This is a genomic window from Variovorax sp., assembly GCF_035634955.1.
In the GTDB taxonomy this organism is placed as follows: Bacteria; Pseudomonadota; Gammaproteobacteria; order Burkholderiales; family Burkholderiaceae_C; genus Variovorax.
Genome location: NZ_DASQBZ010000007.1, coordinates 114,491 through 306,369 on the forward strand (window position 1 = coordinate 114,491; position 191,879 = coordinate 306,369).

182 protein-coding genes and 1 tRNA gene (1 of these 183 cut by a window edge) are annotated in these 191,879 nt (G+C 68.4%); 123 read left to right on the forward strand and 60 right to left on the reverse strand.

The annotated features are described in order from the left end of the window. From VES41_RS02675 to VES41_RS02700, 6 genes are all read right to left on the reverse strand, one after another. Positions 1 to 2,933 carry the 5' portion of a ribonucleoside-diphosphate reductase subunit alpha gene (locus VES41_RS02675; protein WP_324812642.1) on the reverse strand. The gene continues 13 nt to the left of window position 1, outside the view, so the window shows 2,933 of its 2,946 coding nt (coding positions 1-2,933); its start codon is at positions 2,931 to 2,933; its stop codon lies off the left edge, out of view. A gap of 364 nt (positions 2,934 to 3,297) precedes the next feature. Then, complete coding sequence (gene ampD / locus VES41_RS02680; RefSeq protein WP_324812644.1) at positions 3,298 to 3,888, reverse strand: 1,6-anhydro-N-acetylmuramyl-L-alanine amidase AmpD; 591 nt, start codon at positions 3,886 to 3,888, stop codon at positions 3,298 to 3,300. Continuing rightward, positions 3,881 to 5,461, reverse strand: coding sequence for a sigma-54 dependent transcriptional regulator (locus VES41_RS02685; protein WP_324812646.1), 1,581 nt, complete (start codon positions 5,459 to 5,461; stop codon positions 3,881 to 3,883). The genes ampD and VES41_RS02685 overlap by 8 nt, the downstream gene beginning before the upstream one ends. Before the next feature lie 12 nt (positions 5,462 to 5,473). Next, positions 5,474 to 7,168, reverse strand: a complete 1,695-nt coding sequence (locus tag VES41_RS02690) for a sensor histidine kinase (protein WP_324812648.1) — start codon at positions 7,166 to 7,168, stop codon at positions 5,474 to 5,476. 22 nt (positions 7,169 to 7,190) lie between these two features. After that, positions 7,191 to 7,436: a PP0621 family protein gene (locus VES41_RS02695; protein ID WP_324812651.1), complete on the reverse strand. Its 246-nt coding sequence runs from the start codon at positions 7,434 to 7,436 to the stop codon at positions 7,191 to 7,193. 3 nt (positions 7,437 to 7,439) lie between these two features. After that, complete coding sequence (locus VES41_RS02700) at positions 7,440 to 8,249, reverse strand: cytochrome C assembly family protein (protein WP_324812654.1); 810 nt, start codon at positions 8,247 to 8,249, stop codon at positions 7,440 to 7,442. A gap of 91 nt (positions 8,250 to 8,340) precedes the next feature. Between VES41_RS02700 and ffh the strand changes: the two genes are divergently transcribed. After that, positions 8,341 to 9,732: a signal recognition particle protein gene (gene ffh, locus VES41_RS02705; RefSeq protein ID WP_324812656.1), complete on the forward strand. Its 1,392-nt coding sequence runs from the start codon at positions 8,341 to 8,343 to the stop codon at positions 9,730 to 9,732. A gap of 168 nt (positions 9,733 to 9,900) precedes the next feature. Here the strand turns inward: ffh and rpoH are convergent, their stop codons facing one another. From rpoH to ftsY, 3 genes are all read right to left on the reverse strand, one after another. Then, entirely contained in the window at positions 9,901 to 10,845 is a 945-nt protein-coding gene (gene rpoH / locus VES41_RS02710; protein ID WP_324812659.1) for an RNA polymerase sigma factor RpoH, read from the reverse strand. Positions 10,846 to 10,949: 104 nt separating this feature from the next. Beyond that, complete coding sequence (locus VES41_RS02715) at positions 10,950 to 11,441, reverse strand: DUF962 domain-containing protein (protein WP_324812661.1); 492 nt, start codon at positions 11,439 to 11,441, stop codon at positions 10,950 to 10,952. 50 nt (positions 11,442 to 11,491) lie between these two features. Beyond that, a complete protein-coding gene (gene ftsY / locus VES41_RS02720) occupies positions 11,492 to 12,892 on the reverse strand; it encodes a signal recognition particle-docking protein FtsY (protein WP_414719002.1) in 1,401 nt (466 codons plus the stop codon). A gap of 96 nt (positions 12,893 to 12,988) precedes the next feature. Between ftsY and VES41_RS02725 the strand changes: the two genes are divergently transcribed. Genes VES41_RS02725 through pcp form a run of 8 tightly spaced genes read left to right on the forward strand, consistent with a single transcriptional unit; the run spans position 12,989 to position 20,114 of the window. Then, positions 12,989 to 14,458: a M16 family metallopeptidase gene (locus tag VES41_RS02725; protein WP_414719013.1), complete on the forward strand. Its 1,470-nt coding sequence runs from the start codon at positions 12,989 to 12,991 to the stop codon at positions 14,456 to 14,458. Then, complete coding sequence (locus VES41_RS02730; RefSeq protein ID WP_324812664.1) at positions 14,458 to 15,801, forward strand: pitrilysin family protein; 1,344 nt, start codon at positions 14,458 to 14,460, stop codon at positions 15,799 to 15,801. The genes VES41_RS02725 and VES41_RS02730 overlap by 1 nt, the downstream gene beginning before the upstream one ends. A 5-nt stretch (positions 15,802 to 15,806) precedes the next feature. Next, positions 15,807 to 16,451, forward strand: coding sequence for an RsmD family RNA methyltransferase (locus VES41_RS02735; RefSeq protein ID WP_324812666.1), 645 nt, complete (start codon positions 15,807 to 15,809; stop codon positions 16,449 to 16,451). A gap of 36 nt (positions 16,452 to 16,487) precedes the next feature. Next, complete coding sequence (coaD, locus tag VES41_RS02740; protein WP_324812668.1) at positions 16,488 to 16,988, forward strand: pantetheine-phosphate adenylyltransferase; 501 nt, start codon at positions 16,488 to 16,490, stop codon at positions 16,986 to 16,988. Between the two features lie 37 nt (positions 16,989 to 17,025). Next, positions 17,026 to 17,688, forward strand: coding sequence for a 5-oxoprolinase subunit PxpB (gene pxpB / locus VES41_RS02745; protein ID WP_324812670.1), 663 nt, complete (start codon positions 17,026 to 17,028; stop codon positions 17,686 to 17,688). Then, complete coding sequence (locus VES41_RS02750) at positions 17,685 to 18,704, forward strand: biotin-dependent carboxyltransferase family protein (RefSeq protein WP_324812672.1); 1,020 nt, start codon at positions 17,685 to 17,687, stop codon at positions 18,702 to 18,704. The genes pxpB and VES41_RS02750 overlap by 4 nt, the downstream gene beginning before the upstream one ends. Further along, positions 18,694 to 19,431 carry a 5-oxoprolinase subunit PxpA gene (gene pxpA / locus VES41_RS02755; RefSeq protein WP_324812675.1) on the forward strand — a complete coding sequence of 246 codons (738 nt, stop codon included), beginning with the start codon at positions 18,694 to 18,696 and terminating at the stop codon, positions 19,429 to 19,431. The genes VES41_RS02750 and pxpA overlap by 11 nt, the downstream gene beginning before the upstream one ends. A gap of 11 nt (positions 19,432 to 19,442) precedes the next feature. Then, on the forward strand, positions 19,443 to 20,114 hold the full coding sequence (gene pcp / locus VES41_RS02760; protein WP_324812678.1) for a pyroglutamyl-peptidase I: 672 nt from the start codon (positions 19,443 to 19,445) through the stop codon (positions 20,112 to 20,114). A gap of 19 nt (positions 20,115 to 20,133) precedes the next feature. On the opposite strand, the gene VES41_RS02765 is transcribed toward pcp, so the two are convergent. From VES41_RS02765 to VES41_RS02790, 6 genes are all read right to left on the reverse strand, one after another. After that, on the reverse strand, positions 20,134 to 20,844 hold the full coding sequence (locus tag VES41_RS02765; RefSeq protein ID WP_324812681.1) for an alpha/beta fold hydrolase: 711 nt from the start codon (positions 20,842 to 20,844) through the stop codon (positions 20,134 to 20,136). A 46-nt stretch (positions 20,845 to 20,890) separates the two neighbouring features. Continuing rightward, positions 20,891 to 21,817: a dihydrodipicolinate synthase family protein gene (locus VES41_RS02770; protein ID WP_324812683.1), complete on the reverse strand. Its 927-nt coding sequence runs from the start codon at positions 21,815 to 21,817 to the stop codon at positions 20,891 to 20,893. Beyond that, the gene (locus tag VES41_RS02775) at positions 21,814 to 22,950 is read right to left on the reverse strand and encodes an aldose epimerase family protein (RefSeq protein ID WP_324812685.1); all 1,137 of its coding nucleotides are present in this window, start codon (positions 22,948 to 22,950) and stop codon (positions 21,814 to 21,816) included. Before VES41_RS02775 ends, VES41_RS02770 begins: the two co-directional genes overlap by 4 nt. Beyond that, on the reverse strand, positions 22,947 to 23,723 hold the full coding sequence (locus VES41_RS02780; RefSeq protein WP_324812687.1) for an SDR family oxidoreductase: 777 nt from the start codon (positions 23,721 to 23,723) through the stop codon (positions 22,947 to 22,949). The genes VES41_RS02775 and VES41_RS02780 overlap by 4 nt, the downstream gene beginning before the upstream one ends. A 61-nt stretch (positions 23,724 to 23,784) precedes the next feature. Beyond that, complete coding sequence (locus VES41_RS02785; RefSeq protein WP_414719014.1) at positions 23,785 to 24,702, reverse strand: SMP-30/gluconolactonase/LRE family protein; 918 nt, start codon at positions 24,700 to 24,702, stop codon at positions 23,785 to 23,787. A gap of 145 nt (positions 24,703 to 24,847) precedes the next feature. Further along, on the reverse strand, positions 24,848 to 25,807 hold the full coding sequence (locus tag VES41_RS02790) for a LysR family transcriptional regulator (RefSeq protein WP_324812689.1): 960 nt from the start codon (positions 25,805 to 25,807) through the stop codon (positions 24,848 to 24,850). Positions 25,808 to 25,907: 100 nt separating this feature from the next. Here VES41_RS02790 and VES41_RS02795 point away from each other — a divergent pair, with 100 nt between their 5' ends. From VES41_RS02795 to yjfF, 8 genes are all read left to right on the forward strand, one after another. Continuing rightward, positions 25,908 to 27,362 (forward strand): aldehyde dehydrogenase family protein, encoded by a 1,455-nt coding sequence (locus VES41_RS02795; protein WP_324812691.1) that lies wholly within the window; start codon positions 25,908 to 25,910, stop codon positions 27,360 to 27,362. A 59-nt stretch (positions 27,363 to 27,421) separates the two neighbouring features. After that, complete coding sequence (locus tag VES41_RS02800) at positions 27,422 to 28,387, forward strand: ABC transporter substrate-binding protein (protein ID WP_324812694.1); 966 nt, start codon at positions 27,422 to 27,424, stop codon at positions 28,385 to 28,387. A 148-nt stretch (positions 28,388 to 28,535) separates the two neighbouring features. Then, on the forward strand, positions 28,536 to 29,612 hold the full coding sequence (gene chvE / locus VES41_RS02805) for a multiple monosaccharide ABC transporter substrate-binding protein (protein ID WP_324812698.1): 1,077 nt from the start codon (positions 28,536 to 28,538) through the stop codon (positions 29,610 to 29,612). A gap of 65 nt (positions 29,613 to 29,677) precedes the next feature. Next, positions 29,678 to 31,219 carry a multiple monosaccharide ABC transporter ATP-binding protein gene (gene mmsA / locus VES41_RS02810; RefSeq protein ID WP_324812700.1) on the forward strand — a complete coding sequence of 514 codons (1,542 nt, stop codon included), beginning with the start codon at positions 29,678 to 29,680 and terminating at the stop codon, positions 31,217 to 31,219. Then, on the forward strand, positions 31,212 to 32,450 hold the full coding sequence (mmsB, locus tag VES41_RS02815; RefSeq protein WP_324812702.1) for a multiple monosaccharide ABC transporter permease: 1,239 nt from the start codon (positions 31,212 to 31,214) through the stop codon (positions 32,448 to 32,450). Before mmsA ends, mmsB begins: the two co-directional genes overlap by 8 nt. Further along, positions 32,447 to 33,976, forward strand: coding sequence for a sugar ABC transporter ATP-binding protein (locus VES41_RS02820; RefSeq protein ID WP_324812705.1), 1,530 nt, complete (start codon positions 32,447 to 32,449; stop codon positions 33,974 to 33,976). Before mmsB ends, VES41_RS02820 begins: the two co-directional genes overlap by 4 nt. After that, complete coding sequence (locus VES41_RS02825) at positions 33,973 to 35,037, forward strand: ABC transporter permease (RefSeq protein ID WP_324812707.1); 1,065 nt, start codon at positions 33,973 to 33,975, stop codon at positions 35,035 to 35,037. The genes VES41_RS02820 and VES41_RS02825 overlap by 4 nt, the downstream gene beginning before the upstream one ends. After that, complete coding sequence (yjfF, locus tag VES41_RS02830) at positions 35,034 to 36,083, forward strand: galactofuranose ABC transporter, permease protein YjfF (RefSeq protein ID WP_324812710.1); 1,050 nt, start codon at positions 35,034 to 35,036, stop codon at positions 36,081 to 36,083. The genes VES41_RS02825 and yjfF overlap by 4 nt, the downstream gene beginning before the upstream one ends. A gap of 79 nt (positions 36,084 to 36,162) precedes the next feature. Here the strand turns inward: yjfF and nhaR are convergent, their stop codons facing one another. Further along, on the reverse strand, positions 36,163 to 37,059 hold the full coding sequence (gene nhaR / locus VES41_RS02835; RefSeq protein ID WP_324812712.1) for a transcriptional activator NhaR: 897 nt from the start codon (positions 37,057 to 37,059) through the stop codon (positions 36,163 to 36,165). Between the two features lie 114 nt (positions 37,060 to 37,173). Between nhaR and VES41_RS02840 the strand changes: the two genes are divergently transcribed. The 5 genes from VES41_RS02840 to VES41_RS02860 all read left to right on the forward strand — a co-directional run bounded on the left by VES41_RS02840 (position 37,174) and on the right by VES41_RS02860 (position 39,922). Continuing rightward, a complete protein-coding gene (locus VES41_RS02840) occupies positions 37,174 to 37,869 on the forward strand; it encodes a Bax inhibitor-1/YccA family protein (RefSeq protein ID WP_324812715.1) in 696 nt (231 codons plus the stop codon). A gap of 20 nt (positions 37,870 to 37,889) precedes the next feature. Next, positions 37,890 to 38,417, forward strand: a complete 528-nt coding sequence (locus tag VES41_RS02845; RefSeq protein ID WP_324812718.1) for an Rrf2 family transcriptional regulator — start codon at positions 37,890 to 37,892, stop codon at positions 38,415 to 38,417. Positions 38,418 to 38,491: 74 nt separating this feature from the next. Next, entirely contained in the window at positions 38,492 to 38,878 is a 387-nt protein-coding gene (locus VES41_RS02850; RefSeq protein WP_324812720.1) for a YbaN family protein, read from the forward strand. A gap of 18 nt (positions 38,879 to 38,896) precedes the next feature. Further along, a complete protein-coding gene (locus VES41_RS02855; RefSeq protein WP_324812722.1) occupies positions 38,897 to 39,436 on the forward strand; it encodes a cysteine hydrolase family protein in 540 nt (179 codons plus the stop codon). Positions 39,437 to 39,607: 171 nt separating this feature from the next. Further along, the gene (locus VES41_RS02860; protein WP_324812725.1) at positions 39,608 to 39,922 is read left to right on the forward strand and encodes a DUF7709 family protein; all 315 of its coding nucleotides are present in this window, start codon (positions 39,608 to 39,610) and stop codon (positions 39,920 to 39,922) included. A gap of 112 nt (positions 39,923 to 40,034) precedes the next feature. Here VES41_RS02860 and VES41_RS02865 read toward each other — a convergent pair whose 3' ends face one another. The 4 genes from VES41_RS02865 to cphA (VES41_RS02880) all read right to left on the reverse strand — a co-directional run bounded on the left by VES41_RS02865 (position 40,035) and on the right by cphA (VES41_RS02880) (position 46,732). Continuing rightward, positions 40,035 to 40,754, reverse strand: a complete 720-nt coding sequence (locus VES41_RS02865) for a hypothetical protein (RefSeq protein WP_324812728.1) — start codon at positions 40,752 to 40,754, stop codon at positions 40,035 to 40,037. Between the two features lie 302 nt (positions 40,755 to 41,056). Continuing rightward, positions 41,057 to 41,620: a hypothetical protein gene (locus tag VES41_RS02870; RefSeq protein WP_324812731.1), complete on the reverse strand. Its 564-nt coding sequence runs from the start codon at positions 41,618 to 41,620 to the stop codon at positions 41,057 to 41,059. A 202-nt stretch (positions 41,621 to 41,822) separates the two neighbouring features. Beyond that, positions 41,823 to 44,399: a cyanophycin synthetase gene (cphA, locus tag VES41_RS02875; RefSeq protein WP_324812734.1), complete on the reverse strand. Its 2,577-nt coding sequence runs from the start codon at positions 44,397 to 44,399 to the stop codon at positions 41,823 to 41,825. Positions 44,400 to 44,455: 56 nt separating this feature from the next. Then, positions 44,456 to 46,732, reverse strand: coding sequence for a cyanophycin synthetase (cphA, locus tag VES41_RS02880; protein ID WP_324812737.1), 2,277 nt, complete (start codon positions 46,730 to 46,732; stop codon positions 44,456 to 44,458). A gap of 150 nt (positions 46,733 to 46,882) precedes the next feature. Here cphA (VES41_RS02880) and VES41_RS02885 point away from each other — a divergent pair, with 150 nt between their 5' ends. From VES41_RS02885 to queC, 3 genes are read left to right on the forward strand one after another with little or no spacing between them, the layout of a single operon-like run. After that, positions 46,883 to 49,141: an ABC transporter ATP-binding protein gene (locus VES41_RS02885; protein ID WP_324812740.1), complete on the forward strand. Its 2,259-nt coding sequence runs from the start codon at positions 46,883 to 46,885 to the stop codon at positions 49,139 to 49,141. Position 49,142: 1 nt separating this feature from the next. Next, a complete protein-coding gene (locus VES41_RS02890) occupies positions 49,143 to 49,628 on the forward strand; it encodes a DUF1854 domain-containing protein (protein ID WP_324812742.1) in 486 nt (161 codons plus the stop codon). An 11-nt stretch (positions 49,629 to 49,639) separates the two neighbouring features. Then, positions 49,640 to 50,332 carry a 7-cyano-7-deazaguanine synthase QueC gene (gene queC, locus VES41_RS02895; RefSeq protein ID WP_324812744.1) on the forward strand — a complete coding sequence of 231 codons (693 nt, stop codon included), beginning with the start codon at positions 49,640 to 49,642 and terminating at the stop codon, positions 50,330 to 50,332. Between the two features lie 46 nt (positions 50,333 to 50,378). Here the strand turns inward: queC and VES41_RS02900 are convergent, their stop codons facing one another. The 14 genes from VES41_RS02900 to gspG all read right to left on the reverse strand — a co-directional run bounded on the left by VES41_RS02900 (position 50,379) and on the right by gspG (position 66,186). Next, a complete protein-coding gene (locus VES41_RS02900) occupies positions 50,379 to 52,040 on the reverse strand; it encodes a pectate lyase (RefSeq protein ID WP_414719003.1) in 1,662 nt (553 codons plus the stop codon). Positions 52,041 to 52,493: 453 nt separating this feature from the next. Then, a complete protein-coding gene (locus VES41_RS02905; RefSeq protein WP_324812748.1) occupies positions 52,494 to 54,281 on the reverse strand; it encodes an ABC transporter ATP-binding protein/permease in 1,788 nt (595 codons plus the stop codon). A gap of 116 nt (positions 54,282 to 54,397) precedes the next feature. Further along, a complete protein-coding gene (locus VES41_RS02910) occupies positions 54,398 to 55,294 on the reverse strand; it encodes a 5'-nucleotidase (RefSeq protein WP_324812749.1) in 897 nt (298 codons plus the stop codon). A gap of 13 nt (positions 55,295 to 55,307) precedes the next feature. Further along, positions 55,308 to 56,543 carry a type II secretion system inner membrane protein GspF gene (gene gspF, locus VES41_RS02915; RefSeq protein WP_324812750.1) on the reverse strand — a complete coding sequence of 412 codons (1,236 nt, stop codon included), beginning with the start codon at positions 56,541 to 56,543 and terminating at the stop codon, positions 55,308 to 55,310. Positions 56,544 to 56,553: 10 nt separating this feature from the next. Further along, complete coding sequence (locus VES41_RS02920; RefSeq protein ID WP_324812753.1) at positions 56,554 to 57,945, reverse strand: GspE/PulE family protein; 1,392 nt, start codon at positions 57,943 to 57,945, stop codon at positions 56,554 to 56,556. Between the two features lie 22 nt (positions 57,946 to 57,967). After that, entirely contained in the window at positions 57,968 to 60,337 is a 2,370-nt protein-coding gene (gene gspD, locus VES41_RS02925) for a type II secretion system secretin GspD (protein WP_324812755.1), read from the reverse strand. A 5-nt stretch (positions 60,338 to 60,342) separates the two neighbouring features. Then, the gene (gene gspN, locus VES41_RS02930) at positions 60,343 to 61,149 is read right to left on the reverse strand and encodes a type II secretion system protein N (protein WP_324812758.1); all 807 of its coding nucleotides are present in this window, start codon (positions 61,147 to 61,149) and stop codon (positions 60,343 to 60,345) included. 2 nt (positions 61,150 to 61,151) lie between these two features. Then, the gene (gspM, locus tag VES41_RS02935; RefSeq protein WP_324812761.1) at positions 61,152 to 61,730 is read right to left on the reverse strand and encodes a type II secretion system protein GspM; all 579 of its coding nucleotides are present in this window, start codon (positions 61,728 to 61,730) and stop codon (positions 61,152 to 61,154) included. Next, positions 61,727 to 62,935 carry a type II secretion system protein GspL gene (gspL, locus tag VES41_RS02940; protein ID WP_324812764.1) on the reverse strand — a complete coding sequence of 403 codons (1,209 nt, stop codon included), beginning with the start codon at positions 62,933 to 62,935 and terminating at the stop codon, positions 61,727 to 61,729. The genes gspM and gspL overlap by 4 nt, the downstream gene beginning before the upstream one ends. Before the next feature lie 190 nt (positions 62,936 to 63,125). Then, positions 63,126 to 64,220: a type II secretion system minor pseudopilin GspK gene (gene gspK / locus VES41_RS02945; protein ID WP_324812767.1), complete on the reverse strand. Its 1,095-nt coding sequence runs from the start codon at positions 64,218 to 64,220 to the stop codon at positions 63,126 to 63,128. After that, positions 64,217 to 64,885: a PulJ/GspJ family protein gene (locus VES41_RS02950; protein ID WP_324812769.1), complete on the reverse strand. Its 669-nt coding sequence runs from the start codon at positions 64,883 to 64,885 to the stop codon at positions 64,217 to 64,219. The genes gspK and VES41_RS02950 overlap by 4 nt, the downstream gene beginning before the upstream one ends. Beyond that, positions 64,885 to 65,253 carry a type II secretion system minor pseudopilin GspI gene (gspI, locus tag VES41_RS02955; protein ID WP_324812771.1) on the reverse strand — a complete coding sequence of 123 codons (369 nt, stop codon included), beginning with the start codon at positions 65,251 to 65,253 and terminating at the stop codon, positions 64,885 to 64,887. Before gspI ends, VES41_RS02950 begins: the two co-directional genes overlap by 1 nt. Continuing rightward, entirely contained in the window at positions 65,250 to 65,768 is a 519-nt protein-coding gene (locus tag VES41_RS02960; protein ID WP_414719005.1) for a type II secretion system protein, read from the reverse strand. Before VES41_RS02960 ends, gspI begins: the two co-directional genes overlap by 4 nt. Continuing rightward, complete coding sequence (gene gspG, locus VES41_RS02965) at positions 65,743 to 66,186, reverse strand: type II secretion system major pseudopilin GspG (RefSeq protein ID WP_324812773.1); 444 nt, start codon at positions 66,184 to 66,186, stop codon at positions 65,743 to 65,745. Before gspG ends, VES41_RS02960 begins: the two co-directional genes overlap by 26 nt. Before the next feature lie 74 nt (positions 66,187 to 66,260). Between gspG and VES41_RS02970 the strand changes: the two genes are divergently transcribed. Further along, positions 66,261 to 66,755: a type II secretion system protein N gene (locus VES41_RS02970; protein ID WP_324812774.1), complete on the forward strand. Its 495-nt coding sequence runs from the start codon at positions 66,261 to 66,263 to the stop codon at positions 66,753 to 66,755. A gap of 30 nt (positions 66,756 to 66,785) precedes the next feature. On the opposite strand, the gene ilvA is transcribed toward VES41_RS02970, so the two are convergent. Continuing rightward, on the reverse strand, positions 66,786 to 68,375 hold the full coding sequence (gene ilvA, locus VES41_RS02975; protein WP_324812777.1) for a threonine ammonia-lyase, biosynthetic: 1,590 nt from the start codon (positions 68,373 to 68,375) through the stop codon (positions 66,786 to 66,788). 321 nt (positions 68,376 to 68,696) lie between these two features. Here ilvA and VES41_RS02980 point away from each other — a divergent pair, with 321 nt between their 5' ends. Beyond that, entirely contained in the window at positions 68,697 to 69,146 is a 450-nt protein-coding gene (locus VES41_RS02980) for an OsmC family protein (RefSeq protein WP_324812780.1), read from the forward strand. 20 nt (positions 69,147 to 69,166) lie between these two features. On the opposite strand, the gene coq7 is transcribed toward VES41_RS02980, so the two are convergent. Beyond that, on the reverse strand, positions 69,167 to 69,796 hold the full coding sequence (coq7, locus tag VES41_RS02985; RefSeq protein WP_324812782.1) for a 2-polyprenyl-3-methyl-6-methoxy-1,4-benzoquinone monooxygenase: 630 nt from the start codon (positions 69,794 to 69,796) through the stop codon (positions 69,167 to 69,169). 284 nt (positions 69,797 to 70,080) lie between these two features. Between coq7 and VES41_RS02990 the strand changes: the two genes are divergently transcribed. The 7 genes from VES41_RS02990 (at position 70,081) to VES41_RS03020 (ending at position 78,302) form a co-directional block, all read left to right on the forward strand. Continuing rightward, a complete protein-coding gene (locus VES41_RS02990; protein WP_324812784.1) occupies positions 70,081 to 71,232 on the forward strand; it encodes a porin in 1,152 nt (383 codons plus the stop codon). A 159-nt stretch (positions 71,233 to 71,391) separates the two neighbouring features. Continuing rightward, complete coding sequence (locus VES41_RS02995) at positions 71,392 to 72,372, forward strand: ABC transporter permease (protein ID WP_324812787.1); 981 nt, start codon at positions 71,392 to 71,394, stop codon at positions 72,370 to 72,372. A 5-nt stretch (positions 72,373 to 72,377) separates the two neighbouring features. Then, positions 72,378 to 73,652 carry a M20 aminoacylase family protein gene (locus VES41_RS03000; protein WP_324812789.1) on the forward strand — a complete coding sequence of 425 codons (1,275 nt, stop codon included), beginning with the start codon at positions 72,378 to 72,380 and terminating at the stop codon, positions 73,650 to 73,652. 29 nt (positions 73,653 to 73,681) lie between these two features. Beyond that, on the forward strand, positions 73,682 to 75,268 hold the full coding sequence (locus VES41_RS03005) for an ABC transporter substrate-binding protein (protein WP_324812792.1): 1,587 nt from the start codon (positions 73,682 to 73,684) through the stop codon (positions 75,266 to 75,268). A gap of 109 nt (positions 75,269 to 75,377) precedes the next feature. Next, the gene (locus VES41_RS03010) at positions 75,378 to 76,289 is read left to right on the forward strand and encodes an ABC transporter permease (protein WP_324812794.1); all 912 of its coding nucleotides are present in this window, start codon (positions 75,378 to 75,380) and stop codon (positions 76,287 to 76,289) included. Positions 76,290 to 76,299: 10 nt separating this feature from the next. Then, on the forward strand, positions 76,300 to 77,292 hold the full coding sequence (locus tag VES41_RS03015; protein ID WP_324812797.1) for an ABC transporter ATP-binding protein: 993 nt from the start codon (positions 76,300 to 76,302) through the stop codon (positions 77,290 to 77,292). Beyond that, positions 77,289 to 78,302 carry an oligopeptide/dipeptide ABC transporter ATP-binding protein gene (locus tag VES41_RS03020; protein ID WP_324812799.1) on the forward strand — a complete coding sequence of 338 codons (1,014 nt, stop codon included), beginning with the start codon at positions 77,289 to 77,291 and terminating at the stop codon, positions 78,300 to 78,302. Before VES41_RS03015 ends, VES41_RS03020 begins: the two co-directional genes overlap by 4 nt. 7 nt (positions 78,303 to 78,309) lie before the next feature. Here the strand turns inward: VES41_RS03020 and zwf are convergent, their stop codons facing one another. Next, complete coding sequence (zwf, locus tag VES41_RS03025; RefSeq protein WP_324812801.1) at positions 78,310 to 79,785, reverse strand: glucose-6-phosphate dehydrogenase; 1,476 nt, start codon at positions 79,783 to 79,785, stop codon at positions 78,310 to 78,312. Between the two features lie 170 nt (positions 79,786 to 79,955). Then, positions 79,956 to 80,543 carry a lipocalin family protein gene (locus VES41_RS03030; RefSeq protein ID WP_324812803.1) on the reverse strand — a complete coding sequence of 196 codons (588 nt, stop codon included), beginning with the start codon at positions 80,541 to 80,543 and terminating at the stop codon, positions 79,956 to 79,958. A 312-nt stretch (positions 80,544 to 80,855) separates the two neighbouring features. Here VES41_RS03030 and tal point away from each other — a divergent pair, with 312 nt between their 5' ends. The 10 genes from tal (at position 80,856) to cynS (ending at position 92,068) form a co-directional block, all read left to right on the forward strand. Continuing rightward, the gene (gene tal, locus VES41_RS03035) at positions 80,856 to 81,818 is read left to right on the forward strand and encodes a transaldolase (RefSeq protein ID WP_324812805.1); all 963 of its coding nucleotides are present in this window, start codon (positions 80,856 to 80,858) and stop codon (positions 81,816 to 81,818) included. Continuing rightward, on the forward strand, positions 81,815 to 83,371 hold the full coding sequence (gene pgi, locus VES41_RS03040) for a glucose-6-phosphate isomerase (protein ID WP_324812807.1): 1,557 nt from the start codon (positions 81,815 to 81,817) through the stop codon (positions 83,369 to 83,371). Before tal ends, pgi begins: the two co-directional genes overlap by 4 nt. Before the next feature lie 165 nt (positions 83,372 to 83,536). Next, on the forward strand, positions 83,537 to 85,954 hold the full coding sequence (locus VES41_RS03045; RefSeq protein ID WP_324812809.1) for a membrane-bound PQQ-dependent dehydrogenase, glucose/quinate/shikimate family: 2,418 nt from the start codon (positions 83,537 to 83,539) through the stop codon (positions 85,952 to 85,954). A gap of 130 nt (positions 85,955 to 86,084) precedes the next feature. Beyond that, on the forward strand, positions 86,085 to 86,426 hold the full coding sequence (locus VES41_RS03050) for a DUF805 domain-containing protein (RefSeq protein ID WP_324812811.1): 342 nt from the start codon (positions 86,085 to 86,087) through the stop codon (positions 86,424 to 86,426). A gap of 40 nt (positions 86,427 to 86,466) precedes the next feature. After that, complete coding sequence (locus VES41_RS03055; RefSeq protein ID WP_324812813.1) at positions 86,467 to 87,672, forward strand: PAS domain-containing sensor histidine kinase; 1,206 nt, start codon at positions 86,467 to 86,469, stop codon at positions 87,670 to 87,672. Further along, on the forward strand, positions 87,669 to 88,331 hold the full coding sequence (locus VES41_RS03060) for a response regulator transcription factor (RefSeq protein ID WP_324812814.1): 663 nt from the start codon (positions 87,669 to 87,671) through the stop codon (positions 88,329 to 88,331). The genes VES41_RS03055 and VES41_RS03060 overlap by 4 nt, the downstream gene beginning before the upstream one ends. A gap of 131 nt (positions 88,332 to 88,462) precedes the next feature. Next, the gene (locus VES41_RS03065) at positions 88,463 to 89,869 is read left to right on the forward strand and encodes a CmpA/NrtA family ABC transporter substrate-binding protein (protein ID WP_324812816.1); all 1,407 of its coding nucleotides are present in this window, start codon (positions 88,463 to 88,465) and stop codon (positions 89,867 to 89,869) included. Then, positions 89,866 to 90,723 carry a nitrate ABC transporter permease gene (ntrB, locus tag VES41_RS03070; RefSeq protein ID WP_324812818.1) on the forward strand — a complete coding sequence of 286 codons (858 nt, stop codon included), beginning with the start codon at positions 89,866 to 89,868 and terminating at the stop codon, positions 90,721 to 90,723. The genes VES41_RS03065 and ntrB overlap by 4 nt, the downstream gene beginning before the upstream one ends. Next, positions 90,713 to 91,591 carry an ABC transporter ATP-binding protein gene (locus VES41_RS03075; RefSeq protein WP_414719006.1) on the forward strand — a complete coding sequence of 293 codons (879 nt, stop codon included), beginning with the start codon at positions 90,713 to 90,715 and terminating at the stop codon, positions 91,589 to 91,591. Before ntrB ends, VES41_RS03075 begins: the two co-directional genes overlap by 11 nt. Before the next feature lie 33 nt (positions 91,592 to 91,624). Continuing rightward, complete coding sequence (gene cynS / locus VES41_RS03080) at positions 91,625 to 92,068, forward strand: cyanase (protein WP_324812822.1); 444 nt, start codon at positions 91,625 to 91,627, stop codon at positions 92,066 to 92,068. A 19-nt stretch (positions 92,069 to 92,087) separates the two neighbouring features. On the opposite strand, the gene VES41_RS03085 is transcribed toward cynS, so the two are convergent. After that, the gene (locus VES41_RS03085) at positions 92,088 to 92,987 is read right to left on the reverse strand and encodes a LysR family transcriptional regulator (RefSeq protein WP_324812825.1); all 900 of its coding nucleotides are present in this window, start codon (positions 92,985 to 92,987) and stop codon (positions 92,088 to 92,090) included. Positions 92,988 to 93,097: 110 nt separating this feature from the next. On the opposite strand from VES41_RS03085, the gene VES41_RS03090 reads away from it, so the two are divergent. Both VES41_RS03090 and VES41_RS03095 read left to right on the forward strand, forming a co-directional pair. After that, on the forward strand, positions 93,098 to 94,480 hold the full coding sequence (locus tag VES41_RS03090; protein WP_324812827.1) for a nucleobase:cation symporter-2 family protein: 1,383 nt from the start codon (positions 93,098 to 93,100) through the stop codon (positions 94,478 to 94,480). A 52-nt stretch (positions 94,481 to 94,532) separates the two neighbouring features. Then, positions 94,533 to 95,924 carry an amidohydrolase gene (locus VES41_RS03095; RefSeq protein ID WP_324812829.1) on the forward strand — a complete coding sequence of 464 codons (1,392 nt, stop codon included), beginning with the start codon at positions 94,533 to 94,535 and terminating at the stop codon, positions 95,922 to 95,924. A gap of 99 nt (positions 95,925 to 96,023) precedes the next feature. Here VES41_RS03095 and groL read toward each other — a convergent pair whose 3' ends face one another. The 3 genes from groL to mdeB all read right to left on the reverse strand — a co-directional run bounded on the left by groL (position 96,024) and on the right by mdeB (position 100,854). After that, positions 96,024 to 97,676 carry a chaperonin GroEL gene (groL, locus tag VES41_RS03100; protein WP_324812831.1) on the reverse strand — a complete coding sequence of 551 codons (1,653 nt, stop codon included), beginning with the start codon at positions 97,674 to 97,676 and terminating at the stop codon, positions 96,024 to 96,026. A gap of 88 nt (positions 97,677 to 97,764) precedes the next feature. Next, complete coding sequence (gene groES / locus VES41_RS03105) at positions 97,765 to 98,058, reverse strand: co-chaperone GroES (protein ID WP_324813104.1); 294 nt, start codon at positions 98,056 to 98,058, stop codon at positions 97,765 to 97,767. Positions 98,059 to 98,193: 135 nt separating this feature from the next. Further along, complete coding sequence (mdeB, locus tag VES41_RS03110) at positions 98,194 to 100,854, reverse strand: alpha-ketoglutarate dehydrogenase (protein WP_324812833.1); 2,661 nt, start codon at positions 100,852 to 100,854, stop codon at positions 98,194 to 98,196. 106 nt (positions 100,855 to 100,960) lie between these two features. Here mdeB and VES41_RS03115 point away from each other — a divergent pair, with 106 nt between their 5' ends. Next, positions 100,961 to 101,425: an Lrp/AsnC family transcriptional regulator gene (locus tag VES41_RS03115; protein WP_324812835.1), complete on the forward strand. Its 465-nt coding sequence runs from the start codon at positions 100,961 to 100,963 to the stop codon at positions 101,423 to 101,425. A gap of 13 nt (positions 101,426 to 101,438) precedes the next feature. Here VES41_RS03115 and VES41_RS03120 read toward each other — a convergent pair whose 3' ends face one another. Further along, complete coding sequence (locus tag VES41_RS03120) at positions 101,439 to 102,119, reverse strand: GntR family transcriptional regulator (protein WP_324812838.1); 681 nt, start codon at positions 102,117 to 102,119, stop codon at positions 101,439 to 101,441. Positions 102,120 to 102,286: 167 nt separating this feature from the next. On the opposite strand from VES41_RS03120, the gene VES41_RS03125 reads away from it, so the two are divergent. The 11 genes from VES41_RS03125 to VES41_RS03175 all read left to right on the forward strand — a co-directional run bounded on the left by VES41_RS03125 (position 102,287) and on the right by VES41_RS03175 (position 110,926). Continuing rightward, positions 102,287 to 102,871: a VOC family protein gene (locus VES41_RS03125; protein ID WP_324812840.1), complete on the forward strand. Its 585-nt coding sequence runs from the start codon at positions 102,287 to 102,289 to the stop codon at positions 102,869 to 102,871. Positions 102,872 to 102,931: 60 nt separating this feature from the next. Further along, positions 102,932 to 104,134 (forward strand): amino acid ABC transporter substrate-binding protein, encoded by a 1,203-nt coding sequence (locus VES41_RS03130; RefSeq protein ID WP_324812842.1) that lies wholly within the window; start codon positions 102,932 to 102,934, stop codon positions 104,132 to 104,134. Positions 104,135 to 104,155: 21 nt separating this feature from the next. Further along, a complete protein-coding gene (locus VES41_RS03135; protein ID WP_324812845.1) occupies positions 104,156 to 105,013 on the forward strand; it encodes a branched-chain amino acid ABC transporter permease in 858 nt (285 codons plus the stop codon). A 2-nt stretch (positions 105,014 to 105,015) separates the two neighbouring features. Beyond that, on the forward strand, positions 105,016 to 106,833 hold the full coding sequence (locus VES41_RS03140; protein ID WP_324812848.1) for a branched-chain amino acid ABC transporter ATP-binding protein/permease: 1,818 nt from the start codon (positions 105,016 to 105,018) through the stop codon (positions 106,831 to 106,833). Beyond that, positions 106,826 to 107,545 (forward strand): ABC transporter ATP-binding protein, encoded by a 720-nt coding sequence (locus VES41_RS03145; RefSeq protein WP_324812850.1) that lies wholly within the window; start codon positions 106,826 to 106,828, stop codon positions 107,543 to 107,545. The genes VES41_RS03140 and VES41_RS03145 overlap by 8 nt, the downstream gene beginning before the upstream one ends. A gap of 43 nt (positions 107,546 to 107,588) precedes the next feature. After that, positions 107,589 to 108,143: an NAD(P)H-dependent oxidoreductase gene (locus VES41_RS03150; protein WP_324812853.1), complete on the forward strand. Its 555-nt coding sequence runs from the start codon at positions 107,589 to 107,591 to the stop codon at positions 108,141 to 108,143. Beyond that, complete coding sequence (locus tag VES41_RS03155; protein ID WP_324812854.1) at positions 108,140 to 108,580, forward strand: nuclear transport factor 2 family protein; 441 nt, start codon at positions 108,140 to 108,142, stop codon at positions 108,578 to 108,580. The genes VES41_RS03150 and VES41_RS03155 overlap by 4 nt, the downstream gene beginning before the upstream one ends. Positions 108,581 to 108,599: 19 nt before the next feature. Next, positions 108,600 to 108,932: a YciI family protein gene (locus tag VES41_RS03160; RefSeq protein ID WP_324812856.1), complete on the forward strand. Its 333-nt coding sequence runs from the start codon at positions 108,600 to 108,602 to the stop codon at positions 108,930 to 108,932. Between the two features lie 13 nt (positions 108,933 to 108,945). Further along, positions 108,946 to 109,347: a tripartite tricarboxylate transporter substrate-binding protein gene (locus tag VES41_RS03165; protein ID WP_324812859.1), complete on the forward strand. Its 402-nt coding sequence runs from the start codon at positions 108,946 to 108,948 to the stop codon at positions 109,345 to 109,347. Continuing rightward, complete coding sequence (locus VES41_RS03170) at positions 109,344 to 110,024, forward strand: glutathione S-transferase family protein (RefSeq protein ID WP_324812861.1); 681 nt, start codon at positions 109,344 to 109,346, stop codon at positions 110,022 to 110,024. Before VES41_RS03165 ends, VES41_RS03170 begins: the two co-directional genes overlap by 4 nt. 62 nt (positions 110,025 to 110,086) lie before the next feature. Then, entirely contained in the window at positions 110,087 to 110,926 is an 840-nt protein-coding gene (locus VES41_RS03175; RefSeq protein ID WP_324812864.1) for a fumarylacetoacetate hydrolase family protein, read from the forward strand. A 21-nt stretch (positions 110,927 to 110,947) separates the two neighbouring features. On the opposite strand, the gene VES41_RS03180 is transcribed toward VES41_RS03175, so the two are convergent. From VES41_RS03180 to VES41_RS03195, 4 genes are all read right to left on the reverse strand, one after another. Beyond that, entirely contained in the window at positions 110,948 to 111,937 is a 990-nt protein-coding gene (locus VES41_RS03180; RefSeq protein WP_324812866.1) for a tripartite tricarboxylate transporter substrate binding protein, read from the reverse strand. Positions 111,938 to 112,029: 92 nt separating this feature from the next. Then, complete coding sequence (locus VES41_RS03185) at positions 112,030 to 112,887, reverse strand: fumarylacetoacetate hydrolase family protein (protein WP_324812868.1); 858 nt, start codon at positions 112,885 to 112,887, stop codon at positions 112,030 to 112,032. Further along, on the reverse strand, positions 112,884 to 113,873 hold the full coding sequence (locus tag VES41_RS03190) for a VOC family protein (protein WP_324812870.1): 990 nt from the start codon (positions 113,871 to 113,873) through the stop codon (positions 112,884 to 112,886). Before VES41_RS03190 ends, VES41_RS03185 begins: the two co-directional genes overlap by 4 nt. 28 nt (positions 113,874 to 113,901) lie before the next feature. Further along, positions 113,902 to 115,533: an FAD-dependent monooxygenase gene (locus VES41_RS03195; RefSeq protein ID WP_324812872.1), complete on the reverse strand. Its 1,632-nt coding sequence runs from the start codon at positions 115,531 to 115,533 to the stop codon at positions 113,902 to 113,904. A 133-nt stretch (positions 115,534 to 115,666) separates the two neighbouring features. Here VES41_RS03195 and VES41_RS03200 point away from each other — a divergent pair, with 133 nt between their 5' ends. The 5 genes from VES41_RS03200 (at position 115,667) to VES41_RS03220 (ending at position 122,771) form a co-directional block, all read left to right on the forward strand. Continuing rightward, positions 115,667 to 116,590, forward strand: a complete 924-nt coding sequence (locus VES41_RS03200) for a LysR family transcriptional regulator (protein WP_324812875.1) — start codon at positions 115,667 to 115,669, stop codon at positions 116,588 to 116,590. 188 nt (positions 116,591 to 116,778) lie between these two features. Beyond that, on the forward strand, positions 116,779 to 117,816 hold the full coding sequence (locus VES41_RS03205) for a tripartite tricarboxylate transporter substrate binding protein (RefSeq protein ID WP_324812878.1): 1,038 nt from the start codon (positions 116,779 to 116,781) through the stop codon (positions 117,814 to 117,816). Between the two features lie 24 nt (positions 117,817 to 117,840). Then, the gene (locus VES41_RS03210) at positions 117,841 to 118,902 is read left to right on the forward strand and encodes an amidohydrolase family protein (protein ID WP_324812881.1); all 1,062 of its coding nucleotides are present in this window, start codon (positions 117,841 to 117,843) and stop codon (positions 118,900 to 118,902) included. A gap of 81 nt (positions 118,903 to 118,983) precedes the next feature. Then, the gene (locus VES41_RS03215) at positions 118,984 to 120,099 is read left to right on the forward strand and encodes a hypothetical protein (protein ID WP_324812882.1); all 1,116 of its coding nucleotides are present in this window, start codon (positions 118,984 to 118,986) and stop codon (positions 120,097 to 120,099) included. Between the two features lie 164 nt (positions 120,100 to 120,263). After that, complete coding sequence (locus VES41_RS03220) at positions 120,264 to 122,771, forward strand: membrane-bound PQQ-dependent dehydrogenase, glucose/quinate/shikimate family (protein ID WP_324812885.1); 2,508 nt, start codon at positions 120,264 to 120,266, stop codon at positions 122,769 to 122,771. 12 nt (positions 122,772 to 122,783) lie between these two features. Here VES41_RS03220 and VES41_RS03225 read toward each other — a convergent pair whose 3' ends face one another. From VES41_RS03225 to VES41_RS03245, 5 genes are all read right to left on the reverse strand, one after another. Beyond that, positions 122,784 to 122,972, reverse strand: a complete 189-nt coding sequence (locus VES41_RS03225; RefSeq protein ID WP_324812888.1) for a hypothetical protein — start codon at positions 122,970 to 122,972, stop codon at positions 122,784 to 122,786. A gap of 199 nt (positions 122,973 to 123,171) precedes the next feature. Continuing rightward, positions 123,172 to 123,981, reverse strand: coding sequence for a PhnE/PtxC family ABC transporter permease (locus VES41_RS03230; RefSeq protein ID WP_414719008.1), 810 nt, complete (start codon positions 123,979 to 123,981; stop codon positions 123,172 to 123,174). Beyond that, entirely contained in the window at positions 123,978 to 124,811 is an 834-nt protein-coding gene (locus tag VES41_RS03235) for a PhnE/PtxC family ABC transporter permease (RefSeq protein ID WP_324812891.1), read from the reverse strand. Before VES41_RS03235 ends, VES41_RS03230 begins: the two co-directional genes overlap by 4 nt. Continuing rightward, positions 124,808 to 125,620, reverse strand: a complete 813-nt coding sequence (locus VES41_RS03240) for a phosphonate ABC transporter ATP-binding protein (protein ID WP_324812896.1) — start codon at positions 125,618 to 125,620, stop codon at positions 124,808 to 124,810. Before VES41_RS03240 ends, VES41_RS03235 begins: the two co-directional genes overlap by 4 nt. Positions 125,621 to 125,642: 22 nt before the next feature. Continuing rightward, positions 125,643 to 126,515, reverse strand: a complete 873-nt coding sequence (locus tag VES41_RS03245) for a putative selenate ABC transporter substrate-binding protein (RefSeq protein WP_324812899.1) — start codon at positions 126,513 to 126,515, stop codon at positions 125,643 to 125,645. Positions 126,516 to 126,744: 229 nt separating this feature from the next. Here VES41_RS03245 and VES41_RS03250 point away from each other — a divergent pair, with 229 nt between their 5' ends. Both VES41_RS03250 and VES41_RS03255 read left to right on the forward strand, forming a co-directional pair. Continuing rightward, the gene (locus VES41_RS03250) at positions 126,745 to 128,856 is read left to right on the forward strand and encodes a TonB-dependent receptor domain-containing protein (protein ID WP_414719009.1); all 2,112 of its coding nucleotides are present in this window, start codon (positions 126,745 to 126,747) and stop codon (positions 128,854 to 128,856) included. A gap of 75 nt (positions 128,857 to 128,931) precedes the next feature. Beyond that, entirely contained in the window at positions 128,932 to 129,582 is a 651-nt protein-coding gene (locus VES41_RS03255) for a phosphoribosyltransferase (protein ID WP_324812902.1), read from the forward strand. Positions 129,583 to 129,619: 37 nt separating this feature from the next. Here VES41_RS03255 and metK read toward each other — a convergent pair whose 3' ends face one another. Continuing rightward, a complete protein-coding gene (gene metK, locus VES41_RS03260) occupies positions 129,620 to 130,801 on the reverse strand; it encodes a methionine adenosyltransferase (protein ID WP_324812905.1) in 1,182 nt (393 codons plus the stop codon). 236 nt (positions 130,802 to 131,037) lie between these two features. Between metK and VES41_RS03265 the strand changes: the two genes are divergently transcribed. After that, entirely contained in the window at positions 131,038 to 131,910 is an 873-nt protein-coding gene (locus VES41_RS03265; protein ID WP_324812908.1) for a lysophospholipid acyltransferase family protein, read from the forward strand. After that, positions 131,907 to 132,791: a lipid A biosynthesis acyltransferase gene (locus tag VES41_RS03270; protein ID WP_324812911.1), complete on the forward strand. Its 885-nt coding sequence runs from the start codon at positions 131,907 to 131,909 to the stop codon at positions 132,789 to 132,791. The genes VES41_RS03265 and VES41_RS03270 overlap by 4 nt, the downstream gene beginning before the upstream one ends. Before the next feature lies 1 nt (position 132,792). On the opposite strand, the gene VES41_RS03275 is transcribed toward VES41_RS03270, so the two are convergent. Together VES41_RS03275 and yihA are read right to left on the reverse strand one after the other, a co-directional pair. Next, positions 132,793 to 133,701 (reverse strand): alpha/beta fold hydrolase, encoded by a 909-nt coding sequence (locus VES41_RS03275; RefSeq protein WP_324812914.1) that lies wholly within the window; start codon positions 133,699 to 133,701, stop codon positions 132,793 to 132,795. Positions 133,702 to 133,738: 37 nt separating this feature from the next. After that, on the reverse strand, positions 133,739 to 134,467 hold the full coding sequence (yihA, locus tag VES41_RS03280) for a ribosome biogenesis GTP-binding protein YihA/YsxC (protein WP_324812917.1): 729 nt from the start codon (positions 134,465 to 134,467) through the stop codon (positions 133,739 to 133,741). A gap of 69 nt (positions 134,468 to 134,536) precedes the next feature. Here yihA and VES41_RS03285 point away from each other — a divergent pair, with 69 nt between their 5' ends. From VES41_RS03285 to VES41_RS03305, 5 genes are all read left to right on the forward strand, one after another. Then, entirely contained in the window at positions 134,537 to 135,214 is a 678-nt protein-coding gene (locus VES41_RS03285; protein WP_324812920.1) for a c-type cytochrome, read from the forward strand. Between the two features lie 133 nt (positions 135,215 to 135,347). After that, positions 135,348 to 137,519, forward strand: a complete 2,172-nt coding sequence (locus tag VES41_RS03290) for a cytochrome c biogenesis protein ResB (RefSeq protein WP_324812922.1) — start codon at positions 135,348 to 135,350, stop codon at positions 137,517 to 137,519. Next, positions 137,516 to 138,838 carry a c-type cytochrome biogenesis protein CcsB gene (gene ccsB / locus VES41_RS03295; RefSeq protein ID WP_324812925.1) on the forward strand — a complete coding sequence of 441 codons (1,323 nt, stop codon included), beginning with the start codon at positions 137,516 to 137,518 and terminating at the stop codon, positions 138,836 to 138,838. Before VES41_RS03290 ends, ccsB begins: the two co-directional genes overlap by 4 nt. Positions 138,839 to 138,953: 115 nt before the next feature. Further along, positions 138,954 to 139,949, forward strand: a complete 996-nt coding sequence (msrP, locus tag VES41_RS03300) for a protein-methionine-sulfoxide reductase catalytic subunit MsrP (protein WP_324812927.1) — start codon at positions 138,954 to 138,956, stop codon at positions 139,947 to 139,949. 13 nt (positions 139,950 to 139,962) lie between these two features. Continuing rightward, the gene (locus tag VES41_RS03305) at positions 139,963 to 140,631 is read left to right on the forward strand and encodes a protein-methionine-sulfoxide reductase heme-binding subunit MsrQ (protein ID WP_324812930.1); all 669 of its coding nucleotides are present in this window, start codon (positions 139,963 to 139,965) and stop codon (positions 140,629 to 140,631) included. A 50-nt stretch (positions 140,632 to 140,681) separates the two neighbouring features. Here the strand turns inward: VES41_RS03305 and lysA are convergent, their stop codons facing one another. Both lysA and lptM read right to left on the reverse strand, forming a co-directional pair. Further along, positions 140,682 to 141,992, reverse strand: a complete 1,311-nt coding sequence (lysA, locus tag VES41_RS03310; RefSeq protein ID WP_324812933.1) for a diaminopimelate decarboxylase — start codon at positions 141,990 to 141,992, stop codon at positions 140,682 to 140,684. 58 nt (positions 141,993 to 142,050) lie between these two features. Further along, positions 142,051 to 142,314, reverse strand: coding sequence for an LPS translocon maturation chaperone LptM (gene lptM, locus VES41_RS03315; protein WP_324812936.1), 264 nt, complete (start codon positions 142,312 to 142,314; stop codon positions 142,051 to 142,053). A 12-nt stretch (positions 142,315 to 142,326) separates the two neighbouring features. On the opposite strand from lptM, the gene cyaY reads away from it, so the two are divergent. Continuing rightward, entirely contained in the window at positions 142,327 to 142,659 is a 333-nt protein-coding gene (gene cyaY, locus VES41_RS03320; RefSeq protein ID WP_324812938.1) for an iron donor protein CyaY, read from the forward strand. Positions 142,660 to 142,712: 53 nt separating this feature from the next. On the opposite strand, the gene VES41_RS03325 is transcribed toward cyaY, so the two are convergent. Continuing rightward, positions 142,713 to 145,133: a penicillin-binding protein 1A gene (locus tag VES41_RS03325; RefSeq protein WP_324812941.1), complete on the reverse strand. Its 2,421-nt coding sequence runs from the start codon at positions 145,131 to 145,133 to the stop codon at positions 142,713 to 142,715. A 254-nt stretch (positions 145,134 to 145,387) separates the two neighbouring features. Here VES41_RS03325 and VES41_RS03330 point away from each other — a divergent pair, with 254 nt between their 5' ends. The 40 genes from VES41_RS03330 (at position 145,388) to tatC (ending at position 181,377) form a co-directional block, all read left to right on the forward strand. Further along, positions 145,388 to 146,467, forward strand: a complete 1,080-nt coding sequence (locus tag VES41_RS03330) for a pilus assembly protein PilM (RefSeq protein ID WP_324812944.1) — start codon at positions 145,388 to 145,390, stop codon at positions 146,465 to 146,467. Then, complete coding sequence (locus VES41_RS03335; RefSeq protein ID WP_324812947.1) at positions 146,464 to 147,090, forward strand: PilN domain-containing protein; 627 nt, start codon at positions 146,464 to 146,466, stop codon at positions 147,088 to 147,090. Before VES41_RS03330 ends, VES41_RS03335 begins: the two co-directional genes overlap by 4 nt. Before the next feature lie 10 nt (positions 147,091 to 147,100). Next, positions 147,101 to 147,784 carry a type 4a pilus biogenesis protein PilO gene (locus tag VES41_RS03340; protein WP_324812950.1) on the forward strand — a complete coding sequence of 228 codons (684 nt, stop codon included), beginning with the start codon at positions 147,101 to 147,103 and terminating at the stop codon, positions 147,782 to 147,784. Next, positions 147,781 to 148,326, forward strand: coding sequence for a pilus assembly protein PilP (locus VES41_RS03345; RefSeq protein WP_324812953.1), 546 nt, complete (start codon positions 147,781 to 147,783; stop codon positions 148,324 to 148,326). The genes VES41_RS03340 and VES41_RS03345 overlap by 4 nt, the downstream gene beginning before the upstream one ends. Then, complete coding sequence (pilQ, locus tag VES41_RS03350) at positions 148,323 to 150,428, forward strand: type IV pilus secretin PilQ (RefSeq protein ID WP_324812956.1); 2,106 nt, start codon at positions 148,323 to 148,325, stop codon at positions 150,426 to 150,428. Before VES41_RS03345 ends, pilQ begins: the two co-directional genes overlap by 4 nt. Before the next feature lie 26 nt (positions 150,429 to 150,454). Next, positions 150,455 to 150,994 carry a shikimate kinase gene (locus tag VES41_RS03355; RefSeq protein WP_324812959.1) on the forward strand — a complete coding sequence of 180 codons (540 nt, stop codon included), beginning with the start codon at positions 150,455 to 150,457 and terminating at the stop codon, positions 150,992 to 150,994. A gap of 51 nt (positions 150,995 to 151,045) precedes the next feature. Continuing rightward, complete coding sequence (aroB, locus tag VES41_RS03360; RefSeq protein ID WP_324812962.1) at positions 151,046 to 152,143, forward strand: 3-dehydroquinate synthase; 1,098 nt, start codon at positions 151,046 to 151,048, stop codon at positions 152,141 to 152,143. Positions 152,144 to 152,145: 2 nt separating this feature from the next. Next, positions 152,146 to 153,276 (forward strand): deoxyguanosinetriphosphate triphosphohydrolase, encoded by a 1,131-nt coding sequence (locus VES41_RS03365; RefSeq protein ID WP_324812965.1) that lies wholly within the window; start codon positions 152,146 to 152,148, stop codon positions 153,274 to 153,276. 17 nt (positions 153,277 to 153,293) lie between these two features. Next, positions 153,294 to 154,592, forward strand: coding sequence for an MFS transporter (locus VES41_RS03370; protein ID WP_324812968.1), 1,299 nt, complete (start codon positions 153,294 to 153,296; stop codon positions 154,590 to 154,592). After that, entirely contained in the window at positions 154,589 to 155,188 is a 600-nt protein-coding gene (locus tag VES41_RS03375; protein ID WP_324812971.1) for a DUF1415 domain-containing protein, read from the forward strand. The genes VES41_RS03370 and VES41_RS03375 overlap by 4 nt, the downstream gene beginning before the upstream one ends. Beyond that, positions 155,185 to 156,108: an SAM-dependent methyltransferase gene (locus tag VES41_RS03380; protein ID WP_324812973.1), complete on the forward strand. Its 924-nt coding sequence runs from the start codon at positions 155,185 to 155,187 to the stop codon at positions 156,106 to 156,108. The genes VES41_RS03375 and VES41_RS03380 overlap by 4 nt, the downstream gene beginning before the upstream one ends. A 31-nt stretch (positions 156,109 to 156,139) precedes the next feature. Further along, positions 156,140 to 156,850 (forward strand): transposase, encoded by a 711-nt coding sequence (locus VES41_RS03385; protein WP_324812976.1) that lies wholly within the window; start codon positions 156,140 to 156,142, stop codon positions 156,848 to 156,850. Positions 156,851 to 157,023: 173 nt separating this feature from the next. Then, the gene (locus VES41_RS03390; RefSeq protein WP_324812979.1) at positions 157,024 to 161,760 is read left to right on the forward strand and encodes a glutamate synthase-related protein; all 4,737 of its coding nucleotides are present in this window, start codon (positions 157,024 to 157,026) and stop codon (positions 161,758 to 161,760) included. Between the two features lie 40 nt (positions 161,761 to 161,800). Further along, positions 161,801 to 163,279, forward strand: coding sequence for a glutamate synthase subunit beta (locus VES41_RS03395; protein ID WP_324812982.1), 1,479 nt, complete (start codon positions 161,801 to 161,803; stop codon positions 163,277 to 163,279). Positions 163,280 to 163,442: 163 nt separating this feature from the next. Further along, positions 163,443 to 164,261 (forward strand): ABC transporter ATP-binding protein, encoded by an 819-nt coding sequence (locus tag VES41_RS03400; RefSeq protein ID WP_324812985.1) that lies wholly within the window; start codon positions 163,443 to 163,445, stop codon positions 164,259 to 164,261. Continuing rightward, the gene (gene mlaE, locus VES41_RS03405; protein WP_324812988.1) at positions 164,258 to 165,040 is read left to right on the forward strand and encodes a lipid asymmetry maintenance ABC transporter permease subunit MlaE; all 783 of its coding nucleotides are present in this window, start codon (positions 164,258 to 164,260) and stop codon (positions 165,038 to 165,040) included. The genes VES41_RS03400 and mlaE overlap by 4 nt, the downstream gene beginning before the upstream one ends. 20 nt (positions 165,041 to 165,060) lie before the next feature. After that, positions 165,061 to 165,546 (forward strand): outer membrane lipid asymmetry maintenance protein MlaD, encoded by a 486-nt coding sequence (mlaD, locus tag VES41_RS03410; RefSeq protein WP_324812991.1) that lies wholly within the window; start codon positions 165,061 to 165,063, stop codon positions 165,544 to 165,546. Beyond that, positions 165,543 to 166,274, forward strand: a complete 732-nt coding sequence (locus VES41_RS03415) for a VacJ family lipoprotein (RefSeq protein WP_324812993.1) — start codon at positions 165,543 to 165,545, stop codon at positions 166,272 to 166,274. The genes mlaD and VES41_RS03415 overlap by 4 nt, the downstream gene beginning before the upstream one ends. A gap of 147 nt (positions 166,275 to 166,421) precedes the next feature. Then, entirely contained in the window at positions 166,422 to 167,123 is a 702-nt protein-coding gene (locus VES41_RS03420; RefSeq protein WP_324812996.1) for an ABC transporter substrate-binding protein, read from the forward strand. 50 nt (positions 167,124 to 167,173) lie between these two features. After that, positions 167,174 to 167,446, forward strand: a complete 273-nt coding sequence (locus tag VES41_RS03425; RefSeq protein ID WP_324813112.1) for an STAS domain-containing protein — start codon at positions 167,174 to 167,176, stop codon at positions 167,444 to 167,446. A gap of 76 nt (positions 167,447 to 167,522) precedes the next feature. Next, positions 167,523 to 168,470, forward strand: a complete 948-nt coding sequence (locus VES41_RS03430; RefSeq protein WP_324812999.1) for an ABC transporter ATP-binding protein — start codon at positions 167,523 to 167,525, stop codon at positions 168,468 to 168,470. After that, a complete protein-coding gene (locus VES41_RS03435) occupies positions 168,467 to 169,234 on the forward strand; it encodes an ABC transporter permease (RefSeq protein ID WP_324813003.1) in 768 nt (255 codons plus the stop codon). Before VES41_RS03430 ends, VES41_RS03435 begins: the two co-directional genes overlap by 4 nt. Positions 169,235 to 169,242: 8 nt before the next feature. Further along, on the forward strand, positions 169,243 to 169,494 hold the full coding sequence (locus VES41_RS03440) for a BolA family protein (protein ID WP_324813006.1): 252 nt from the start codon (positions 169,243 to 169,245) through the stop codon (positions 169,492 to 169,494). 7 nt (positions 169,495 to 169,501) lie between these two features. Then, positions 169,502 to 170,779: a UDP-N-acetylglucosamine 1-carboxyvinyltransferase gene (murA, locus tag VES41_RS03445; protein WP_324813008.1), complete on the forward strand. Its 1,278-nt coding sequence runs from the start codon at positions 169,502 to 169,504 to the stop codon at positions 170,777 to 170,779. Further along, complete coding sequence (hisG, locus tag VES41_RS03450; protein WP_324813011.1) at positions 170,776 to 171,417, forward strand: ATP phosphoribosyltransferase; 642 nt, start codon at positions 170,776 to 170,778, stop codon at positions 171,415 to 171,417. The genes murA and hisG overlap by 4 nt, the downstream gene beginning before the upstream one ends. Before the next feature lie 2 nt (positions 171,418 to 171,419). Next, on the forward strand, positions 171,420 to 172,736 hold the full coding sequence (gene hisD / locus VES41_RS03455; protein WP_324813013.1) for a histidinol dehydrogenase: 1,317 nt from the start codon (positions 171,420 to 171,422) through the stop codon (positions 172,734 to 172,736). Positions 172,737 to 172,743: 7 nt separating this feature from the next. After that, complete coding sequence (locus VES41_RS03460) at positions 172,744 to 173,109, forward strand: hypothetical protein (protein ID WP_324813017.1); 366 nt, start codon at positions 172,744 to 172,746, stop codon at positions 173,107 to 173,109. Positions 173,110 to 173,158: 49 nt separating this feature from the next. Continuing rightward, a complete protein-coding gene (gene hisC, locus VES41_RS03465; RefSeq protein WP_324813019.1) occupies positions 173,159 to 174,262 on the forward strand; it encodes a histidinol-phosphate transaminase in 1,104 nt (367 codons plus the stop codon). Continuing rightward, a complete protein-coding gene (gene hisB, locus VES41_RS03470; protein ID WP_324813021.1) occupies positions 174,259 to 174,888 on the forward strand; it encodes an imidazoleglycerol-phosphate dehydratase HisB in 630 nt (209 codons plus the stop codon). Before hisC ends, hisB begins: the two co-directional genes overlap by 4 nt. Before the next feature lie 56 nt (positions 174,889 to 174,944). Continuing rightward, complete coding sequence (gene hisH, locus VES41_RS03475) at positions 174,945 to 175,592, forward strand: imidazole glycerol phosphate synthase subunit HisH (protein WP_324813024.1); 648 nt, start codon at positions 174,945 to 174,947, stop codon at positions 175,590 to 175,592. A gap of 23 nt (positions 175,593 to 175,615) precedes the next feature. Then, complete coding sequence (gene hisA, locus VES41_RS03480) at positions 175,616 to 176,365, forward strand: 1-(5-phosphoribosyl)-5-[(5-phosphoribosylamino)methylideneamino]imidazole-4-carboxamide isomerase (RefSeq protein ID WP_324813026.1); 750 nt, start codon at positions 175,616 to 175,618, stop codon at positions 176,363 to 176,365. 37 nt (positions 176,366 to 176,402) lie between these two features. After that, a complete protein-coding gene (locus tag VES41_RS03485; protein WP_324813028.1) occupies positions 176,403 to 177,251 on the forward strand; it encodes a D-hexose-6-phosphate mutarotase in 849 nt (282 codons plus the stop codon). A 44-nt stretch (positions 177,252 to 177,295) separates the two neighbouring features. Beyond that, positions 177,296 to 178,096 (forward strand): imidazole glycerol phosphate synthase subunit HisF, encoded by an 801-nt coding sequence (hisF, locus tag VES41_RS03490; protein ID WP_324813030.1) that lies wholly within the window; start codon positions 177,296 to 177,298, stop codon positions 178,094 to 178,096. 51 nt (positions 178,097 to 178,147) lie between these two features. Next, positions 178,148 to 178,537, forward strand: coding sequence for a phosphoribosyl-AMP cyclohydrolase (gene hisI / locus VES41_RS03495; protein ID WP_324813033.1), 390 nt, complete (start codon positions 178,148 to 178,150; stop codon positions 178,535 to 178,537). Between the two features lie 13 nt (positions 178,538 to 178,550). After that, positions 178,551 to 178,919 (forward strand): phosphoribosyl-ATP diphosphatase, encoded by a 369-nt coding sequence (locus VES41_RS03500; protein WP_324813036.1) that lies wholly within the window; start codon positions 178,551 to 178,553, stop codon positions 178,917 to 178,919. A gap of 26 nt (positions 178,920 to 178,945) precedes the next feature. Continuing rightward, positions 178,946 to 179,335, forward strand: a complete 390-nt coding sequence (locus VES41_RS03505; RefSeq protein WP_324813038.1) for a hypothetical protein — start codon at positions 178,946 to 178,948, stop codon at positions 179,333 to 179,335. Then, positions 179,325 to 179,684 (forward strand): histidine triad nucleotide-binding protein, encoded by a 360-nt coding sequence (locus VES41_RS03510; protein WP_324813041.1) that lies wholly within the window; start codon positions 179,325 to 179,327, stop codon positions 179,682 to 179,684. Before VES41_RS03505 ends, VES41_RS03510 begins: the two co-directional genes overlap by 11 nt. Positions 179,685 to 179,731: 47 nt before the next feature. After that, positions 179,732 to 179,968 carry a Sec-independent protein translocase subunit TatA gene (tatA, locus tag VES41_RS03515; RefSeq protein ID WP_324813044.1) on the forward strand — a complete coding sequence of 79 codons (237 nt, stop codon included), beginning with the start codon at positions 179,732 to 179,734 and terminating at the stop codon, positions 179,966 to 179,968. A 25-nt stretch (positions 179,969 to 179,993) separates the two neighbouring features. Next, positions 179,994 to 180,461 carry a Sec-independent protein translocase protein TatB gene (tatB, locus tag VES41_RS03520; protein WP_324813046.1) on the forward strand — a complete coding sequence of 156 codons (468 nt, stop codon included), beginning with the start codon at positions 179,994 to 179,996 and terminating at the stop codon, positions 180,459 to 180,461. Positions 180,462 to 180,540: 79 nt separating this feature from the next. Then, complete coding sequence (tatC, locus tag VES41_RS03525) at positions 180,541 to 181,377, forward strand: twin-arginine translocase subunit TatC (protein WP_324813049.1); 837 nt, start codon at positions 180,541 to 180,543, stop codon at positions 181,375 to 181,377. Between the two features lie 36 nt (positions 181,378 to 181,413). Here the strand turns inward: tatC and VES41_RS03530 are convergent, their stop codons facing one another. Beyond that, on the reverse strand, positions 181,414 to 182,571 hold the full coding sequence (locus VES41_RS03530; protein WP_324813051.1) for a S1C family serine protease: 1,158 nt from the start codon (positions 182,569 to 182,571) through the stop codon (positions 181,414 to 181,416). A gap of 261 nt (positions 182,572 to 182,832) precedes the next feature. Between VES41_RS03530 and VES41_RS03535 the strand changes: the two genes are divergently transcribed. Genes VES41_RS03535 through pdxA form a run of 3 tightly spaced genes read left to right on the forward strand, consistent with a single transcriptional unit; the run spans position 182,833 to position 185,989 of the window. Continuing rightward, positions 182,833 to 184,167, forward strand: coding sequence for an MFS transporter (locus VES41_RS03535; protein WP_324813053.1), 1,335 nt, complete (start codon positions 182,833 to 182,835; stop codon positions 184,165 to 184,167). Then, a complete protein-coding gene (locus tag VES41_RS03540; RefSeq protein WP_324813056.1) occupies positions 184,167 to 184,946 on the forward strand; it encodes a Nif3-like dinuclear metal center hexameric protein in 780 nt (259 codons plus the stop codon). The genes VES41_RS03535 and VES41_RS03540 overlap by 1 nt, the downstream gene beginning before the upstream one ends. Next, positions 184,943 to 185,989, forward strand: coding sequence for a 4-hydroxythreonine-4-phosphate dehydrogenase PdxA (pdxA, locus tag VES41_RS03545; RefSeq protein WP_324813059.1), 1,047 nt, complete (start codon positions 184,943 to 184,945; stop codon positions 185,987 to 185,989). The genes VES41_RS03540 and pdxA overlap by 4 nt, the downstream gene beginning before the upstream one ends. Here the strand turns inward: pdxA and mscL are convergent. Further along, positions 185,976 to 186,407 (reverse strand): large conductance mechanosensitive channel protein MscL, encoded by a 432-nt coding sequence (gene mscL, locus VES41_RS03550; RefSeq protein WP_324813061.1) that lies wholly within the window; start codon positions 186,405 to 186,407, stop codon positions 185,976 to 185,978. The two genes, pdxA and mscL, sit on opposite strands and share 14 nt — an antisense overlap. Positions 186,408 to 186,582: 175 nt before the next feature. Between mscL and petA the strand changes: the two genes are divergently transcribed. The 7 genes from petA to VES41_RS03585 all read left to right on the forward strand — a co-directional run bounded on the left by petA (position 186,583) and on the right by VES41_RS03585 (position 191,875). Beyond that, a complete protein-coding gene (gene petA, locus VES41_RS03555; protein ID WP_324813063.1) occupies positions 186,583 to 187,200 on the forward strand; it encodes a ubiquinol-cytochrome c reductase iron-sulfur subunit in 618 nt (205 codons plus the stop codon). Positions 187,201 to 187,211: 11 nt separating this feature from the next. Then, positions 187,212 to 188,612, forward strand: coding sequence for a cytochrome bc complex cytochrome b subunit (locus VES41_RS03560; protein ID WP_324813065.1), 1,401 nt, complete (start codon positions 187,212 to 187,214; stop codon positions 188,610 to 188,612). A gap of 20 nt (positions 188,613 to 188,632) precedes the next feature. Then, positions 188,633 to 189,388, forward strand: a complete 756-nt coding sequence (locus VES41_RS03565) for a cytochrome c1 (RefSeq protein WP_324813068.1) — start codon at positions 188,633 to 188,635, stop codon at positions 189,386 to 189,388. Between the two features lie 99 nt (positions 189,389 to 189,487). Next, positions 189,488 to 190,099 (forward strand): glutathione S-transferase N-terminal domain-containing protein, encoded by a 612-nt coding sequence (locus tag VES41_RS03570; protein WP_324813071.1) that lies wholly within the window; start codon positions 189,488 to 189,490, stop codon positions 190,097 to 190,099. A gap of 84 nt (positions 190,100 to 190,183) precedes the next feature. Next, entirely contained in the window at positions 190,184 to 190,756 is a 573-nt protein-coding gene (locus tag VES41_RS03575) for a ClpXP protease specificity-enhancing factor (protein ID WP_324813073.1), read from the forward strand. A gap of 61 nt (positions 190,757 to 190,817) precedes the next feature. Then, positions 190,818 to 190,893 (forward strand) — tRNA-Thr (locus VES41_RS03580). 166 nt (positions 190,894 to 191,059) lie between these two features. Further along, positions 191,060 to 191,875: a DUF2092 domain-containing protein gene (locus VES41_RS03585; protein WP_324813075.1), complete on the forward strand. Its 816-nt coding sequence runs from the start codon at positions 191,060 to 191,062 to the stop codon at positions 191,873 to 191,875. Positions 191,876 to 191,879 lie beyond the last annotated feature (4 nt).

The window sequence follows — 191,879 nt, forward strand, 5'->3', positions numbered from 1 at the left end:
TCGCAGGTCGGATCGTCGATCCCGCAGAACTTGATGTCGGTGGCGGGCACCGCATTCATCTGCTGCTGCGCCGCGGCCGCTGCGGCCTCGAGTGCGCTCATGCCGCCATTGTCCGCGCCGGAAGAAACGGCGTTGAGCCGGCCCGACTGCACGGTGGACTTCTCGGCGTGCGTGGCGCTGATTGTGCGCAGGTAGTAGGTGGTCTTGAGGCCGCGCAGCCAGGCCAGCTTGTAGGTCTCGTCGAGCTTCTTGCCCGATGCGCCGGCCATGTAGATGTTGAGCGACTGCGCCTGGTCGATCCATTTCTGGCGGCGCGCGGCGGCCTCGACCAGCCAGTGCGTCTCGACCTCGAATGCGGTGGCGTAGAGCGCCTTGACGTCCTGCGGCACGCGGTCGATCGGGCGCAGCGAGCCGTCGAAGTGCTTCAGGTCCATCACCATCACGTCGTCCCAAAGGCCCAGGCGCTTGAGATCGCGCACCAGGTAATGGTTGATGACGGTGAATTCGCCCGACAGGTTCGACTTGACCGAGAGGTTGCCGAAGCACGGCTCGATCGACGCGTCCACGCCGATGATGTTGGAAATCGTTGCAGTCGGCGCGATGGCCACGCAGTTGGAGTTGCGCATGCCGTCCTGGCGGATCTTGGCGCGCAGCGCCTCCCAGTCGAGCGTGGACGAGCGGTCCACTTCGACGAAGCCGCCGCGCGCCTGCTCCAGCAGATTCAGCGTGTCCAGCGGCAGGACGCCCTTGTCCCACAGCGAACCCTTGTAGCTGGAGTACCGGCCGCGCTCCTTGGCCAGCTCGGTCGAGGCCCAGTACGCGTGGTAGCAGATCGCTTCCATGGAGCGGTCGGCGAATTCGACCGCGTCCTGGCTGGCGTAGGGGATGCGCAGTTCATACAGCGCGTCCTGGAAGCCCATCACGCCCAGGCCGACGGGACGGTGGCGCAGGTTGGAGTCCCGAGCCTTCTTGACGGCGTAGTAGTTGATGTCGATCACGTTGTCGAGCATGCGCATGGCCGTCGTCACGGTACGCGCCAGCTTTTCCTGGTCGATCACCTTGGCCGCGCCGCCTTCGGCGCCGTGCGGGGCATCCTTGAGGTGCTGCAGCAGGTTGATCGAGCCGAGGTTGCACACCGCGGTTTCGGTGTCGCTCGTGTTCAGGGTGATCTCGGTGCACAGGTTGGACGAATGCACCACCCCGGCGTGCTGCTGCGGCGAGCGCACGTTGCAGGCGTCCTTGAACGTGATCCAGGGATGGCCGGTCTCGAACAGCATCGTGAGCATCTTGCGCCACAGGTCGGTGGCGGGCACGGTGCGGCTGGGCTTGATCTCGCCACGCGCTGCCTTTTCCTCGTAGGCGACGTAGGCGGCCTCGAAGGCGGCGCCGAACTTGTCGTGCAGGTCCGGCACGTTCGACGGCGAGAACAGCGTCCAGCTTCCGTTTTCCATGACCCGGCGCATGAACAGGTCCGGGATCCAGTTGGCCGTGTTCATGTCGTGCGTGCGGCGGCGGTCGTCGCCGGTGTTCTTGCGCAGTTCCAGGAACTCCTCGATGTCCAGGTGCCAGGTCTCGAGGTAGGTGCAGACGGCGCCCTTGCGCTTGCCGCCCTGGTTGACGGCCACGGCGGTGTCGTTGACGACCTTAAGGAACGGCACGACGCCTTGCGACTCGCCGTTGGTTCCCTTGATGTGGCTGCCCAGCGCCCGCACGCGGGTCCAGTCGTTGCCCAGGCCGCCGGCGAACTTCGACAGCAGAGCGTTTTCCTTGATCGACTCGTAGATGCCGTCCAGGTCGTCCGGCACGGTGGTCAGGTAGCAGCTCGACAGCTGCGAGCGCAGCGTGCCGCTGTTGAACAGGGTCGGCGTGCTGGACATGAAGTCGAACGACGACAGCACTTCGTAGAACTCGATGGCGCGCGCTTCGCGATCGATCTCGCCCAGTGCCAGCCCCATCGCCACGCGCATGAAGAAGGCCTGCGGCAACTCGATGCGGCTCTTGCGCACATGCAGGAAATAGCGGTCGTACAGCGTCTGCAGACCCAGGTAGTCGAACTTCAGGTCGCGTTCGGCCTTGAGGGCGCCGCCCAGGCGGGCCAGGTCGTACTGCAGCAGCTTCTCGTCGAGCAGTTCGTTTTCCACGCCCTTCTTGATGAACTGCGGGAAGTAGTCGGCATAGGTGGTGGCGCGATCGGCCGGGGCCACTTCGCGGCCGACGATTTCCTTGAAGATCGTGTGCAGCAGCAGGCGGGCGGTGGCGAAGGTGTAGTCCGGATCCTTCTCGATCAGGGTGCGGGCGGCCAGGATGGAGGCCTTGTACACCTCGTCGAGCGGCACGCCGTCGTACAGGTTGCGCATGGTCTCGGCCACGATCGGGTCGGCGCTGACGCCGTCGCCCAGGCCGGCACAGGCCGACTCGATCAGCGACTTGAGTTCGCCCAGGTCGAGCGCCACGCGCTCGCCGCCGTCGAGCACGTGCAGCTGCGCAACCACCGGCTGCTGCACGGGCTCGCCCTGGCGTGCGCGTTCCTGCGAACGGCGCTCGCGGTAGAGCACGTACGCGCGGGCCACTTCATGGTGGCTGCCGCGCATCAGGCCCAGTTCGACCTGGTCCTGCACGTCTTCGATGTGGAAGGTGCCGCCGCCCGGGCGCGAGCGCACCAGCGCGCGAACCACGCCCTGCGTCAGGTCGTCGACGGTCTCGCGAACGCTGGCCGATGCCGCGCCCTGGGTGCCGTGCACCGCCAGGAAGGCCTTCATCATCGCAATCGCGACCTTGTTCGGCTCGAAGGGCACGACGGCCCCGTTGCGCCGAATGATCTGGTAGTGGGCCAGGGCCGCGCTGCTGGGCTGGCCGGCCACGTCGCGCGCCTGGCTGCTGGCCGGCAGGGGACGTTGGAGTGCGGAGGACGAAGGATTCTGGGCAGTCTGCATTCGGGGTGTCCTTTTGGAGTGACTTTTGTTGTGCAAAGGTTGGCAAGGGCCGACTTCGCAGGGCTGCCGCCTCAATCGGCTGCCGTGCGGTGCACACACTATATATGGGGTCCAGGGGGGTAGCAATCTACTAGATATGGTGTTTTCCACACATATTTGCCGTTGCTTGAGAATGTGTATCCGGGCCATGCGCGCTGCGCACCCCATCAATACTTAAAGCTTCGTGCCGAAGCCCCGGCGCATGCGGCTTTCGAGCCGATTTCGCGCGCAATGCCGCATGAAATCTGGATGTCGCGGCGCGCTGTTCGGCCGTTGGCTCCAGACGGCGACAGGCCATCGGAAAGCCGGTCGCGATTGAGAAAATTCAGCGCGGCAATGTCTGTGGCGGAAACGCGGCGTCCGGCCAGCCCAGGGATGCACGCAACCGGGCCCAGTCGAATCCGGCACCGGGATCATGCTTGCGCCCCGGCGCGATGTGCTCGTGCCCCGCCACGTGGGCGATCGGGTAGCGCTTCGCGAGCGCGGGCATGAGCTCGCGCAGCGCGTCGTACTGCGCCGGCTCGAAGTACTCGCCCTCCAGGCCTTCGAGCTCGATGCCGATCGAGTCGTCGTTGCACTGGCTGCGCCCGCGCCAGCAGGACGCGCCGGCGTGCCAGGCACGGGCGTCGCAATCGACGAACTGCCACAGGCTGCCATCGCGCCGCACAAGAAAGTGGGCCGACACTTCCAGCCCGCGGATGCTCTGGAAGTAGGGATGCGCTTCCCAGTCCAGTCGGTTGGTGAACAGCTGCAGGATCTCGTCGCCGCCGTAGCGGCCCGGCGGCAGGCTCATGGAATGCAGCACAACCAGGTCGATCCGGGCATCTGCCGGACGATCGCCGAAGTTGGGCGAGGGCAGGGTGTGGGCCGGCGCATACCAGCCGCCGCGCCACGGACCGTCGGCCGGGTCAGTCATCGTTGCCGCTGCCGGCGGCGTCGTCGCCGTGCGGCGTGTTGATGCCCAGCCGCGCGATGCGGTAGCGGATCTGGCGCAGGCTCAGTCCGAGCCGGGCCGCCGCGGCGGTGCGGTTGAAGCCGCTTTCGTTGAGTGCGCGCACGAGGATGTCGCGCTCGTGCCGGTCCAGGTAGCCCTGCAGGTCGCCGGGCAGTCCGCCGGCCAGGGGCGTCTCGGCCGGGGCAGCGCGCTGCTGCGACGCGGCCGGTGAAGGCGCTGGTGAGGCGTCGGCGCGCACGCGCGCGTCGGCGGTCGCTTCGATCGCGTGCGTCTCGGCACAGTCGGAATCCAGTTGCAATTCGTCCCCGTCGGCCAAGGCGACCGCGCGATGCAGCAGGTTTTCCAGCTCGCGCACATTGCCGTGCAGGGGATGCGTGGCCAGCTGCTGCATGGCGGCGCCCGACAGGCGCACCGCGGGCATGCCGCCTTCCCGCCCGATGCGCTCGAGCAATGCCGAACACAGTGCGGGCAGGTCTTCGCGCCGGTCCCGCAGGGCCGGCACCGGAATTTCGATCACGTTGAGGCGATAGAAAAGGTCCTGCCGGAAGCGGCCGGCCGCGACCTCTGCCTGCAGGTCCTTGTGGGTGGCGCTGACGATGCGCACGTCGACGGCGTCCTCCTGCGTCGAGCCGATCGGCCGCACGCTGCGCTCCTGGATGGCACGCAGGAGCTTGGACTGCATGGCCAGCGGCAGGTCTCCGATCTCGTCGAGAAACAGCGTGCCGCCGCGTGCGGCCTGGAAGTAGCCGTCGCGGTCGGCGGCCGAGCCCGTATAGGAGCCCTTGCGTGCGCCAAAGAACTCGGCCTCGAGCAGGTTCTCGGGAATCGCGCCGCAATTGACCGCGACGAACGGGCCTTCGCAGCGCTGGCTGCAGGCATGCACCGCACGCGCGACCAGTTCCTTGCCGGTGCCCGACTCGCCGCGCACGTGAATCGGCGCCATGCCGCGCGCGACCTTGGCGATTCGCGCCTTCACCATCCGCATCGGCTCGGACTGGCCGACCAGCCGCTGCAAGGCGGCATCGGCAGCGCTGGCAGGGCCGGCCGGCGGTACGTCAACGGCTGGCGACACGGCCACGGGCGCTCCCGGCGTGCCGCCTGCGGCCAGGGACATGCTGCCCGCCGCGGCCAGCACCGGCGCTGGTCGCTCCTGCAAGGCGGAGGCCACCACGGCGCGAAACTGCTTGAGGTCGACCGGCTTGGTCAGGTAGTCGAAGGCCCCGGCCTTGAGGGCTTCCACCGCGTTCTCGGCCGAGCCGTAGGCGGTCATCACGACGCAGCGCTCGCCGCGTTGCGCCACGTGGATGCGCTGGAGCAGTTCCATGCCCAGGCCGTCGGGCAGCCGCATGTCGGTGATCACGGCGTCGAATTGCCGGGCGCGCAGCAGTTCCCAGGCTTCGGCCACGGTGCCCGCTGCCTCGACGCGATAGCCCTCGCGCAGCAGCGTCAGCTCGTAGAGCGTGCGCAGGTCCGGCTCGTCGTCAACGACGAGGATGCGCGCGGATGAGGCGGGGCTGGCGGCGGTTTGGCTCACGTTCCTATTGTGTCAGCGGCCGGACTGGTCCGGCGCGAAGCGAATATAGAACTCGTTGCCTTCCGGGCCGTTGGCCGCGATGGCGCGGCGCTCGTAGCCGATGCTGGCGCCATGGCGTTCGCACAACTCGCGGCAGATGAACAGGCCCAGCCCGGAGGAGCGGCTCTCGGAGGAGAAGAACGGCTCGAACAGGTGCTTGCGCACGGCCGATTCCAACGGTGCGCCGTCGCTCCATATCTGCAGGATGGCGCGTCCGCCCGCGTCGACCTGCGTCGCGACCTGGATCGCGCCTTCGCGGTCGCCCGCATAGCGCGCGGCGTTGTCCAGCAGGTTGACCAGGATGCGGCGCAGGTGCTCGCCATCGAACGGCACCACGCTGCCGCCGGCATCGAGCTGCAGCAACACGCCCTGTTGCCGGCTCTGGCGCACCCATTCCTCGGCCAGGACGCGCACCGTCGGGTCCAGCGCAATCTGCTCGGCCAGTGGCAGCACGCGCTGCTGGCGGACCCGAGCCACGTCCAGCACGTCGTCCACGATGCGGGCCAGCCGCTGCGCGTTGTGCTGGACCATCTCGGTCAGGCGCCGCTGACCGGGCTCCTGCAGATCCTCGGCCAGCAAGGCGCTGGCCTGGGTGATTGCCGCCAGCGGATTGCGGATCTCGTGCGCCACTGCCGCGGACATGCGGCCCATGGCGGCCAGTTTCTCGGTGCGGATTCGCGCTTCGAGTTCGCGCAGGTCCTGCAGGAACATGACGCAAAGGCCTTCGACGCGCGAGTCGACCGAGGGGGTCAGCCGCGTGCGCACGCGGACCTCACGCGCCGAGCCCTGGCGTTGCGCCACCGGAATCTCCTGCGACAGGCCCTGGCCGAGCGCGAACGTCTCGCGCGCCAGCGCGCCCAGCGCCTGCCAGGCAGGATGGCTGTCGAGCGAGAACGGTGTGGGCAGGCCTGCCAGGCCCTGGCCCAGGATCTCGTCGGCCGCCGGATTGGCCGCATGCACTCGGCCCTGGGCATCGATCACCAGCACGCCCTCGCTCAGCGTCTCGATCACCAGGTCGTTGACCAGGGCGTGCAGGTGCGCCGTGCTGCGGTTGCGCAGCGCGATGTTTTCCTCGCGCGCCAGGCGCAGCGCCAGCTCGTGGGCCAGCAGCGCGACGGCGAACAGGCCAGTGCCGGTCAGGGCCGCCTGCACGAAGCGCGTGGGCGAGTCGCCCGATGTGTTGAACCAGTGCCAGCCGGCGTCGAGCAGCAGCAGCAGCGTGGCCACGGCCGTGGTGCCGAGGCCGACCGAGACGCTGCCGAGCACCGCGGCCATCAGGACCGGCAGCGCGAACAGCGGCGCATAGTTGATGTTGCCCTGCTGATGCAGCTGGAGCAGGGCGAAGACGGCCAGATCGACGGCGACGGTGGACAGCCAGGCGCCGCCGAAGGCGCGCAAGGGCAACTGGAACCGGCCGTAACGCCAGGCCAGCAGCGTCGCCGCGAGATAGGTGGCCGACAGCAGCACCGGCAGCATCGGCAGCGCCGGCCCCATGCCCCAGGCGAAGGCCTGCAACATCAGCAGCACCACGGCAACGAAGCAGCGGGCGCTCATGAACCCGCGCAGCAGGCGATGCAGTGAATGGCTGCGCAGGCCCGGCGGGATGCTGGCCTCGAGCCCACCCCAGTCGGTGGCGGCTTCTCCGCGTGACCACAGCAGCGGGTTCATCGGGCGGGCACCCCGCGCGGTTTCATGCGGGGCCGGCTTGCCGGTGCGCGGTGCTGCAATACACCTTGCCGCCTTCGCCGGCAATGGCGTCGGCCGCCGGCAGGTGCAGGCCGCAATGGGCGCAGCGAAGCATGGCCTGGGGCTCGCCCGGCGTGCGGGTGCGCGGCAGCCCGGCTGGCGGCTGGCGGCGCGCGATCTCGTCGCGCCGGCGGGAACGCCAGATCATGAAGGCGACCCAGACGACCGCGATGACCAACAGGTATTTCATATTTCAGGCAACCGGACGATGCAGCACCACCTCGAGCACGAAGCGAGACCCGACGTAGGCCAGCAGCAGCAGCACGCTGCCCGCATAGAGCACGCGCGTGGCGGCGCGGCCGCGCCAGCCGAAGCGTGCGCGGCCGATCAGCAGCACGCCGAAGGTGATCCAGGCCAGCACGGAGAACACCGTCTTGTGATCCCATTTCCATCCGCGCAGCGACGTGCCGTAGAGTTGCTCGGAAAACAGCAGGCCCGCCACCAGCGTGGCCGTCAGCAGCACGAAGCCGGCGGTGACGAAGCGGAAGGTCAGGCGCTCGAGCGTCAGCAGCGGCAGGCCGCCTTCGGGCGCGCTGGCCTGGCGCATCTGGGTTTCGGCCCGGCCCATCAGCCAGGCGTGGATGACAGCAGCGGCGAACAGGCCATACGACGCAATGCCCAGCGCCAGGTGCAGCGGCAGCCAGGGCGAGGCCGACACGTGCAGCGGACTGCCGGGGAACGCCAGCGCCAGCAGGACGCAGGCAGCGCCTATCAGCGCCAGCACGCGCCGCACATTCAGGTGCGGATACAGGCGGCTTTCCACCGCGTGCACCGTGAGCACCAGCCAGGCCGTGACCGACAGCGCCGGCGCGAAGCCGAAGCGCGCGTGCCCCGCGGCCAGCCCGTCGGCGAGCGTGGCGGCGTGCAGCAGCCAGGCCAGGCCCAGCAGCAACTGGGCGGCCTTGCGGTCGAGCCGGGAAGCTGCCGCGGCGGTGATGCCGTAGGCAGCCGCGGTGGCGATGCCCAGTGCCACACCGAGTGGGGAGGGGCTCGCTAGAATCATCGATCGGAGTTTAGCCTCTCGCCTTGCCGTGCCCCGGGTTCCGGGGCGTCTCCCGCACCTCTCTCACCCGGCCTTGTTGCCGGGCAGCATCATGGCCAGCGCCCTTACCGAAAAATTCTCCCGTCTCGTCAAGCAGATGAGCGGCCAGGCCCGCATCACCGAAGGCAACGTGCAGGACATGTTGCGCGAAGTGCGGATGGCCCTGCTCGAAGCCGACGTCGCCCTGCCGGTGGTGCGCGACTTCGTCGCCCGCGTCAAGGAAAAGGCCATGGGGCAGGAGGTCCTGGGCTCGCTCAAGCCGGGACAGGCGCTGGTCGGCATCGTCAACCGCGAGCTCGCCGCGACCATGGGCGAGGGCGTGTCCGACATCAACCTGGTCGCGCAGCCGCCGGCGGTCATCCTGATGGCCGGCCTGCAGGGCGCCGGCAAGACCACCACCACGGCCAAGCTGGCCAAGCACCTGATCGAGAAGCGCAAGAAGAAGGTGCTGACCGTCTCGGGCGACGTCTACCGCCCGGCCGCCATCGAGCAGCTCAAGACGGTGACGAAGCAGGCCGGGGCCGAGTGGTTCCCGAGTACGCCCGACCAGAAGCCGGTGGACATCGCCCGCGCCGCGCTCGAGCATGCGCGACGCCACTTCTTCGACGTGCTGCTGGTCGACACCGCCGGGCGCCTGGCGATCGACGAAGTGCTGATGCAGGAAATCCGCGACCTGCACGCGACCATCAAGCCGGTCGAGACGCTCTTCGTGGTCGACGCGATGCAGGGCCAGGATGCGGTCAACACCGCCCGTGCCTTCAAGGAGGCGCTGCCGCTCACCGGGATCATCCTGACGAAGACCGACGGCGATTCGCGCGGCGGCGCGGCACTGTCCGTGCGCCAGATCACCGGCGTGCCGATCAAGTTCGCCGGCACCAGCGAGAAGATCGACGGCCTGGAGGTGTTCGACGCCGAACGGCATGCCGGGCGCATCCTCGGCATGGGCGACATCGTGGCGCTGGTCGAGCAGGTCACCTCCGGCGTGGACGTGGCGGCTGCGCAGAAGCTGGCGGCCAAGGTCAAGAGCGGCGGCTTCGACCTGAACGACTTTCTCGGCCAGCTGCAGCAGATGAAGCAGATGGGCGGCCTTTCGAGTCTCATGGACAAGCTGCCGGCCCAGATGGCGGCCAAGGCCAGCGAAGCCGACCTGACGCGCGCCGAGCGCGACATCCGGCGCAAGGAAGGCATCATCAACAGCATGACGCCGCTGGAGCGCCGCAAGCCCGAACTGCTCAAGGCCACGCGCAAGCGCCGCATCGCGGCCGGCGCCGGTGTTCAGGTGCAGGAAGTCAACCGCCTGCTGGGCGAGTTCGAGCAGATGCAGGGCATGATGAAGAAGATGAAGGGCGGCGGCCTCATGAAGATGATGAAGCGCATGGGCGGCATGAAGGGCGGCGGCGGCTTCCCCGGCCTGGGGGGCGGTGGCGGCATGCCGAGGTTCTGACCCGCTTGCCGCGCCACCCGCGCGTTGAAACGAAAAAGCCCGGCAAAGACCGGGCTTTTTCATGAAGCAGCGCCCCTCGGGGCCGTCGCGGAACCGGCTCCGCCGGGCCGCCAGCGGCGCCCCCTGGAAAGGGGGCTGGCAGACCTGCGAAGCAGGGTAGCCTGGGGGTCAGGCAAATTCAGCCAACGACTTGCGCATCTTCTTCATCGCCGCCGATTCGATCTGGCGGATGCGCTCGGCGCTCACGCCGTAGTCGGCTGCCAGCTCGTGCAGCGTCATGCCGCCGGAGCCGTCGTCGTTCACCTTCAGCCAGCGCTCTTCCACGATGCGGCGGCTGCGCGCATCGAGGGCTTCGAGCGCCGTCGAGATGCCGTCGCTCGACAGGCGGTCGCGCCGGCGCGACTCGAGTTGCGCGGTCGGCTCCTGTCCGGCATCGGTCAGGTAGGCGATCGGGCCGAAGCCTTCCTCGCCGTCGTCGGCCGGGCCGGGGTCGAGCATGATGTCGCCGCCCGACAGGCGGGTTTCCATCTCAAGCACTTCCTCGCGCTTGACGTTCAGCTGGCTCGCCATGCGGTCGACTTCCGCCTCGCTCAGCGTATCCCGATGCGTGCCGCCAGCGTCCAGGGCGGCGGCATCCGCCTTGAAACCCTGCTTGAGCGACCGCAGATTGAAGAACAGCTTGCGCTGTGCCTTGGTCGTGGCGACCTTGACCATGCGCCAGTTCTTCAGGATGTATTCGTGGATCTCGGCCTTGATCCAGTGCATGGCGTAGCTCACCAGGCGAACGCCCTGGTCGGGGTTGAACCGGCGCACGGCCTTCATCAGGCCGACATTGCCTTCCTGGATCAGGTCGCCGTGCGGCAGGCCGTAGCCCAGGTACTGGCGCGAGATCGACACCACCAGGCGCAGGTGCGACAGGATCAGCGCACCGGCGGCCTCCAGGTCGTTGTCGTCGCGCAGGCGCCGGGCAAAGTTCTGTTCTTCCTCAGCGCTCAGCATGGGCAGCCTGTTGGCCGCCGAAATGTAGGCGTCCAGGTTGCCGAGCGGCGGCACCATCGACCACGGATTGGCGACGGCGAGTTGGCTGGCGGGGGCTGCTGCAAGAGCGGTCATAGGGGTGGGCTCCTTCATGTCATTCATGTTAGCACTCGATTAGAGGGAGTGCTAAGTGAAGAGTTCCCAAATGGTCTTGGAAGATGTGATAGGTTTTCTAATGCCTATTTTGCCTGGGTGAATTTGCCCAGGCGCGGCAGCAGTCGCACCACGACGAACAGTGGCCCCACATATAGATACTGCAAGTCTTCGAAGAAGGAGGGCTTCTTGCCCTCGATCCGGTGGCCGACGAACTGGAAGACCCAGCCGACGACGAACATGCCCGCCGAGATGGGCAGCACCTTGTCGCCCATTGCGTACACGAGCGCGAACATCACCGCCGACCACCCCAGCATCACGGCCAGCAGCACTGGCGCGCCGAGCATCAGGTAATAGACCATGCTGGCTGCCACGAACGCGAAGGCCACCCAGGGGTGCAGCGCGTACAGCAACCCGACGATGCTCACCATGATGGCGGGAATGGCCACCAGGTGGATCCGCTCGTTGGTCGGATGCCGGTGGCTCTGCTCGTAGTGCGCCAGCAGGCGATCCAGGCGGCGCGACGGGCGCTCGCCGTGCGGGGGCTCGTCCAGTCCGTGAAGGGCGGTCTCGCTCATCGTGCGCTCTCCATTTGCGTCGTCCGCGGCGCGTGGCCGTCGGCAGGCCGTCAGCCCAGCAGTGCCTGTGCGAACTCGCGGGCGTCGAACGTTTCCAGGTCTTCCAGCTTCTCGCCCACGCCGATGAAGTAGACCGGAACCGGCCGCTCGCGAGCGATGGCGCACAACACGCCACCCTTGGCCGTGCCATCGAGCTTCGTGACGATCAGGCCGGTCAGGCCCAGCGCCTCGTCGAACGCACGTACCTGCGCCAGCGCATTCTGGCCGGTATTGCCGTCGATGACCAGGAGCACCTCGTGCGGGGCGCCCGCGTCGGCCTTGCCGATCACCCGCTTGATCTTCCTGAGCTCGTCCATCAGGTGCAGTTGCGTCGGCAGGCGGCCAGCCGTGTCGATCAACACCACGTCGCGGCCGCGCGCCTTGCCGGCATTGACGGCATCGAAGCTGACGGCCGATGGGTCGCCGCCTTCCTGGCTCACGATCTCCACGGTGTTGCGATCCGCCCAGACGCCCAACTGCTCGCGCGCCGCGGCGCGGAAGGTGTCCGCGGCCGCGAGCAGCACCGAGCAGCCCTCGTTGGCCAGGTGCTTTGTCAGCTTGCCGATCGAGGTGGTCTTGCCTGCGCCGTTGACGCCCGCGACCATGATGACCGTGGGCGTGTAGCGCCCGATCTCCAGCGGTCTTTCGAGCGGCTTGAGCAGGTCGGCGATGGCCTGCGCAAGGTGCACGCGCACCTGCGCGGCGTTGGTTGCCATGTTGGCGCGCACCCGCTCGCGCAGGTCCGCCAGGAGGTGCTCCGTCGCCTTGACCCCGGCGTCGGACATCAGCAGCGCGGCTTCCAGCTCCTCGTACAGCGCATCGTCGATCTGCGCGTTGACGAAGACGGCCTGGATGCCGGTGCCGGTCTTGCGCAAGCCGGTCTTGAGCCGGTTGAGCCAACCCTGGCGCTCCGGCGGGGCCTGCACGGCCTGCGCGGCCGGCGCGGGCTGCGAACGTGGCGCCGCCACGGGCGGCAGCGGCGGCGGGGCCTCCGCGGCGGGCGCAGGAGTGGGAGCGGAAACGACCGGCGCCGGCGATGGCCGCCATGCGTCGTCTTGGCCCTCGGAGGCGTCCGGGGCCACTTCGGGCGCTGGCGCGGGCTGTGCCGGCAGCGGCGTCGCAGCGGGCGGTGCGATCGTCACCGGCGCTGGCGCTGGCGCGGGTGCTGCCGCTGGCTCGGGCGCCAGCGCGGTGGATGGTGCTTCCGGTTCTGGTTGCGCTTCCTTGCTTCCCCGTCCAAACCAGCTGGAGGGCGAGAACATCGAGCGCGCAGGGGCCGGGGCCGGTGCTGCAGCCGGCGCGCCGGCATCGGCGGGCGGCTGGGCCTGCACCGGCGCCTCGGCGCCTTCAGACGCCGGGGCGTCGTCGACGGGCGTCGCCGGCGCTTTGTTTCTCTTGAAGAAGCTGAACATCGAAGGGTGTTTCTAGAATGCATCGATTCTATGAAACAACTAACCACCCTCATTCCCGGCCACGAGCCACCCGGCGCGCGCCGTTCGGCCATCCGCCTGCCAGGCGCCGTGCAGCGGGCGGCGTGCCTGGCGGTGGCGTCGCTCGGCCTGTGCGTGGCGGCGTGGGCAGCGGACCGGCCAGCGCCAGCGCCGGTGGTCAATCAGGCCGGCAATGCACAGGAGGCGACGCCCTCGGTGCCCACCTCGTCGGCGGCGCGTGCCCAGCAGTTCACGCTTGCCAATGGCATGACGCTGATCGTGCTGCCGGACCGGCGCGCGCCGGTGGCCGTGCAGATGGTGTGGGTGAGGGTCGGCTCGGTGGACGAGGTGGACGGCACCTCGGGCGTGGCGCATGCGCTGGAGCACATGATGTTCAAGGGCAGCGCCCATGCCGGGCCGGGCGAGTTCTCGCGCAAGGTGGCGGCGCTCGGCGGCCGCGAGAACGCCTTCACCACGCGCGACTACACCGGCTACTACCAGCAGATCCCGGTCGACAAGCTCGAAGAAGTGATGAAGCTCGAGTCGGATCGCTTCGCCACCAACACCTGGCCCGACGCGGAATTCAAGCGCGAGATCGAGGTCGTCAAGGAAGAGCGCCGCATGCGCACCGAGGACGAGCCGAGGGCGCTCCTGGGCGAACAGCAGAATGCCGCCGCCTTCATCGCCTCGCCCTATCACCGTCCGGTGGTCGGGTGGATGAGCGACCTGGACGCGATGACGCCCCAGGACGTGCGCGATTTCCACCAGCGCTGGTACGTCCCGGCCAATGCCGCGGTGGTCGTCGCCGGCGACGTCGACGTGGCCGAGGTGCGTCGCCTGGCCGACAAGTATTACGGCAGCATTGCGGCACGCCCCGTGCCCGAGCGCAAGCCGCGCACCGAGCCAGAGCAGCGCGGCATCCGCCGCATCGAGTTCAAGGCGCCGGCCGAACAGGCCCTGGTGTCGCTCGTGTTCCGGATGCCCCAGCTGCGCACCGTCGACGAGGACAGCGACGTCTGGGCGCTGGTCGTGCTGTCCGCCGTGCTCGACGGCTATTCCGGCGCGCGGCTCGAGCGCGCCCTGACGCAAGGACCGGACCGGCTGGCCGACTCGGTGGGCTCGTATTCGGGCTTCGTCGGTCGCGGCCCGCAGATGTTCGGCCTGCAGGGCGTGCCGGCTGCCGGCAAGACGCCGGAAGCGGTGGAAGCGGCCCTGCGGGCGGAAGTGGCGCGCATCGCGCGCGAGGGTGTCTCGCCGTCCGAACTCGCCCGCGTGAAGACCCAGTGGGAAGCCAGCGAAACCTACAAGCGCGATTCGGTCATGGCCCAGGCGCGCGAACTCGGCAGCAACTGGGTGCAGGCGCTGCCGCTGGATGCCAGCGACCGCATCATGGCGCGCCTGCAGGCCGTCACGCCCGAGCAGGTCAAGGCGGTGGCCGGCCGTTATTTCGGCGACGACCAGCTGACCGTCGCCACCTTGCGCCCGTTGCCGCCCGATCCGAACAAGCGACCGCGCCTGGGCGCCATGCCCGAAGGGGAGATGCGCTGATGACGCACCCGATCACGACCACCCTGCGCCTGCTGGCGGGCGCCTGCCTTCTCACCGGCAGCGTGCTGTCGCATGCGGCACTGCCGATCCAGAACTGGACGCAGCCCAGCGGCGCCAAGGTCTACTTCGTCGCCGTCGATGCCCTGCCCATCGTGGACGTGCAGGTCGACTTCGATGCCGGCGGCCGCCGCGATCCGGCGGGCCAGGCCGGCCTGGCCGACGTCACCGCCGAGATGATCGAGAAGGGCGTGCTGGCCGACGGCGACCTGCCCGCCCTGGACGAGAACGCGCTGGGCGAAGCCTGGGCCGATCTCGGTGCCAGCTTCGATCCCAGCGCCGGCAGCGACCGCTTGAGCTTCAGCTTGCGCAGCCTGTCCCGCCCGCAGCTGTTGGACAAGGCGCTGACCCTGGCGGCACGCGAGATCGGGCAGCCGGCCTTCCCGGCCGACGTGTGGACGCGCGAGCGCGAGCGCTACGTGGCCGCCATCAAGGAAGCCAACACCAAGCCGGGCACCGTTGCCGGACGCGCCTTCGGCCAGGCGGTATACGGCACGCACCCCTACGGCTACGACACCGACGAGAAGAGCCTGGCCGCCATCGGCGTGGACGACATGCGCGCCTTCCACCGGCGCTACCTGGCGCCTTGCCGCGCCAAGGTCAGCATCGTCGGCGCAATCGACCGCGCGCAGGCCGATCGCATCGCCACCGCGCTGCTGGCGCGGTTGCCGGCGCAGGCCGACTGCAGCGCGTTGCCACCCGTGCCGGAGGTCGCACCGCTGGAGGCGGCCAAGGTCGAGCGCATACCCTTCGATTCGGCGCAGGCGCACGTGCTGATCGGCCAGCCCGGCTATCCGCGGCGCGACCCCGACCACTTCGCGCTGACGCTGGGCAACTACGTGCTCGGCGGCGGCGGATTCGTCTCGCGCCTGACCGAGCAGGTGCGCGAAAAGCGCGGCCTGGCCTACAGCGTCTACAGCGGGTTCTCGCCCGGCCTGCATGCCGGCGCATTCGTCATCGGGTTCCAGACGCGGCCGGACCAGGCCGACGCGGCGGTGAAGCTGTCGCGCGAGGTGCTGGAGAAATTCGTGGCCGACGGCCCGACCGAGGCGGAGTTGCAAGCAGCCAAGGACAACCTGATCGGCGGCTTTCCGCTGCTGCTCGACAGCAACCGCAAGCTGGTCGGCAACGTGGCCAACATTGCCTGGAACGACCTGCCGCTGGACTACCTCGACACCTGGATCGCGCGCATGAAGGCCGTCACGCTGGCGCAGGTCAAGGACGCTTTCGAGCGCAAGCTGCACCCGGACCGCATGGTGACCGTGCTGGTCGGCGCCAAGCCCTGAAGCCCATGGCCAAGACCCCGACCCGAAACCAGCGCCAGGGCGGCGCGGCCCGGCCTGCCGCTGCCGCCGGCCCCGCGCGCGCGCATGAAGTGCGCATCATTGGCGGCGACTGGAAGCGTACCCGGCTGCCGGTGGCCGACCGCCCCGGACTGCGCCCCACCCCGGATCGGGTGCGCGAGACGCTGTTCAACTGGCTCGCCAGCCTCGCCGGTGCAGGCGGCGCAGGCCTGCCGGGCTGGCACGTGCTGGATGCCTTCGCCGGCACCGGCGCGCTCGGTTTCGAAGCCGCCTCGCGCGGCGCCGCCTCTGTCGTGCTGTGCGAGCAGGACCCGGCGCTCGTCGCGCTGATGCGTGCCACGCAAGAGCGCCTTCAGGCCTCGATGGTGCGCATCGAACGCGGCGACGGCGCCACCGCGCTGCAGCGGGCCGCGCCCGGCAGCCTGCACGTGATCTTTCTCGATCCGCCGTTCGAACGGCCCGAGCTCTACGATGTCGCCCTGCGCGCTGCGGTGCCGGCCCTGCGCCAGGACGGCCTCGTCTACCTGGAGGCAGCCGAAGCCTGGGACGAAGACCGCCTGGCCGCGCATGGACTGCACCTGCTGCGCCATCTGCGCGCCGGCGCGGTGCATGCGCACCTGCTGCGTAGATAATCGCCGCGGCATACCCCGGATTGAGGAGGAAACACGATGTCCGATGTGATAGCGGTTTATCCCGGTACCTTCGACCCCATGACGCTCGGCCACGAAGACGTGATCCGCCGCGCGACCCAGCTCTTTTCCAAGGTGATCGTTGCAGTGGCCGCCGGCCACCACAAGAAGACCCTGTTCACCCTGCAGGAGCGCATCGACATGGCCCGTACCGTCGCCGAGCCCTTCGAGGCCCAGGTGTCGGTCGAGAGCTTTTCCGGGCTGCTGCGCGACTTCGTCGTCGCGCGCGGCGGCAAGGCCATGGTGCGCGGCCTGCGCGCCGTCACCGACTTCGACTACGAGTTCCAGCTGGCAGGCATGAACCGCTCGCTCATGCCTGAAGTCGAAACCGTGTTCCTCACCCCCAGCGACAAGTACCAGTTCATCTCCAGCACCTTCGTGCGCGAGATCGCCATGCTCGGCGGCGAGATCGACAAGTTCGTCTCGCCCATGGTCCAGGACCGGCTCGCCGCCAAGGTGCGAAGCCTGGGCCGCGAATGAGTCTGCGGCACGTGCAGCGCGCTCCGGGCCCGACCGAATGACCGCCACGCGGCCGCGCCTGCATGCGCTGGGCGAGGCCGCCCTGCTGTGCGAGCTGCCGCCGCCGGCAACGCTCGCTGCCCAGCAGAAATGGTGGGCGCTGGCCGAGCAGGCCGCGCAGTGGCCCGGCGTGCTCGAACTGCTGCCGGGCATGAACAACCTCACCTTGTGCTTCGATCCGCGGCACGTCACGCGCCAGGCGCTCGAAGACAAGGTGCGCGAAGCCTGGCCGGCACTGGCGCCCAAGACTGCCGCTGCCGGTCGCCTCGTCGAGATCCCCACGGCCTACGGCGGTGACGACGGCCCCGACCTCGACGACGTGGCCCGACACACCGGCCTGAGCCCGCGCGAGGTCGTGCGGCGCCACAGCGAGGCGGACTACGTGGTGTATTTCCTCGGCTTCCTCCCGGGCTTCGCCTTCATGGGCGGGCTTCCTGCGGAACTGGCAACGCCGCGCCGCGCAGAGCCGCGCGTGGCCGTGCCGGCGCGGTCGGTCGGCATCGGCGGCGAGCAGACCGGCATCTATCCGCTGCAGTCGCCCGGCGGCTGGCAACTGATCGGCCGTACGCGCCTCGAACTGTTCGACCCGAAAGCCGAGCCGCCGACGCTGCTGCGCCCCGGCGACCGCGTGCGCTTCGTCGCCGAAAGCGTGGTCGCGTGATCGAGATACTCAAGCCCGGCCCGCTCGCCTCCGTGCAGGATGCCGGGCGCCACGGACAGCGCCAACTGGGCATCTGTCCTGGCGGCGCGCTCGACACGCTGGCGTTGGCCGTGGCCAACCGCCTGGTCGGCAACGACGATGGCGCCGCCGGGCTCGAGCTGACGCTGGGTGGCTGCGCCATCCACTTTCATGCCGCCACGCGCATCGCGCTCACCGGCGATGCCTTCGGCGCATCGCTCGACGGGCGGCCGCTGACCTGCGGCTGGAGCGTGCCGGTCGAGGCCGGGCAGGTGCTGCGCCTGACCGGGCAGGCCAGCGGCATGCGGCCCGGCCTGCGCACCTGGCTGGCGCTGGCCGGCGGCATCGACGTGCCCGTGCTCCTGGGCTCGCGCAGCACCGACCTGAAAGCCGGCTTCGGCGGCCACCAGGGGCGCGCCCTGCGCAAGGGCGACAGGCTGGCGCTCGGCCCATCGCGCCTGACCGAGGCGCAACGCAAGCGGCGCCCGTTCGGCGTGCGCCTGCCCGACGACGTGCCGGCTTCCGACGGCGCCACCGTACTGCGCGTGATGGCCGGCCCGGAATCGGCGCAGTTCAGCGCCGCCACGCGCCGCCAGTTCCATGGCGCGGCCTGGCGCATCACGCCGCAGAGCAACCGCATGGGCAGCCGCCTGGCCGGCCCGGAGATCAAGCGGCTGCGCGGTGCCGGCGACATGCTGTCGGCAGGCGTCATCCCGGGCACGGTACAGGTCCCGCCGTCCGGACAGCCGATCATCCTGATGGGCGACGCGCAGACCACCGGCGGCTACCCGCGCATCGCCGTGCTGATCCGCGCCGACCTGTGGAAACTCGCGCAGGCGCCGCTGGGCGGCCTGCTGCGCCTGGAAGAAGTCGACGGCGACACCGCATTGGCGGCATGGGAAGAGCAACGGCGCTATCTTTGCGCACTGGCGCCGGGGCTGGCATTGGCCGGATGGCCCGTCGCGCCGGCGCATGGAGACCCCACGAATGGAAATTGACCTGAACGCGGACCTCGGCGAAGGCGCCGGCAGCGACGAGGAACTGCTCGCGCTGGTGAGCTCGGCCAACATCGCCTGCGGCTGGCATGCGGGCGACGCCCGGACCATGCAGCAGTGCGTGCGCTGGGCGCTCGACCACGGGGTGGCCATCGGCGCGCACCCGAGCTTTCCGGACCGCGAGAACTTCGGCCGCAGCACCATGCACCTGCCGCCCGAAGAGATCATCGCCGGCATGCTCTACCAGATCGGCGCCCTGGCCGCGATCGTCAAGGCCGAGGGCGGCACCCTGGCGCACGTGAAGCCGCATGGCCAGCTCTACAACCAGGCGGTCAAGGAACCGGCGCTGGCGCAGGCCATCGTCGAGGCCGTGCGGCGATTCGATCCCGCGCTCAAGTTCTTCGGCCTGGCCGGCAGCGGCATGATCGATGCCGCGCGCAGCGCCGGCCTGACGCCGGTGGAAGAGGTCTTCGCCGACCGGGGGTACATGCCCGACGGCAGCCTGGTGCCGCGCAGCCAGCCGGGCGCGCTGATCGAGGACGAGGAGCAATCGCTGGCGCAGACCCTGTCGCTCGTGCGCGAGCACAAGGTACGCGCCATCGACGGCAGCAGCGTGGCGGTGAACGCGCAGACCGTCTGCCTGCATGGCGACGGGGCGCATGCGCTGGCTTTCGCGCGGCGCATCCGCGACCGCCTGACAGCCGAAGGCATCGCCATTCGCCCACGCTGAAGGCCAGGCGCGTGCACGTCCTGCTGACCGGCTTCGAGCCTTTCGACGGCGAGTCCGTCAATCCTTCCTGGGAAGCGGCGCGCGCGCTCGAAGGCTGGCGCTGCGAATTCGCGCCGCAAGAGCCGGCCGCAGTGGTCCACGCACGCCGCATTCCCTGCGCGTTCGGCGCTGCGCTGGACGCACTGGACGCCGCCATCGACGAAGTCCGCCCGGCGCTGGTGCTGTGCATCGGGCAGGCCGGTGGGCGCAGCGAGATCACGCCCGAGCGGGTCGCGATCAACATCGACGATGGACGGATCTGCGACAACGCCGGTCGCCAGCCCATCGACCAGCCGGTGATCGAGGGCGCGCCCGCCGCCTATTTTTCCAGCCTGCCGATCAAGGCGATGGTGCGTGCGCTGCGCGATGCCGGCGTGCCGGCATCGGTCTCGAACAGCGCGGGCACCTTCGTGTGCAACCACCTTTTCTTCGGGCTGATGCACCGCATTGCCACGCGGCCGGTGGCCGTCGGCATGCGCGGCGGCTTCATCCACATTCCGCTGCTGCCGCAGCAGGCGGCGCGGCTGCCGGGTGCGCTGCCCAGCCTGGCGCTCGACGCCGCCACGCAGGGGCTGCGCATCGCGGTGGGCACGGCGCTGCAGGTGAGCGGCGATCTGCGCGAGAGCGGCGGCGCCCTGCACTGAGAGGCCGCGCGCGGCCTGGTCAGGCGAGCGGCACGAATTGCTGCAGCCACTCCCCCAGCACCGCATTGACGAAGCGCGGTCTTTCCATGGTGAGCATGTGGCCGCAGTCGGGCACCCAGCGCAGCACGGCGCCAGGCACCAGCGCGGCGATTTCGCGCGAGCACTCCGGTGGCGTCAGCCGGTCCTGCTCGCCGCACATCACCAGCACCGGACAGCGCAGCGCGTGCAGGTGGGCGCGTGCATCGGGGCGATGCATCAGCGCCCGGTTCTGGCGGATCAGCTGGCCGGTGCCGGCGTCGACCATCATGTCCATGTAGCGGCCCACCAGGGGCGCGTCATCGGCGCGCTGGGGATGGAAGGCGAACACCAGGTTGGGTTCCAGGACCTCGCGCAGTTCTCCGCGCTCGAAAAGCTCGATCGCCGATGCGCGCAGGGCGTAGGTCTCGGGCGCCTCGGGCCGGGCATTCGTGCCGAGCAGCGCCAGGCCGGCCACGCGACCGGGCGCCTGGCGGGCCGCCTCCATCGCCACCATGCCGCCCATCGAGGCGCCGGCCAGCAGCAGCGGGCCCTCATGTTCGCGCAGGACGGCGGCGGCCATGTCCTCGATGCGCTCGTGGCGCATGTTGACGTCGCTCACCCGGGGCGCGAACGCGGCGGGCAGCATCGGCAACTGCGACTGCCACATCCGCGCGTCGCATGCCAGGCCGGGAAGGAGGATCAGGGTCGGCATGCGGCGCATTGTGCGGGATGCCATCCCCTTGCCGCTCGGGACGGCGTCAGCGGCCCCAGCGCAGCACCATGGGATCGACTGCGCGCGCGGCGGCCAGCAGGCCGGCGCGCACCGCCGGGCTCATCGGCGGGAAGGGATGGCGTGGCGCGTCGCAGCCGATGATGCCGCCTTCCTTCATCAGTGCCTTGCACGCCAGCAGGCCGGCCTGGCGGTTCTCGTAGTTGATCAGCGGCAGCCATTGCTGGTAGAGCGCGGCGGCGTCCTCGCGCCGGCCCGCGCGCCAGGCGTCGACGATGCGTCGCATGCCGTCGGGGTAGCCGCCACCGGTCATGGCGCCGGTGGCGCCGGCTTCCAGGTCGGGCAGCAGGGTGATGCCTTCCTCGCCGTCCCACGGGCCTTCGACCGCGTCGCCGCCGAGGCGGATCAGCTCGCGCAGCTTGCTGGCAGCGCCGGCGGTCTCGATCTTGAAGTAGGCCACGTGCTCGATCTCGCGTGCCATGCGCGCGAGGAATTCCGCCGACAGCGGCGTGCCGGCAACCGGCGCGTCCTGGATCATGATCGGGATGTCGATGGCCGCGGAAACGCCGGCATAGAAGGCATGGACCTGGGCCTCCGACACGCGGATGGTGGCGCCGTGATAGGGCGGCATCACCATCACCATGGAAGCGCCGGCTTGCTGCGCGCGCCGGCTGCGCGCGGCGCATACCGCGGTGCCGAAGTGCGTGGTGGTGACGATCACCGGCACGCGCCCGGCCACGTGGGCGAGCAGCTCGCCGGTGAGGCGTTCGCGCTCGTCGTCGGACAGCGCGAACTGCTCCGAGAAATTGGCCAGGATGCACAGGCCGTCGGATCCGGCGTCGATCATGAAGTCGACGCAGCGCTTCTGGCCCGCCATGTCCAGTTCGCCGTTCTCGCTGAAGATGGTGGGAACGACGGGAAACACGCCTTGGTAGCGGCGCCGGGGCGTTGTCATGCGGGACCTCCTTGCGGTTCGGGTGCTGGGGGCAGGCAGCCGAAGCGGTGCACCGTGCTGCTGCGAAACACCTGGCCGGCGGCCAGGCGCGTGGACGGGAACGCGCCCTCCCGGTTGGGCGAATCGGGAAAGTGCTGCGTCTCCAGGCACAGGCCGTCCCCCTGGCGCAGCGCCTGCCCGGAACTGCCGGTCAGGCTGCCGTCGAGAAAATTGCCGGAATAGAACTGCACGCCGGGCTCGGTGCTGAATATCTCCATGCAGCGGCCCGACTGCGGGTCTTCCAGGCGCGCGCTCAGACGCAGCCCGTCGCCCGCGGCAAGCGCCGGACGGTCGGCGTCGAGCACCCAGTTGTGGTCGTAGCCGCGGGCGCGCAGCAGTTGCGGATGCGGCGCGCGGATGCGCTCGCCGATGGCGGCGGGCCGGCGAAAGTCGAAGGGCGTGTCGGCCACCGGCGCGATGCCCAGCGGAATCAGCGATTCGTCGACCGGGCAGTAGTGGCTGGCCGGCAGCAGCAGGCGGTGCGCCATCACGTCGCCATGCCCGCGCAGGTTGAAGTAGTCGTGGTGGCTCAGGTTGACCACGGTGGCCCGGTCGCAGCACGCCTGGTAGTCGATGCGCCATTGCGCACCGGGCCCGAGCGTGTAGCGCACCTGCACCTCGAGCCGGCCCGGAAAGCCTTCTTCGCCATCGTCGCTGACGCGCCGCAGGGCGAGCGAGACGCTGCCGTCGGCCGCCGGCGCCTCAGGTGAAATTTCCCACCAGCGCCGGCCGAAGCCGCGGGCGCCGCCGTGCAGCGTGTTCGCGCCTTCGTTGCGCGCCAGTTCGATGGCCTGCCCGTCCAGCGTGAAGCGCCCGTGCGCGATGCGGTTGGCATAGCGCCCGACGATGGTGCCCAGGTGCGGATTGCGCTGCTCGTAGTCCTCAAGCGTGGGCAGGCCCAGCACCACGTTGGCGGGCCGGCCGGCGCGGTCCGGCACGCGCAGCGCGGTGACGATGCCGCCGAACTCGATGGCGCGCAATTCCAGGCCGCCGGCAGCCAGCGTGTATTCGTGCACCTCGCGGCCGTCCGCCATCCGGCCGAAAGGCTTGCGCGTCACCGCGCACGCCTGCTGCGCCGCAGCGACGCCGCTCACGTCCATCCGCCGTCCACGATGAAATCCTGCGCGGTGCACATGGCGCTGTCGTCCGCCGCGAGGAACAGCGCCATCGCCGCGATGTGCTCGGGCATGAGCTTCCTGTCGATGCACTGGCCGCGCGCGATCTCCTCGTGCGACTCTTCCTTGACCCACATGCGCAGCTGCTTCTCGGTCATCACCCAGCCCGGCACCAGCGTATTGACGCGGATGTTGAAGGGGCCGAGGTCGCGCGCCAGGCTGCGCGTGAGCCCCTGCACGGCCGACTTGGAGGTGGTGTAGACCGGCATGCCGCCCTGCTTGAGCTTCCAGCTGACGGATCCGAAATTGACGATCGAGCCGCCGCCGGCCTCGCGCATTCCCGGGGCCACCCTCTGCGCGCAGAAGAACTGGTGTCGCAAGTTGACGGCCACGCCGCGGTCCCAGGATTCGGGCGTGGTTTCCTCGATGCTGTGGCGCTGGTCGTTGGCGGCATTGTTGAGCAGCGCGGTGATCGTGCCGTGCGCGTCGCGCACCTGGTCGATGGCGGCGAACAGCTGCGCGGTGTCGGTCACGTCGGCCTTGAGGAACAGTGGCGCGTGGCGCGCGCCGGCAGCCAGTTGCCGGGCCAGCGCCTGCCCGGCTCCGTCGTCGATGTCGATGAAACCGACGCGAGCGCCTTGCAGGACGAAGTGCTCGACCAGGCAGGCGCCGATGCCGCTGGCGCCGCCGGTGATGAAGACGCTGCGGTCGACCAGGCTGGGATAACGGGCGTTGGAGGCGGTTGCGGTCATGGGTGCGGTGATGCGTGGGGCAGGAAGACGTGGTGGAAGCGGTGCAGGCGGCGCGGCCCGCTCAGCCGCCGAACAGCGGGGCCGGCAGGCCGGCGACGTCGAGCGGCACGGCGAACAGCGCCCCGGCCAGCGGCTGCGCGGCGCGCTGCGCGTCGGACAGGCCGCTCCAGGCGGTGCTGATGTAGAGCGTGCTCAGGTCGGGGCCGCCGAAGGCGCAATCGGTGACGTTGGCGACCGGCAGCTCGATGCGGCACAGCTCGCGCGCGCTCGCCGGGTCGTGGCAGCTGACGCAATGGCCGCCCCAGTGGCAGATCCAGACGCGCCCTGCGGCATCGGTCGTCATGCCGTCCGGAACGCCTTGCCGACCCGACAGGCGCAGCCATTCGCGCCGATTGGACAACTGGCCGGCGACCGCGTCGAAGTCGTAGGCATAGGTGCAGCCGATGGCGGTGTCGCTGAAGTACATCGTGGCGCCGTCGGCCGACCAGGTCGGCCCGTTGCTCACCGTGATGCCGTGCGCGTGGGCGCTGCACGTGCCGTCGGGGTCGAACCGGTAGAGCGTTCCGCTGGGTGCGCGGCAATCGAAGTCCATGCTGCCGCCCCAGAAGCGCCCCTGCGCATCGCACTTGCCGTCGTTGAAGCGGTTGCCGGCCGGCTCGTCGGGCTGGTGCAAATAGCGGGGCGGCTGGCCCGGGTGCGCCGGGTCGAACAAGGCGAAGCCGCGCCGCAGCGTGATGAGGAGCCCCTGGCCGTTCGCGCGCTCGGCCACGGCGGTGATTTCCTCGTCGAAGTGCCAGCTGCGCCGCTGGCCGTCGCCCGGCCGCAGCCGGTGCAGGCAATGGCCCAGGATGTCGACCCAGTACAGCGACGATTCGCGCGCGGACCAGACGGTGCCCTCGCCGAGTTCGGCGCCGGCGGCCCAGACGCAGCTCGGCGCGTCCAGCGGGCGTGGTGCGGGCAGGGAAGGTTCGGGAACCAGAGATGTCTCCTTGGGGCGCCTGCTGTTGACGCGGCCGACGCAATGGGCGCCGGCCGGGCGCAGCAGATCGGCCGATGCTAGCAATGCCGACTCATGCCGGAAAGCCCGAATAAAGGCATGGATCGATCTTCAACTTGCAATGTCGTCAGCTCGGGTCCAGCTGCTTGCCATAGACGTCGAGGCTGACGGCCTTGAGCGCACGCACCATGACCTGCGCGGCCGGCGAGAGCAGGCGGTCGGTCCGGGTGATCAGGCCGAAGGCGTCCATGTGGCAGTCCATGGTCACCGGCAGCAGCGAGACGATACCGTGGGCCGCGTAATAGCGTGCCACGTCGGTGGCGACGATGGCCACCATGTCGCTGCTTTGCAGCATGCGCGTGATGAACAGCAGCGCCGAGGTCTCGATGAGGTTGATCGGCGGCGCCAGGCCTTCCTCCTGGAACATGAGGTCGAACCGGTGCCGCAGCACGCTGCCCGCGGGCGGCACGATCCAGCCGGTGGCCAGCATGTCGCGCAGGGTCAGGCCGGACAGGCCCAGCAGCGGATGGCCCGGGCGGACGATGGCGCTGATGGGCTCCTCGACGAGCGCCTCGTAGCGCAGCTGCGCCTTGTCGTGCTCCGCGAAGAGACGAGCCACCAGCACGTCGAGCTTGCCCTGCACCAGGCGCTCCATCAGCACCGGGCTGGTTTCGATCTCGACCGACACCTGCAGACTCGGATGCTGTTGCTTGACCTGCGCCACCGCCGCCGGCAGCAGGGTCAGGCCGGGGGCAGTGACGCAGCCCACCGCCACCTGCCCGAAGCGGCCGGCCTTCAGGCCCGCGAGTTCGTCGTGCGCCTGGTTGAGGCTGGCCAGCGCCACGCGGGCGTGGCGGATCATGGTCTCGCCGTACCAGGTCGGCCGCATGCCGCGGGGCAGGCGCTCGAACAGCGGCACTTCGAGGACGTCCTCGAGATCCTTGAGCAGCTTCGACGCCGCCGGCTGTGTCATGTTGAGCACCTGCGACGCGCGGTGAATGTTGCCTTCCTCGGCCAGCGCGACGAGCAAAAGGAGCTGCCGCGTCTTGAGCCGGGCCCGGATGAACCAGTGGGTGTAATGCGCCATGAAAGGTGTGCAGGGTTTTCATCAATCCCGATTCCGATATGCATTGAGCCCAAATATCTATTGGAAAGCTATCGGTGAGATTCCTACACTGCCCGGCACCGTGAAGCGAAGCGAGCTGCACCAACACAACGCCCGGCAGTACATCAATGGCCGCTGGGAGACGGGCGCGACCACCGGCGTTCGCCGCAACCCGTCGGATACGACCGAGGTGGTGTCCGAATACGCCCGCGCCGACCGGCGCCAGGCCGAGCGCGCCGTGCGGGCGGCGGCCGACGCCTTCCCGGCCTGGAGCCACAGTACCGCCCAACGCCGGGCCGACGCGCTCGACGCCATCGGCAGCGAGATCCTGGCCCGCCAGGACGAGCTGGGCCTGCTGGTGGCCCGCGAGCAGGGTCGGCCCCTGCCGGATGCCGTGGCCGAGGCCCAGCGCGCCGGCCAGCTGTTCAAGTATTTCGCCGGCGAGGCCCTGCGTGCCCATGGCGAGACGCTGGCCTCGGCGCGCCCGGGCGTGCAGGTGGACGTCACGCGCGAGGCTGTGGGCGTGGTGGCGCTGGTCACGCCGTGGAGTTCGCCGCTGGCGGTGCCGGCGCGCAAGATTGCCGCCGCCCTGGCGTTCGGCAACAGCGTGGTGTTCAAGCCGTCGGAGCGGGTGCCGGCCTGCGGCTGGATGCTGGCGGAGATCGTCAGCCGCGCCGCCTTGCCCGCCGGCGCCTTCAACCTGCTGATGGGCAGCGGCCGAGAACTGGGCGCGGCGCTGGTGGAAGGCAGCGCGGTGGACGCCATCAGCTTCACGGGTTCGGGCGCGGTGGGCGCGCGCGTCACGCAGGCGGCGGCCAAGCGGCGCGCCCGGGTCCAGCTGGAAACCGGCGGCCAGAACGCGCTGGTGGTGATGGCCGATGCCGAGCTGGAGCGTGCGGTCGAATGCGCGGTGCAGGGCGCCTATGCCTGCAGCGGCCAGCGTTGCACGGCCTCCAGCCGGTTGATCGTCGAGGCGCCGATCTACGACGCGTTCGTGGCCCGCCTGCGCCAGCGCATGGCAGCGCTGCGCGTGGGCCATGCATTGGAAAAAGGCGTCGCGGTCGGCCCGGTGATCGACGACGCGCAGCTGGCGCGCAACCTCGAATGGGTGCGCGCGGCGCGCGAGGAAGGCGCCGAACTGGTCCACGGCGGCGAAGCCCTGGAGCGGCCCAGCCCCGGCTACTACATGAGCCCCGCGCTGCTGCTGGCCCTGCCCGGGCACAAGGCGGCCCGGGCCGAGGTGTTCGGCCCGGTGGCCTGCGTTCTGCAGGCCCAGGACTACGGCCATGCGCTGGCCCTGGCCAACGACTCGACGAACGGCCTGTGCGCCGGCATCTGCACCCGCTCGCTGGCCCATGCCACCCATTTCCGGCGCCATGCGCGCGTGGGCACGACGCTGGTCAACCTGCCGACCAGCGCCGAGGATTACCACGTGCCCAGCGGCGGGCGCAGGGCCGGCGGCGATGGAGCGCGGGCCCAGGGACGGCAGGCGGCCGAGTTCTTCACCCTGCTCAAGACCAACTACGTCCAGGCCTGAGGCAGGCCCGGTTTCCAGTTTTTTTGCTCGAAGTTCAACAACCCACTCAGGAGACAACCATGAGCATGAATCGTCGAACCTTCTCGGCCGCCGTTGCGGCAGCTTCCGTCGCGGGCACGCTGCCGCTGGCGGCATTCGCGCAGAAGAAGATCGTGCTGGGCTTCGCCCAGGTCGGGGCGGAAAGCGAGTGGCGCACGGCCAACACGGAGTCGATCAAGTCGTCGGCGCAGGAAGCGGGCATCGACCTCAAGTTCTCCGACGCGCAGCAGAAGCAGGAAAACCAGATCAAGGCCATCCGCTCGTACATCGCGCAGAAGGTCGACGTGATCGCCTTCTCGCCGGTGGTGGAAACCGGCTTCGAGAACGTGCTGCGCGAAGCCAAGGCGGCCAAGATCCCGGTGGTGCTGACGGACCGCTCGGTGAAGGTCAAGGACGACAGCCTCTACGTGACCTTCATGGGCTCGGACTTCACCGAGGAAGGCCGCAAGGCCGGCCGCTGGCTGGTCGACAAGATGAAGGACAACAAGGGCCCCGTGAACATCGTCGAGTTGCAGGGCACGGTCGGCTCGGCGCCGGCGATCGACCGCAAGAAGGGCTTCGAGGAAATCATCAAGAAGGACCCGAAGTTCAAGATCATCCGCTCCCAGACCGGAGACTTCACCCGGGCCAAGGGCAAGGAGGTGATGGAGGCGTTCCTGAAGGCCGACGGCAAGAACATCAACGTGCTGTTCGCGCACAACGACGACATGGCGATCGGCGCGATCCAGGCGATCGAGGAAGCCGGCCTCAAGCCGGCCAAGGACATCATCATCATCTCGATCGACGCGGTGAAGGGCGCCTTCGAGGCCATGATGGCCGGCAAGCTCAACGTGTCCGTCGAATGCAGCCCGCTGCTGGGGCCGCAGTTGATGAGCGCGGTCAAGGACATCGTGGCCGGCAAGCCGGTGCCCAAGCGGATCATCACGAAGGAAGGCATCTTCCCGATGGAAGTGGCGGCGGCCGAGTTTCCAAAAAGAAAATACTGAGCCCCCCCCCCAGGCTGCCCTGCTTCGCAGGTCCGCCAACCCCCGAGGGGGCGCCGCCTGCGGCCCGGCGGAGCCGGGTCCGCGGCGGCCCCGAAGGGGCCTGGCTTCGCCGGCCTCGGGGCCCTTTCTTGAGAGCAAGGAGAGCTACATGAGACGAGACGTATTGAAGTCGCTGGTCGGTGCCGGGGTGCTGGCATTGTCCGCAGGCCTGGCGCCGCTGTCGGCGCTGGCGCAGGACAAGGGGCTGATCGCCATTTCCATGCCGACCAAGTCTTCGGCGCGGTGGATCGCCGATGGTGCGAACATGGTCAGGTACTTCCAGGAGAAGGGCTACAAGGCCGACCTGCAGTACGCGGAGGACGACATTCCGAACCAGCTGGCGCAGATCGAGAACATGATGACCAAGGGGCCGAAGGTGCTGGTCATCGCCGCGATCGACGGCACCACGCTGTCGAACGTGCTGCAGAAGGCGGCCGACAGCGGCATCAAGGTGATCGCCTACGACCGCCTGATCCGCGGCAGCAAGAACGTCGACTACTACGCGACCTTCGACAACTTCCAGGTCGGCGTGCTGCAGGCCCAGTACATCGAGAAGGCGCTGGGGCTCAAGGAGGGCAAGGGGCCGTTCAACATCGAGCTGTTCGGCGGCTCGCCGGACGACAACAACGCCTTCTTCTTCTACGACGGCGCGATGTCGGTGCTCAAGCCCTACATCGACAGCGGCAAGCTGGTGGTGCGCAGCAAGCAGATGGGCATGGACAAGGTGTCGACGCTGCGCTGGGACGGCGCGGTGGCGCAGGCGCGCATGGACAACCTGCTGTCGGCCTTCTACAGCGACGCGCACGTCGACGCCGTCTTGTCGCCGTACGACGGGCTGTCGATCGGCATCATCTCGTCGCTCAAGGGCGTGGGCTACGGCTCTGCACAGCAGCCGATGCCGGTGGTGACCGGCCAGGACGCCGAGGTGCCTTCGATCAAGTCGATCCTGAAGAAGGAGCAGACCTCGACCGTGTTCAAGGACACGCGCGAACTGGCCAAGGTGACGGTGAACATGGTTGACGCGCTCATGGCCGGCAAGCAGCCGGAGGTGAACGACACCAAGACCTACAACAACGGCGTGAAGGTCGTGCCCTCGTACCTGCTCAAGCCGGTGACGGTCGATGCCGGCAACTGGAAGCAGGTGCTGGTCGACAGCGGCTACTACAAGGAAAGCCAGATCCGCTGACGGCGGCATTCGGCGCGGCGCCCGCCCCGCGGGCGCCGCCGCCAGATCCAGGGAAGAGAGGACGGATGAGCGGACCGATTCTGGAGATGCGCGGCATCACCAAGCGATTCCCGGGGGTGAACGCGCTGGACAACGTCAACCTGGCCGTGGGCGGCGGGGCGATCCACGCGCTCGTGGGCGAGAACGGCGCGGGCAAGTCGACCTTGATGAAGGTGCTCAGCGGCGTCTACCCAGAAGGCGAGTACGAGGGGGACATCTGGTTCGACGGACAGGTGCGCCGCCTGCGCGGCATTGCCGACAGCGAGGCGCTGGGCATCATCATCATCCACCAGGAACTGGCGTTGGTGCCGCAGCTGTCGATCGCCGAGAACATCTTCCTGGGCAACGAGATCGCGGCGGGTGGCGTGATCGACTGGCGCGAGACCTTCGCGCGCACGCGCGACCTGCTGCGCAAGGTCGGCCTGAAGGAATCGCCCACCGCGCTCGTCGGCGACCTGGGCATGGGCAAGCAACAGCTGGTGGAGATCGCCAAGGCGCTGTCGAAGAAGGTGCGGCTGCTGATCCTGGACGAACCCACGGCCAGCCTGAACGAGAGCGACAGCGACGCGCTGCTGGCGCTGCTGCTCGAGCTCAAGGCGCAGGGCATCGCCTCCATCCTGATCTCGCACAAGCTGGGCGAGGTCACGCGGGTGGCGGACGCCATCACCGTGCTGCGCGACGGCACGGCCGTGGAGACGCTCGACTGCCACGCCGGGCGGGTCGACGAGGGCCGCATCGTGCGCGGCATGGTCGGGCGCGACATGGCGCATCGCTTTCCGCAGCGCAGCCCGCGCATCGGCGAGGTGCTGTTCGAGGTGCGCGACTGGCGCGCGCACCATCCGCAGCATCCGGAGCGCGAGCACATCAAGGGGGTCAGCCTGTCGGTGCGCCGCGGCGAGATCGTCGGCATCGCCGGGTTGATGGGCGCCGGGCGCACCGAGTTCGCCATGAGCGTGTTCGGCCGCTCCTGGGGCCGACGCATCAGCGGCAGCGCGTACATGCACGGCCGCGAAATCGACGTGAGCACGGTCGGCAAGGCGATCGGGCACGGCATTGCCTACGTCACCGAGGACCGCAAGGGCTCCGGCCTGGTGCTCGAGCAGGACATCCGGCGCAACCTGAGCCTGGCGCGGCTGGAAGGTGTGGCCCGCCACGGCGTGATCGACGACGCGCTGGACTATCGCACCGCCCACGAACTGCGCCAGGCGCTGGCCATCCGCTGCTCCGGCGTGGACCAGCGCGTGCTCAACCTGTCCGGCGGCAACCAGCAGAAGGTGGTGCTGGGCAAGTGGCTGTTCGCGCAGCCGGAGTTGCTGATCCTGGACGAGCCCACGCGCGGCATCGACGTGGGCGCCAAGTACGAGATCTACACGCTCATCGACCGGCTGGCCGGCGAGGGCAAGGGGATATTGATGATTTCTTCCGAACTGCCCGAACTGCTGGGCATGTGCGACCGCATCTATGTCATGAACGAGGGCCGCTTCGTGGCCGAGATGCCCGCGGCCGAGGCCTCGCAGGAGCGCATCATGCATGTGATCGTGGCGTCGGGGAGCAGCGTCCATGCCTGACAGCAGCGCCAAGACGGCCATTGCCGTTGCGACCCCCAAAGCGCCCGCGGCGGCCGGAGCCGAGCGCGCCGCCAGTGCCGGCTTCGCGATGAGCAACCTGCGCGAGTACGGCATGCTGATCTCGCTGGTGGCGATCATGGTGCTGTTCCAGCTTCTGACCGACGGCACGCTGATGCGTCCGCTGAACCTGACCAACCTGGTGCTGCAGAACAGCTACATCGTCATCATGGCGCTGGGCATGCTGCTGGTCATCGTGGCCGGCCACATCGACCTGTCGGTGGGTTCGGTGTGCGGGTTCATCGGCGCGCTGGCGGCGGTCCTGATGGTCCAGTACCACTGGCACTACGTGCCGGCGTTCCTGGCCTGCCTGGTCGCCGGCGGCATCATCGGTGCGGCGCAGGGCTGGTTCGTGGCGTACTTCCGGGTGCCGTCCTTCATCGTCACGCTGGCGGGCATGCTGGTCTTCAAGGGCCTGACGCTGGCGTTGCTCGCGGGCCAGTCGGTCGGCCCGTTCCCGGAGACGTTCCAGCGGCTCAGTTCCGGCTTCGTGCCCGAACTGACCGGCGCGGCGCCGGGCCAGGGCCTGCGCATCACCTCGCTCGTGCTGGGCGCGCTGGCGGCGGCCGCGCTGGTGTACTTCAAGCTGCGCGGGCGGGCCCGGCTCTCGCGCCACGGCCTGGCGGCCGAGCCCTTCGCGTTCTTCCTGGGGCGCAACCTGCTGTTCGCGGCCGGCATCCTGCTGCTGAGCTACCTGTTGTCCACCTACAAGGGGCTGCCGAACGTGCTGGTGGTCATGGCCGTGCTGATCGTCGCCTACGACTTCCTGACCACCCAGACGACGGTGGGGCGCCGCATCTACGCGCTCGGCGGCAACGAGAAGGCGGCGCGCCTGTCGGGCATCCGCACGCACCGGCTGACGTTCCTGGCCTTCGTCAACATGGGAGTGCTGGCGGCGCTGGCCGGGCTGGTGTTCGCGGCGCGCCTGAACACCGCCACGCCCAAGGCAGGCCTGGGTTTCGAGCTGGACGTGATCGCCGCCTGCTTCATCGGCGGCGCCTCTGCCTCCGGCGGCATGGGCAAGGTGATGGGCGCGGTGATCGGCGCCTTCATCATGGGCGTGATGAACAACGGGATGTCGATTCTCGGCATCGGCATCGACTACCAGCAGGTGATCAAGGGGTTGGTGCTGCTGGCGGCGGTGTTCGTCGACGTGTACAACAAGAACAAATGAACACGCCCGACCCGCCAGCGCCGCCGCCCGGCACCGTGCTCGAACTGCGGGGGATCCACAAGCAGTTCAGTGGCGTGCCGGCTCTGGCTGACGTGCAACTGCGGCTGCGCGCCGGCGAGATCCATGCCCTGATGGGCCAGAACGGCGCCGGCAAGTCGACGCTGATCAAGGTGCTGACCGGCGTCTATCCGGTCGACGCCGGGGAGATGCGGCTGCAGGGGCGGGCGATTCGCCCGGCGTCGCCGCTTTCGGCGCAGCGCCTGGGCATCAGCACCGTCTACCAGGAGGTCAACCTCTGCCCCAACCTGTCGGTGGCGGAGAACATCTTCGCCGGCCGCTACCCGCGCCGCCGTTTCACGCGCCGCATCGACTGGGCGGCCGCGAACCGCGGCGCGCGCGAACTGCTGGCGCGGCTGGACGTGCACATCGACGTCTCTCGCCTGCTGTCGAGCTACCCGGTGGCGGTGCAGCAGATGGTGGCCATCGCCCGCGCACTGGGGGTGCAGGCCAAGGTGCTGATCCTCGACGAACCCACCTCCAGCCTGGACGAGGACGAGGTCGACAAGCTGTTCGAGGTGCTTCGGCGGCTGCGCGCCGAAGGCCTGGCGATCCTGTTCGTCACCCACTTCCTGAACCAGGTCTACGCGGTGTCGGACCGCATCACGGTGCTGCGCAACGGCGGCTGGGTGGGCGAATGGACGGCCGCGGAGCTGGGGCCGCAGGCGCTCATCTCGGCCATGGTGGGGCGCGAATTCGACATGGCCGCCCGCGCCGGCGCGCAGCGGCCCGCCGTGGGGGCCGACACGCCGGTGCTGCTCCAGGCCAGCGGGCTGGGCCAGCGCGGCCAACTGCAGCCGCTGGACCTGCAACTGCGCGCCGGCGAGGTGATGGGGCTGGCCGGGTTGCTCGGCTCGGGGCGCACCGAGGTTGCGCGGCTGCTGTTCGGCCTCGCGCGCCCGGACAGCGGCGAGTTGCGGGTGGATGGCCAGCCGGTGCAGTTCAAGGCGCCGGCCGATGCGGTCCGACGCGGCCTGGCCATGTGCCCGGAAGAGCGCAAGACCGACGGCATCGTCGCCGAGTTGTCCGTGCGCGAGAACATTGCGCTGGCGCTTCAGGCCAGCCTGGGGCTGCGGCGCAACCTGTCGCGGGCCGAGCAGACGCGGCTGGCCGAGGCCTTCGTCAAGGCGCTGGGCATCAAGACCGCCAGCGTGGAGACGCCCATCGGGCTGCTGTCCGGCGGCAACCAGCAGAAGGCGGTGCTGGCGCGCTGGCTGGCCACGCAGCCAAGGCTGCTGCTGCTGGACGAGCCCACGCGCGGCATCGACGTGGCGGCCAAGCAGGAGATCCTCCAGGAGATCCTGCGCCTGGCCGGCGAAGGCATGTCGGTGCTGTTCATCTCGTCCGAGATGGACGAGGTGGTGCGGCTGTCGCACCGCGTGACGGTGCTGCGCGACCGGCGCAAGGCCGGCGAACTGCCGGCTGGGTGCACCGAAGACGAAGTCTACGAACTGATCGCCAAGACATGACCTCGCCGTCTCCGACTGTCCAACGCGTGCTGCACCACCGATTGCTGTGGCCGGTGGTGACGCTGGTGCTGCTGCTGGCGCTCAACGCGGCATTCAATCCGACGTTCCTGCATGTCGAGTGGCGCGACGGCCACTTGTACGGCAGCCTGGTCGACATCCTCAACCGGGCGGCCCCGCTGGTGCTGGTGGCGCTGGGCATGACGCTGGTCATCGCCACGCGCGGCATCGACATCTCGGTCGGCGCGGTGGTGGCCATCGCGGCCGCGCTGGCCGCAGCACTGATCGGCGGCTCGCTGGTGGTCAAGGACGGCGCGGCGGCCGACGTGAGCCGCTTCCCGATGTGGCTGGCGATCGCGGCGGCGCTGGGCGCGGCGCTGGCTTGCGGGCTCTGGAACGGGCTGCTGGTGGCGCGCATCGGCATGCAGCCCATCATCGCCACGCTGATCCTCATGGTGGCCGGGCGCGGCATCGCGCAGCTGATCACCGAGGGGCAGATCATCACTGTCTACTACACGCCCTACTTCTTCATCGGCGGCGGCTACCTGCTGGGCCTGCCGTTCGCGCTGTTCATCGCCGCCGCGGTGTTCGCCCTGCTGTACCTGGCGGTAACGCGCAGCGCACTGGGCCTGTTCATCCAGTCGATCGGCATCAACCCCGCGGCCGCGCGGCTGGCGGGCGTGAAGGCGCGCCGGCTGACGGTGGGCGTGTACATGCTGTGCGCGTTCTGCGCCGGGCTGGCGGGGCTGATCATCAGCTCCAACGTCAAGAGCGCCGACGGCAACAACGCCGGCCAGCTGCTGGAACTCGACGCGATCCTGGCGGTGACGCTCGGCGGTACCTCGCTCACCGGCGGGCGCTTCAGCCTGCTGGGCAGCGTGATCGGCGCGCTGATCATCCAGACGCTGACCTACGCCATCTATTCGCTGGGCGTGCCGCCGGAGATCAACCTGGTGGTCAAGGCCGTGGTGGTGTTCGCGGTGATGCTGCTGCAGTCCCCCGAGTTTCGCGCCGAGATGCGCCGCCTGGTGTTCCGCCCGGCAGCCGCCGGAGGCGCGCAATGAGCGCCGTGGCCCCCGGGCAGGCCCCCGCCGGCGCGGCCGGGCCCGTCGCGGCCGCGCAGCCGGGTACGCCGGCGTTCGCCGGTGCGCGCCTGCAGCGCCGTTCGCTGCCGCTGCAGGTGACCGTGTCGCTGTTCGTGCTCATGGCAACGCTGGGCTCGCTGGCCTATCCGGGCTTCTTCTCGCTGCAGGTGTTTCTCAACCTGCTGATCGACAACGCCTTCCTGTGTGTCGTTGCGGTCGGCATGACCTTCGTCATCCTGTCCGGCGGCATCGACTTGTCGGTCGGGTCGGTGATCGCGCTCACCACCATGGTGTCGGCCTGGCTGGTCGAGCAGCATGGCTGGCACCCGCTGGCGGTCATCCCGCTCGTGCTGCTGATGGGCACGGCGTTCGGCGGCGTAATGGGGCTGCTCATCGAGCGATACCGGCTCCAGCCCTTCATCGTCACCCTGGCCGGAATGTTCCTGGCGCGCGGCCTGTGCTACGTGATCAGCATCGACTCCATCAGCATCGGCAACGAGTTCTTCTCCGAGCTGTCGTTCATCCGCATACCCGTGTGGGGCGATGCCACCATCACCCTGAGCGCACTGATCGCCCTGGCCGTGGTGGCGGCGGGCGTCTACCTGGCGCACTACACGTCCTTCGGCCGCACCGTGTACGCCGTGGGTGGCAACGAGCAGTCGGCACTGCTGATGGGGCTGCCGGTGCGGCGCACCGTGATCGGCGTGTACGCGCTCTCGGGCTTCTGCTCGGCGCTCGGCGGCGTGCTGTTCACGCTGTACATGCTGTCCGGCTACGGCCTGCACGCGCTGGGACTGGAGCTCGATGCCATTGCCGCGGTGGTGATCGGCGGGACGCTGCTCACCGGCGGCGTAGGCTACGTGATCGGCACCCTGTTCGGCGTGATGATGCTCGGCATCATCCAGACGCTGATCGCCTTCGACGGCACCCTCAGCTCCTGGTGGACGCGCATTGCCGTGGGCGCCCTGCTGTTTGTCTTCTGCCTGATGCAGCGGGTGTTGACTGCGCGAGGCGGGACGCATTGAGCCTGGGGGTGGCTGCCCGGGAATGTGAGCCGCCAAGCCGCCGGGCGCCGGCCGTCTCCTTGAGGTCGCCCACCTGGGTCTATCTGCGAAGAAACTTCGCGCGGGCCGCATGGGTGATTGCGGCGACGCAAGGATGGGTGATGCGGCGTTCCGGCGAAATGCCGAAGAACTCTTCAACCAGTTCGGGAACTCGCCCCAGCACCTCGACGCCGTACTGAGCGCAGGTTTCTTCCTCGAGCACGCTCGGGGACATGAAGACGCCCCGGCCTTCGCCGCCGAAGGCCTTTAACAACGCCGCATCGTCGAACTCCCCGATCAAGCGCGGCCGAAGGTGGTGCTCGGCCAACCACAGGTCCAGGCGCTGACGCATGGCGGAAGTCGAGCCCTGCACCAGCATCGGCGCACCGTCGAGGCAATCGGGAAACGGGCCCGCGAACGCGCGCTTGAGTTCCGGCGCAATGTAAAAGCTCATGGCGGTGGTTCCGAGCGTGTGATTGAACGCCTTGACGCTCGTGTGCTTGCCCATTGCCTCGTCGGCCACGACGAGGTCTAACCGGTGCACCGAGAGTTGCGCGAGAAGGTCCCGGAAGTTCCCCTCGTGGCAGATCAGGCGAACCTGTTCAGGCACGCCCAGGGCGGGCTCGAGCAGCCGGTAGGCGATGGCCTTGGGCACGGAGTCGGCGATGCCGACCCGAAAGGTGAGGCTGTGTCCGGCCAGGCCCTTGCTGCTCACCGCCGCCTCCAGTTCCGCGCCCAGCGAAAAGATCTGGTCGGCATAACTGAGGGCAGTTCGCCCTTCGGGCGTCAGCTCCACGCCGCGCCCACTCTTTTGCAGAAGCTGGCAGCCCAGCGACCCTTCCAGCAACTTGATCTGCGCCGAAAGCGTTTGCGGCGTGATGTGCAACTGCTGGCCAGCCCGCACGATCCCGCCCGCCTTGGCCGCGGCCCAGAAGTAGTGCAGATGCTTGAAGTTCATGGGTCGATGGATAGTGCGTCAAAAACGATGTAACGATGCCGAATATACGACTTTTATCGAAAGGTGAATGGCCCTAGATTCAACCGGTACGACTCTCCTTTCAGGAACCCCGAAATGAACCACGACATTCACGTTCTCGACTCCCGCCATGCCGTGGGCGCCGCGGCAGCCCAACGCAACCAGGTGCTGCGCAACACCTACTGGCTGCTCGCGCTTTCCATGGTGCCGACCGTTCTTGGCGCGTGGCTGGGCGTTGCGACCGGCCTCGTGAGCGCCATGTCGCCGGGCATCGGCATGGTGGTTTTCCTTGCCGGCGCCTTCGGCTTCATGTTCGCCATCGAGAAGACGAAGAATTCGGCTGCGGGCGTGCCGGTGCTGCTCGCCTTCACGTTCTTCATGGGGCTGATGCTCTCGCGGCTGGTGGGCAGCGTGCTCGGCCTGGCCAACGGCGCGAGCCTCGTGATGACTGCATTTGCAGGCACGGGCGCCGTGTTTTTCGGCATGGCCACGCTTTCCTCGATCATCAAGCGCGACCTCAGCGCCATGGGAAAGTGGCTGTTCGTGGGCGCCATCGTCCTGCTCGTGGCAGGTATCGCGAACTTCTTCATCCAGTCGAGCGCTCTGATGATGACGCTGTCGGTGCTGGCCATCGGCATCTTCTCGGCCTTCATCCTGCATGACCTCAAGCGCGTGCGGGACGGCCTGGAAACCAACTACATCAGCGCGACGCTGGGCGTCTACCTGAGCATCTACAACGTGTTCCAGTCGCTGCTCATGCTGCTTGGCCTGACCAGCGGGCGCGACGAATAACAGCGAACAGAGGAGGTTCCATGCGCCTTTCCACACGGGCTCGCCAGGCCGTCACCGCCATGATCGACGTGGCCTTGCAACAGCGCGCGGGGCCCGTCGCGCTGGCGGGCATCTCGCGCCGGCGAAACATCTCCGTGTCCTATCTCGAACAGATGTTCTCCGAGCTCCGGCGTGCGGGATTGGTCGAATCTACGCGCGGCCCGGGCGGCGGCTATTCGCTGGCGCGCAACAGCGCGCTCGTGACGATGGCGGACATCGTCCAGGCGGTCGATCGCCCCGAGACGAAGCCTGCCGAGCGGCAGCGGGAAGAAGACGCCGCGAGCGGCGGCCAGCAGTGCCTCACGCCCGAGCTGTGGACCGCGCTGAACCGGCACGTGATCGAATACCTTCAATCCGTGACCTTGAAGACGCTGGTCGACGAACAGCCGGCCGACAGGTCGGAGAACCAGGCGCCTGGGCGGCAGGTCCAGCCGGCCGGGCAGCGGATTGCGCCTTCGCGCCCGCGGGCGCCCAACTCCGTCTTTGAACTGGGGCGGTTCCTGGCGTAGGACCTGGCGTAGGAGATTGATGGCACTGGGTCACGGTCGCTACGCTACGGAGGGGCCCGGCGCGCGATCGTATAGTGACCGTCGACATGCACTTTCGCCCACATCTGTCCAAGTTGGCATGGCGCTCTCTCGCCGTGCTTTTCTTGTTGCTGGGTGTGTTGGGTGTGCTGCTGCCGGTCGTGCCGACGGTGCCGTTCGTCATCGCTGCCGCCTGGGCGGGGGGGCGGGGCTGGCCCGCGCTCGAACGCTGGCTGCTCGATCATCCTCGCTTCGGCAGCCATATCCGAGGGTGGCGAACTTCCGGGACCGTGCCGCGCCGCGCGAAGCTACTGGCGATCGGCATGATGACCGTCAGCGCGGTGGGGGTGGCGCTGTCGGGACTGCCGACGGTCGTCAGGGTCGCCGTGCCTTTGGCAATGGCACTTGTGGCTGTTTGGCTCTGGATGCGGCCCGAGCCTTGAGGGGAGCGCACGACGACCATGACCACAGCGCTACTTGTTATCGACGTCCAGCAGGGCCTTTGCGAAGGCGAGCATGCGGCCTTCGAGTCGCAGCAGGTTATTGCTCGAATCAACCAGGTGTCAGCGAAGGCTCGCGCCGCCGGCGGCTTGGTGGTGTTCATCCAGCACGAATCTTCGTCCGGGTACCTGGAGTTCGGAACGGATGCATGGCAGCTTGCCCGCGGCCTCCACATTGAGGTGCCGGACATACTCATACGCAAGACGACACCCGATTCCTTCCATCGCACGGACTTGGAACAAGTGCTCAAGAAGCACGGTGTCACAGAGCTCGTGGTTTGCGGAATGCATACTGAGTACTGCGTCGACACCACCACGCGCAGAGCGCTTGCCCTGGGATTCCCTGTCGCCTTGGTTGGTGACGCGCACACCAGCGAAGGGAATCGGCACTTGTCCGCAGCCCAAGTGATTCAGCATCACAACGAAACGCTCGCCAACATCAGCAGTTTCGGTCCGAGGGTTCGCGTCGTTTCGGCCGAGGCGTTGCGCGTTGAACCCTAGGTAGCTTCTGGCAGGAGGCATTTCGCGGCGCTGAAGTTCGCGACCTCGCTGTTGGAGGGAGCATGCACGTGTTCAGACCAGGAGAAAGCGTTCATGTGCGGTAACCCCTTGTCGCACGAGGCGGCGCCCCAACTTTCTGGGCACGTCCAACGCCACGCAACAGAGCGCCATATGCCCGACTCCATTTCTCAACTGGCCCAGGTGAATCAAAAGATTCTTGCCGGGGGCGAACAACTGCCGGCCGTCAAGCTCAAGGACGGCACAACGGTGCAAACTGGCACCGTCGCGACCATGCTGCACAACGTGGCTCGCTACAACAACGGGGAGAGAGGCGAAGTCGAGAAGGAGCTCGAATTGTCGGTGCCCACGCTCATCAAGGTTGGGTTGTTCGACCTGTTCCCCGTCGATGACTGGATTGCCGGAGCGAATCCCGGTCGCCGCTTCGTTGGCCTGGTTGCACGGAAATTGTTATCCGCTGGCGCCTGATTGCCGTGAGCGGAAGTTCGTTGCGGTCTCCGCCGTCTGATCAGGACTACTGACGCATCAGTCGAACCGGCCACCCCGTGTTCGACTGCCCGGCGAGCGTGTTTTCGTCCAGCTAGACCAAGCGTAACTGTGAGTTGGTGCAACCGCTCACAACATCGGCGGCGGCGACCTCCAATGTGATCTCGATGTCAGAACGCGACCGGACCTTGAGTGTCACCCAATGGCCGACGCACGGATCGTCCTTCATTAGGGCGAGGGAATAGGTCCGCCACGTTCCAATCTGCTCCTTGTCCGGGATGTTGACTTCGGCTCCGAGCGGGATCCTTGTTTCCTGACGGAACACAGCTTTCCAATTGCCGATGAAAGATCCTTTGACGGGACTGGGAAACGAGGTCTCGGCCTTTCGAAACAGGCCAAGCTGCGCCGCCGAATTCCGAGTCAGGTCTGCTCCGCCAAGATAGAGGCCGTCGTGGTATCGATACGCCACTCGACATCGCTTTTCGCTTGAGCCAGACCACGCCATATCGATGCAATACCGGCCCTGGTCGTCCACTTTCCATGTGCCCTGGCCAAAGAACACCCAAAGCCGGTCGGCCGATTGGCTCACCACAGAAAGTGTTCCGTCCTTGAGGTTATGAAAATGCAGGACGTGCCCGTTGCTTGGAGACACAAGATCCATGTCAGATTCGGGCTCGATGAGCTCATGCATTTCTCGCGGCGAAAGCGGCAGGGCGCCGGCTTCGAGCAACTCCTTTGCGCTGACAGATAGGTCTGGTGTCGCAAATGCACTCTGTGCCGCCAAGCCCGCAGCAGCGGCAAGAATGCCGCGCATGCGAAGCACGCAATCGAGCGGGCAACCTTCACGATGGTCATGTTGACTCCATCCACGATTGGCCTTACCCCGTTGTCCTCTTTGCCATGGTCATCGGAAAAGGGGCTGAGACGCAACAGGTTTCGCATTGGAATACAAAGGGGATGCCACGTCGTTTCGCGTCAATCGCATCCTTGCAACTGCTTCAAGTGTCGCGTGCGCAGGGACGCCTAGAAATGGAAAAACCCCCGGCCACAAGTGACGCGGGGGTCGACAATCCTGGCGCCTCGCTTACCACGGAAGCGACGCCCGACGCGGCTGGCTTAGCGCGGCGCAGCCGGCGCCATCGGGCTCGCCGGTGAATACGGCGACGCAGCCGGCGGCGGCATGGTCGATGCGGGCGGCATGCTGCCCGGATACGGCGCGCGCGGCTGCATCGTCGCCGGCGGCGGCATGTTGGACGAAGGCGCCGGCATCGTGGCCGGGGCCGGCATGGTCGACGTTCTCGGCATGGTGCTGACCGGCACCGGCGTAACGGTCTCGCGGATGGCGCCGCCGCCCATCACGCTGCCGTCGATGGTGGTGTTGCCGGTGCCCAGCACGCGTTGTTCGCAGGCCATGCGGTCGGCCGGCGGCTGCTTGTCGCAGCGTGCCAGCGCGTTCTGGCGGTAGACATCGGGCGAAGCGCTCGTCAGGTTGTTGCGCTGCGCAGCCTGTGCCGCCGCGCCGGCTTCGCGAATGCAGGCCTGTCGGTCCTGCTGCACGCCGTCGCAGGTGGCGCGCTCGGCCTGGTACTGGCCCTTTTGCGCGTGCGCGGCAGGCAAGAGGGCGAAACTGCCCACGGCCATCATCGCGGCGGCGCAGGTTGTTCGGAAAGTGGCGTTCATGTTCGGACTCCTGTAGGTCGTCCGGCGGGGCCGCAGCGCCCGGTGCGGGCGGCAAGGGCGCGCAGGAGCGCGTCGCCGGAGCCCCAGTGTGGCCGTGCCGTCGCAGCCGCGCTGTGGGACGCCCCGGGCGCTTGCCTGTCAGCCCGCCCGCGCAGGTTGGCGCAGGACCGCTCCTACAGTTCGACGCGCGCGGCCAGGCGGCTCAGACGCTCACTTCCGAAATCCGGCGCGCCAGGTGGGCCAGCGCCTCGTCGACCTGGTCGACCAGGATCAGCGACAGGTCGCCCGGTCCGAGCCGTTCCAGCGCATGGTCGATGGCGACGAACTCGCCACGGATCTCGTTGATCTGCCGCGTGCGGGCGGCGCCCTGCAGGCCCTGGCGCAGCAGCGCCATCACTTCGCCGTCGGCGCGACCGCGCTGCGCGGCGTCCTGGTAGAGGATGACCTCGTCGAAGGCCTGGCCCAGGATGGCGGTCTGCTCGCGGATGTCCTGGTCGCGCCGGTCGCCCGCGCCGCTGATCACCACCTGCCGCTTCCTGGCCGGCATGGCGTCGACCGCCGAGACCAGGGCGCGCATGGCGTCGGTGTTGTGGCCGTAGTCGGCGATGACGGTGGCGCCACGGTAGTCCATGACGTTGAAGCGGCCGGGCACGCCGGCGGCGTCGCTGTTGAAGCTGGCCAGTCCGCTGCGGATGGTGTCCCAGTCCACGCCCACGGCCCAGGCCGCGGCCACGGCGGCCATGACGTTGTCGACCTGGAAGGCGATGGTGCCGCCGCGGGTGATGGGCACGTCGCGCAGCGGCACGCGCTCGCGCCAGGCGCCTTCGGCGGCGATCACCGCATCCTGGTCCACGTACACGGTGCGGCGGCCCTGCGCGCGGTGCGTGGCCATGACCGGGTGGGCGCGATCGGCGGCGAAGAAGATGACGCTGCCGCGGCACACGCCGGCCATGGCGGCCACGTTCGGGTCAGCCGCGTTCAGCACGGCCCAGCCTTGCGGTGCCACGTTGCGCACGATCACGCGCTTGAGCACCGCCAGCTCTTCGACCGAGTTGATGTAGTTCAGTCCCAGGTGATCGCCCTGGCCGAGGTTGGTGACCACGGCCACCTGGCAGCGGTCGAAGCCCAGGCCTTCGCGCAGGATGCCGCCGCGCGCCACCTCGAACACCGCGGCCTCGACGTCCGGATGCAGCAGCACGTTGCGGGCGCTCTTGGGGCCGCTGCAGTCGCCGCTGTCGGTCTGCCGGCCGTCGATGTACACGCCGTCGGTGTTGGTCATGCCGGTCACCAGCCCGCTGGAGGCGAGCAGGTGGTTGATCAGGCGGGCGGTGGTGGTCTTGCCGTTGGTGCCGGTCACGGCCACCACGGGAATGCGGCCGTCGTCGCCGGGAGAGTACAGCTGGTCGACGATCGCCTCGCCGACCGGCCTCCCGCGGCCGAACGAGGGCGAAATGTGCATGCGCAGCCCCGGCGCGGCGTTGACCTCGACCACGCCGCCGGACTGCTCCTCCAGCGGCACGAGCACGCTTTCGCACACCATGTCGACGCCGCAGATGTGCAGGCCCACCATCTGTGCCGCCTCGATGGCGCGGGCGGCGATCTCGGGGTGCACGGTGTCGGTCACGTCGGTGGCGGTGCCGCCGGTCGACAGGTTGGCGTTGTTGCGCAGCACCACGCGCCGGCCCGGTTCGGGCACGCTGTCGGGCGTCAGGCCCTGGGCCTCCAGCCGGCTGATGGCGATGTCGTCGAGCCGGATCTTCGTCAGCGAGGTGGCATGGCCTTCGCCGCGGCGCGGGTCCAGGTTGATCGTGTCGACCAGCGCTCGCACCGTCGAGACGCCGTCGCCCACCACGTTGGGCGGGTCGCGCCGCGCGGCGGCGACCAGCCGATCGCCCACCACCAGCAGGCGGAAGTCGAAGCCCGGGAGGTATTTCTCGACCATCACCTCGCCGAACTCGGACGCCGCCACGTAGGCCGCGGCGAGTTGCTCGCGGTTGACGATGTTGACCGTCACGCCCTTGCCCTGGTTGCCGTCCTGCGGCTTGACCACCACCGGCAGGCCGATCTCGTGCGCGGCTTCCCAGGCGTCGTCCAGGCTGTTGACCGGACGGCCGCGCGGCACCGGCACGCCGGCGGCGTTGAGCAGTTGCTTGGTCAGTTCCTTGTCCTGCGCGATGGCCTCGGCCACGCCGGAGGTGGCGTCCACTTCGGCGGCCTGGATGCGGCGCTGGCGCGCGCCCCAGCCGAACTGCACCAGGCTGCCGCGGGTCAGGCGCCGGAACGGGATGCCGCGCGCGGCGGCGGCCTCGGCAATGGCGCCGGTGCTCGGGCCCAGCCGTTCGTCCTCGTCCAGTTCGCGCAGCCGGGCGATGGCCGCGGCCGCGTCGAAGGGCCGGGTCTCGTCCAGAGCGGCCTGGATCAGCGCGTGGGCCAGCTCGATGGCCAGTCGCCCGACAGCCTCCTCGCTGTACTGCACCACCACCTGGTAGATGCCTTCCTCGGACGTGGCCGCCGTGTGGCTGAAGTTGACGGCGCAGCCGGCATGCACCTGCAGCGCCAGCGCGGCGGCCTCCAGCACGTGCGCGAGCGCCAGCGGATGGCCGAGGGCGACGGGGTGGAGTTCGCCGATGTCGGGAAACAGCGCGCGCAGGCGGCGGTCGAAGCCGGGCAGCAGGTCGATGCTCGTCTCATTGCCGTCGCAGCGCACCACGGCTTCGATGGCGGTGTGCCGGCTCCAGAGGTTGGGCCCGCGCAGGGCACGTGTGCGGATGATGTCCATGGTGGGGCGCGTTGTCTTGTAGGTTTTGCGGCGGGGTACGTGAGCGGGGGCGTCGTTCAGTTCAGCTGCTGCGGCGACGTGTGCGTCGCCTCGGCGAAGGGCATCAGGCTCTGCGAAAGCTGCAGCGAGGACAGGGCCGTCGCCAGGTCGGCCTCGAAGGCCTGCACGCCGGCGCCGATCAGGTTCAGCGGGATGCCCATGGCCCAGCCGGCGGCCACGGCGGCCAGCACGCTTTCCAGCGAAATGCCGGCGTGGCTCGCGCGCCATGCGGTCAGGCGGCCGAGGCCGGGCAGGAAGGTCTCGCTGCTGCCGGTGGCCAGCACCACGCGGTCCTGCCGCACCAGCACGGCCTTGCCGCCGTCGCGCTGGTGCGCCGTCAAGGACGCCGCGTGCGGGTCGGCCGCATAGAGGATCACGTCGCCGTCGCACAGGGGCGCCATGCCGGCCACACGCGGGTCCGCGGCATTGAGCACCGCGGTGCCGTCAGGCAGCACCACGTCGACCTGCGTGCGCAGCACCTTCACCATCTGGTCGCTTTCGCCGATGTCGAACTCGGCGAGCCGGTCGGCGCCTTCCAGGTCGGTCACGATGCCGATCTGGCAGCGGTCGTAAGGCAGGCCGTCGCGCAGGATGGTTTCGGCACCGGCCTCGATCACCACTGCCTGGACCGCGCGGTTGACCAGCAGGCGGTGGCCGGCCGCGAAATTGGCGCTGTCGCGCGCATCCACGCGGCGCCGGTCGAGGAACAGGCCGTCGCGGCAGGCCAGGCCGGTGTGGTGGCCGCCCAGGCTGGCCAGCCAGGCCACCAGCCGCGCAAGCGCCGCCGTGTCCTGGGTGCCGGCCACGCCGACGATCGGGATGCGCCCCGGTCCCGCCTCGGCATCGCTCTCGTCGGGGAAAAGGTGGTCGCAGATGGCGCGGCCCACCGGCCGCGGCGCACCCACGCCCGGCTTGAGGTGCATCAGCAGCCCGGGCCCGGCGTTGACTTCGACGATGGCGCCGGCCTGGGCCTGCAGCGGACGCGAGATGTCGCGCGCGACCAGGTCGATGCCCGCGATGTCGAGGCCGACGATGCGTGCCGCGAGCACCGCGGCGTGCGCCACTTCGGGATGCACCTGGTCGGTACAGTCCGTGCCCAGGTTGCCGTTGCGCTGGATCGTCACCACGCGGCCGGCGGCCGGCACCGAGTCGCCGCCCAGTTGCTGGCGCTGCAGTTCGAGCTGGAGCTTGGCATCGTTGGCCAGGTCGATCACGTCCAGTGGAAATTCTTCCTCCGCGCCGCGCCGCGGGTCGCTGTTGAGCTGGCTGTCGATCAACTGCGCCACCGTCTGCCGGCCGTCGCCGGTGACCGTGATGACTTCGCCGCGGGCGGCCGCCACCACGCGACCGCCCACCACCAGCAGGCGGTGCTCGGCGCCCGGCACGTAGCGCTCGACCATCACGTCGCTGCCTTCCGGTTCGGCGACGGCGAAGGCGGCCATGACTTCCTCGCGCGTGTGCAGCTCGAGCGACACGCCGCGGCCATGGTTGGCGTCCGACGGCTTCACGGCCACCGGCAGCCCGATGTCCTGCGCGGCCTCCCAGGCCTCCTCGGCGCTGCCCACCACCTGGCCCTCGGGCACCGGCACGCCGCAGCTTTGCAACAGCGACTTGGTCAGTTCCTTGTCGCTGGCGATGGATTCGCCGATGGCGCTGGTGTAGTCGGTCTCGGCCGTCCAGATCCGGCGCTGAGTGGCGCCATAGCCCAACTGGACCAGGTTGCCGTCGTTCAGCCGGATGTGCGGAATCCCGCGGTCGGCCGCCGCGTTGACGATGCTCGCGGTAGACGGGCCGAGGTAGCAGGCGTCCAGCCGCGTGCGGACCGCGTCGACGCAGGCCTGCACGTCGGCCGGGCCGAACGGGTCGTCGTTGATCGCGGCCATCAGCAGGCGGTGGCCTTCGGCCAGCGCGGTGCGCGCCACCTGCTCGTCGCGCGCGCGAAACACCATGCGGTACACGCCGTGGCGGGACGTGCTGCGGGTCTGGCCGAAGCCGGTCGGCATGCCGGCCAGGTTGAGCAGTTCGATGACGACGTGCTCGAGCACGTGCCCCGACCAGGTGCCTTCCTCGAGCCGCTGGATGAAGCCGCCGCGCTCGCCCACGCCGCAGTGGTGCTCGATCAGCGCCGGCAGCAGCGCGGTCAGGCGCCCTGTGAAACCCTCGATCCTGTTGGAGGGGAAGTCCTCGAGTTCGCCCAGGTCGAGCCAGACCTCCAACACCGGACGGTAGGTCCAGATATTGGGACCGCGCAAATAGTTCACGCGAAGCAGGCGAATGTCGTCGAAACGGGTCATGAGAACGTTCGTAGGGCTACGGAGCGGGGAAACGGGCCGGCTGCCGGACCGGAATCCGGGACCGGGGCCTTCGGTCAGAATGAGCGCCCGGCGAACCCGCCGGGCGTGGAGTTGCGGCCAATTCGTCCCCGCTCCGCCATCGATCACCACATGGAAAAACTTGATTCACCGGCCGCCCTGGCGGACCAGGCCAGCGGCACCACGTTGGTGCCGCGAAGCCGGCTGGCTTCCGACGAAAACGTTCTCGCGAGCCTGGCGGTTGACCTGGACGGCAACCTGTGCTTTTCCGGCGGCTTCCTGGCCCTGACCGACCGGCGCCTGCTGGCGCGCGATGGCAGTGGCGCCTGGCGCGACTGGGCACTGGACCAACCGGGACTGGCCCTGCACCTGAGCGACCACGCCGGCGTGGGCACGCTCGACCTTGGCGATGGTCAAGGCATGCTGCAGCGCTGGCACTACACGCTGGCGCAGCAGGCCGCGGCCATGCGCCTGGTGCGCCTGTTCGAGCAGCGGGCCGGCGATGCCGCCGAAGTGGGCGCTGACCCGGCGGCGGCATCCGAGGTCGATCCCGAGCTGCAGCGCCCGCCGTCCACCTGGGTGCTGCTGCGCCTGGGACGGTTCGCGCGGCCGTACCGCCGCCAGCTGCTCGCCGGCTTCCTGTTGACGCTGGCGTCGACGGCGGCCACGCTGGTGCCGCCCTACCTGACCATCCCGTTGATGGACGACATCCTGATCCCGTTCCAGAACGGGCAGGCCATCGAGGTCAATGAGGTGCTCATGTACCTGGGCGCGCTGCTGGCCGCGGCGCTGCTGGGCTGGGGCCTGGGCTGGGCCCGCACCTACCTGCTGGCGCTGGTCTCCGAGCGCATGGGCGCGGACCTGCGCACCGCCACTTACGAGCACCTGCTGACGCTGCCGCTGGACTACTTCGGCAACAAGCGCACCGGCGACCTGATGGCGCGCATCGGTTCCGAGACCGACCGCATCAACGTGTTTCTTTCGCTGCACGCGCTTGATTTCATCAACGACGTGCTGATGATCGCCATGACCGCGGTCATCCTGGTGTCGATCAATCCGCTGCTGGCCCTGGTCACGCTGGTGCCGCTGCCGTTCATCGGCTGGATGATCCACGTCGTGCGCGACCGGCTGCGCACCGGCTTCGAGAAGATCGACCGGGTCTGGGGCGAGGTGACGAACGTGCTGGCCGACACCATCCCGGGCATCCGCGTGGTCAAGGCATTCGCGCAGGAGCGCCGCGAAGCCGAGCGCTTTCGCCAGGCCAACGCCCACAACCTGAAGGTCAACGACCGGCTCAACCGGACGTGGTCGCTGTTCACGCCCACGGTGTCGCTGCTGACCGAGGTCGGCCTGCTCGTGGTGTGGGCCTTCGGCATCTGGCAAGTGGCGCGCGGGCGCATCACGGTCGGCGTGCTTACCGCGTTCATCGCGTACATCGGGCGCTTCTACACGCGGCTCGATTCGATGAGCCGCATCGTCTCGGTCACGCAGAAGGCGGCGGCCGGCGCCAAACGCATCTTCGACATCCTCGACCACGTCAGCAACGTGCCGGACCCGGTCGACCCGGTGCGCCTGGGCACCGTGTGCGGCGGCATCGAGATGAAGGGGCTGGGCTTTCGCTACGGCAGCCGCGCCGTCATCCGCAACCTCGACCTGAGCATCCGGCCGGGCGAGATGATCGGCTTGGTGGGCCACAGCGGATCGGGCAAGAGCACGCTGGTCAACCTGATCTGCCGCTTCTACGACGTCAGCGACGGCGGCATCGAGGTCGACGGCACCGACATCCGCCGCTTTGCCGTGGCCGACTACCGGCGGCACGTCGGGCTGGTGCTGCAGGAGCCCTTCCTGTTCTTCGGCACCATCGCCCAGAACATTGCCTACGGCAAGCCGGACGCCAGCCGCGAGGAGATCGTCGCCGCGGCCCGCGCCGCCCATGCGCACGAATTCATTCTTCGGCTGCCGCACGGCTACGACTCGCTCGTGGGCGAGCGCGGCCAGGGCTTGTCGGGCGGCGAGCGCCAACGCATCTCGATCGCTCGGGCGCTGCTGATCGACCCGCGCATCCTCATCCTGGACGAAGCCACTTCTGCGGTCGACACCGAGACCGAGAAGGAGATCCAGAAGGCGCTGGACAACCTGGTGCAGGGCCGCACCACCATCGCCATCGCGCACCGGCTGTCGACGCTGCGCAAGGCCGACCGGCTGGTGGTGATGGACCGCGGCGAGATCGTGGAAGTGGGCCCGCACGACGCGCTGATGGCGCGCGAGGGCGCCTACTGGCGCCTCTACCAGGCGCAGGTCCGGCAGGTCGACGACGATGGCGACGAGGACGGCGCGGGCGCCCCGGCACCCGTGCAGGCGCATGCCGCCCATCCGGCGGGGGAGGCGTAGCATGGCAGTGGCCGAAACGAACACGACACCCGGCATGGTGCTGGAACGCGATGCCTTCGGGCGCTTGCTGCTGCGCGGCGCCGAAGGCGCCGGCGAGGTGGTGCAACCGGTGCGCGCCTTTCCGCTCAGCGCGCCCGACGCCGGCATCTCGCTGGTGGGCGAGGACGGGCGCGAGCGGGCCTGGATCGCCCGCCTGCAGGAGGTGCCCGAGCCCGTCCGCGCCTTGCTGCTCGATGCGCTGGCCGTGCGCGACTTCGCGCCGCGGCTGCTGCACCTGCACGCGGTCTCCAGCTTCGGCGTGCCCAGCACCTGGACCGTGACCACCGACCGCGGCGAGACGCAGTTCGTGCTCAAGGCCGAGGAAGACATCCGCCGGCTCGACGGCGGCGCGCTGCTCGTCACCAGCGCGGCCGGCGTGCAGTTTCGCGTCGAGCGGCCGGCGGCGCTCGATCGCGCCTCGCGCCGCTTGCTCGAGCGCTTCCTGTAGGCTCGACGGCCATGCACACATCCGCGCTCGTACTCTTTTCCGGCGGCCAGGACTCCACGACCTGCCTGGCCGACGCGCTGTCGCGCTACGAGCGGGTCGAGACCCTGGGCTTCGACTACGGCCAGCGCCACCGGGTCGAGCTGGACGTTCGAGGCGCCGTGCTGGAACGCCTGCGCCGCGAGTTTCCCGAGTGGGCCCCGCGCCTGGGCGACGACCACCTGCTCACGCTGGACGTGCTGGCGCAGGTGAGCGAATCCTCGCTCACGCAGGACATCGCCTTCGCCATGCAGGAGGGCGGGCTGCCCAACACCTTCGTGCCCGGGCGCAACCTCCTGTTCCTCACGCTGGCCGGTGCGCTGGCCTACCGGCGCGGCCTGGATGTCATCGTGACCGGCGTGTGCGAGACCGACTATTCCGGCTATCCCGATTGCCGCGACGACACCATGAAGGCCATGCAGCTGGCCCTGTCGCTGGGCATGGACCGGCGCCTGGTCATCGAGACGCCGCTCATGTGGATCGACAAGGCCGACACCTGGGCCATGGCCGAGCGCCTGGGCGGACAGGCGCTGGTGCGCCTGATCGTCGAGGAAACGCACACCTGCTACGTCGGCGAGCGCGGGCAGCTGCACGACTGGGGCTACGGCTGCGGCCGGTGTCCGGCCTGCGAGCTGCGCCGGCGCGGCTGGGAAGGCTACGCCGGCTGAATCCCTCGTCGCGGGCGGCGCGCGATCGTGCCGCCCGCGCCCCAGATCAGGCGACTGGTGCGACGAAGGCGATCAGCCGGCCAAGGCGGCGAATCACGTCCGAGGTCACGATGAACTGCGGCTTGTCGCGCTTGACGTAGGGCTCGATCTCCGGCGGCGCATCGGCCGGGTAGGGCGAGGTGTCGTAGATGTCGCCTACGTGTTTGCTGCGATACGCCGTGCCCGTGTACGGGGCTGCCGGGCCGGGCCCGCGGAACGGGTTGACGATTTCGGGCACCGGCGAGGTCCAGTAGTTCTTGCTGCCCAGGTCCTCGATCAACTGGTCGACCTCCGCTTCGGGCACGGTGGGCGTGGTCATCCTGGCGCCGTCGAAGAGATCGGCGAAGTCCACCTCGCGAATGCCGAAGTACTTCGGCAGCGGCACCGGCTGGCTGACCTTGAGTGGTGAGCGCGCCACCATGGCGGCCACGTCGGCGTCGCTCATGCCGCTGAGCTGCGCGTAGCGGCTTTCCAGGCTCGCGATGTTGACTGCCCGGCCGGCCGAGTAGTGGCTGATGGTGTTGGTGATGTCCTTGTCGAAGTAGTAGGCGCCGTTGTTGATATTCGAGCCGTACCGGTGCACGTACAGCGGCTCGTTGGTGTCCAGCTCGACGAACGTGGGGTGGGTGCGGCCGCCGCCCAGCAGCGGATTGCGCTGCGCGGCGTCGGCCGGCAGCGGGACCGTCTTGAGCCAGGCGATGGCTTCCGGAATGCGCGCCAGGAACTTGCGATCACCGGTGAGCGTGAAATAGTTGAACAGCTGCTGGATGTTGGTCTGCGTCGTGTGCGTGGCCAGCGAGCGCGGCTCGTAGCTGCGGGCGCCGGCTGGTGCACCGGCGGGGCGGCCGTTGGTTTCGCGCGAGAGATGCTGCAGGCTCCAGCCGGCCTGCGTGCCCGTGTTCTGCAGCGCGCGCATGCACTCCATGGCGCGCAGGATGCTGTCGATCAGATCGGTGCGGCCCAGCGTCATCACGCACAGCGTCAGGAACTTGATGTTCTCGCCCATCACGTCGTCGTTGAACGTCACATGAAGCGTGTAGTCGCCATCCTCCATGCCCGCGCGCGCCCCGGGGGGCAACTGCTCAGCGTTGGGCTGCGCCATGCTGGACTTCGAGCCGGCGTAGTGCGGGAAGCGCTGTGGCCAGCCGCCGCCGGCGATGCCGAACTCGGGCCCGAACTGCGCGCTGCGGACGAATTCGATCGCCTTGTTGACGGCCGACTCGAAGCGCGCGTCCTTCTTCTCCAGCCACATGCGGAGCATGAACTGCGAGGCGACGGCCGTGCCGGCGTCGTCGAAGGTGGCGTTGCCGTAGTAGTTCTGGAACTCCTCCAGCCGCCAGCCGTTCCTGCCGATGGTCTCGTACCAGTGCTTGAGGGACTCCTCGCCGGCGAAATCGTGGATGTAGTTCCAGCCGCCGGACGCATGCTGGGCGGCAGCCACTGCCAGCGCCGTGCGTTCGGCCGCCTGGTAGAAGCGTTCGTCGCCGGTGGCATGGTAGGCATCCAGGAAGATGTGGCCGACCGACGGGGTGCCCGGCGGCTGGATCCAGCACATGGTGCGCTTGGCTTCCATCTCGCCGAAGGTCTGGGTCAGGTCGGGCGAATACGACCAGACGTAGCCGCCCTGGTACGACACCACTTCGTCCATATAGGTCACGGCGCGTTTCATGGCATCCGCAGCGCGGCCCTGTGCGCTCGCGGGAGCGGGTGCAGGTGCGGGTGCTGGGGCCGGCGATGGCGCGGGGGCGGGCGGCGGGTCGTCGTTACCGCCGCCGCAAGCGGCCAGTGCGATGGGCGTCAGGCTGGCGGACAGAAATGCACGGCGTTGCATGGTGCTCGGTCTCCTTGGTCTGTTGGGATGAACAAGACGATCCGGAAACGATCGTCATTAGTCATCGTATAACCGTGAAAGGAGATTGAATGGAAGGGAGAACCATGAGATCACTTCCCGTCGCACCTAATCACCTAATAAATAAAGGTTAGTTGGCCAAATGCAGATGTCCTGTCCACCGCGAAGGGAGATGTCTTGTGGCGCCAAGTGATCAGTTGTCGTATCTCTATGTGTCGAGCTGGACCGATGACCAAAGCCGCGCAACTGTAGTGGAAGCCGCGCCTGGGCTTCTCAGCCCTGGCCTTGCGCCATGCGGAAGCGCGCTGGCGCCCCGTCGCTTTCGGGGACCAAAGTCCAGCGCTGTGCGTGGTGTTCGCCGACGGAGGCGCGGTGGGCGATCGACACCATCGCGCCGCCGGCCGCCATCGTCTGGGCCGCCATGCGCTGGTAGAGCGAATGCTCGGCCGTCGGGTCGAGTGCGCTGGTGGCCTCGTCGGCGAACAGCCAGGCCGGCTTCTTGAGCAGGACCCGGGCAATCGCCAGCCGCTGTTGTTCGCCCCCGGAGAGCTTCTGGCTCCAGGCGTCGCTTTCGTCGAGCCGCTCGGCCAGGGCCGGCAGCAGCGCGTCGCGCAGGGCCTGCTGCAGCTCGGCGTCGCCGTAGCGTTCGGCAGGCTCCGGGTAGGCCAGCGCATCGCGCAGCGGACCGTCCGGCACGTACGGGCGTTGGGGAATGAACATGGCGTCGGCCGGTACCTGCGCCCGGCCCCGCGCGAACGGCCAGATGCCTGCGAGCGTTCGGAACAGGGTCGACTTGCCGCTGCCCGAGGGGCCTTGCAGCAGCACCGTGTCGCCCGGGCGGACCGCCAGGCTGGCGCCTTCGAGCAGCGGCGTGCCGTCGGGCAGGGCGATGGAGAGGTCGCTCGCCTGCAGCGACGGCGGGCTGCCTTCGGCCGGCACGCGCTGCAGTGCACCGGTGTCCCGGGCGTGCGCCTGCATCGCCGCTTCGAAGCTTGTCAGGCGATCGGCGGTGGCGCGCCAGACGGCGACCCGGTCGTAGTTGTCGACGAACCAGCTCAGCGCGTCCTGCACCCGGCCGAAGGCGGAGTTGATCTGCATCATCTGTCCCAGCTCGATGGCGCCGGAGAAGAAGCGCGGGGCCTGCACGATGAAGGCGAAGATCACCGAGGCCTGGCTGAACGACGCGGTGAAGGCCACCAGGTTCTTCTGCTTCCGGATGAGACTGAGGTAGTTGCCCAGCACCGCGCCGAAGCGCCTGCCCAGCTGGCGATGCTCCACGGCGTCGCCATGGTCGAGCGCGATGGCTTCGCTGTACTCGCGCACCCGCACCAGGTGGTGCCGGAAGTCGGCCTCGTAGCGCTGCTGCATGAAGTTCAGGCCGATCAGCGGTCGCCCGATGTAGTGGGTGATGACGGTGCCGGCAATGCAGTACGCCAGCGCCAGCCAGACCATCGAGCCGGCGATGCTGAAGTCATGCCCGCCGAGCGTGAAGCTGAACGTTCCAGACAGGGTCCACAGGATGCCCACGAAGCTCACCAGCGTCACCACCGCGTTGAGCAGCCCCATCGACAGCGCCATGGTGTAGTCGGTGAACAGCTGCATGTCTTCCTGGATGCGCTGGTCCGGGTTGTCCGGCGGTGCGTGCAGCTGCCGCGAATAGCGGGCGAGCTCCAGGCGGTAGAAGGTGTTGTCCGCCATCCAGCGCTGCAGGTAGTGGCGGGTCATCCAGGCGCGCCAGCGCAACTGCAGCAGCTGCGTCAGGTAGAACTTGAGGATCGCCATGACGATGTAGGCCGCGGCGATCTCGCAGAAGACGATGATCTCGCGCCAGAACACCGTCTGGTTCTTTTCCTGCAGCGCATCGTAGAAGCGCGCGTACCACTGGTTGTTGAGCACCAGCATGTACACCGTGCCGAGATTGAGCGCCACCACCGCCAGCAGCATGCCGAGCGCCTTCCAGCGTTCCTCCGACCTGAGAAAGTAGGGCGCCGCCAGGCGGCCGATGCGGCGCATGGTCTGGCTCAGTGTCGGGCTCGGGGCGGTGGGCGAGGTGGTGTCCATGGGGTCGGGCCACAGCAAGAGCCGAGCCTGAAACACAAAAGACACACATGTTAAGCAGCCGCCTTAGACGAGTCTTAGGTCGGCCGTCGCCGTGCGGGGCGGCGCCGGTCGCGTCCCTAGCCGTTGCTGATGCCGCTGGCCACGTGCCCGGCCGGCACGTGGCGCGCCGCCGCGTCGACATGGCCGGTCTGGTCGTCGAAGAAGAAGTCGGGTTCGAACTCGCGCAGGAATTCGCCCTTGGGCAGTCCGCCGAGGAACATCGCCTCGTCGACGCGGATGTTCCAGTTCATCAGGGTGCGGATGGCGCGTTCGTGGGCCGGGGCGCTGCGCGCCGTGACCAGCGCCGTGCGGATGCGCATGGCCGGGTTGCCGGCCATCTGCAGCCGGTGCAGGGCCATCAGCAGCGGCTTGAACGGCCCCTCGGGCAGGGGCTGTTCGGCCTTGAGCAGCTCGTGCGCCTGGAAGGCGTCCAGCCCTTCGGTCTGGAACACGCGCTCGGCTTCGTCGCTGAAAAGCACGGCATCGCCGTCGAAGGCGATGCGCACCTCGTTGGGAAACGCGTCGCTCGCCTTGACCGATTCGACCAGCACCCGCGCGGCCGGGAAGCCGGCGCCGAGCGCCTCGCGCACGTCCTGCGCGTTGACCGAAAGGAACAGGTGCGCGCGCAGCGGGCGCAGGTAGCCGAACGGCGGGCGGCCCTGCGTGAACACGCCGCGCTGCAGCTTGATGCCGGCCGCGTTGCTGGAGCGGAAGATGCGCATGCCGGAGACCGGGTCGTTGCGCGAGAGGATGACCACCTCCACGCGCTGGACGCCGTCGTCGTTGAAGCGCAGCAGCTTCTGCACCAGCGAATAGGCGATGCCCGGCTGCGCCGGCTGATCCAGCCGCTCGAACTGCAGTCGCATGTAGGCCTCGGGATCGCCGGCCTCGAACAGGCGGTTTTCTTCCTCGAGGTTGAACAGGGCGCGCGAGGAGATCGCGACCACGAGCTTGTCGTCCAGGGTGACGGGCATGGCGGCGGTGCGGCTACTTGACGAACTGGTTGAGCTGGATGATGGGCAACAGCACGGCCAGCACGATCATCATGACGACCGCGCCCATGGCCACGATCAGCAGCGGCTCGAGGATGGTGGCCAGGTGCATGGCACGGCGCTGCACCTCGGCGCCCAGCTGGTTGGCGGCGCGCTGCAGCATCGTGGGCAGGTCGCCGGTCTGCTCGCCCAGCCGCGCGAACATCGACACCAGGCCCGGAAAGCGCTTCTTGCCGGCCAGCGCCGAAGCCAGCGGCGCGCCTTCGCGCACCAGCACCAGCGCGTCCTGCGCATCGGCGCGCAGCGCGCGGTTGCTCAGCGTCTCGGAGGCCGCCTGCAGCGCGCGCAGGATCGGCACGCCCGCGGCCGCCAGCATCGCCAGCGTGCTGGCGAAGCGCGCTGCGTTGTAGCCGCGTGCCAGCCGCCCGACCAGCGGCAGGCGCAGCCAGAAGGCGTCGAACTTGAGCGCGATCGATTCCTGCGCCAGCGCGAACCTGGCCGCCATGGCGGCGACCACCAGCATGCCGAGCATCAGCCAGCCGTGCTGGCGGATCAGGTCGCTCATGGCCAGCATGACGGCGGTGATGGTGGGCAGCGCGCGCTTGGTGCCGGCGAACACGTTGGCCACCTGCGGCACCACGTAGCTCATCAGGAAGATGACGATGGCGATGGCCACCAGGGTGACGATGGCCGGGTACATGGCCGCGCCCACCAGCTTCTGCTGCAGCGCCTGGCGCTCTTCCAGGTCGTCGGCCAGCCGCTCGAGCACCAGCGCCAGGTTGCCGCTTTGCTCGCCGGCGCCCACCACGGCGGTGTAGATGTGCGAGAACTCGCGCGGATGGCCGGACAACGCCCGGCCGAACGACGAGCCGGCGTTGACCTCGGCGCGCAGCGACGCCACCAGGTCGCGCTGCGCATCGCTCTCGGATTCCTCCGTCAGGGCGGTCAGGGCGCGTTCCAGGGGCAGGCCTGCGGCCATCAGTCCGGCGAGCTGGCGGGTCCAGACCGCTAGCGTGGTGCTGCTGAAGACGCGTCCGCCGCCGAACCACCGCCGCCAGCCGGTGCTGCTCGCATGCGCCTGGCTGGCGTCGCCGGCCACCGGCGACACCGCCAGCGGGATGAGCGCCTGCGCGCGCAGCAGGCTGCGTGCCGCGCGTGCCGTGTCGGCTTCCAGCACGCCCTTGCGCGGCTGGCCTTGCGCGTCGATGGCTTCGAAGGAATAGGCGGGCATGGCCGGCAGCCTAGTCGCGCGTGACCCGCAGCAGCTCGGCCTGCGTGGTGATGCCTTCGCGCACCAGCCGCTCGCCGTCCTCGCGCATCGAGCGCAGGCCGCTGCGTTCGGCCGCGGCGTAGATTTCCGGCTCCGACGCGCCGCGGTGCACCATCGCCTGCACCTCGGCGTCGGCTACCAGCAGTTCGAAGATGCCGGTGCGGCCCTGGTAGCCGCTGCTGCCGCAGGTGTCGCAGCCCTTGCCCTGGCACACCGGGCAGATCTTGCGCACCAGGCGCTGCGCCAGCACCCCCAGCAGCGAGGAACTCAGCAGGAAGGGCTCGACGCCCATGTCGGTCAGGCGGGTGATGGCGCTGACCGAATCGTTGGTGTGCAGCGTGGCCAGCACCAGGTGGCCGGTGAGCGAGGCCTGGATGGCGATCTGCGCGGTCTCGAAGTCGCGGATCTCGCCGATCATGATGACGTCGGGGTCTTGCCGCAGGATGGCGCGCAGCGCCTTGGCGAAGGTCAGCTCGATCTTCGGGTTGACCTGCGTCTGGCCGATGCCGGGCAGCTCGTACTCGATCGGGTCTTCCACCGTCATGATGTTGCTGTGGCTCGCATCCATGCGCGCCAGCGCCGCATACAGCGTGGTGGTCTTGCCCGAGCCGGTCGGCCCGGTCACCAGGATGATGCCGTGCGGCTGGGCGATCAGCCGCTCGATGCGGGTCAGCGTATCGCCCTGCATGCCCACCGCCTCGAGCGTCAGGCGCTCCTCGTTCTTGTCGAGCAGGCGCAGCACGGCGCGTTCGCCGTGCGCCGAGGGCAGCGTCGACACGCGCACGTCCACCGCCCGCGTGCCGATGCGCAGCGAGATGCGGCCGTCCTGCGGCAAGCGCTTCTCGGCAATGTCCAGGTCGGCCATGATCTTCAGGCGAGAGATCAGTGCCGCGTGCAGCGCGCGGTTGGGCTGCACCACCTCGCGCAGGTCGCCGTCGATGCGAAAGCGCACGCAGGAGGTGCGCTCGTAGGGTTCGATGTGGATGTCGCTGGCGCCGTCGCGTGCGGCCTGCGTGAGCAGCGCGTTGAGCATGCGGATGATCGGCGCGTCGCCGGCGGATTCCAGCAGGTCCTCGACGGCCGGCAACTCCTGCATCATGCGCGACAGGTCGGCGTCGCTCTGCACTTCGCTGACGATGGCGGCGGCATTCGACTCGCCTTGCGCGTAGGCCACGCTGATGCGGTGCGCGAGCTCGGCCGCCGGCATCACCTCGAACGACCCGATGCGGTACTTGCGCAGCACCTCGCCCAGTCCCCCCTTGGCCGGCACCGTCGGCATGCGCAGCAGCAGCTCGCCGTTGTCGGTTTCTTCCAGCAGCAACTGCTGGGTACGGGCGAAGGCATAGGGCAGGGGGTAGCGCATGTCGGCGTCCAGTATGCCGCGCTCAGGGCAGCTCGCGGGCGGAGGCGGGGTCGGCCGTGGGCGGCAGCGCGCCCTTGAGCGGGCTGGGAGCCAGCGACGGCTCCAGCGGTGCCATCGGCGGGGGGATCAGCCGCGTGCCCTGGATGCCGCCATCGTCCTTTGCCCTGGGCTTGGGCGTGCCCTGCGGGGCGGGCGGCGGGACCGCCGGCAGCAGCGGCGCGTCCTGCACGTTGCGCATGAAGATGTGATCGGCGTTCGGCTGCGTGGCCGCCTGCATCGAGCGCAGCGCGCTGTAGCGGTCATAGGCCAGCGTGTTGCTTGCGTTGTTGTCACGCACGACGACCGGGCGCAGGAACACCATCAGGTTGGTCTTCTTGCGGGTGCGCTGCTCGTTGCGGAACAGCGCGCCCACGACCGGGATGTCGCCGGCCAGCGGCACCTTGTCGGTGGTGTTGCCGTATTCGTCCTGCAGGAGCCCGCCCAGCACGATCACGTTGCCGTCGTCCACGACCACGTTCGACTCGATGGAGCGCTTGTTGGTCGTGGGCCCGTAGGTGTTGTTGGTCGTGCCGCCCTGGATGGTCGACACTTCCTGGTAGATCTGCAGCTTGACCGTGTTGTCCTCGTTGATCGTGGGCCGCACCCGCAGGGTGAGGCCGACGTCCTTGCGCTCGACGGTGGTGAAGGGATTGACCGAGTTGGTCAGGCTGCCGGTGTTGGTGTACTGGCCGGTCGGGAACGGGACGTTCTGGCCGATGACGATCTTGGCTTCCTCGTTGTCGAGGGTCAGCAGATTCGGCGTCGACAGGACGTTGGCGTCGGAGTTGGTCTGCAGGAAGTTGGCCAGGAAGCCCAGCACGCTCTGGCCGTTGATGGTCGCGCCGATGCCCAGGTTCAGGCCGCCCGCGGGTAGCGTCGAGGCCGTGCCGCCGAGCGACAGCTGCAGGATGTTGGCGCCCGTGATGCCCGAGTTGTAGCCGATGTACTGGTTGTCCCTGCCGCCCAGCAGCCCCTGCCACTGGACGCCGAATTGCGCCAGCTTTTCCGCGTTCACCTCGGCGATCAGCGCCTCCACCAGCACCTGCGCGCGGCGCCCGTCGAGGCGGTCGATGACCGCGCGCAACTGGCGGTACTGCGGGTCGGGCGCGGTGATGATCAGCGAGTTGGTTGCCGGGTCGGCCTGCACCTGTCCGCCGGTCGACGGCTGGTTGGTGCCCAGCGGCGCCGTCGCCGCGGCGGATGCGCCGGAGGTCGAGCTGGAGCCGCTCAGCCCTTGCACGGCGGCGTTGAGCATGGACGACTGGTTCTGCGGCGCTGCGGTCGCCGAGGTGCCGCCGGCGCCGGCGCCGCCGTAGCCGCCCAGGGCTCCGCCCTGCGTGTTGCGCGGATCGGCCGCGATCGCGGCGCGCAGCGTCTGCGCCAGCTGGACCGCGTCGGCGTTCTTGAGGTAGACGACGTGGATGTTGCCGGCCGCACCGTTGCCGTTCTCCATCGGTGCGCGGTCCAGCTTCTCGATGAGCGTGCGCACCAGCTGTGCCCGCGCGGGGTTGGCTGCGCGCATGATGATGGCATTGCTGCCGGGGTCGGCCATGAGCGTCGTGCGGTACGACGCGTCGGACTGGCCACCAGGCGCGGCGACCGGGCGCGCGCCGCCTGCACCGCCAGCGCCGGGCGTGCCCATGGACACGCTGCCACCTTCGATCAGCTGGTAGACGAGCGGCACCAGGTCCGACGCGATCGAGTGGCGCAGCTGGATCACCTCGACGTCCGAGGCATTGGGCACGTCCATCGAGGCAATGATGCGGGCCAGGCGCCGCATGTTCTCCGCGTAGTCGGTGATGACCAGCGAGTTGTTGCCCGGGTTGACGTTGATGGTGTTGTTGGGCGGAATCAGCGGGCGCAGCACCGGCAGCAGGGCGTTGGCCGACTCGTAGTTGAGCTTGAAGACCTGCGTGATGATCTGGCTGCCGCCGGCGCGCTCGCTGGCGCGGGTGGATGTGGTGACGGTGTTGGTCTGCAGCTTGGCTTCTGCTTCCGGCACGATCTTGATCAGTCCTTCGGACTCCACCACGGCGAAGCCCTGCAGGCGCAGCGCCGAGGCGAACTGGTTGAAGGCCGCCTCCGGCTGCACCGGTCGGTCGGTGACCAGGTTCATGGTGCCCTTGACGCGCGGGTCGACCACCACGTCGCGGCCGGTGACCACCGCCATGGTCCGTGCCACGGCCTCGATCTCCGCGTTGTTGAAGTTCAAGGTGATCGGCTCGCCGCGCCGGGGTGCGGCGGATTGCGCCAGCACCATGGCCGGCGCGGCGCTCAGTCCGGCGAACAGCGCCAGGTGCGCGGCCAGGGCCAGCGCGCCGAGGCGCATGCCGGGTGAGGTCGAAGGCTTCATTTGGGTCAACCCAGGGTGATGATCGAGCGGGCGCCGTCGCGCCGCCCGATGATGTTCAACAGATTCGACAAGGCGTCCTCTCGCCCGGGCGCGGCACTGGCTTCTCCGGAGAAGCGCAGGGCCGTGCCGTTCCAGCGCCCGCTGCCCGAAAGGCGCAGGCTGCCGTCGCGCGTGGTCAGGATCATGCTGGAGGCGCTGCCTCCGTCGAGCACGACGCGGTAGCTGCCCATCGGCCGCAAGGTCGACAGGCTCGACGAGATGTCGGTCGCGTCCAGCGTGGCCTGCCCGTCGAAGGCCATTGTGCGGCCACGGAAAGCCAGCACCAGGTCGCGCGTGGACAGGTCGAGCACGCCCTCGGGCTTGAGGGTGTTCCAGGGCGCGCCGAAGCCGGCCAGCAACGCCGCCGGCCAGCGCGAGCGCCCGTCGAGCAGCGACAGCCGCACGCCGCCGGCGGCGGGCCGGGCCTTCAGGCCGAGCGGCTCGGCGGTGCAGCAAGACAGGTCGAGCCGTGCCGCCACGCCTTGCCAGTCGGGCCGCAGGCGCCACGCGAGCGCGCCGGGCAGCGAGATCGCGTCGCCGCCGCCCGCGCCGCTGGCGAAGACCACGCCGGCCGTGCCGTTCCAGACGGTGCCGCGCGGATTGACGAGCAGCAGGTGGCCCTGTGTCTGCGTACGCAGGAAGGTCGCCAGCCAGCGTGCCGGCGCGAAGACGGTGAGCGTGAGCGCGCTGCCGAGCAGGATGCCGAGCAAGGCCCAGCGCCAGCCGTGGGAGCGGGGCGCGGTGCTGATCGGGCGCAGGGTTCGGGTGGCCATGCTCAGCGTTCGGCGGGCAGGCCAAGGACGATGCTGCCGTCCCAGTGCGGTGCGTCGCTGGCGGGGTCGGGCGGCGCGGGTGCGGGCGACGGCGGTCGGCCGTTCGCGCTGCGCGCGGGCGGTGTGTCGGGCCGCGCACTGGCGCGCGTGAGGTGGGCCTCGCGCGTGAGCGCCCTGGCATTGCTGCGCGCCTGCGCCAGCCACTGCGCCAGGGCGTCCGCCTCGACGCCCTTGAGCGTGACGCGGACCCCGTCGCCGCCGCCTTGCGACTGCAGCTGCGCGTTGCCGCCGAGGCGTTCGCGCATGCCGCTCTCCAGGGCCCGCATGGCGTCGGCCGGATTGGCGCGCGGCTGGGACTGCAGCGCCTTGGCGCGCGCCTGCAGCGTGGTCATCTTCTGCATCTGGGCGTCGAGCCTGGCATGTTCGGCCGGCGCGGTGCGCAAGGTGCGCAGCGCCGGCGCCAGCGCGATCCACCAGAACAGTGCCAGTGCGACGAGCCCGGCGCACAGCGCGACGAGATTGCGCTCGCGCGGGGCAAGGGCGGCCCAGCGGGCGCGCAGTTGATCGAGTGCGGCGTTCATCGCGCGGCCTCCGCTTGCACGAGCAGCAGGTCGCCTTCGGCGCGCGCCTGATACCCGCGCGGTGCGAGCTGGCCGCTGACCTGGGTCAGTTCGGCCGGCGACAGCTTCAGGCCGCGCAGGCGCAGCTGGCCGCCGCTGTAGTCGATGGCGCTGGGCACGCGGCCGGCCGGCAGGATGCCGCCGAGTGCCGCCAGCATGGGCTCGAGATCGGCGGCGGTGATGCCGCCGGTGGCCTGCTGCAGCGCGGCCACCTCCTTGGCCATCTGCGCCGGTGCGTCGACCACCAGCTTGACCGACGGAAAGGTGCGGGTCAGCACGTTGTTGACCGCCTGGCGCTTGGCCTCCAGCGCGTGCCGCTCCTTCCAGGCCCAGGCGTTGAGGCCGGCCAGTTGCGCCAGCACCAGCACCACGGCACCCCAGCGCGCCGCCCGCCACTGCGGGCCATGCCGCCATTGCTGCCACCACGCGGCCAGCTTCTTGCCGGCGCGGACGCGGTTGCTGCTGGCCAGGTCGAACTGCGCCAGGTCCCACGGGCCGCGGGCCGCCTGCAGCCAACGTTCGGCGCGTTGCACGATGGGCAGGCGCACGCCCAGCAGGGCCTCGGCCTCTGCCGCCACCGCCGGTTCGCCGGTGGCGATCACGGTGTCGAGCGGCGCCTGCAGCACGGCAGTCACATGGATCGGGGTCAGCGGAAGCGTGGTCACGCCGTTGGCGTCGCACACGGTGAGCAGCGGCGACTCGGCCTCGCCCGTCGCGAACAAGAGCGCTGGGCTGTCGTCGGGCTGCGGCGCGAATTCCGGGACGATGCGCACCACGCGCCGTCCGGTGGCCTCGATCGTTTCGACGGCATCGCGCAGGGCGGCGCGGTCGCAGACCGCCACCCAGATCGGGCTGCCGGTGCGTACGGCCGGCGGCACGGCGAAATGCGCGCGCGATGCATCGTCGAGCAGGCGGTCTTCCAGCAGGCCCTCGAGCACCGGCCGCAGGCGGCCGCCGCCCAGGCTGCCGGGCGGCAGCACCAGGGTGTGCCAGGAAATGGCCGTGCCGGGCACCAGCAGGACCACGTCGTTGCCGGCGGGCAGCAGCGCCAGCGGCGCCCGTCCGTGGTCGGCGGGGGCGCTGTCGTCGTCGTTGCCGCGCACCCAGCCGCAATCGGCGCCGGACGGCGTGGGGGCGAATGGGGGAGCAAGCAGGAGCAGGGACATGGGGACGGAGAGCGCGGGGCGGGTCATTGTAGGTGCGGCGCATCCACATCGATCCCGGGATTTCGCTACACAATTGATAGCTGGTGACCCAGGCGTCGTCGGCTCCGCCGACGCGCCGGCGCGGTTGGCCGGGGGCGGGCCGCGAATTCTTTTGCGCCGGGCGCGTCCGCCGCGAAGCCGTGCGGGGTGGTCATTGAGGCCTTATTCCCAGCGGCGCGGTGCCGGATTCGCGATGGCGCCAGACGATGTTCAGCTGCGTGCCCTGGCGCTGCAGCAGCGAGCGTTCCTGCACCCAGATGCGGTCCAGCCGCAGCCGGCCGATCACCTCGAAGTAGTCGGTGGAGACGCTCTGCTGTCCTTCAGCGAAGGTGGCGTTGCTGCCCGGCAGCGCGGCCCGTGCGTCGTCCAGCTTCGAGAAATAGCGCCGGGCGCGCTGCTGCACCAGGCGCTGGGCTCCCGCCATGTCGAGGTCGGGCACGCTGGCCGCCAGGGCCTCGGCACTGGCGGTGTTGATGTTCAGCGGCGTGGCCGTGGGCAGGATGGTGACGTAGGGCTCGAGCGCGGCCACGGTGCCGGGCGACAGGCCCAGCCATGTCAGTTCGGCTTCGGTCTGCGGCATCAGCGGGGCGCCGGTGTCGGCGAGCGGGTCGCTCGTGGTCGTCTGCCCGGTTGTTCCGGTGGTCCCCGTTGTTCCGGTGGTTCCCGTGGTGCCCGTGGCCGTGCCCGAACCCGTGCCCGTCGCGGTGCTCTGCGTCAGCCCGGCGCCGGCGCGCTGCAGGTTGCTCACGAGGATGCCGACCTCCTGCGTCGGCAGGTTCAGCAGGCCGAACAGGCGGGTGAAGGCATCGACGGCGGTTTTCACCGGAGCATTGCCGACCACCAGGTTGCGGACATTGAGCTTGGACTGCGCATCGACGATGCCGCCTGACATGAAGGCATCGGGCAGGCCCTCGATGGCGTCGCTGGAAATGTTCTTCTCGGCAGCCAGGAAGGTGGACAGGCGCGCCTCGGCCAGGGGCACGGCCCAGGGTTCGGCCAGGTGGTCGACGCTGCTGGCATTGCGGTCTTCGCGCAGGATCAGGCGCGACCAGTCGAGCGCGCCCACCAGCACCCAGGCCGACTGCAGCCGGGTGCGCTCGGCCGATTCAATCTCCACCGAGCGCCACTGGCGCCACAGCGCCGCGGCGGCGAACGTTGCCACGAGGGCGACGATCAGCATGGCCGCGAGCAGCGCGGCGCCGCGCTGGCGATCGGCGATGGCGTGCGGTCGGCGGTGGTTGCTCATGACCGTGTCACCGTGAGATTCGGCCGCACCCAGTCGCGTACCAGCGTGCCGGACAGCCCAGGGCCGGGCGGCAGCTGCAGCACCAGGCGCACGCCGTCGGGCAGCGGCGCGTTGGCCCCAAGGGCGGCCGCCGGCACGGCCTGCGTCCAGGTGTCGCCGCGGAAATACATCAGCTGCCAGGTGAGCGCGGGCATGAGCGCGACGTCGCTGCCGCCGGCCTGGGCGCCGCTGGCGGCCTCGGCCCAGTCCGCCGCCTGCTGCCAGGCCAGTTGCCAGTCGCCGCGGCTGACCACCGGCGGCGACTGCCAGCGGTGCCAGCGGGTTCCGCCGGCATCGGCGCGCAGCGTCCAGGCGACGACGCGCAGCGCCGGATCTTCCCCGGCGCTGCCGCGCCGGGTCAGGCGCAGCACCGCGCCGTTCCAGTCGATTGCCGTCGCGGGAGCGATCGACACGGTCGAGTCCAGGTCGCTCTGCCACTGCGCCAGCGCGCCTTGCAGCGTCAGGATCGCGTCGGCCCGTTCGCGGATCTGGCTTTGCGCCCGCGCCATGCTGTCGATGCCGCGCCAACTGACCAGCGAAAGCAGGGCCAGCAGCGCGACCGCCACCAGCAGTTCGATGAGGGTGAAGCCACGCGCGGCGCGCGGGCGGGAAGCCTGCCGCGTCATCAGAAGCGCCCCACCACGGTGGACAGGCGGATGATCGGTGCGTTGACCTCGTCGCGCACCTGCACGTCCACCCGCCGGAAGTTCGGGTTGAGCGTGGCCGTCGTCGACACCGTGACATTCAGGGCGCGGTCGGCCTGCACGCAGGCCAGCCCGGCGTCGCCGACGGCCGGCATCACGCGCGCGAGGCGGATCTTGGCGAACTGGTTCTCGGCGCACAGCTGCGCCAGCAGCAGGTCGGATTCGCGCTGCGAGTTGCGCACCAGTGCCGTGGTGGCCTGCGTGCCCGCCGCCAGTGCGATCGCCACGATCGCCAGTGCCACCAGCACTTCGATCAGGGTGAAGCCGCGCTGCTGAAACCGGCGCTTCATGGCAGGTTGCTGACGGCGAAAGGCCGCAGGCCGTCGGTTTCGACGAGCAGGCTGCGCCCGGGCGCCTGCGGGTCGGCGAGCACCACCTGCTGCGCGGCAATGATGGGTTCGGGGCCGAGCAGCAGGGCGTTCACGCGGCGGCCGTTGGCCAGCATCTGGAGCACCTGCACGTCCGGCGCCAGCCAATGGTCGGGCAGGCTGCCGGGTTCGGCGCCGTCGAAGACGAAACCCGCATCGATCAGGCGCCAGCGCACGGGCGTGCCGCTGGCGCGCGACTGCGCCCGCGCCGCCTCGAACAGTGCGGCCAGCCGTTCCGCTTCACGGTCCAGGGCGGCCTGGCGTGTGTCGCGCAGGGCCATGCCGACCCCGGCCATCGCCAGGGCGATGATGGCCATCACCACGAGCAGCTCGATCAGCGTGAAGGCGCGGATGCGTCCAGGCCGTGGGGAGCGGAGCGCGGACGGGCGCCCTGTGGCGACGGGCCGGCTGCTACTGCCAGCTGCCGATGTCCGCATTGCGGCCCTCGCCGCCCGGTTGGCCGTCGGCGCCGAACGAGAACACGTCGATCTCGCCTTGCACGCCAGGGTTCAGGTATTGGTAGGACTGGCCCCAAGGATCCTTGGGCAGCTTCTCGACGTAGGGCTTCCAGTTGGGTGCGGCGGGCCCGGCCGTCGGCCGCGTCAGCAGCGCCTGCAGGCCTTGCTCGGAAGTGGGGTAGCGCTGGTTGTCCAGGCGGTACAGCTTGAGCGCCTGCATCAGGTTGTTGACGTCGGTCCGGGCTGCGGTGACGCGTGCATCGTCCGCGCGTTCGATCACGTTCGGCACGATGAGCGCGGCCAGCACGCCGATGATCACCAGCACCACCATGAGTTCGATCAGGGTGAAGCCTCGCGCGGATAGCCGGCGAAGCGTGCGGATGGGGGCTGCGTTCATGAATGAGATATGGAGTTGAATGACGGGAAACTGTCGCTGGGCGCGACTGGCACGCTGCATGATAATCCGGCCCCATGTCAGAACTTATCCGCGCATCCGCCCGCTGGCCGGTGCCACTCGGCACCACCGTCGTGTGGACCGTGGCGGCCGCCACCGTGGTGTTCTGGGCGCTCAAGCTGGCGGCGCCGTCGGACGGCGCGGCTCCTGCCACGCCGGTGGCGGCGCCGTTGGCCATCAATTCCGACGACGTGGCGCGGGCGCTGGGTTCGGTGCCGGCGGGCGCCGCCATCGCGCCGGGGCCCGACGCCGGCGGCCGCTTCGTGCTCCTGGGCGTGGTGGCCGGTGCGGACCAGCAAGGCACGGCGCTGATCCAGATCGACGGGCAGCCGCCGCGGCCGTTCAGCGTGGGGGCGGACGTGGGCAGCGGCTACGTGCTGCAGTCGCTCGACCGGCGCGCTGCGGCGCTGGGTGCGCGCATGGACACGCCGACCCTTCTCACGCTGCGCCTGCCCAAGCCGGCCGCGGCCGCGGGCGTCGTGGTGCACGGCGCCGGCGGACGTCCGGACTAGTTTCGCCGGGGCGCCAGGCGCGCGTCGGACTCAGGCCTGCAGGAACAGCCGGTAGGCCGGGTTCGCCGTTTCTTCCACGTAGGGGTAGGCGAGCGTGGCGAGAAACTGCGCAAAGCTCTCGTTGTCGGATTCCGGCACCTGCAAGCCGACCAGGATGCGGCCGTAGTCCGCGCCCTGGTTCCGGTAGTGGAACAGGCTGATGTTCCAGGACGGGCGCATCAGGCTGAGGAACTTGAGCAGCGCGCCCGGCCGCTCGGGGAACACGAAGCGAAGCAGCCGCTCGTCATGAGCAAGGCCGGTGCGGCCGCCGACCATGTGCCGCAGGTGCTCCTTGGCCATCTCGTCGTGCGTCAGGTCGAGCGTGTCGAAGCCGTGCGCGGCGAAGGTCTGGACGATGGTGGCAGACTCGCCGCGCGCGGTCGTCGTCAGGCCGACGAACACGTGGGCCACCTTCGCGTCGCTGATGCGGTAATTGAATTCCGTCACGCTGCGAGAGGCGCCGGGCAACTGTCCGACCAGCTCGCAGAACCGGCGGAAGCTGCCGCGTTCCTCGGGGATGGTGACGGCGAACAGGGCCTCGCGCTCCTCGCCGACCTCGGCGCGTTCGGCGACGAAGCGCAGCCGGTCGAAGTTCATGTTCGCGCCGCACAGGATGGCGGCGTAGGTTTCGCCCTGCGTGCCGCGTCGCGCCACGTACTCCTTGATCGCGGCCACCGCCATTGCGCCGGCCGGCTCGACGATGCTTCGCGTGTCGACGAAGACATCCTTGATGGCGGCGCAGACCGCGTCGGTGTCGACAGTGATGAACTCGTCCACCAGTTCGCTGGCGATGCGGAAGGTCTCGGCGCCCACCAGCTTGACGGCGGTGCCGTCCGAGAACAGGCCGACGTCCGGCAGCGTGATGCGCTCGCTGGCATCGACCGAGCGGGCCATGGCGTCGGAGTCGTTCATCTGCACGCCGATCACGCGGATCTCGGGGCGCAGCGCCTTGATGTAGTTGGCCACGCCCGAGATCAGCCCGCCGCCGCCGATCGCCACGAAGACGGCATCGAGCCGGCCCTGGTGCTGGCGCAGGATCTCCATGGCAATGGTGCCCTGGCCGGCGATCACGTCCGGGTCGTCGAACGGATGCACGAAGGTCAGGCCGTGCTGCTTCTGCTGCTCCAGCGCGTAGAGGTAGGCGTCGGAATAGCTCTCGCCGTGCAGGTGAACCTCGCCGCCCAGGGCGCGCACCGCATCGATCTTGAGCTGCGGCGTCGTCACCGGCATGACGATCACCGCGCGCGTGCCGAGCCGGCGGGCGCCCAGCGCCACGCCCTGCGCATGGTTGCCTGCCGACGCGCAGATCACGCCGCGCGCCAGGTTCTCGGGCGACAGGTGCGCCATCTTGTTGTAGGCACCGCGCAGCTTGAAGCTGAACACCGGCTGCTGGTCCTCGCGCTTGAGCAGGACCGTGTTGCCCAGCCGCGCGCCCAGCGCCCGCGCCGGCTCGAGCGCCGACTCGACGGCGACGTCGTAGACCCGGGCGGTCAGGATCTTGCGCAGGTAGTCGGCCGGCGTCAGTCGGGTGGTGCCGGGCGTCGATGGCTCGGTGGGCTGGGGCGAAGGGGGGTTGTTCATGGACGCTGCCTGGGCCGTGTCGGCCTGCGCGCAGGCGGCGGGCCCGCGCTGAAAAGGGCACCAATGATACGGCGCGCCGGCGGGGGCGCCGTTTTCGGGCGGCGCCAAGAAAAAAGCCCCGAGTCTTGCGACTCGGGGCTAAATCCACCAATTGGGAGGGTGGAGGAGACAACCGGTGCACGTCGTAACGTGCGATGAAATAAAGTATAGCGCCGCCGTGCTGCATTGCAACACGTAGAGGTAACTTTTTCACAACATCTTGTGCGAAGACGTGCCGCGTGGCCGCACCTTCGTGCTCAAGCCAACAGAGTTCTCCCGAAGATGGAATGCACCGTCAGCTGGACCGGCGGGTCCGGTACCGAATCGCCCATGGGTTTCCTGGCCGAAACCGGCAGCGGCCATGTCGTCGTCATGGACGGCGCGCCCGACGCGTCGCGTCCTGAAAACGGCGGGCGCAACCTGGCGCCGCGGCCCATGGAAATGATGCTGGCCGGGGCCGGCGGCTGCACGGCATACGACGTGGTCCTGATCCTCAAGCGCGGCCGCCACAAGGTCGAGCGCTGCAGCGTCAAGGTCACGAGCGAGCGCGCCGAGAAGGATCCGAAGGTCTTCACGAAGATCCACCTGCACTTCACCGTGGCCGGCAAGGGCGTTCCTGCCGCAGCCGTCGAGCGCGCCATCGCCCTCAGCCACGAAACCTACTGCTCGGCGACCATCATGCTGGCCAAGACGGCCGAAGTGACCACCAGCTTCGACCTGGTCGAGGCCTGAGCCCGGGCCGCCGGCGGCGGCTAGATCCGGTGCGCGACGGTCGTCATCACCCGGCTGGCCAGGCGCATCATGCCCCGCACCGGCCCGGGCAGTTCGGCCGCGCCGGCGCTCCAGGCGTGCGCTGCATGGCGGGCTTCGTCCAGTTTCATCTGGGTGACGATGGCACGCGAGGCGTGGTCGCCGGGCGGGAGCCGGCCCAGGTGGCTGTCCAGGTGAGCCTCGACCTGCTGTTCGGTCTCGGCCACGAAGCCGAGGCTGAGCGCGTCGCCGGCCCGGCCCGCGACGAGCCCGAGCCCGAAGGCGCCGCCGTACCACAGCGGATTGAGCAGCGACGGGCGGGCTCCCAGTTCGCGCAGGCGCTGGCGCGTCCACGCCAGGTGGTCGGTTTCCTCGCGCGATGCCTCGAGGAAGTGCGTGCGCAGCGCCGGGTCTCGGGTGGTGGCGGCCTGGGCGGTGTACAGCGCCTGGGCGCATACCTCGCCGACGTGGTTGACGCGCATGAGCGCGCCGGCCTCGCGCCGGTCACGCTCGTCGAGCGGTCCGTCCGGCGTCGCGGCCTTGGGCGTCTCGCGCGTGGCCACCGGTCGGGCGAAGAGGGTCCGCAAAGCGTCATCTGCCAGGCCCAGCAGGGCGTCGATCGATCGGTTCATGGCGTCCATTTTGGATGAGCCGGCTGCGTTCGGTTTCTTAATGCTTTCATCGCACATCGTGAAATCAAAGGCGCCCTTCGTCCTTTGTTGTGCCCCTGCAACGAAACGTCGGCCTGTCGTAGATATTTCGGCTGATTTGCTTTGCCCTCGGCATGGCGTCTGGTGCAATAGCAACAACTTCCCAAAAGGAGGTTGGCCCGGGGTCCGGTGGGAGCACGACAGTGCCCGTCACGGTGTGAACCCTCTGCACCGGTGCCCTATGTTTAACCTTGGAGAAACTTGCAATGAAAAAATCTCTCGTTGCTCTGGCTACCCTGGCTGTCGCGGGTGTTGCCTCGGCTCAGTCTTCGGTGACGTTGTTCGGTATCGTCGACGCGGCGATCAGCGGCACCACCACGAAGTTCGACAACGGCACGTCCGCCTCCACGACCCGTCTGGACAACTCCGGCTACAACAGCAGCCGTCTGGGCTTCCGTGGCACGGAAGACCTGGGTGGCGGTCTGGCTGCCAGCTTCTGGCTGGAAGCTGCTCTGGGCAACGACACCGGCGGCGCTGGCTCGAGCTCGGTGACCGGTCAGCTGTTCAACCGTCGTTCGACGGTGAGCCTGTCGGGTGGCTTCGGTGAAATCCGCCTGGGTCGCGACTACAAGCCGACCTTCTGGAACAACACCAACTTCGACCCGTTCGGCACCAACGGCCAAGGCACCAACATCCTGCAAAACATCGCAGGTGCAGCTGGTGGCGCTGGCGCCCTGTCGTTCGACAGCGACAACGTTCGTCAGAGCAACACCGTTGGCTACTTCCTGCCGGCCAACCTGGGCGGCTTCTACGGCCAAGTCCAGTACGGTTTCGACGAGAAGGTCAAGGGCGCTGACGGCTACGATCCCGGTGTGAACGCCGACACCCGCAGCGGCGACTACGTCGGCGGCCGTATCGGCTACGCCAACGGTCCGTTCGACATCGCTCTGGCTGCTGGCCAGTCGACCAACAACTCGAACTACACCCTGGGTGCCGACAACACGCTGAACACCTACAACATCGGCGCGTCGTGGGACTTCGGTTTCATGAAGCTGTTCGGTGAGTACGGCATGTACGACCTGGACATCGAGTTCCTGCCGACCACGCCTCCGGCCCTGCTCAGCGCCAATCCCCAAGCCTGGGGTGGCCTGGTGGGTGTGACCGTGCCGGTCGGCCCGGGCCTGATCCGCGCTTCGTACTCGTACGCTCGCGTCGAAGACATCCCGGGTGCTACCCAGAACCCGTCGGGCCAGAAGTTCGCGCTGGGCTACGTGCACAACCTGTCCAAGCGCACCGCCCTGTACGGCACCGTCGCTTACCTGGACAACAAGCACGGCCTGCCGCTGGCTGTCAACGGTGCCTCCACCGGCGCCGACTACTCGTACGGCTACGACTTCGGTATCCGTCACTCCTTCTGATCCAGCGCTGGCCTGAGCCAGTACTGATCGAAAGGTCGAAAGGGCCGCTCGACGCAAGTCGGGCGGCCCTTTTTTTCTTGTCCGACGCCAGGCGGTCCTGCCAGATGCAGCAGGCACGCGCCTTGCACGGTCGCTGCAGTTCCGGGACACTGGGGAAACATGTTTGCATTCGTGCTTCGTCGTCTCGCGCAGGCCGTGGTCGTGATGGTCGTCGTGGCCTTCATTGCCTTCCTGCTGTTCCAGTACGTGGGCGACCCGGTGGTGTTCCTGCTGGGGCAGGACGCCAAGCCGGATCAGATCCGGCAGATGCGTGCGGACCTCGGCCTGGACCGCCCGTTCTTCGTGCAGTTCTGGCATTTCCTGATAAACGCGGCGCAGGGCGAGTTCGGCCTGAGCCTGCGCCAGGGTGCGAAGGTGTCCCGGCTCATCATCGAGCGGCTGCCGGCGACGCTGGAGCTGGCCATCGTGGCGGCCATACTGGCCGTTGCCATCGGCGTGCCGATGGGCGTCTACGCGGCGCTGCGGCGCGGCTCCTTCATGAGCCAGGTGGCGATGTCTCTGTCGCTGCTTGGCGTTTCCCTGCCCACCTTCCTGATCGGCATCCTGCTGATTCTCGTGTTCTCGGTGTGGCTGGGCTGGCTGCCCAGCTTCGGGCGCGGCGAAACGGTCAGCATCGGGCGCTGGACGACCGGCCTGCTGACGCGCGACGGCTGGGCCCACATGGTTCTGCCGGCCATCACGCTGGCGGTGTTCCAGCTCACGCTGATCATGCGCCTGGTGCGCTCCGAGATGCTGGAGGTGCTGCGCACGGACTACATCAAGTTCGCGCGGGCGCGCGGCCTGTCGGACCGCGCCATCCACTTCGGGCATGCGCTTCGCAACACGCTGGTGCCGGTGATGACCATCACCGGCTTGCAGCTGGGCCAGTTGATCGCCTTCGCGATCATCACGGAGACGGTCTTCCAGTGGCCCGGCATGGGCCTGCTGTTCATCCAGGCCGTGACCTTTGCCGATATTCCGATCATGGCCGCCTACCTGTGCCTGATCGCCCTGATCTTCGTCGTCATCAACCTGGTGGTTGACCTCCTGTATTTCGTCGTCGACCCCCGGCTGCGCGTTTCGGCGCAGACCGGGCACTGAACCTCATGAGCACCTTGCGCTACCAGGCCAATGGCCGCGCCTTCGCGCACATCGCGCGCTTTCACCCCGAGCTGACGGCGTTGCGCCGCGACCTGCACGCCCATCCCGAACTCGGCTTCGAGGAGGTCTATTCGGCGGCGCGGGTGCAGGAGGCGCTGCGCGCCTGCGGCGTGGACGAGATCCACACCGGCATCGGCAAGACCGGCGTGGTGGCGGTGATCCGCGGCCAGTCCACGGCAAGCGGCCGCATGATCGGCCTGCGCGCCGACATGGACGCGCTGCCCATGCACGAGGACAACGACTTCGGCTGGCGCTCGACCAGCAACGGCCTGATGCACGGATGCGGCCACGACGGCCACACCACGATGCTGGTGGGTGCGGCCCGCTACCTGGCGGCGACGCGCCATTTCGACGGCACCGCGGTCCTCATCTTCCAGCCCGGCGAGGAGGGCTTCGCCGGCGCCCGCGTGATGGTCGAGGACGGCCTGTTCGAGCGCTTTCCGGTCGATTCGGTCTACGCCATGCACAACTGGCCGCAGATGGCGCCGGGCACCGTCGGCCTCAATTCTGGCCCGATGATGGCCGCGGCCGACCGCATCACCATCGACGTGACCGGCAAGGGCGGCCACGGCGCGCACGCCTACCAGACGGTCGATCCGGTGGTGGTGACGGCGCACCTGATCACCGCCATCCAGACCATCGTCTCACGCAACGTGCGTCCGCTCGATGCCGCCGTGGTCAGCGTCTGCGCCATGCATGCCGGCGACCTGGGCGCGTTCAGCGTGGTGCCGGGCAAGGCCACGCTGGTCGGCACGGTGCGCACGTTCAACCCCAAGGTGCAGGTCGAGGTGGAGCGCAGGCTCGTCGAGATGTGCACGGCGGTGGCCGCGGGGTTCGGCGCGAGCGCGCAGGTGACCTTCGAGCGCATCTACCCGGCCACCATCAATACCGCCGCCGAGGCGCTGTTCGCCGGCGACGTGGCTCAGGCGCTGGTCGGCGCGCGCAATCTCGACCGCCACATGGAGCCCAGCATGGGCGCCGAGGACTTCTCGTTCATGCTGCAGGCGCGGCCCGGCGCCTACCTGCGCATCGGGCAGGGGGTGAAGGAAGGGGCCTTCCTGCACAACAGCCGCTACGACTTCAACGACGAGATCCTGCCCCTGGGCGCGGCGCTGCACGCCAGCCTGGTCGAGCAGGGCATGCCGCTGGCTTCGCCAGACCGGGCCATGGAAAACGCCAAGGACCGGGCATCGGAATTGCACGCATCATCCGCCGTCTGAGTCTTCAACACTTTCGAGGAGTGCTTTTCATGAGTTTCAAGCGAACCATGGTCGCCGGGTCGGTGGCGCTCGTCCTGTCTGCGGCCAGCCTGGTGGCGGCCGCGCAGACGATCCGCATCGCCAACCAGGGCGACGCGCTGTCGATGGACCCGCATTCGTTGAACGAGTCGCTGCAGCTGAGCGTCACCCAGAACGTCTACGAGACCCTCACCGGACGCAACAAGGACCTGAGCCTGGCGCCGCTGCTGGCCACGAGCTGGAAGCAGAGCAGCCCGACCGTGTGGCGCTTCGAACTGCGCAAGGGCGTCAAGTTCCATGACGGCACGCCGTTCACCGCCGACGACGTGGTGTTCAGCCTGGCCCGCGCCGCCGGCGAAGGCTCGGACATGAAGAGCTACACCAACGACTTCAAGGAAGTGCGCAAGATCGACGACCACACGGTGGAGATCGAGACCAAGGTGCCGTTCCCGATCCTGCCGGACGTGGTCTCGCAGGTGGCCATCATGAGCAAGAAGTGGTGCGAGGAGAACAAGGCCACGCAACCGGTGGACCGCCGCAAGGGCATCGAGAATGCCGCGTCGTTCAAGGCCAACGGCACGGGCCCGTTCATCGTGCGCGAGCGCCAGCCTGACGTGCGCACGACGTTCCAGCGCAATCCCAACTACTGGGGCAAGATCGAAGGCAATGTGCAGGAGGTGATCTTCACCAAGATCAGCAATCCTTCCACCCGCGTCGCGGCCCTGCTGTCGGGCGAGGTCGACGTGATGGAGCCGGTGCCGGTGCAGGACGTGGCACGCGTGAACGCGAACGCCAGCACCAAGGTGATCGTCGGCCCCGAGCTGCGCACCATCTTCCTGGGCATGGACCAGAAGCGCGACGAGCTGCTGTACTCGAGCGTCAAGGGCAAGAACCCGTTCAAGGACAAGCGCGTGCGCCAGGCCTTCTACCAGGCCATCGACATCCAGGGCATCAAGCGCACCGTGATGCGCGACGCCTCGCGCCCCACCGCGCTGATGGTCGGCCCCGGCATCAACGGCTGGAGCGAGGCGCAGGACAAGCGCCTGCCCTACGACGTCGAGGCGGCCAAGAAGCTGATGGCCGAGGCCGGCTATCCGCAGGGCTTCGAGGTGTCGCTGAACTGCCCGAACGATCGCTACGTCAACGACGCGCAGGTGTGCCAGGCGGTGGCCGCCAACCTGGCCAAGATCAACGTGAAGATCAACCTCGTGGCCGAGACCAAGGGCACGTACTTCCCGAAGATCCTGCGGCGCGATACCAGCTTCTACATGCTGGGCTGGACGCCTTCGACCTATGACTCGCACAACGCGCTCAATGCCTTGATGGCCACGCCCGACGACAGCGGCACGGGGCAGTTCAACCTGGGCGCCTACAGCAATCCCAAGCTGGACGAGCTGACCAAGAAGATCCAGGCCGAGACGGACAAGGCCAAGCGCGACGAGGAGATCCACGAGGCCTTCAAGATCCACAGCGACGACATCGGCCACCTGCCGCTGCACCAGCAGTCGCTGGCCTGGGGCGTGAGCAAGAAGGTCACGCTGACGCAGCTGGCCGACAACTTCATGCTCTTCAAGTGGATGTCGATCAAGGACAAGTGATCGCCTTCGTCCGCCGCCGTCCGGCGTGACGGCGGCGCACGTCCTGTCGAAGCCGCCCGGCGAGGAATCGGCACCCGCCGCGGCGGCCACAAGAATCAGATCCCCACGGATGATCAGTCTCCTCAAGCGCTGGTACGACGGCGACATCGGCTACAGCTTCCGCAATTCCCCGGTGGCGATCGGCGCCGCGCTGATCGGCCTCTTCTGCGTGGTCTGCGCGGTGTTCGCGCCATGGCTCGCGCCGCACAACCCGTACGACCTGTCCACGCTCGAACTGGCGGATGCGCGGCTGCCGCCGGCCTGGATGGAGCTCGGCACGTCCAAGTACCTGCTGGGCACCGACGAGCAGGGCCGCGACATCGTCTCGACGCTGATGTACGGTGCGCGCATTTCGCTGGTCGTGGGACTCGCCTCGGTGCTGCTGTCGATGGTCGTGGGGGTGACGCTGGGGCTCATCGCCGGCTTCGTGGGCGGGTGGATCGATGCCTTCCTGATGCGCCTGTGCGACGTGATGCTGTCCTTCCCCGCGATCCTGATCGCGCTGCTGATCGCCGGCGTCGGCCGCGCGCTGTTTCCCGACGCGCACACCACCGTGGCCTTCGGCGTGCTGATACTGGCCATTGCGCTGACCAAGTGGGTCGACTTCGCGCGCACGGTGCGTGGCTCGACGCTGGTCGAGCGCAACAAGGAATACGTGCAGGCAGCCCGAGTGACCGGCGTGTCGCCCCTTCGGATCATGCGCAAGCACGTGCTGCCCAACGTGCTCGGCCCGGTGTTCGTGATCGCCACCATCCAGGTGGCCACCGCCATCATCACCGAGGCCACGCTGTCCTTCCTCGGGGTGGGCGTGCCGCCGACCTCGCCGTCGCTCGGCACGCTGATCAGCAATGGCAACCAGTTTCTGTTCTCGGGCGAGTGGTGGATGACGGTGTTCCCCGGCATCACGCTGGTGCTGATCGCCCTGAGCGTGAACCTGCTGGGCGACTGGCTGCGCGACGCGCTCAATCCGCGCCTGAACTGACCCGATGGCCATGGCACTGCTCGAAGTCCGAAACCTCGTCGTCGAGATCCCCGGCCGCCGCGGTACGCTGCGTGCGCTGGACGACGTTTCCCTGTCGATCGAGCCCGGCGAGATTTTGGGCGTGGTCGGCGAATCCGGGGCCGGCAAGTCGCTCACCGGCGCGGCCATCATCGGCCTGCTGGAGCCGCCGGTGCGCGTGGCCGGCGGCCAGATCCTGCTGCAGGGCGAGCGCATCGACCAGCTCGACCATGCGCACATGCAGCGCATCCGCGGCCGGCGCATCGGCGCCATCTTCCAGGACCCGCTGACGTCGCTGAACCCGCTCTACACGGTCGGCCGCCAGCTGGAGGAGACGATCTGCGCGCACCTGCCGGTCAATGCCGCCGAAGCGCGCCGCCGCGCCATCGCGCTGCTGGAAGACACCGGCATACCCGGGGCGGCGCAGCGCATCGACCACTATCCGCACCAGTTCTCCGGCGGCATGCGCCAGCGCGTGGTCATCGCCCTGGCCCTGGCGGCGGAGCCGACGCTGATCGTGGCCGACGAACCGACCACCGCGCTCGACGTGTCCATCCAGGCGCAGATCATCTCGCTGCTCAAGCGCCTGTGCCACGAGCGCGGCGCGGCGGTGATGCTGATCACGCACGACATGGGCGTCATCGCCGAGACCTGCGACCGGGTCGCGGTGATGTACGCCGGGCGCATCGCCGAGATCGGCCCGGTGCGCGACGTGATCCACGCGCCCTCCCACCCCTACACGGCCGGCCTGATGGCGTCGATCCCGGACATGACCAAGGACCGCGAGCGTCTCAACCAGATCGACGGATCGATGCCCCGGCTCAATGCCATTCCCAGCGGCTGCGCCTATCACCCGCGCTGTCCGCAGGTGTTCGACCGCTGCCCGCGCGAGCGCCCCGAGCTGATGGCCGCCGGCGCCACGCGGGCCGCCTGCTGGCTGCATGACGACGGCCAGGCATCGCGCACGCCTGAGGTCGCCTCGTGAGCGCCGCGCACGCCGAGGCCGGCGCCCTGGTGCAGGTCGAGGACCTGGCCAAGACTTTCGACGTTTCGGCGCCGTGGCTCAACCGGGTCATCGAGCGCAGGCCGCGCACGCTGCTGCATGCGGTCGATGGCGTGAGCTTTGCCATCGAGCGCGGCAGGACGCTGGCGCTGGTGGGCGAGTCCGGTTGCGGCAAGAGCACCGTGGCGCGCCTGCTGGTCGGCCTGTATGCGCCCACCCGCGGCCATGTGCGGTTCGACGGAAAGGACGCGCATGCCACGTTCGCGTCGGCGCAAGGGCGCGAGCTTCGCAAGCGGATCCAGATGATCTTCCAGGATCCCTACGCCAGCCTCAATCCGCGCTGGAAAGTGCAGGACATCATCGGCGAACCGTTGCTCGAGCATGGCCTGGCCACCGAAGGTGCGGCGCTGCGCGAGCGCGTCGGCGAACTGCTCCAGTCGGTCGGCTTGAGCCCGCTGGACCGGATCAAGTATCCGCACCAGTTCTCCGGCGGACAGCGCCAGCGCATCTCGATCGCGCGTGCGCTGGCCACCGCGCCGGAATTCCTGGTGTGCGACGAACCGACGTCTGCGCTGGACGTCAGCGTGCAGGCGCAGGTGTTGAACATCATGAAGGACCTGCAGCGCGCGCGGGGCCTGACCTACCTGTTCATCTCGCACAACCTGGCGGTGGTGCGCCACGTGAGCGACAGCGTCGGCGTGATGTACCTGGGCCGCATCGTCGAGATTGCCGACAAGCACGCGCTGTTCGAGTCGCCCCGCCATCCGTACACCCGCATGCTGCTCGATGCGATTCCGCAGATGCATGCCGTGGGCAGGGCGCGTACGCCGGTGCAGGGCGAGGTGCCCAACCCGCTGTCGCCGCCACCCGGCTGCACCTTCCATCCGCGCTGCCCGCATGCCAACGCCCGGTGCAGGAGCGAACGTCCTGCGCTGCTGTCCGTCGGCGGCATCCGCGTGGCGTGCCACGCCGTCGAGGAAGGGCGGATCTGAGGGCCGGCTACTGCTCCTCGCCCCACGCGAAGCCGTCGCGGGCGATCATGGCGCTGGAGGCGCTCGGCCCCCAGGTGCCGGCCGCATAGGCGCGCGGATTGCCCTCGGCCGCCCAGCTGTCGAGCAGCGGCTCCACCCAGCGCCAGGCTTCCTCCTGCTCGTCGCGCCGCACGAAAAGGTTGAGCCGGCCGTCGATCACGTCCAGCAGCAGGCGCTCGTAGGCGCCCACGCGCTCGGTGCCGAAGCGCTTGTCGAAGTCCAGGTCGAGCTGCACCGGCGCCAGTTGCGGCGTGCCGTTCGAGCCGTTGCCGTTGCTGCGCAGGCGCTTGTCCTGCCCCTGCGCCAGCAGGTGAAGTTCAAGTCCGTCCTTGGGCTGCAGGTTGATCACCAGCTTGTTCGCATAGCCCGCGGGCACGCGGAAGATGGCGTGCGGCGCCGCGCGGAAATTGACCTCGATGCGCGCGTCGCGTGACGACAGGCGCTTGCCGGTGCGGATGTAGATCGGCACCCCGGCCCAGCGCCAGTTGGCGATTTCGGTGCGCAGGGCCACGAACGTCTCGGTGCGGCTTTCCGGATCGACGCCGGCCTCTTCCCGGTAGCCGGCCACGCGCTCGCCGTAGGCGGTGCCCGCCGCGTACTGGCCGCGCACGGCGTGAAGCCCGATCGATTCCGCGGTCCAGTGCTTGAGCGAGCGCAGCACCTTGAGTTTCTCGTCGCGGATGGCATTGGCGTGCGAATTGATCGGCGGCTCCATGCCGATGGCGCACACGAGTTGCAACGCATGGTTCTGCACCATGTCGCGCAGTGCGCCGGTCTGGTCGTAGAAGCTGCCGCGCTTTTCCACGCCGAGGTCCTCGGCGATGGTGATCTGGATGTTGGCCACGTGCTCGCGACGCCAGATGGGCTCGAACAGCGCATTGCCGAAACGCATGGCAAACAGGTTCTGCACCGAAGGCTTGCCCAGGTAATGGTCGATGCGGAAGATCTGGTCCTCGCTGAGCACGGCCTGCACCGCGTCGTTGATGGCGCGATTGGATGCCAGGTCGTGCCCGAGCGGCTTCTCCAGCACCATGCGGGTGCGCGAGGTGTTCAGGCCGGCCGCGGCCACCTGCTTGACCACGGACGTGAACAATGCGGGCGCCGTGGCCAGGTACATCACCACCGTGTCCGCGCCGCGGCCATTGATCAGCTCGGCCAGCTTTGCATAGTCCTCGGGCCGGGACAGGTCCATGCGCAGGAAGTGCAGCATGGACGCGAACGCCTTGAACTCCTCCGGGCTCGGGCGCTTGGCGCCTTCGACGGCCTTGAAGCGCGAGCGGATCAGCTCGCGATAGTCGTCGTCGCTCAGTTCGTCGCGCGCCACGCCGATGATGCGCCCGCCGTCGGGCAGGCTGCCGTGTCTGAACGCCTGGAACAGCGCCGGCATCAGCTTGCGCCATGCCAGGTCGCCCGTGCCGCCGAAAAGTACGAGATCGAAGCTCATTGCCGCAGTCACCTGAAGTTGTTGCTCAGGCGGCTGCGGCACGCATCGTGCCGAGCCCGCCCGTCAGGCAACGACTTTAACGGCACTCGGTGAATGTGCGGCGCCGCAACCCTGCGGCTTGAGGCGGCCGTGCCACGCCGGGGCGGGATTTCGCGGTGCGTTGACTGCGCTCATTGCGCGTTGCGCACCACGCGATCGGTGTCGAACCCCAGGCTGCGTGCGTAGTCGAGTTCTGCCTGCAGCGTCGCTTCGTCGAGCTGCGGCGCGCGCGAGAGCACCCACAGGTACTCGCGATCGGGCGTGCCGACCAGGGACACCTGGTAGTCGCGGTCGAGCTTGAGAATCCAGTAGTCGCCCCAGACGAAGGGCAGCCAGCCCAGCCACGTGGGTGCAAACCGCACCTTGAGTCGTCCAGCGCCGGGCTGGCCCGTCACGGCCACCGGGCGGGCGATGCCGATGGCCTCGTCGACGTGGCCGTCGGTTCGCTCGCACCGGTTGAGCACGTGGACGGTGCCGTCGGGCAGCGGCGTGTATTCGGCGCTGACCTGGCCGGTGCAATCCTTCTGGAAGCGGTTGGGCAGCCGCGCCTGCTCGTACCAGAGCCCCGCGTAGCGCTGCAGGTCGACCGGCGCCACCGTCTGCAACGCCGCACGCATCAGCGGCGCGCCGTTCGCCGGGCCGGCGGGCGCCTGAGCCCGCGCCGCCCGTGCGGCGCCGAGCGCGGTCAGCGCCAAGACGCCGCCCAGCGCGAACGCCATGGCGTGCGCGCCCGGCGACGGGCCGCGTCGCGGCTTTTGGGAACTTGGCGGAAGCTGCTGCGACGTGGCGCGGCAGGAAGGGTGGCGGGCTCTCATGCAAATGGCTCCAAATGTTCGGGCGCCGCGGGCGGCGCGGATCTGCCGGACCCGTGCGCCATTGCGGTGCGGCAGGTCCTCACCCTGCACCTTAGGCAGACGGCGGCGCGCGAGGCGTCGGACGGCGCGCACAGGTTCTGTAGACGGAAGTGGTAATCGACGGACGGCGCAGGCCGGTCCGGGTCGGGCATTCGCTGCAGCGTAATAATGCCTCGCATGAACCAGCTCGACGCCCTTCGCCAATGGACCACCGTCGTCGCCGACACCGGCGACTTCCGTCAACTCGACGCCTTCAAGCCGCAGGACGCGACCACCAATCCGTCGCTGATCCTCAAGGCGGTGCAGAAGAGCGAGTACCGTCCGCTGGTCGACGAAGTGCTGCGCCAGCACCGCGGACTGGCACTGGACGAACAGATCGACCGCCTGCTGGTGCGCTTCGGCTGCGAGATCCTGTCGATCATCCCGGGCCGCGTCTCGACCGAGGTCGATGCGCGCCTGAGCTTCGACGCGGACGCCACCGTGGCTCGCGCCGAGCGCATCGTCGCGCTGTACCGCGCCGAGGGCATCGACACCGGCACGCGGCTGCTGATCAAGGTGGCCGCCACGTGGGAGGGCATCGAGGCGGCGCGCCGGCTCGAGCGCCAGGGCATCCACACCAACCTCACGCTGCTGTTCTCCTTCTGCCAGGCGGTGGCCTGCGGCGACGCCGGCGTGAAGCTCATCTCGCCTTTCGTCGGACGCATCTACGACTGGCACAAGAAGTCCGCCGGTGCCGCGTGGGACGAGGCAGCCCGTGCCGGCGAAAACGATCCGGGCGTGCAATCGGTGCGCCAGATCTACGACTACTACAAGCAGCACGGCATCGCCACCGAGGTGATGGGCGCGAGCTTTCGCAACATCGGCCAGATCGCCGCCCTGGCCGGCTGCGACCTGCTCACCATCAGCCCCGAGTTGCTGGCCGAGATGTCGAAGCGGCCGAACAGCGACGCACCGCTCGTGCGCGCGCTCGATCCGGCGGCTGCCAGGGCGCGCGACAGCCAGCGCGTGCACTTCGACGAGCCGGCCTTCCGCCTGGCGCTCAACGAGGATGCCATGGCCACCGAGAAGCTGGCAGAAGGCATCCGTGCTTTCGCGGCCGACGCGGTCAAGCTCGAGAAGCTGATGACGGGGGCCGCATGACCGTCCGCTGCGACCGCACCCCGGCCTGGAGCGAACTGCGGCGCCATGCCGACAAGGCAGGGCGCGGCTTCGATCTGCGCCAGGCCTTTGCCAACGACCCTGGCCGCTTCGCCGCCTTCAGCCAGGAGGCGCCCCACGTCTTCGCCGACCTGTCCAAGAACCTGATCGACGCACCGGCGCAGCAGTTGCTGTTGACGCTGGCGCACCAGTGCGGGCTGCAGGCAAGGCGCGATGCGATGTTCGGCGGCGAGCGCATCAATAGCACCGAGGACCGCGCGGTGATGCACCACCTGCTGCGCGCGCCGGGCAGTGCGCCGGTTGCCGGCAGCCGCGGGCAGGCGGCCGACCGGGCGCAGGTCCATGCCACGCTCGACGCGATGCTGGCCTACGCCGAGTCGATCCGGGCCGATCACACCATCACCGACGTCGTCAACATCGGCATCGGCGGGTCCGACCTCGGCCCGCAGATGGCCGTGCTGGCGCTGGCCGAATACGTCGCGCCGGGCAAGCGCTTCCATTTCGTCTCGAACGTGGACGGCCATGAACTGGCCGGCGTGCTCAAGGGCCTGGCGCCCGAGCACACGCTGTTCCTCATCGCTTCCAAGACCTTCACCACCGCCGAGACCATGGCCAACGCGCGTTCGGCGCGGCGCTGGTTCGAGCAGTCCGGGGGCAAGGACGTGGCGCGCCACTTCGCCGCGTTGACCACCAACGTGCAGGCGGCGAACGACTTCGGCATCCGGACCACGTTCGGTTTCTGGGACTGGGTGGGCGGCCGCTATTCGCTGTGGTCGGCCATCGGCCTTCCCATCGCGCTGGCCATCGGCGGGGAGGGTTTCAGGGCGCTGCTGGCTGGCGCCCATGCCATGGACGAGCACTTCCGCAGCGCGCCGCTGGAGCGCAACCTGCCGGTGCGCCTGGGCCTGCTCGACGTCTGGTACCGCGATTTCCTGGGCATGACCAGCCGCTGCATCGCGCCTTATCACAGCGCGCTGCGGCGCCTGCCGGCCTACCTGCAGCAGCTCGAGATGGAAAGCAACGGCAAGCGCGTCGACCTGGACGGCCAGCCGCTGCCGTTCGGCACCTCGCCCGTGCTGTGGGGCGAGCCCGGCACCAACGGCCAGCACGCCTACTTCCAGATGCTGCACCAGGGCACCGACGTGGTGCCGCTGGAATTCCTGGCGGTGCGCACACCGGCACACGATTTGCCCGGACACCATCCGCAACTGCTGGCCAACGCGCTGGCGCAGGCGCAGGCGCTGATGGTGGGCCGGGCCGATGCCGGCGGGCACCGCGACTTTCCGGGCAACCGGCCGAGCACCTTCTTCGTGCTGGAGCGACTGACCCCGGAATCGCTGGGCGCCTTCATTGCCATGTACGAGCACCGCGTGTTCACCAGCGGTGCGCTCTGGGGCATCAACAGTTTCGACCAATGGGGGGTCGAGTTGGGCAAGGTGCTCGCCAAGGACCTGGAGCCGCGTCTCGCGTCCGGCGACGTCGGCGGCCTGGACGCGTCCACGGCGGGCCTGGTCGCCCGCCTGCGGCAGGACTGAGATCAGGCGGCCTTCGGCCGCTAAGGGTATTTGCTAGGATCGGGCGGCGCGCGAAGTCAGCCCACGCTTCTCATGCGTCTCCTCCGGAGACCGCCGGCCGCCAAGGCCATCGCCGCTTCGCGCCCGCTTCCCAACCCTCATCGCTCTAGCAAAGGACGCGCACGCATGCCCGCTCAACCCGCCGCCGCCAACTCCATCCGAAGTACTCCGCCGCGCTGGCCGCTGGCGCTCCTGGGCCTGCTGCTGCTGCTCATCGGCCTGGCCCTGGCCATCGGCGGCGTTCGCCTGGCGACCCTCGGCGGGTCCTGGTACTACCTGATCGCCGGCGCCGGGCTCGTCCTGAGCGGGCTGTTCTTCATGTGGCGCCGCATGGCCGGCTTCTGGCTCTATGCCGCGGTCTTCGTCGGCACGCTGGCGTGGTCCTATGCCGAGGTCGGCTTGCAGTTCTGGCCGCTGGTGCCGCGCCTGGCGCCGGTGCTGGTGCTGGGCCTGCTCGTGCTGCTGGCGCTGCCCCGCCTGTCGCAGGGCCGCGTGCGTGGTGCCGCATTCGCCGGCGCGGCGCTGATGGTGCTGGCCCTGGTCGGTGGCGGCGCGGCGATGTTCGTGCCGCACGCCGTGGTCGAAGGCCCGCCGCTTGCCGCAGCGCCGGCGGCGGCACCGGCACCGGCCGGTGAATCGCGCTGGCAGTACTACGGCCGCACCCCGGCCGGTACCCGCTTCGCGCCGGAGGCGAAGATCAACACCGGCAACGTCGACCAGCTCGAGGTGGCGTGGACCTTCCGCACCGGCGAAATCGCCGGCCCCGGCTCGGAGAACCAGAACACGCCGGTGCAGATCGGTGACGCCGTGTACGTCTGCACGCCGCGCAACCAGGTCATCGCCCTCGATGCGGACGCCGGCACCGAACGGTGGCGCTTCGACCCCAAGGCGAACGCCAAGGTCTGGAACCGCTGCCGCGGCGTGGGCTACTACGAGCCGGCCGCGGTGCAGCAGCGCGTGGGCGACGCGGCGGCAACGCCGGCGCTGCCCGCAGGCGACACGTGCGCGCGCCGCATCGTGCTCACCACGGTGGACGCGCGCCTGATCGAACTCGACGCCGTCACCGGCAAGCCGTGCGAGACCTTCGGCCAGGGCGGCACGGTGGACCTGAAGCAGGGCATGGGCGAGGTCAAGCCCTTCTACTACTTCCAGACCTCCATGCCGACGGTGGTGCGCAACCTGATCGTCATCGGCGGCTGGGTCTTCGACGGCCGGTCCGTCGACGAGCCCTCGGGCGTGGTGCGCGCCTTCAGTGCCGACACCGGCGAACTCGTCTGGGCCTGGGACGCCGGCAACCCGGACATCACCGGACTGCCGCCGGCAGGCCAGACCTACACCCGCAGCACGCCGAACGTCTGGTCCACGCCCGCCTTCGACGACAAGCTGGGCCTGATCTACCTGCCCACCGGCAACAACCCGCCGGACTTCTGGGGCGCGCAGCGCAAAGGCGCGTCGGAGACGCACTCGTCGTCGGTGGTGGCGGTGGACATCGCCACCGGCCGCGAGCGCTGGCGCTTCCAGACGGTGCACCACGACCTGTGGGACTACGACGTGCCTTCGCAACCGGCACTGACCGACGTGCCGGACGGCAAGGGCGGCACGGTGCCGGCGCTGATCCAGCTGACCAAGCGCGGCCAGATCTTCATGCTCGACCGACGCGACGGCAAGCCGATCGCACAGGTCGAGGAGCGGGCCGTGCCGCAGGGCGGGCAGCAGGGCGAACGGACGTCGCCGACGCAGCCCTATTCGGTCGGCATGCCGGCCATCGGCACCGATCCGCTGACCGAGGCGCGCATGTGGGGCGCCACCTGGTTCGACCAGCTGGCCTGCCGCATCGCGTTCCGCAAGCTGCGCTACGACGGCGAGTTCACGCCGCCCACCACCACGCCCAGCCTGATCTACCCCGGCTACTACGGCGGCATGAACTGGGGCAGCGGCTCGATCGACGAGCGCGACGGCCTGCTGGTGGTCAACGACATCCGCATGCCGCAACAGGTGCAGCTGATTCCGCGCGCCGTCGCCGACGGCAAGACCATGTCGCTGGGGCACGGCGTCGGCCTGCACCCGCAGGAAGGCACGCCCTATGCCATCTCGCAGCAGGGCTTCAACTCGCCGCTGAACCTGCCGTGCCACGCGCCGCCGTGGGGCACGCTGACCGGCATCGACCTGAAGACACGCCAGGTGGTCTGGCAGCGCCCGCTCGGTACGGTGCAGGACGTGGTGGTCGGCGCCGGCGCGCAAGGCGGTGGCTTCAAGGTGCGGGCGCCGGTGCCGCTCGGCATGCCGAGCCTGGGCGGTCCCATCACGACGGCCGGCGGCCTGACCTTCTACGGCGGCTCGCAGGACTACTACCTGCGCGCCTTCGACAGCCGTACCGGCCGCGAACTGTGGAAGGGCCGCATGCCGGTCGGCGGGCAGGCCACGCCCATGACCTACGTGTCGCCCCGCAGCGGGCAGCAGTACGTGGTGATGGCCGCCGGCGGCTCCCGCCAGTCGCCCGACCGTGGCGACTACGTGATCGCGTGGAAGCTCAAGGGCCAGTGAAGCGCTGACGGCGTCTGCCGTTGCGGCCGCGCATCGCCCTGGCCGTGCCCATTCCCATCGGGCACGAGGTTGTGCCTATGATCGCGGCGGGCATTTCGCCCGGGAGCGACGCCACGAGGGGGCCCGAGCCATGAACTTCACCCAAGCCGTGCAGGTGTGCCTGCGCAAGTACGTCGAATTCAGCGGGCGCGCGTCGCGGTCCGAATTCTGGTGGTTCGCGCTGTTCCAGCTGATCGTGCTGGTGGTCGCCGGAATCTTCGGGGACCGCATCTACGGCATCGCCGCCTTGCTCCTGCTGCTGCCCTCGCTGGCGGCGGCCGCCCGTCGCCTGCACGACGTCGGCAAGAGCGCCTGGTTCCTGCTCCTGCACTTCGTGCCGATCGTCGGGCTGATCGTGCTGATCTATTTCTGGGTCCAGCCGTCCCAGGCGGCGCAGCCGGCAGGCGACGTTTTCGTGCCGCCCGTGGCCTGAGCCGTCGGACGCCGGCACGGCGGTTGCATGCGGCCGTGGCATGCCGGTCGCCGCCGCCCCCTCGCCATCCGCCCTGAGCGTCGCCGCCGATCCGTTGTGGCAGCGCCAGCTCGGGCTGCTGCTCGAATCGACCGGGGAGGGCATCTTCGGCATCGACCTGGCCGGCCACTGCGTGTTCATCAACCGCGCCGGCGCCCGCATGCTCGGCTGGGATGCGGACGAGGTGCTGGGCCGCAACATGCATTGGCTGACGCATCACTCGCACGCCGACGGCAGCGCCTACCCGGACAGCGACTGCCCAATCTTCAATGCCTTCCGCCAGGGGCTGCCCTGCCGCATCGACACCGAGGTGTTCTGGCGCAGCGACGGCAGCGCCTTCGCGGTCGAGTATTCAAGCCATCCGATCCTCGACGGCGCCGAGGTGCGCGGCGCCGTCATCACCTTCCTGGACATCACCGGGCGCAAGCGCGCCGCGCAGGCGCTGCAGCGCGCCAAGGATGAGCTGGAGCAGCGCGTCGGCGAGCGCACGCGCGAGCTTTCGGCTGCCCTTGGCCAGTTGCGCGAGCTTTCGGCCTACCTGGAGTCGGTGCGCGAGGAAGAGCGCACCCGCATCGCGCGCGAAGTCCACGACGAGCTGGGCAGCCTGCTGGTGGCGTTGCGCATGGACGTGACCTGGCTGGACAAGCGTCTGGGGGAACAGCAGGCCCGCGAGCCGCAGGCGGCGCAGGACATGCGCGAGCGCATGCGCTGCAAGTGCGGGAACATGAGCCGGCTGATCGAGAGCGCGGTGGACAACGTGGGCCGCATCATCACCGACCTGCGGCCCAGCATCCTGGACCACCAGGGGCTGTGGGCCGCGCTCGAGTGGCAGGCCCAGGAATTCACCCAGGCCGGCGAGATCGACCTGGATTGGCAGGTGCCGCACCAGCCGTTGCCCGAATTGCCTGAGCCGGCCGCGATGGCGGTCTTCCGGATCTTCCAGGAGATGCTGTCGAACATCGGCCGCCACGCACGGGCCAGTCGTGTACAGGTGCGCATCGCGCAGGCGGCCGGCACGCTGGTGCTGCGCGTGCGCGACGATGGGTGCGGCGCGCCGCCGGGCGCCTTCGAGGCTTCCGATGCCTACGGTGTGATGGGCATGCGCGAGCGTGCGCTGCACCTGGGCGGCAGCCTGGCGATCCACAGCAACCCGGGACAAGGCTGCGCCCTGGAGCTGCGCCTTCCGCTGCCGGCCGCCATGCCATGACCGCGCCGACCCGCGTCCTCCTGGCCGACGACCACCGTATCGTGCGCGAAGGCCTCAAGCAGGTCCTGGCCGATGCCCCGGAAATCGAGATCGCGACCGAAGCCACCAGCGGCGCCGAGGTGCTGGCCGCGGTGCGGGCATCCGGCGGGCCGCCGGCGCTGCACGTGGTCCTGCTCGACATCGCCATGCCCGACGGGGACGGCCTGGACGTGCTGCAGGCGCTGCGCAAAGGCTGGCCGACGCTGCCCGTGCTGATGCTCAGCACCTATCCGGAGCGCCAGTACGCGGTGCGGTGCATCCGCCTGGGCGCCGCCGGCTACCTGAACAAGGGCGCGGACCCGGACGACATGATCGCCGCCGTGCGCAAGGTGGCGGCAGGCGGCCGCTACGTCACGCCGGCCACGGCCGAACAGCTCGCCGGCGCGCTCGACCGCGACCGGGGCCGTGTTGGCCACGAGGCGCTGTCGCACCGCGAATACCAGGTGTTCCGGCTGCTCACCACGGGGCACAACGTGAGCGAGATTGGTGCGCGACTGCAGCTGGCCTCCAATACCGTGAGCACGTACCGCGCCCGCATCCTGGAAAAGACGGGCACGCGCAACGACGTCGAACTGGCGCTGTACGCCGAACGGCACGCGCGCGGCGGCGGCGCGGCGTGACCCTGTAGGGCTGGCTCTACACCGCGTAGCGCCGCCCGGCACGATTTTGCGGGGCGCCGGCTCGCACCGGCCGGTCTGGCGCGGCGCTTGCGATCAGCGGGTCTGTTCATACGCAACCAGGTGACCGAACCATGACCTCCCCGACCGACCAGGCCCCGAGCCCGAGCTACGACGCCTACGACGCCGATCGCCCGCTCTTGATGCGCTGCGCCTGCGGCGAGGACCACGCGCCCGGCCAGCACCCGCAGGCCACGGCGGCTGTCGCCGCGCCGCCGACCGAGGAGGCGCTGTCGCGCGACTTCATCGAAGCCACGCTGGTCAAGGCGCTGTTCCCGCGCGACGCCGTGCGGCGGGGCTTTCTCAAGGCGGTGGGCGCCGGCACCGCGCGCGCGGCCATCGCCTCGCTGCTGCCGGTGGGCGCGCTGCAGGCCATGGCGCAGGAGCGCGGATCGCTGGAGAAGAAGGACCTGAAGATCGGCTTCATTGCGATCACGTGTGCCAGCCCCCTCATCATGGCCGACCCGCTGGGCTTCTATCGCAAGGAGGGGCTCAACGTGCAGCTCAACAAGACGGCGGGCTGGGCGCTGATTCGCGACAAGATGCTCAACAAGGAGTACGACGCCAGCCACTTCCTGTCGCCGATGCCGCTGGCCATCTCGATGGGCCTTGGCGCCACGCAGGTGCCGATGAAGGTCGCCAGCATCCAGAACACCAACGGCCAGGCCATCACGCTTCACATGAAGCACAAGGACAAGCGCGACCCCAGGCAGTGGAAGGGCTTCAGGTTCGCCGTGCCCTTCGAGTACAGCATGCACAACTTCCTGCTGCGCTACTACCTGGCAGAGCACGGCATCAACCCGGACACCGACGTGCAGATCCGCGTGACACCGCCGCCGGAGATGGTGGCCAACCTGCGCGCGGGCAACATCGACGGCTTTCTCGGGCCGGATCCGTTCAACCAGCGCGCCGTCTATGACGAGGTGGGCTTCATCCACATCCTGTCGAAGGACATCTGGGACGGACACCCCTGCTGCGCCTTCGGCATGAGCGAGGCCTTCATCCAGCAGAACCCGAACACGTTCGCGGCGCTGTACCGCGCGGTGCTCACCGCCAGCTACATGGCCAGCCTGCCGAAGGACCGCTCCCTCATCGCCAAGGTGATCGCGCCGCCGCAGTACCTGAACCAGCCCGAGACGGTGATCGAACAGGTGCTGACCGGCAAGTTCGCCGACGGCCTGGGCAACATCAAGAACGTGCCCGACCGGGCCAACTTCGACCCCATGCCCTGGCAGAGCATGGCCGTGTGGATGCTCACGCAGATGAAGCGCTGGGGCTACGTCAAGGGCGATGTCGACTATCGCGGCATCGCCGAACAGGTGTTCCTGCTGACTGACGCGAAGAAGTACATGTCGCAGGTGGGCTTCAGGCCGCCGGAGGGTGCATATCGGCGCTTCAAGGTGATGGGCAAGGAGTTCGATCCGGCGCGGCCCGAGGAATACCTGGGCAGCTTCGCCATCCAGAAGGCGTCCGCCGCATGACGCGCCCGCAATGGCAGGCGGCGCTGCTGTCGCTGTGCATCGCGTTGGCCCTGCTGGCACTGTGGCACGTGCTTACCCTGCCGCAGTCCGGCGCCGGCGCGGCGGCCGCGATGACGCCCGAGCAGGCCGAGTACGCCAGGCTGATGGGCAAGGACCCCGGCGCGCGCAAGAGCAGCGGATTTCCGACGCCGGCGCAACTGGGCGAGGCAGCCTGGCGCCAGTTGTCCGATCCCTTCTACGACAACGGGCCGAACGACAAGGGCATCGCGGTGCAACTGGCGTATTCGCTCGGACGCGTCGGCCTGGGCTTCATGCTGGCCTGCGTGGTGGCCGTGCCGCTGGGCTTCGTGATCGGCATGAGCCCGCTGCTGCACAGGAGCCTGGATCCGTTCATCCAGGTGCTCAAGCCGATCAGCCCGCTTGCCTGGATGCCGCTGGCGCTCTACACGATCAAGGACAGCTCCGTGTCCGGCGTGTTCGTCATCTTCATCTGCTCGATCTGGCCGATGCTGCTCAACACCGCCTTTGGCGTGGCGTCCGTGCGCCGCGAATGGCTCGATGTGGCGCGCACGCTGGAGGTGACGCCGATGCGCAAGGCGCTGCGCGTGATCCTGCCGGCCGCGGCGCCGACCATCCTCACCGGCATGCGCATCAGCATGAGCATCGCGTGGCTGGTGATCGTTGCCGCCGAGATGCTGGTGGGCGGCACCGGCATCGGGTATTTCGTCTGGAACGAGTGGAACAACCTCTCGCTCACGCACGTGATCCTGGCGATCGTGCTGATCGGCGTGGTGGGCATGCTGCTCGACCGCATGTTCGCGGCCCTGCAAAGGCTGGTCACCTATGTGGAGTGACGTGCGCACCTCCTTGGCCGCGCCCCCGTCGGCCGGCGCGCCTGCGGCCGGTGGCGCCGATGCCCCATTGCTGCAGGTGCAGGGCCTGGCCAAGGCCTACGTGCCCGGGCGCCCGGTCTTCGCCGGTGTCGACTTCGGCCTGCAGGCTGGCGAGTTCGTCTGCGTGATCGGCCATTCGGGCTGCGGCAAGACGACCATCCTCAACGTCCTGGCAGGGCTGGAGCACGCCAGCGCCGGCCATGTGCTGATGGACGGGCGCGAGATCGACAGCCCGGGCCTGGAGCGCGGCGTGGTGTTCCAGGGCCACGCGCTCATGCCGTGGCTTTCGGTGCGGCGCAACATTGCCTTCGCGGTGGAATCGCGCTGGCCGCAGTGGTCGCGCGCGCAGGTCGACGAACAGGTGCGGCGCCACGTGGCGCTGGTCGGGCTGGGCGCGGCCATCGACAAGAAGCCGGCGCAGCTGTCGGGCGGCATGAAGCAGCGCGTGGGAATCGCGCGCGCCTTTGCCATCCAGCCGCGGATGCTGCTTCTCGACGAGCCTTTCGGCGCGCTCGACGCGCTCACGCGCGGCACCATCCAGGACGAGCTGATGGCCATCGTTCGCGAGACCCGCCAGACCGTCTTCATGATCACGCACGACGTGGACGAGGCCATCCTCCTGGCCGATCGCGTCCTGCTGATGAGCAACGGCCACGACGCGTCCGACGGCGCGGGCTACGTACCCGGCCGCGTCGCGGAGGTGGTGGTCAATCCGCTGCCGCGCGAGCGTTCGCGCGCCGGCCTGCATCGCCTGCCGGGCTATTACGAACTGCGCAACCACATCGTCGATTTCCTGGTCGCCCGGGCGCAGCCGCCCGCGCGCGCCTGAGCATTCCATCCAACCACCGCAAGGAGCCAAGCCATGAACCGCAACGACGTCACCGAGAAGATCATCACCGCCAAGGTTGCCAAGGGCCTCAAATGGGAAGCCGTGGCCGCGCAGGTCGGCCAGTCGAAGGAATGGACCACTGCGCTGTGCCTGGGCCAGATGACCGCCACCGCCGAGCAGGCCGCCGTCCTTGGCGACATCTTCGGACTGACGGACGAGGAACAGAAGTGGCTGCAGATCGTCCCCTACAAGGGTTCGCTGCCCACCGCGGTCCCGACCGATCCGCTGATCTATCGCTGGTACGAGATCGTCAACGTCTACGGCAGCACCATCAAGGAGCTGATCCACGAGGAGTTCGGGGACGGCATCATGAGCGCCATCGACTTCAAGCTCGACATCGACCGCGAGGCCGATCCGAAGGGCGACCGGGTGCACGTGGTGATGTCCGGCAAGTTCCTGCCGTACAAGACGTACTAGGTCGCGCCGGCGGCGGCGGTCATCCGAACGCCGGGCTGCGAAGCAGTTCCGACTTCAGCCAGGTCGTCACCGCGCCCGGCTTGGCGTCCACCCGCCACAGCACGTCCAGGCCCACTGTCCACTCGGTGAACGGGTAGGCCTCGAGCTTGAGTTCCACCAGCTCGCCGGCCTGCAGTTCGCTCGCGATCGCCCAGCGCGGCAGACTGGTCCAGCCGACGCCACCCTTGAGCAGCTGCACCAGCACTGCCTGGCTGTGCACCTGCCAGGTCCGGGGCGATTTGAGGTATTCGACGGTCAGCAGGTGGCGGATCTGGCCGGACAGCACCAGCTGCAGGTGGTCGGCCAGCTGCGCGAAGCGCACGCTCTGAAAGCGTGCCAGCGGATGGTCGCGCTGCACCACGTTGACGAAGGCGACCTGTCCGACGCGGCAGAAGCCGATGCCAGGCGGGTAGTGCGCGCGGGCGCAGCCCAGTCCCAGCGACACCGTCTCGCGACCGACCAGGTCCAGCAGTTCGTCATCGCCGGGCGCCCGAAGCGCCAGCCTTACCGCGGGAAACTTCTGCTGCAGCGCCGACAGCACCGGCGCCAGCGCCGCACCCGGAAAGGCATCTTCGATGCCGATGGATATGCGGGTTTCCGCGTCGCTGGCCAGCGCGCCGGCATGGGCGTTGAGGCTGTCGCAGTGCGACAGGATGGCCTCGGCCTGTGGCAGCAGGGCTTCGCCAGCCGGCGTCAGCACCGGATAGCGGCCGCTGCGGTCGAACAGCGCCACGCCCAGGTCGATCTCCAGTTCGCTGATGGCGGTGCTCACCGCCGACTGCGCCTTGCCGAGCCGGCGCGCCGTTGCCGAGAACGAGGTCTCGCGCGTGGCAGCCACGAACACCTCCAGGCGATCGAGCGACAGCTGCATGTGATCCATCTCCAATTCAGATGGGTCCTATTTTTACCTGCGCGCGCCTGCCTTCCCAGAATGCGAACCGTCCCGGCACCGCCCGGCCATCGCCCTCGACCGAAGAAGACGTAACCGCCATGAACTCCGCCAGCGCACCCGTGCACGAAGTCGACCAACCCTTGCCGATCGGCCGGCTCGGCCTGCTGGGCTTCCAGCACGTGCTGGTCATGTACTCGGCCTGCATCGTGGTGCCGCTCATCCTGGGGGCGGCGCTGAAACTCCCGAAAGAGCAGCTGGTGGTGATCATCAGCGCCGACCTGTTCGCCGCCGGGCTGATCTCGCTGGTGCAGTCGCTCGGGCTGTTCGGCTTCGGCATGCGGATGCCGGTGATGATGGGCGTGACCTTCACGGCGGTGACGCCGATGATCGCGATCGGCATCGATCCTTCGCTGGGCCTGCTCGGGGTCTATGGCGCCATCATCGCGTCGGGGCTGTTCGGGATCGCGATGGCGCCGTTGATGGGGCGCTTCCTGCGCTTCTTTCCACCGGTGGTCACCGGCTCTGTGCTGCTGGTGATCGGCATCAGCCTCATGAAGGTGGGCATCGACTGGTCGGCCGGCGGCCAGCCGCTGCTGCCCGACGGGAGCCCCAATCCCCAGTACGGCAACCCCGTCTACCTGGCCGTGTCGCTGGGCGTGCTCGTGCTCATCCTCGGGCTGTCGCGCTTTGCCAAGGGCTTCATTGCGAACATCGCCGTTCTGCTGGGCGTGCTCGCCGGTTTTGCCGCGGCCTGCCTGCTGGGTGAGGTGCGGCTGGACGGCTGGGCCGGCGAGCCGTGGTTCGCGCTGATCCGCCCGTTCGCCTTCGGCATGCCGGTGTTCGACCCCGTGGCCATCGTCTCGATGTGCCTGGTAATGCTGGTGACGCTGGTCGAATCGACCGGGATGTTCCTCGCGCTCGGCACCATCGTCGGGCGGCCGACCACGCCCGAGCGCCTGGTGCGCGGCCTGCGCGCCGACGGCCTGGGCGCCGTGCTCGGCGGCATCTTCAATGCGTTTCCCTACACTTCGTTCTCGCAGAACATCGGGCTGGTGACGCTTACCGGCGTCAAGAGCCGCTATGTCTGCGCCGCTGCCGGCGTGATCCTGGTGCTGATGGGGCTGTTCCCGAAGCTGGCCTTCGTGGTCGCCTCGACCCCGCCCTTCGTGCTTGGCGCCGCCGCCATGGTGATGTTCGGCATGGTGGCGATGATGGGGGTGCGCATCCTCGCGACGGTCGATTTCGAGCGCCATCGCGGCAACACGCTGGTCGCCGCAGTCAGCGTTGGCGTGGGCACCATCCCGCTGCTGTCGGAGCGATTCTTCGCGCAACTGCCCGCGTGGACGCACGTGCTGACCGACAGCGGAATCATCCTGACCACGCTCAGCGCCATCGTTCTGAACCTGCTGTTCAACGGCCTCGGCTCGCGCCGGCAGGCCGAGCTGGACAGCGCCCGCGTGGCGGCGACGGCCGACGCGTGAACGACCCGCGCCGCAGCGACGCTGCCGGCACCACTCTCAACTGGACACCCCCATGAATTCCCTGATTCTTCACGCCGACCACCTGCTGACCATGGACGGCGGTAACGCGATCATTGCCGACGGCGCCGTGCTGGTCGCGCCGGACGGCCGCATCGCGCAGGTGGCGCCCGCGGCCGAAGTGATGGCCGCGCACCCTCATGTGCCGGTCAAGCGGCTTGCAAACCGCCTGCTGATGCCCGGCCTGGTCAATGCGCACGCGCATTCGGGCCTGTTGCGCGGCACTGCGGAAGGGCTGCCCGTGTGGGAATGGCTGCAGCAGTACATCGACCCGATGCACCGCGTGGTCAGCCCGCAGGACGCCGAGACGGCCTCTCGCCTGTGCTATGCCGAGGCGCTGCTCTCGGGTACCACCACCGTGGTGGACATGTGGCGCTACATGCACGGCAGCGCCCGGGCCGCGAACGACCTGGGCATCCGCGCGGTGCTGGTGCCCTACGTGGCCGAGCATCCCGCGCACGACTACTTCGAGACGCTGGACACCAACGAGGCCCTGATCCGGGACTGGCACGGCGGGGCAGGCGGGCGCATCCAGGTCTGGGTCGGACTCGAGCACATGTTCTATGCCACGCCCGACGCCTGGAAGCGCGCGATCGCGATCAGCCGGCACTACGGGGTGGGTTTTCACACGCACAGCAACGAAAGCCGCTTCGACGTGGAGGAAACGCAGCGCCGGCACGGCATGCGGCCGATCCAGGCGCTGGAGCATTTCGGGTTGCTCGACGCGCCGCAGGTGCTGCTGGCGCACTGCGTCTGGCTGGACGACGAGGAAATCGCCATCCTCGCGCGCCGCGGCATCGGCGTGGCGCACAACCCGGTCAGCAACATGAAGCTGGCCAGCGGCGCCGCACCGGTGGAGGCGCTCCTGGCCGCGGGTGTGGCAGTGGGCCTGGGCACCGACGGCGAGAAGGAGAACAACAACCTCGACATGTTCGAGGAGATGAAGACGTCCTCGCTGCTGGCCAAGTTCTCCAGGCTCGACGCCGCCGCGCTCGATGCCTGGTCGGTCTGCCGCATGGCCACCATCGGCGGCGCGCGCGCACTGGGCCTGGACGCGCAGATCGGCTCGATCGAGCCCGGCAAGATGGCCGACCTGATCGCCGTTCGCACCGACACCCCGCGCATGACACCGCTGCTCGGCGGTGCCGGCGGCAACCTGCATCACAACCTGGTGCACGCGGTGCAGGGCGGCGACGTCGACATGACGATGGTGGCCGGACGCATCCTGGTCGATGGCGGTGCGCTGTGCAGTGCCGACCTCCAGGCGCTGATCGGCGACGCCAACCGCGCCGTGCCCGACCTGTTCCGCCGCCGCGCCGACTGGCTGCGCGAGAACGCCACGGTCGACGCGCTGCGCGAGGCGGCCGGCGCATCGTCCGCAACCTAGGACGAGCGCCGCGCGCCCAAGAAAAAACCCGCAGCCCTTGCGAGCTGCGGGTTCGGCGTCTTGGCCGGGCGCGCGTGGCGCGTCCCGGCCGGGGACGAATTACATGTCCATGCCGCCCATGCCACCCATGCCGCCCATGCCACCAGGCATGCCGCCGGCAGGCGCTTCGTCCTTCGGAGCCTCGGCCACCATGGCTTCGGTCGTCAGCAGCAGCGAAGCCACGGAAGCGGCGTTCTGCAGCGCGGTGCGGGTCACCTTGGTCGGGTCCAGGATGCCCAGCTCGAGCATGTCGCCGTAGGAATCGTTGGCGGCGTTGAAGCCGAAGTTGCCCTTGCCTTCCAGCACCTTGTTCACCACGACCGACGGCTCGCCACCGGCGTTGGCGACGATCTCGCGCAGGGGCGCCTCGATGGCCTTGAGCACCAGCTTGATGCCGGCTTCCTGGTCGACGTTGTCGCCCTTGACCTTGTCGCCCACGGCCTGCTTGGCACGCAGCAGCGCAACGCCGCCGCCGGCCACGACGCCTTCTTCCACTGCAGCGCGGGTCGCGTGCAGGGCGTCTTCGACGCGTGCCTTCTTTTCCTTCATCTCGACTTCGGTGGCTGCACCGACCTTGATGACGGCCACGCCGCCGGCCAGCTTGGCCACACGCTCTTGCAGCTTCTCGCGGTCATAGTCGCTGGTCGCTTCCTCGATCTGGACGCGGATCTGCTTGACGCGCGCCTCGATGTCGGCACCGGCGCCGGCGCCGTCGATCACGATGGTGTTTTCCTTGCCCACTTCGATGCGCTTGGCCTGGCCCAGGTCGGCCAGCGTCACCTTCTCGAGCGACAGGCCCACTTCTTCAGCGATGACCTTGCCGCCCGTCAGGATGGCGATGTCTTCCAGCATGGCCTTGCGACGGTCGCCGAAGCCCGGTGCCTTGACGGCCACGACCTTCAGGATGCCGCGGATGGTGTTCACCACCAGGGTCGCCAGGGCTTCGCCTTCGACTTCCTCGGCAATGATCAGCAGCGGGCGGCTGGCCTTGGCCACTTGTTCCAGCGTCGGCAGCAGGTCGCGGATGTTGCTGATCTTCTTGTCGAACAGCAGGACGAACGGGTTCTCCAGCAGCGCGACTTGCTTCTCGGGGTTGTTGATGAAGTAGGGCGACAGGTAGCCGCGGTCGAACTGCATGCCTTCGACGACGTCCAGTTCGCTGTCGAGCGACTTGCCGTCTTCGACGGTGATCACGCCTTCCTTGCCGACCTTGTCCATCGCGTCAGCGATGATCTTGCCAATGGTCTCGTCGCTGTTGGCCGAGATCGAGCCGACTTGCGCGATTTCCTTGCTGGTAGTGGTGGCCTTGGAGGCCTTCTTCAGCTCTTCGACCAGGGCTGCGACGGCCTTGTCGATGCCGCGCTTGAGGTCCATCGGGTTCAGACCGGCGGCCACGTACTTGGAGCCTTCGCGCACGATGGCCTGGGCCAGCACGGTCGCGGTGGTGGTGCCGTCACCGGCGTTGTCGCTGGTCTTGGAAGCGACTTCCTTGACGAGCTGCGCGCCCATGTTCTGGAGCTTGTCCTTGAGCTCGATTTCCTTGGCGACCGACACGCCGTCCTTGGTCACCGTGGGGGCGCCGAACGAACGCTCGAGCACAACATTGCGGCCCTTCGGGCCCAGCGTGACCTTGACCGCGTTGGCCAGGATGTTCACGCCTTCGACCATGCGAGCACGGGCTTCGCCGCCGAAAACTACGTCTTTTGCTGCCATTTTCAGTTAACTCCGAAAGATTTGCTTGATCTGGTCTGATCGGATGGGGTCGGGGAGGCGGCTGCGCCGGCGGGCCCGACCCTGGCGATCACTTCGATTCGACAACCGCGAAGAGGTCGTCTTCCTTCATGACCAGCAGTTCGTCGCCGTCGACCTTGACGGTCTGGCCGCTGTACTTGCCGAACAGGACACGGTCGCCGACCTTGACGGTCAGGGCGGAGATTTCACCCTTGTCGTTCTTCTTGCCCGGGCCCACGGCGAGGATTTCGCCTTGGTCAGGCTTCTCGGCCGCGTTGTCGGGGATCACGATGCCCGAAGCGGTCTTGGTTTCGCTTTCAATGCGCTTGACGATCACGCGATCGGCCAAAGGACGAAGTTTCAATTGCATCTCCTGGATTTGAAACGGGTTTAATTCGCGATCCCGCCGCGAACCGACGGGGCCTGAATGTTGAATCGCGGGGCGGTTGTTAGCACTCATCCCCGACGAGTGCTAATCATAAGGGCTTTTGGCCGTGTTTCAAGGCCCCGGCGTCGCGAGCGCCAGGCGCGCCGCGCGCGCGATGCTTCCTGCGTCCACACCGAAGAACGCGCGCAGCGCGGCACGGGTGTCGCTGCGGCCGAAGCCGTCGGTGCCCAGCGTGAGATAGCGACGGCCGGCGGGCAGGAAGGCGCGAACACTCTCGGGCACGGCGCGCACGTAGTCGGTCGCGGCAATGATGGGGCCGCTGCCGCCGGCGAGCCGGCGCCCGATGAACGCGGTGCCCGGCGCCTTGTCGCCGGCCAGGGTGCGCGCCTCGCAGGCGCGGCCATCGCGCGCCAGTTCGCTCCAGCTGGTGACGCTGAAGACCTCCGCCGTGATGCCTTCGTCGGCAAGCTGCTGGGCGGCCCGGATGACCTCGGTGAAGATCGCGCCTGAGCCGAGCAGGCTGACCTGCGGCTTCGCGCCGTCCGGCCGCGCGCCCTGCCAGCCGTCGAATCGATAGCAGCCGCGCAGCACGTCGGCCTCCACGCCTGGCGGCAGGTCGGGCTGGGCGTAGTTCTCGTTCATGAGCGTGACGTAATAGAAGACGTCCTTTTGCTCGACCATCATCTCGCGAATGCCGGCGTCGACGATGACCGCCAGCTCGCCGGCGAAGGCCGGGTCGTAGGCCTTGCAATCGGGGATGGTGGCGGCGATCAGGTGGCTGGAACCGTCCTGGTGCTGCAGGCCCTCTCCGCCGAGCGTAGTGCGCCCCGATGTGGCGCCCAGCAGGAAGCCGCGCGGCCGCTGGTCGGCGGCGGCCCATATCTGGTCGCCCACGCGCTGGAAGCCGAACATCGAGTAGTAGATGTAGAACGGCAGCATCGCCAGGCCGTGCACGCTGTAGCTCGTTGCGGCGGCGGTCCAGCTCGCAATGGCGCCGGCTTCGCTGATGCCCTCCTCGAGGATCTGGCCATCGGTCGCTTCCCGGTACGAGAGCACCGAGCCGATATCCTCCGGCGCGTAGCGTTGCCCCACGCTCGAATAGATGCCGACCTGCTTGAACAGATTGGCCATGCCGAAGGTGCGGGCCTCGTCGGCCACGATGGGCACCACGCGCGGGCCCAGCGCCTTGTCCTTCATGAGGTTGCCCAGCATGCGCACGAAGGCCATGGTGGTGCTCATCGGCTTGCCGGCGGCGGTCAGCGCGAATTGCGCGAAGGCCGCAATGTCCGGCTTGGGCACGGCGGCGCATGCGGTCAGGCGGCGAGGCATGCTGCCTCCAAGCGCGGCGCGCCGGTCGAGCAGGTAGCGCATCTCGGGGCTTTCATCGGCCGGCTTGTAGAACGCAGCAGTTGTCGCCTGTTCGTCGGTCAGGGGCAGCCTGAAGCGGTCGCGGAATGCCAGAAGGTCGGTCTCGTCGAACTTCTTCTGCGAGTGCGTCGTCATCCTGCCCTGGCCGGCGCTGCCCATGCCGTAGCCCTTCTTGGTGTGGGCGAGGATCACGGTGGGTTGGCCGCGGTGCGCTGCGGCCGCAGCGTAGGCGGCATGGATCTTCACGAGATCATGGCCCCCGCGCTTGAGCAGGTCGATCTGCTCGTCGGTCAGTCCCTCGACCAGCCGCGCGAGCGCTTCGTCCTGGCCGAAGAAAGTGTCTCGGTTGTAGCGGCCATCCTTGGCGGCGAAGGTCTGCATCTGGCCGTCGACGGTGTGGGCAAAGGCGCGGGCCAGCGCGCCGGTGGTGTCGCGCGCGAACAGACCGTCCCAGTCGCTGCCCCACACCAGCTTGATCACGTTCCAGCCGGCGCCCGCGAACAGCCCCTCGAGCTCGTCGATGATGCGGCCGTTGCCGCGCACCGGTCCGTCCAGGCGCTGCAGGTTGCAGTTGACGACCCACACGAGGTTGTCGAGCTTCTCGCGTGCGGCCAGCGTCAGCGCGCTCATCGATTCGGGCTCGTCCATCTCGCCGTCCCCAAACACGCCCCAGACCTTGCGGCCTGCGCAGTCGAGAAGCTGGCGGTGGGTGAGGTAGCGCATGAAGCGCGCGTGGTAGATCGAACTGATCGGTCCGATGCCCATCGAGCCGGTCGGGAACTGCCAGAAGTCCGGCATCAGGTAGGGATGCGGGTAGCTGCTCAGTCCGCGCGCGCCGTGGCCTCGCGCGAACGCAGGCGCGGTGAGTTCCTGGCGGTAGTGCTTGAGGTCTTCCTCGCCGAGCCGCCCCTCGAGAAAGGCGCGCGCATAGACGCCCGGCGCGCTGTGCGGCTGGAAGAACACAAGGTCGCCCCCAGGCGTCCCGGTGCTCGCGTGGAAGAAGTGGTTGAAGCCGGTCTCGAACAGGTCGGCCGCGCTCGCGTAGCTCGCGATGTGGCCGCCGAGCTCGCCATAAGCCTGGTTCGCCCGCACCACCATCGCGAGCGCGTTCCAGCGCATCAGTGCCGCCAGCCGCTCCTCGATCGCCAGGTCGCCGGGAAAGGGGGGCTGGGCATCGACGGCGATCGTGTTGACATACGGAGTCGACAGCTCGGGCGTCCAGCCGATCCCCCGGGCTCGCGCCAGGCGGGCGAGTTCGTCGAGCATCCACCGGGCGCGCCCGGGTCCGTGGGCCTCGGACATGGCGACGAACGCGCTGCGCCATTCGGCGGTTTCGACGGGGTCGGGGTCGTGCATGGTGTCGCCGAGGGCGCGCAGCGCATCGGAAGAAAGCGGGGCATTCATGCTCCGGAATCTATGGCGAAGGCGCTGGAATTGGCTGCTGCTTCGACTGACTGAAGGGTTATCTAGCGGCATAAAATGCCGCCAACAATCGACATGGCGGCACTTCATGCAACTCGATGCGATCGACCTGCGCATTCTCGATGAGCTCCAGCGCGACGGTGCGCTGTCCAACGTCGAACTGGCGCGCCGCATTCACCTGTCGCCATCGCCTTGCCTGGCGCGGGTGAAAGCGCTCGAGGCAGGCGGCGTCATCCGGCGCTACGTCGCGCTGGTCGATGCCGCGGCGCTCGGGCTGGGCCTGAACGTCTTCATCTCGATCAGCCTCAAGACGCAGAGCAAGCAGTCGCTGGCCGACTTCGAGCAGCACATCGCGGAGCACGACGAGGTGATGGAGTGCTACCTCATGACCGGCGACAGCGACTACCTCATCCGGGTTGCCGTGGCCGACATTGCGGCGCTGGAGAAATTCATCCTCGAGCAGCTGACGCCGATCAGCGGGCTAGAGAAGATCCGCTCGAGCTTCGCCTTGAAGCAGGTGCGCTACAAGACCGCATTGCCCTTGAAGGGCTGACCGCCGCGGCCTGCTAGGCCTCGGAGGTTTCCCTGCGCGTGACGAGCGTGTCGATCGAATCGTTGAGCAGCTTGACCGTCAGCGGTACGTCGCGGCTGACTGCCGCCTCCATGATGTCGCGATGCTCCACGCGAGTGAACTCCGGGTCGAGCCGCCGCACGTTCAACCGGCGATGCCGGTCCGCGGAGTCGAACAGCAGTTCGTGAAAATCGAGCAGCCATTTCGAGGGGCAGGCCGCGATGATGGCGGCGTGGAAGCGGCGGTGCAGCAGCTCCCATTCGCGGTTGGTGTGTCCGTTCACGAGCGTCATCGGACAGCGCCACATGCGGTGGTATGCGAAGACCAGCTTTTCCTCCCACGCATCGTCGCCGTTGAGCAGCGATTCGCGCACCACCACTTCGTTGAGCAGCCGGCGCGCGCGGATCAGGTCGAGCAGGTCCTCGCTTGACAGCGTGGCCACGCGAAACCCCCGGCGTTCGACCTGTTCCACCAGGCGCACGGAAATCAGGCGGTTGAGGGCCTCCCGGATCGGGCTGGCACCGACGTCGTAGCGCTCCTGCAGCGTCTCGATGCGCAACTTCTTGCCCGGCGGCAGTTGGCCTTCGAGGATGTCCTCGCGCAGCCGCTCGAACACCATGCTGGCAAGTGTCGACCCCTGGCCTTCCTCGGCGGTCGATAAGGGATGGCGACTCATGGTTTCTGCATTTTGCTGACGGCGATTCTAGGGTTCCGATGGGACCTGCCCGCTGAATGCCGGAAGGGTTAGTACCAAGAAGTGTCGCCGAATGATTGAATATTATCGATAAAAAATCGTCTAGCGGCTTGATATCCGATTTTTATCGATAGAAGAGGAGAGCCTCCGTGTCCGACCCCATCCGTCCCAAAACGTTCGCGCACGTCGTCTATCGCACCTACCGTTTCCAGGAAATGCTGGACTGGTATGTCAAGGTGTTCGGCGGCAAGGTCCAATACCAGAGCCCGGTGATCGCCTTCGTCACCTACGACGACGAGCACCATCGCGTGGCATTGCTCAATCTCGGGATCGTGGTCGGCCCGTCCGATGCGCGCACGCCGCGCGGACAGCCTGGCGTGGACCACGTGGCCTACGGCTACCGCTCGCTGGCCGAACTGCTCGACAAGTACCTGGAACTCAAGGCCGTCGGCGTCATGCCGTACTGGTGCATCCACCACGGGATCACGGTCTCGCTCTACTACGCGGACCCTGACGGCAACCAGATGGAGTTCCAGACCGACAGCTATGCGACGAACGACGAGGCCAACGCGTTCATGTACGGGCCCCATTTCGAGCTCAACCCGATCGGCGTCGAGTTCGACCCCGAGGCCCTGCTTGCCCGCCTGCGCTCGGGGGAGAGCGAAGCGGCACTGCTGGGGCGCACCGAGCACCTGCCGGTTTCCCCGATCCGCGGCTCCATGGCGGTGGGCTGAGCAGCCCGCGGCGTCCGGACGACCTTCACGCTTTCCAAGAACCACACGAGGAGACAGATGATGAGCCTTGACCGCCGGTCCTTTTCGGTTGCCCTCGGCGCGCTCGGCGCCTCCACGCTGCTGGGGTCGCACGCCACGGCACAGCCTGCGGGCGCGCCGATCAAGGTGGGCGGCACGTTGGCGCTGACCGGGCCGCTGTCGTCGGTGGGCATGGTGCACAAGCTCACCGGCGAGATCTACGTCGACGAGCTCAACAAGCGCGGCGGCCTGCTCGGCCGGCCGGTGGAATGGGTGCTCAAGGACGACCAGTCCAAGCCCGACCTCACGCGGACCCTGTACGAGCAACTGGTCAATTCCGACAAGGTCGATCTGCTCATCGGCCCGTATGGCACCAGCGCCATCCTGTCTGCGATGGGGGTGGCGCAGCGCTACCAGAAGACGCTGGTGCACCACACCTTCGGCGTGCCGCCGCTGGCCAAGTACGACCAGCAGTTCTACGCCTGGGCGCTGGGGCCGGAGCCAGAGAAGACCGTGCCGGCCATCGTCTTCGATGCGCTGGCGGCTGGCAACAAGGCGCCCAAGACCATCGCGGTCGTCACCAGCAAGTTCCCCTCGGTCCATTTCATCTCGGCAGGCGTGCGCGAGGTCGCCCGCCAGCGCGGCATCCGCGAGGTGCTTTTTCTCGAGTGGGACTTCGGCAACCGGGACTTCGGCCCGATCGCCGGGCGCATCAAGGACGCCGACCCGGACCTGATCTGGGGCGGCGCGCTGGGCCTGGAGGCCAACCAGATCCTCGATGCGCTCAAGAAGATCGACTATGCGCCGCGAAGCAGCTTCTGGTATGCCCCGGCGCCCGGGCCGATGCTCAAGGCGCCGGAGGCGAACAACGCCTTGTCGCTGACGATCTTCGAGGACCATCCGCCCTTCACCGACAACCCGGTCGCCAAGCACTTCACCGAGGTCTTCCGCGAACGCGCCACGCAGGCCAACCTGCCGACCACCACGGTCGAGGTGCAGGCCGCCGCCTCGTACTCGGCCTGGCAGATCATCGAGGCTGGCGTAAACGGCGCCAAGAGCCTGGACAACAAGGCGATCGCCGCCTGGCTGCGCGCCAACCAGGTCGACACCATCCAGGGCAGGCTGCGTTTCAACGGGCCTGGCAATTTCGGCGACGACCTCAGCCGCGTCAAGCAGGTGCAGGACGGCAAGTGGCTCGTGGTCTGGCCCAGGGAATGGGCCGCCCCCGGGGCGAAGCTTCGCTGAACGACCGGCAGGCGCAATCCGATGACGCTTCCAAGCTGGACGCTGCTGGCGCAGTCGATCCTGTCGGGCCTGTTCGCGGGTGCGCTCTATGGCCTGCTCGGCCTGGGGCTGAGCCTGTCGTGGGGCATGCTGCGCCAGATCAACCTGGCGCATTTCGCACTGGCCTTCCTGGGCGCCTACCTCACCTACCAGTTGTCGACCACGCTTCGAATCGATCCGCTGGTCACCCTGGTGCTGATCGTGCCGCTGTTCTTTGCCATCGGCGCCGGCATCCACGCCATGCTGACGCGCCTGCGTGTCACCGCGTTCAACTCGATGCTGGTCACCTTCGGCATCACCGTCATGGTCGAGGCGCTGCTGCAGTGGGTCTGGACGGCCGACTACCGCAAGCTGGAATCGCACTATTCGGAGCTGCGGCTGCGCGTCGGCCCGCTGTTCCTGCCTGCGCCCGAGATGATGACGCTCGCCATGGGCGTCGGCCTGTCGCTGGCGACCTGGCTGGTGCTCCAGCGCACGGACATCGGCAAGGCGCTGCGCGCGTCGGCCGAGGACGCGTCCATCGCCGCGGCCTTCGGCGTCAACCAGCACGCGATGGCGCTGCTGTTGTCCGGGTTCAACGCGGCGCTTGCCGGTGTGGCGGGCGTGTGCATCGCGCTGGCCTACACGCTCGCGCCCTCGCAGATCTACACCTGGATCGGCGTGATCTTCGCCTGCGTCATGCTGGGCGGACTGGGTCGCCCCCTGGGACCGCTGGTCGCGGGATGCCTGATCGGTGTGACCGAGGCGCTGACCATGACGGTGGCGTCCCCGTCCTGGGCGCCGCTGGTGTCGTTCGCGCTGCTCATGGTGGTGCTGCTGCTGCGCCCCGGGAGGATCTGAGCATGCGCCGCAGCGTCATCTTCCTGCTGTCGGCCGCCGTGTTGCTGGCCCTCGTCCCCTGGTTGGGGCTGCCGGCGTTCCACGAGTCGGTGCTCTACCTGATCCTGCACTGGGTGGCCCTGGCCAGTTCCTGGAACCTGCTGTCGGGCTACTCGGGCTATTTCTCGTTCGGCCACGGCGCCTTCTTCGGCATCGGCATGTACACCACGGCGACGCTGGCGTCCCGGTTCGAATGGCCTTTCCTGTGGACGCTGCCGGCGGCTGCAGCCATGTCGGCAGCCATCGGCACGTTGATCGGGCTGGCGGCCTTTCGCGTGCACGCCGTACGTGCGGAGCTTTTCGCGCTGCTGACGCTGGCGACCACTTTCGTGGTGGCCACCATCATCCTCAACACGCCGATCGACGGCGGACCCGGCGTCTACCTCAATGCCGTGCCGGTGCCCGAGCTCGGGCCGACCCCGTCGGGAACCTTCTACCTGCTCGCGCTGGGCGCTGCCGCGCTGAGCGTGCTGTCGGCGGCCGTGATCTACCACGCCCGGCTCGGCATCGGCCTGCTGGCCATCCACGACGACGAGGACGTCGCCGAGGTGATGGGCGTGCCCACCTACCGCTACAAGCTCGGCACCTTCGCGCTGTCGTGCGCGCTGGCCGGGCTGGTCGGCGGCATCCAGGCGCTGTTCGTGTCGTACGTGACGGCAGGCGACACCTTCACCATCGCCATGCCCCTGACCGTCGTGCTGATGGCCGTGCTCGGCGGCACGCGCCATTGGGCCGGGCCGATCGTCGGCGCCACCGCCATCACGCTGCTGCTGCTGGCTTTCACGGGCGGCGACACCGCAGTCATCGGCAAGGGCCTGACCGGCCTGATCCTGGTCGTCATCATCCTCTTCATGCCCGAAGGCATCGTCGGCCAGCTCATGAAGATCTGGGCACGGCGGGCGGACGCGAGGCGGGCCGGGCGACCCATGCCCGCGTCGTCGCCTGGGCCCGAACTGCAAGTGCCGCCGCCCGGCCAGGCCCGCGCCGCGCCGCAGGTCCGTCCTGTCCTGCTTCGCGCCACCGGGGTGCGCAAGCACTTCCGCGGTGTCCAGGCCCTGCGCGGCGTGGACGTCGAAGTGCGCCAAGGCGAGATCCTCGGGCTGCTCGGCCCCAATGGCTCGGGCAAGTCCACTTTCATCAACGTGGTCAGCGGGCATCTCGCGGTCACGGCGGGCGAGGTGGCGTTCGGCGGCCTGCGCATCAGCCATCTTCCGGCGCACCGCGTGGCCCGCAGCGGCATCGCACGCACCTACCAGATACCGCGGCCGTTCGCGCACCTGACGGTACTGCAGAACGTCGCGCTGCCGGCGATGTTCGGCGCCGCCGGACGCGACCGGCAGACCGCCGAGCGGGAGGCCTGGCAATGGCTGGCCTTCACCGGCCTTGCGGACAAGGCGCACGTCCTGCCGGACGAACTGAACCTGCACCAGCGCAAGTTCCTCGAGTTCGCCCGGGCGCTGGCGTCGCGCCCGCAGGTGCTGATGCTCGACGAGGTGCTTTCGGGCCTCACGCCTTCGGAGATCGATGACGCGGTCGACCTCATCCGACGCATCCGCGACCAGGGTGCCACCATCGTGTTCGTCGAGCACGTGATGCGTGCCGTGATGGCCCTGTGCGACCGCATCGTGGTGTTCGACCAGGGGCAGGTCCTGGCCGAGGGTGCGCCGCAGGAAGTCATGCGCAGGGCGGACGTGGTGGCCGCCTACCTTGGCACGCCGGAACCTGCCTGCGCGGCCGCGCCAGGTGCCGCCCGCCCGCCCGACGAGGTCGTCCATGCTTGAGATCCGCTCGCTGCGCGTGAACTACGGACACGCGGTCGCCATCCGTGATCTCTCGCTGTCCGTGGCGCGGGGCGAACTGCTGGTCGTGGTCGGCCCGAACAGCGCCGGCAAGAGCACGCTGATCAATGCCATTGCCGGCGTGCATGCGGCCTCGGCCGGTTCGCTCCTGCTCGACGGCGAGGACTTGCGCACCCTGCCGCCGCACCGGTACTGCGAGCGTGGCATCGCGCTGGTGCCCGAAGGCCGACGGCTGTTCGCGAACATGACCGTGCGCGAGAACCTCGAGCTGGGCAGCTACCGGCGCGCTGCGCGCAAGGCGCGGGCCACGTCGCTGGAGACGGTCTGCGCGATGTTCCCGGCGGTCAAGGAGAAGCTCGGCCAGCCGGCCGGCACGTTGTCCGGAGGCCAGCAGCAGATGGTTGCGATCGGCAGGGCGCTCATGGCGCAGCCGCGCCTGCTGCTGCTCGACGAGCCCTCGCTCGGCCTGGCGCCGAGCGTCGTGGCCGACATGTTCTGCGCCATCCGCGCGATCCATGCGCAGGGCATCGCCGTGCTGCTGGTCGAGCAGAACGTGTCGATGGCGCTGGACATCGCCGGGCGCGCCGCCGTGCTCGAGGAAGGCCGCATCGTCGCCGAAGGCACGCCAGAGGCCCTGATGGCGCAGCCCGAGCTGCGTCGCGCCTACCTCGGCCTGGAAGCCGACGCGGCATGAATGAATTCGCACGAACCAACAAGGAAATGAAGGAGTCAGCCACTTGAAGACCTATGACGTCGCCGTACTCGTCGGCAGCCTGCGCCGCGAATCGACCAATCGCAAGCTTGCCACCGCACTGACCCGCGTGGCGCCTCCGGCGCTGCGCTTCCGGACCGTCGCCCTGGACGAGCTCCCCATGTACAACGGCGATCTGGAAGGCCAGCGGCCCGAATCGGTCAACCACTTCACCGAGCAGTGCGCGGCGGCCGAGGCGTTTCTGATGGTCATGCCCGAGTACAACCGCTCGCTGCCCGCGGTGCTCAAGAACGCCATCGACTGGGGCTCCAAGCCGATGGACCGCAACGTCTGGCGCGACAAGCCAGTGGTCATGGCAGGTACGTCGCCGGGGGCCATCGGCACGGCCGTAGGGCAGCAGCACCTGCGCCAGATCATGGGCATCCTGGGCGCTTCGGTGCTGGGCGGCGAGGCCTACCTGTCCTTCAAGCCCGAGATGATCGACGCGCAGGGCGACTTCGCCGACGAGTCCACGCGCAACTTCATGGCGGCCTACATGGGCCGCTTTGCCGTGTTCGTGAGCAAGCTGGTCGGCCCATGAGCAGTCAACCGGCCGATGCGCAGGCAGCCCGCGTCGAGGACGAGGCGGCCTGCATCCGCCTTTGCGTCGACTTTGCCAACCACCTCGACGCGCGCCGCCATGACGCCGTGCCGGAGCTGTTCACCGAAGACGGCGTCCTTGACCGCATGGGCGCCGTGTTTGCCGGGCGCGACGGGCTTGCGCAGTTTCTCGCGGCACGCCCCGCGGACGCGGTCACGCGGCACCTGTGCACCAACATCCGCGTGCACTTCGACGCCGGCGACCCGGATGCAGCCACCGGCTCGTGCTACGTGCTGTTCTTTCGGGGCGCACCGGAACAAGGCGGCGCGCGTGCGCTGGGGCCGCCGTCCGTTGTCGAGTATCACGACCGCTACCAGCGCACGCCACGGGGCTGGCGCATCCGGGAGCGGCTCATCCGCATGGCCATGCAGGCCTGAACCATCCAAGGAGGCATCCGTGCTTTTCACTCTGTACTGCATCGACAGGCCCGGCAGCGGAGAACGCAGGCTGGCGCTGCGCAGCATCCACCGCGAACACGTCGCAAGGATCGCGGACCGCCTGGCGGCCGCAGGGCCGCTGTTCGCCGATGACGGCACCACCATGATCGGCAGCCTGCTGATCGCCGACTTCGAGGACCGCGCCGCGCTGGACGCCTGGCTGGAGGGCGAGCCGTTCACGCAGCAGGGCGTGTACGAGAGCGTGACCGTGCGTCCATTCCTCAACGTGTGGCCGCAGCGCACCGGCGCGCCTCCGCAGGACCTTTCCAATCTGAGTGCGTTCGCGCGCTGACACCGGGGGCACCATGTCGAACCTTCGTCGCCTCGTCGCCGCCACGCTGCTGTCGGCATTCGCGCTAGCCGCATGGGCCCAGGAAGCCTATCCCTCCCGCCCGGTCGCGGTCGTCGTGCCATTCCCGCCCGGCGGGGTGGCGGACACCGCGTTGCGCGCCTTGCAGCCTTCGCTGCAACGCAGCCTGGGCCAGCCGGTGGTGATCTCGAACTACGCGTCGAGCGGCAACTACGGTCCCAGCCTTCTGCCCGCGGCCATGCTGGCCGATGCGGCGGGCGTGCGCTTCAACCACATTCCCTACACCGGCGGCGCGCAGATGATCTCGTCCCTGCTGGGCGGGCAGGTCGACTTTGCAGTGTTCAGCCGGTCGCAGCAGTCGAAGGACATCATTCGCAAGATCGGTCGCATCGAATGACGAGCGACGACAACCTGCCCGTGCCGGAACTGGCGCTCTACCATTTCCCGGGAGCCTGCTCGCAGGTCTGCGTGTTCGCGCTCGAGCATGCCCGGCTGCCGTACGAGTTGCGGCTGGTCGACCTGAAGGCGAACGAGCAGGCCGCTCCCGGCTACACCGGCGTGTCGCCGCTCGGCAAGGTGCCGGCACTGCTGACCGACGGCGAGGTGATCACCGAGAACGCGGCCATCCAGACCTACGTCGATGCATTGCGGCCGCGGGCCGGGCTCTTCCCGCAAGACGGCTCGCCCCTCACGGCTGCGCGGCGGCAGGCCGGCCTGTCGCTGTGCGGCGGCACCCTGCACCCGATCGTGCGCGGCCTGGCCAACCCATCGCGCATCACCGAGGGTGATCCGGAAGGCGTGCGCCGAAAGTCTGTCGCCCTTGGCATCAAGTCCTTCGGCGTGGCCGAGCGCCGCATCGCCAGCACCGGCTGGTGGTTCGACGAATGGTCGCTGCTGGATATCTACCTGAACTGGGCCGTGTCCGTGGCGGCGTCCACCGGCTTCGACTTCGCGCCGTTTCCGACGCTCGCCGGGCTGCGGTCGCGCCTGTCCGACCTGCCGGCTTTCCGGCGGATGCTGGAGATCGAAGCGCAGTCCGCGGCCGCACTGGAGCGGCGGCGGCAATCCGCTTGACGGCGCGCGCTGCCGCCGCCGTCGCCTGCCAACGAATCATCAACACTGAAGAGAGCAAGACCATGAAACTGCTGCGCCACGGCCCCCTGGGCCATGAGAAGCCAGGCGCGCTCGATGCCGACGGAAACGCGCGCGACCTGTCGCTGCTGGTGCCCGACTGGACGCCCGAGTGGCTCGCGCCCGAAAAGCTCGGCGCACTCGCCGCCATCGACCTCGGGCGGCTGCCGCTCGTGCCCGCCGGCACTCGCCTGGGTGTTCCGGTCGCCGGCATCCGCCAGTTCGTGGCCATTGGCCTGAACTACCGCAAGCATGCCCAGGAAGCGGGCCTGGAAATTCCGCAGGAACCGGTGGTCTTCACGAAGGCGCTGACCTCGCTGGCCGGGCCGGACGACGACGTGCGCCTGCCGCCCGGTTCCGAGGCCGGCGACTGGGAGATCGAACTGGGCTTCGTCATCGGCACGACCGCGCGTGGCGTCTCGCAGGACGATGCCCTGTCGCACGTGGCCGGCTACTGCCTGACCAACGACGTGTCGGAGCGCGACTGGCAGATCAAGCGCGGCGGGCAGTGGGGCAAAGGCAAGAGCTTCGATGGCTTCGGGCCTGTCGGCCCATGGCTGGTCACCGCCGACGAGCTGCCGGATCCGCAGAACATCCCGCTGGAACTGAAGGTCAACGAGCAGGTGCGCCAGCGCAGCAACACCGCCGACATGATTTTTCCGGTGGCCAGGATCGTGTCGTACCTGAGCCAGTTCATGACGCTGCTGCCGGGCGACCTGGTCATCACCGGCACGCCCGAAGGGGTGGGCCTGGGCATGAAGCCGGCGCCGGTATTCCTGCGGCGTGGCGATGTCATGGTGCTCGACGCCGGACCGCTCGGCACGCAGCGCCAGAAAGTGCTCTGACCTGCGTCCCTGCAAGCAAGGTCAGTCCACCGACACCTTGACCCGTCGAAGCACCTCGGCGTATCTCGCGCGGTCGGCGCGCATCAGGTCGCCGACCTGCGCGGCCGGGCCCGGGCTGGCTGCGAAGCCGAAGGCGGCATAGCGCTCGGCCATGGCGGGCTGGCGCAGCGCTGCGTTGACGTCCTGGTTGATCGCATCGACGGTGGCCGGGGACGTCCCGCGCGGCGCCATCAGCGCAACCCAGCTCAGCGCGTCGATTCCGCCGGGGCCGCCGGCCTCGGCCAGGGTCGGCACATCGGGCATGGCTGGCGAGCGCGTGCTGTCGGCCACCGCCAGGAAGCGCAGCTTGCCGCCTTTGACCAAGGGCCCGGCGGTGGCGATGCTGCCGTATGCCCAATCGACTTCTCCGGTGGAGACGGCGGCGTAGAGCTGGCCGGTTTCCTTGTAGGGCACGTGCAGCATCTCGACACCGAGCGCGCCCTCGAGACGCGCCGAGCCGAGATGGATCGGGCCGCCGACCGCGTTGGAGCCGTAGCTCAGCGGCCGCGCCTTGTTGCCCATCGCGGCGATCAGGTCCTTCATCGTCTTGTAGGGACCATCGGCACTGACCGCGACGAAGAAGGCGGTCTTGTAGAGCAGTGCCACCGGCACCAGGTCCTTTTCCGGGTCGTAGGCCAATTTCCTGAAGATCAACGGGTTGATGCTCAGGTTGCCGACGTCTGCGACCAACAGGTCGTTGCCGGTGGGCGGCTGGCCCTTCATGGCGTTGATCGCCACCACCCCGGCGCCGCCCGGGCGCGGGTCGACCACCACCGCGCGTCCCCAGCGCGCCTGCAGCTGTTCCCCCATGGCGCGCGCCACGGTGTCGGGGCCGCTGCCGGCCGGCAGCGTGCTGGTGATGCGCACGGGCCCGGGTGCCAAGCCGGCAGGCGCCTGCGCCCGGACAAGCCCAGGCACCAACGCCAGGACCTGCACCGCGAGGGCAGTGGACAGAAAGCTTCTCTTGTTCATCCGCATGTCTCCGTCTCGTTGTGTCGGCAGTCCGGCGCGCACCAGTGGCATATCAGGGGCGCGTCAGCGGCGGCTGGGCGGCCGCTCGTCCCTCAGGCTTCGTCGATGATCGGATTGCGCAACACGCCGATGCCCTCGACCTCGATCTCGCAGACGTCACCGGCCTTCATCCAGACCTGCGGCTTGCGCGCCATTCCGACGCCCGACGGCGTGCCGGTGATGATGATGTCGCCCGGCTGCAGCGCCATCGCCTCGGAACAGACCGACACCAGCGTGGCGACGTCGAAGATCATGTCGCGCGTATTGGCGTTTTGCAGCGTCTGGCCGTTCAGTCGGCAAGACAGCTGCAAGCCGGTGGCACCGGCCGGCAGCTCGTCGGCAGTGACGAACTCGGGGCCGAACGAGCCGGTGGCGTCGAAGTTCTTGCCGAGCGTCCACTGGTTGGTGCGCAGCTGGTAGTCTCGGATGGAGCCGTCGTTGAACAGCGAGTAGCCAGCCACGTGCTCCAGGGCGTCTTTCTTTGCGATGTAGCGCCCGGCCTTGCCGATCACTGCGACCAGTTCGGCCTCGTAGTCGAACTGGGTCGACACCTTCGGACGCACCAGCGCCTGCTCGTGTGCGACCCACGACGAGACGTAGCGCTGGAACACCACCGGGTACTTGGGCGGCTCGAAATTGCTCTCGGCGGCATGGTCGGTGTAGTTCAGGCCGATGGCGAACGCCTTGGCCGGGTCGAGCACCGGCGGCAGGTATTTCAGGCCGGCCAGCGGCCGGCGCGCCGTGGCGCGTGCCAGCGCTTCGCGCGCCGCCATCAGCCCTGGCTCGCCCTGGCGCAGCAACTCGTCGAGCGTGGCCGGCAGCCCGAGCGCGGTGAGCTCGACCAGCTCCTCGCCGATGCGCGCGCCGAGGGCAGGGCGGCCTTGTTCGTTCAGGTAGGCAATCAATCTCATGGGGGGTTGTCTCCGGGGGAGGTTTCGAAATTGGTGACGAAGTCGGCGGGGACCGCCGGCCCCCACACATAGAAGGAATCCTCGGGCGGGTGATCGGCCGAGGGCCACTCCAGATCGTGCGGCACGAAATCGATGTCGTACGAGTACTCGGCGTAGCTGCCCCACGGGTCGCGTACGTAGTGGAAGTAGTTCGAGCCCAGCACGTGGCGGCCGACGCCCCAGCCCTGGGTGTAGCCGGCGCTGCGCATCTGCTCGGCGCCGTTGCCGACTTCGTCGATGCTCGCCACGTCCCAGCTGGAGTGGTGCAGGCCCGGCGCGTTGGACTTGGCCAGTGCGATCAGGTGGTGGTCGCTGCCGTGCGGCCCGTGCAGGAATGCAATGATGTCGGCCGATCGGTCGGACAGGCGCAGGCCGAGCACGTCGCTGGCGAAGCCGACCATGCGCGGCACGTCCGGCGTGAAGAACAGCACATGCGACAAGTAGCGCGGCCGCACCGGGGCAACCTTGCTGCGTGCCGGCGCGGCGCCGTTGCCCGGCGGCACCGGCGCGCGTTCGGCGGCCTTCGACTTCGCGCTCGGCGAGACCTTGTCGGCCACGACCAGCTGCTGCGGCGTGCCATCCGGGTTGCGCAGCCACAGGCCGCTGCCGTCCGATGCCGGATGCGGCGCGCAGGCCGCGCCGCTGCCGGCCACCCGTGCGCGCCAGGCCGGCAGGTCGGCTTCGTCGATTCCCCAGGCGACGTACTCCAGCCGCTTGGCCGGCGCACTTGCGCGCAGCACCGATCCCCACGCGTGGGGGTGGCCGAATGTGTGCAGATCGAGCCGGTCGCCAACCCGGCGCACGTCCAGCCCGAAGGCGCCGTAGAAGCGCTCGGCTTCGTCCAGGTCGGGCACCGACACCACGAACCGGTGCAGCGAATGCACCGCCAGAACGCCCGGGCGGCGGTTCAGGTGAGGTGCGTCCAGTCGAGTCTCTCGTGAGGTCATTCGCGTCTCCTTGTTGTCGTCCTGCAATTCATTGCCCGCTGACCAGCCGCAACAGCGCGGCGCCGTCGGCAGGCCATTCGTCACCCCGCCAGGCCACGTGCTGGTCGGGGCGAACGAGTGTCAGTCGCGCCCCGTAGAGCTGCTCGAGCACGCGTTCCTTCGGCTGCAGCAGCGTCAGGGGCACGCGGGCATGCTGCGCAGCGTCCTGTGCGGACTGCATCGCGGCGGGCCCGGCGTCGTTCGTGCACAGCAGCGTGAAGCCGTCGCCGAAATGGTCGTACAGCGAGCTGCCGTCGTGCAGCCAGGCATGCGGCGCCAAGGCCCCGGGCCGCGCGCTCGGAACGTAGTTGATGAAGTCGTATTCCGGCGGCGCGCTCCCGTCCGGGACGATCAGCGGCGAGTCGTCGTAGCGGTATCCGAGCACCACGCCCAGCGTGTTGAACTCGCGCAGCTTCGCCCTCTGGATGCGGCCGCCGACTTCGCTGCGCAGCGCGGCGCCGATGTCGCTATCGTCTTCCAGCCCTTCCTGCCATAGCTGGTTGCCCAGCACCGCGTGATTCGCCACCGCCTCGTCCATCACGAAGTTGTGCACCGGCCGGCGCTCTGTCTCGTAGCTGTCCAGCAGGGACGTGCCGCCCCAGCCCTGCAGCACCGCGGCAAGTTTCCAGCCGAGGTCGACCCCGTCGGCCACGCCCATGTTCATGCCGTATCCGCCGAAGGGCGGGTGCAGGTGGCAGGCATCGCCGACCAGGAACACGCGGCGGTCGGCGTAGCGGTTGGCCAGCAGCCGGCTGGCGACCCATTCGTCGCTGCTGAGCACTTCGATGGGCTGGTCGGGCAGGCCGGTGGCCCGGCGTATCAGCGCCGCTGCCTCGTCGACGGAAAGCTTCTGGTCGGCCGCCAACTGCGTCGGCATGAAGAACCAGCGGTCGTCGCTGTCCATCGGCCCGAGCAGGCTGGGCACTTCGCCGTTGATCTGCCAGTACATGATGGCGGGGCCGTGCGCGTGCGCCTGCGCCAGCCCTGGTGCGCGAAAAACGATGTTGTAGTTGCGCGAGAGGCCGTAGGTGCCTTCCATCTTTGCGCCGATGGCGCCGCGCACCGTGCTGCGCGCGCCGTCGGCGCCGACCAGGTAGTCGCACGCCACTTCGAATTCGCGGTGGCCGTCGATGTCCTTCAGGCGGGCCACCACGCGATCGGCGCTCTGCTCGAACTGCTGAAGCTCACACGAAAACCGCAGCTGCACGCCGGGCAGCGACTGTGCGTGGGCACGCAGCACCTCTTCGACCGTGTATTGCGGAATCCACTGCGCATGCTCCGAATACAGAGGGTTCCTGCCCGGCGCGCAGTACATCGCGTTCTCGACGACGCCCAGGCGCGGGCCGTTCAGCCTCGTGCAGAAGACGATGTTGGAGGGGTAGTGCAGGCCCAGCGGAGAGGCTGCACGCAACTGGTCGGCAATTCCCCAGCGCCGCATGTGTTCGCGGGTGCGCACGTTCGTGGTCTTGGCGCGTGGCGCGTAGCCGACGCGGTCGTTGCGCTCGACCACCAGGCAACGCACGCCGCGATGGCCCAGTTCGATGGCCAGAGCCAGTCCTGCCGGGCCGGCGCCGACGATCAGCACTTGCGGCGCAGCGGCCGCCTTGTCTTCTTGCAGCACGTTTCTTGTCTCCTTGGCGCCGGGGCTCTCGATGGCTTGGCGGCGCAGTGGGAGCGGATCGTAGGAAGGCCAGCCAGTTAACAGAAGATGGCAAAATCGCGCTACCGATACCTCCAGCGCATCAGTCCCGTCCATGAAGCTGCATCACCTGCGCGACCTGTTGGCCGTGGCTGAACACGGCAGCCTGCGCGCCGCCGCACGCCAGCTCGGCATGGCACAGCCGGCCATGACGCGCAGCATCCAGGAACTGGAGCGCGAACTGGGCGTACCGTTGTTCGAGCGCAAGGCGCGCGGCATCGTGCCGACGGCGATCGGCGAGGCATTCATCAGGCGGGCGCGCAGTGTCGACAACGAGCTGCTGCGGGCCCGTGACGAGGTCGCCCAACTGCGCGGGCAGGCGCACGGCCGGCTTCGCGTGGCGTTGTCGATGGTGCCGCACATGGCACTGTTGCCGGAGGCTCTGCGGCCGTTCAGGCAGCGCTTTCCGGGCGTGCGCCTGGAGATCCTCGATGCCGTCTATCCGATGGTGGCGGCCGAGATGGCCGACGGAACCATCGACTGCTACATCGGGCCGCCACCAGAGCAAATGCCCGAGGGCATGCGGGTGGACAAGTTGTTCGACAACGCCCGGGTGATCGTCGGCCGCAAGGGCCATCCCCTGGCCGGTGCGCGTTCGCTGCGCGAACTGGTGAACGCCGAGTGGGCCACCACGTCGATCACCGCCGAGGCAGAGCACGAACTCGGCCCGCTGTTCGCCCAGCACGGCCTGGCGGCGCCCACCCTGGTGCTGCAGGCCCATTCGGCGCTGACGCTGCTGGTGAGCCTGCTGTACTCGGACCTGCTGACCATGCTGCCGGTGCAGTGGATGCATTTCCCACCGACGCGCGATGCGCTGCACGTGATCGCCGTGTCGGAGCCCCTGGCCGCGCCGCCCATCTGCGTCATCCAGCGCGGCGGCCTGCCCCTGACGCCCGCGGCCGAGTACTTGTGCGATCTGCTGCGGCGCGCCGCAGCGCACATGGATCCTGCCGCGCTGCGTCCCGGCGGAACCGCCTAGCCGTTCGTCCCCGCGTTGGCGGTCGTGCGCCGGCGGCATGCTCGAAACGCTCTGGTTCTCCCATTGCGATGCGAAACAGGCATCGCAGCGACGAATTTGCGATCTGCCTGAAGCGCCGCCGGCTGCCTAGGATCGCCCGCATCACGACCGGCCGGCCCCACGGAGCCAGGCCCACAACAGGAGACACCTTGCAATCAGACAACATGACAGAGCAGGCGGTGCCGTCGCCCCATCCCATGGCGGTGACGCGCCGCCAGGCATTGCTCATGGCTTCGGCCATGGCTTGCGTTGCACCCGCCGCCGTGGCGCAGCCCCGTCCCGTCGCATTCGCATCGCGTCCGGTGACGCTGGTCGTGCCGTTCACGTCGGGAAGCGGCAGCGACACCATCGCGCGCCTGATCGGCCCGCGCCTGGGTGAACTGTGGAAGCAGGCGGTGGTCGTCGACAACAGGCCGGGCGCCAGCGGCAACCTGGGTGCCGACCGCGTGGCCAAGTCGGCGCCCGATGGGCAGAACCTGCTCATGGCGATCAATACCATCACCGCCACACCGGCCCTCTACAAGACGCTGCCGTTCGATCCCGCCGCCGATTTCACGCCGATCACGCAGCTGGCCACCGCCGGGTTCGCACTGATCGTCAACCCCGATGTGCCCGCCAAGGACATGCGGTCGCTGCTGGCCTACATCAAGAGCCGGCCGGCGGCTTCCCTCAACTACGCATCGCCGGGCAACGGCACGCCGCATCACCTGGGCTTCGAGCTGATGAAGCAGGCGCTGGGAATCGACGTCGTGCATGTTCCCTACAAGGGCCTCGCCGGCGCGGTGACCGACCTCATGGGCGGCCAGGTGCAGATGATGCTGGCCACCGTCCAGTCGGTGCTGCCTCAGGTGCAGGCCGGCCGGGTGCGCATGCTCGGCGTGACCGGCAGCGCGCGCTCGCCGCTGGTGCCCGACGTGCCGACGTTTCGCGAGCAGGGCATCTCGAGCCTGGAGGGCGTCGACGCCTGGTATGCCGTGCTCGGCCCGGCCGGCATGGCGGCGCCGCTGGTCGAGCGCCTGCAGCAGGACTTCGTGCAGGTCATGCAGCAGCCCGACCTGCAGAAGAAGCTGGCCGAACTCGGCCTGACGGTCCATACCGGCAGCCCTGCCGAACTGCGCACGCTCATGACCACCGACATGGCGCGTTGGAAGAAAGTCGTGGCGGACGCGCGCATCCAGGCCGAATAAGCCAGGTCGAACAAGGACAACCCCGTGAGCCAACCAGAAATCTTCATCGACATCTACAACCACGTCATGCCCAGGCCGTACCTGGAGAAGGTGCAGCAGCTGAGCAAGGACGCCGGCATGGTCAAGCGCATGACCAACCTCCGCCTGCTGTGGGACATCGAGGCGCGCGTGGCCATGCTCGACGAGAAGTTCCCGCAGGTCCAGCAGGTGCTCAGCCTGTGCGTGCCTTCGCCGGAGATGCTTGCCGGCGCGGAGCAGTCGCCCGAGCTGGCGCGCATCGCGAACGACGGCATGGCGCAGATGTGCCGACAGTGGCCGCACAAGTTCCCGACTTTCACCGCCTCGCTGCCGATGAACAACATTCCGGCAGCGCTCGAAGAGATGGACCGCGCCATCGGCGAGCTCGGAGCGCGCGGCGTGCAGGTGCTGACCAACGTGAACGGCCGTGCGCTCGACCACGCCGACTACCTGCCGGTGTTCGAGCGCATCGCCAACCACCATCGCTTGCCGGTGTGGATGCATCCACTGCGCCCGGCGAGCAAGGCCGACTATGTCGACGAGGAGAAGTCGAAGTACGAGATCTGGCAGGTGCTGGGCTGGCCCTTCGAGAGCAGCGTCGCGATGTCGCGGATGGTCTTCTCCGGCCTGTTCGACAAGGTACCCGACCTCAAGCTGATCACGCACCACTGTGGCGGCATGCTGCCGTATTTCGGAGGCCGGGCCGAGACGCTCTGGGCACAGATCGGCTCGCGCAGTGCGGACGGCGCCGAAGCGGACGTGCTCAAGAACCTCAAGAAGAAGCCGATCGACTATTTCAAGATGTTCTACGGCGACACCGTACTTGGCGGCTCGACGGGCGCGCTCAAGTGCGGGCTGGACTTCTTCGGTCCAGAGCATGTGGTGTTTGCCAGCGACTGCCCCTTCGACCCCGAGGAAGGCCCCATGTTCATCCGCGAGGGCATTCGCTCGGTGCGCGAGGCCGGGTTGTCCGCGGCCGATATGCGCAAGGTCTGCTGCGGCAACGCCTTCTCGCTCCTGCGGCTGGTCGATGGCGCGTCCGTTGCCGTGGGCGAGCCGGCGCCCTGAAAGGCCCCCGCCCCCTGATGCGCGGCGCAGGGCGACGAATACCGTGTTGACAAAAGGTCCACCACTCGCAACGATCGTCCCATGAAAATTCTGCGCTGGGATGGTCCTTGTCTGGTCGCCATGGCCGCAGTGTCCTGCTTCGCCGCACATGCCCAGGCACCCAACGCAGCGAGCGAAGACAGCGGCAAGGCGCCCCCTGACGCGCAGGAAAGCGTGATGGAAAAGCATTCGCGCTCGCCGTGGCTGCTGGTCCCGCTGATCAGCAGCAACCCCAAGCTGGGCACGTCGCTGGGTGGCATGGTGGGCTACATCATGAAGTTCGACGCGGCGTCGGAGCCATCCCTGATCGCGCTGCAGGGCCAGGGTTCCAACACGTCTTCGCGCACGGCCGGCCTGGGCGGCAAGCTCTATTGGAATCAGAACCACGACCGCATGTCGCTCGGCGCCGTCGGCGGCAAGGTCACCAATGACTATCTCGACTACCTTGGCAGCGGCCAGGAAGTGCGTTCCGACGAGACACTGCGCGCCTTCTTCATGCGCTATCAGCACGAGGTCTTTCCCAACTGGTTCTTCGGCGTGCAGGGCGTGTACTCCAACTACGGCGTCGACGGCGCCGACCCGATCTCCGATCAGATCCTCGACACGGTCGGCGTGGTCGGCACCGTGACCGCCGGCCTGGGCCTCATTGCCTCCTACGACACGCGCGACAACACCACCAATACCACCGCCGGCATGCTGGCGCAGGTGCACAACGTGGCCTACCGCGACGGACTGGGCAGCGATGCCAATTACGACGTGGTGACGGCCGACTGGCGCTGGTATGGCCGCACCAGCGAGAACAACGTGGTCGTGCTGCATGCCAAGGGACGCTTCACGTGGGACGCGCCATCGTCCAAGGAAAGCTCGGTCGAGCTGCGCGGCTACACGCGCGGACAGTACCTTGGGCGCAACTCGCTCACGCTCGAGACCGAAGACCGCTACATGTTCAAGCCGCGCTGGGGGGGCAAGGCCTTCGCCGGCGTGGCGTGTCTCTACGGCGATGGCGAATCGTGCGGTGGCGACAACCTCTATCCGATGGTCGGCGGCGGCGTCTTCTACATCATCAAGCCCGAATCGAACATGGTGGTCAGCGCCGAGTTCGCCAAGGGCAATGGCGACAACCGCGGCTTCTATCTCAACTTCGGCCACCGTTTCTAGGGCGCGCTTTCTTGCGCGTCGCGCGGGCCGCGGCGGCGGCGGCCGACAGGCGATTGCAAGCCCGCATCGCCAATGCCGGACAGTCCTGTCAGTGATTCGCTGACGCCCGGCGCAAGGGTGATGTCCTACGGTGACAAGGCCTGACCGGCTGCATCGGACTCACCATGAATCAACGACTCGAAACGAACCCGCCAACGCGCGGTGGGTGGCTGCGCGCCCCGCTGGGCGTCCTCTTCATCCTCGGCGGCCTGGCATTGGCCGGCTTTGGTGCGTGGCTCGTCGTCCTGGGCGGCAATGCGTACTACGTCGTCTGCGGCGTGGTGCTACTCGTCGACGGCGTAATGCTGTGGCGGCGGCGGCCGATGGCCTTGTGGGTGTTTGCGCTGCTCCTGGTGGGCACCCTGGCATGGGCATTGTGGGAGGTCGGCCTGGACTGGTGGCCGCTGGCGGCCCGGCTCGACGTGCTTTTCGTGCTCGGCCTGTTGTTGCTGACGCCGTGGGTGCGCCGTGGCTTGTGGCCGGCCGACCGGATGGACGCCGACGGGCTGGCCAGCCCGCCGCGCGCCGGCATGCCCGGACGCGGGGGCGCGCTCGCGCTGGGCATCGTCGCCCTGGCGTGCATTGGCGTCGCCGGCATGTCGATGCTGCGGGATCCGCACCAGATTGCGGGGCAGTTCGACTTTGCAGCGCCCGCGGGCGGAGCTCAGCCAGCGGCAGGCGACAGCGGGGCCGTGCCGCCGGGAGAATGGCATGCCTACGGGCGCACGGCGGCCGGACAGCGCTACTCCCCGCTGGCGCGCATCACGCCGGACAACGCAAGCCGCCTGCAGAAGGTGTGGGAGTTCCACACGGGCGACGTGCGCGGCAGGCCCGGCGATCCCGAGGAAACGACGTACGAGGTGACGCCGCTGAAGGTGGGCAACCGGCTCTACCTGTGCACGCCACACCAGTCCGTCATCGCGCTAGACGCGACCACGGGCGCACAGGTCTGGCGTCGCGAACTCGGCCTGCCGACGGGCCTTGCGCTGCAGCACCTGACCTGCCGCGGCCTGTCCTATGCGCCCGCCGCAGCCGGTGCCGCGGCCGTGCCGCCGGCCACCAACGCCAACGCGGAAGCGGCGGCGCCGCCCCCGGGTGGCGCGCCGTCGCCGTGCGGCGACCGCCTTTTCATGGCCACGCCCGACGGTCGCCTGCTGGCGATGAATGCACGCGACGGCCGCGCCTGCCCCGGCTTCGGGGAAGGCGGTGCGATCGATCTCAAGGCCAACATGCCGAACTCGACGCCCGGCTCCTACTACTCGACCTCGCCGGTGGTGGTCACGCGCCGTGCAATCGTCGTCGGAGGCACCGTGCTGGACAACGTGTCGACGCAGGAGGAATCGGGCGTGGTACGCGCCTTCGACATCGACACCGGCCGCCTGCTGTGGAACTGGGACTCGGGCAATCCCGAGGCCACGGAGCCGATCGCGCCGGGCAAGACGTACACCGCGAACTCCCCCAACAGCTGGTCTGCAGCGAGCGTGGACGAATCGCTGGGCCTGGTCTACCTGCCAATCGGAAATCAGCCGCCGGACCAATGGGGCGGCCACCGCAGCCCGGCCGTGGAGACGTATTCCTCGTCGGTGGTGGCGCTCGACCTGGCCACCGGCAAGGTGCGCTGGCATTTCCAGGCGGCGCACCACGACCTGTGGGACTACGACGTGCCGGCGCAGCCCTCGCTGGTGGATCTGCGCCGCGGCGACCAGACGGTGCCGGCACTGGTGCAGCCGACCAAGCAGGGCGAGTTGTTCGTGCTCGATCGCCGCACCGGGGAGCCGCTGCTGCCGGTGACCGAGACGCCTGCGCCAGGCGGGGCTGCGCCCGGCGACCACACGGCCGCAACGCAACCCGTCTCGGCGCTGTCGTTCGCGCCCAAGCCGCTGACCGGCGCCGACATGTGGGGCGCCACGCTGGCCGACCAGCTGGCCTGCCGCATCGCCTTCCATCGGCTGCGCTACCAGGGCCGCTTCACGCCGCCGAGCGAGCAGGGCACGCTGGTGTATCCCGGCAACTTCGGCGTCTTCAACTGGGGCGCGGTCGCCGTCGACCCGCAGCACCAGGTGGTGTTCGCCACGCCGACGTACCTGGCCTTCGTGCAGCGCCTGGTCCCGCGGCCGGACGCCAAGGCGCTGGTCGTCAACAAGGAGGCGCCCAAGGACGGCCTGCCGGCCCTCAACGAGAACTTCGGCGCGCCGTACGGGGCCGAAATGCATCCGTTCCTGTCGCCGCTGGGCATTCCATGCCAGGCGCCGCCGTGGGGGTACGTCGCCGGTGCCGACCTGAACACCGGCAAGATCGTGTGGCGTCACCGCAATGGCACGGTGCGCGACCTGGCGCCGGTGCCTCTGCCGTTCCGTATGGGCGTGCCCGGGATCGGCGGGCCGATCATCACGGCCGGCGGCGTCGCCTTCTATTCCGGCAGCCTGGACAACTACGTGAGGGCCTATGCGTTGGCCGACGGGCGACAGCTGTGGCACGCCCGGCTGCCGGCCGGCGGACAGGCCACGCCGATGACCTACCTGGGTGAAGACGGGCGCCAGTACCTGCTGGTGGTGGCCGGCGGCCACGGCTCCACGGGCACCAAGGCGGGCGATTCGGTCATCGCCTATGCGGTGCCGGCAGGCGGCCAGTGAAAGGGAAGGGGCTCAGAGCACGGTCAGCAGAGCGGCCAGTGCCAGCAGCCCCACCGCAACCACGAAGGCGGTGCGTGGCGCCAGGCCGCGGCTCATGAAGGAGCGATCGACGGTGCAATCCTGCAGGTGCGAAGCGAGCGGGTCGAAATCGCTGTCGACGAAGTCAATGCGAGAGAAGGTGAAAGGGCGGGGCGTCGACATCGGGATGAGTCCAGCAAGGGAGCGCGGGGCGCGGACCGGATCATTCCGGGCTCGGATGAGAGCCTAGCCGCCGGCGGCCCCGGCCCGGGGCCGAAGGTTTCCCTTGATCGTGTAGGCCGAGGCTGACTCCGCCGAAGGCAGAGTCCACCGTTTGCGCGCCCGCAACGGGTTCGCGGCACCCGCGCGCTTCTTCGAGCGGTCAGGCCTGCGCTGCCACCAGCGTCCGGCGCAGGCGGGCGCTGCCGCCGTCGACCAGCACCACCAGCACGAACATGGCGCCGATGACGGTGGCCGCCTGTGCCTGCTGGAACAGCGAGAGGTGGAAGTAGAGCATCTGGCCCAGGCCGCCCGCGCCGACGAAGCCGAGCGCCGCGGCCATGCGGATGTTCATTTCCCAGCGGTACAGGCCGTAGGCCAGCCACTGCGGCCATACCAGCGGCAGGCTGCCATAGGCCAGCGCGGCCGCGGCGCCGCTTCCGCCGAGGCGCAATGCCTGCTCGGGGGCGGGCGGCGCGTTCTCCAGCGCTTCGGCGAACAGGCGGCCCAGCACGCCGGACGTATGCAGCGCCAGCGCCAGCACGCCCGCGAACGGACCGAGCCCGGCCAGCAATACCATGAGCACGCCCCACACGAGCTCGGGCACGCTGCGCAGCAGGTTGAGGATGAAACGGGCCGCGGCGCGGGCCGGCAGGCCCCACCGGCCGGCCGCGGGCAGCGCCATCAGGGCGCCCGCGGCAAACGCCATCAACGTGCCAAGGGCGGACACCACCAGCGTTTGCACCGTGCCCCAGCCCACCTTGGCCAGAAAAGCCGGACTGAGGTCCGGCGGGAAGAACTCCGCCACGAAATGGGCCATGGACGCCAGCGCCTCGGCGGTGAAGAGCGCGCGCAGATCGAGGGCGAGCCATGCAAAGCTGGCCACGACGGCGGCGAGCACGCCGGCCAGCACGGCCATCCCCGCCCAGTTGCGGGCGGGGCGCACTGCGGGCGCTGGCGCGGAGGCCCTCATGCGAGCACCTTGCGCAGCACCGCGCTGATGCCGTCGGCCAGCAGTACCAGCAGCAGGAACACGACGAGGATGGCGCTGGTCTCGCCGCCGTTGAGCATCTTCATCGACTGGTCCATCAACTGGCCCAGGCCGCCGGCACCGACGAAGCCCATGACGACCGAGGCGCGCACCGCGCATTCCCATCGATACACGGTGTACGAGGCCAGTTCCTGCGCCGCGCCGGGCAGCAGGCCATAACCCAATGCGGCGATTCGGCCGCTGCCGGCTTCGAGCAGGGCGCGCGCCGGCCGCGTGTCGCCCGACTCGAGGATCTCGGCGTAGACCTTGCCCAGCATGCCGCCGTAGGTAATGGCCAGCGCCAGCACGCCGGCGGCCGGGCCCAGGCCGAATGCGCGCACGAACAGGAGGGCCCAGACCACCTCGGGGCAGGCACGGAACACCGTCAGCACCAAACGCGCGCCGGCACGCAGGGCGGCGGCCGGCCCGCGTCCGGCGCCCGGGCCGATGCGCGAGATCGACAGCGAGCGCGTCACCACCAGCGCCAGCGGCACCGCCAGCACGAAGGCCAGGGCCATGCCGGCGGTGGCCATCGCCAGCGTCTCCAGCGTGGCACGCGCCAGCAGGCTCAGGAAGCCGGCATCGGTGGCGGGCGGGAAGAAGCCGGCCAGGAAGCCGCCCATCACGCCGAGGCTGGTGGCGTCGAACAGGGCGGCCGGGTTGAACTGCGCGATGTGCAGCGCCGGCCACAGCAGCGCCAGCGCCAGCACCAGCGCGGTCAGGCGGCCGCGCGCGAGCGGATCGCGTGGCTGCGCCATCGTGCGAGCCGTCATCGGCACATCAGCTCGGGCGCCGGTACGTCGGCGGCGCGGGCGCTGCCGTCGAGGTCGTCCGGCGCCGGCGCCCGTTCGCCAGCGTAGAGCCGCTGCAGCATCTCGCGGGTCACTTCGCCGCGCGGCAGGTCGAAGACGACGCGGCCGTCGCGCATGCCGACGATGCGGTCGAACCAGCGCAGCGCCAGGTCGAGCGCATGCAGCGAGGCCACCAGCGTGGCGCCGGCGTGCTCGCACTGGGCGACCAGCTCGCGCAGGGCGCCGTCGGCGCTGGCCGGGTCCAGTGCCGACACCGGCTCGTCCGCGAGGATCAACGCCGGTGCCTGGTAGAGCACCCGTGCGATGCCGATGCGCTGCAGCTGGCCGCCGGACAGGCGGTCGCACCGGTCGAACAACCGGTCGGCCAGGTCGAGCCGTGCCAGCGCCGCCTGCGCGCCAGCGCTGTCGAGCGGATGGAGCAGCGAGGCGATCGCCCGCCAGGCCGGCCACCGGCCCAGCCGCCCCGCCAGGACCGCCGAGACCACGCGCAGGCGCGGCGGCAGCGGCGCGGCCTGGTGGACCATGCCGATGCGGGCACGCAACGCGCGCAGCTGGCGCGGCGCCAGGCGCCAGGGCGATTCGTCCAGCACCGTCAGCCCGCCTTGCGAGGGCCGCAGCGACGTGCCGGCGACGCGCAGCAAGGTGGTCTTGCCGGCGCCGGACGGGCCGATCACGGCCAGCCGTTCGCCGCGCGCCACGCGCAGGCTCACGCCGTCGAGCGCGCGATGGCCGTTCGGATGCACCAGCGTGATGTCGCGCAGTTCAAGCATGCAGGGCCGCCTGGTGGGTGCGCTACTTGATCAGGCCGGCGGACTTGCCGGCGGCCTCGATGCCGTCGTAGTTCGATGCCTGCGTCGGAATGAAGCGGCTGGCGCGTTGCAGCCCGAGGATTTCCTTGTGGTCCGGGTTCGACGCGTCGAGCGCCAGGAAGGCATCGGTCAGCTTGCGCGTCAGGGCCGGGTCGAGCCCGGGGCGCACCGTCCAGTTGTAGTCGAAGTAGGTCGGCGTGGTGGCCAGCACCCGCACCTTGAGCGCGTTCGGGTTCTTCTGCTCGACCAGCTTGTCCCAGACCGACGCGTTGAGCACGCCGGCCTCGGCGCGGCCCGAGGCGACGAAGGCCACGGTGGCATCGTGCGCGCCCGAGTAGGCGACGGTCTTGAAGTCGCGCTCGGGATTGATGCCGTCCTGCATGAGGAAGTAGCGTGGCATCAGGCTGCCCGACGTCGAGGACGGCGCGCCGAAGGCGAAGGTGGCGCCCTTGAGGTCCTTGAGCGTCTTGGCGGTACTGCTGGCCGGCACGATGAACTTGCTGGTGAAGACCGCATCCTCGGCGCGCTGCACGATCGGCACGGCGCCGCCGTCGGTGCGCTTTTTCGCCTGCACGAACGTGAAGCCGCCGAGCCAGGCCAGGTCGATCTTGTTCGTGGCCAGGCCCTCGACGACCGCGGCGTAGTCGGTCACGGGTGTGAACTGCACCGGCAGCCCGGTGGCCTTTTGCAGGTAGTCGCCCAGCGGCTTGAACTTGCGTTGCAGTTCGGTCGGAGCCTCGTCCGGAATGGCGGAGACCCGCAGCACGGTGGTCGGCGCCGATTGCGCATGCGCGGGCAGGCCCAATGCATGGGCCAGCACGAGGGCCAGCGCGCCCTGGAGAAGTTGTCGCTTCATGGGAAATTCTGTGGAGTCGGGAAGGGGTGCCCGGAATCGGGGGGCCGACGAAGTTGCCGGCCTCGTTGCCGCGTCCTTGAGAAAGCGGCCGGCCGGGCGTTGCGCCCGCATTATTCCCGATCGGGCAGCCGGGGCGGCGCGTGGCGGCGTGCCGGAGCCCTGGAAAGTTCGGGTTTCCCTGGGGCCGGCTCGCTGCGCGCGGCGGTCGGCGCATCGGAGAATCGCCCCGATGAAAACTTCGCTCGCACTGCTCGCCGGCACGATGCTCGCATCGCCGGCCCTCGCCCAGAACGGCACCGCAACGCCGACCTTGCCGACGGTGACGGTCACCACCCCGCGCGGTGCCGCTCCCCCGCTGACGGTGCCGGCGTCGGTGGACGCCGTGCAGGGCGAGCAGCTGCGCAACGCGCAGATGCAGGTCAACCTGTCCGAGTCGCTGGGCGGCGTGCCGGGCCTGCAGATCCAGAACCGCCAGAACTACGCGCAGGACCTCCAGTTGTCGGTGCGCGGCTTCGGCGCCCGCTCGACGTTCGGCGTGCGCGGCGTGCGCATCTATGTCGACGGCGTGCCGGCGACCATGCCCGACGGGCAGGGTCAGACCTCGAACATCGACATCGGCACCGCCGACCGGGTCGAGGTGCTGCGCGGGCCGTTCTCTGCGCTGTACGGCAATTCCTCCGGCGGCGTGGTGCAGGTCTTCACCGAGGACGGCGAAGGGCCGCCGCAACTGGGCTTCGGCGTCGCCGGCGGCAGCTTCGGCAGCTGGCGCGAGAGCCTGCAGCTCGGCGGCTCCAGCGGCCCGGTGAGCTACACCCTGGGCGGGAGCCATTTCGAGACCGACGGCTTTCGCGACCACAGCGCGGCGGAGCGCAGCATCGTCAACGGCAAGGTCGGTATCCAGCTCGGCGACGACAGCAAGCTCACCCTGGTGATGAACGGGGTCCGCGTGAGGGCGGACGACCCGCTGGGCCTGACGCCCGCGCAGTATGCGCAGGACCCGCGCAGCGCCGCCCTGGCCGAACAGTACGACACGCGCAAGACGGTCGACCAGATGCAGGCCGGCGCGATCTACGAACGGCGGCTCAATGCCGACAACGACCTGCGGCTGATGGTCTATGCCGGCGAGCGCAGCACCACCCAGTTCCAGTCGATTCCGCCGTCGGCGCAACTGGCGGCCACGAGTGCCGGCGGCGTGATCGACCTCAAGCGCAACTACGCCGGCCTGGACGCGCGCTGGACCACGCGCGGGCAGCTGGCCGGACGGCCGCTCGAGGTGGCCACCGGCCTGGCCTACGACAACCTCGACGAGAACCGCCGGGGCTACAACAACTTCATCGGCAGTCCCACCGCCCCCACGCTTGGCGTGGAAGGCCGCCTGCGGCGCGACGAATCGAACAACGTCCACAACCTCGACCCCTACGTCCAGGGCCAGTGGCAGTTCGCCGATCGCTGGACGCTGGAGGCAGGGCTGCGCTACAGCACCGTCGACTTCGATTCCACCGACCATTACATCCAGCCGGGCAACGGCGACGACAGCGGCTCGGCGAGCTACGACAAGGTGCTTCCCGTGGTCGCGCTTCGCTACGCGCCCACCCGGGATCTGTCGCTGTACGGAACCTGGGGCCGCGGCTACGAGACGCCCACGCTCAACGAGCTGTCCTACCGGCCGGACGGGCAAAGCGGATTCAATTTCGCGCTGCAGCCTTCCACCAGCGACAACCTGGAGCTCGGGGCCAAGGCCCGCGTGGGCGATGGCCTTTTCACGGCGGCCGTGTTCCACACGCGCACCGCCGACGAGATCGTCACCAACAGCAGCAGCGGCGGACGCTCGACCTTCCGGAATGCGCCAAGCACCGAGCGCAACGGCCTCGAACTCGGCTGGCTGCACGAGACGGCCAGCCACTGGCGCACGCAACTGGCCTACACCTGGCTGCGGGCGCGCTACAGCGACGCCTTCTGTTCGCCGCTGCCGTGCAGCGGAAGCAATCAGGTGGCCGACGGCAACCAGCTGCCGGGCGTGGCGCCGCAGTCGTTCTTCGCGAGCTTCGGCTACGTGCCGCCGCAAGGCTGGCGCGCCGGCGCGGAAGTGCGGGCGATGGCGGGCATCGACGCGAACGACCTCAACACGGTCAGCGTACCGGGCTACGCGGTGGCGTCGCTGTATGCCGGCTACCTGCTCAACTGGGACCGCTGGGCCTTCAACGTCTTCGCGCGCCTGGACAACCTGTTCGACAAGCAGTACGTGGGCTCGGTCATCGTCAACGAGAGCAATGGCCGGTACATCGAGCCGGCACCGGGCCGCAGCTGGATGGCCGGCGTGGGCGCCACGTACCAGTTCTGAATCCCTCATGGCGTCGCGGCTGATGGACTTCGGCGAGCATCGATGCCGCTGGGTCCGCAGCCGCAGGATAGACGCATGGAAATCACGGAGTTTGCCGATCGCGCCGATGCCGGCAGCCACCTGGCAGCCCGCCTGGCCGACCTGCGTGGCCAGCCCGGCCTGATCGTGCTGGCCCTGCCGCGCGGCGGCGTGCCGGTGGCCGCCGCGGTGGCGCAGGCGCTGCAGGCTCCGCTGGACGTGCTGGTGGTGCGCAAGCTCGGCTTTCCGCACAACGAGGAAGTGGCACTCGGCGCGCTGGCGTCGGGCGGCGTCCTGGTGCGCACCGACGTGCCGGGCGCGGCATCGGTGGACGAGGCTTACTGGCGCGCGGTGATCGAGCGCGAGCAGGCCGAGCTGCAGCGGCGCGAGCGCAGCTATCGCGGCGATCGGCCCTGGCCTGCGCTGTCGGGCCGCACCGTGCTGCTGGTCGACGATGGCCTGGCCACCGGCGCGACCATGCTGGCGGCGGTGCGGGCCGTGCAGGCCCAGGCGCCGGCGCGCGTGGTGGTGGCGGTACCGGTGGCGTCGCCCGAGGCGGTGCAGCTGCTGGCCGCCGAAGCCAACGAGGTGCGCACCGTCGTCACCCCCGCGCACTTTCGCGCCGTCGGCCTGTGGTACCGGGATTTCACGCAGACCACCGACGAGCAGGTGCTGGCTGCGCTGGGGACGAGCGGGCCGCGCCCCTGAGGCGCGGGCGCGCCCGCCCGCGAACCGACGCCCGCGCTTACAGCCCGGCGGCGGCGCGCAGCGCTGCCGCCTTGTCGGTGCGCTCCCAGGTGAATTCGGGCTCGTCGCGGCCGAAGTGGCCGTAGGCGGCCGTCTTGGAGTAGATCGGGCGCAGGAGGTCGAGCATCTGGATGATGCCCTTGGGCCGCAGGTCGAAATGCTCCTGCACCAGCTCGGCCAGCTTGGCGTCGGAGATGACGCCGGTGCCTTCGGTGTAGATCGTGATGTTCATCGGCCGCGCCACGCCGATGGCGTAGGCCACCTGGATCTGGCATTGCCGCGCCAGCCCGGCCGCCACGATGTTCTTGGCCACGTAGCGCGCCGCATACGCGGCCGAGCGGTCCACCTTGCTCGGGTCCTTGCCCGAGAAGGCGCCGCCACCGTGCGGGCAGGCGCCGCCGTAGGTGTCGACGATGATCTTGCGCCCGGTCAGGCCGCAGTCGCCCTGCGGACCGCCGACGACGAAGCGGCCGGTCGGGTTGATCAGGTACTTGGTTTCCTTGAGCCACTCGGCCGGCAGCACCGGCTTGATGATCTCCTCGATGATGGCCTCGTTGAAGCTGGCCTTCATCTTGGTGGGCGACTCGCTCTGGTCGGGGCTGTGCTGCGTCGACAGGACCACCGTGTCGATGCTGTGCGGTTTGCCGTCCACATAGCGCATCGTCACCTGGCTCTTGGCGTCCGGACGCAGGAACGGCAGGCGGCCGTCCTTGCGCAGCTGTGCCTGGCGCTCGACCAGCCGGTGTGCGTAGTAGATGGGCGCGGGCATCAGCTCGGGGGTCTCGTCGCAGGCGTAGCCGAACATGAGCCCCTGGTCGCCGGCGCCGGTGTTCAGGTGGTCGTCGCTGGCGTGGTCGACGCCCTGGGCGATGTCGTTGCTCTGCTTGTCGTAGGCCACCAGTACCGCGCAGCCCTTGTAGTCGATGCCGTACTCGGTGTTGTCGTAGCCGATGCGCTTGATGGTGTCGCGTGCGACCTGGATGTAGTCGACGTGCGCGTTGGTGGTGATCTCGCCGGCGAGCACCACCAGGCCGGTGTTGCACAGCGTCTCGGCGGCCACGCGCGAACGGGGGTCCTGCGCGAAGATGGCATCCAGGATGGCGTCGGACACCTGGTCGGCCACCTTGTCGGGATGGCCTTCGGAGACGGATTCGGAGGTGAAGAGGAAGTCGCTCGCCATTTGCTTGAAGCTCCTTGTGAACCTAGGCTGGTGGATCGGCGCGTTGCCTGGCCTGGGGGAGCTCTGGCGAACGCTTTAGCAGTCTTGTTTAGAGTCGCCCTGCAAGTAGTTCAATAACTCGGCGACAATTTGCATTCTATAGAAGAACGATGAGCCGAGTTGCGCCCGCGCCTGTGCGGCGCACGGCACGTGCACCGGGCCTTGCCCTGCCGTCCTTTCACCCAATTTTTGCCCGGATGCCTGCCTTTTTCCGTTTGCTCGCCCGTGTCCCGCTGCCGCTGATGCAGCGGCTGGGCATCGTGTTGGGCTGGCTGGTGTGGTGGGGCTCGGCCGGCTATCGGCGCCGCTTCAGGAGCAACGCGCAGGCTGCCGGCCTGACGCCGGCGCAGTACCGCCCGGCCATCGCCGCTGCCGGCATGGCGCTGGCGGAGCTGCCCTGGCTCTGGATGCGGCCGAAGGGCGAGAGCGTGTTGCCGCGCGTCGCAAGCTGGAGCGGCCTGGACGCGGTGGAGGCGGCACTGGCGGCGCGCCAGGGCGTGATCATGTTCACGCCGCACATCGGCTGCTGGGAACTGCTGGCGCAGGCGATGGCCGAACGCTACGTGGATCGCTTCGGCCCGCTCACCGCACTGTATCGCCCGGCGCGCAAGGCCTGGATGGCGCCGCTGGTGGACGGCTCGCGCGACCGCCGCGGCCTGAACATGCTGCCCACGACCACATCAGGCGTGCGCGGCCTGCTGCGCGCGCTCAAGAAGGGCGGCTATACCGGCCTGCTGCCGGACCAGGTGCCGCCGCAGGGCCAGGGCGTGTGGGCGCCGTTCCTGGGTCGGCCGGCCTACACCATGACGCTGCTGCCGCGGCTGGCGCAGCAGACGGGCGCACCGGTGTTCATGGGCTGGTGCGAACGCCTGGCGCCGGGCCAGGGCTTCGACATCCATTTCGAGCGTATCGACGATCCGGCCCTGTCCAGTACGAAGGTGCCGCTCGAGGACGCCGCCGCCGTCATCAACCAGCACATCGAACGGCTGATCTACCGGTTGCCCGGTCAGTACGTCTGGGACTATGCGCGCCACAAGGCCCCGCGCGCCGAGATGGAGGTCGGCGAGTGAGTCTCTCGGCACGCCTTGGCATCGGGTTCATGAAGGTCCTGGCGCACTTGCCGCTGCCGGCGCTGCGCGCCTTCGGCGCCGGCCTGGGGCATCTGCTGTACTGGGTGGCACGGCCGCGGCGCAAGGTCGTGGACCGCAATCTCGAGGTATGCCTGCCTTCACTGTCGCGCGAGGAGCGCCGCCGCATCGCGCGCCAGACATTCGTCTACGTCGCGCAGTCGTGGCTCGACCGCAGCTGGCTGTGGCATGCGCCGCGCGAAGTCGTGCAGGCGCGGCTGGATGTGCGCGGCGCTCCGCGCGACCTGCAGGAACTGGCCAGCGGCAATCGGGCGGTGATCCTGTTCGCGCCGCACTTCTACGGGCTGGATGCGGCCGCCACCGCATTGACGATGAAGATGGCGCGCCCGTCGATGACCATCTACACCACCCAGCGCGACCCGATGATCAACGAATGGGCGCGCGTGGGGCGCACCCGGTTCGGCAACGTCACCGCGCTGGAGCGGACCGACGGGGTCAAGCCGGTGCTGCATCGCCTGCGCCGCGGCGAAGTCCTGTACCTGCTGCCGGACATGGATTTCGGCCCCAGCCAGTCGATCTTCGTGCCGTTCTTCGGCGTGCCGGCGGCGACCGTGCCTTCGCTCTCGCGCTTCGCGCAACTGGGGCGCGCCATCGTCATGCCGGTGGTCTCGCGCCTGACGCCCGGCGGCTACGAGATCGACCTGCTGCCGCCGTGGGACGACTTTCCCACCGGCGACATCGAGGTCGACACGGCCCGCATGAACCGCGAACTCGAAGGCTACATTCGCGCCATGCCGTCGCAGTACTACTGGGTGCATCGGCGTTTCAAGACCCGGCCCGAAGGCGCGCCGAGCGTCTATTGAATCAGCCGCGCACGAACTGCCCGATGCGCAGGGCCACGGCCGCCGGTTGCTCGTGCACGACCCAGTGGGTCGCGCCGGCGAGCTTCTCGATCTGCAGGTCCGGCACGTAGTCCTGCAGCCCGTCGAGCAGGCCTGGCAGCAGCGCGACGTCGTCCATGGCCCAGAGCACCAGCGTCGGCACGTCGACCGTCAGGCGCTCGCGCGGGATGTCGGGGTAGGTCGGCGCGGGCTCGCCGGGCGCCGCCGGCTTGAGCGGCGTGACGCGGTAGAGGTTCAGGGCGCCGGTCAGGCCGGCGTCCCACACCTGCCGGTACCGGGCCTTCACGTCTTCGGTCAGCCAGCCATGGCCGTCGGCGCCGGCGCCCATGCCCAGGAAGAACGGCCACATGCGGCGGTAGTCGTCTTCGGCCAGCAGGTGCTCCGCGTCCGGGCGCGCCAGGAAGGTCATGTAGGCGCTGGCCTCCTGCTGCGCCGGGTTGTCCCGCAATTCGCGCAGGAATGTCCCGGGATGCGGCGAATTGATGATGACCAGCCGGCCCAGCCGCTCCGGCCGGGCGTTGGCCAGGCCCCAGCCGAAGGCGCCGCCCCAGTCGTGCGCGACCAGCGTGTCGATGTGGCCGCCGGCGGCTTCGGTGTCCGCCAGCGCGAGCACGTCCTGGACCAGCAGGTGGGCCCGGTAGGCCTGCACCTCGGCCGGGGCGCTGGATTTCTCGAAGCCGCGCAGGTTGGGGGCGACGCAGCGGAATCCGCCGTGTTCAGGGCTGGCGAAATATTCGAGCAGGTCGTCCCAGATGAAGGCCGCCTCGGGAAACCCGTGCAGGAAGAGCATCAGGGGCCGTCCCGGTTCCCCGGCGGCGCGGCAACTGAGCGTGATGCCGTGCGGCAGCGCGCGCTGGAATGTCTCGATCATGCGAAGTCTCCGAAGGGGCCGCTCACTCGGCAACGAGTCAGGGCGCCGCTTCGGGACCTCCGGTTGTCGGGGGCGTTCCCGCGGCGGCGGCCCCTGCGTCGGGGTGCGCCCATTGCCAGAGCAGTTCGGCGACCGCGTCGACGCCCTGGCGCTTGAGTGCGGAGAAGAGTTTGACCTCTCCGCCGCCGGCCTGCAGTCGCGTGATGGACAGCACCTTGTTGGCCTCGACGCGCGACAGCTTGTCGGCCTTGGTCAGCAGCACCAGGAACTTGAGCCCTTCCTCCACCCGCGGGCGGATCAGTTCCAGCAGGAGTTCGTCGAGTTCGGTCAGGCCCAGGCGGGGGTCGCACATCAGCACGATGCCGCGCAGGCTGGGCCGCGTGGCCAGGTAGTTGCCCATCACGCGCTGCCAGCGGTGCTTGGCTTCCTGCGGCACGGCGGCATAGCCGTAGCCGGGCAGGTCGGCCAGCACGGCGTCGTCGACCTGGCCCTTGCCCACGCCGAACAGGTTGATGTGCTGCGTGCGTCCCGGCGTCTTGGACGCGTAGGCCAGGCGCTTTTGCTGGGTGAGGGTGTTGATGGCGGTGGACTTGCCGGCGTTGGATCGGCCGACGAAGGCGATCTCGGGCAGGTCGAGCGTCGGCAGCAGGTCGAGTTGCGGCGCGCTGAGCAGGAAATGCGCGGTATGAAGCCAACCCAGTGCTTCGCGCGCACGGCCGGCATCGGGGCTGCGACCGGCGGCCGTGGGGGGGAGCGAAGCAGTCATTGAGGGTTTTCCATAGAAGGGTGCATTGTAGAATCGTGAGGTTTTGCGTCCTAAAACCAACCCCTCGATATGAAGTCGCTTGTCAACGTTCTGCGTGCGGCCTTGGTAGCTGCAACCGCCCTTGCCAGTGTCAGTGTCAGTTTCGGGGCCGACGAGGCCGCACCGGCTGCCGCGCAAGCGAAGGTGGCCAAACCCGATCCGGCCAAGGGAGACACGATCTTCAACGCGACGCCGCAAAACAGCCAGAGCTGCGCTTCCTGCCACAACGCCGACGGCAACTCGGCCATCGCGGCCAACCCCAAGCTGGCCGGGCAGCATCCCGAGTACATTCTCAAGCAGCTCGAGGACTTCAAGTCGGGCAAGCGCAAGAGCGCCATCATGAAGCCCCTGGCCTCGGCCCTGAGCGACGAGGACATGCGCAACGTTGCATGGTTCGTGGGCAGCAAGACCATGAAGCCCGGCTTTGCCAAGGAGAAGGACCTGGTTTCCCTGGGCGAGAAGATCTACCGCGGCGGCATCGCCGACCGCCAGGTGCCCGCCTGCGCTGGTTGCCACAGCCCCAACGGCGCCGGCAATCCCGCGCAGTACCCGCGCCTGGGCGGCCAGCACGCGGACTATACCCACGCCCAACTGGTGGCGTTCCGCGACGGCGTGCGGCTGAACAACCCGGTCATGAACTCGGTGGCAGCCAAGCTGAACGACCGCGAAATCAAGGCCGTGGCAGACTACATCGCCGGCCTGCGCTGACGCGGGCGGCGCCCGCCGAGGCGCCGTGCCAATGAACTAACCGCCACACAACAAACCCAAGAAGGCGGGCCGATCCCACACCGGATCGCCCGCCTTTCGCCTTTTCCAGGCAGTTCCGGAAGCTTTCATTCTCATGTCGGTGTCCACCCACGGCATTCGCGTCCATCGCGGCCCGCACGCCTGGCGCATGGCGGTGGAGCTGCTGTCGTCGATGCGTTTTGCCATCGCGCTGCTGACGGTCATCTGCATCGCCTCGATCATCGGCACCGTGCTCAAGCAGCACGAGCCGGCGGCGAACTACGTCAACCAGTTCGGGCCGTTCTGGTCGCAGGTCTTCCTCAAGGCCCAGCTGGATGCGATCTACAGCGCCTGGTGGTTCCTGCTGATCCTGCTGTTCCTGGTCGTCAGCACGTCGTTGTGCATCACGCGCAATGCGCCGCACATCCTGCGCGAGCTGCGCACCGTCAAGGAGGACATCCGGGCCAGCAGCCTGCGCGCCTTCGGACACCGGGCGCAGGCGGTGCTGCCCGGCGAGTCGCCGGAGGCGGCGGCCGCGCGCATCGGCCGCCTGCTGGCTGGCGGCGGCTGGAAGGTCAAGCTGCAGCGCCGCGACGCGCCGCCCGGCGCTGCGGTGGCCGAGCCCGCCGGCTGGATGGTGGCCGCGCGCACCGGCGGTGCCCACAAGCTGGGCTACCTGGCGGCGCACAGCGCGGTGGTGCTGGTGTGCATCGGCGGCCTGCTCGATGGCGACCTCGTGGTGCGCGCGCAGACGTGGTTCAACGGTAAGAGCGTCTATACCGGCGGCGGGCTGATCTCGGACGTGGCGCCGACGCATCGGCTGTCGCCGACCAACCCCACCTTCCGCGGCAACATCCTGGTGCCCGAAGGCCAGCGCGCCAGCGTCGCCATCCTGAACCAGTCCGACGGCGTCCTGCTGCAGGAGCTGCCTTTCTCGATCGAGCTGAAGAAGTTCATCGTCGACTACTACTCCACGGGCATGCCCAAGCTGTTCGCCAGCGAGGTCGTCCTGCACGACCTGGCCACCGGCGAGCAGGTGCCGGCACGCATCGAGGTCAATCACCCGGCCAGCTACAAGGGCGTGGAGATCTACCAGTCGAGCTTCGACGACGGCGGATCCAGCGTCAGGCTCAAGGCCGTGCCGATCAACGCTGCCGCCAAGCCCTTCGAGGTGGAGGGCACGATCGGAACGAGCAAGCAGCTGACCAATGGCGACGAGCAACTCACGCTCGAGTTGACGTCCCTTCGCGTGATCAACGTCGAGAACATGGGCTCGCCCCAGGGCGGCAGCGCGGTCGACGTGCGCAAGGTCGACCTGGCCGGTGCGCTCGAGTCCCGGTTGGGCGCGGCCAACAAGTCGGCCCGTCCGCTGGAGTTGCGCAACGTGGGGCCGAGCATCGGCTACAAGCTGCGCGACGCCGCCGGCCAGGCGCGCGAGTTCCAGAACTACATGCTGCCGGTCGACATGGGCGACGGGCAGGCGGTCTACCTTCTGGGGGTGCGCGACCGGCCGGAAGATGCATTCCGCTACCTGCGCGTGCCTGTCGATGAGAACGGCTCGATGGACGGTTTCATTCGCCTGCGCACCGCGCTGCAGGATCCGGCGCTGCGCGAGCGGGCAGTGGCGCGCTACGTCGCGCGCAACGCGGACGACCGCCGCCCCGAGATGGCGGCGCAACTGCGCGATTCGGCATTGCGCGCGATGGCACTTTTCGCCGGAGCCGAACCCGCCCGCGAAGGCGCCGCCACGCGCGGCGGCTGGCAGGCCATTGCCGAATTCATGGAAGCCAACGTTCCCGAGGCCGAGCGCGAACGAGCCGCCGGCGTCCTCACGCGCATCCTCAACGACGTGCTGTTCGAACTGGTCAACATCAGCCGTGAAGGTGCCGGGCTGGCGGACCTGCCGGCCGACGGCAAGACCCAGGCCTACCTGACCCAGGCCGTGCTGGCCCTGAGCGACGCCTTCTTCTACCCGGCACCCGTGGCCATGATGCTGGCGGACTTCAAGCAGGTGCAGGCCAGCGTGTTCCAGGTCGCGCGGGCACCGGGCAAGCGGGTCGTGTACCTCGGCTGCCTGTTGCTGATCGTGGGCATTTTTGCCATGCTCTACGTGCGTGAGCGCAGGGTCTGGATCTGGCTCGCACCGGCCGCAGGGCCGGATAGCGCGGGCGGCAGCGCGGCCACGATGGCGCTGTCGGTCAACCGCAAGACCCTCGACAACGATCGCGAATTCGAGCAGCTGGCGCAACGCCTGCTCGGTATCCAGAAGAAGGACCCGGCGCCATGACGACGACCACCACGACCCTGACCTTGCACGACAGCTGGCTGTCGCGCCGCAACGCCTTCGACTGGGTGTTCGGTGCGCTGGTAGTGATCGGCGGGCTGTTCGCATTTGCCCGCTATGTCGGCCACATGGACATCTACGAGAAGGTGATCCTGCTGGCGGCCATTCCGGCGGTGCTCTGGCTTGGGTGGTTCTGGCGCCCGTTGGCGGTGCTCGGCCTGGTCGTCGCGGCCGCCTCGCTGCTGGCGATCGCGTCGTACCACGGCGACCTGGCGCGCGCCGACACCGTGTTCTGGCTCAAATATTTCCTGTCGAGCCAGTCGGCCATCCTCTGGATGAGCGTGCTGTTCTTCATGAGCACGATCTTCTACTGGCTGGGCTTCTTCACCCGCTCCCGCTCGGGCGCCATGGAGCTGATCGGCTCGCGCATGGCCTGGGCGGCGGTGACCATGGCCTTGATCGGCACCATGGTGCGCTGGTACGAGAGCCACCAGCTCGGCCCGGACATCGGCCACATTCCGGTCAGCAACCTGTACGAGGTGTTCGTCCTGTTCTGCTGGATCACCACGGCGTTCTACCTGTACTTCGAGGCGCGCTACCGCACCCGTGCGCTGGGCGCCTTCGTCATGCTGGTGGTCAGCGCCGCCGTCGGCTTCCTGCTGTGGTACACGCTGGTGCGCGACGCGCAGCAGATCCAGCCGCTGGTGCCGGCGCTGCAAAGCTGGTGGATGAAGCTGCACGTGCCGGCCAACTTCATCGGCTACGGCACCTTTGCCTTGTCGGCCATGGTGGCCCTGGCCTATCTCATCAAGCAGCAGGCCGACGAGACCCGCTGGTACAGGCTGACGCCGCTGTGGCTGCTGGGCATCGCACTTTGCTTCGTGCCGGTGGCCTTCCGCCAGCGCGCCCAGGAGGCGGGCGGCAGCTACTGGCTGGTGTACGCGGCCATCGCCGCGCTGATCATGGGCGGCATCCTGCTGGGCCGGCGGCGCATCGCCGAGCGGCTGCCGCGGCTGGAAGTGCTCGACGACGTGATGTACAAGGCCATCACGGTAGGGTTTGCCTTCTTCACCATCGCCACCGTGCTGGGCGCGCTGTGGGCGGCCGACGCCTGGGGCGGCTACTGGAGCTGGGACCCGAAGGAAACCTGGGCCCTCATCGTCTGGCTCAACTACGCCGCCTGGCTGCACATGCGCCTGGTCAAGGGCTTGCGCGGGACGGTCGCCGCCTGGTGGGCGCTGGTCGGCCTGGGGGTGACCACCTTCGCATTTCTCGGCGTCAACATGTTCCTGAGCGGCTTGCACAGCTACGGTACGCTGTAGGACGGCGGTCGCGGGCGGCCGGCCCGAGGGAACCGATTGGCGGCGTGGTGTAACCAACGTCCTTTCTGTCGCGAACTAACTGGCGACCCCTGATTCAAGGCTAAAGAGGCGACCCATGTTGATTCCATCCCGAGATCGCGGCTTCCAGATCCCTTCCGGCGAGATCACGCCGCGCAGGCTGTACGAGGAACGCCGTGAATTCCTGCGCCTGCTGGCCACGGGCGCAGCGGGTGCTACGCTGGCCGGCTGGGCAGGGCGCGACGCCCTGGCGGCCACCGCGGCCCCAGGCAAGCTGCCGGCGCTGGCTTCGGTGCCATCCAAGGTCGCCGGCGCCCAGACCATGGAGGCCGTGACCGACTACAAGGACGCGTCGAGCTACAACAACTTCTACGAGTTCGGCACCGACAAGAGCGACCCGGCGCGCAATGCCCATACGCTCAAGACGCGGCCGTGGACCGTGGAGGTCGAGGGCCTGGTGAACAAGCCGGGCAAGTTCGGCATCGAGGACCTGCTCAAGCTCAGTGCGCAGGAAGAGCGCATCTATCGACTGCGCTGTGTCGAGGGTTGGTCGATGGTCATTCCCTGGATCGGCTACTCGCTGTCCGAGCTGATCAGGAAGGTCGAGCCGCAAGGCAGCGCCAAGTACGTCGAGTTCGTCACCCTGGCCGACCCCAAGACCATGCCCTACGTGGGCTCGCGCGTGCTGGACTGGCCCTACGCCGAAGGCCTGCGCATGGACGAGGCGATGCACCCGCTGACGCTGCTGTCGTTCGGCATGTATGGCGAGGTATTGCCCAACCAGAACGGCGCCCCGGTGCGCCTGGTGGTGCCCTGGAAGTACGGCTTCAAGTCGGCCAAGTCGATCGTCAAGATCCGCTTCGTCGAGAAGGAGCCCGGCACGGCATGGAACAAGGCCGCTGCCAACGAGTACGGCTTCTACTCCAACGTCAATCCCGACGTCGACCATCCGCGCTGGAGCCAGGCCACCGAGCGGCGCATCGGCGAGCCTGGCGGCCTGTTCGCCAAGCGGCGCAAGACGCTCATGTTCAACGGCTACGAGCCGCAGGTGGGCCAGCTCTACGCCGGCATGGACCTGAAGAAGTTCTATTGATCCGGGGCCGGCCATGAACAAGCTCCTGCTGCACAAGGCAGGCAAGCCGGTCGTTTTCCTGCTGAGCCTGCTGCCGTTCGCCTGGCTGGTGTGGGGTGCCTTCACCGGCGGGCTCGGTGCCAACCCGGCCGAATACCTGGTGCGCGCCACCGGCGACTGGACGCTGCGCTTCCTGTGCATCGTGCTGGCGGTGACGCCGTTGCGCGTCATGGCGGGCCTGCCGGGGCTGGCGCGCTACCGGCGCATGCTCGGGCTGTTCGTCTACTTCTATGTCTGCCTGCACTTCCTGTCGTACGCGTGGTTCGACATGGGACTCGACCTGCCCTCGATCGTGAAGGACATCGCCAAGCGGCCGTTCATCCTCGTGGGATTCACCGCCTTCGTGCTGCTCACGCCGCTGGCCGCCACGTCCTTCAACCGCGCGATCAAGGCGCTGGGCGTGCGCCGCTGGCAGTGGCTGCACAAGCTGGTGTACCTGATCGCCGGACTGGGGCTGCTGCATTTCTTCTGGATGCGAGCCGGCAAGAACAACTTCGCCGAAGTGTTCGTCTACGCCGCCATCATCGGCGTGCTGCTCGGCTGGCGTGCCTGGCATGCGCTCGGGCGTCGGCGCGCCACGGCGGCTGCGGCGTCCACTGGGGCGGCGCCGACGCGGGCCGTGCGCGTGCAGCCCGGCAAGTAGCCGGGTGCGCACCGGGCCACCGCGCCGCCGGCGCCGGGCCCGCGCGCAGGTCAGCGAAACGCGGACGGGTCGGCGACGGATTCGCTGCGCAGCTGGTCCTGCACGGTTTCGCGCTGGCGGATCAGGGCGGCGCGCTCGCCACTGACCAGCACCTCGGCCGCGCGATTGCGCGTGTTGTAGTTGCTCGACATGCTCATGCAGTAGGCACCGGCGGACAGCACGGCCAGCAGGTCTCCGGCGCGCACGTCCAGCTCGCGGTCGCGGCCGAGCCAGTCGCCGCTCTCGCACACCGGACCGACCACGTCGTAGCGCCGCGGCGCGCCGTGGCCGCCGGCGTCGACCGCCTCGATGCGGTGGAAGGCCTGGTACATCGCCGGCCGCGGCAGGTCGTTCATCGCCGCGTCGACGATGCAGAAGTTGTGCTCTTCGCCCGGCTTGGTGAACAGGACCTCGGTGACGCAGACCCCGGCATTGCCCACCAGCGAGCGCCCGGGCTCGATGATGAGCTTGCGGTCGCCGAATCCGCGCGCGTCGAGGCGGGCCAGCAGCTGGCGCCACAGGTCGTCGGCCGCCGGCGGCGTGTCGCCGTTGTAGTCGATGCCCAGGCCACCGCCGAAGTCGATGTGCGCCAGCCGGATGCCGGCGGCCTCGATGGCCGTGACCAGGTCCAGCACGCGCTCCATGGCGTCCAGATAGGGCGCCGCTTCGGTGATCTGCGAGCCGATGTGGCAGTCGATGCCCGTGACCTCCAGGCCCGGCAGGGCGGCGGCATGGCGGTAGGCATGCAGGGCGCGGCTGTGCGCGATGCCGAACTTGTTGCCCTTCAGGCCGGTGGAAATGTAGGGGTGGGTCTTCGGATCGACGTCCGGATTGATGCGGATGCTCACTTTGGCGCGCGCGCCGTGCGCCAGTGCCACTTCGTTGAGCACGTCGAGCTCTTCCTCGCTCTCGACATTGAAGCAGCCGATGCCCGCGGCGAGCGCGGCACGCATCTCCGGCCGGCTCTTGCCGACGCCCGAGAAGATGATCTTGGAAGGCTCGGCGCCGGCTGCCAGCGCGCGCGCCAGTTCACCGCCCGAGACGATGTCGAACCCGCAGCCAGCCTGTGCGAACACGTGCAGGATCCCCAGCGAGGAGTTCGCCTTCATGGCATAGCAGACCAGCGCGTCGCGCCCGGCGAAGCCGCGCCGGTAGGCGGCGAGCGCGTCGAGCATCCATTGCTTCGAATACACGAACAGGGGCGTGCCGTGCTCGCGCGCCAGCGCTGCCAGCGGGACGCCTTCCACCCAGAGCTGGCCATCGCGGCGCGCCACGTGGGGCTGGCCGGGGAGGGCGGTGGTGTCGGAGGGACTCTTGGTCATCGGGCTGCCTTTGGCCAGTGGCCGGTTGCGGGGGCGCTTTCGGGTGCGGGTGCGGCGCTCACGGCCTGCTCCCGGTTGCCTTGCCGTCGTTGGCGGGTTTTTGCGCGTCGGTGTTCTTGGGCGGTTGCGCCGGATCGGGCGTTGCCGGCGGCTGCGCCGCGGGCGCGCCGCCGGGGATCAGCAACTGCGGCAGCGTGGCGCGCTGCGCCGCTTCGGGCCCTGTCGGCAGGTAAAGCGGCCCGCGCTGGCCGCAGCCGCCGAGGCCGACCACGAGCGCGCCAAGGCCAACGACGCTCACTAGAATTTGACGAGCATTCAACATCACGAAATTGTAATGACCGACCTCGAATACATGGACCGCGCGGAGAAGGCCCTGGAATCCATCGAACGCTGGTGCGATCAACTCAATGACGAGACCGATGCCGACCTCGACAACCAGCGCGTCGGCGGCATGATCACCATCACCTTCGTCAACGGGAGCCAGCTCGTGGTGAACCTGCAGAAGCCCTTGCACGAGATCTGGCTGGCGGCGCGTTCGGGCGGCTATCACTACCGGTTCGACGGCCAGGCTTGGGTGGACACGAAGACCGGCCAGGAGTTCTTCGGCCAGTTGTCGCGCGAGGCGACGGCGCAGGCCGGCCGGGCGTTGCCTTTCGGCGCGGGGTGAGCCCGCCAGGCGCGGGCGCAGCGGCCGCCCGGCCGCCGCCGCGCGCCGTGTGATCAGTTGCGGAACAGGTCCAGGATGCGGTTGCGTTCGTCCTTGGGCGGAGCGACCGGCGCGTTTTCCGACGCGCCGAGTCCGGCCTCGGGGCCCGGCGCCACGGCAGGCTCGACGCCCAGGCCTTCGATGCCGCGTCCCGGCGTGTAGTCGTCGAAGTACCACTCGCCGCCGACACGCGTGACGCCCGCAGGCGGCGCCAGCTCGGCCACCTGCACGCCCTTGAGCGCGCTTTGCATGAAGTTGATCCAGATCGGCAGGCTCAGGCCGCCGCCGGTCTCCCGGTCGCCCAGGCTGCGCGGCGTGTCGTAGCCCATCCAGGCCACCGCGGTGAGGGTGGGCTGGAAGCCGGCGAACCAGGCGTCGAGCGAGTCGTTGGTGGTGCCGGTCTTGCCGTACAGGTCGGGGCGCTTGAGCTGGCGCTGGGCATTGGCCGCCGTGCCGGAGCGGGCGACTTCCTGCAGCAGGCTGTCCATGATGAAGGCGTTGCGCGCGGGGATCGCGCGCATGGTTTCGTTCAGCAGCGGCGGCTGCAGGTCGAGCAGCACCTTGCCGCGGTGATCGGTCACGCGGGTGATGAGCGCCGGATTGACGCGATAGCCGCCATTGGCGAAGACGGAGTAGCCCACCGCCAGCTGCATCGGCGTGACCGCCCCGGCGCCCAGGGCCATCGGCAGGTAGGCCGGATGCTTCTCGCGGTCGAAGCCGAAGTTGGTGATCCAGTCCTGCGCGTAGTGCGTGCCGATCGATTGGAGAATGCGGATCGACACCATGTTCTTCGACTTGGCCAGAGCGCGGCGCATGGACATGGGGCCGTCGAAACCGCCGCCATAGTTCTTCGGCTCCCAGGGCTGCCCACCGGTGGTGGACGCGTCGAAGAACAGCGGACCGTCGTTGATCACGGTCGAAGGCGTGAAGCCCTTTTCGAGCGCCGCCGAATAGATGAACGGCTTGAAGCTCGAGCCGGGCTGCCGCCACGCCTGCGTGACGTGGTTGAACTTGTTCTTGTAGAAGTCGAAGCCGCCGACCAGCGCCTTGATGGAACCGTCGCGCGGATCCATCGCCACGAAGGCGCCCTCGACCTCGGGCAATTGGGTGATTTCCCAGGCGTCCTTTGCGCCGCGCGCGACCCGGATCACGGCGCCCGGCACGATGCGGACCTTGGGCTGCGCCTTGGGCGCCAGGCCCGAGCGTGCCGGCCGCAAGCCGTCGCCTTCGATGCGGATGGTCTCGCCGTCGCCGCGCATGGCGACCACTTCCTTGGGCGACGCGGAGATCACCACGGCCGCCAGCACGTCGCCGTTGTCCGGGTGCTCGGCCAGCGCGTCGTCGACGGCCTCGTCGACGTCCTTGGGGTTCGAGGGTAGCTCGATGAACTTCTCCGGGCCGCGATAGATCTGCTTGCGCTCGTAGTCCATGATGCCCTTGCGCAGGGCTTCGTAGGCGACCGCCTGGTCGACCGCGGTGATCGACGTGTAGACCTCGAGGCCGCGGGTGTAGGTTTCGTCGCCGTACTGGGCGTACATCATCTGCCGGACCATTTCGGCCACGTATTCCGCGTGCAGCCGATCGGGGTTGTTGCGTTCGCGCAGATGCAGGTGCTCGGCGCGGGCCGTCTGCGCCTGTGCCTCGGTGATGAAGCCGGCCTCGACCATTCTGTCGATCACGTACAGCTGCCGTGCACGCGCGCGGGTGGGATTGCTCACCGGGTTGTTGGCGCCGGGCGCCTTGGGCAGGCCGGCCAGCATGGCGGCCTCGGCGACGGTGATGTCCTTGAGCGGCTTGCCGAAATAGGCTTCGCTCGCGGCGGCGAAGCCGTAGGCGCGGTTGCCCAGGTAGATCTGGTTGAGATAGATCTCGAGGATCTGGTCCTTGCTCAACTGGTGCTCGAGCTTGAAGGTCAGGAGGATCTCGTAGATCTTGCGCGTGAAGGTCTTCTCGGAGCTCAGGTACACGTTGCGCGCGACCTGCATCGAGATGGTGGAGGCGCCCTGGCTCTTGACGCGGTTCAGGTTGGCCAGGCCGGCGCGCATGACGCCCTTGTAGTCGACGCCCCCGTGCGAATAGAAGCGCGAATCCTCGGCCGCCAGCACGGCGTCCTTCATGACCTGGGGAATGGTTCCGATGGGCGTGAGGTTGCGCCGCTCCTCGCCGAACTCGCCGATCAGCACGCCCTCTGATGAAAAGACGCGAAGCGGAAGCTTCGGCCGGTAGTCAGACAAATCCGACACATCGGGCAAGTTGGGATAGGCCACCGCCAGCGCCACCGCGATCATGCAGGCCGCTGCCGCCACGCCGGCTGCGGCGAGACCGAGGCACCACAGCACGATGCGCAGCACCCAGGTCAACCACGTAGGTCGCTTGGGTGGGGGGGCGGTGCGGGAGGGGGAGGGCGGCCCGGACGGGCGTTTTCTTTCAGGCATGTCGTCGGGCAGAGTCAGTGCGCATTATAAAAAGTGAGCCCGGGCGGACAGGTGAAACGGAACGGTAAGAACCAAGTACACGGAACAGGCGTTTAAGTTGCACCAAAGCACAATTACGTCACCTTTTGACAACGCTTGTTGCAAGTGCGCGGGAATGTCACTTGGTGCCGCGGAACCCTTTGGAATAGCATGTGCCAGCGCCGGAACTTTTACGCAAATCTTTCGTTTAGTTACAAACTCTGTCGGGACCAAACTTGGCTGCAATCGGATCGCTGTTTCGCCGTCAGCCCGCGCCACTGCTCGGGCTGGACGTCAGTTCTTCCAGTGTGAAGCTGGTCGAGCTCGGACGCGACGCGTCGGGCCAGTTGGTGCTCGAGCGTTGTGCGATCGAGCCTCTGGAGCGCGGCTGGATCACCGATGGTAACGTCGAGAAGTTCGACGAGGTCGCGGAGGCCGTCCGGCGCGTGGTGCGCAAGAGCGGCACGCGCACCAAGAATGCCGCGCTGGCATTGCCGCCGTCGGCGGTCATCACCAAGAAGATCGTCCTGCCCGGCGGCATGAGCGAGCAGGAGCTCGAGATCCAGGTCGAGTCCGAGGCCAACCAGTACATCCCGTTCTCGCTCGACGAGGTGAGCCTGGACTTCTGCGTGATCGGCCCGAGCAACCAGTCGGCCGGCGACGTCGAGGTGCTGATCGCCGCCTCGCGCAAGGAAAAGGTGCAGGACCGCCAGGGCCTGGCCGAAGCGGCCGGGTTGAAGGCGCTGATTCTCGACGTCGAGTCGTACGCGTCCCGGCTGGCGGCATCCCGCCTGATCGAGCAGTTGCCCGGCCAGGGGCAGGACGCTGTCGTCGCCCTGTTCGAAGTGGGCGCATCCACCACCAGCATGCAGGTCCTGCGCAACCAGGAGGTCCTGTACGACCGTGACCAGGCCTTCGGCGGCGCCCAGTTGACGCAGCTGATCGTGCGCCAGTACGGCTTCTCCATCGAGGAGGCCGAGACCAAGAAGCGCAATGGCGACCTGCCCGATGACTACGGCGCCGGCGTTCTCAAGCCGTTCGTGGCCAGCATCGCGCAGGAGATCGCGCGTGCGCTGCAATTCTTCTTTACAAGCACGCCCTACAACCGGGTGGACTATGTGCTCCTGGCCGGGGGTTCCGCGTCGCTGCCGGGCCTGACCAGCGCGGTGACCCGCCAGACCTCGTTCGCCTGCTCGCTCATCAATCCCTTCGAGGGCATGGGCGTGGCGGGGGGTATCCGGGAGAAAAAGGTGCGTCGCGAGGCGCCTTCCTACCTGACGTCCTGCGGCCTGGCGATGCGGAGGTTCACGCAGTGATCCTGATCAACCTGCTGCCGCACCGCGAGGCGTCGCGAAAGCGCCGGCGCGAGAACTTCTATGCCGCGCTGGGCGCTTCGGCGCTGGTGGGGCTGCTGCTGGCCGGCGTCGCCTACGTCTGGTTCGAGATGCAGACCTCCAGCCAGAACTCGCGCAACCAGTACCTGCAGTCGGCCATCACCAAGCTCGATTCCGAGATTCGCGAGATCTCGACGCTGCAGTCCGAGATCGCCGCGCTGCGTGCTCGTCAGCAGGCGGTCGAGGACCTGCAGGCGGACCGCAACATGCCGGTCTACCTGCTCAACGAGCTGGTCAAGCAAATGCCCGACGGCGTCTACCTGACGAGCATGAAGCAGGAAAACCAGGTCGTCACCCTGCGCGGCATGGCGCAGTCGAACGAACGCGTGTCCGAGTTGCTGCGCAACCTGGGCAACAACAGCCAGTGGCTCGACAAGGCGGACCTCGTCGAGATCACGGCCACCACGGTCACGCTCAGTCCTCGCGACCAGCGCCGGGTGGCGAACTTCACGATGCGTGTGGCCCTCAAGCGGCCCACGGACGTCAACAAGCCGGCGGCCGGCGCACCCGGCGCCAAGCCGGCGGCGGCCCCGGCCAAAGGCTAGGAGAAAGCGCATGGCACGCAAACGCGCTTCTCGACGCATGGACATCGGCGCCTCGCTGCGGCGGGTGGGCGACCAGTTCCGCGACCTCAATCCGAACGATCCTTCGGTCTGGCCCCCGCTTCCGCGCTACGGCCTGTACCTGCTGGTCGCCGCTGCCGTGGTGATCGGCCTGTGGTTCGTCTGGCTGACGAACTCGAACGACGAACTGGAAGCGGCGCGCGCCAAGGAAGTCAAGCTGCGCGCCGACTACACCAAGAAGGTGGGCCAGGCGGCCAACCTGGAACTGCTCAAGAAGCAGCGCGAGCAGGTGCAGCAGTACGTGATCCTGCTCGAGAAGCAGCTGCCCAGCAAGGCCGAGATGGACGCCCTGCTGTCCGACATCAACCAGGCCGGCCTGGGACGGAGCCTGCAGTTCGAACTGTTCCGTCCGGGGCAGACTTCGGTGAAGGATTACTACGCTGAATTGCCGATCGCCGTGCGGGTGACCGGGCGCTACCACGACATGGGTTCGTTCGCCGCCGACGTGGCCAACCTGTCGCGCATCGTGACCTTGAACAATCTCTCGATCACGCCCGGCAAGGATGGTTCGCTGACGATGGACGCCACCGCCAAGACCTTCCGCTACCTGGATCCGGAAGAGCAGGCCGCGCAGAAGCGCGCCGCTGCTGCTGCGCAGAAGGGCAAGAGGAAATGAAGGGGCCGCTACGCATCACGTTCCTGGCACTGGCGGCGGCGACGCTGGCGGGCTGCTCGGGTTCGAACATCGACGAGCTCCAGGCATGGATGAAGCAGCAGCGCGCACAGGTCAAGCCGAACGTGCCGCCCATCTCCGAGCCCAAGAAGTTCACGCCCCAGGCCTACACCGAAGGCGCTGCGCTGGAGCCGTTCAACAGCCTCAAGCTGACGCAGGCCCTGCGCCGGGACTCGAACGTGCCGAGCCTCTCGGGCCTGATCGCGCCGGAACTCACCCGTCGCAAGGAGCCGCTGGAGGCCTTCCCGCTCGACGCCATGGCCATGGTCGGCAGCCTGGGGCGCGGCGGCCAGCCGGTTGCCCTGGTGACCGTGGACAAGTTGCTCTATCAGGTCCGGGTGGGGAACTACCTGGGCCAGAACTACGGGCGCATCACCCGTATCACTGAAACTGAACTCACCCTGCGCGAAATCGTGCAAGACGCGGCAGGCGAGTGGATCGAACGCCCGGCGACGCTGGTGTTGCAAGAGAGGTCGAAGAAATGAGAAGAGAACAACTCGCCGCCGGCAGGTGGTTGCGCGTCATGGGCGCGGGCATGCTGGCGCTGTGCGCCGCCATGGCCGCCCATGCGCAGAACGCCATCGAATCGGTGACCAGCTCGACCCAGTCGGGCACCGAGCTGATCCGCATCGACCTGTCGGCGCCGCTCGCCGCGGTGCCCAATGGTTTCGTGGTCCAGTCGCCGGCCCGCATTGCGCTCGATTTCCCGGGCGTGACCAACGGCATGGGCCGGTCGACCGTCGACGTCAACCAGGGCAACCTCCGCTCGGTCAACGTGGTCCAGGCTGGTGACCGCACGCGGCTGGTCCTGAACCTCAAGGAACCGACCACCTACCGGGCCGAGCTGCAGGGCAAGTCGGTGCTGGTCTCGCTGGGGCAGGCGGTCGCGGCTGCGCCGCCGCAGACGACCACGTCGGCCTTTGCGGAGAACCTCAACCGCGATTCGCTGCCGATCCGCGACATCGATTTCCGCCTCGGTCCGGACAAGACGGGCCGCGTGATCGTCGACCTGCCCAACAACCAGGTCGGCGTGGACATCCGTCCCCAGGGCAAGAACCTGGTGGTCGACTTCACCAAGTCCACCCTGCCCGAAGGCCTGCGCCGCCGCCTGGACGTGGCCGACTTCGGCACGCCGGTGCGCATGATCAGCAGCCAGCAGGTGGGCGACCGGGTGCGCATGACCATCGAGCCCACCGGCGAGTGGGAGCACAGCGCCTACCAGAGCGACAACCAGTTCGTCGTCGAGGTGCGGCCGCGCAAGGTCGACCCGACCAAGCTGACGCAGGGCGTGGGCTACAACGGCGAGAAGCTGTCGCTGAACTTCCAGAACATCGAGATCCGCTCGCTGCTGCAGGTCATCGCCGACTTCACCAACTTCAACATCGTCACCTCCGACTCCGTCACCGGCTCCCTGACGCTGCGCCTCAAGGACGTGCCCTGGGATCAGGCACTCGACATCATCCTGCAGGCCAAGAACCTGGGCATGCGCAAGAACGGCTCGGTGCTGTGGATCGCGCCCAAGGACGAGATCGACGCCAAGGAAAAGCGCGAGTTCGAGGCGCAGGCGGCAATCGCCAACCTGCAGCCGCTGCAGACGCAGGCCTTCCAGCTGAACTACACCAAGGCGCAGGTCATCGCCCAGGGCCTGTCCGGCCAGGGCTTGGCCGGCGGCGGCGGCGGTGGCGGCGGCAACAACACCCGCATCCTGAGCCCGCGCGGCAGCGTGATTGCCGAGACCCGCACGAATCAGCTGTTCGTGTCCGACATTCCATCCAAGCTGGCCGACGTGGCCGAGCTGATCCGCAAGCTGGACGTGCCGGTGCGCCAGGTCCTGATCGAGGCGCGCATCGTCGAGGCGGCCGACACGTTCGGCAAGTCGCTGGGTGTGCGCCTGGGCGGCGGCGCGGTGAACAACAACAATTCGATCGGTGTGCAGCCGTCGCTGTCCGGCGGCACGGCCACCTTCCCGTCGCCCACGGCCGGCAACTTCGTCAGCCTGCCCGCGATCAGTCCGAGCGGCAGCGGCAATACGCCCGGCACCTTCGCGATCTCGCTGTTCAACTCGTCGCTCACGCGCCTCTTGAACCTTGAGATCTCCGCCCTCGAGGCGGACGGCAAGGGCCGCGTGGTGTCCAGCCCGCGGGTGGTGACGGCCGACCAGACCAAGGCGCTGATCGAGCAGGGTACCGAACTGCCGTACCAGGTGGCCACGTCCAGCGGCGCGACTTCGATCGCCTTCCGCAAGGCCAACCTGAAGCTCGAAGTCACCCCGCAGATCACGCCCGAAGGCAACATCATCCTGACGCTGGACGTCAACAAGGACACCGTCGGCCAGCAGACGCTTGCGGGCTTCGCCATCAACACGAAGCACGTGCAGACCGAGGTGCTGGTGGAAAATGGCGGCACCGTCGTGATCGGTGGTATCTTCGAGTTGACCGAATCGAACGACGAATCGCGTGTTCCGGTGCTGGGCGAAGTCCCCGTGCTGGGCGGCCTGTTCCGAACGCGCAACCGTACCTACAACAAGACCGAAATGCTTGTCTTCATCACGCCGAAGATGATCACCGACCGCAACGCGGCGCGCTGAAGGGCGCCCCGTGCAGATGGAGTGTGGTGCCGGTAGCGCTGGTCGGTCTTCCAGGTTCGGGTAAAACCGCCGTCGGGCGGCGCCTGGCCCAGCGGCTGCAGTGGCCTTTCGTCGACACCGACCAGTGCATCGAGGACCGCATCGGCTGCACCATCCGGGAATTCTTCGAGCGCGAGGGTGAAGCCCGCTTTCGCGCCATCGAGGCGCAGGTGATCGCCGAGCAGGCGCAGAGCACGCGCGGCGTGCTGTCCACCGGCGGCGGCGCCGTCCTGCGGGCGGAAAATCGCCAGCAGCTGCGCGAGAAGTTCCACGTGGTCTATCTCTGCTCGTCGCCGGAGGACCTTTACCGGCGCCTTCGCCACGACGTCAAGCGGCCGCTCCTGCAGGTGGAGGATCCGCTCGGCCGGCTGCGCGAGCTGTTCGCGGCCCGGGACCCGCTCTACCGGGAGGTGGCCCACGAGAGCGTCGAGACGGGCCGCCCGAGCATCCAGGTGGCGGTCAACCTCATCCTGGCGCATCTCGAGCTTGCCGGCGTTGCGACTGCACCGCCCGCCATTGCGGACTGAGCGCGCCGCCATGCCGCCGGCAGCAGGCGGGCCAGCGCCTACACTTGAGGCATGTCAGCGCCAGCCCCCATCCAGCGCGTCGAGATCGAGCTCGGCGAGCGCAGCTATTCCATCCTGATCGGGCAGGGCCTGCTTTCGGACCCGCAGTCCTATGACGGGCTGCCCGCCGCCACCAGCGCCCTGATCGTCACCAACACCGCCGTCGGCCCCCTGTATGCCGAGGCGTTGCGCGCCCGCCTGGTCAGCCGCCACGCCAGCGTGAACGTGCTCGAACTGCCCGACGGCGAGCGGCACAAGGACTGGGCGACGCTGAACCTGATCTTCGACGCGCTGCTGGGCCGCGCCAGCGACCGCAAATGCGTGCTCTACGCGCTCGGCGGCGGCGTGGTCGGCGACATGACCGGCTTTGCCGCTGCCTGCTACATGCGCGGCGTGCCCTTCGTGCAGGTGCCGACCACGTTGCTGGCGCAGGTGGACTCGTCGGTGGGGGGCAAGACCGCCATCAACCACCCGCTCGGCAAGAACATGATCGGGGCGTTCTATCAGCCCCAGCGCGTGCTGTGCGACCTGGACACGCTGCGAACGCTGCCGCCGCGCGAACTGAGCGCCGGGCTGGCCGAGGTGATCAAGTACGGGCCGATCCACGACATGGCCTTCCTCGACTGGATCGAGTCCAACCTGCCGGCGCTGATGGGGCGGGACCCCGCGGCGCTGGCTTACGCGGTGCGCCGCAGTTGCGAGATCAAGGCGATGGTGGTCGGCCAGGACGAGCGCGAGTCCGGCTTGCGGGCCATCCTCAACTTCGGGCACACGTTCGGCCATGCCATCGAATCCGGGCTGGGCTACGGCGAGTGGCTGCACGGCGAGGCGGTCGGCTGCGGCATGGTGATGGCAGCGCGCTTGTCGCAACGGCTGGGCGGCGTCGACGCCGCGTTCGTCGACCGGCTCACACGCCTCGTCGAGGCCGCCGGCCTTCCGGTGAGCGCACCGGCACTGGGCACGCAGCGCTATCTCGACCTGATGCGGGTCGACAAGAAATCCGAGGCCGGCGAGATCCGTTTCGTGTTGATCGAGGCGCCCGGCCGCGCCGTGATGCGACCCGCGCCCGACGCGCTGGTGCGCGAAGTGCTGGCCGAAAGCTGCTCCTAGCCATGGCGCTGGCTGCCTATGCGAGCCATCCGGCGGCATCGCGCGGCCGGCGCTACCCGGAGCCGCCCGCGCCGACACGCGATGCGTTCCAGCGGGATCGCGACCGCATCGTCCATTCCACCGCCTTCCGGCGGCTGGTGTACAAGACGCAGGTTTTCCTCAACCACGAGGGAGACCTGTTCCGCACCCGGATGACGCATTCGCTCGAGGTGGCGCAGCTGGGCCGTTCGATCGCGCGGGCGCTGGCGCTCAACGAGGACCTGGTCGAGGCCGTGGCGCTGGCCCACGACCTGGGCCACACACCGTTCGGGCATGCCGGCCAAGACGCGTTGAATGACTGCATGGCCGACCACGGCGGGTTCGAGCACAACCTGCAGAGCCTGCGGGTGGTGGACGAACTGGAGCACCGTTATCCGCAGTACGACGGTCTCAACCTCAGCTTCGAGACGCGCGAAGGCATTCTCAAGCATTGCTCGCGCGCCAACGCGCAGCGGCTCGAGCAGCGCGAGCCCGGCGGTGTCGGCCGGCGCTTCCTGGACCGCATGCAGCCCGGGCTGGAGGCACAACTGTGCAATCTGGCCGACGAGATTGCCTACAACGCCCATGACATCGACGATGGCGTGCGCTCGGGGCTGATCGGCATCGAGCAGCTGGCGGACGTCGAACTGTTCGATCGCTTCAGGCGCGAGGCGGTGGCCGAGTATCCGGCACTCGACGGCCGGCGCCTGCTGTACGAGACCATCCGCCGCATGCTGAGCGCGCAGGTCTACGACGTGATCGATGCCACCCGCGCCGCCATCGATGCCGGCGCGCCCGCGCACGCCGATGCGGTGCGTGCCGCCGCGCCGATGGTGTGCTTCAGCCCGTCGATGCGCGAGCAGTCGCAGGCGCTCAAGCGGTTCCTGTTCGCCAACCTCTACCGGCACCCGCGCGTGGCCCAGACGACCGGGCAGGCCCAGGATGTCGTGCGGGCCCTTTTCCTCGCCTATCGCGACAACCCGTCGGAGATGCCGCCGGCCTATGCCTGCCAGCAGGACAGGCATCGGGCGGTGGCCGACTACATCGCCGGCATGACGGACCGCTTCGCCATGCGCGAGCACCTGCGCCTGACCGGACGTCCCTGGGTGGAATGATGAAGGCGCGCAGCGGATTGGACAGGCTGGATACGCAGGTTGCCGCGGCCGTGCCGGATCGGCGGGCGCCGGCCTTGCCGCTGGCCGCGCTGGCGGTCGTGGCCGCCGGCGTCAGCGCAGCGCTGCACCTGGGCAAGCTGCCGCCGGCGGTGCCCGCGCTGCGAGAGGCGCTCGGCATCGACCTGGTCCAGGCGGGCTTCCTGTTGTCGCTGGTCCAGGTGGCCGGGATGACGCTCGGCCTGCTGGCTGGCCTGATGGCCGATGCCATCGGGCTGCGCCGCAGCATGCTCACCGGCCTGGCGATCCTGACGCTGGCGAGCGCGCTGGGCGCCTGTGTCGAGCCGGGGCCGCACGCGCTGAACTGGCTGCTGGCGCTGCGGGCGGTCGAGGGCGTCGGTTTCCTGCTGGCCGTGATGCCCGGGCCTGGCCTGGTGCGGGCATTGGTGCCGCCGGGAGCGGACAAGGCGGCGCTCGGCCTGTGGGGCGCGTACATGCCGTTGGGCGTCGCGCTGGCGCTGTTGGTCGGAGCGCCCTGGATCCAGCGATGGCATTGGCCATCGTGGTGGCTGGGCATGGCGGGCGTTTCCGCCATGGCGCTCCTGTTCGTCCGGCTGGCCGTGCCGAGCGACGCCGTGCGCGGGCGTGCCGCGGTGGTGTCGCGGCAGCCAGCGACTCCCATTTCCGTGCCCGCACGCCTGCGCCTGACGCTCGGCTCGGCCGGCCCGCGCACGCTGGGGCTGGCATTCGCGGTGTACTCGGCGCAATGGATGGCGGTCATCGGCTTCCTGCCCGCCATCTACGCCGAAGCCGGCGTTGCAGCGGCATGGGCAGGCCTGCTGACCTGTGCCGCAGCCGCGGCAAACATCGTGGGCAACGTGGCCGGCGGGCGCCTGCTGCATCGCGGCGTGCGGCCCGAACGCCTGCTGCGGTGGGGCTACGGCGTGATGCTGGCGGGTGGCGTGGCGGCCTTCGCGCGCTGGGGCCATGGCGAGGCGGCCTTGTCGCTGCCACCGGCCGTGCGCTACGTCGCCGTATGCCTCTTTTCGCTGGCCGGCGGCATGGTGCCGGCCACCTTGTTCACGCTGTCGGTGCGGCTGGCGCCTTCGGGGAACACGGTATCGACCACCGTGGGACTGATGCAGCAGACGTCGTCCCTGGGGCAGTTCGTGGCGCCGCCGCTGGTGGCCTGGCTGGCGTTGTACGCGGGCGGCTGGCACTGGACCTGGGTGGCCACCGTCGCATGCTCGCTGGTCGGCATGGTCGCGGCCGGGCGCCTGGCTGTCTTGCGGCTGCAGTGTGCGGAGCCGATGCCATGAGCAATGATTCGGGCGCATCGGCCGGTCCTGAGCTGCAGGCGTTGGTGCGCCGAGTCGAGGAAGACACCGTCCGTTGGCTGGAGCGCGCCGTCATCGGCCTGAATCTGTGTCCCTTCGCCAAGGCGGTGCATGCGCGCCGGCAGATCCACTACGTGGTCTGTGCCTGCGACGACGAAACCGAACTGATGGAGACGCTGCTGCGCGAGGCGCAGGCACTCCTCGATCGCGAGCCTGCCGTGCGCGACACCACGCTGGTGATGGCGCCTTGCCTCCTGGCCGACTTCCTGGACTTCAACGACTTCACGGCACGTGCGGAACGCCGCCTCGCGCGCGCGGGCTTTGAAGGCATGCTGCAATTGGCCAGCTTCCATCCCCGGTTCCAGTTTGCCGGCAGCGAGGAGAACGACATCACCAACGCCACCAACCGCGCCCCATATCCCACGCTGCACCTGCTGCGCGAAGACAGCGTCGACAAGGCGGTTGCCGCGTTCCCCGACGCAGCGGCTATCTACGAGCGCAATGTCGCCACCCTCGAAGGCCTGGGCGCTGCCGGCTGGGATGCACTGGACGTCGGTCCCCGGGGAGACGGCCGATGAGCCGCGCCCAGCTTTCGACGAGGCACGCCGCACCGGCCAAGCCCGCGCAGGCGCATGCCGCGCGGCCTTCCAGGGCGGACAAGGCCCAGGCCGATCTGCTGGCCGAACTGCGCCCGGGGCAGTCGGTCGTATTGCTGCAGGAGCTGCACATCCTGACGCGCGAGGGTCGCCTGAACCAGGACTCCCGCCGCAAGCTCAAGCAGGTCTATCACCTGTTCCAGTTCATCGAGAAGCTGTTGCTGGAACTGCCGGAGGCGGGCGCGCGCGCCACGCTGGCCGACCATGGCGCAGGCAAGTCGTATCTGGGTTTCATCATCTACGACCTGTTCTTCCGTCAGCGCGAGGGGGGCCACGTGTACGGCATCGAGACGCGGCCCGAACTGGTGGCGCGCTCGCGCGAGCTTGCGCAGCGCCTGGGATTTGCGCGTATGAGCTTTCTCAATGTCAGCGCCGCCGAGGCACGCACCGCACCAGGATTGCCCGAACGCATCGACCTCGTCACCGCACTGCACGCCTGCGACACCGCCACCGACGACGCCATCGCCTTCGGGCTTGCCAAGAACGCGCGGTTCATGGCGCTGGTGCCTTGCTGCCAGGCGGAAGTCGCGGCCAGCCTGCGCGCCAACAAGGCGCTGTCGCTGTCGCGCACGCCGCTGGCAGAACTGTGGCGCCATCCGCTGCACACGCGCGAGATCGGCAGTCAATTGACCAACGTGCTGCGTTGCCTTTACCTGGAGGCGCAGGGCTACCAGGTGACCGTGACCGAGCTGGTGGGGTGGGAGCACAGCCTGAAGAACGAACTGATCATTGCCCGCCACACCGGCCATCGCAAGGCGAGCGCGGCGGCGCGCATGCAGGAGTTGCTGTCGCAGTTCGGGCTCGACGCACTCGGCCCTGACCGCTTTCCCCTGCAGGCCTGAAGCACGGGCCGACGCCGATCCGCTTTCCGCCATGGCCAGACTTCCGCGACTGACGCTGCCAGGCTATCCGCATCATGTGATCCAGCGCGGCAACAACCGGCAATTCATCTTCGTGGACCGCGCCGATCGCGAGAAGATGCTGGCGCTGCTGGGCGAGCATGCGGCGCGGTTCGAGGTGGCCGTGCATGCGTATGTGCTCATGGACAACCACTTCCATCTGCTGGCCACGCCCGCCGGCCCGACCTCGCTGCCCCAATGGATGCAGTCGGTTGGCCGCCAATACGTCCGCTACTTCAATGACCGGCACGGGCGTAGCGGCACGCTCTGGGAAGGGCGCTATCGGTCCACGTTGATCCAGACCGACCGCTACCTGCTCGCCTGCATGGCCTATATAGACCTGAACCCGGTGCGCGCCGGCATTGTTGCCGAGGCGCGCGACTTCGTCTGGTCCAGCCATGCCCACTACGCCGGCCTGCGGGTGGACAGGCTGATCACGCCGCATCCGCTGTACTGGACGCTGGGCAACACGCCCTTCGCGCGGGAGGCTGCGTACGCCGATTTGGTGCGCGCTGGCGTCGCCACGGCCGATGTGCGCCTTCTGACGGAGGCGACGCTGCGCGGCTGGGCCGCCGGCGACGCCGATTTCGTCGCGCTTCTGCAAAAGAACACCGACCGCCGCGTCGTCAAGGACCGTGCAGGCCGCCGGCCACGGCCTTCGCCGGGGGATGTCTCGCCTTCCTGAAGCAAGGCTGCACGCTGGGCGGGCTCACGCCAGATCAATCTGTCCCCAATTTGTCGCACACCGTAGTTTGGCTGACTTAATTGGAATCTGACCCCATTTAAAGTATTTGGCATTGTTTGTGCAACGCAATATCCTTACGGTCCCTGCGAGATGCCAGTAAGAAGGAGTGCGCCATGACGACGGCTGCCGAAATCCAACACCTGCAAGAACACGGCCTGTACTCGGCCGCGGACGAACATGACGCCTGCGGCGTCGGCTTCGTTGCCCACATCAAGGGCGAGAAGAGCCATGCCATCGTCGGCCAGGCGCTGAAGATCCTGGAGAACCTGGACCATCGCGGTGCCGTCGGCGCGGACAAGCTGATGGGCGACGGCGCAGGCATCCTGATCCAGCTGCCCGACCTGCTGTACCGCGAGGAAATGGCTCGCCAGGGCGTGGCGCTGCCACCGCCCGGCGAGTACGGCGTGGGCATGATCTTCCTGCCGAAGGAACACGCCTCGCGCCTGGCCTGCGAGCAGGAGATGGAACGCGCGATCAAGGCCGAAGGCCAGGTGCTGCTGGGCTGGCGCGACGTGCCGGTCAACCGCGACATGCCCATGTCTCCGACCGTGCGCGAGAAGGAGCCGATCCTGCGCCAGGTGTTCATCGGCCGCGGCGCCGACGTGATCGTGCAGGACGCGCTCGAGCGCAAGCTGTACGTCATCCGCAAGACCGCCAGCGCGAACATCCAGCGCCTGAAGCTCAAGCACTCCAAGGAATACTACGTCCCGTCCATGTCGAGCCGGACGGTGGTGTACAAGGGCCTGCTGCTGGCTGATCAAGTCGGCACTTACTATCTCGATCTGCAAGACCATCGCTGCGTGTCGGCGCTGGGTCTGGTGCATCAGCGCTTCTCGACCAACACTTTCCCGGAATGGCCGCTGGCGCACCCGTATCGCTACGTGGCGCACAACGGCGAGATCAACACGGTCAAGGGCAACTACAACTGGATGAAGGCGCGCGAGGGCGTGATGAGTTCGCCCGTGCTCGGCCCCGATCTGGCCAAGCTGTATCCGATCAGCTTTGCCGGCCAGTCCGACACCGCCACGTTCGACAACTGCCTCGAACTGCTGACCATGGCCGGCTACCCGATCAGCCAGGCCGTGATGATGATGATTCCCGAGCCGTGGGAGCAGCACGCCACGATGGACCCGCGCCGCCGGGCGTTCTATGAATATCACGCCGCGATGCTCGAGCCCTGGGACGGGCCGGCGTCGATCGTGTTCACCGACGGCCGCCAGATCGGCGCCACGCTCGACCGCAACGGCCTGCGTCCGTCGCGCTACTGCGTCACCGACGACGACCTGGTGATCATGGCGTCCGAATCCGGCGTGCTGCCGGTGCCGGAGAGCAGGATCGTGCGCAAGTGGCGGCTGCAGCCGGGCAAGATGTTCCTGATCGACCTGGAGCAGGGCCGCATGATCGACGACGAGGAGGTCAAGTCCAGCCTCGCCAACAGCAAGCCCTACAAGCAGTGGATCGAGAACCTGCGCATCAAGCTCGACGACGTCGACGGCGCCGGCGAAGCGCCCGCCAGCGCGGTGCCGCTGCTCGACCGCCAGCAGGCCTTCGGCTACACCCAGGAAGACATCAAGTTCCTGATGAGCCCCATGGCGCAGGCCGGAGAAGAGGGCATCGGCTCCATGGGCAACGACTCGCCGCTGGCGGTGCTGTCGGACAAGAACAAGCCGCTGTACAGCTACTTCAAGCAGCTGTTCGCGCAGGTGACCAACCCGCCGATCGACCCGATCCGCGAGGCCATCGTCATGTCGCTGGTCAGCTTCGTCGGCCCCAAGCCGAACCTGCTCGACATCAACCAGGTCAATCCGCCGATGCGGCTCGAAGTGAGCCAGCCGATTCTGGACTTCAACGACATGGCGAAGGTGCGCGACATCGCCGCCGTCACGCAGGGCAAGTTCAAGAGCTACACGCTCGACATCACCTATCCGGTGGCCTGGGGCGAGGAGGGCGTGGAGGCCAAGCTCGCCTCGCTGTGCGCCGAGGCGGTGGACGCCATCAAGGGCGGCCACAACATCCTGATCCTGAGCGACCGCGCCGTGGCCGAACTCCAGGTGGCGATTCCCGCCGCGCTGGCACTGTCGGCGGTGCATCAGTTCCTGGTGCGCGAAGGCTTGCGCACCACGGCCGGCCTGGTGGTCGAGACCGGCTCGGCGCGCGAGGTGCATCACTTCGGAGTACTGGCCGGTTACGGCGCCGAAGCGGTGCACCCCTACCTGGCCATGGAAACGCTGGCCGCCATGCACGAGGACCTGCCCGGCGAACTGAGCGCCGAGAAGGCCATCTACAACTACGTCAAGGCGATCGGCAAGGGCCTGTCGAAGATCATGTCCAAGATGGGCGTGAGCACGTACATGAGCTACTGCGGCGCCCAGCTGTTCGAGGCCATCGGCCTGAACACCGAGACGGTCGACAAGTACTTCACCGGTACCGCGAGCCGCGTCGAGGGCATCGGCGTGTTCGAGATCGCCAAGGAAGCCATCCGCATCCACAAGGCGGCCTTCGGCGACGACCCGGTGCTCGCGCAGATGCTCGACGCCGGCGGCGAATACGCCTGGCGCACGCGCGGTGAAGACCACATGTGGACGCCGGACGCAATCGCCAAGCTGCAGCACAGCACGCGCGCCAACAACTTCAACACGTACAAGGAATACGCGCAGCTCATCAACGACCAGAGCCGCCGGCACCTGACGCTGCGCGGGCTGTTCGAGTTCAAGTTCGATCCGGCCAAGGCGATCCCAGTGGACGAGGTCGAATCGGCCAGCGAAATCGTCAAGCGCTTTGCCACCGGCGCCATGTCGCTCGGCTCGATCAGCACCGAGGCGCATTCGACGCTGGCGATCGCCATGAACCGCATCGGCGGCAAGAGCAACACGGGCGAGGGCGGCGAAGACCCGATTCGCTACCGCAACGAGCTCAAGGGCATTCCGATCAAGCAGGGCGACACGCTCAAGAGCGTGATCGGCGCCGAGAACGTCGAAGTCGACCTGCCGCTCAAGGACGGCGACTCGCTGCGCTCGCGCATCAAGCAGGTCGCTTCGGGCCGCTTCGGCGTCACCGCCGAGTACCTGTCGTCGGCCGACCAGATCCAGATCAAGATGGCCCAGGGCGCCAAGCCCGGCGAGGGCGGCCAGCTGCCGGGCGGGAAAGTCTCGAACTACATCGGCATGCTGCGCTACTCGGTGCCGGGCGTCGGCCTGATCAGCCCGCCGCCGCACCACGACATCTACTCGATCGAGGACTTGGCGCAGCTCATCCACGACCTGAAGAACGTGGCGCCGCACGCGTCCATCAGCGTCAAGCTGGTCAGCGAAGTGGGCGTGGGCACCATCGCCGCGGGCGTGGCCAAGTGCAAGAGCGACCACGTCGTGATCGCCGGCCATGATGGCGGCACCGGCGCATCGCCATGGTCGTCGATCAAGCACGCCGGCAGCCCCTGGGAAATCGGCCTGGCCGAGACACAGCAGACGCTGGTGCTCAACCGCCTGCGCAGCCGCATCCGCGTGCAGGCCGACGGCCAGATGAAGACCGGCCGCGACGTCGCCATCGGCGCGCTGCTGGGCGCCGACGAGTTCGGCTTCGCCACGGCGCCGCTGGTGGTCGAAGGCTGCATCATGATGCGCAAGTGCCACCTCAACACCTGCCCGGTGGGCGTGGCCACGCAGGACCCGGTCCTGCGCAAGAAGTTCGCCGGCAAGCCCGAGCATGTCGTCAACTACTTCTTCTTCGTCGCCGAGGAAGTGCGCCAGATCATGGCGCAGCTGGGCATCCGCAAGTTCGACGACCTGATCGGCCGTGCAGACCTGCTGGACATGCGCCGCGGCCTAGCTCACTGGAAGGCGCGCGGGCTCGATTTCTCGCGCCTGTTCGCCCAGCCGAACGTGCCGGCGGACGTGCCGCGCTTCCATGTCGAGTCGCAGGACCACGGCCTGGCCAAGGCGCTGGACGTGCGGCTGATCGAGAAGTCGCGCCCGGCCATCGAGCGCGGCGAGAAGGTGCAGTTCATGGAGGTGGCGCGCAACGTCAACCGTTCGGTGGGCGCCATGCTGTCGGGTGCGCTGACCAAGGTGCATCCGCAGGGCCTGCCGGACGACTCCATCCGCATCCAGCTCGAAGGCACCGGCGGCCAGTCGTTCGGCGCATTCCTGCAGCGCGGCATCACGCTGTATTTGATCGGCGACGCCAACGACTACACCGGCAAGGGCCTGTCCGGCGGCCGCGTGGTGGTGCGCCCCAGCCTCGATTTCGGCGGCGAGGCCGTCAAGAACATCGTGGTGGGCAACACTGCGCTGTACGGCGCGACCACCGGCGAGGCCTACCTCAGCGGCGTGGCCGGTGAGCGCTTTGCGGTGCGCCTGTCGGGCGCCACCACCGTGGTCGAAGGTACCGGCGACCATGGCTGCGAATACATGACCGGCGGCACCGTGGTGGTGCTGGGCAAGACCGGCCGCAACTTCGCGGCCGGCATGAGCGGCGGCCTGGCCTTCGTCTATGACGAGGACGGCCAGTTCGCGAGCCGTTGCAACATGGCGATGGTCTCGCTCGACAAGGTGCTGACCACCGCCGAGCAGACGGCCAATGTCAACCCGGCCATCTGGCACGGCGGCCAGACGGACGAGGCGCTCCTGCGCAAGCTGCTGGAAGACCACCACCGCTGGACCGGCAGCAAGCGCGCGCGCGAGCTGCTGGACAACTGGGCCACCGCACGCACCCGCTTCGTCAAGGTGTTCCCGAACGAATACAAGCGTGCGCTGCAGGAGATCCACGACCGCAAGGTGGAACTGACCAGCTCGGGCAACAACGCGCACGTGGGGCTGGAGCCGCACGCCACGCGCCAGCCGGCCAAGGTCTGAGCGACCGCTGGCCCAGAGAACGCATTACAAGGACTTCACGATGGGAAAGATCACCGGCTTCATGGAGTACGAGCGCATCGAAGAGGGCTACAAGCCCGTCGATGAGCGCGTGAAGCACTACAAGGAATTCGTGGTCGGCCTGGACACGGCCAAGGCCAAGGTGCAGGGCGCGCGCTGCATGGATTGCGGCACGCCGTTCTGCAACAGCGGCTGCCCGGTCAACAACATCATTCCGGACTTCAACGACCTGGTTTATCGCGACGACTGGCAAAGCGCCTTCGCGGTGCTGGATTCCACCAACAACTTCCCGGAGTTCACCGGCCGCATCTGCCCCGCGCCGTGCGAGGCAGCCTGTGTGCTGAACGTGAACGACGACCCGGTGGGCATCAAGTCGCTCGAGCACGCCATCATCGACCGCGCCTGGGACGAAGGCTGGGTGGCGGCGCGTCCGGCGCGCCACAAGACCGGCAAGAAGGTCGCAGTGGTCGGGTCCGGCCCAGCCGGCCTGGCCGCGGCGCAGCAACTGGCGCGCGTGGGGCACGACGTGACGGTGTTCGAGAAGAACGACCGTATCGGCGGGCTGCTGCGCTACGGCATCCCCGACTTCAAGATGGAGAAGTCGCACATCGACCGCCGTGTCGAGCAGATGAAGGCCGAAGGCGTCGTGTTCCGCGCCGGCGTGGCTGTCGGCGCCGCCAAGGATCCGATGGGCAAGGGCTCGAAGGTGACGAACCTGGCCAAGGAAACCGTCACGCCCGAGCAGCTGCAGGCCGAGTTCGACGCCGTCGTCCTGGCCGGCGGGGCCGAGCAGTCGCGCGACTTGCCGGTGCCTGGCCGCGACCTTGACGGGATCCATTTCGCCATGGAGTTCCTGCCCCAGCAGAACCGCGTCAACGCCGGCGACAAGGTCAAGGGCCAGCTGCGCGCCGACGGCAAGCACGTGATCGTGATCGGTGGCGGCGACACCGGCTCCGACTGCGTGGGCACCAGCAACCGCCACGGCGCCGCCAGCGTAACCCAGTTCGAGCTGATGCCGCAGCCTCCGGAAGAAGAAAACCGCCCGCTGACCTGGCCCTACTGGCCTATCAAGCTGCGCACCAGCTCGAGCCACGAAGAAGGCTGCGAGCGCGAGTTCGCCATTTCCACCAAGGAATTCATCGGCGAGAAGGGCAAGGTCACCGGGCTCAAGACCGTTCGCGTCGAATGGAAGGACGGCAAGATGGTCGAGGTCCCGGGCAGCGAGCAGACGCTCAAGGCCGACCTGGTCCTGCTCGCGATGGGATTCGTCAGCCCGGTGTCGCCGGTGCTCGAGGCATTCGGCGTCGAGAAGGATGCGCGCGGCAATGCCAAGGCCACCGTGGATTTCAACGGCGGCTACGTCACCAACGTGCCGAAGGTGTTTGCCGCCGGCGACATGCGCCGCGGCCAGTCGCTGGTGGTGTGGGCCATCCGCGAAGGACGCCAGGCCGCGCGCGCGGTGGACGAATTCCTGATGGGATACAGCGATCTGCCCCGTTGAGCCTGCGCAAGAAAAGCGCAACTGTTAAACAGTTGCGCACAAAAGAAGGCAGAAGCTGGCGCTTGGGCACGTCGGCCGATCATCATTTATCATCTTGTAACCGCGAGCCGGGGTTCCGATTGGAGCGCCCGGCTTCTTTTTTTGTCCCATCGTCCCGATTGCGTTGACCCTTCACCCACCCCTCGTCGAGTTCAAGAACACCGTGTTCGGCTATGACACGCGCCGCGTGCTCGACGGCGTATCGCTGACCGTGCCGCGCGGCAAGGTGACGGCGGTCATGGGTGCCTCCGGCGGCGGAAAGACGACGCTCCTGCGCCTGATCGGTGGGCAGTTGCGTCCCCTCGAAGGCGACGTGCTGTTCGACGGCCAATCGGTCCCCGGCCTCGATTCCGCCGGGCTCTACCGCATGCGCCGGCGCATGGGCATGCTGTTCCAGTTCGGCGCGCTGTTCACCGACATGAGCGTGTTCGACAACGTGGCGTTCGTGCTGCGCGAGCACACGCAGTTGCCGGCGGCGCTGGTGCGCGACATCGTGCTGATGAAGCTCGACGCCGTCGGACTGCGCGGCGCGCGCGACCTGATGCCGGCGGAGATCTCCGGCGGCATGGCGCGTCGCGTGGCGCTGGCACGCGCGATCGCGCTGGACCCGGACCTGATCATGTACGACGAGCCTTTTGCCGGTCTGGACCCCATTTCACTGGGCACGGCCGCGCAGCTGATCCGCCGGCTGAGCGACAGCCTGGGCCTGACGAGCATCGTGGTGTCCCACGACCTCGAAGAGACCTTCTCGATCGCCGATCACGTGGTCATCCTGGCCAACGGCAAGGTGGCGGCGCAAGGCTCGCCCGAGGAAGTCCGCCGCAGCACCGATCCGCTGGTGCACCAGTTCGTCAACGCGCTGCCCGAGGGGCCGGTGCATTTCCACTACCCCGGGCCGACCGCAGAGCAGGACTTCGGCCAGGCCGCGGGAGGCCAGTCGTGAGTTGGTGGCGCCCCGCAGACGTCGGCTTCGCCGTTCGCCGCCGGCTGGCCGACCTGGGCTGGGGCCTGCGCCTGTTCCTGCGGCTGCTGCTGCGCGCGGGGCCCACGCTGCGCCGCTTCGGCCTGGTGCGCGACCAGATCCATTTCCTGGGCAATTATTCGCTGGCGATCATCGCGGTGTCCGGCCTGTTCGTCGGATTCGTGCTGGGCTTGCAGGGCTACTACACGCTGCAGCGCTACGGATCGGGCGACGCGCTCGGCCTGCTGGTCGCGCTGAGCCTGGTGCGCGAGCTGGGGCCGGTGGTCGCCGCCTTGCTGTTCGCCGGACGTGCCGGTACGTCGCTGACTGCCGAGATCGGCCTGATGAAGGCCGGCGAGCAGCTCAGCGCCATGGAAATGATGGCGGTCGACCCGGTGCAGCGCATCCTGGCGCCGCGCTTCTGGGCCGGCGTCATCGCCATGCCGCTGCTGGCGGCGGTGTTCAGCGCGGTCGGCGTGCTGGGCGGCTACGTGGTCGGCGTGCTGCTGCTGGGCGTCGACAGCGGCGCGTTCTGGGGGCAGATGCAGTCCGGCGTGGATGTCTGGGCCGATGTCGGCAACGGCGTCGTCAAGAGCCTGGTGTTCGGCGTGGCAGTGAGCTTCATCGCGCTGCTCGAGGGCTACGAGGCGCATCCCACGCCCGAAGGCGTCTCGCGGGCCACCACGCGCACCGTCGTGGTGGCGTCGCTGTGCGTGCTGGGCCTGGACTTCCTGCTCACCGCCATGATGTTCAGCATTTGAGAATCGAGATCGAGGTTTGTATGCAACGCTCCAAGAATGATGTGTGGGTCGGGCTGTTCGTGCTGATCGGAGCCGCGGCGGTGCTGTTCCTGGCGCTGCAGTCGGCCAACCTGCTGGGCCTGAGCTTGCAGAGCACCTACAACGTCCATGCCCGTTTCGACAACATTGGCGGCCTGAAGCCGCAGACGGCCGTCAAGAGCGCGGGCGTCGTCGTCGGCCGCGTCGAGTCCATCACGTTCGACGACAAGCGGTTCCAGGCAGACGTCTCGATTGCCATGCAAAGCCGGTACAGTTTCCCCAAGGACAGCTCCCTCAAGATCCTGACCAGCGGCCTGCTCGGCGAGCAATACATCGGGATCGAGCCGGGTGCCGACGAGAAGTCCCTGCAGGCCGGCGACGTCATCGCCTCCACCCAGTCGGCGGTTGTCCTCGAGAATCTCATCAGCCAGTTCCTCTTCAGCAAGGCCGCGGAAGGCAAACCCGCGGGAAGCGCCCCCAGCAAATGAGTACGTCGCCCAACCGTTCTGCAAAACTCGCCCGCCTGTGGCGCTGGCTTGGCATCGGCCTCCTGGCCGCGAGCCTGGCCGGCTGCGCCAGTGTTCCCGCCGAGAAGAATCCGGCCGATCCGTTCGAGTCCTTCAATCGCGGCGTCTTCAGCTTCAACGATACGGTCGACCGTGCCGTGGCGCGCCCGGTGGCCGTCGCCTACGTCAACGTGGTGCCGCAGATGCTGCGCACCGGCGTGACCAATTTCTTCAACAACCTCACCGATGTCTGGAGCTTCGCCAACAGCGTGATGCAGGCGCGCGGACAGCAGAGCGCGCAGACGTTCATGCGGGTCAACGTCAACACCTTCTTCGGGTTGGCGGGCGTGTTGGACGTGGCGACGGAAGTCGGTCTGGAGCGCCACCGCGAAGACTTCGGCCAGACGCTGGGTCGCTGGGGCGTGCCCTCGGGCCCGTACCTGGTGCTGCCGATCCTGGGCCCGTCGACCGTGCGCGACACGGCGGCGCTGCCTGTGGACTACCAGGGCGGGCTGATCTCCAACGTCGACAACATCCCGGTTCGCAATTCGCTGTATGCGATGCGCCTCGTGGATGCCCGCGCCGAACTGCTCAAGGTCGACAGGATGCTCGACCAGATGGCCTTCGACCGCTACAGCTTCACGCGTGACGTATTCCTGCAGCGCCGGCTCAACGACGTATACGACGGCAACCCACCGGAAAGCCCGTAGCGGCTCCTGACAGGCTCCTGCCGAAACGGCGTCCATCGGCGCCCGGGCCTACAGGGCCGGGGGAACCTTGCGTACCGCGTTGACCCTAAGCGCCCGTGCACATTGGCCTTGGCGCCAGAATCAAAAGTCAGAAGGGAAGATTTCACCATGCACAACAAAGCTCACGCATCCGCTTCCACTCTTGCGCAGCCGGGCCGCCGCGGCTTCGGGCGCTGGCTGCTCGCCGCCTTGCTGCTGGCCGGGGCCGCTGCCGGCTTTGCGCCTGCGGCGCGCGCAGCCGACGAGGCACCGGACGCACTGGTGCGCCGCCTGACCAACGAGACGTTGCAGCAGATCCGCTCGGACAGCTCCCTCAAGAGCGGCGACATGTCCAAGGTGATGGCCCTGGTCGAGACCCGGATCCTGCCGAACGTGGATTTCCAACGCATGACGGCGTCCACGGTCGGCCCGAAGTGGCGCGAGGCCACCGGCGAACAGAAGCAGCGCCTGCAGGAGCAGTTCAAGCTGCTGCTGGTGCGCACCTATGCCGGCGCCCTGGCGCAGGTGACCGACCAGGAGGTGGTGGTCAAGCCCTTCCGCGGCTCCGCGGACGACAAGGAGGTGCTCGTGCGCAGTGAAGTGCGCAGCGGCAGCAACGAGCCCATCCAGATCGACTATCGCCTCGAGAAGACGCCCGGCGAATCGGGTGGCTGGAAGATCTTCAACCTGAATGTCATGGGCATCTGGCTGGTGGACACCTATCGCAGCCAGTTCATCCAGGAAATCAACAGCAAGGGCATCGACGGCCTGATCGCGACGCTCGAGGCGCGCAACAAGTCGATGGCCGCCGGCGGCAACGCCAAGAGCTGACACGGGTGCTCGCTGCCTTGGCGTCCGCCGACACGTTTCCCATGAGCAACTTGCTTGTCCTGCCCGCGAAATTGACGCACCAGGAAGCGGCGGCATGCGTGCGCATGCTGCAGCAGGGCGTCAACGGGCAGTCCGGCTCGTCCACCGTGGTCGATGCGGGCGGACTGACCCAGTTCGATTCCTCCGCGCTGGCCGTCCTGCTGGAGTGCCGGCGCGAGGCGGTGGGGCTCGGGCGCGGCTTTGCCGTCAAGGGTCTGCCGCCCCGCCTGCGTGAGCTGGCGACGCTGTACGGCGTGGCGGCGCTGCTCCCCGCGGCGCCCTGAGCCAGCGCCCGGCCGCGCCGCTTCAAAGCCTGCCGAGTCAGGGAAATCCCCGGGCCTCGTAAAATGGCCGGCTCCCATGCCAGCCATCTCCTTCCAATCCGTCTCCAAGACCTACCCTGCGTCCCGCCAACAGCGCGCCCAAGGCGCCCCCGGCCTGCGCGCACTGGATCAGGTCACCTTCAACATCGAGGAAGGCGAATTCTTCGGGCTCCTGGGCCCGAACGGCGCCGGCAAGACCACCCTCATCAGCGTGCTGGCCGGCTTGTCTCGCCCCACCAGCGGCAGCGTCCAGGTACGGGGCTTCGACGTCCAGGCCCAGTTTGCCGACGCGCGCCGACAACTCGGCGTGGTGCCGCAGGAGTTGGTGTTCGACCCGTTCTTCAACGTCCGCGAGTCGCTGCGCATCCAGTCGGGATACTTCGGAATCCGCCATAACGACGACTGGATCGACGAACTGCTCCACAGCCTCGGCCTGTCCGACAAGGCGGGCGCCAACATGCGCCAACTCTCCGGCGGCATGAAGCGGCGGGTGCTGGTCGCGCTGGCGCTGGTGCACAAGCCGCCGGTGATCGTGCTGGACGAGCCTACCGCGGGCGTGGACGTGGAATTGCGCCAGACGCTTTGGCACTTCGTGGCCAAGCTCAACAAGCAGGGAAGCACCGTCTTGCTCACCACCCATTACCTGGAAGAGGCGGAGGCGCTGTGCAGTCGCATCGCCATGCTCAAGCAAGGCCGGGTGATCGCGCTCGACCGCACCAGCGAACTGCTGCGCGCCGCCGCCAGCAACGTGCTGCGTTTCAAGACCGATGGCGCCTTGCCGGAGGCCCTGGCAGGATTGGCGCGCGTGACGGGCCGCATCGTGCAACTGCCGGCGCACAACGCCCACGAGGTCGAGCAGTTGCTGGCCGCGGTGCGCCAGGCCGGACTGGCGGTCGAGGATGTCGAGATGCGCAAGGCCGACCTGGAGGACGTCTTCATCGACCTCATGGCGGGCGAGCAGACGCCGCTGGAGGTCACGCGATGAGAGTCAATGCCATCGGCTGGCAGGCGCTGCTCTACAAGGAAGTGCTCCGCTTCTGGAAAGTGGGCTTCCAGACCGTCGGGGCGCCGGTGCTGACCGCGGTCCTGTACCTGATGGTCTTCGGCCACGTGCTCGAGGACCATGTGAAGGTGTACGGCACCGTCAGCTACACCGCCTTCCTGGTGCCTGGCCTGGTCATGATGAGCGTGCTGCAGAACGCGTTCGCCAACAGCTCGTCGTCGCTCATCCAGAGCAAGATCATGGGCAACCTGGTGTTCATCCTGCTCACGCCGCTGTCGCATTGGGGCTGGTTCCTGGCCTACGTCGGCTCGTCCGTGGTGCGCGGTCTGGCCGTGGGCCTGGGCGTGTTCGCTGTCACCCTGTTCTTTGCCTGGCCAGGCTTCGCGGCGCCGCTGTGGGCGGTCGCGTTCGGCGTGCTGGGCGCCGCGCTGCTGGGTACCCTCGGCCTGATCGCCGGCCTGTGGGCCGAGAAGTTCGACCAGATGGCGGTGTTCCAGAACTTCCTGATCATGCCGATGACGTTCCTGTCGGGCGTGTTCTATTCCATCCACTCGCTGCCGCCCTTCTGGCAGCAGGTGAGCCACCTGAATCCCTTCTTCTACATGATCGACGGCTTTCGCTACGGCTTCTTCGGCATCAGCGACGCCTCGCCCTGGCTGAGCCTGGGCATCGTCGGCGGGGCCTGGCTGGTGGCGAGCGCCGTGGCGGTGCATCTGCTGCGCATCGGCTACAAGATCCGGGGCTGAGGACTGCCATGACCGCTGAAGAACTCAAATCCATCATCGCCGCCGGACTGCCGTGCGAGCACCTTGCGCTCGAGGGCGACGGGCGGCACTGGTTCGCCACCATCGTGTCGTCCGAGTTCGAGGGCAAGCGCCCCGTGTGGCGCCACCAGCGCGTCTACAAGACCCTGGGTGAGAGAATGCGCACCGACGAAGTCCATGCACTTTCGATGAAAACCTTTACGCCGGCCGAGTGGGCAACCCAGCCGCGCGAGCCTTCCTGAGACCAACATGGACAAATTGCTGATTCGCGGCGGACGACAGCTTCGCGGCGAGGTGCGCGTTTCCGGCGCCAAGAACGCGGCGCTGCCCGAACTGTGCGCCGCGCTGCTCACCGACCAGCCCGTCGTGCTGCGCAACGTGCCTGACCTGCAGGACGTGGCCACCATGCTCAAGCTGGTGCGCAACATGGGCGTTGCCGTCGATCGCGCGGCCGACGGCACCGTGCGGCTCGACGCACGCGACCTGACGAACCCCGAAGCACCCTACGAACTGGTCAAGACCATGCGCGCGTCCGTGCTGGCGCTGGGCCCGCTGGTGGCGCGCTTCGGCCAGGCCAAGGTGTCGCTGCCCGGCGGCTGCGCCATCGGCTCGCGCCCGGTCGACCAGCACATCAAGGGGCTGCACGCCATGGGCGCCGAGATCTCGGTGGAGCACGGCTACATGGTGGCGCGACTGGCCGGCGGCCGCAAACGCCTGCACGGCGCGCGCATCACCACCGACATGGTCACCGTCACGGGCACCGAGAATTTCCTGATGGCCGCCGCGCTGGCCGAAGGCGAGACGGTGCTCGAGAACGCCGCCCAGGAGCCCGAGATCACCGACCTGGCCGAAATGCTGATCGCCATGGGCGCGCGCATCGAAGGCCACGGCACCAGCCGCATCCGGATCCAGGGCGTCGAGCGCCTGTCCGGCTGCACCCACCAGGTGGTGAGCGACCGCATCGAGGCCGGCACGTTCCTTTGCGCGGTGGCCGCGGCCGGCGGCGACGTGCTGCTGCGCCATGCCCGCGCCGATCACCTGGACGCGGTCATCGAGAAGCTGCGTCTGGCCGGCGCCGAGGTGACGGCCGAGGCGGACGGGTTGCGCGTGCGCGCCGACGGGCGGCTCAAGGCGCAGAGCTTCCGCACCACCGAGTACCCGGGGTTCCCGACCGACATGCAGGCGCAGTTCATGGCCCTGAACGTGATCGCGTCCGGCACCTCGACGGTCACCGAGACCATCTTCGAGAACCGCTTCATGCACGTCGACGAGATGCTGCGGCTGGGCGCCCGCGTCCAGACCGACGGCAAGGTCGCGGTGATCGAGGGCGTTTCGCAGCTCTCCGGCGCGACGGTCATGGCCACCGACCTGCGTGCCTCGGCCAGCCTGGTCATCGCCGGCCTGGTGGCCGACGGCGAAACGCTGGTCGACCGGATCTACCACCTCGACCGCGGCTACGAGCGCATGGAGCACAAGCTGCGCGCGCTGGGCGCGGACATCGAGCGCGTCGCGGGGGCGGCCGCATGATCACGCTGGCATTGTCCAAGGGCCGCATCTTCGAGGAGACCCTGCCGCTGCTGGCCGCCGCCGGCATCGAGGTCACCGAAGATCCGGAGAAATCCCGCAAGCTGATCCTGCCGACCAACCGGCCCGACGTGCGGGTGGTGCTGGTGCGCGCGTCCGACGTGCCCACCTACGTGCAGTACGGCGGCGCCGACCTGGGCGTGACCGGGCTGGACGTGCTGCTCGAGAACGGCAACCAGGGCCTGTACGCGCCGCTCGACCTGCGCATTGCCGCCTGCCGGCTGAGCGTGGCGGTGCGCACCGACTACGACTACGCCTCGGCCGTGCGCCAGGGCGCCCGCATCAAGGTCGCCACCAAGTACGTCGGCCTCGCACGCGACTTCTTCGCCACGAAGGGCGTGCACGTGGACCTGATCAAGCTCTACGGAAGCATGGAGCTGGCCCCCCTGACGGGGCTGGCCGACGCCATCGTCGACCTGGTGTCCACCGGCAACACGCTGCGCGCGAACCAGCTGGTGGAGGTCGAGCGCATCATGGACATCAGCGCGCGCCTGGTCGTCAACCAGGCGGCGCTCAAGCTCAAGCGCGAGCCCATCCGCCGCATCATCGACGCCTTTGCGTCCGCCCTCCCGCAAGCCTGATCATGAGCCCGCAAGCCAAGCCCCTGCGCCTGTCGACCGCTTCGCCAGATTTCGACGCCCTGTTCAAGGCGCGGCTGCACTGGTCGGCCGACACCGATGCGGCGATCGAGCAGCGCGTGGCCGAGATCCTGGCCGACGTCCAGGCCCGCGGCGACGCGGCGGTGCTCGAATACACCGCCCGCTTCGACCGGCTGGACGTCCAGGGCATGCCGGCGCTTGAGCTGGGTGCCGGCGAGTTGCGCACCGCCTTCGACGCACTGCCGTCCGCCCAGCGCCAGGCGCTGGAAGAAGCAGCGCGACGGGTGCGCAGCTACCACGAGGCCCAGAAGAAGGCCTGCGGCGAAAGCTGGAGCTATCGCGATGCCGACGGCAGCCTGCTGGGGCAGAAGGTCACGCCGCTCGACCGCGTCGGCATCTACGTGCCGGGTGGCAAGGCGGCGTATCCCTCCAGCGTGCTGATGAACGCGATCCCGGCCCACGTGGCGGGCGTCGGCGAGATCATCATGGTCGTGCCCACGCCCGGCGGCGAACGCAATCCACTGGTGCTGGCGGCGGCCCACGTCGCCGGCGTCACCCGCACTTTCACCATCGGCGGCGCCCAGGCGGTGGCGGCGCTGGCATACGGCACCGCGACCGTGCCCGCCGTCGACAAGATCACCGGGCCCGGCAACGCCTACGTGGCGGCGGCCAAGCGCCGCGTGTTCGGCACCGTGGGCATCGACATGATCGCCGGGCCCAGCGAGATCCTGGTGCTTGCCGACGGCAGTACGCCGCCGGAATGGGTCGCCATGGACCTGTTCAGCCAGGCCGAGCACGACGAGCTGGCGCAGAGCATCCTGCTGTGCCCTGACGCCGCCTACATCGACCGGGTTCAGGCCGAAATCGACCGCCTGCTGCCGACGATGCCGCGCGCCGCGATCATTGCCGCCAGCCTGAACGACCGCGGCGCGCTGATCCATACCCGCGACATGGAAGAAGCCTGCGCCATCAGCAACCGCATCGCGCCGGAACACCTGGAGGTGAGCAGCCACGAGCCGCATCGCTGGGAGCCGCTGCTGCGACATGCGGGGGCGATCTTTCTTGGGCAATACACCAGCGAAAGCCTCGGCGACTACTGCGCCGGCCCCAATCACGTGCTGCCCACCAGCGGTACGGCGCGGTTTTCCAGCCCGCTGGGCGTGTACGACTTCCAGAAGCGCAGCAGCCTGATCGAGGTCAGCGCCGAAGGCGCGCGCGTGCTGGGTCCGACGGCCGTCACGCTGGCCGAAGGCGAGGGCCTGCAGGCGCACGCCGAGGCGGCCCGCCTGCGGCTGGGCTGAACGAGCGATGAGGTTTGCGCGCAGGTTTGCTCCGGCGGCCGTGGTCGCCGTGCTGCTGGGCACGGGCATCGCGTCGCAGGCCATGACCATCCGCGAGCTGCACGCCCTCGAAGCGAACGAAAAGGATGGCAAGCTGTACGCCAACTACTACCTGGTCGGCGTCATGGAAGGCATCCGCCAGGCGAGCGAGTCGGCCCGGCGGCGTGGCGGCAAGCCGTCGTTCTGCGTCGAGGGGCGCCGCCTGGAGCCGGCCATGGCCCGTGGGCTGTTCCAGGGCGAGCTCGCCCGGAACGCCGATTTCTACGAAGCCGACATGCCGGTAGAGCTGGTCATGGAGTCGGCGCTGAGCGACAGCTTCCGATGCACCCGATGACCCGCCGGCGCCGGCGGCCGTCCACACTGACAAGCAACCTTTGCCCGAGATGAATTCCCCGAGCGACAAGACCGCCGAAGCCAACCCCGCGCTGCTGCGCATCCGTGGCGACGTGCAGTCCATGCATGCCTACGCCGTCCAGCCGTCGAGCGGCCTGGTCAAGCTCGACGCCATGGAGAACCCCTACGGTCTGCCGCCGGCCCTGCAGGAGGCGTTGGGCCGTCGCCTGGGCCAGGTGGCCATCAACCGCTATCCCGGCAGCCGTGGTGAGGACCTGAAGCAGGCGCTGGCGCGGCATGCCGGCCTGCCGGACGGTTTCGCGCTGATGCTGGGCAACGGCTCCGACGAGCTGATTTCGCTGCTGTCGATGGCCTGCGACCTGCCAGGCGCTACGGTGCTGGCGCCGGTGCCGGGCTTCGTCATGTACGCCATGAGCGCGCACCTCCAGGGTTTGCGCTTCGTCGGCGTTCCCCTGACGGCCGATTTCGAGCTGGACGAAGCCGCGATGCTCGAGGCCGTCCGGCGCGAACGTCCCGCCATCGTCTACCTGGCCTATCCGAACAATCCCACCGCCAACCTGTGGGATGACGCGACGATCGAGCGCATCGTCCAGGCGCAGGGCGAGCAGGGCGGCCTGGTGGTGATCGACGAGGCCTACCAGCCATTCGCGGCCAGGAGCTACATCGGCCGCATGGCCGCGCACCGCCACGTCCTGCTGATGCGGACGCTGAGCAAGTTCGGCCTGGCGGGCGTGCGCCTGGGCTACCTGATCGGGCCGGCGGCGCTGATTGCCGAAGTGGACAAGGTACGTCCGCCCTACAACGTGAGCGTGCTCAACTGCGAGGCGGCGCTGTTCGCCCTGGAACATGCGCAGGTCTTCGACGAGCAGGCGCGGCACATCCGCGAGGAGCGAATGGCACTCGAGGCGGCCCTCGACAGGCTGGGCGCCGTGCGGCGCTGGCCGAGCCAGGCCAACATGGTGCTGATCCGCGTGCCGGACGCGGACAAGACCTTCGTGCGCATGAAGGAACACGGCGTGCTCATCAAGAACGTTTCTAAAATGCACCCGTTGCTGGCCAATTGCCTGCGGCTGACCGTCGGAACCCCCGACGAGAATCGGCAGATGCTGGCAGCACTCGAGCAATCCCTATGAACACCCCCACGGCACCCGAATCCGTCATCGCCGCCGGCGCGCGCACCGCACAGGTCAACCGCAACACGGCCGAGACGAAGATCAGCGTCGAAGTCAATCTGGACGGCACCGGCAAGGCCCGGCTGGCCACCGGCATCGGCTTCTTCGACCACATGCTCGACCAGATCGCCCGCCACGGGCTGATCGACCTGACCATCACCTGCGAGGGCGACCTGCACATCGACGGCCACCATACGGTGGAAGACGTCGGTATCACGCTCGGCCAGGCGGTGGGCAAGGCAGTGGGCGACAAGAAGGGCATCCGCCGCTACGGCCACGCCTACGTGCCGCTGGACGAGGCCCTGTCGCGCGTGGTGATCGACTTTTCCGGCCGCCCGGGCCTGGAAATGGATGTCCGGTTCACCAGCGGCTCGATCGGTGGCTTCGACACCCAGCTGGCGTACGAGTTCTTCCAGGGGTTTGCCAATCATGCGCTGGTCACGCTGCACATCGACAACCTCAAGGGGGTCAATGCGCACCACCAGTGCGAGACAATTTTCAAGGCCTTTGCGCGGGCACTGCGCGCTGCGCTCGAACTCGACCCGCGCTCGGCGGGAATCATCCCTTCGACCAAGGGCTCGCTCTGAGCATTCGGTCCTTGCCTTGCGATTCGTGATGTTCCAGCTTTCTTGGAGTGGTAGCCATGGCTGATTCCGTGGCCGTGGTCGACTACGGCATGGGCAACCTGCGCTCGGTGTCGCAGGCCGTGATGCATGCGGCCGACCGGGCCGGCGTCGAGGTGTTCGTCACATCCGATCCCCAGGTGGTGCGCGACGCCACGCGCGTCGTGCTGCCCGGACAGGGCGCCATGCCCGACTGCATGCGCGAGCTGCGCGAATCCGGGCTGCTGGAGTCGGTGCTCGAAGCCGCCGCCAGCAAGCCCCTGTTCGGCGTGTGCGTGGGCATGCAGATGCTGCTGTCGCACAGCGAGGAGGGCGCCACCGACGGGTTGGACCTGATTGCCGGCCGCGTGGTGCGCTTCGACCTGGAAGGCCGGCACCAGCCCGACGGCAGCCGCTACAAGGTCCCGCAAATGGGGTGGAACCAGGTCCGGCAGGCACGGCCGCACCCGCTGTGGCACGACGTGCCGGACAACGCCTGGTTCTATTTCGTGCACAGTTTCTACGCCCGCCCGGACGATCCGCGCCACAGTCTCGGCGAAGCCGACTACGGCGGGACCTTTACCGCCGCCGTGGGGCGCGATAATATTTTTGCGACCCAGTTCCACCCCGAGAAAAGCGCGGACTTCGGGTTGCGCCTCTATCAAAACTTCCTCCACTGGACCCCCTGAGCCCCCTTTCGGGTGCCCTTGCCATGCTGTTGATTCCCGCTATCGATCTCAAGGACGGCCGCTGCGTTCGCCTGAAGCAGGGCGACATGGACCAATCCACGACCTTCGGCGAAGACCCTGCCGCCATGGCGCGCAAGTGGCTCGAGGCCGGCGCGCGCCGGCTGCACCTGGTCGACCTTAACGGCGCCTTCGCCGGCAAGCCGCAGAACCATGGCGCCATCAAGGCGATCCTGCGCGAAGTGGGCGACGACATCCCGGTGCAGCTGGGCGGCGGCATCCGCGACCTGGACACCATCGAGCGCTACATCGACGACGGCCTGCGCTACGTCATCATCGGCACCGCGGCGGTCAAGAACCCGGGCTTCCTCAAGGACGCCTGCAGCGCGTTCGGCGGCCACATCATCGTGGGCCTCGATGCCAAGGACGGCAAGGTGGCCACCGACGGCTGGAGCAAGCTCACCGGCCACGAAGTGGCCGACCTGGGCAGGAAGTTCGAGGACTACGGCGTCGAATCCATCATCTACACCGACATCGGCCGCGACGGCATGCTCTCGGGCATCAACGTCGACGCCACGGTCCGCTTGGCGCAGGCCCTGACCATCCCGGTGATCGCCTCCGGTGGCCTGTCGGGCATGACCGACATCGAGCAGTTGTGCAAGGTCGAGAACGAGGGCGTCGAGGGCGTGATCTGCGGCCGCGCCATCTACACCGGCGACCTGGACTTCACCGCGGCGCAGAGCCGCGCCGACGCGCTCGCCGCGGCGGACGACTGAGCCCGCGCGGGCTCCCATTGCACAGCGCCGGGCCAACGTGACCGTTCAAGCGATCGACTACCTCGGCCTGCCGGCCCTGCGCCTGACCATTCCGGGCGGCGACAGCGCCGTCGTGGCCTTGCAGGGCGCCCAGGTGCTGTCCTGGACCAGTGCCGGCGCCGAGCGTCTCTATCTGAGCCCGATCGCGTCGCTGGACGGGCGAAGCGCCATCCGCGGCGGCGTCCCGGTGTGCTTTCCGCAGTTCAACCAGCGCGGCCCCCTGCCCAAGCACGGCTTTGCGCGCAACATGGCGTGGCGGCTCGACTCCGCTGCCGCGCATCCGGACAACCGGGTCGCGCTGGTTCTTCGCGACGACGATGCCACCCGCGCCCTGTGGCCGCACGCTTTCTGCGCGCGCCTGGTCGTCACGCTGGAGCCGGCGCGCCTGCGCGTCGCGCTGGAAGTGGACAACATCGGCGGCGAGCCCTGGACGTTCGCGGCGGCCCTGCACACCTACCTGCGCGTGGACGACATCGTGGACGCGCACCTCGAAGGCCTCCAGGGCGCCAACCGTTGGGACGCGGTGCGCGACGATCGCCATGTCGAGACGGCAGGCGCGCTGCGCTTCGCCGAGGAGTTCGACAGCGTCTATGCCGCGCCGGCCGCCCCGTTGCGGCTGGTGCAGCCGGTCGGGGCGTTGGCCGGCGCCATGCGCATCACCCAGAGCGCCAGTTGCACCGAGACAGTGATCTGGAATCCCGGCCCGGACCTCTCGGCGCGCCTGGCGGACCTGCCCGACGACGGCTACCGTCACATGCTGTGCGTCGAGGCGGCCCGCATCGACGAGCCGGTTTTCCTGGCCGGCGGCGCCCACTGGACCGGCTGGCAGGAACTGAGCCTGCACTGAGCAATCGGAATCTTGTCCGAGCGCCACAATTTTTCGGAACCCACATGCTTGCCAAGCGAATCATTCCCTGCCTGGACGTGACCGGCGGGCGCGTCGTCAAGGGCGTCAACTTCGTCGAGCTGCGCGATGCCGGCGATCCGGTCGAGATCGCGGCGCGCTACAACGCGCAGGGCGCGGACGAACTGACCTTCCTCGACATCACCGCCACCAGCGACGGCCGCGACCTCATCCTGCCGATCATCGAGGCGGTCGCGTCCCAGGTCTTCATCCCGCTGACGGTGGGCGGGGGCGTGCGCACCGTGGCCGACGTGCGGCGCCTGCTCAACGCCGGCGCCGACAAGACGAGCTTCAACTCGGCCGCCATTGCCGATCCCCAGGTGATCTCCGACGCCTCGGCCAAGTACGGCGCCCAGTGCATCGTGGTGGCGATCGACGCCAAGCGCCGCAGCGCCGAGGACGAACTGCGCCCGGATGCCGACGGCCGCCCGGTCGGCCCGGGCTGGGACGTCTACAGCCATGGCGGCCGGCGCAACACCGGGCTGGACGCGGTGCAGTGGGCCGTTGAAATGGCCCGCCGAGGCGCCGGCGAAGTCCTGCTGACCAGCATGGATCGCGATGGCACCAAGAGCGGCTTCGACCTGGCACTCACGCGGGCGGTCAGCGATGCCGTCAGCGTGCCGGTGATCGCCTCCGGCGGCGTCGGCAAGCTCGACCATCTGGCCGACGGCGTCCAGACCGGCGGCGCCGATGCGGTCCTGGCGGCCAGCATCTTCCACTACGGCGAGTACACGGTGGGGCAGGCCAAGGACTGCATGGCCGCGCGCGGCATTCCGGTGCGCCGCTGAAACCGGTGGCCCGCAAGCCGGCCGGTACCGCCGGAATGGGACAATAGCGCCATGAACTGGCTCGACGAAGTGAAGTGGGATGCGAACGGCCTGGTGCCGGTGATCGCGCAGGAAGCCGGCTCCGGCGACGTGCTGATGTTCGCCTGGATGAACCGCGAGGCGCTGGCCAGGACGGCCGAGCTCGGCCGCGCCGTGTACTTCAGCCGCTCGCGCGGCAAGCTCTGGTTCAAGGGCGAGGAGTCCGGCCACGTGCAGACGGTGCACGAAATCCGGATCGACTGCGACAACGACGTGGTCCTGCTCAAGGTCACCCAGTTGGGCCACGAGCCCGGCATCGCCTGCCATACCGGACGCCACAGCTGCTTCTTCAGCAAGTACGACAATGGTCGGTGGGTCGTGACCGAGCCGGTCTTGAAGGACCCCGAAAGCATCTACAAATGAGCGGCAAGCAACGATGAGCAGCAACGACACCCTGGACCGGCTGGCCGCCGTGATCGAAAGCCGACTGCCCGCGCGCGGCGGCGACCCCGAGGCAAGCTACGTCGCCCGCCTCCTGCACAAGGGCCCGGACGCGTTTCTCAAGAAGATCGGCGAGGAAGCCACGGAAGTCGTCATGGCCGCCAAGGACGCCGAGCACGGCGGCGACCGGGCCCGGATCGTCAACGAGGTGGCCGACCTCTGGTTCCACAGCATGATCGCCCTGGCCCATTTCGGGCTCTCGCCCGCCGACGTGGCGGCCGAGCTGGCGCGCCGCGAAGGCACCAGCGGCATCGAGGAAAAGGCGCTGCGCAAGGCGCTTTCGCGCGAGGCCGCGAAGGATTGACCCGCTCACGAGCCAAGGAGGTCTCCATGAGCCAAGAACTCGTACCCATGCCCAACGACGATTCCCTCAAGACCTGGGGCTGGGTCAGCTACCTGCTGCACCTGGTCGTTGCCGTGGCTGCCGTGCTGCCGGGCGCCCAGGCGTCGATCGGCCTGCTGCTGCTGGCGCTGGTGATCGACCTGGTCAAGCGCGACGACGCGGCCGGAACTTGGCAGGCCTCGCATTTCAGCTGGCGCATCCGCTCGGTCCTGTGGGCCGGCGTGCTCTACCTGGTCACGGCGCCGCTGTGGCTGCTGTTTCTGGCGCCGGGCTGGATCGCCTGGGTGCTGATATCCGTCTGGTTCCTCTATCGCATCGTCAAGGGAATGGTGCGCATGAACGCCGGCAAAGCCATGGAGCCCACGAATGTCCTCTGACCCCAACTGCATCTTCTGCAAGATCATCGAAGGCAAGATACCTTCGCGCAAGGTCTACGAGGATGACGAACTGGTCGGCTTCCACGACGTCGCGCCCTGGGCGCCGGTGCACTTCATGCTGGTGCCCAAGCGGCATATCGCATCGATGGCGCAGCTCACGGCCGACGACGCGGCGCTGATGGGCAAGATCATGACCCTCGCGCCGCGACTGGCGATCGAGAATGGCTGCCGGCCCTATCCGGAAGGCGGCTTCAGGGTGGTGGTGAACACCGGTGCCGAGGGCGGCCAGGAAGTGCATCATCTCCATGTGCACGTCATGGGCGGGCCGAGACCCTGGTTGAAGGGCTGATGTCCCGCGGCGCGTAAAATTCAAGCAACTATTGCAGGAGCTATTTCATGGGTTCGTTTTCCATTTGGCACTGGCTGATCGTGCTGTTGATCGTGGTGCTGGTTTTCGGTACCAAGAAGCTCAAGAACATGGGGACCGACCTGGGCGGCGCGGTCAAGGGCTTCAAGGACGGCATGCGGGACGGTTCGGCGGATACCCCGGCCGAGCCGCCGCAGCAGGTGACGGCCAACAGCGCGCAGGCCGACAAGCCGACCATCGACGTCGAAGCGCGTCACAAGTCCTGAGTGCCGTCGAAGTCCGCATCCCGACGTGCTTGAACTCGGCATTTCCAAGCTGGCGCTGATCGGCGTGGTGGCGCTCGTCGTCATCGGGCCCGAGCGGCTGCCGCGCGTCGCCCGCACGGTCGGCACGCTGCTGGGCAAGGCGCAGCGCTACGTCAACGACGTCAAGGCCGAGGTCAATCGGTCGATGGAACTCGACGAGCTGCGCAAGATGAAGGACAGCTTCCAGGAAGCTGCCCGCGACGCCGAGCAGAGCGTGCGCGACAGCGCGCGCGAGGTGCAGCAGCATCTCGAAGGCGGTGCCTCCGACGACGGCGGCTACAACATGCCGCTCGAGACGCCGGTTAGCTATCCGCAATACCAGCGTCCCCGCAAGAACTGGCGGCTCAAGCGTGGCGCCACGCCCCAGTGGTACAAGGCGCGCAACGGCGTTCGCACGCGGGCCCAGTCCGGTGCCGCGCGTGTTGCCCGCTTCCGTCCTCAAAAGTTCAATTAGCGCGCGAGGCCCCGCCAACCGCTGATCGATCGCCCCTGTTCCCGCGCCGATTCCGGCCGCCCGTGCCCCCTTTCTCCCCATGGCTGAATCCGATACCGACAAGAACAAGGACGACGAGCTCGCAGGCACGGAGCAGCCGTTCGTCGCGCACCTGATCGAGCTGCGCGACCGCCTGATCTACTGCATCTACGGCCTGGTCGTGGCGGGTGGCCTGCTGGCCATCTGGCCCGGTCCGTCCGGACTGATCGATTTCGTTGCGGTGCCCATCCGCGCCCACATGCCGCACGATGCCAAGCTGATCGCCGTCGGCGTGTTCTCGCCGTTCTTCGTCCCGCTCAAGGTGCTGCTGATGGCGGCGGTGCTGCTGGCACTGCCATGGCTCATGTACCAGGCCTGGATGTTTGTGGCGCCTGGCCTGTACAGCCACGAAAAGCGCTTCGCGCTGCCGCTCATCTTCTTTGGCAGCCTCCTGGCCTATGCCGGCATTGCCTTCGTCCAGTTCTTCGTGCTGGACAAGATGTTCAACTTCATCCAGCACTTCACGCCTGCCAGCGTGGCGGCCACGCCCGACATCGCTTCCTACGTGGAATCGATTCTTTCGCTCTACTTGGCATTCGGCGTGGCATTCCAGGTGCCGATCGTCGTGATGCTGCTCGTGCGCTTCGAGATGGTCACCATCGAGAAGCTGAAGTCCATGCGCGGCTACTTCATCGTCGGGGCATTCGTCATTGCGGCGGTGCTCACGCCGCCGGACGTCATCTCGCAACTGGCCCTGGCCGTGCCCATGATCCTGCTGTACGAGGTCGGGATCTGGGGCGCGCGCTATTTCGTGCGTTTCTCCAGGTCGCCCGACAGCGACGAGGCCGAAGGCGAAGCCAAGCCTCCCGCCGAGAAGACCGACTCCGCCCAGCCCTGACCGATCGACGCCTGCGGCCGCGGGCAGCCGCGGCGTTCATTCCCGCTCCGGCAGGCGGCGCAAGGGCGTGCTCGGGCGCTGGCCCGGGGTGACGTCGAGTTCCACCTCGTTGCCACCGCGCCGCATGGCGAACCGCGCGGGCACGCCGGGCTTGAGAGCGGCCACGGTCGTCAGCAGTTGCTGCACGTTCCGGACCTGCGCATTGCCCACGCCGGTGATCACGTCGCCGGGACGCATGCCGGCCTGCGCGGCCGGGCCGTTCTGAAGCACGCCGGTGATGATCACGCCCTGGTCGGCCTTGACGCCGAAGGTCTCGGCCAGCTCCGGCGAGAGGTCACTCGGCTCCACGCCGATCCAGCCGCGCGTGACCTTGCCTTCGCTGACGATGTCGTGCAGCACCTGCTTGGCCGTGGACACCGGAATGGCGAAGCCGATGCCCATGCTGCCGCCCGAGCGCGAGTAGATGGCGGTGTTGATGCCCTCGAGGTTGCCGTTGACGTCCACCAGCGCCCCGCCCGAGTTGCCGGGATTGATGGCCGCGTCGGTCTGGATGAAGTTCTCGAAGGTGTTGATGCCCAGCTGGTTGCGCCCCAGTGCCGAAACGATCCCGCTGGTGACGGTCTGCCCCACGCCGAACGGGTTGCCGATGGCAAGCACCTGGTCGCCCACCTGCAGCGAATCGGAGTTGCCCAGGGCGACGGTCGGAAGGCGGTCGAGTTCGATCTTGAGCACCGCCAGGTCGGTGTCGGGGTCGGTACCGATCACCTTCGCCTGCGCCTGTCGGCTGTCGTTGAGGGTCACCTCGATCTCGTCGGCGCCGGCCACCACGTGGTTGTTGGTCAGGATGTAGCCGTCCGGGCTGACGATGACGCCGCTGCCCAGGCCCATCTGCGGCTGGTCGTCCTGGTCGCCGAAGAAGAAACGGAACCACGGGTCGTTGCTGCGCGGGTGGCGTGGCGCGGCCTTGCTGGTGTTGATGCTGACGACCGCCGGCGCGGCACGCCTGGCCGCGGCGGCCAGACTGCCCGGCGCCGGGGCGCGCGAGGCGGATTCAGGCGCCTGGACCACCGAGACGACCCCGCCGAGGCCGGGCGGCGCGCGGTGCGTCCATTCGGGCTTGAGCGTCGCAACCACGAAATAGCCGGCCAGGACGACGGTCACGGCCTGCGAGAAGAGCAACCAGAAACGCTTCATGTGAGATGGGTATGTGAGGACACGCATTGTCCCATTGGCCGCCCGGCACAAATACCGGCACCCAGGTCGAGAATGCGGCGCGGCTACTGCGTAGTTAGGGGTTTACCCTTAGTATTGCGGTTCGCTGCCCGATCGGGCGGCGTCCCAGCGTCCTGGCAAGGCAACCACCCATCGCCCTCGGCCCGGCACTTTCGCCCGACCCGCTCTGCGCTCCCAGACCCCAGGGGAGGGCGCGTCCGGCCTAGCGACCGACCGAAAGCCATGACCACACAAGCCACCCCAATCGAGGCGCCGCCGCCCGCGCGCCTGCTGAACGCGCGCGACTACAAGACGCTCGCCCTTTCCGCACTCGGCGGCACGCTCGAGTTCTACGACTTCGTCATCTACGTCTTCTTCGCCACGGTGCTCGGCGGGCTGTTCTTTCCGCCGCAGATGCCCGACTGGCTGCGGCAACTGCAGACGTTCGGCATCTTTGCCGCCGGGTATCTGGCGCGCCCGCTGGGCGGCATCGTCATCGCGCACTTCGGCGACCGGCTGGGCCGCAAGCGGATGTTCAGCCTGAGCGTCTTCCTGATGGCGGCCCCGACCCTGATCATCGGCCTGCTGCCGACCTACGCCGCCATCGGCGTGGCGGCGCCGCTGCTGCTGCTGGCCATGCGGGTGCTGCAGGGCGCGGCCATCGGCGGCGAAATGCCGGGAGCCTGGGTGTTCGTGGCCGAGCACGTCCCGGCGCAGCGCTACGGCCTGGGCGTGGGCACGCTCACGGGCGGAATCACCGGCGGCATCCTGCTGGGATCGCTGGTCGCGGTGGGCGTCAACTCGCACTATTCGGCCGAAGAGATCCAGTCTCACGCCTGGCGCCTTCCGTTCATCCTGGGGGGCGTGTTCGGCCTGGTGTCGGTCTATCTCCGGCGCTTCCTGCACGAAACGCCGGTCTTCAAGGAACTGGCGCAGCGCCGCAGCCGCGACGCCGAACTGCCGCTCAAGACCGTGTTGCGCGAGCACCGCGCCGCTTCGCTCTTCGTGGCCCTGCTGACATGGGTGCTGTCGGCGGCCATCGTCGTGGTCGTGCTCTACACCCCGACGTACCTGCAGAAGGTCCATCACGTGCCGGCGACGCTGGCGCTGCAAGCCAACGTCCTGGCCACCCTGACCCTGACGATCGGGTGCGTGCTGGTCGGATGGGCCTGCGACCGCTTCGGCACACGCGCGGTCATGTTGATCGGGTGGGGCGGCCTCTTCGTCAGCGCCTATCTGTTCTATACGGGGCTTCCGGGCGAGCCGCAGGCGCTGGTCTGGCACTACGGACTGGTCGGCCTCTTCGTGGGCACCATCGCCACCGTGCCCATCGCCGGGGTGCGGGCCTTCCCGGCGCCGGTGCGGTTCAGTGGCCTGTCCTTTGCCTACAACATGTCCTACGCGATCTTCGGCGGCCTGACGCCCGTGATCCTGACGCTGTGGCTGCAGCGCGACCCGCTCGCCCCCGCGCACTATGTGGGCGCGCTGGCGATTCTGGGCGTGGTGCTCGGGCTGATGCCGCTGGCGCGGCGCGGGCATCGGATGCGGGACGGAGCGGCGAGCGCGACAATGTCGTGATGAGCACGACGCGCCACGAACTCCTGCACGCCTTCGACCTGCTGCTCGCGCCCGAGCGCTTCCGCGACTACGGCCCCAACGGCCTGCAGGTGGAGGGGCGCACCAGCGTGCGCAAGATCGTCTCCGGCGTGACCGCCAGCCGCGCGCTCATCGAGGCCGCCATCCACGCCGAGGCCGATGCCATCTTCGTGCACCACGGCCTGTTCTGGCGCGGCCAGGACGGCCGCGTGACCGGCTGGATGCGCCAGCGGCTGGGCTTGCTGCTGGGCGACGACGTCAACCTGTTCGCCTATCACCTTCCGCTGGACGCGCACCCCGAACTGGGCAACAACGCGCAGTTCGGCCTGCGGCTGGGCCTGGTCACCCACGCCGGCTCGGCCGGTCGCTTTGGCGAACAGGAACTGGGCTTCCTGGGGGCGCTCCCCGACGCCGGCGCGTTCTCCGACGGGCGGGCACTGGCCGCACATGTGGAGCGGGCACTGGGGCGCAAGGTGACGCACGTCGACGGCGGCGTCCACGGCCGCCCGATCCGGCAGGTCGCCTGGTGTACCGGCGGTGCGCAAGGCTATTTCGAAGCGGCCATCGCCGCCGGCGCCGATGCCTTCATCACCGGCGAGATCTCCGAGCCGCAGGCCCACTATGCGCGAGAGATGGGCGTGACCTTCATTGCCTGCGGCCACCACGCGTCCGAGCGTTACGGCGCGCCGGCGGTGGCCGGCCACGTTGCCGCCCAGCTGGGCCTGGCGCACGAATTCATCGACATCGACAACCCGGCGTGAACGCAAAAGTCGCTGCAACGGCGCCACTGCCGCTGGCCATCACCATGGGCGACCCGGCCGGCATCGGGCCGGAGATCGTCGTCAAGGCATTTCGCGACGCACCGGCGCTGACCGCAGGCGCCTTCGTGGCCGGCGACCTGGAATGCCTGCGAAAGGCTGCGGCCGCTGTCGCCCGGCCCGGCGAGCCGGCCCTGCCCGTGGCCTTGATCGAGCGGCCCGACCAGGCACTGCGGATGCCGGCTCGCTGCGTCCCGGTGCTGCAAGCGGTGTCGCCGCCAGAGGGCGTGCGACATGGGCAGATCAGCGCGGCCGCCGGACGCGCCGCCGGAGAGGCCGTGCAATGGGCCGCGCGGGCGGCGCTGGGTGCGCAGGTGGCCGGCCTGGTCACCGCCCCGCTGCACAAGGAGGCGCTGTCCGCAGCCGGGTTCACCTATCCCGGCCACACCGAACTGCTGCAGGCCGAGGCCGCGCGCCATGCCGGCGTGCCGCTCGCCCGGATGCCCGTACGCATGATGCTGGCCAACGCCGAGTTGCGCACCGTGCTCGTCAGCATCCACATGTCGCTGCGCCATGCCATCGAGGCGGTGACCTTCGACGGCGTGCTCGAGACGCTGCGCATCGCGCATGCGTCCTTGCAGGGCGTGCTCGGGCGGGCGCCGCGCCTGGCCGTGGCGGGGCTCAATCCGCATGCCGGGGAAGGCGGGCTGTTCGGCAGCGAGGAGCGCGAGGTCATCGCCCCGGCGGTGGCTGCCGCCCGCGCCGAGGGCATCGACGCCGACGGCCCGCATGCGCCGGACACCGTGTTCATGCGCGCGCGAAAGGGCGAATTCGATGCGGTGATCGCGATGTACCACGACCAGGGGCTGATACCGGTCAAGTACCTGGGCGTCGAGGAGGGCGTGAACGTCACGCTGGGGCTGCCGCTGGTGCGCACCAGCCCCGATCACGGGACGGCGTTCGACCTGGCGGGCACCGGCCGCGCGGACGCGTCCAGCCTCATCGAGGCGATTCGCATGGCGCGGCTGCTCCTCAGGGGCGCCTGAGGGCGTCGCGGATCTCGCGCAGCAGCACGACGTCTTCGGGCGGCGGGGGCGGCGCTGCGGGTGCTGCCTCGGGTTGGCGGCGCAGACGGTTGATCTGCTTGATCATCACGAAGATCACGAAGGCCAGGATGATGAAGTTCACCGCGATGGTGATGAAATTGCCGTACGCGAGCACCGGCACGCCGGCCTTCTGCAGGTCGGCCAAGGTGTTGTTGACGCCCGGCGGCACGGTGCCGAGCACGATGTAGAGATTGGAGAAATCCAGCTTGCCGAAGACCAGGCCGACGATCGGCATGATGATGTCCTTGACGAGCGAGTCGACGATCTTGCCGAATGCGCCGCCGATGATGACGCCGACCGCGAGGTCGACGACATTGCCCTTCATGGCGAACTCACGAAACTCGGTCATGAAGCCCATGTTGATCCCCAGACTGTGATTGGACGAGGCGCCAGTATAGGGACGAGGCAAGAGCGGGACGCGTGGTCGCAACACCGGCGCGGCCCTCGGGCGCGCCGTCGTTGAGTTTGACGTTTACGCTCCGCTACAATCGTAGGTTGACCCCCGAACCCCAACGCAAAAGATTGAGGACCCCATGAGTGAGACACCCGTCGGCCCGGCTCGAGTCGACAGCAGCAAGAGGACATGGTTGATCGCATCCAGCTGTGCGGGTGTGGTGGGAGGCGTGGCGACAGCCGTACCTTTCGTGAGCACGTTCCAGCCCTCGGAGCGTGCCAAGGCCGCCGGCGCGCCGGTCGAGGTGGACATCGCCGCCCTGAAGCCGGGGGAGAAGCTCACCGTCGAGTGGCGGGGCAAGCCGGTCTGGATCCTCAAGCGCACGCCCGAGCAGGTCGCGGAGTTGCCCAAGCACGACGCAGAACTGGCCGATCCTCAATCCAAGCGCAATCCGAGCGAGTTCACGCCGGAATACGCGCAGAACGAGCACCGCTCGATCAAGCCCGACGTCCTGGTCGTCGTCGGCATCTGCACCCATCTGGGCTGTTCGCCGACCGACAAGTTCCAGCCCGGTCCCCAGCCTTCGCTGCCCGACGACTGGGAGGGCGGTTTCCTCTGCCCTTGCCACGGCTCGACCTTCGACCTGGCCGGCCGTGTCTTCAAGAACAAGCCGGCGCCTGACAACCTGCCGGTGCCGCCGCACACGTACCTGTCCGATACACGCCTTCTCATTGGCGAAGACAAGAAAAAGGCGTGAGGACGGAAGACATGGCTGAACTCAAGGAAATCTCCCCCAACGCTCCCGCCAGCCGCAAGCTGTTGAACTGGGTCGACAACCGCTTCCCGCTGAGCAAGCTCTACAACGAGCACATGGGCGAGTACTACGCGCCCAAGAATTTCAACTTCTGGTACATCTTCGGTTCGCTGGCGCTGCTGGTGCTCGTGATCCAGATCGTCACCGGCATCTTCCTGGTGATGCACTACAAGCCCGACGCGAACCTGGCGTTCGCATCGGTCGAGTACATCATGCGCGACGTGCCGTGGGGCTGGCTGATCCGCTACATGCACTCGACCGGCGCGTCCGCCTTCTTCGTCGTGGTGTACCTGCACATGTTCCGCGGCCTGCTGTACGGCAGCTACCGCAAGCCACGCGAGCTGGTCTGGATCTTCGGCTGCGCGATCTTCCTGTGCCTGATGGCCGAGGCCTTCATGGGCTACCTGCTGCCCTGGGGCCAGATGAGCTACTGGGGCGCGCAGGTGATCGTCAACCTGTTCTCCGCCATCCCCTTCATAGGCCCCGACCTGGCGCTGCTGATCCGTGGCGACTACGTCGTCAGCGATGCCACGCTCAACCGCTTCTTCAGCTTCCACGTGATCGCGGTGCCGCTGGTCCTGCTGGGCCTGGTGGTGGCGCACCTGATCGCACTGCACGAAGTCGGCTCCAACAACCCGGACGGTGTCGAGATCAAGGCCCACAAGGGCCCCGACGGCCATCCGCTCGACGGCGTGCCGTTCCACCCGTTCTACACGGTGCACGACATCTTCGGCGTGGTCGTGTTCCTGATGATCTTCTCGGCGGTGATCTTCTTCGCGCCCGAGGCCGGCGGCTACTTCCTCGAGTACAACAACTTCATCCCGGCCGACTCGCTCAAGACGCCCAATCACATCGCGCCGGTCTGGTACTTCACGCCTTTCTATTCGATGCTGCGCGCCATCACCAGCGAGATGATGTACGCGCTCATCGCCTGCGTGGTGGCCGCCGCCGCCCTGGGCGTGTGGAAGGCGCGCGTCATCACCGCTGTCAAGGTGGTCATCGTCATCGCCGCGGTCGCCGTGGCGGCCATGATGCTCAGCATCGACGCCAAGTTCTGGGGCGTGGTGGTCATGGGCGGTGCCGTGATCATCCTGTTCTTCCTGCCTTGGCTCGACCACAGCCCGGTCAAGTCGATCCGCTATCGGCCCGACTGGCACAAGTACGTCTACGGCGTGTTCGTGATCAACTTCGTCGTGTTGGCCTACCTGGGCGTGCAGCCGCCATCGCCTACCGGCGAGCGGGTGTCGCAGGTGGGTACCCTGTTCTATTTCGGCTTCTTCCTGCTGATGCCATGGTGGAGCCGCCTGGGCGAGTTCAAGACTGTGCCCGAGCGCGTGACCTATTCGGCGCACTGACCACAGCGGGAACGTAGAACATGAAGAAGCTCATCCTCACGCTCGTCGCCGCGCTCGGCATCGTCACCGGCGCGCATGCCGCCGAAGGCGGCATCGCCTGGGACAAGGCGCCCGACCGGACCACCGACATCGCAGCCCTGCAGAACGGCGCCAAGCTGTTCGTCAACTACTGCCTCAACTGCCACTCGGCGGCGTTCATGCGCTACAACCGGCTGCAGGACATCGGCATCAGCGAGCAGCAGATCAAGGACAACCTGCTGTTCACCACCGAAAAGGTGGGCGACACCATGCAGGCGAACTTCAACCCGCGCGACGCCAAGGGCTGGTTCGGCACCGTGCCGCCGGACCTCACGCTGGTGGCGCGTTCGCGTGCCGGCCATGGCGGCACCGGCCCCGATTACCTGTATACCTACCTGCGTACTTTCTACCGGGACTCCAGCAAGGCCACGGGCTGGGATAATCTGGCTTTCCCGAGCGTGGCCATGCCGAACGTCCTGTGGGAACTGCAGGGCGAACGCCGCCCCGTCTACAAGGAGGTCGAGCAGCACGGACACAAGGTCCACGTGATTTCCGGCTGGGAGCAGGTCAAGCCCGGCAAGCTGACGCCCGCGCAGTACGACCAGGCGGTCGGAGATCTCGTAGGCTACATGCAGTGGATGGCCGAACCGGCGCAGAACACACGCATTCGCCTCGGCGTCTGGGTGCTCCTGTTCCTGGCCATGACGTTGGTGTTCGTGTGGCGTCTCAACGCTGCGTACTGGAAAGACGTCAAGTAGGTCCGATGGCATCGACCGGGCGCCCTGGGCGCCTGCCGGTCCCGCAGAGTGGGTTGCGAAGAGCGACCCACTCTTTTTGATTTTTAGGAGTCTCTCGCCATGATGGTGCTTTATTCAGGAACCACCTGCCCCTTTTCTCACCGTTGCCGCTTTGTACTGTTCGAGAAAGGCATGGACTTCGAGATCCGTGACGTCGATCTCTACAACAAGCCGGAAGACATCGGCGTGATGAACCCGTACGGCCAGGTGCCCATCCTGGTCGAGCGCGACCTCATCCTGTACGAGTCGAACATCATCAACGAGTACATCGACGAGCGCTTCCCGCATCCGCAGCTCATGCCCGGCGACCCGGTCGACCGCGCGCGCGTGCGCCTGTTCCTCCTGAACTTCGAGAAGGAGCTGTTCGTCCACGTGTCCACGCTGGAGAACCGCGGCGTCAAGGGCAACGAAAAGGCTCTGGAGAAGGCGCGCTCGCACATCCGCGATCGCCTGACGCAACTGGCCCCGGTGTTCCTCAAGAACAAATACATGCTGGGCGACAATTTCTCGATGCTCGACGTGGCCATCGCGCCCCTGCTCTGGCGCCTGGACTACTATGGCATCGACCTGAGCAAGAACGCCGCCCCGCTGCTGAAGTACGCCGAGCGGATCTTCTCCCGCCCGGCCTACATCGAGGCGCTGACGCCGTCCGAAAAGGTGATGCGCAAGTAGGCGGCCGATGGGCGTTGCGCAGGTAGTAGAGTCGTGGCCGGGCCCATGCCCGGCTGCATGCCTTGGCAATTCCGACATCAAGCAATGATCAGCGCGATCGAGTCCTCTTCCACCCGACCCTACCTGGTCCGGGCGCTCTATGAATGGTGCACCGACAACGGCTTCACGCCGTACGTCGCGGTGCAGGTCGACGAGAGCGTCCAGGTGCCGCGCGAGTACGTGAAGAACGGCGAGATTGTGCTCAACATCAGCTTCGACGCCACCAGTTCGCTCAAGCTCGGCAACGAGTTCATCGAGTTCAAGGCGCGATTTGCCGGTGTCGCGCGGGACATCGTCGTTCCGATCCATCGGGTCATTGCAATCTACGCCCGCGAGAACGGCCAGGGCATGGCGTTCCCACCGGTGGCGGCGGCACCCGCACAGTCGCCGGCCCCGCCCGTGTCGGCGACGCCGGCAGACGCTGGTGCGCTCCCCAAGAGCGGCGGCGCGCCCCGCGCGGCCGAAACCGATCCAGCGCGTGTGGTGCACCTGGTGGCCAGCGAAGGGGCGGAACCGGCGGACAGTGCACCGGCAAGCGTCGCCCCGGACAACGGCGAAGACCCGCCGAAACCTCCGACGGGTCCGGGCGCGCGGCCCTCGCTCAAGCGCATCAAGTAGCGGCGGCCCGCAGGCGTTCGCACGCGGTGCCTGCTTCGCGCAGACATAGAATTCAATCCAAGCCGCTTTAGCTCAGCTGGTAGAGCACCCGCCTTGTAAGCGGAAGGTCGTCCGTTCGATTCGGACAAGCGGCACCACATCAGGTCCGGCAACGTTCATCGTTGGCCGGGCCTTTTCTTTTTTGTGCAGGCGGGCTGTCCAGTCGCAGGAGCGCGGCGGCTGGACAGTTCGCAAACTCGGGGTTATGGTTGGCCGCGATTGTTTCCGTTGTGTCTCCATTCGATCCGTTTCTGGAGGTTCAAGATGACGCTTCTCAAGGTCAACGCGATCTGCCTGGCCGTATTGCTCAGTGCCTGCAGCACCGCGCCACCTTCGGCCACCAGCAGTGCGACACAGCCGAGCACGATGGCGGCCGCTGCGCCATCGGCTGCGTCAACAAGTCCCGCCGCAGGCGTGGTAGACCCTGCCGCCGTGCAGGCGATCACCAGCATGGGCAGCTACCTGCAGACCCTGCGCCGGTTCGAGGTCACGGTCGACCTGACCGGCGAGCGCGTGCTTGCCGACGGCCAGAAACTGACCCACTCGGCCGAAGCCGACCTTCAGGTGGCGCGGCCGAACCGCATCGCCGTGCAGACGTCGACGACGGCGATGCGGCGCAACTTCTACTACGACGGCAGCAAGATCGCACTGCAGTTCCCGGATTCGAACTACTACTCGACCGTGGACTATTCCGGCACGCTCGGCGAACTGATCGCCAAGCTCAGGACGAGCTACGGCGTGGAGTTCCCGGCCGCCGATCTGTTCGTGCTGGGCACGCCCGCGGCGCCGCTGACCAATCTCACGTCCGCCATGAACGCCGGCCAGGCTCTGATCGACGGCATGGTGTGCGACCACTACGCGTTCCGCCAGCCTGGCATCGATTGGCAGATCTGGCTGACGACGGGAAGCAACCCGGTTCCGCTGAAGTTGGTGATCACCGACACGACGGACGATGCCCGTCCGCAGTCGACCACGCACTTCGCCTGGAACATGAAGCCGACCTTCAAGGATTCGCGCTTCACGTTCGTGCCGCCCAGCGGTGCGAAGGCCATCGAGATGGTTCCTGTCAAGAATCAGTGAGGAA

Bases quoted from the DNA above. Each gene is read 5' to 3' on its own strand.
- ampD (WP_324812644.1), bottom strand. From the start codon at position 3,888: ATGACTGACCCGGCCGACGGTCCGTGGCGCGGCGGCTGGTATGCGCCG.
- VES41_RS02690 (WP_324812648.1), bottom strand. From the start codon at position 7,168: ATGAACCCGCTGCTGTGGTCACGCGGAGAAGCCGCCACCGACTGGGGT.
- VES41_RS02695 (WP_324812651.1), bottom strand. From the start codon at position 7,436: ATGAAATACCTGTTGGTCATCGCGGTCGTCTGGGTCGCCTTCATGATC.
- VES41_RS02700 (WP_324812654.1), bottom strand. From the start codon at position 8,249: ATGATTCTAGCGAGCCCCTCCCCACTCGGTGTGGCACTGGGCATCGCC.
- ffh (WP_324812656.1), top strand. From the start codon at position 8,341: ATGGCCAGCGCCCTTACCGAAAAATTCTCCCGTCTCGTCAAGCAGATG.
- rpoH (WP_324812659.1), bottom strand. From the start codon at position 10,845: ATGACCGCTCTTGCAGCAGCCCCCGCCAGCCAACTCGCCGTCGCCAAT.
- VES41_RS02715 (WP_324812661.1), bottom strand. From the start codon at position 11,441: ATGAGCGAGACCGCCCTTCACGGACTGGACGAGCCCCCGCACGGCGAG.
- ftsY (WP_414719002.1), bottom strand. From the start codon at position 12,892: ATGTTCAGCTTCTTCAAGAGAAACAAAGCGCCGGCGACGCCCGTCGAC.
- VES41_RS02730 (WP_324812664.1), top strand. From the start codon at position 14,458: ATGACGCACCCGATCACGACCACCCTGCGCCTGCTGGCGGGCGCCTGC.
- VES41_RS02735 (WP_324812666.1), top strand. From the start codon at position 15,807: ATGGCCAAGACCCCGACCCGAAACCAGCGCCAGGGCGGCGCGGCCCGG.
- coaD (WP_324812668.1), top strand. From the start codon at position 16,488: ATGTCCGATGTGATAGCGGTTTATCCCGGTACCTTCGACCCCATGACG.
- pxpB (WP_324812670.1), top strand. From the start codon at position 17,026: ATGACCGCCACGCGGCCGCGCCTGCATGCGCTGGGCGAGGCCGCCCTG.
- pxpA (WP_324812675.1), top strand. From the start codon at position 18,694: ATGGAAATTGACCTGAACGCGGACCTCGGCGAAGGCGCCGGCAGCGAC.
- VES41_RS02765 (WP_324812681.1), bottom strand. From the start codon at position 20,844: ATGCCGACCCTGATCCTCCTTCCCGGCCTGGCATGCGACGCGCGGATG.
- VES41_RS02770 (WP_324812683.1), bottom strand. From the start codon at position 21,817: ATGACAACGCCCCGGCGCCGCTACCAAGGCGTGTTTCCCGTCGTTCCC.
- VES41_RS02780 (WP_324812687.1), bottom strand. From the start codon at position 23,723: ATGACCGCAACCGCCTCCAACGCCCGTTATCCCAGCCTGGTCGACCGC.
- VES41_RS02790 (WP_324812689.1), bottom strand. From the start codon at position 25,807: ATGGCGCATTACACCCACTGGTTCATCCGGGCCCGGCTCAAGACGCGG.
- VES41_RS02800 (WP_324812694.1), top strand. From the start codon at position 27,422: ATGAGCATGAATCGTCGAACCTTCTCGGCCGCCGTTGCGGCAGCTTCC.
- chvE (WP_324812698.1), top strand. From the start codon at position 28,536: ATGAGACGAGACGTATTGAAGTCGCTGGTCGGTGCCGGGGTGCTGGCA.
- mmsA (WP_324812700.1), top strand. From the start codon at position 29,678: ATGAGCGGACCGATTCTGGAGATGCGCGGCATCACCAAGCGATTCCCG.
- mmsB (WP_324812702.1), top strand. From the start codon at position 31,212: ATGCCTGACAGCAGCGCCAAGACGGCCATTGCCGTTGCGACCCCCAAA.
- VES41_RS02820 (WP_324812705.1), top strand. From the start codon at position 32,447: ATGAACACGCCCGACCCGCCAGCGCCGCCGCCCGGCACCGTGCTCGAA.
- VES41_RS02825 (WP_324812707.1), top strand. From the start codon at position 33,973: ATGACCTCGCCGTCTCCGACTGTCCAACGCGTGCTGCACCACCGATTG.
- yjfF (WP_324812710.1), top strand. From the start codon at position 35,034: ATGAGCGCCGTGGCCCCCGGGCAGGCCCCCGCCGGCGCGGCCGGGCCC.
- nhaR (WP_324812712.1), bottom strand. From the start codon at position 37,059: ATGAACTTCAAGCATCTGCACTACTTCTGGGCCGCGGCCAAGGCGGGC.
- VES41_RS02840 (WP_324812715.1), top strand. From the start codon at position 37,174: ATGAACCACGACATTCACGTTCTCGACTCCCGCCATGCCGTGGGCGCC.
- VES41_RS02845 (WP_324812718.1), top strand. From the start codon at position 37,890: ATGCGCCTTTCCACACGGGCTCGCCAGGCCGTCACCGCCATGATCGAC.
- VES41_RS02855 (WP_324812722.1), top strand. From the start codon at position 38,897: ATGACCACAGCGCTACTTGTTATCGACGTCCAGCAGGGCCTTTGCGAA.
- VES41_RS02860 (WP_324812725.1), top strand. From the start codon at position 39,608: ATGCCCGACTCCATTTCTCAACTGGCCCAGGTGAATCAAAAGATTCTT.
- VES41_RS02865 (WP_324812728.1), bottom strand. From the start codon at position 40,754: ATGCGCGGCATTCTTGCCGCTGCTGCGGGCTTGGCGGCACAGAGTGCA.
- VES41_RS02870 (WP_324812731.1), bottom strand. From the start codon at position 41,620: ATGAACGCCACTTTCCGAACAACCTGCGCCGCCGCGATGATGGCCGTG.
- cphA (WP_324812734.1), bottom strand. From the start codon at position 44,399: ATGGACATCATCCGCACACGTGCCCTGCGCGGGCCCAACCTCTGGAGC.
- cphA (WP_324812737.1), bottom strand. From the start codon at position 46,732: ATGACCCGTTTCGACGACATTCGCCTGCTTCGCGTGAACTATTTGCGC.
- VES41_RS02885 (WP_324812740.1), top strand. From the start codon at position 46,883: ATGGAAAAACTTGATTCACCGGCCGCCCTGGCGGACCAGGCCAGCGGC.
- VES41_RS02890 (WP_324812742.1), top strand. From the start codon at position 49,143: ATGGCAGTGGCCGAAACGAACACGACACCCGGCATGGTGCTGGAACGC.
- queC (WP_324812744.1), top strand. From the start codon at position 49,640: ATGCACACATCCGCGCTCGTACTCTTTTCCGGCGGCCAGGACTCCACG.
- VES41_RS02900 (WP_414719003.1), bottom strand. From the start codon at position 52,040: ATGAAACGCGCCGTGACCTATATGGACGAAGTGGTGTCGTACCAGGGC.
- VES41_RS02905 (WP_324812748.1), bottom strand. From the start codon at position 54,281: ATGGACACCACCTCGCCCACCGCCCCGAGCCCGACACTGAGCCAGACC.
- VES41_RS02910 (WP_324812749.1), bottom strand. From the start codon at position 55,294: ATGCCCGTCACCCTGGACGACAAGCTCGTGGTCGCGATCTCCTCGCGC.
- gspF (WP_324812750.1), bottom strand. From the start codon at position 56,543: ATGCCCGCCTATTCCTTCGAAGCCATCGACGCGCAAGGCCAGCCGCGC.
- VES41_RS02920 (WP_324812753.1), bottom strand. From the start codon at position 57,945: ATGCGCTACCCCCTGCCCTATGCCTTCGCCCGTACCCAGCAGTTGCTG.
- gspD (WP_324812755.1), bottom strand. From the start codon at position 60,337: ATGAAGCCTTCGACCTCACCCGGCATGCGCCTCGGCGCGCTGGCCCTG.
- gspN (WP_324812758.1), bottom strand. From the start codon at position 61,149: ATGGCCACCCGAACCCTGCGCCCGATCAGCACCGCGCCCCGCTCCCAC.
- gspM (WP_324812761.1), bottom strand. From the start codon at position 61,730: ATGAACGCCGCACTCGATCAACTGCGCGCCCGCTGGGCCGCCCTTGCC.
- gspL (WP_324812764.1), bottom strand. From the start codon at position 62,935: ATGTCCCTGCTCCTGCTTGCTCCCCCATTCGCCCCCACGCCGTCCGGC.
- gspK (WP_324812767.1), bottom strand. From the start codon at position 64,220: ATGAGCAACCACCGCCGACCGCACGCCATCGCCGATCGCCAGCGCGGC.
- VES41_RS02950 (WP_324812769.1), bottom strand. From the start codon at position 64,885: ATGACGCGGCAGGCTTCCCGCCCGCGCGCCGCGCGTGGCTTCACCCTC.
- gspI (WP_324812771.1), bottom strand. From the start codon at position 65,253: ATGAAGCGCCGGTTTCAGCAGCGCGGCTTCACCCTGATCGAAGTGCTG.
- VES41_RS02960 (WP_414719005.1), bottom strand. From the start codon at position 65,768: ATGCGGACATCGGCAGCTGGCAGTAGCAGCCGGCCCGTCGCCACAGGG.
- gspG (WP_324812773.1), bottom strand. From the start codon at position 66,186: ATGAACGCAGCCCCCATCCGCACGCTTCGCCGGCTATCCGCGCGAGGC.
- VES41_RS02970 (WP_324812774.1), top strand. From the start codon at position 66,261: ATGTCAGAACTTATCCGCGCATCCGCCCGCTGGCCGGTGCCACTCGGC.
- ilvA (WP_324812777.1), bottom strand. From the start codon at position 68,375: ATGAACAACCCCCCTTCGCCCCAGCCCACCGAGCCATCGACGCCCGGC.
- VES41_RS02980 (WP_324812780.1), top strand. From the start codon at position 68,697: ATGGAATGCACCGTCAGCTGGACCGGCGGGTCCGGTACCGAATCGCCC.
- coq7 (WP_324812782.1), bottom strand. From the start codon at position 69,796: ATGAACCGATCGATCGACGCCCTGCTGGGCCTGGCAGATGACGCTTTG.
- VES41_RS02990 (WP_324812784.1), top strand. From the start codon at position 70,081: ATGAAAAAATCTCTCGTTGCTCTGGCTACCCTGGCTGTCGCGGGTGTT.
- VES41_RS02995 (WP_324812787.1), top strand. From the start codon at position 71,392: ATGTTTGCATTCGTGCTTCGTCGTCTCGCGCAGGCCGTGGTCGTGATG.
- VES41_RS03000 (WP_324812789.1), top strand. From the start codon at position 72,378: ATGAGCACCTTGCGCTACCAGGCCAATGGCCGCGCCTTCGCGCACATC.
- VES41_RS03005 (WP_324812792.1), top strand. From the start codon at position 73,682: ATGAGTTTCAAGCGAACCATGGTCGCCGGGTCGGTGGCGCTCGTCCTG.
- VES41_RS03010 (WP_324812794.1), top strand. From the start codon at position 75,378: ATGATCAGTCTCCTCAAGCGCTGGTACGACGGCGACATCGGCTACAGC.
- VES41_RS03015 (WP_324812797.1), top strand. From the start codon at position 76,300: ATGGCACTGCTCGAAGTCCGAAACCTCGTCGTCGAGATCCCCGGCCGC.
- zwf (WP_324812801.1), bottom strand. From the start codon at position 79,785: ATGAGCTTCGATCTCGTACTTTTCGGCGGCACGGGCGACCTGGCATGG.
- VES41_RS03030 (WP_324812803.1), bottom strand. From the start codon at position 80,543: ATGGCGTTCGCGCTGGGCGGCGTCTTGGCGCTGACCGCGCTCGGCGCC.
- tal (WP_324812805.1), top strand. From the start codon at position 80,856: ATGAACCAGCTCGACGCCCTTCGCCAATGGACCACCGTCGTCGCCGAC.
- pgi (WP_324812807.1), top strand. From the start codon at position 81,815: ATGACCGTCCGCTGCGACCGCACCCCGGCCTGGAGCGAACTGCGGCGC.
- VES41_RS03045 (WP_324812809.1), top strand. From the start codon at position 83,537: ATGCCCGCTCAACCCGCCGCCGCCAACTCCATCCGAAGTACTCCGCCG.
- VES41_RS03050 (WP_324812811.1), top strand. From the start codon at position 86,085: ATGAACTTCACCCAAGCCGTGCAGGTGTGCCTGCGCAAGTACGTCGAA.
- VES41_RS03055 (WP_324812813.1), top strand. From the start codon at position 86,467: ATGCCGGTCGCCGCCGCCCCCTCGCCATCCGCCCTGAGCGTCGCCGCC.
- VES41_RS03060 (WP_324812814.1), top strand. From the start codon at position 87,669: ATGACCGCGCCGACCCGCGTCCTCCTGGCCGACGACCACCGTATCGTG.
- VES41_RS03065 (WP_324812816.1), top strand. From the start codon at position 88,463: ATGACCTCCCCGACCGACCAGGCCCCGAGCCCGAGCTACGACGCCTAC.
- ntrB (WP_324812818.1), top strand. From the start codon at position 89,866: ATGACGCGCCCGCAATGGCAGGCGGCGCTGCTGTCGCTGTGCATCGCG.
- VES41_RS03075 (WP_414719006.1), top strand. From the start codon at position 90,713: ATGTGGAGTGACGTGCGCACCTCCTTGGCCGCGCCCCCGTCGGCCGGC.
- cynS (WP_324812822.1), top strand. From the start codon at position 91,625: ATGAACCGCAACGACGTCACCGAGAAGATCATCACCGCCAAGGTTGCC.
- VES41_RS03085 (WP_324812825.1), bottom strand. From the start codon at position 92,987: ATGGATCACATGCAGCTGTCGCTCGATCGCCTGGAGGTGTTCGTGGCT.
- VES41_RS03090 (WP_324812827.1), top strand. From the start codon at position 93,098: ATGAACTCCGCCAGCGCACCCGTGCACGAAGTCGACCAACCCTTGCCG.
- VES41_RS03095 (WP_324812829.1), top strand. From the start codon at position 94,533: ATGAATTCCCTGATTCTTCACGCCGACCACCTGCTGACCATGGACGGC.
- groL (WP_324812831.1), bottom strand. From the start codon at position 97,676: ATGGCAGCAAAAGACGTAGTTTTCGGCGGCGAAGCCCGTGCTCGCATG.
- mdeB (WP_324812833.1), bottom strand. From the start codon at position 100,854: ATGAATGCCCCGCTTTCTTCCGATGCGCTGCGCGCCCTCGGCGACACC.
- VES41_RS03115 (WP_324812835.1), top strand. From the start codon at position 100,961: ATGCAACTCGATGCGATCGACCTGCGCATTCTCGATGAGCTCCAGCGC.
- VES41_RS03120 (WP_324812838.1), bottom strand. From the start codon at position 102,119: ATGAGTCGCCATCCCTTATCGACCGCCGAGGAAGGCCAGGGGTCGACA.
- VES41_RS03130 (WP_324812842.1), top strand. From the start codon at position 102,932: ATGAGCCTTGACCGCCGGTCCTTTTCGGTTGCCCTCGGCGCGCTCGGC.
- VES41_RS03135 (WP_324812845.1), top strand. From the start codon at position 104,156: ATGACGCTTCCAAGCTGGACGCTGCTGGCGCAGTCGATCCTGTCGGGC.
- VES41_RS03140 (WP_324812848.1), top strand. From the start codon at position 105,016: ATGCGCCGCAGCGTCATCTTCCTGCTGTCGGCCGCCGTGTTGCTGGCC.
- VES41_RS03145 (WP_324812850.1), top strand. From the start codon at position 106,826: ATGCTTGAGATCCGCTCGCTGCGCGTGAACTACGGACACGCGGTCGCC.
- VES41_RS03155 (WP_324812854.1), top strand. From the start codon at position 108,140: ATGAGCAGTCAACCGGCCGATGCGCAGGCAGCCCGCGTCGAGGACGAG.
- VES41_RS03165 (WP_324812859.1), top strand. From the start codon at position 108,946: ATGTCGAACCTTCGTCGCCTCGTCGCCGCCACGCTGCTGTCGGCATTC.
- VES41_RS03170 (WP_324812861.1), top strand. From the start codon at position 109,344: ATGACGAGCGACGACAACCTGCCCGTGCCGGAACTGGCGCTCTACCAT.
- VES41_RS03175 (WP_324812864.1), top strand. From the start codon at position 110,087: ATGAAACTGCTGCGCCACGGCCCCCTGGGCCATGAGAAGCCAGGCGCG.
- VES41_RS03180 (WP_324812866.1), bottom strand. From the start codon at position 111,937: ATGAACAAGAGAAGCTTTCTGTCCACTGCCCTCGCGGTGCAGGTCCTG.
- VES41_RS03185 (WP_324812868.1), bottom strand. From the start codon at position 112,887: ATGAGATTGATTGCCTACCTGAACGAACAAGGCCGCCCTGCCCTCGGC.
- VES41_RS03190 (WP_324812870.1), bottom strand. From the start codon at position 113,873: ATGACCTCACGAGAGACTCGACTGGACGCACCTCACCTGAACCGCCGC.
- VES41_RS03200 (WP_324812875.1), top strand. From the start codon at position 115,667: ATGAAGCTGCATCACCTGCGCGACCTGTTGGCCGTGGCTGAACACGGC.
- VES41_RS03215 (WP_324812882.1), top strand. From the start codon at position 118,984: ATGAAAATTCTGCGCTGGGATGGTCCTTGTCTGGTCGCCATGGCCGCA.
- VES41_RS03220 (WP_324812885.1), top strand. From the start codon at position 120,264: ATGAATCAACGACTCGAAACGAACCCGCCAACGCGCGGTGGGTGGCTG.
- VES41_RS03225 (WP_324812888.1), bottom strand. From the start codon at position 122,972: ATGTCGACGCCCCGCCCTTTCACCTTCTCTCGCATTGACTTCGTCGAC.
- VES41_RS03230 (WP_414719008.1), bottom strand. From the start codon at position 123,981: ATGAGGGCCTCCGCGCCAGCGCCCGCAGTGCGCCCCGCCCGCAACTGG.
- VES41_RS03235 (WP_324812891.1), bottom strand. From the start codon at position 124,811: ATGACGGCTCGCACGATGGCGCAGCCACGCGATCCGCTCGCGCGCGGC.
- VES41_RS03240 (WP_324812896.1), bottom strand. From the start codon at position 125,620: ATGCTTGAACTGCGCGACATCACGCTGGTGCATCCGAACGGCCATCGC.
- VES41_RS03245 (WP_324812899.1), bottom strand. From the start codon at position 126,515: ATGAAGCGACAACTTCTCCAGGGCGCGCTGGCCCTCGTGCTGGCCCAT.
- VES41_RS03250 (WP_414719009.1), top strand. From the start codon at position 126,745: ATGAAAACTTCGCTCGCACTGCTCGCCGGCACGATGCTCGCATCGCCG.
- VES41_RS03255 (WP_324812902.1), top strand. From the start codon at position 128,932: ATGGAAATCACGGAGTTTGCCGATCGCGCCGATGCCGGCAGCCACCTG.
- metK (WP_324812905.1), bottom strand. From the start codon at position 130,801: ATGGCGAGCGACTTCCTCTTCACCTCCGAATCCGTCTCCGAAGGCCAT.
- VES41_RS03265 (WP_324812908.1), top strand. From the start codon at position 131,038: ATGCCTGCCTTTTTCCGTTTGCTCGCCCGTGTCCCGCTGCCGCTGATG.
- VES41_RS03275 (WP_324812914.1), bottom strand. From the start codon at position 133,701: ATGATCGAGACATTCCAGCGCGCGCTGCCGCACGGCATCACGCTCAGT.
- yihA (WP_324812917.1), bottom strand. From the start codon at position 134,467: ATGACTGCTTCGCTCCCCCCCACGGCCGCCGGTCGCAGCCCCGATGCC.
- VES41_RS03285 (WP_324812920.1), top strand. From the start codon at position 134,537: ATGAAGTCGCTTGTCAACGTTCTGCGTGCGGCCTTGGTAGCTGCAACC.
- VES41_RS03290 (WP_324812922.1), top strand. From the start codon at position 135,348: ATGTCGGTGTCCACCCACGGCATTCGCGTCCATCGCGGCCCGCACGCC.
- ccsB (WP_324812925.1), top strand. From the start codon at position 137,516: ATGACGACGACCACCACGACCCTGACCTTGCACGACAGCTGGCTGTCG.
- msrP (WP_324812927.1), top strand. From the start codon at position 138,954: ATGTTGATTCCATCCCGAGATCGCGGCTTCCAGATCCCTTCCGGCGAG.
- VES41_RS03305 (WP_324812930.1), top strand. From the start codon at position 139,963: ATGAACAAGCTCCTGCTGCACAAGGCAGGCAAGCCGGTCGTTTTCCTG.
- lysA (WP_324812933.1), bottom strand. From the start codon at position 141,992: ATGACCAAGAGTCCCTCCGACACCACCGCCCTCCCCGGCCAGCCCCAC.
- lptM (WP_324812936.1), bottom strand. From the start codon at position 142,314: ATGTTGAATGCTCGTCAAATTCTAGTGAGCGTCGTTGGCCTTGGCGCG.
- cyaY (WP_324812938.1), top strand. From the start codon at position 142,327: ATGACCGACCTCGAATACATGGACCGCGCGGAGAAGGCCCTGGAATCC.
- VES41_RS03325 (WP_324812941.1), bottom strand. From the start codon at position 145,133: ATGCCTGAAAGAAAACGCCCGTCCGGGCCGCCCTCCCCCTCCCGCACC.
- VES41_RS03340 (WP_324812950.1), top strand. From the start codon at position 147,101: ATGGCACGCAAACGCGCTTCTCGACGCATGGACATCGGCGCCTCGCTG.
- VES41_RS03345 (WP_324812953.1), top strand. From the start codon at position 147,781: ATGAAGGGGCCGCTACGCATCACGTTCCTGGCACTGGCGGCGGCGACG.
- pilQ (WP_324812956.1), top strand. From the start codon at position 148,323: ATGAGAAGAGAACAACTCGCCGCCGGCAGGTGGTTGCGCGTCATGGGC.
- aroB (WP_324812962.1), top strand. From the start codon at position 151,046: ATGTCAGCGCCAGCCCCCATCCAGCGCGTCGAGATCGAGCTCGGCGAG.
- VES41_RS03365 (WP_324812965.1), top strand. From the start codon at position 152,146: ATGGCGCTGGCTGCCTATGCGAGCCATCCGGCGGCATCGCGCGGCCGG.
- VES41_RS03375 (WP_324812971.1), top strand. From the start codon at position 154,589: ATGAGCAATGATTCGGGCGCATCGGCCGGTCCTGAGCTGCAGGCGTTG.
- VES41_RS03380 (WP_324812973.1), top strand. From the start codon at position 155,185: ATGAGCCGCGCCCAGCTTTCGACGAGGCACGCCGCACCGGCCAAGCCC.
- VES41_RS03385 (WP_324812976.1), top strand. From the start codon at position 156,140: ATGGCCAGACTTCCGCGACTGACGCTGCCAGGCTATCCGCATCATGTG.
- VES41_RS03390 (WP_324812979.1), top strand. From the start codon at position 157,024: ATGACGACGGCTGCCGAAATCCAACACCTGCAAGAACACGGCCTGTAC.
- VES41_RS03395 (WP_324812982.1), top strand. From the start codon at position 161,801: ATGGGAAAGATCACCGGCTTCATGGAGTACGAGCGCATCGAAGAGGGC.
- mlaD (WP_324812991.1), top strand. From the start codon at position 165,061: ATGCAACGCTCCAAGAATGATGTGTGGGTCGGGCTGTTCGTGCTGATC.
- VES41_RS03415 (WP_324812993.1), top strand. From the start codon at position 165,543: ATGAGTACGTCGCCCAACCGTTCTGCAAAACTCGCCCGCCTGTGGCGC.
- VES41_RS03420 (WP_324812996.1), top strand. From the start codon at position 166,422: ATGCACAACAAAGCTCACGCATCCGCTTCCACTCTTGCGCAGCCGGGC.
- VES41_RS03430 (WP_324812999.1), top strand. From the start codon at position 167,523: ATGCCAGCCATCTCCTTCCAATCCGTCTCCAAGACCTACCCTGCGTCC.
- VES41_RS03435 (WP_324813003.1), top strand. From the start codon at position 168,467: ATGAGAGTCAATGCCATCGGCTGGCAGGCGCTGCTCTACAAGGAAGTG.
- VES41_RS03440 (WP_324813006.1), top strand. From the start codon at position 169,243: ATGACCGCTGAAGAACTCAAATCCATCATCGCCGCCGGACTGCCGTGC.
- murA (WP_324813008.1), top strand. From the start codon at position 169,502: ATGGACAAATTGCTGATTCGCGGCGGACGACAGCTTCGCGGCGAGGTG.
- hisG (WP_324813011.1), top strand. From the start codon at position 170,776: ATGATCACGCTGGCATTGTCCAAGGGCCGCATCTTCGAGGAGACCCTG.
- hisD (WP_324813013.1), top strand. From the start codon at position 171,420: ATGAGCCCGCAAGCCAAGCCCCTGCGCCTGTCGACCGCTTCGCCAGAT.
- VES41_RS03460 (WP_324813017.1), top strand. From the start codon at position 172,744: ATGAGGTTTGCGCGCAGGTTTGCTCCGGCGGCCGTGGTCGCCGTGCTG.
- hisC (WP_324813019.1), top strand. From the start codon at position 173,159: ATGAATTCCCCGAGCGACAAGACCGCCGAAGCCAACCCCGCGCTGCTG.
- hisB (WP_324813021.1), top strand. From the start codon at position 174,259: ATGAACACCCCCACGGCACCCGAATCCGTCATCGCCGCCGGCGCGCGC.
- hisH (WP_324813024.1), top strand. From the start codon at position 174,945: ATGGCTGATTCCGTGGCCGTGGTCGACTACGGCATGGGCAACCTGCGC.
- hisA (WP_324813026.1), top strand. From the start codon at position 175,616: ATGCTGTTGATTCCCGCTATCGATCTCAAGGACGGCCGCTGCGTTCGC.
- hisF (WP_324813030.1), top strand. From the start codon at position 177,296: ATGCTTGCCAAGCGAATCATTCCCTGCCTGGACGTGACCGGCGGGCGC.
- hisI (WP_324813033.1), top strand. From the start codon at position 178,148: ATGAACTGGCTCGACGAAGTGAAGTGGGATGCGAACGGCCTGGTGCCG.
- VES41_RS03500 (WP_324813036.1), top strand. From the start codon at position 178,551: ATGAGCAGCAACGACACCCTGGACCGGCTGGCCGCCGTGATCGAAAGC.
- VES41_RS03505 (WP_324813038.1), top strand. From the start codon at position 178,946: ATGAGCCAAGAACTCGTACCCATGCCCAACGACGATTCCCTCAAGACC.
- VES41_RS03510 (WP_324813041.1), top strand. From the start codon at position 179,325: ATGTCCTCTGACCCCAACTGCATCTTCTGCAAGATCATCGAAGGCAAG.
- tatA (WP_324813044.1), top strand. From the start codon at position 179,732: ATGGGTTCGTTTTCCATTTGGCACTGGCTGATCGTGCTGTTGATCGTG.
- tatC (WP_324813049.1), top strand. From the start codon at position 180,541: ATGGCTGAATCCGATACCGACAAGAACAAGGACGACGAGCTCGCAGGC.
- VES41_RS03530 (WP_324813051.1), bottom strand. From the start codon at position 182,571: ATGAAGCGTTTCTGGTTGCTCTTCTCGCAGGCCGTGACCGTCGTCCTG.
- VES41_RS03535 (WP_324813053.1), top strand. From the start codon at position 182,833: ATGACCACACAAGCCACCCCAATCGAGGCGCCGCCGCCCGCGCGCCTG.
- VES41_RS03540 (WP_324813056.1), top strand. From the start codon at position 184,167: ATGAGCACGACGCGCCACGAACTCCTGCACGCCTTCGACCTGCTGCTC.
- mscL (WP_324813061.1), bottom strand. From the start codon at position 186,407: ATGGGCTTCATGACCGAGTTTCGTGAGTTCGCCATGAAGGGCAATGTC.
- petA (WP_324813063.1), top strand. From the start codon at position 186,583: ATGAGTGAGACACCCGTCGGCCCGGCTCGAGTCGACAGCAGCAAGAGG.
- VES41_RS03560 (WP_324813065.1), top strand. From the start codon at position 187,212: ATGGCTGAACTCAAGGAAATCTCCCCCAACGCTCCCGCCAGCCGCAAG.
- VES41_RS03565 (WP_324813068.1), top strand. From the start codon at position 188,633: ATGAAGAAGCTCATCCTCACGCTCGTCGCCGCGCTCGGCATCGTCACC.
- VES41_RS03570 (WP_324813071.1), top strand. From the start codon at position 189,488: ATGATGGTGCTTTATTCAGGAACCACCTGCCCCTTTTCTCACCGTTGC.
- VES41_RS03575 (WP_324813073.1), top strand. From the start codon at position 190,184: ATGATCAGCGCGATCGAGTCCTCTTCCACCCGACCCTACCTGGTCCGG.
- VES41_RS03585 (WP_324813075.1), top strand. From the start codon at position 191,060: ATGACGCTTCTCAAGGTCAACGCGATCTGCCTGGCCGTATTGCTCAGT.